200 protein-coding genes and 4 pseudogenes (2 of these 204 cut by a window edge) are annotated in these 228236 nt (G+C 68.4%); 105 read left to right on the forward strand and 99 right to left on the reverse strand.

Features of this window, described 5'->3' with window-relative positions; genetic code table 11:
* The 9 genes in view from AB0P21_RS17625 to AB0P21_RS17665 are tightly spaced (at most 15 nt apart) and all read left to right on the forward strand, a layout consistent with a single transcriptional unit that may run on beyond the window.
* Positions 1-297, forward strand: the end of a protein-coding gene (locus tag AB0P21_RS17625; protein ID WP_363697759.1) for an HAD family phosphatase. The gene continues 351 nt to the left of window position 1, outside the view; the window shows 297 of its 648 coding nt (coding positions 352-648); its start codon lies beyond the left edge, outside the window; it ends in the stop codon at positions 295-297.
* 15 nt (positions 298-312) lie between these two features.
* Positions 313-1461: an alanine racemase gene (gene alr, locus AB0P21_RS17630; RefSeq protein WP_363697761.1), complete on the forward strand. Its 1149-nt coding sequence runs from the start codon at positions 313-315 to the stop codon at positions 1459-1461.
* A 5-nt stretch (positions 1462-1466) separates the two neighbouring features.
* Positions 1467-2591 (forward strand): alpha/beta hydrolase, encoded by a 1125-nt coding sequence (locus AB0P21_RS17635; RefSeq protein WP_363697763.1) that lies wholly within the window; start codon positions 1467-1469, stop codon positions 2589-2591.
* Positions 2588-3592 (forward strand): tRNA (adenosine(37)-N6)-threonylcarbamoyltransferase complex ATPase subunit type 1 TsaE, encoded by a 1005-nt coding sequence (gene tsaE / locus AB0P21_RS17640; protein ID WP_363697765.1) that lies wholly within the window; start codon positions 2588-2590, stop codon positions 3590-3592. Before AB0P21_RS17635 ends, tsaE begins: the two co-directional genes overlap by 4 nt.
* Before the next feature lies 1 nt (position 3593).
* Positions 3594-4262 (forward strand): tRNA (adenosine(37)-N6)-threonylcarbamoyltransferase complex dimerization subunit type 1 TsaB, encoded by a 669-nt coding sequence (gene tsaB / locus AB0P21_RS17645; protein WP_363697767.1) that lies wholly within the window; start codon positions 3594-3596, stop codon positions 4260-4262.
* Positions 4259-4711: a GNAT family N-acetyltransferase gene (locus tag AB0P21_RS17650; RefSeq protein WP_363697769.1), complete on the forward strand. Its 453-nt coding sequence runs from the start codon at positions 4259-4261 to the stop codon at positions 4709-4711. Before tsaB ends, AB0P21_RS17650 begins: the two co-directional genes overlap by 4 nt.
* Entirely contained in the window at positions 4708-5763 is a 1056-nt protein-coding gene (gene tsaD / locus AB0P21_RS17655) for a tRNA (adenosine(37)-N6)-threonylcarbamoyltransferase complex transferase subunit TsaD (protein WP_363697770.1), read from the forward strand. Before AB0P21_RS17650 ends, tsaD begins: the two co-directional genes overlap by 4 nt.
* Positions 5760-6209, forward strand: coding sequence for a GNAT family N-acetyltransferase (locus AB0P21_RS17660; RefSeq protein WP_363697772.1), 450 nt, complete (start codon positions 5760-5762; stop codon positions 6207-6209). Before tsaD ends, AB0P21_RS17660 begins: the two co-directional genes overlap by 4 nt.
* On the forward strand, positions 6206-6940 hold the full coding sequence (locus tag AB0P21_RS17665) for an alpha/beta hydrolase (RefSeq protein ID WP_363697774.1): 735 nt from the start codon (positions 6206-6208) through the stop codon (positions 6938-6940). The genes AB0P21_RS17660 and AB0P21_RS17665 overlap by 4 nt, the downstream gene beginning before the upstream one ends.
* Positions 6941-7074: 134 nt before the next feature.
* Here the strand turns inward: AB0P21_RS17665 and AB0P21_RS17670 are convergent, their stop codons facing one another.
* Both AB0P21_RS17670 and AB0P21_RS17675 read right to left on the reverse strand, forming a co-directional pair.
* Positions 7075-8241 carry a methyltransferase domain-containing protein gene (locus AB0P21_RS17670; protein WP_363697776.1) on the reverse strand — a complete coding sequence of 389 codons (1167 nt, stop codon included), beginning with the start codon at positions 8239-8241 and terminating at the stop codon, positions 7075-7077.
* Between the two features lie 22 nt (positions 8242-8263).
* Positions 8264-8875 carry a peptidoglycan-binding domain-containing protein gene (locus AB0P21_RS17675; protein ID WP_363697778.1) on the reverse strand — a complete coding sequence of 204 codons (612 nt, stop codon included), beginning with the start codon at positions 8873-8875 and terminating at the stop codon, positions 8264-8266.
* A 313-nt stretch (positions 8876-9188) separates the two neighbouring features.
* On the opposite strand from AB0P21_RS17675, the gene groES reads away from it, so the two are divergent.
* From groES to AB0P21_RS17715, 8 genes are all read left to right on the forward strand, one after another.
* Entirely contained in the window at positions 9189-9485 is a 297-nt protein-coding gene (groES, locus tag AB0P21_RS17680; protein ID WP_270136270.1) for a co-chaperone GroES, read from the forward strand.
* 117 nt (positions 9486-9602) lie between these two features.
* Positions 9603-11222 carry a chaperonin GroEL gene (gene groL / locus AB0P21_RS17685; RefSeq protein ID WP_363697779.1) on the forward strand — a complete coding sequence of 540 codons (1620 nt, stop codon included), beginning with the start codon at positions 9603-9605 and terminating at the stop codon, positions 11220-11222.
* Between the two features lie 232 nt (positions 11223-11454).
* Positions 11455-12075 (forward strand): RNA polymerase sigma factor ShbA, encoded by a 621-nt coding sequence (shbA, locus tag AB0P21_RS17690; protein WP_363697781.1) that lies wholly within the window; start codon positions 11455-11457, stop codon positions 12073-12075.
* Positions 12068-13495, forward strand: coding sequence for a hypothetical protein (locus tag AB0P21_RS17695; protein WP_363697783.1), 1428 nt, complete (start codon positions 12068-12070; stop codon positions 13493-13495). Before shbA ends, AB0P21_RS17695 begins: the two co-directional genes overlap by 8 nt.
* A 251-nt stretch (positions 13496-13746) precedes the next feature.
* Positions 13747-15258 carry an IMP dehydrogenase gene (gene guaB / locus AB0P21_RS17700; protein ID WP_363697785.1) on the forward strand — a complete coding sequence of 504 codons (1512 nt, stop codon included), beginning with the start codon at positions 13747-13749 and terminating at the stop codon, positions 15256-15258.
* A 22-nt stretch (positions 15259-15280) separates the two neighbouring features.
* Entirely contained in the window at positions 15281-16387 is a 1107-nt protein-coding gene (locus tag AB0P21_RS17705) for a GuaB3 family IMP dehydrogenase-related protein (RefSeq protein ID WP_363697786.1), read from the forward strand.
* Positions 16384-17121 carry an acyl-CoA thioester hydrolase/BAAT C-terminal domain-containing protein gene (locus AB0P21_RS17710; protein ID WP_363697788.1) on the forward strand — a complete coding sequence of 246 codons (738 nt, stop codon included), beginning with the start codon at positions 16384-16386 and terminating at the stop codon, positions 17119-17121. Before AB0P21_RS17705 ends, AB0P21_RS17710 begins: the two co-directional genes overlap by 4 nt.
* A gap of 52 nt (positions 17122-17173) precedes the next feature.
* Positions 17174-17581, forward strand: a complete 408-nt coding sequence (locus AB0P21_RS17715; RefSeq protein WP_363697790.1) for a hypothetical protein — start codon at positions 17174-17176, stop codon at positions 17579-17581.
* A 15-nt stretch (positions 17582-17596) separates the two neighbouring features.
* Here AB0P21_RS17715 and AB0P21_RS17720 read toward each other — a convergent pair whose 3' ends face one another.
* Positions 17597-19036 carry a tetratricopeptide repeat protein gene (locus tag AB0P21_RS17720; RefSeq protein WP_363697792.1) on the reverse strand — a complete coding sequence of 480 codons (1440 nt, stop codon included), beginning with the start codon at positions 19034-19036 and terminating at the stop codon, positions 17597-17599.
* A 138-nt stretch (positions 19037-19174) separates the two neighbouring features.
* Between AB0P21_RS17720 and AB0P21_RS17725 the strand changes: the two genes are divergently transcribed.
* From AB0P21_RS17725 to bioD, 7 genes are all read left to right on the forward strand, one after another.
* Positions 19175-20767 (forward strand): succinic semialdehyde dehydrogenase, encoded by a 1593-nt coding sequence (locus AB0P21_RS17725; RefSeq protein ID WP_363697794.1) that lies wholly within the window; start codon positions 19175-19177, stop codon positions 20765-20767.
* Entirely contained in the window at positions 20764-22476 is a 1713-nt protein-coding gene (locus AB0P21_RS17730; protein ID WP_363697795.1) for a GMC family oxidoreductase, read from the forward strand. The genes AB0P21_RS17725 and AB0P21_RS17730 overlap by 4 nt, the downstream gene beginning before the upstream one ends.
* A gap of 519 nt (positions 22477-22995) precedes the next feature.
* Entirely contained in the window at positions 22996-23991 is a 996-nt protein-coding gene (gene bioB / locus AB0P21_RS17735) for a biotin synthase BioB (protein WP_363697797.1), read from the forward strand.
* The gene (locus AB0P21_RS17740) at positions 23988-24179 is read left to right on the forward strand and encodes a hypothetical protein (RefSeq protein WP_363697799.1); all 192 of its coding nucleotides are present in this window, start codon (positions 23988-23990) and stop codon (positions 24177-24179) included. Before bioB ends, AB0P21_RS17740 begins: the two co-directional genes overlap by 4 nt.
* Positions 24176-25474: an adenosylmethionine--8-amino-7-oxononanoate transaminase gene (locus AB0P21_RS17745; protein ID WP_363697801.1), complete on the forward strand. Its 1299-nt coding sequence runs from the start codon at positions 24176-24178 to the stop codon at positions 25472-25474. Before AB0P21_RS17740 ends, AB0P21_RS17745 begins: the two co-directional genes overlap by 4 nt.
* Positions 25474-26595 carry an 8-amino-7-oxononanoate synthase gene (locus tag AB0P21_RS17750; RefSeq protein WP_363697803.1) on the forward strand — a complete coding sequence of 374 codons (1122 nt, stop codon included), beginning with the start codon at positions 25474-25476 and terminating at the stop codon, positions 26593-26595. The genes AB0P21_RS17745 and AB0P21_RS17750 overlap by 1 nt, the downstream gene beginning before the upstream one ends.
* Positions 26592-27272 (forward strand): dethiobiotin synthase, encoded by a 681-nt coding sequence (gene bioD, locus AB0P21_RS17755; RefSeq protein ID WP_363697805.1) that lies wholly within the window; start codon positions 26592-26594, stop codon positions 27270-27272. Before AB0P21_RS17750 ends, bioD begins: the two co-directional genes overlap by 4 nt.
* 19 nt (positions 27273-27291) lie before the next feature.
* On the opposite strand, the gene AB0P21_RS17760 is transcribed toward bioD, so the two are convergent.
* The 5 genes from AB0P21_RS17760 to AB0P21_RS17780 form a co-directional block, all read right to left on the reverse strand.
* A complete protein-coding gene (locus AB0P21_RS17760) occupies positions 27292-28839 on the reverse strand; it encodes a hypothetical protein (protein ID WP_363697807.1) in 1548 nt (515 codons plus the stop codon).
* Positions 28840-28852: 13 nt separating this feature from the next.
* Entirely contained in the window at positions 28853-29818 is a 966-nt protein-coding gene (locus AB0P21_RS17765; protein WP_363697808.1) for a hypothetical protein, read from the reverse strand.
* A gap of 202 nt (positions 29819-30020) precedes the next feature.
* Positions 30021-32795 carry an AAA family ATPase gene (locus AB0P21_RS17770; protein WP_363697810.1) on the reverse strand — a complete coding sequence of 925 codons (2775 nt, stop codon included), beginning with the start codon at positions 32793-32795 and terminating at the stop codon, positions 30021-30023.
* A 178-nt stretch (positions 32796-32973) separates the two neighbouring features.
* Entirely contained in the window at positions 32974-33366 is a 393-nt protein-coding gene (locus AB0P21_RS17775; protein ID WP_363697812.1) for a PAAR domain-containing protein, read from the reverse strand.
* A complete protein-coding gene (locus AB0P21_RS17780; RefSeq protein WP_363697813.1) occupies positions 33359-34066 on the reverse strand; it encodes a Pvc16 family protein in 708 nt (235 codons plus the stop codon). The genes AB0P21_RS17775 and AB0P21_RS17780 overlap by 8 nt, the downstream gene beginning before the upstream one ends.
* Before the next feature lie 182 nt (positions 34067-34248).
* Here AB0P21_RS17780 and AB0P21_RS17785 point away from each other — a divergent pair, with 182 nt between their 5' ends.
* From AB0P21_RS17785 to AB0P21_RS17845, 13 genes are all read left to right on the forward strand, one after another.
* Positions 34249-35778: a phage tail sheath subtilisin-like domain-containing protein gene (locus AB0P21_RS17785; RefSeq protein ID WP_363697815.1), complete on the forward strand. Its 1530-nt coding sequence runs from the start codon at positions 34249-34251 to the stop codon at positions 35776-35778.
* Positions 35775-36236, forward strand: coding sequence for a phage tail protein (locus AB0P21_RS17790; protein ID WP_363697817.1), 462 nt, complete (start codon positions 35775-35777; stop codon positions 36234-36236). Before AB0P21_RS17785 ends, AB0P21_RS17790 begins: the two co-directional genes overlap by 4 nt.
* Before the next feature lie 39 nt (positions 36237-36275).
* Complete coding sequence (locus AB0P21_RS17795; RefSeq protein ID WP_363697819.1) at positions 36276-36743, forward strand: phage tail protein; 468 nt, start codon at positions 36276-36278, stop codon at positions 36741-36743.
* Complete coding sequence (locus AB0P21_RS17800) at positions 36740-37138, forward strand: hypothetical protein (protein ID WP_363697821.1); 399 nt, start codon at positions 36740-36742, stop codon at positions 37136-37138. Before AB0P21_RS17795 ends, AB0P21_RS17800 begins: the two co-directional genes overlap by 4 nt.
* A complete protein-coding gene (locus AB0P21_RS17805) occupies positions 37135-37314 on the forward strand; it encodes a DUF6760 family protein (RefSeq protein WP_363698445.1) in 180 nt (59 codons plus the stop codon). Before AB0P21_RS17800 ends, AB0P21_RS17805 begins: the two co-directional genes overlap by 4 nt.
* A gap of 4 nt (positions 37315-37318) precedes the next feature.
* Complete coding sequence (locus tag AB0P21_RS17810; protein WP_363697823.1) at positions 37319-39853, forward strand: DUF4157 domain-containing protein; 2535 nt, start codon at positions 37319-37321, stop codon at positions 39851-39853.
* A 10-nt stretch (positions 39854-39863) separates the two neighbouring features.
* The gene (locus tag AB0P21_RS17815) at positions 39864-40346 is read left to right on the forward strand and encodes a phage tail protein (protein ID WP_363697825.1); all 483 of its coding nucleotides are present in this window, start codon (positions 39864-39866) and stop codon (positions 40344-40346) included.
* Between the two features lie 11 nt (positions 40347-40357).
* On the forward strand, positions 40358-41569 hold the full coding sequence (locus tag AB0P21_RS17820) for a phage tail protein (protein ID WP_363697826.1): 1212 nt from the start codon (positions 40358-40360) through the stop codon (positions 41567-41569).
* Positions 41570-41571: 2 nt separating this feature from the next.
* A complete protein-coding gene (locus AB0P21_RS17825; RefSeq protein ID WP_363698447.1) occupies positions 41572-43497 on the forward strand; it encodes a phage baseplate assembly protein V in 1926 nt (641 codons plus the stop codon).
* Between the two features lie 15 nt (positions 43498-43512).
* Positions 43513-43923: a GPW/gp25 family protein gene (locus AB0P21_RS17830; RefSeq protein ID WP_363697828.1), complete on the forward strand. Its 411-nt coding sequence runs from the start codon at positions 43513-43515 to the stop codon at positions 43921-43923.
* Positions 43923-45860, forward strand: coding sequence for a putative baseplate assembly protein (locus tag AB0P21_RS17835; protein ID WP_363697830.1), 1938 nt, complete (start codon positions 43923-43925; stop codon positions 45858-45860). Before AB0P21_RS17830 ends, AB0P21_RS17835 begins: the two co-directional genes overlap by 1 nt.
* Before the next feature lie 725 nt (positions 45861-46585).
* The gene (locus tag AB0P21_RS17840) at positions 46586-47455 is read left to right on the forward strand and encodes a zinc ribbon domain-containing protein (protein ID WP_363697832.1); all 870 of its coding nucleotides are present in this window, start codon (positions 46586-46588) and stop codon (positions 47453-47455) included.
* A gap of 43 nt (positions 47456-47498) precedes the next feature.
* Positions 47499-48041, forward strand: a complete 543-nt coding sequence (locus AB0P21_RS17845) for a phage tail protein I (protein WP_363697833.1) — start codon at positions 47499-47501, stop codon at positions 48039-48041.
* A 12-nt stretch (positions 48042-48053) separates the two neighbouring features.
* Here the strand turns inward: AB0P21_RS17845 and AB0P21_RS17850 are convergent, their stop codons facing one another.
* Positions 48054-50579: a choice-of-anchor D domain-containing protein gene (locus AB0P21_RS17850; protein WP_363697835.1), complete on the reverse strand. Its 2526-nt coding sequence runs from the start codon at positions 50577-50579 to the stop codon at positions 48054-48056.
* Positions 50580-50752: 173 nt separating this feature from the next.
* Here AB0P21_RS17850 and AB0P21_RS17855 point away from each other — a divergent pair, with 173 nt between their 5' ends.
* Positions 50753-52096: a hypothetical protein gene (locus tag AB0P21_RS17855; RefSeq protein WP_363697836.1), complete on the forward strand. Its 1344-nt coding sequence runs from the start codon at positions 50753-50755 to the stop codon at positions 52094-52096.
* Positions 52097-52105: 9 nt separating this feature from the next.
* On the opposite strand, the gene AB0P21_RS17860 is transcribed toward AB0P21_RS17855, so the two are convergent.
* Positions 52106-52732 (reverse strand): response regulator transcription factor, encoded by a 627-nt coding sequence (locus AB0P21_RS17860; RefSeq protein WP_363697838.1) that lies wholly within the window; start codon positions 52730-52732, stop codon positions 52106-52108.
* Positions 52733-52846: 114 nt separating this feature from the next.
* Here AB0P21_RS17860 and AB0P21_RS17865 point away from each other — a divergent pair, with 114 nt between their 5' ends.
* The 5 genes from AB0P21_RS17865 to cutA all read left to right on the forward strand — a co-directional run bounded on the left by AB0P21_RS17865 (position 52847) and on the right by cutA (position 57200).
* Complete coding sequence (locus AB0P21_RS17865; RefSeq protein ID WP_363697840.1) at positions 52847-53899, forward strand: hypothetical protein; 1053 nt, start codon at positions 52847-52849, stop codon at positions 53897-53899.
* Between the two features lie 22 nt (positions 53900-53921).
* The gene (gene guaA, locus AB0P21_RS17870; RefSeq protein WP_363697842.1) at positions 53922-55472 is read left to right on the forward strand and encodes a glutamine-hydrolyzing GMP synthase; all 1551 of its coding nucleotides are present in this window, start codon (positions 53922-53924) and stop codon (positions 55470-55472) included.
* A gap of 27 nt (positions 55473-55499) precedes the next feature.
* Positions 55500-55751: an amphi-Trp domain-containing protein gene (locus AB0P21_RS17875; RefSeq protein WP_363697844.1), complete on the forward strand. Its 252-nt coding sequence runs from the start codon at positions 55500-55502 to the stop codon at positions 55749-55751.
* A 119-nt stretch (positions 55752-55870) separates the two neighbouring features.
* Positions 55871-56635 (forward strand): hypothetical protein, encoded by a 765-nt coding sequence (locus tag AB0P21_RS17880; protein ID WP_363697845.1) that lies wholly within the window; start codon positions 55871-55873, stop codon positions 56633-56635.
* 241 nt (positions 56636-56876) lie between these two features.
* Complete coding sequence (gene cutA, locus AB0P21_RS17885; RefSeq protein ID WP_363697847.1) at positions 56877-57200, forward strand: divalent-cation tolerance protein CutA; 324 nt, start codon at positions 56877-56879, stop codon at positions 57198-57200.
* 344 nt (positions 57201-57544) lie between these two features.
* Here cutA and AB0P21_RS17890 read toward each other — a convergent pair whose 3' ends face one another.
* Both AB0P21_RS17890 and AB0P21_RS17895 read right to left on the reverse strand, forming a co-directional pair.
* Positions 57545-60235, reverse strand: coding sequence for a tetratricopeptide repeat protein (locus AB0P21_RS17890; RefSeq protein WP_363697849.1), 2691 nt, complete (start codon positions 60233-60235; stop codon positions 57545-57547).
* A complete protein-coding gene (locus AB0P21_RS17895; protein WP_363697851.1) occupies positions 60232-62001 on the reverse strand; it encodes an HSP90 family protein in 1770 nt (589 codons plus the stop codon). Before AB0P21_RS17895 ends, AB0P21_RS17890 begins: the two co-directional genes overlap by 4 nt.
* Before the next feature lie 70 nt (positions 62002-62071).
* Here AB0P21_RS17895 and AB0P21_RS17900 point away from each other — a divergent pair, with 70 nt between their 5' ends.
* On the forward strand, positions 62072-63034 hold the full coding sequence (locus AB0P21_RS17900) for an endonuclease/exonuclease/phosphatase family protein (RefSeq protein WP_363697853.1): 963 nt from the start codon (positions 62072-62074) through the stop codon (positions 63032-63034).
* Positions 63035-63067: 33 nt separating this feature from the next.
* Positions 63068-64720, forward strand: a complete 1653-nt coding sequence (locus AB0P21_RS17905; RefSeq protein ID WP_363697854.1) for a hypothetical protein — start codon at positions 63068-63070, stop codon at positions 64718-64720.
* Here the strand turns inward: AB0P21_RS17905 and AB0P21_RS17910 are convergent.
* Entirely contained in the window at positions 64704-65486 is a 783-nt protein-coding gene (locus AB0P21_RS17910) for a TetR/AcrR family transcriptional regulator (protein WP_363697856.1), read from the reverse strand. The two genes, AB0P21_RS17905 and AB0P21_RS17910, sit on opposite strands and share 17 nt — an antisense overlap.
* A 75-nt stretch (positions 65487-65561) precedes the next feature.
* Between AB0P21_RS17910 and AB0P21_RS17915 the strand changes: the two genes are divergently transcribed.
* Positions 65562-66398 carry an NAD(P)H-binding protein gene (locus AB0P21_RS17915; protein WP_363697858.1) on the forward strand — a complete coding sequence of 279 codons (837 nt, stop codon included), beginning with the start codon at positions 65562-65564 and terminating at the stop codon, positions 66396-66398.
* A gap of 32 nt (positions 66399-66430) precedes the next feature.
* Positions 66431-67660: an Rv2578c family radical SAM protein gene (locus AB0P21_RS17920; RefSeq protein ID WP_363697860.1), complete on the forward strand. Its 1230-nt coding sequence runs from the start codon at positions 66431-66433 to the stop codon at positions 67658-67660.
* A gap of 14 nt (positions 67661-67674) precedes the next feature.
* Here the strand turns inward: AB0P21_RS17920 and AB0P21_RS17925 are convergent, their stop codons facing one another.
* Positions 67675-68148, reverse strand: coding sequence for an HIT family protein (locus tag AB0P21_RS17925; protein WP_363697862.1), 474 nt, complete (start codon positions 68146-68148; stop codon positions 67675-67677).
* Positions 68145-68915, reverse strand: coding sequence for a type I methionyl aminopeptidase (gene map, locus AB0P21_RS17930; protein WP_363697864.1), 771 nt, complete (start codon positions 68913-68915; stop codon positions 68145-68147). Before map ends, AB0P21_RS17925 begins: the two co-directional genes overlap by 4 nt.
* 122 nt (positions 68916-69037) lie before the next feature.
* Here map and AB0P21_RS17935 point away from each other — a divergent pair, with 122 nt between their 5' ends.
* Complete coding sequence (locus AB0P21_RS17935; protein WP_363697865.1) at positions 69038-70195, forward strand: CapA family protein; 1158 nt, start codon at positions 69038-69040, stop codon at positions 70193-70195.
* Positions 70196-70258: 63 nt separating this feature from the next.
* Positions 70259-70807: an rRNA adenine N(6)-methyltransferase family protein gene (locus AB0P21_RS17940; RefSeq protein ID WP_363697866.1), complete on the forward strand. Its 549-nt coding sequence runs from the start codon at positions 70259-70261 to the stop codon at positions 70805-70807.
* Positions 70808-70811: 4 nt separating this feature from the next.
* Here AB0P21_RS17940 and AB0P21_RS17945 read toward each other — a convergent pair whose 3' ends face one another.
* The 3 genes from AB0P21_RS17945 to AB0P21_RS17955 are packed head-to-tail and all read right to left on the reverse strand — an operon-like array spanning position 70812 to position 75486.
* Positions 70812-72548, reverse strand: coding sequence for an ABC transporter ATP-binding protein (locus AB0P21_RS17945; protein ID WP_363697868.1), 1737 nt, complete (start codon positions 72546-72548; stop codon positions 70812-70814).
* A complete protein-coding gene (locus AB0P21_RS17950) occupies positions 72545-74266 on the reverse strand; it encodes an ABC transporter ATP-binding protein (protein WP_363697870.1) in 1722 nt (573 codons plus the stop codon). The genes AB0P21_RS17945 and AB0P21_RS17950 overlap by 4 nt, the downstream gene beginning before the upstream one ends.
* A gap of 56 nt (positions 74267-74322) precedes the next feature.
* A complete protein-coding gene (locus AB0P21_RS17955) occupies positions 74323-75486 on the reverse strand; it encodes a DUF418 domain-containing protein (protein ID WP_363697872.1) in 1164 nt (387 codons plus the stop codon).
* Positions 75487-75638: 152 nt separating this feature from the next.
* Between AB0P21_RS17955 and AB0P21_RS17960 the strand changes: the two genes are divergently transcribed.
* Positions 75639-76604 carry a glycerophosphodiester phosphodiesterase family protein gene (locus tag AB0P21_RS17960; RefSeq protein WP_363697873.1) on the forward strand — a complete coding sequence of 322 codons (966 nt, stop codon included), beginning with the start codon at positions 75639-75641 and terminating at the stop codon, positions 76602-76604.
* On the opposite strand, the gene AB0P21_RS17965 is transcribed toward AB0P21_RS17960, so the two are convergent.
* Complete coding sequence (locus tag AB0P21_RS17965) at positions 76601-77869, reverse strand: M48 family metalloprotease (protein ID WP_363697874.1); 1269 nt, start codon at positions 77867-77869, stop codon at positions 76601-76603. The two genes, AB0P21_RS17960 and AB0P21_RS17965, sit on opposite strands and share 4 nt — an antisense overlap.
* 71 nt (positions 77870-77940) lie before the next feature.
* Entirely contained in the window at positions 77941-78270 is a 330-nt protein-coding gene (locus AB0P21_RS17970) for a PspC domain-containing protein (RefSeq protein ID WP_363697875.1), read from the reverse strand.
* A 146-nt stretch (positions 78271-78416) separates the two neighbouring features.
* On the opposite strand from AB0P21_RS17970, the gene AB0P21_RS17975 reads away from it, so the two are divergent.
* On the forward strand, positions 78417-78761 hold the full coding sequence (locus AB0P21_RS17975) for an MmcQ/YjbR family DNA-binding protein (RefSeq protein ID WP_363697876.1): 345 nt from the start codon (positions 78417-78419) through the stop codon (positions 78759-78761).
* Here AB0P21_RS17975 and AB0P21_RS17980 read toward each other — a convergent pair.
* The gene (locus AB0P21_RS17980; RefSeq protein WP_363697878.1) at positions 78751-79317 is read right to left on the reverse strand and encodes a GNAT family N-acetyltransferase; all 567 of its coding nucleotides are present in this window, start codon (positions 79315-79317) and stop codon (positions 78751-78753) included. The genes AB0P21_RS17975 and AB0P21_RS17980 overlap by 11 nt on opposite strands.
* A gap of 258 nt (positions 79318-79575) precedes the next feature.
* Between AB0P21_RS17980 and groL (AB0P21_RS17985) the strand changes: the two genes are divergently transcribed.
* Both groL (AB0P21_RS17985) and AB0P21_RS17990 read left to right on the forward strand, forming a co-directional pair.
* Positions 79576-81204 (forward strand): chaperonin GroEL, encoded by a 1629-nt coding sequence (gene groL / locus AB0P21_RS17985; protein WP_363697879.1) that lies wholly within the window; start codon positions 79576-79578, stop codon positions 81202-81204.
* 859 nt (positions 81205-82063) lie between these two features.
* On the forward strand, positions 82064-82258 hold the full coding sequence (locus AB0P21_RS17990; protein ID WP_363697881.1) for a hypothetical protein: 195 nt from the start codon (positions 82064-82066) through the stop codon (positions 82256-82258).
* A gap of 226 nt (positions 82259-82484) precedes the next feature.
* Here the strand turns inward: AB0P21_RS17990 and AB0P21_RS17995 are convergent, their stop codons facing one another.
* The 7 genes from AB0P21_RS17995 to AB0P21_RS18025 all read right to left on the reverse strand — a co-directional run bounded on the left by AB0P21_RS17995 (position 82485) and on the right by AB0P21_RS18025 (position 87867).
* On the reverse strand, positions 82485-83465 hold the full coding sequence (locus tag AB0P21_RS17995) for a TRIC cation channel family protein (protein WP_363697882.1): 981 nt from the start codon (positions 83463-83465) through the stop codon (positions 82485-82487).
* A 354-nt stretch (positions 83466-83819) separates the two neighbouring features.
* A complete protein-coding gene (locus AB0P21_RS18000; RefSeq protein WP_363697884.1) occupies positions 83820-84527 on the reverse strand; it encodes an alpha/beta hydrolase in 708 nt (235 codons plus the stop codon).
* A gap of 243 nt (positions 84528-84770) precedes the next feature.
* A complete protein-coding gene (locus tag AB0P21_RS18005) occupies positions 84771-85319 on the reverse strand; it encodes a hypothetical protein (protein ID WP_363697886.1) in 549 nt (182 codons plus the stop codon).
* A gap of 48 nt (positions 85320-85367) precedes the next feature.
* The gene (locus AB0P21_RS18010) at positions 85368-86066 is read right to left on the reverse strand and encodes a class I SAM-dependent methyltransferase (RefSeq protein WP_363697887.1); all 699 of its coding nucleotides are present in this window, start codon (positions 86064-86066) and stop codon (positions 85368-85370) included.
* Positions 86067-86158: 92 nt separating this feature from the next.
* Positions 86159-86611, reverse strand: coding sequence for an NUDIX domain-containing protein (locus tag AB0P21_RS18015; protein ID WP_363697888.1), 453 nt, complete (start codon positions 86609-86611; stop codon positions 86159-86161).
* A 215-nt stretch (positions 86612-86826) separates the two neighbouring features.
* A complete protein-coding gene (locus AB0P21_RS18020) occupies positions 86827-87348 on the reverse strand; it encodes a DinB family protein (RefSeq protein WP_363697890.1) in 522 nt (173 codons plus the stop codon).
* Between the two features lie 12 nt (positions 87349-87360).
* Positions 87361-87867: a ribonuclease domain-containing protein gene (locus AB0P21_RS18025; RefSeq protein WP_363697892.1), complete on the reverse strand. Its 507-nt coding sequence runs from the start codon at positions 87865-87867 to the stop codon at positions 87361-87363.
* Between the two features lie 211 nt (positions 87868-88078).
* Here AB0P21_RS18025 and AB0P21_RS18030 point away from each other — a divergent pair, with 211 nt between their 5' ends.
* Both AB0P21_RS18030 and AB0P21_RS18035 read left to right on the forward strand, forming a co-directional pair.
* Entirely contained in the window at positions 88079-89017 is a 939-nt protein-coding gene (locus tag AB0P21_RS18030) for a GNAT family N-acetyltransferase (RefSeq protein WP_363697893.1), read from the forward strand.
* Positions 89018-89139: 122 nt separating this feature from the next.
* Positions 89140-89586, forward strand: coding sequence for a hypothetical protein (locus AB0P21_RS18035; RefSeq protein ID WP_363697895.1), 447 nt, complete (start codon positions 89140-89142; stop codon positions 89584-89586).
* A 7-nt stretch (positions 89587-89593) separates the two neighbouring features.
* Here AB0P21_RS18035 and AB0P21_RS18040 read toward each other — a convergent pair whose 3' ends face one another.
* The 10 genes from AB0P21_RS18040 to AB0P21_RS18085 are packed head-to-tail and all read right to left on the reverse strand — an operon-like array spanning position 89594 to position 101726.
* Complete coding sequence (locus tag AB0P21_RS18040; RefSeq protein WP_363697897.1) at positions 89594-90310, reverse strand: FHA domain-containing protein; 717 nt, start codon at positions 90308-90310, stop codon at positions 89594-89596.
* Positions 90307-91584 (reverse strand): VWA domain-containing protein, encoded by a 1278-nt coding sequence (locus AB0P21_RS18045; RefSeq protein ID WP_363697899.1) that lies wholly within the window; start codon positions 91582-91584, stop codon positions 90307-90309. Before AB0P21_RS18045 ends, AB0P21_RS18040 begins: the two co-directional genes overlap by 4 nt.
* Positions 91585-91611: 27 nt before the next feature.
* A complete protein-coding gene (locus AB0P21_RS18050; protein ID WP_363697900.1) occupies positions 91612-92679 on the reverse strand; it encodes a PP2C family serine/threonine-protein phosphatase in 1068 nt (355 codons plus the stop codon).
* Positions 92676-95033, reverse strand: coding sequence for a tetratricopeptide repeat protein (locus AB0P21_RS18055; RefSeq protein ID WP_363697902.1), 2358 nt, complete (start codon positions 95031-95033; stop codon positions 92676-92678). Before AB0P21_RS18055 ends, AB0P21_RS18050 begins: the two co-directional genes overlap by 4 nt.
* Positions 95030-96154, reverse strand: a complete 1125-nt coding sequence (locus AB0P21_RS18060) for a hypothetical protein (RefSeq protein ID WP_363697904.1) — start codon at positions 96152-96154, stop codon at positions 95030-95032. The genes AB0P21_RS18055 and AB0P21_RS18060 overlap by 4 nt, the downstream gene beginning before the upstream one ends.
* Positions 96151-97131 (reverse strand): glutamate ABC transporter substrate-binding protein, encoded by a 981-nt coding sequence (locus tag AB0P21_RS18065; RefSeq protein WP_363697906.1) that lies wholly within the window; start codon positions 97129-97131, stop codon positions 96151-96153. The genes AB0P21_RS18060 and AB0P21_RS18065 overlap by 4 nt, the downstream gene beginning before the upstream one ends.
* Positions 97128-98453 (reverse strand): hypothetical protein, encoded by a 1326-nt coding sequence (locus AB0P21_RS18070; protein ID WP_363697908.1) that lies wholly within the window; start codon positions 98451-98453, stop codon positions 97128-97130. Before AB0P21_RS18070 ends, AB0P21_RS18065 begins: the two co-directional genes overlap by 4 nt.
* Entirely contained in the window at positions 98450-99835 is a 1386-nt protein-coding gene (locus tag AB0P21_RS18075) for an AAA family ATPase (protein WP_363697910.1), read from the reverse strand. Before AB0P21_RS18075 ends, AB0P21_RS18070 begins: the two co-directional genes overlap by 4 nt.
* Positions 99832-100410 carry a hypothetical protein gene (locus AB0P21_RS18080; RefSeq protein WP_363697912.1) on the reverse strand — a complete coding sequence of 193 codons (579 nt, stop codon included), beginning with the start codon at positions 100408-100410 and terminating at the stop codon, positions 99832-99834. The genes AB0P21_RS18075 and AB0P21_RS18080 overlap by 4 nt, the downstream gene beginning before the upstream one ends.
* A 32-nt stretch (positions 100411-100442) precedes the next feature.
* Positions 100443-101726 carry a toxic anion resistance protein gene (locus AB0P21_RS18085; RefSeq protein WP_363697913.1) on the reverse strand — a complete coding sequence of 428 codons (1284 nt, stop codon included), beginning with the start codon at positions 101724-101726 and terminating at the stop codon, positions 100443-100445.
* Positions 101727-101911: 185 nt separating this feature from the next.
* On the opposite strand from AB0P21_RS18085, the gene AB0P21_RS18090 reads away from it, so the two are divergent.
* The 3 genes from AB0P21_RS18090 (at position 101912) to AB0P21_RS18100 (ending at position 108497) form a co-directional block, all read left to right on the forward strand.
* Positions 101912-103471, forward strand: coding sequence for a hypothetical protein (locus tag AB0P21_RS18090; RefSeq protein WP_363697915.1), 1560 nt, complete (start codon positions 101912-101914; stop codon positions 103469-103471).
* A gap of 107 nt (positions 103472-103578) precedes the next feature.
* Positions 103579-107631, forward strand: a complete 4053-nt coding sequence (locus tag AB0P21_RS18095) for an AAA domain-containing protein (protein ID WP_363697917.1) — start codon at positions 103579-103581, stop codon at positions 107629-107631.
* Entirely contained in the window at positions 107631-108497 is an 867-nt protein-coding gene (locus AB0P21_RS18100; protein ID WP_363697919.1) for a hypothetical protein, read from the forward strand. The genes AB0P21_RS18095 and AB0P21_RS18100 overlap by 1 nt, the downstream gene beginning before the upstream one ends.
* Positions 108498-108518: 21 nt before the next feature.
* On the opposite strand, the gene AB0P21_RS18105 is transcribed toward AB0P21_RS18100, so the two are convergent.
* Both AB0P21_RS18105 and AB0P21_RS18110 read right to left on the reverse strand, forming a co-directional pair.
* Positions 108519-108977: a dihydrofolate reductase gene (locus tag AB0P21_RS18105; RefSeq protein ID WP_363697920.1), complete on the reverse strand. Its 459-nt coding sequence runs from the start codon at positions 108975-108977 to the stop codon at positions 108519-108521.
* Entirely contained in the window at positions 108974-109765 is a 792-nt protein-coding gene (locus AB0P21_RS18110) for a thymidylate synthase (protein ID WP_363697922.1), read from the reverse strand. Before AB0P21_RS18110 ends, AB0P21_RS18105 begins: the two co-directional genes overlap by 4 nt.
* 49 nt (positions 109766-109814) lie before the next feature.
* Between AB0P21_RS18110 and AB0P21_RS18115 the strand changes: the two genes are divergently transcribed.
* Both AB0P21_RS18115 and AB0P21_RS18120 read left to right on the forward strand, forming a co-directional pair.
* Complete coding sequence (locus tag AB0P21_RS18115) at positions 109815-110471, forward strand: peptidyl-tRNA hydrolase (protein ID WP_363697924.1); 657 nt, start codon at positions 109815-109817, stop codon at positions 110469-110471.
* Positions 110472-110543: 72 nt separating this feature from the next.
* A complete protein-coding gene (locus AB0P21_RS18120; protein WP_363697926.1) occupies positions 110544-110885 on the forward strand; it encodes a hypothetical protein in 342 nt (113 codons plus the stop codon).
* Between the two features lie 43 nt (positions 110886-110928).
* Here the strand turns inward: AB0P21_RS18120 and AB0P21_RS18125 are convergent, their stop codons facing one another.
* The 11 genes from AB0P21_RS18125 to AB0P21_RS18175 form a co-directional block, all read right to left on the reverse strand.
* Positions 110929-111555 carry a hypothetical protein gene (locus AB0P21_RS18125; protein WP_363697927.1) on the reverse strand — a complete coding sequence of 209 codons (627 nt, stop codon included), beginning with the start codon at positions 111553-111555 and terminating at the stop codon, positions 110929-110931.
* Positions 111556-111564: 9 nt separating this feature from the next.
* Positions 111565-112152 (reverse strand): dihydrofolate reductase family protein, encoded by a 588-nt coding sequence (locus tag AB0P21_RS18130; RefSeq protein ID WP_363697928.1) that lies wholly within the window; start codon positions 112150-112152, stop codon positions 111565-111567.
* Complete coding sequence (locus tag AB0P21_RS18135; protein ID WP_363697929.1) at positions 112149-112751, reverse strand: dihydrofolate reductase family protein; 603 nt, start codon at positions 112749-112751, stop codon at positions 112149-112151. Before AB0P21_RS18135 ends, AB0P21_RS18130 begins: the two co-directional genes overlap by 4 nt.
* Positions 112748-113227: an SRPBCC family protein gene (locus AB0P21_RS18140; RefSeq protein WP_363697931.1), complete on the reverse strand. Its 480-nt coding sequence runs from the start codon at positions 113225-113227 to the stop codon at positions 112748-112750. The genes AB0P21_RS18135 and AB0P21_RS18140 overlap by 4 nt, the downstream gene beginning before the upstream one ends.
* Positions 113224-113562: a metalloregulator ArsR/SmtB family transcription factor gene (locus AB0P21_RS18145; protein ID WP_363697932.1), complete on the reverse strand. Its 339-nt coding sequence runs from the start codon at positions 113560-113562 to the stop codon at positions 113224-113226. Before AB0P21_RS18145 ends, AB0P21_RS18140 begins: the two co-directional genes overlap by 4 nt.
* A gap of 76 nt (positions 113563-113638) precedes the next feature.
* The gene (locus tag AB0P21_RS18150; protein ID WP_363697934.1) at positions 113639-115156 is read right to left on the reverse strand and encodes a multicopper oxidase domain-containing protein; all 1518 of its coding nucleotides are present in this window, start codon (positions 115154-115156) and stop codon (positions 113639-113641) included.
* The gene (locus AB0P21_RS18155) at positions 115153-115518 is read right to left on the reverse strand and encodes a hypothetical protein (protein ID WP_363697936.1); all 366 of its coding nucleotides are present in this window, start codon (positions 115516-115518) and stop codon (positions 115153-115155) included. Before AB0P21_RS18155 ends, AB0P21_RS18150 begins: the two co-directional genes overlap by 4 nt.
* A complete protein-coding gene (locus AB0P21_RS18160) occupies positions 115515-115877 on the reverse strand; it encodes a hypothetical protein (protein ID WP_363697938.1) in 363 nt (120 codons plus the stop codon). Before AB0P21_RS18160 ends, AB0P21_RS18155 begins: the two co-directional genes overlap by 4 nt.
* Before the next feature lie 158 nt (positions 115878-116035).
* Positions 116036-116380 carry a hypothetical protein gene (locus AB0P21_RS18165; protein ID WP_363697939.1) on the reverse strand — a complete coding sequence of 115 codons (345 nt, stop codon included), beginning with the start codon at positions 116378-116380 and terminating at the stop codon, positions 116036-116038.
* 74 nt (positions 116381-116454) lie between these two features.
* Positions 116455-116679 (reverse strand): hypothetical protein, encoded by a 225-nt coding sequence (locus AB0P21_RS18170; RefSeq protein ID WP_363697941.1) that lies wholly within the window; start codon positions 116677-116679, stop codon positions 116455-116457.
* Positions 116680-116755: 76 nt separating this feature from the next.
* Positions 116756-117796 carry a LacI family DNA-binding transcriptional regulator gene (locus AB0P21_RS18175; RefSeq protein WP_363697943.1) on the reverse strand — a complete coding sequence of 347 codons (1041 nt, stop codon included), beginning with the start codon at positions 117794-117796 and terminating at the stop codon, positions 116756-116758.
* A 123-nt stretch (positions 117797-117919) separates the two neighbouring features.
* Between AB0P21_RS18175 and AB0P21_RS18180 the strand changes: the two genes are divergently transcribed.
* From AB0P21_RS18180 to AB0P21_RS18190, 3 genes are read left to right on the forward strand one after another with little or no spacing between them, the layout of a single operon-like run.
* A complete protein-coding gene (locus AB0P21_RS18180) occupies positions 117920-118624 on the forward strand; it encodes a copper homeostasis protein CutC (protein ID WP_363697945.1) in 705 nt (234 codons plus the stop codon).
* Complete coding sequence (locus AB0P21_RS18185; protein WP_363697946.1) at positions 118621-118878, forward strand: DUF4031 domain-containing protein; 258 nt, start codon at positions 118621-118623, stop codon at positions 118876-118878. Before AB0P21_RS18180 ends, AB0P21_RS18185 begins: the two co-directional genes overlap by 4 nt.
* 1 nt (position 118879) lies before the next feature.
* Complete coding sequence (locus tag AB0P21_RS18190) at positions 118880-119734, forward strand: serine hydrolase domain-containing protein (protein WP_363697948.1); 855 nt, start codon at positions 118880-118882, stop codon at positions 119732-119734.
* 40 nt (positions 119735-119774) lie between these two features.
* Here the strand turns inward: AB0P21_RS18190 and tuf are convergent, their stop codons facing one another.
* The 3 genes from tuf to AB0P21_RS18205 form a co-directional block, all read right to left on the reverse strand.
* The gene (gene tuf, locus AB0P21_RS18195; RefSeq protein WP_363697949.1) at positions 119775-120962 is read right to left on the reverse strand and encodes an elongation factor Tu; all 1188 of its coding nucleotides are present in this window, start codon (positions 120960-120962) and stop codon (positions 119775-119777) included.
* Positions 120963-121250: 288 nt separating this feature from the next.
* Positions 121251-121913 carry a DNA alkylation repair protein gene (locus AB0P21_RS18200; RefSeq protein ID WP_363697951.1) on the reverse strand — a complete coding sequence of 221 codons (663 nt, stop codon included), beginning with the start codon at positions 121911-121913 and terminating at the stop codon, positions 121251-121253.
* 9 nt (positions 121914-121922) lie between these two features.
* Positions 121923-124307 carry a hypothetical protein gene (locus tag AB0P21_RS18205; protein ID WP_363697953.1) on the reverse strand — a complete coding sequence of 795 codons (2385 nt, stop codon included), beginning with the start codon at positions 124305-124307 and terminating at the stop codon, positions 121923-121925.
* Positions 124308-124410: 103 nt separating this feature from the next.
* Between AB0P21_RS18205 and AB0P21_RS18210 the strand changes: the two genes are divergently transcribed.
* Positions 124411-125295: a Gfo/Idh/MocA family oxidoreductase gene (locus AB0P21_RS18210; protein WP_363697955.1), complete on the forward strand. Its 885-nt coding sequence runs from the start codon at positions 124411-124413 to the stop codon at positions 125293-125295.
* Here AB0P21_RS18210 and AB0P21_RS18215 read toward each other — a convergent pair.
* Together AB0P21_RS18215 and AB0P21_RS18220 are read right to left on the reverse strand one after the other, a co-directional pair.
* Positions 125279-127540, reverse strand: a complete 2262-nt coding sequence (locus tag AB0P21_RS18215) for a PQQ-binding-like beta-propeller repeat protein (RefSeq protein WP_363697956.1) — start codon at positions 127538-127540, stop codon at positions 125279-125281. The genes AB0P21_RS18210 and AB0P21_RS18215 overlap by 17 nt on opposite strands.
* Before the next feature lie 105 nt (positions 127541-127645).
* The gene (locus AB0P21_RS18220) at positions 127646-127960 is read right to left on the reverse strand and encodes a helix-turn-helix domain-containing protein (protein ID WP_363697958.1); all 315 of its coding nucleotides are present in this window, start codon (positions 127958-127960) and stop codon (positions 127646-127648) included.
* A gap of 92 nt (positions 127961-128052) precedes the next feature.
* Here AB0P21_RS18220 and AB0P21_RS18225 point away from each other — a divergent pair, with 92 nt between their 5' ends.
* From AB0P21_RS18225 to AB0P21_RS18235, 3 genes are read left to right on the forward strand one after another with little or no spacing between them, the layout of a single operon-like run.
* Positions 128053-129246 (forward strand): MFS transporter, encoded by a 1194-nt coding sequence (locus tag AB0P21_RS18225; RefSeq protein WP_363697959.1) that lies wholly within the window; start codon positions 128053-128055, stop codon positions 129244-129246.
* Between the two features lie 45 nt (positions 129247-129291).
* Complete coding sequence (locus AB0P21_RS18230) at positions 129292-130317, forward strand: hypothetical protein (RefSeq protein WP_363697961.1); 1026 nt, start codon at positions 129292-129294, stop codon at positions 130315-130317.
* Positions 130314-131828: a hypothetical protein gene (locus AB0P21_RS18235; RefSeq protein ID WP_363697963.1), complete on the forward strand. Its 1515-nt coding sequence runs from the start codon at positions 130314-130316 to the stop codon at positions 131826-131828. The genes AB0P21_RS18230 and AB0P21_RS18235 overlap by 4 nt, the downstream gene beginning before the upstream one ends.
* Positions 131829-131836: 8 nt before the next feature.
* Here the strand turns inward: AB0P21_RS18235 and AB0P21_RS18240 are convergent, their stop codons facing one another.
* The 3 genes from AB0P21_RS18240 to AB0P21_RS18250 are packed head-to-tail and all read right to left on the reverse strand — an operon-like array spanning position 131837 to position 135591.
* Positions 131837-132712: an RNA polymerase sigma-70 factor gene (locus AB0P21_RS18240; RefSeq protein WP_363697965.1), complete on the reverse strand. Its 876-nt coding sequence runs from the start codon at positions 132710-132712 to the stop codon at positions 131837-131839.
* Between the two features lie 16 nt (positions 132713-132728).
* Positions 132729-134738, reverse strand: coding sequence for an AAA family ATPase (locus tag AB0P21_RS18245; RefSeq protein ID WP_363697967.1), 2010 nt, complete (start codon positions 134736-134738; stop codon positions 132729-132731).
* Positions 134739-134787: 49 nt separating this feature from the next.
* On the reverse strand, positions 134788-135591 hold the full coding sequence (locus tag AB0P21_RS18250; RefSeq protein ID WP_363697968.1) for a phosphatase PAP2 family protein: 804 nt from the start codon (positions 135589-135591) through the stop codon (positions 134788-134790).
* A 197-nt stretch (positions 135592-135788) separates the two neighbouring features.
* On the opposite strand from AB0P21_RS18250, the gene AB0P21_RS18255 reads away from it, so the two are divergent.
* Positions 135789-136325: an NTP transferase domain-containing protein gene (locus tag AB0P21_RS18255; RefSeq protein WP_363697970.1), complete on the forward strand. Its 537-nt coding sequence runs from the start codon at positions 135789-135791 to the stop codon at positions 136323-136325.
* Here AB0P21_RS18255 and AB0P21_RS18260 read toward each other — a convergent pair.
* The gene (locus tag AB0P21_RS18260) at positions 136322-137998 is read right to left on the reverse strand and encodes a DNA repair helicase XPB (RefSeq protein ID WP_363697972.1); all 1677 of its coding nucleotides are present in this window, start codon (positions 137996-137998) and stop codon (positions 136322-136324) included. The genes AB0P21_RS18255 and AB0P21_RS18260 overlap by 4 nt on opposite strands.
* A gap of 187 nt (positions 137999-138185) precedes the next feature.
* On the opposite strand from AB0P21_RS18260, the gene AB0P21_RS18265 reads away from it, so the two are divergent.
* Positions 138186-138380 carry a hypothetical protein gene (locus tag AB0P21_RS18265; RefSeq protein ID WP_363697974.1) on the forward strand — a complete coding sequence of 65 codons (195 nt, stop codon included), beginning with the start codon at positions 138186-138188 and terminating at the stop codon, positions 138378-138380.
* A gap of 41 nt (positions 138381-138421) precedes the next feature.
* Here AB0P21_RS18265 and AB0P21_RS18270 read toward each other — a convergent pair whose 3' ends face one another.
* The 4 genes from AB0P21_RS18270 to AB0P21_RS18285 all read right to left on the reverse strand — a co-directional run bounded on the left by AB0P21_RS18270 (position 138422) and on the right by AB0P21_RS18285 (position 143068).
* Positions 138422-139045 (reverse strand): carbonic anhydrase family protein, encoded by a 624-nt coding sequence (locus AB0P21_RS18270; protein ID WP_363697976.1) that lies wholly within the window; start codon positions 139043-139045, stop codon positions 138422-138424.
* An 18-nt stretch (positions 139046-139063) separates the two neighbouring features.
* Positions 139064-139765: a carbonic anhydrase family protein gene (locus tag AB0P21_RS18275; protein WP_363697978.1), complete on the reverse strand. Its 702-nt coding sequence runs from the start codon at positions 139763-139765 to the stop codon at positions 139064-139066.
* A gap of 158 nt (positions 139766-139923) precedes the next feature.
* On the reverse strand, positions 139924-142212 hold the full coding sequence (locus AB0P21_RS18280; protein ID WP_363697979.1) for a helicase C-terminal domain-containing protein: 2289 nt from the start codon (positions 142210-142212) through the stop codon (positions 139924-139926).
* Between the two features lie 58 nt (positions 142213-142270).
* Positions 142271-143068, reverse strand: a complete 798-nt coding sequence (locus tag AB0P21_RS18285) for a GNAT family N-acetyltransferase (RefSeq protein ID WP_363697981.1) — start codon at positions 143066-143068, stop codon at positions 142271-142273.
* 80 nt (positions 143069-143148) lie between these two features.
* Between AB0P21_RS18285 and AB0P21_RS18290 the strand changes: the two genes are divergently transcribed.
* A complete protein-coding gene (locus tag AB0P21_RS18290; protein ID WP_363697983.1) occupies positions 143149-143943 on the forward strand; it encodes an alpha/beta hydrolase in 795 nt (264 codons plus the stop codon).
* Here AB0P21_RS18290 and AB0P21_RS18295 read toward each other — a convergent pair.
* The 5 genes from AB0P21_RS18295 to AB0P21_RS18315 form a co-directional block, all read right to left on the reverse strand.
* Positions 143930-144310 (reverse strand): DUF427 domain-containing protein, encoded by a 381-nt coding sequence (locus tag AB0P21_RS18295; RefSeq protein ID WP_363697984.1) that lies wholly within the window; start codon positions 144308-144310, stop codon positions 143930-143932. The genes AB0P21_RS18290 and AB0P21_RS18295 overlap by 14 nt on opposite strands.
* Positions 144311-144378: 68 nt before the next feature.
* The gene (locus AB0P21_RS18300; protein WP_363697986.1) at positions 144379-145170 is read right to left on the reverse strand and encodes a metallophosphoesterase; all 792 of its coding nucleotides are present in this window, start codon (positions 145168-145170) and stop codon (positions 144379-144381) included.
* A gap of 7 nt (positions 145171-145177) precedes the next feature.
* Positions 145178-146413 (reverse strand): Nramp family divalent metal transporter, encoded by a 1236-nt coding sequence (locus AB0P21_RS18305; protein ID WP_363697988.1) that lies wholly within the window; start codon positions 146411-146413, stop codon positions 145178-145180.
* A 55-nt stretch (positions 146414-146468) separates the two neighbouring features.
* Positions 146469-147257, reverse strand: a complete 789-nt coding sequence (locus AB0P21_RS18310) for a hypothetical protein (RefSeq protein ID WP_363697990.1) — start codon at positions 147255-147257, stop codon at positions 146469-146471.
* A gap of 59 nt (positions 147258-147316) precedes the next feature.
* Positions 147317-147934, reverse strand: coding sequence for an SIMPL domain-containing protein (locus tag AB0P21_RS18315; protein WP_363697992.1), 618 nt, complete (start codon positions 147932-147934; stop codon positions 147317-147319).
* Between the two features lie 87 nt (positions 147935-148021).
* Here AB0P21_RS18315 and AB0P21_RS18320 point away from each other — a divergent pair, with 87 nt between their 5' ends.
* Genes AB0P21_RS18320 through AB0P21_RS18330 form a run of 3 tightly spaced genes read left to right on the forward strand, consistent with a single transcriptional unit; the run spans position 148022 to position 150405 of the window.
* Positions 148022-148306: a hypothetical protein gene (locus AB0P21_RS18320; RefSeq protein ID WP_363697994.1), complete on the forward strand. Its 285-nt coding sequence runs from the start codon at positions 148022-148024 to the stop codon at positions 148304-148306.
* Between the two features lie 60 nt (positions 148307-148366).
* The gene (locus tag AB0P21_RS18325; protein WP_363697995.1) at positions 148367-149743 is read left to right on the forward strand and encodes a HAMP domain-containing sensor histidine kinase; all 1377 of its coding nucleotides are present in this window, start codon (positions 148367-148369) and stop codon (positions 149741-149743) included.
* The gene (locus tag AB0P21_RS18330) at positions 149740-150405 is read left to right on the forward strand and encodes a response regulator transcription factor (RefSeq protein WP_363697996.1); all 666 of its coding nucleotides are present in this window, start codon (positions 149740-149742) and stop codon (positions 150403-150405) included. Before AB0P21_RS18325 ends, AB0P21_RS18330 begins: the two co-directional genes overlap by 4 nt.
* A gap of 12 nt (positions 150406-150417) precedes the next feature.
* Here AB0P21_RS18330 and AB0P21_RS18335 read toward each other — a convergent pair whose 3' ends face one another.
* The gene (locus tag AB0P21_RS18335; RefSeq protein WP_363697998.1) at positions 150418-150795 is read right to left on the reverse strand and encodes a HEPN domain-containing protein; all 378 of its coding nucleotides are present in this window, start codon (positions 150793-150795) and stop codon (positions 150418-150420) included.
* Positions 150795-151424 (reverse strand): nucleotidyltransferase domain-containing protein, encoded by a 630-nt coding sequence (locus tag AB0P21_RS18340; RefSeq protein WP_363698000.1) that lies wholly within the window; start codon positions 151422-151424, stop codon positions 150795-150797. The genes AB0P21_RS18335 and AB0P21_RS18340 overlap by 1 nt, the downstream gene beginning before the upstream one ends.
* Positions 151425-151553: 129 nt before the next feature.
* Here AB0P21_RS18340 and AB0P21_RS18345 point away from each other — a divergent pair, with 129 nt between their 5' ends.
* On the forward strand, positions 151554-153176 hold the full coding sequence (locus AB0P21_RS18345; protein ID WP_363698002.1) for an AMP-binding protein: 1623 nt from the start codon (positions 151554-151556) through the stop codon (positions 153174-153176).
* 22 nt (positions 153177-153198) lie between these two features.
* On the opposite strand, the gene AB0P21_RS18350 is transcribed toward AB0P21_RS18345, so the two are convergent.
* Positions 153199-153453 carry a hypothetical protein gene (locus tag AB0P21_RS18350; protein ID WP_363698004.1) on the reverse strand — a complete coding sequence of 85 codons (255 nt, stop codon included), beginning with the start codon at positions 153451-153453 and terminating at the stop codon, positions 153199-153201.
* Positions 153454-153676: 223 nt separating this feature from the next.
* On the opposite strand from AB0P21_RS18350, the gene AB0P21_RS18355 reads away from it, so the two are divergent.
* From AB0P21_RS18355 to AB0P21_RS18365, 3 genes are read left to right on the forward strand one after another with little or no spacing between them, the layout of a single operon-like run.
* Positions 153677-154510, forward strand: a complete 834-nt coding sequence (locus AB0P21_RS18355; RefSeq protein WP_363698005.1) for an alpha/beta hydrolase — start codon at positions 153677-153679, stop codon at positions 154508-154510.
* Entirely contained in the window at positions 154503-155063 is a 561-nt protein-coding gene (locus tag AB0P21_RS18360; RefSeq protein ID WP_363698007.1) for a TetR-like C-terminal domain-containing protein, read from the forward strand. The genes AB0P21_RS18355 and AB0P21_RS18360 overlap by 8 nt, the downstream gene beginning before the upstream one ends.
* 56 nt (positions 155064-155119) lie before the next feature.
* Positions 155120-156700, forward strand: coding sequence for a phospholipase D-like domain-containing protein (locus AB0P21_RS18365; protein WP_363698008.1), 1581 nt, complete (start codon positions 155120-155122; stop codon positions 156698-156700).
* A gap of 7 nt (positions 156701-156707) precedes the next feature.
* Here the strand turns inward: AB0P21_RS18365 and AB0P21_RS18370 are convergent, their stop codons facing one another.
* The 3 genes from AB0P21_RS18370 to AB0P21_RS18380 all read right to left on the reverse strand — a co-directional run bounded on the left by AB0P21_RS18370 (position 156708) and on the right by AB0P21_RS18380 (position 159228).
* Positions 156708-157661, reverse strand: a complete 954-nt coding sequence (locus AB0P21_RS18370; RefSeq protein WP_363698010.1) for a R2-like ligand-binding oxidase — start codon at positions 157659-157661, stop codon at positions 156708-156710.
* Positions 157661-158245 carry a TetR family transcriptional regulator gene (locus AB0P21_RS18375; RefSeq protein ID WP_363698012.1) on the reverse strand — a complete coding sequence of 195 codons (585 nt, stop codon included), beginning with the start codon at positions 158243-158245 and terminating at the stop codon, positions 157661-157663. Before AB0P21_RS18375 ends, AB0P21_RS18370 begins: the two co-directional genes overlap by 1 nt.
* Before the next feature lie 62 nt (positions 158246-158307).
* Positions 158308-159228 (reverse strand): TauD/TfdA family dioxygenase, encoded by a 921-nt coding sequence (locus tag AB0P21_RS18380; protein ID WP_363698014.1) that lies wholly within the window; start codon positions 159226-159228, stop codon positions 158308-158310.
* An 89-nt stretch (positions 159229-159317) separates the two neighbouring features.
* Between AB0P21_RS18380 and larE the strand changes: the two genes are divergently transcribed.
* The gene (larE, locus tag AB0P21_RS18385) at positions 159318-160787 is read left to right on the forward strand and encodes an ATP-dependent sacrificial sulfur transferase LarE (protein ID WP_363698016.1); all 1470 of its coding nucleotides are present in this window, start codon (positions 159318-159320) and stop codon (positions 160785-160787) included.
* 259 nt (positions 160788-161046) lie between these two features.
* A complete protein-coding gene (locus AB0P21_RS18390) occupies positions 161047-161430 on the forward strand; it encodes a cold-shock protein (RefSeq protein WP_363698017.1) in 384 nt (127 codons plus the stop codon).
* A gap of 52 nt (positions 161431-161482) precedes the next feature.
* Here AB0P21_RS18390 and AB0P21_RS18395 read toward each other — a convergent pair whose 3' ends face one another.
* A complete protein-coding gene (locus AB0P21_RS18395; RefSeq protein ID WP_363698019.1) occupies positions 161483-162220 on the reverse strand; it encodes a TetR/AcrR family transcriptional regulator in 738 nt (245 codons plus the stop codon).
* Positions 162221-162328: 108 nt separating this feature from the next.
* Here AB0P21_RS18395 and AB0P21_RS18400 point away from each other — a divergent pair, with 108 nt between their 5' ends.
* Positions 162329-163861: an MFS transporter gene (locus AB0P21_RS18400; RefSeq protein WP_363698020.1), complete on the forward strand. Its 1533-nt coding sequence runs from the start codon at positions 162329-162331 to the stop codon at positions 163859-163861.
* Here the strand turns inward: AB0P21_RS18400 and AB0P21_RS18405 are convergent.
* Positions 163839-165890, reverse strand: coding sequence for an MFS transporter (locus tag AB0P21_RS18405; protein WP_363698021.1), 2052 nt, complete (start codon positions 165888-165890; stop codon positions 163839-163841). The two genes, AB0P21_RS18400 and AB0P21_RS18405, sit on opposite strands and share 23 nt — an antisense overlap.
* An 85-nt stretch (positions 165891-165975) precedes the next feature.
* Here AB0P21_RS18405 and AB0P21_RS18410 point away from each other — a divergent pair, with 85 nt between their 5' ends.
* A complete protein-coding gene (locus AB0P21_RS18410) occupies positions 165976-167010 on the forward strand; it encodes a DUF3027 domain-containing protein (protein ID WP_363698023.1) in 1035 nt (344 codons plus the stop codon).
* A 10-nt stretch (positions 167011-167020) separates the two neighbouring features.
* Here AB0P21_RS18410 and AB0P21_RS18415 read toward each other — a convergent pair whose 3' ends face one another.
* On the reverse strand, positions 167021-167338 hold the full coding sequence (locus AB0P21_RS18415) for a DUF2530 domain-containing protein (protein WP_363698025.1): 318 nt from the start codon (positions 167336-167338) through the stop codon (positions 167021-167023).
* Between the two features lie 82 nt (positions 167339-167420).
* Here AB0P21_RS18415 and AB0P21_RS18420 point away from each other — a divergent pair, with 82 nt between their 5' ends.
* Positions 167421-168893: an NCS2 family permease gene (locus AB0P21_RS18420; protein ID WP_363698027.1), complete on the forward strand. Its 1473-nt coding sequence runs from the start codon at positions 167421-167423 to the stop codon at positions 168891-168893.
* 64 nt (positions 168894-168957) lie between these two features.
* Positions 168958-171042 carry an alpha/beta fold hydrolase gene (locus tag AB0P21_RS18425; protein WP_363698029.1) on the forward strand — a complete coding sequence of 695 codons (2085 nt, stop codon included), beginning with the start codon at positions 168958-168960 and terminating at the stop codon, positions 171040-171042.
* Here AB0P21_RS18425 and AB0P21_RS18430 read toward each other — a convergent pair.
* Positions 171010-172098, reverse strand: coding sequence for a hypothetical protein (locus AB0P21_RS18430; protein ID WP_363698030.1), 1089 nt, complete (start codon positions 172096-172098; stop codon positions 171010-171012). The two genes, AB0P21_RS18425 and AB0P21_RS18430, sit on opposite strands and share 33 nt — an antisense overlap.
* Positions 172099-172168: 70 nt before the next feature.
* On the opposite strand from AB0P21_RS18430, the gene AB0P21_RS18435 reads away from it, so the two are divergent.
* The 3 genes from AB0P21_RS18435 to AB0P21_RS18445 all read left to right on the forward strand — a co-directional run bounded on the left by AB0P21_RS18435 (position 172169) and on the right by AB0P21_RS18445 (position 175186).
* Positions 172169-172618 (forward strand): MarR family transcriptional regulator, encoded by a 450-nt coding sequence (locus AB0P21_RS18435; protein ID WP_363698031.1) that lies wholly within the window; start codon positions 172169-172171, stop codon positions 172616-172618.
* Positions 172615-173937 carry an MFS transporter gene (locus tag AB0P21_RS18440; protein WP_363698032.1) on the forward strand — a complete coding sequence of 441 codons (1323 nt, stop codon included), beginning with the start codon at positions 172615-172617 and terminating at the stop codon, positions 173935-173937. The genes AB0P21_RS18435 and AB0P21_RS18440 overlap by 4 nt, the downstream gene beginning before the upstream one ends.
* 535 nt (positions 173938-174472) lie before the next feature.
* Positions 174473-175186: a helix-turn-helix transcriptional regulator gene (locus AB0P21_RS18445; protein ID WP_363698033.1), complete on the forward strand. Its 714-nt coding sequence runs from the start codon at positions 174473-174475 to the stop codon at positions 175184-175186.
* Between the two features lie 11 nt (positions 175187-175197).
* Here AB0P21_RS18445 and AB0P21_RS18450 read toward each other — a convergent pair whose 3' ends face one another.
* Positions 175198-176922 carry a tetratricopeptide repeat protein gene (locus AB0P21_RS18450; protein WP_363698034.1) on the reverse strand — a complete coding sequence of 575 codons (1725 nt, stop codon included), beginning with the start codon at positions 176920-176922 and terminating at the stop codon, positions 175198-175200.
* 68 nt (positions 176923-176990) lie between these two features.
* Between AB0P21_RS18450 and AB0P21_RS18455 the strand changes: the two genes are divergently transcribed.
* Positions 176991-178184: a glycosyltransferase family 4 protein gene (locus AB0P21_RS18455; RefSeq protein WP_363698035.1), complete on the forward strand. Its 1194-nt coding sequence runs from the start codon at positions 176991-176993 to the stop codon at positions 178182-178184.
* Positions 178185-178259: 75 nt separating this feature from the next.
* On the opposite strand, the gene AB0P21_RS18460 is transcribed toward AB0P21_RS18455, so the two are convergent.
* Complete coding sequence (locus AB0P21_RS18460) at positions 178260-178607, reverse strand: hypothetical protein (protein ID WP_363698038.1); 348 nt, start codon at positions 178605-178607, stop codon at positions 178260-178262.
* 560 nt (positions 178608-179167) lie between these two features.
* Here AB0P21_RS18460 and AB0P21_RS18465 point away from each other — a divergent pair.
* Positions 179168-180574 (forward strand): mycothione reductase, encoded by a 1407-nt coding sequence (locus AB0P21_RS18465; RefSeq protein WP_363698039.1) that lies wholly within the window; start codon positions 179168-179170, stop codon positions 180572-180574.
* A gap of 9 nt (positions 180575-180583) precedes the next feature.
* Here AB0P21_RS18465 and AB0P21_RS18470 read toward each other — a convergent pair whose 3' ends face one another.
* Positions 180584-182068, reverse strand: a complete 1485-nt coding sequence (locus tag AB0P21_RS18470; protein ID WP_363698040.1) for an LLM class flavin-dependent oxidoreductase — start codon at positions 182066-182068, stop codon at positions 180584-180586.
* 85 nt (positions 182069-182153) lie between these two features.
* On the opposite strand from AB0P21_RS18470, the gene AB0P21_RS18475 reads away from it, so the two are divergent.
* Complete coding sequence (locus AB0P21_RS18475) at positions 182154-182921, forward strand: polysaccharide deacetylase family protein (protein ID WP_363698041.1); 768 nt, start codon at positions 182154-182156, stop codon at positions 182919-182921.
* Here the strand turns inward: AB0P21_RS18475 and AB0P21_RS18480 are convergent.
* Entirely contained in the window at positions 182894-184411 is a 1518-nt protein-coding gene (locus AB0P21_RS18480) for a HAMP domain-containing sensor histidine kinase (RefSeq protein ID WP_363698042.1), read from the reverse strand. The two genes, AB0P21_RS18475 and AB0P21_RS18480, sit on opposite strands and share 28 nt — an antisense overlap.
* Complete coding sequence (locus AB0P21_RS18485; protein ID WP_363698044.1) at positions 184411-185085, reverse strand: response regulator transcription factor; 675 nt, start codon at positions 185083-185085, stop codon at positions 184411-184413. The genes AB0P21_RS18480 and AB0P21_RS18485 overlap by 1 nt, the downstream gene beginning before the upstream one ends.
* 183 nt (positions 185086-185268) lie before the next feature.
* On the opposite strand from AB0P21_RS18485, the gene AB0P21_RS18490 reads away from it, so the two are divergent.
* A complete protein-coding gene (locus AB0P21_RS18490) occupies positions 185269-186705 on the forward strand; it encodes a DUF2079 domain-containing protein (RefSeq protein ID WP_363698046.1) in 1437 nt (478 codons plus the stop codon).
* 38 nt (positions 186706-186743) lie between these two features.
* Positions 186744-186890: a hypothetical protein gene (locus tag AB0P21_RS18495; protein ID WP_363698048.1), complete on the forward strand. Its 147-nt coding sequence runs from the start codon at positions 186744-186746 to the stop codon at positions 186888-186890.
* Between the two features lie 117 nt (positions 186891-187007).
* Here AB0P21_RS18495 and AB0P21_RS18500 read toward each other — a convergent pair whose 3' ends face one another.
* Positions 187008-187553 carry a hypothetical protein gene (locus tag AB0P21_RS18500; RefSeq protein ID WP_363698049.1) on the reverse strand — a complete coding sequence of 182 codons (546 nt, stop codon included), beginning with the start codon at positions 187551-187553 and terminating at the stop codon, positions 187008-187010.
* Between the two features lie 927 nt (positions 187554-188480).
* Between AB0P21_RS18500 and AB0P21_RS18505 the strand changes: the two genes are divergently transcribed.
* On the forward strand, positions 188481-190073 hold the full coding sequence (locus tag AB0P21_RS18505; RefSeq protein ID WP_363698050.1) for a restriction endonuclease: 1593 nt from the start codon (positions 188481-188483) through the stop codon (positions 190071-190073).
* Positions 190074-190262: 189 nt separating this feature from the next.
* Here the strand turns inward: AB0P21_RS18505 and AB0P21_RS18510 are convergent, their stop codons facing one another.
* From AB0P21_RS18510 to AB0P21_RS18525, 4 genes and pseudogenes are all read right to left on the reverse strand, one after another.
* On the reverse strand, positions 190263-191135 hold the full coding sequence (locus AB0P21_RS18510) for a mycofactocin-coupled SDR family oxidoreductase (RefSeq protein WP_363698052.1): 873 nt from the start codon (positions 191133-191135) through the stop codon (positions 190263-190265).
* A gap of 126 nt (positions 191136-191261) precedes the next feature.
* Positions 191262-192098, reverse strand: a complete 837-nt coding sequence (locus AB0P21_RS18515; protein ID WP_363698449.1) for a polyketide synthase dehydratase domain-containing protein — start codon at positions 192096-192098, stop codon at positions 191262-191264.
* Between the two features lie 60 nt (positions 192099-192158).
* Positions 192159-193138: pseudogene (locus tag AB0P21_RS18520) on the reverse strand (acyltransferase domain-containing protein).
* Between the two features lie 130 nt (positions 193139-193268).
* Positions 193269-194738, reverse strand: a pseudogene (locus AB0P21_RS18525) (polyketide synthase); the annotation flags it as partial.
* Positions 194739-195056: 318 nt separating this feature from the next.
* On the opposite strand from AB0P21_RS18525, the gene AB0P21_RS18530 reads away from it, so the two are divergent.
* The 3 genes from AB0P21_RS18530 to AB0P21_RS18540 all read left to right on the forward strand — a co-directional run bounded on the left by AB0P21_RS18530 (position 195057) and on the right by AB0P21_RS18540 (position 201257).
* The gene (locus AB0P21_RS18530) at positions 195057-195455 is read left to right on the forward strand and encodes a trypco2 family protein (protein WP_363698054.1); all 399 of its coding nucleotides are present in this window, start codon (positions 195057-195059) and stop codon (positions 195453-195455) included.
* A gap of 24 nt (positions 195456-195479) precedes the next feature.
* On the forward strand, positions 195480-199937 hold the full coding sequence (locus AB0P21_RS18535) for a trypsin-like peptidase domain-containing protein (RefSeq protein WP_363698056.1): 4458 nt from the start codon (positions 195480-195482) through the stop codon (positions 199935-199937).
* A gap of 555 nt (positions 199938-200492) precedes the next feature.
* Positions 200493-201257, forward strand: a complete 765-nt coding sequence (locus AB0P21_RS18540) for a hypothetical protein (protein WP_363698058.1) — start codon at positions 200493-200495, stop codon at positions 201255-201257.
* Here AB0P21_RS18540 and AB0P21_RS18545 read toward each other — a convergent pair.
* A complete protein-coding gene (locus tag AB0P21_RS18545) occupies positions 201211-201426 on the reverse strand; it encodes a hypothetical protein (RefSeq protein ID WP_363698060.1) in 216 nt (71 codons plus the stop codon). The genes AB0P21_RS18540 and AB0P21_RS18545 overlap by 47 nt on opposite strands.
* 373 nt (positions 201427-201799) lie before the next feature.
* Here AB0P21_RS18545 and AB0P21_RS18550 point away from each other — a divergent pair, with 373 nt between their 5' ends.
* Positions 201800-206320, forward strand: coding sequence for a trypsin-like peptidase domain-containing protein (locus AB0P21_RS18550; protein ID WP_363698061.1), 4521 nt, complete (start codon positions 201800-201802; stop codon positions 206318-206320).
* Between the two features lie 389 nt (positions 206321-206709).
* Here the strand turns inward: AB0P21_RS18550 and AB0P21_RS18555 are convergent, their stop codons facing one another.
* The 4 genes from AB0P21_RS18555 to AB0P21_RS18570 all read right to left on the reverse strand — a co-directional run bounded on the left by AB0P21_RS18555 (position 206710) and on the right by AB0P21_RS18570 (position 212371).
* Positions 206710-207873, reverse strand: coding sequence for a hypothetical protein (locus AB0P21_RS18555; RefSeq protein ID WP_363698062.1), 1164 nt, complete (start codon positions 207871-207873; stop codon positions 206710-206712).
* 133 nt (positions 207874-208006) lie between these two features.
* Positions 208007-209266, reverse strand: coding sequence for an NB-ARC domain-containing protein (locus tag AB0P21_RS18560; protein ID WP_363698063.1), 1260 nt, complete (start codon positions 209264-209266; stop codon positions 208007-208009).
* Positions 209267-209364: 98 nt separating this feature from the next.
* Positions 209365-210639: a hypothetical protein gene (locus AB0P21_RS18565; RefSeq protein WP_363698065.1), complete on the reverse strand. Its 1275-nt coding sequence runs from the start codon at positions 210637-210639 to the stop codon at positions 209365-209367.
* A gap of 28 nt (positions 210640-210667) precedes the next feature.
* Positions 210668-212371, reverse strand: coding sequence for a TIGR04141 family sporadically distributed protein (locus tag AB0P21_RS18570; protein WP_363698067.1), 1704 nt, complete (start codon positions 212369-212371; stop codon positions 210668-210670).
* A 598-nt stretch (positions 212372-212969) separates the two neighbouring features.
* Between AB0P21_RS18570 and AB0P21_RS18575 the strand changes: the two are divergent.
* Together AB0P21_RS18575 and AB0P21_RS18580 are read left to right on the forward strand one after the other, a co-directional pair.
* Positions 212970-213654: pseudogene (locus AB0P21_RS18575) on the forward strand (CoA transferase).
* Entirely contained in the window at positions 213608-213874 is a 267-nt protein-coding gene (locus tag AB0P21_RS18580) for a hypothetical protein (protein WP_363698457.1), read from the forward strand. Before AB0P21_RS18575 ends, AB0P21_RS18580 begins: the two are co-directional and overlap by 47 nt.
* 44 nt (positions 213875-213918) lie before the next feature.
* On the opposite strand, the gene AB0P21_RS18585 is transcribed toward AB0P21_RS18580, so the two are convergent.
* The 3 genes and pseudogenes from AB0P21_RS18585 to AB0P21_RS18595 all read right to left on the reverse strand — a co-directional run.
* Positions 213919-215274 carry an alcohol dehydrogenase catalytic domain-containing protein gene (locus AB0P21_RS18585; protein ID WP_363698069.1) on the reverse strand — a complete coding sequence of 452 codons (1356 nt, stop codon included), beginning with the start codon at positions 215272-215274 and terminating at the stop codon, positions 213919-213921.
* A gap of 3 nt (positions 215275-215277) precedes the next feature.
* Complete coding sequence (locus AB0P21_RS18590) at positions 215278-215370, reverse strand: DUF4334 domain-containing protein (RefSeq protein ID WP_363698071.1); 93 nt, start codon at positions 215368-215370, stop codon at positions 215278-215280.
* A gap of 13 nt (positions 215371-215383) precedes the next feature.
* Positions 215384-215752: pseudogene (locus tag AB0P21_RS18595) on the reverse strand (GXWXG domain-containing protein); the annotation flags it as partial.
* A gap of 107 nt (positions 215753-215859) precedes the next feature.
* On the opposite strand from AB0P21_RS18595, the gene AB0P21_RS18600 reads away from it, so the two are divergent.
* The 3 genes from AB0P21_RS18600 (at position 215860) to AB0P21_RS18610 (ending at position 218604) form a co-directional block, all read left to right on the forward strand.
* Positions 215860-216558: a hypothetical protein gene (locus tag AB0P21_RS18600; protein WP_363698073.1), complete on the forward strand. Its 699-nt coding sequence runs from the start codon at positions 215860-215862 to the stop codon at positions 216556-216558.
* A complete protein-coding gene (locus AB0P21_RS18605) occupies positions 216507-216851 on the forward strand; it encodes a hypothetical protein (protein WP_363698075.1) in 345 nt (114 codons plus the stop codon). The genes AB0P21_RS18600 and AB0P21_RS18605 overlap by 52 nt, the downstream gene beginning before the upstream one ends.
* A gap of 307 nt (positions 216852-217158) precedes the next feature.
* The gene (locus AB0P21_RS18610; protein WP_363698076.1) at positions 217159-218604 is read left to right on the forward strand and encodes a fibronectin type III domain-containing protein; all 1446 of its coding nucleotides are present in this window, start codon (positions 217159-217161) and stop codon (positions 218602-218604) included.
* Between the two features lie 207 nt (positions 218605-218811).
* Here the strand turns inward: AB0P21_RS18610 and AB0P21_RS18615 are convergent, their stop codons facing one another.
* A complete protein-coding gene (locus AB0P21_RS18615) occupies positions 218812-219348 on the reverse strand; it encodes a hypothetical protein (RefSeq protein WP_363698078.1) in 537 nt (178 codons plus the stop codon).
* Between the two features lie 393 nt (positions 219349-219741).
* Positions 219742-219996: a hypothetical protein gene (locus tag AB0P21_RS18620; protein ID WP_363698079.1), complete on the reverse strand. Its 255-nt coding sequence runs from the start codon at positions 219994-219996 to the stop codon at positions 219742-219744.
* A gap of 187 nt (positions 219997-220183) precedes the next feature.
* On the opposite strand from AB0P21_RS18620, the gene AB0P21_RS18625 reads away from it, so the two are divergent.
* The 4 genes in view from AB0P21_RS18625 to AB0P21_RS18640 are tightly spaced (at most 21 nt apart) and all read left to right on the forward strand, a layout consistent with a single transcriptional unit that may run on beyond the window.
* Complete coding sequence (locus AB0P21_RS18625) at positions 220184-220753, forward strand: EF-hand domain-containing protein (protein WP_363698080.1); 570 nt, start codon at positions 220184-220186, stop codon at positions 220751-220753.
* Positions 220754-220774: 21 nt separating this feature from the next.
* A complete protein-coding gene (locus AB0P21_RS18630; protein WP_363698082.1) occupies positions 220775-225571 on the forward strand; it encodes a type I polyketide synthase in 4797 nt (1598 codons plus the stop codon).
* On the forward strand, positions 225568-226965 hold the full coding sequence (locus AB0P21_RS18635) for a hypothetical protein (protein WP_363698083.1): 1398 nt from the start codon (positions 225568-225570) through the stop codon (positions 226963-226965). The genes AB0P21_RS18630 and AB0P21_RS18635 overlap by 4 nt, the downstream gene beginning before the upstream one ends.
* Positions 226962-228236, forward strand: the 5' portion of a protein-coding gene (locus AB0P21_RS18640; protein ID WP_363698084.1) for an acyl-CoA reductase. It continues 171 nt past the right edge of the window; 1275 of the gene's 1446 nt are visible here — the first part of the coding sequence; it begins with the start codon at positions 226962-226964; the stop codon falls past the right edge of the window. Before AB0P21_RS18635 ends, AB0P21_RS18640 begins: the two co-directional genes overlap by 4 nt.

Here is a 228236-nt window from a genome sequence, read left to right on the forward strand (position 1 = left end):
ACCGCGCTGACCACGGTCGGTTTCTGGGACCGCTTCGAGGGCCGGATCTTCAGCTCCGAGGACGTCGAGCACGGCAAACCGGCGCCCGACCTGTTCCTGCACGCGGCGAGCACGATGGGCGTCAAACCGGCCGACTGCGTGGTGGTCGAGGACAGCCCGCTGGGCGTCGCCGCGGCCAACGCGGCAGCCATGCGGGTCTTCGGTTTCGCCGCCATGACCGACCCGGCGAAACTGTCCACCGCGACCGCTGTGTTCCACGACATGACCGCCCTGCCGGAGCTGATCTACGCGGCCTGAGACACTGGTGGGGCTATGTCAGAGCTTGAAGCCCCCTCGAAGGTTCGCGCTGAAGCGGTCGTCGACCTCGGCGCGATTCGCCACAACGTGGCCACGCTGCGTGCGCGCGTGGGCAGCGCGCAGTTGATGACCGTGGTCAAGGCCGACGCCTACGGTCACGGGATCGTGCCGGTGGCCCGGGCTGCCCGGGAGGCCGGGGCGGACTGGATCGGCACCGCGGTGCTGGACGAGGCGTTCACCCTGCGCGACGCGGGTCACACCGGGCCGATCTTCTGCTGGCTGACCACGCCGGGCGAGCCGCTCGAGCGAGCCATTGCCAGCGGCATCGACCTGTCCGCGTCCGCGCCCTGGGAGATCGCCGAACTGGCAGCGGGCGTCGACGACCGGCCGGCCCGGGTGCACCTGAAGATCGACACCGGGATGAGCCGCGGTGGCGCAGTACCGGAGGAGTGGCCGGCGCTGATCCGCGCCGCCCTGGCCGAGGTCAAGGCCGGGCGGATCGAGATCGCCGGGATCTGGTCGCACCTGGCGTCCTCGGACGAGCCGAAGAGTCCGGCCAACGAGGCCCAGGTGGCGACGTTCGTCTCGGCCGTCGACGTGGCGGAGTCGTTCGGGATCGATCCGGGGCTGCGGCACCTGGCGAACTCGGGGGGCACGCTGGCGTTGCCGGAGACGCATTTCGACCTGGTCCGGCCGGGCATCGCGACGTACGGGCTGTCGCCGTTCGGGCATGCGCTGCCGTCGGCCGAGCTCGGGTTGCGGCCGGCGATGACGCTGCGCGCGCGGTTCGCGATGGTGAAGCGGGTGCCGACCGGGGCGGGGGTCTCGTACGGGCTGACCTGGACCGCGCCGAAGCCGTCGACGCTCGGACTGGTCCCGCTCGGGTACGGCGACGGCCTGCCGCGGCACGCGTCCAACGGTGCGCCGGTTCAGGTGGCCGGGCGGCGTCGTACCATCGTCGGCCGGATCTGCATGGACCAGTGCATGGTCAATCTCGACGACGACCAGGCCGAGGCCGGCGACGAGGTCGTGCTTTTCGGCCCGGGTACCGAGGGGGAGCCGACCGCGGACGACTGGGCCGACGCGGCCGGAACCATCAACTACGAGATCGTGACCCGGCTGGGCGCCCGCATCCCCCGCCGGTACGTCGACAGCGGGAGGTGACCGGGATGGCGAAGGTAGGACGCACTGCCGGTCTGATCGGCGCCGCGGTCGGTGTGCTCGCGGCTGGTGCCGCCGCGGGTGTGGCCGTCGAGCGGCAGGTGATCGGACGCCGGTCGGGACAGCGCGCGCAGCTCGAGGCCGAGCCGTTCGGCTCGCTGCGCGGTACGCCGCACGTGTTCACCGCCGACGACGGCGTCGAACTGTACGTCGAGGTCGACTCGCTGAAGCGCTCTCGCCGGCCGGAGCCGGCCGCGCCCAAGCGGGGCCGGCTGCGGCGCAAGGCGCAGGCGCCGCTGGAGGATCTGACCCTGATCTTCCTGCACGGCTACGGGCTGAACATGGACTGCTGGCACTTCGAGCGCCGCGACCTGGCCGGGATCGGCACGATGGTCTTCTACGACCAGCGTTCGCACGGCCGGTCCGGGCGGTCGCCGAAGGAGAACGTCAGCATCGAGCAGCTCGGCCGGGACCTGTACGGGATCCTGGAGAAGTTCGCGCCGACCGGGCCGGTGGTGCTGATCGGGCACTCGATGGGCGGGATGTCGATCATGGCGCTGGCCCAGGCGCACCCCGAGCTGTTCGGCGACCGGGTGATCGGCGTCGGGCTGTGCTCGACCAGCGCGGGCGGGCTGGACAAGGTGCCGATCGCGCTGCCCGGCCGGATCGGGATGCTGGTCCGGACCCTGGCGACGCCGACGGTGTCCGCGCTGGCGCGGATCCCGGACGTGGTCGAGCGCAGCCGCAAGGCGGGCACCGACATCAGCTACCTGCTGACCCGGAAGTACTCGTTCGGCTCCGAGGTGCCGCCGGCGTACACCGAGTTCGTCAACGAGATGATCGCCGCGACGCCGATCTCGGTGATCGCGGAGTTCTTCCCGATCTTCACGCTGCACGACAAGTACGGCGCGCTGGAGCCGCTGCAGAAGGTGGAGTGCGTGGTGATCGGTGGCGACAAGGACCACCTGACGCCGTTCGAGCACTCCGAGGAGATCGTCCGGCACGTGCCGGGCGCGGAACTGGTCGAGGTCGCCAACTGCGGGCACCTCGGCCTGATCGAGCATCATCGTGAGTTCACCGCGGCCCTGCTCGGGATGATCGAGCGGGCCGAACTAGCCCTGGGACAGACATGACCGACCTGCACGTGGTGGACGCGACCGCGGAGCACGTGGACGAGATCGTCGCGGTGATCCACCACGCCTTCGCCGCCCGCCGCACTCTCGACCCGCCCTCGACCGCGCTGTCGGAGAACGCTTCGACGGTCGGCGCCGCTGTGGCGAAGGACGGTGGGCTGCTGGTGCTGATCGGCGGTGAGCCGGCCGGCGCGATGCTGTTCGAGGTGTCCGGCGATGTGCTCGGCCTGCGCCGGGTCTCCGTCGATCCGCGTTTCCAAGGGCGTGGGGTCGCGTCGGCGATGGTCGGTTGCGCGGAGGATGCCGCGCGGGCTCGCGGGTTGCGATTGGTGCGGTTGATCGCGCGGGTCGAGCTGCCGGACACGGTCGAGTTCTGGCGGCGGCGTGGGTACTCGGTGGTTGCACGTGAAGGACAGGACTTGATCTACGCGAAGGCGATGCAGCTGAATCTCACCGTGCCGACGGCCGCGGACATGCGGTCGATCGCCGAAGAGCTTGCCGGGCAGTTGCGGGCGGGCGACGTACTGGTGTTGTCCGGTGATCTCGGCGCAGGCAAGACGACTTTCACCCAGGGCTTGGGTGCCGGTCTCAAGGTCCGCGGTGACATCACCTCGCCGACCTTCGTGATCTCCCGCGTGCACCCGTCGCTGTCCGGCGGCCCCGCGCTGGTGCACGTCGACGCCTACCGCCTCGGCGGCCTGGCCGAGCTCGACGACCTGGACCTCGACGCCAGCCTCGACGACGCGGTCACCGTCGTCGAATGGGGCCAAGGCCTCGCCGAGTCGCTCGCCCCCGACCGCCTCGACATCGTGGTCACCCGCGGCGACGACGACACCGACGAGACCCGCCAGCTCCGCATCACCCCCGCCGGCCCCCGCTGGGCGGACACCGGAGTTCATCTCACGGCGTCGCCGGCCACCCCACCCACCACCTCCGCCTCTGCGGCGGCGCCCACCCCACCCACCACCTCCGCCGCTCCGGCGGCGCCGGAGAGGCGCTGAGATGCTGCTCGCTTTCGACACCTCCAGCGCTGCTGTCACGGTCGCGCTGGCTGATCCCGTCACCGGCGCGACCATCGCGTCCTCTTCCACCGTTGATGCTCTGCGGCACGGCGAGTTGCTGGCACCGGCCATCGCCGAAGCCATGGCGACCGCCGGCTGCTCGCCTCGCGACCTCACTCGCATTGCCGTGGGCGTCGGTCCGGGGCCGTTCACCGGGTTGCGCGTCGGCTTGGTGACCGCGCGGACGATGGCCGACGTGCTCGGCATCGAGGTCGCCGGAGTCTGCAGCCTCGACATCCTGGCGCGGCAGTCGTCCCTCGGCCTCCCGGTCGCCGTCGCGACCGATGCCCGGCGCAAGGAGATCTACTGGTCCCTGTACGACGGCCCCGCGGCTGACGGCAGCCGTCGGCGACTGGAGGGTCCGGCAGTGGATCGCCCAGCCGATGTCGCGCACGTGCTCGCCGGCTTGCCGGTGATCGGCCGCGGCGCGGTCCTGTACGGCGAAGCGCTCGGGCTGGAGACCAGCGACGTGATCGAGTACCCGTCGGCCGAAGTACTCGCTCTCGGGGTGGCGACCGGCACGCTGCAGCTCGTCGCGCCGGATCCGCTCTACCTGCGCCGCCCCGACGTCACGATGTCCGGTGGACCCAAGAGCGTGCTGCCGAAGTGAGACCAGCGATTCGCCCGGCCGCCGCGACCGACCTGGACCCGCTGGCAGCGCTGGACCAGGTGTGTTTCGGCGACTCCGCGTGGAGTGCCGAGTCGTGGGCCGGGGAGTTCGCCCGGCTCGACACCGACCGGGTGGTGCTGGTGGCGGACGAAGGAGCCGTGGCCGGGTACGTCGTACTGCTGGTGCCTGCGGTGACGGAGGATCCGGTGGATCTGTTGCGGATCGCGGTGGCGCCGGCGGAGCGGCGTACGGGGATCGGCGGGCAGTTGATGGCGGCCGCGTTGCAGCGCTGCGCCGGCCGGCAGGTGTTGCTGGAAGTTGCCTCGGGCAATGAGTCGGCCCGGGTGTTGTATCGCGGCTTCGGCTTCGAGGAGATCAGTCGCCGGCGTGGGTACTACGCCGGTGGAGAAGACGCAGTGATCATGCGGTGGCAGGAGAAGGTTTCATGAGTGAGAACGAGCCCCTGATCCTCGGGATCGAGACGTCGTGCGACGAGACCGGGGTCGGTATCGTGCGCGGGCAGACGCTGCTCGCCGACGCGATCGCGTCCAGTGTCGAGGAGCACGCCCGGTTCGGCGGCGTGGTACCGGAGGTGGCCAGTCGCGCGCACCTCGAGGCGATGGTGCCGACGATCCGGCGGGCCTGCGAGACCGCCGGGATCAAACCGCGGGACGTCGACGCGATCGCCGTCACCAGCGGTCCCGGCCTGGCCGGCGCGTTGCTGGTCGGTGTCGCGGCTGCCAAGGGACTCGCGCTCTCGCTCGAGAAACCCTTGTACGGCGTGAATCACCTGGCCGCGCATGTTGCCGTCGACACCTTGGAGCACGGCGACATCCCCAAGGGTGCGATCGCGATGCTCGTCTCGGGTGGGCACTCGTCGCTGCTCGCCGTCGAGGACATCACTGTCGGCGTGGAGCCGATGGGGTCGACCATCGACGACGCCGCGGGCGAGGCCTTCGACAAGGTCGCGCGAGTGCTGGGGCTGCCGTTCCCCGGAGGTCCATATGTCGACAAGGCGGCACGGGACGGCGGGGACGCGTTGTTCGTCCGGTTCCCGCGTGGGCTGACCAGTCGGAAGGATCTTGAGGAGCATCGTTTCGACTTCTCCTTCTCCGGTTTGAAGACGGCGGTCGCGCGCTGGGTCGAGGCCAAGCGGCGTGATGGCGAAGAGGTCCCGATCAACCACGTCGCCGCTGCCTTCCAGGAAGCGGTCTGCGATGTGCTGGTCCGCAAGGCGATCGACGCCTGCCAGGATCGTGGCTACGAGCACCTGTTGATCGGCGGCGGGGTCGCGGCGAACTCGCGGCTGCGGGCGATGGCCGAGGAGCGCTGCTCGGCGGCGGGGATCGCAGTACGGGTTCCGCGGCCGGGGTTGTGCACGGACAACGGCGCGATGGTGGCGGCGCTCGGGTCCGAGTTGGTGCGGGCCGGCAAGGAGCCGTCGCCGCTCGGGTTGCCAGCCGACTCGTCGATGCCGATCACGACGGTGCTGAACTCGTGAAGTGGGATCGGGGTGACGGGTTCGTCGCCGACGACGATGTCGCGCGGGTGGATCTCGAGGTGGTGCACGGCTTCATCAGTACGTCGTACTGGGCGCCGGGGATCTCGCGCGAGCTGATGCAGAAGGCGATCGACGGATCGCTGAACGTCGGTGTGTACGACGCCGCCGGCGCTCAGGTCGGCTATGCCCGGGCCGCGACCGATCGGGCGACCTTCGCCTGGATCGCCGACGTGTTCGTGCTGGAGTCGCATCGCGGCCTCGGGCTCGGCCGCTTCGTGGTGTCGACGCTGCTGGAGCACCCGGAGCTGCAGGGCCTGCGACGGCTGATGCTGGCCACGGCCGATGCGCACGACCTGTACCGGTCGTACGGTTTCGACGACCCGGCGGACCCGAGCAGCCTGTTGGTCGTCCAGCGCGATGCGGCGAGCTTGTACGGTCAAGCGTGACCTTCCCCCGGATCGATCTGCTGAGGTCGCCCGCCGACGCCACCGAACTGGTGCTGCTGGCCCACGGCGGCCAGGAGTCTTCGCTGGTGCCGACGAAGGACTGGGGAGCGCCGATCCTGCGGATGTGGCCGTTCGCCTCGGTGGCGATCTCGGCCGCGCCCACCGCCGTGGTCGGCCTGATGCGCTACCGCTATCAGGGCTGGAACGGCGCCGAAGCCCATGCCGCTGTGGATCTCCGCGCAGTCCTGGACCAGCTTCCGCCCCGCATCACCCGTGTGCTCCTGATCGGCCACTCCATGGGCGGCCGCGCTGTCGTTGCCGTCAGCAACCACCCGCTGGTCGGCGGCACACTCGCGCTGGCCCCCTGGCTCCCCGCGGGTGAACCGCTGGTCAAGCCGCAAGGCTCCGTCGTGCTGGCCCACGGCACTGCCGACCGGATCACCTCACCCGCCCTGACCGCCGCCTACGCCAAACGCCTCCGCGGCCACGGCGCTCCGGTCGCCCTGATCTCCGTCGAGGGCTCGGACCACACCATGCTCAGCCGCAGCGCGGACTGGAACGCCCTGGTCCGCAACTTCGTCACCGGCACCCTCACCACGGCGACGCTCACCACCGACGGCGACCACGTCGACCAACTACCCCGCTCAGGCCGCGGCGAAGGCCCCGCTCACGGTGTCCTTGACATCGCCCAGGCCCGCCTGCGCCACCACGTACTCCGCCGAAGCCTCTGAAATTCAAGGCACCTTGTTAGTGGCGGGCTCCTGACCGGGTAGCGGCAACAGACGCAGCACCTCGTCCGTCGGCGAGCCGGCCAGGAGCCCGCTCGTGGTATCGATCATATGTTCGAATGCACTCCGATAGCAAATCAGGGCGCAATCCGGCGGCAGGAGTACGCGACGGCGTCGCGGCCGATCCGGGTGACGATCAGCGTGGCGCTCGCAGAGCCCTTGGGGGAGAGCTTCTTGCGGAGTACGGCGGGGTCGAAGTCGACGCCGCGCTTCTTGATCTCCAGGGTGCCTATCCCCTCCGCGCGGACCCAGGAGCGCAGCGCCTTCTCCTTGTAGGGCAGCTCCTCGATCACCTCGTACGCCGAAGCCAGCGGTGTACTCACTAGGGTGTCGCCGCTGACATACGCGATCCGTGGATCCAGGAGCCACCCGTCAACCGCTGCAGCCACTGCTGTCACCAGGCCGGCTCGAACGACGGCCCCATCCGGCTCGTAGATGTACTGCCCAACCGGAGCGCTCTCTGCCTCGGGAGCGGTCGTCACTGTCGCACCACCGGGCAGCAGGGTCGCGCGGCGCGTAGTACCGGCGTAGAGCTTGCCTGACCACAGTGCGGCCTCTTTGACCTCGCCTGCGTCGCTCACCCACTCCGCCTCGACCCCCTCCGGCACGGCCTCGTGGGGGATCCCCGGGGCGACCTTCACGCAGGCAGTGCCGCTCAAGAGGTCGGTGATGAAGGACCAGGGTGGCGAGTACGCGTTGTGGTCGAACACCCGCCGCCCGTCTGCCCGCCGTGCCGGATCCGCAAAAACCACGTCGTACTGCGAGACGTCCTGCGCCTCGGCATCGCCCACCACGACCTCCCCCGGCAGCCCCAGCGCGGCAAGGTTCGCCCGAGCCGCTGCGGCCGTCGCCGGGTCGCGCTCGACTCCAGTGACTCTCAACCCGGCCCGAGCAGCGCTGATGAGGTCGCCGCCGATCCCGCAGCCCAGGTCGACCACAGTGGTCCCCGGGAGCGTCTCGGCGATCCGCGCGGCCCGGTGGACCCCGACTGTTGTCCGGGTGGCTTGTTCGAGGCCGTCTGGCGTGAAATACATCCGCGCCGCGTCCTCTGCGCCGAACTTGGCGGCTGCCCGATGCCGCAGCGACGCCTGCGTGATCGCGGCGGTCACCACGGCAGCGTCGTACCGGCGTCTGAGTTGTTCGACCAGCTTCAGTTCGCCGCCGGGGGTGAAGGCGGCACAGGTCTCAGCTAGTACTGCGGACCCGTCTGCCGTGAGCAGTGACGTGATCGATGAGGGGTCCACCGGGCCAAGTCTGCCTGGCGGGCTAGAGCGGGCTGGAGCAGGCCTTGGTCCAGGTGTTCGTCTTGGCGGCGTACAGACGCCAGGCCATCGCGGACCGGGTCTTGGGACCGTAGATGCCGTCGGCGGGCAACCCGTGGCGCTTCTGGACCGCCTTGACCACCGCACGGGTGTTGCTGCCGTAGACGCCGTCCATCGTGAGCTTGTAGTGGTAGCAGTAGTTCAGGTTGCGCTGGAGCGTCCGGATGGCGGTGTCCGGGTCGCCTCGGCGGGAGGTGGTCCGGTACGGGTCGTCGCCGTACATGAGGTTGCAGGTGGTGCTCGTGCTGTTCCACACCGACGGCATGGGGATCCCCAGCCCGGTCCTGCCGACAGGGACCAGCCTGGCGTTCAGGCACTGCGGGATGGCCGCAGCAGCCGCGTTGGTCTGCTGACTGGTGGCAGCTGTGTCCTTCGCCTTCACCTGTACTGCGGGCGCGCCGCCGCCCGGGGCAGTGTCGCCGGGGCGGCTGGACGAGGAGTCGTTGGCGCCGTTGGCGGCCAGGCCGGCCACCACGAACGGGCTGGCCACGACGGCGGCGATCACCACCCACTTGCGCGGGCTCAGCTTCGGCAACGACGGGAGATGCAGCGCCATGGGACTCTCCTCGGGCGGTCGATCCCGGGGCGGCCGGGAACCCTACAGACCCGACGGTCCCACGACCAGGTGGGGTTAGCCCAGCCCCTGGTGGCGGAAAGTGCCCGGCCGATCACGTTCGCGGCGTGTTCGCTGCTGGAGAGAATCTGGCACTCGAGTTGACCGAGTGCTAATCGCGGCCTAGATTCGGTACTGGCACTCTCCACTCGAGGGTGCCAGGTGGCCCGGCCTCTGATCCCCGCGACGGCAGCGGCGCAACGGCCACCAGCAGCACCCTTGAACTCACCAAGAACTCGACCGTGGAGGTCAGCAAGTGTCGGTCACGATCAAGCCGCTCGAGGACCGTATCCTCGTTGCGCCGCTCGAAGCCGAGCAGACCACGAAGTCCGGCCTGGTCATCCCGGACACCGCCAAGGAGAAGCCGCAGGAGGGCGAGATCCTCGCTGTCGGCCCTGGCCGCATCGACGACAACGGCAACCGCGTTCCGCTGGATGTCAACGTCGGCGACAAGGTCATCTACTCCAAGTACGGCGGCACCGAGGTCAAGTACGACGGCCAGGACTACCTGATCCTGGGCGCCCGCGACATCCTCGCAGTCGTCACCAAGTGACGATTGCCCGCGTTTCCTGACTGATACCGCTCCGGTGCCGGATCCCGGCACTGGAGCGGAGTCGATTTGCGGGACCCGCGGGCATCATTGTTGAAACTCAGAGAGGGACTTGTTTTTATGCCGAAGATCCTCGAGTTCGACGAGAACGCGCGGCGCGCGCTGGAGCGCGGCGTCGACAAGCTCGCGAACACGGTGAAGGTGACGCTGGGGCCCAAGGGCCGCTACGTCGTGCTGGACAAGAAGTGGGGCGCCCCGACCATCACCAACGACGGTGTCACCGTCGCCCGTGAGGTCGAGCTGGACGACCCGTTCGAGAACCTCGGCGCGCAGCTGGCCAAGGAGGTTGCCACCAAGACCAACGACGTCGCCGGTGACGGTACGACCACCGCGACCGTGCTGGCGCAGGCACTGGTGCACGAGGGCCTGCGGGCCGTCGCCGCCGGCGTCAACCCGATGGGCCTGAAGAAGGGCATCGAGGCCGCCGTCGAGGCCGTCTCGAAGAAGCTGATCGAGACCGCCCGCCCGGTCGACGACAAGGGCGACATGTCCCACGTCGCCACCATCTCCGCCCGCGACGCCGAGATCGGTGCGCTGATCGCGGAGGCGTTCGACAAGGTCGGCAAGGACGGCGTCATCACCGTCGAGGAGTCGAACACCTTCGGCACCGAGCTGGACTTCACCGAGGGCATGCAGTTCGACAAGGGCTACATCTCGCCCTACTTCATCACCGACGCCGAGGGTGGCGAAGCGGTGCTGGACGACCCGTACATCCTGATCAACCAGGGCAAGATCTCCGCTGTCGCGGACCTGCTGCCGCTGCTGGAGAAGGTCGTGCAGTCCGGCAAGACGCTGCTGATCATCGCCGAGGACGTCGACGGCGAGGCGCTGTCGACCCTGGTCGTGAACAAGATCCGCGGCAACTTCACCTCCGTCGCCGTCAAGGCGCCGGGCTTCGGTGACCGTCGCAAGGCGCAGCTCGAGGACCTGGCCGCGCTCACCGGCGCCCAGGTGATCGCGCCCGAGGTCGGCCTCAAGCTGGACCAGGTCGGTCTCGAGGTGCTCGGCACCGCCCGCCGGATCGTCGTCACCAAGGACAACACCACCGTTGTCGAGGGTGCCGGCAAGTCCGACGAGATCGAGTCCCGGGTCAACCAGATCAAGGCCGAGATCGAGCGCACGGACTCCGACTGGGACCGCGAGAAGCTGCAGGAGCGGTTGGCCAAGCTGGCCGGCGGCGTCTGCGTGATCAAGGTCGGCGCGGCCACCGAGGTCGAGCTGAAGGAGAAGAAGCACCGGATCGAGGACGCGGTCTCCGCGACCCGTGCGGCGATCGAAGAGGGCATCGTCGCCGGTGGCGGCTCCGCTCTCGTCCACGCCGCTGCGGTCCTCGACGACGGCCTGGGCCTGGAGGGCGACGAGCTCGCCGGCGTCCGGATCGTCCGCAAGGCGGTCGTCGAGCCGCTGCGCTGGATCGCCGAGAACGGTGGCTACGAGGGCTACGTCGTGACCGCCAAGGTCGCGGAGCTCGAGGTCGGCAGCGGCTTCAACGCCGCCACCGGTGAGTACGGCGACCTGCTCGCCCAGGGTGTCCTGGACCCGGTCAAGGTGACGCGTTCCGCGCTCGCCAACGCCGGCTCCATCGCCGCTCTGCTGCTCACCACGGAGACGCTGATCGTCGACAAGCCCGAAGAAGAAGAGCCCGCCGCAGCCGGTCACGGCCACGGCCACGGTCACTGATTCTTCGTACTGCGCACCACCCGAACTGCCCGGCCGGTCCTCGGACCTGCCGGGCAGTTCTTTTCCATGCGGCTCCTGCGGCGCGGGCGTCCGCAGTACGACCGACCGTTCGGCGCAATGATCACCCTTTGTAGTGAAAAAAGCTCGGTTCTCACCGATTGCCACTAGGCAAAGGGGGGTCGGGGTCGTATTCTCTTGCAGGTTGGTCAGTCCGTGGACAAGGGGGCGAGGGGTGGCCGAGGTGCAAGTGCCGCACACCCAGGATCGCGTGGAGTTGCGTGATCTCGCCGCGTTGGCGGGCGCAGGTGACCGGACCGCGTTGAACGATCTGCTCACCCGGGTGCGAGCCGTTGCCCACCGCTACGTGCGGTCGAGGCTGTGGACGTACCCCGGCGGCGCCGACATGGTCGATGACGTCGCCCAGGAAGTTTGTGTCGCGGTGTTCGGCGCGTTGGGCCGGTACCGGGACGAGGGAAGGCCGTTCGAGGCCTTCGTCTACGGCATCGCGGCCCGTAAGGTCGCAGATGCGCAGCGTGCGTTCGCGGTGGCGGACCTGTCCACGCCGGATCTTCCGGACGGGGCGGACGAGTCGCCGACGCCGGAGGAGCACGCGGTCAGACATTCAGAGGTCCAGCACATCGTGGGGCTGCTGGACAGATTGCCGGAGAAGTTGCGGGAGATCCTGCGGCTCCGGGTGGTAGCGGGGATGTCAGCCGAGGAGACCGGCCGGGCACTGGGGATGACACCGGGGGCGGTGAGGGTCGCACAGCATCGGGCGTTGAACACGCTCAGGGGGTTTGTGGGGCATGAGGCAAAGTCCGAACGAGGGGCAGGGGAGGAGCGACATGGCTGACCGTTTTGATCTAGAAGCGATCGAAGCCGATGACGCGCTGCTCGATCTGCTCGCAGCCGGAGGGGAGTCCGCCTGGGAGGCGGGCGAGCACGACCCGGCCTTGATGCTGCTGGCCGGTCTGCGGCTCGCGGTCGAGGTCGAGGACGAGCTCCCGGTGGAGACCATCGACGACCCGGAGAGTTTCCTGGCGCGCTGTGCCGCCTTGAACCCGGTGACGGATCCGTTCGCCCGCAAGATGGCGGCCCGGAGCCTGGCGCTGGGGGTTGCCGCGGTGGCCGCGTTGTCGGTCTCCGGGGTGGCCGCGGCGGTCACCGGCAACCCGTTGTCGCCGTACGAGAAGGTGATCGAGAAGGTCGTCGACGGCCTGCGGGACGAGACGAGCTTCCCGAAGGAACAGCTCGACGGCATGCCGGTGGTCGACAAGACCAAGATCGTCAAGGTCGCGAAGGACTACCAGAAGGCCGCCGAGGAGCGTCAGCTCGGCGAGAAGACCAAGGACGAGGCGGAGACCACCGCAGAGCCGGCCGCAGCGGTCGACATGCCGAAGCCGCCGCTGGCCCGGGCGATGCCGCAGACCGAGCAGCAGTTGCTGATCGAGACGCCGATCGAACCGACGACGCCGGTCGTGCCGGAGAAGCCGGCCGACCCGGAGCCCGAGCCGTCGGTCGACCCGACCGCGCCGACCACCAGTGAGCCGACGCAGGAGCCGACGAGCGAGCCGACCCAGGAGCCCAGTACTCCGGTCGACCCGAAGCCGACGGACGAGCCCAGTACTCCGACCACGCCGCCGCCGACCACCAGCGAGCCGACGACGCCGCCGAGCACGCCGCCGACCTCGGTACCGGGTGGCGACAACGGCTCCACCGGCAACCCGGGGGAGAACCCGGGCGAGAGCCCGAGCGCTCCGGTCAGCCAGCCGCCGTCCGTACCGCCGTCGGTGCCCAGCACCGGCGACAACGGTGGCGAGCAGTCCAGCCCGGGCGACGACCAGACCAGCCCGGGTGGTGACCAGACCGGCGACCCGCAGGGCGACGACAAGCCTGGCACCGACCAGCCTGCTCCCGAGACCGGTAACCAGACCGGCGATCAGCCTGGCAACCAGGGTGACGAGAAGCCGGCCGACCCGGTCAAGGAGATCGTCGACGTCGTTGCGCCGATCCTGCCGACCCCGACCGGTGCGCCGATCGCGGAGCCGGAGCGGCTGCAGCAGTACTTCGGCAAGGGACTGAACATCGGCAAGCACTCCAACGGCAAGCCGGTGCTGGGGTGGGCCAAGTCGCAGTACCCCAAGGGCAAGCACGCCAGCAACAAGCCCGCCGAGGGTCGCCACGCGGCCATCGCCCGGGCGCACGGATCGATGGCGCCGGTCACCATCCGGCAGATCCTGGGGCTGCTCAACACCCCGATGACCGACCGCTGAACCAGCACATTCGCGCCGCCCACTGCCTCCGGCAGCCCGGGCGGCGCGACTGCGTCCAGGCGAGTGCGCACCCTGCCGGCGACCGGCCGGGCCAGAACTGAAATCGTCGCCGGGAGTGACCGTCAGGCGGCGGAGTGGTCCTGGTTGGTGACGCTCGGCTGACCGGGTGGGCAGGACCGATTCGGGGCGGCGGCTCCGCGCGGCATACGATGGGGTCCCGTTCTCGCCGTGCAAAGGTGCTTGCCTTCCTCATGGACATCACACCCGCTGGAGTTCCCGACAAGTTCGCCGTCCTCGGCCTGACGTTCGACGACGTGCTGCTGCAACCGAACGAGTCCGACGTGATCCCGTCGGAGGCGATCACCAAGTCGAAGGTCAGCCGCAACATCGAGGTGAACATCCCGCTGGTCTCCAGTGCGATGGACACCGTCACCGAGGCGCGGATGGCGATCGCGATGGCCCGCCAGGGCGGTCTCGGCGTGCTGCACCGCAACAACTCGATCGAGGACCAGGCCCAGCAGGTCGATCTGGTCAAGCGGTCCGAGTCCGGGATGATCGCCCAGCCGATCACCATCGGCCCGGACGCGACCATCGGCGAGGCCGACGCGCTCTGCGGTCAGTACCGGATCTCCGGCGTGCCGGTGGTCGACAACGCCGGCGTCCTGGTCGGCATCGTGACGAACCGCGACATGCGCTTCGAGAACGACCCAAACCGGCCGATCCACGAGGTGATGACCCGCCAGCCGCTGGTCACCGGGCCGCGCGGCATCTCGGCCGACGACGCGATCAAGCTGCTCAGCCAGCACAAGATCGAGAAGCTGCCGCTGGTCGACGAGGCCGGCAAGCTGACCGGTCTGATCACGCTGAAGGACTTCGTCAAGCGCGACCAGTTCCCGCTGTCCACCAAAGACTCCTCCGGCCGGCTCGTCGTCGGTGCCGCGATCGGCTTCTTCGGCGAGGCCTGGAAGCGCGGCATGACGCTGATCGAGGCCGGCGTCGACGTGCTGGTGGTCGACACCGCGCACGGTCACTCGCAGGCCCAGTTGGAGATCATCCGCAAGCTCAAGGCCGACCCGGCCACCCGCGGCGTGGACATCATCGGCGGCAACGTCGGCACCCGCGCGGGCGCCCAGGCCCTGGTCGACGCCGGCGCCGACGGCGTCAAGGTCGGCGTGGGCCCCGGCTCGATCTGTACGACGCGCGTCGTGTCCGGTGTCGGCGTCCCGCAGGTCACCGCGATCTACGAGGCCTCGCTGGCCTGCAAGCCGGCCGGTGTGCCGGTGATCGGCGACGGCGGCCTGCAGTACTCCGGTGACATCGCGAAGGCGCTCGTCGCCGGCGCCGACACCGTGATGCTCGGCTCGCTGCTGGCCGGTTGCGAGGAGTCGCCCGGCGACCTGGTCTTCATCAACGGCAAGCAGTTCAAGGCGTACCGCGGGATGGGCTCGCTCGGCGCGATGCAGTCCGGCGGCCTGCGCAAGTCGTACTCCAAGGACCGCTACTTCCAGTCCGACGTCGGCAGCGACGAGAAGCTGATCGCCGAGGGTGTCGAGGGCCAGGTCCCGTACCGCGGCCCGCTGTCCGCCGTCGCGCACCAGCTGATCGGCGGCCTGCGCCAGTCGATGTGGTACTGCGGATCGCGCACCGTCAAGGAACTGCAGGACAAGGGCGTCTTCGTCCGGATCACCTCGGCCGGTCTGCAGGAGTCCCACCCGCACGACATCCAGATGACGGTCGAAGCGCCGAACTACTCCGGCCGCTGACACCGCCTAGCAAAGGATTCAGATGACCGAGATCGAGATCGGCCGCGCGAAGCGTGGGCGGCAGGCCTACGCGTTCGACGACATCGCGATCGTGCCGTCGCGGCGGACCCGCGACCCCGAGGAGGTCTCGGTCGCCTGGCAGATCGACGCGTACCGGTTCGAGCTGCCGATCCTGGCCGCGCCGATGGACTCGGTGATGTCACCGGCCACCGCGATCGCGATCGGCAAGGCCGGCGGCGTCGGCGTGCTGAACCTCGAGGGTCTCTGGACCAGGTACGACGACCCGACCTCGCTGCTGGAGGAGATCACCACCCTCAGCAAGGAGCGGGCCACCGTCCGGCTGCAGGAGATCTACTCGGCGCCGATCAAGCCCGAGCTGATCTCGCAGCGGGTGCAGGAGATCCGGGACTCCGGGGTCACCGTGGCCGGCGCCCTGTCGCCGCAGCGGACCAAGCAGTTCGCCAAGCACGTCGTGGACGCGGGCGTCGACCTGTTCGTCATCCGCGGCACGACTGTGTCGGCCGAGCACGTCTCGGGTCAGGCCGAGCCGCTCAACCTGAAGCAGTTCATCTACGACCTCGACGTACCGGTCATCGTCGGCGGATGCGCCACGCACCAGGCCGCGCTGCACCTGATGCGGACCGGCGCGGCCGGCGTACTGGTCGGCTTCGGTGGCGGTGCCGCTCACACGACCCGCAAGGTGCTGGGTGTCGCGGTGCCGATGGCCAGCGCGGTTGCTGACGTGGCCGCGGCCCGCCGCGACTACATGGACGAGTCCGGCGGTCGGTATGTGCACGTCATCGCCGACGGCTCGGTCGGTCGCTCCGGTGACCTCGCCAAGGCGATCGCCTGTGGCGCCGACGCGGTGATGGTCGGCTCGCCGCTGGCCCGCGCGAGCGACGCTCCCGGCGGCGGCTTCCACTGGGGTGCCGAGGCCTGGCACGCCGATCTGCCCCGTGGTGAGCGCGTCGAGTTCGGTGTCAGCGGCACGATGGAGCAGATCCTGTTCGGCCCGTCCTTCGTCCCGGACGGCACGATGAACCTCGTCGGCGCGCTCAAGCGCGCGATGGCGACCACCGGCTACACGGAGCTCAAGGAGTTCCAGCGGGTCGAGGTCGTCGTCGGGTGACCACCGGCATCCTGCTGCTGCACGGCTCGAGCGGCGCGCCCGACCTCGGTCGGGCCAGGATGCTGACCGCCGCCGGGTACGACGTCCTCGCGCCGAAGTGGTTCGAGGACAGGATCAGCGAGATCCCGCTGGAGTCGTTCCCGCTGGACGAGTTGGCCGAGCGCAACGACCGGCTGGTGGTGATGGGACTCTCGCGCGGTGCCGAGGCGGCCTTGCTGCTCGGCACCCGCGACGACCGCATCGACGCTGTGATCGCGTGCGCTCCCACCGCGTACATGTGGGGCTGGATCGGCGAGGGCGGCGTACAGACCTCGCCGTGGACCTGGCAGGGCGAGCCGCTCCCGTTCGTCCCGTTCGACCTCGACTGGCGGCCGACCGACAACCCGCCGAGCTACGTCGAGCACTATCGGCAGTCCCTACGCCGGTACGCCGAGCAGGCCGCGGCCGCTGAGATCCCAGCCGAACGGTTCAAGGGCGACCTGCTGTTGCTGGCCGGCGGCGATGACCGGGTCTGGCCGTCGGTGGAGTTCGCCGAGCAGCTCGTCCGGCGGCGTGGAACGCTCCCCACGCAGGTGCTGAGCTCGGCCGAGGCCGGTCACCGCATCGTGTTCCCCGGCGAGGAGCCGAAGTCCGCCGGGCAGCGGATGGCGCGTGGCGGGAGCGAGCAGGCCGACCGGGCCTTCGGCGGGCAGGTCTGGGCAGATGTCGAGCTGGTCCTGGCAGGGACTCGCTGACGGGGTAGCTTGGCGGCGACCTGGCTTGGATGAATCTGGAAGGATTGGTCGCATGGGACTGTTCAGCAGCCGCCGTACCGAAACCGACAATGTCGTTCTCGCCGATGCCAGGACCCGGTTGACCTCGGAGGACGTCGACCAGATCCGCTTCCTGCTCACCACCAAGAAGAAGCTGATGGCGGTCAAGTACGTGATGGACCGCACCGGCATCAGCCTCAAGCACGCGAAGGACCTGGTCGAGGACATCCAGCTCGGCCGCTACGTCCCGCCCGTCACCGACACCCCCGTACTCCGGACGCCGGGAACCAACCTGGCCGAGCGGGCGCGCGCGCTGAAGGCGAACGGCGAACTGCACCAGGCCACCGCGATGGTGGTCAGCGAGACCGGCATGACCGAGCTCGAGGCCGGCCTGTTCGTCGGCGCCCTCCGAGCCGAGAACCACTCACCCCAGGACTCCTGAACCCAGCAGGTCGGGCTACAGCTGGGCGGCCGCCTCATGGGCGTCCTGCGACGCGGTGAAGTCACCCTTCGCCGCCAGTAGATCGCCGTGGTGGCGCAGGCAATCCCCGGCCAGCACCTTCATGTCCAGATCCGTCATCGTGAACGGGATCAGCGCGGTCGCGACCTCGGCGCTCCAGCCGGCCAGGTCGAGGGCCATCTCGGTCTGCCCGCTCGCGTGGTACGCGCCGGAGATGTCGAGCAGCACCTTGGCCCAGATCGGGGCGTAGGTGCTCGTCTCGTACCGCATCCGGTGCGACTCGCGTTCGGACGAGATCGCGAACAGGTAGTGCGCCTCGAGCCCGAGCGTGAGCGCCGTCTCGGCGTCGTGCGCGAGCATCGGGCGGACCAGTTCGGCGAGTTCGGTGGCGCGGACCGCGGCCGACTCCGGGTCGGTGCGGCCGGAAACCGTCGCCAGCGTCATGCCCGGCGCCGGCTCACCGAGCGCCAGCAGCCGGTAGTACTGCTCGTACGGTCCCAGCTTGATCTCGGCCGTCTCCAGCGCGGTGCCGAGTGACGGCGGGATGCCGCGATCGATCTCCTCGGTGACCAGCGCGGCCGTCGCCGGGTCGGTCGCGAACGCCGTCCGCAGGCAGTTCTCGCCCTCCAGCACCCGGCCGACGATGCCGAGGTGCTTGCCCTTGCGGGTCAGCGCGGAGACCAGCGTGCGCAGATCGGTCGCCGACTCCGAGTCGGCCAGGGTGTCGGCGGTGTTCAGGCCGATCTCGTCGGCCTCCAGCGCGAGGTCCAGCCGGCCGTCGGCGGCGTGGATGTCGGCCGAGACGGCGGTCGCGGAGCAGAGGTAGCGCGCGTAGGACAGCGACTGCGAGCTGGCGTTGATCTGGTCGGCCAACTGGAGGAACAACTGGGTGGCCGCGTCGGCGGACGCGACGGCCAGCGCGGGGTCGCCGTACCGGCGGAGGATGAGCGCGTTCATCGCGAGCACCCGGGCGAAGTCGGGCTGGTGCATGATGCCGTCCTCGCCGCCGACCAGCTGGCCGTAGGCGATCACCGCGCCGTCCATCTCCAGTACCGCGGTCGCGCCGTAGCCGCGATGCGCCTGCGTCATCGCGCGCCGGGCCCGTACGTCGGCGAGGACCGAGGTGCAGTCGAGTACGCCGGCGTCGCTCAGTTCCGTGTAGCCGAGTTGCGCCTCGTGCAGGGCGGCAAGCGCTTCCTCGTGCCGGCCCGACGCGTTCAGGGATCCGGCCAGCTCGTACTGCGTCGCCGCCATCAGGTGCTTGGCCTCGTAGTGGTCGGGGCGATCCCCGGCCCGCTCCCTGGCCAGCTCGATGACGCGCTGCTGGTACGGCCCCGCCTCGTCGGCGCGACCCTCCTCGATCAGCACCTGGGCTGTCTGCAGAGCCTCGCCGAGCTCGTCCTCAGGGGGCGTCCAGAGCCCCCCGCTGTCCACCATCTTTACGTTCCACCCCTTCACAGGTTCAATCGCTCACCCTAGCGCCAACCGGCCGTCAGATGTGTGTGTTCGGTACCGGAACATCAGTGCCGTGGCGTACTACTGACACAAGCTGTTACCGGCAGGTAGCCTGGGGAGATGAGCGAGCAGACCTCGATTCCTGCCGACCCCGAGCTCGACCCGACCGCGTCGTACGCGACCGACCAATCGGTCATCCGTCGGCTGGCCGGTCTGTTGCGCGCCTCGGCCGGTACCCGAACCTCCTACGCGCCGGCCACCGGGCAACCGGTCGCCGAGCTGCCGCTGTCCGGTCCGGACGACGTGCTGGCCGCGGTCCGGTCGGCACGCAAGACGCAGCGGAGCTGGAAGGGCACCTCGGTCGCCGACCGGGCCGCCATCCTGTTGCGGTACCACGACCTGATCCTGGACCACCGGCACGAACTCGTCGACCTGGTGATCATCGAGTCCGGCAAGGCCCGCAAGCAGGCCTTCGAGGAGGTCGCGCACGTCGCCCTGACCGCCCGGTACTACGGCCGCAAGGGCCCCGAGCTGCTCGCGCCGCAGCGCAAGCTGGGCATGTTCCCGGTGCTCACCCGGGCCGAGCAGCGGTTCGTGCCGAAGGGTGTCGTCGGTATCATCTCGCCCTGGAACTACCCGCTCAGCATGGCGATGGCCGACGGGCTGCCCGCGATCATGGCCGGCAACACCGTCGTCCACAAACCCGACAGCCAGACCCCGCTGACCGCCCTGCGCGCGATCGAGCTGCTGTACGAGGCCGGCCTGCCGCGGGACGCCTGGCAGCCGGTGAACGGCGACGGCCCGACGGTCGGCGGCGCGATCATCCAGAACACCGACTACGTCTGTTTCACCGGCTCGACCAAGACCGGCAAGCTGGTCGCCCAGCAGGCCGGTGAGCGGCTGATCGGCTGCAGCCTCGAGCTCGGCGGCAAGAACCCGATGCTCGTACTACGCGACGCCGACGTGAACCGCGCTGCCGAAGGGGCCATCCGGGCCTGCTTCTCCAGCGCCGGTCAGCTCTGCGTCTCGATGGAGCGGCTCTACGTCGCCGACCAGATCTACGACGCGTTCGTGACCGCCTTCGTCGACCGGGTGAAGAAGCTCAAGCTGTCGGCCGGCACCGGCTGGGACGTCGACATGGGCTCGCTGATCTCCAAGGCCCAGCTCGACACGGTCAGCCGGCACGTCGACAACGCGCGGGACCACGGTGCCGTCGTACTGGCCGGTGGCAAGGCGCGGCCGGACATCGGCCCGCTCTTCTACGAGCCGACCATCCTGTCCGGGGTGACGCCCGAGATGGAGTGCTTCGACCACGAGACGTTCGGGCCGGTGGTCTCGATCTACCGGTTCTCCGACGAGGCCGAGGCGATCGAGCGCGCCAACGAGGGCGAGTACGGGCTGAACGCGAGCGTCTGGACCAAGGACGGCCGCCGCGGCCGCGCGGTGGCGGCCCAACTGGTGGCCGGCACGGTCAACGTCAACGAGGGCTACGCCGCGACCTTCGGCTCGATCGACACCCCGATGGGCGGGATGCGCTCGTCCGGCCTCGGTCGCCGGCAAGGCGTCGAAGGCATCCGCCGGTACGTCGACCCGCAGGCGATCGCCACTCAGCGAGTGGTCCCGATCGCCGCCTCGCACGGGATCAAGGACGAGGCGTACGCCGAGATCATGACCGGCGCCCTGCGAGTGCTGAAGAAACTGGGCCGCGCATGATTTTCGACCACGACGTCCTGATCATCGGCTCCGGCTTCGGCGGCAGCGTCTCGGCGCTGCGGCTGGTCGAGAAGGGCTACGACGTCGGCGTGCTGGAGGCCGGCCCGCGGTTCGAGGACCAGGGCTTCGCGAAGAACTCCTGGGACACCAAACGGTTTCTGTTCGCCCCGTCGATCGGCCGGTACGGGATCCAGCGGATCAGCGCGCTGCGGGACGTGATCATCCTGTCCGGCGCCGGGGTCGGCGGCGGCAGCCTGGTCTACGCCAACACCCTCTACGAGCCGCTGCCCGCGTTCTACACCGACAAGCAGTGGGCGCACATCACCGACTGGAAGAACGAGCTCGCCCCGTACTACGACCAGGCGAAGCGGATGCTCGGCGTCACCACCTACCCGGGCTTCACCCCGGCCGACAAGGTGATGAAGCAGGTCGCCGAGGACATGGGCGTGGGGGAGACCTTCCACCCGACCCCGGTCGGCGTCTTCTTCGGTGAGCCCGGCGTCGAGGTCGACGACCCGTACTTCGGCGGCGCCGGCCCCCGGCGTACCGGGTGTATCAACTGTGGCGAGTGCATGACCGGCTGCCGGCACAACGCGAAGAACACCCTGACCAAGAACTACCTGTACCTGGCCGAGAAGGCCGGCGCCCAGGTGTACCCGATGACCACGGTGACCTCGGTCGAGGAGCTGCCCGGCGGCGGCTACGCGATCGAGACCCGGCGTACGTCGAACCGGAAGGCGACCCGCAAGTTCACCGCCCAGCAGGTGATCTTCGCTGCCTCCGCCCTCGGCACCGCGAAGCTCCTGCACCGGCTGCGGGACGAGGGCAAGCTGCCAAGGCTGTCCGACCGGCTCGGCGTGCTGACCCGGACCAACTCCGAATCGTTGCTCGGGGCAATCGCCAGGGACCGGGACGTCGACTACACCGCCGGCGTCGCGATCACCTCGTCGTTCCACCCCGACGACATCACCCATATCGAGCCGGTCCGGTACGGCCGCGGCAGCAACGTGATGTCGCTGCTGCAGACCGTGCTGACCGACGGCGGCGGCGACAAGCCGCGCTGGCGGACCTGGGTGCGCGAGATGGTCGTGCAGAGCCCGCAACTGCGCCGGCTGTACGACCTGCGGCACTGGTCCGAGCGGACCGTGATCGCGCTGGTGATGCAGACCGCGGACAACTCGATCACCACCTACGGCAAGCGGGACCGGTTCGGCCGCTGGCGGCTGACCTCGAAACAGGGCCACGGTGCCCCGAACCCGTCCTGGATCCCGGTCGCCAACGAGGTGGTCCGGCGGATGGCCAAGCTGATGGGCGGCACCCCGGGCGGCACCATCGGCGAGCCGTTCAACGTGCCGATGACCGCGCACTTCATCGGCGGCTGCGCGATCGGCGACTCGGCCGCGACCGGCGTGGTCGATCCGTACCACCGCGTCTACGGCTACGACGGGCTGCACATCGTGGACGGCTCGACCATCTCGGCGAACCTCGGGGTGAACCCGTCGCTGACGATCACGGCCCAGGCCGAGCGGGCGCTGGCGTTCTGGCCGAATAGGGGTGACGAGGACGCGCGGCCGGCGGTCGGTGCGGAGTACCGGAAGGTGGCGGCTGTCACACCGAAGAACCCGGTGGTGCCGGCCGAGTCGGTGGGTGCGCTGCGGCTGCCGATTGTCGAGATCACGAACTCCGAACGCGCTGTAACGAAGCCGTGACACAAAGACAACAATGCCCGGTAACTGGTAAAAGTTACCGGGCAGTCAACTTATCCGGGTGCTCCCCGGGGAAATGAAAAAGGCCCAGGATTGCTCCTGGACCTTTTCCAAAAGGGAGAAGACCCCTCGGGAACGTTTCCGCCCAAATCGTTTCCCAAGGGGCCTTCTCAAGCCGGGGTGAGGCGCCCGGCGCTTTGGGATCGGGTCGCCAACCATAGCTGGCGACCCGAGCTCGTGATCCTCACTCTACTACCGATTCGAGCCATTTCGACCTGTTCGCGGTGACCGTAATCACTCTGCGTGCTGTTCGTAATGTGCGACCTTTCAGTCGCTCCTCGTAACCGGAAGCGATGTTCTTGCGTTCATCGCCTCTGCACACATCAACGAGGCCACTCACAAGGGGTTACGAGATTCCCAAAAACTTTTTCTGGGCCGTGACGCCCCTCGCAGCGCCGCCGTCCGGGCTGGCCTACTGTGGCTCCGTCTGTGGGGCCGACCGTTCGATGAACCAGGAGAACAATGACCGACATCCTCGAGGTTGCGCGCGAGCAGGTTCTGGAGCGAGGGATCGGCCTCACTCAGGAGCAGCTGGTCGAGGTACTGCGCTCGCCGGACGAGCAGCTCGACGCGCTGCTGGCGCTGGCCCACGAAGTACGGGTCAAGTGGTGCGGTGAGGAGGTCGAGGTGGAGGGGATCATCTCGCTGAAGACCGGCGGCTGCCCCGAGGACTGTCACTTCTGCTCCCAGTCCGGCCAGTTCACCTCGCCGGTCCGCGCGGTCTGGCTGAACATCCCGGAGCTGGTCGAGGCCGCCAAGGAGACCGCGAAGACCGGGGCGACCGAGTTCTGCATCGTCGCCGCCGTCCGCGGCCCGGACGCCCGGCTGATGTCGCAGGTGAAGGCCGGCATCGAGGCGATCCGCGCCGAGGTCGAGATCAACATCGCCTGCTCGCTCGGGATGCTGACCCAGGAGCAGGTGGACGAGCTCAAGGCGATGGGCGTGCACCGCTACAACCACAACCTGGAGTCGGCCCGCTCGTACTTCGGCGACGTGGTCACCACGCACTCCTTCGAGGAGCGCTGGGAGACCTGCGTGATGGTCCGCGAGTCCGGCATGGAGCTGTGCTGCGGCGGTCTGGTCGGGATGGGCGAGTCGCTGGAGCAGCGCGCCGAGCTGGCCGCGCAGCTGGCCGAGCTGGAGCCGCACGAGGTCCCGCTGAACTTCCTCAACCCGCGCCCCGGCACGCCGTTCGGCGACATGGAGATCATGGCCGGCAAGGACGCGCTGCGGACGATCGCCGCGTTCCGGCTGGCGATGCCCCGGACCGTACTGCGCTACGCCGGTGGCCGTGAGCTGACCCTGGGCGACCTGGGCACCCGCGAGGGGTTGCTCGGCGGCATCAACGCCGTCATCGTCGGCAACTACCTGACCACGCTGGGCCGCTCGGCGACCGCCGACCTGGATCTGCTGGCCGAGCTCAAGATGCCGGTGAAGGAACTCCAGAAGACGCTATGACCACCTTGCTCTACTGCGGCCACTGTGGCCGTGAGTCGGCCGACGGCAGTCACGAGGACTGCCGCCGGTCGCTGGCGATGGAACCACCCCGGTACTGCGAGCAGTGCCGCCGCCGGATGGTCGTCCAGGTGCACCCGATGGGCTGGTCGGCGAAGTGCTCGGCCCACGGCGAGCTGTTGTCGTCATGAGCCTGCTCGACCGGGATGCCGAGCTGCTCTGGCACCCCTACTCGTCGCTGATCGAGCCGGCGCCGATGCGGCTGGTGCGGGGCGCCTCCGGTGTCCGGCTGCAGCTGGACGACGGCGCTGGCGGCACGGTCGAGGCGATCGACGCGATGGCGTCGTGGTGGTGCATGATCCACGGCTACCGCCATCCGGTGCTGGACGCGGCGCTGAAGGCGCAGGTCGACGACTTCAGCCACGTGATGTTCGGCGGGCTCACCCACGAGCCGGCGATCCGGCTGGCCGAACGGCTGGTGGAGATCACTCCGGAGCCGATCCGGCATGTCTTCTTCTGCGACTCCGGGTCGGTCTCGGTCGAGGTCGCGATCAAGCTCGCGCTGCAGTACCAAGTTGCGCGCGGCAACAGTGGGCGGACCCGGATGCTGACCGTTCGCGGTGGGTATCACGGGGACACGTTCGCGCCGATGAGTGTGTGCGATCCGGTGAACGGGATGCACTCGCTGTTCACCGGAGCACTGAAGGAGCAGGTCTTCGGGCCGCAGCCACCGGCCGGGTTCGATCGCGCTGACGACGACCCGGAGTACCTGGCCTGGGCGGCGGAGCTGCGCGCGCTGGCGGCGCAGTACCGGGACGAGGTGGCGGCGATCATCGTCGAGCCGATCCTGCAGGGCGCGGGCGGGATGTCTGCGTACAGCCCGGCCTGCCTGAAGTTGCTGCGTGAGTTGGCCGACGAGCACGGTTTTCTGCTCATCCTCGACGAGATCGCCACTGGTTTCGGCCGGACTGGAACGCTGTTCGCGTCTGAGCATGCGGGGATCGATCCGGACATTTTGTGTGTCGGCAAGGCGCTCACCGGTGGCTACATGTCGTTGGCGGCAACGCTTTGTACGACGGAGGTCGCGCGCACCGTGTCGGGTGGTCCGGGTGGGGCGCTCATGCACGGGCCGACCTTCATGGCCAACCCGCTGGCGTGCGCTGTCTCGCTGGCGAGCGTCGACCTGCTGCTCTCCCAGGACTGGTCGGCGCGGGTGGCGTCGATCTCGGCTGGTCTCTCGACGGGGTTGGCGCCGGCGGCTGAGTTGCCTGGGGTGAAGGACGTGCGGGTGCTCGGCGCTGTTGGTGTGGTGCAGCTTGCTGGGCCGGTGGACATGGTGAAGATGACCGACGCGGTACTGCGGCGTGGTGTGTGGGTGCGGCCGTTCCGCGATCTGGTCTACACGATGCCGCCGTACGTCTGCACTGCTGAGGAGATTGCCACCATCACCTCCGCCATCACCGAAGCAATTGCCGAGGGCAACTGATGTTGGAGGAATGGCTGGCACCGAAGGCGGCGGCGCTCGAGGCTCGCGGGTTGACCCGGCGACTGCGGCCCAGGCCTGCTGATGAGGTGCTGATTGACCTTGCAGGCAACGACTACCTCGGGCTGGCCCGGGATCCCCGAGTCATCGAAGCTGCCGTAACCGCCCTCCGCGACTGGGGCACCGGCGCCACCGCCTCCCGCCTGGTGACCGGCACCACCGCTCTACATGCCGAACTGGAAGCGGCGCTCGCGGAGTATGCCGGGCACGAAGCTGGTCTGGTCTTCTCCTCCGGCTACCTGGCCAACCTCGGTGTGATCACCGCGCTGGGTGGGCCGGGGACGTTGCTGGTCTCCGACGAGCACGTGCACGCGTCGATCGTGGACGCCTGCCGACTGGCTCGGTCACGGGTGGAGATCGTTCCCCACAACGACCTCGAGGCCGTCGGCAAAGCGCTTGCCGAGCGCAAGGAACCGCACGCGCTGGTGCTGGTCGAGTCCGTCTACAGCGTGCTCGGCGACGCTGCTCCGCTGCGAGAGCTGGCCGCGGTCGCATTGGAGAACAACGCGGTGCTCATGGTCGATGAGGCCCACGGCCTCGGCGTCACCGGCGACGGCCGCGGCTCAGTCGCGGCAGCAGGGCTGGCTGGGCTGGATCATGTCGTCGTCACGATGACGTTGTCCAAGGCAATGGCCAGCCAGGGCGGCATGGTCCTCGGCCCCGCCGTACTGCGTGAGCACCTGGTCAACCGCGCCCGGTCCTTCATCTTCGACACGGGTCTGGCCCCCTCCGCCTGCGCTGCGGCGCTGGCCGCGCTGCGGGTGCTGCAGGACGAGCCGACGAGACCAGCCGAGATCCACCGCACCGCCGCGCGCCTTGCCGCAGCTTGTGACGTCGAGCCCACGGCCGGAGCCGTGGTGTCCGTGCCGATGCCGGGCCCACGCGAAGCCGTCCGAGCCGCCGAGCTGTGCCTGTCCAACGGCGTACGAGTGGGCGTCTTCCGTCCACCATCAGTCCCCGACGGCATCAGCCGCCTGCGGCTGACCGCCCGAGCCGGACTGTCTGCCGCGGAATTCGACCGGGCCTGCGACGTGATCGTCGCCGCGATCCAGGAGGTCTCTTGAGCAGGGTCATCTTCGTCACCGGTACCGACACCGGCGTCGGCAAGACGATCGTCACCGCCGCCCTCGCCGTCGTCGCGGCCACCCGCGGCACGGTCGCCGTCGTCAAGCCGGCCCAGACCGGAGTCACCCCCGACGAACCCGGTGACCTGGAAGACATCCGCCGCCTGACCGGCCTCACCGACCTGCACGAGGGCGTCCGCCTCCGCGACCCACTGGCCCCCACCACCGCAGCCCGCCGTGAAGACGTCCCGCTGCCCCCGATCGAAGCCCAGGCGAAGTTCATCGACGACCTGGCCACCACCCGCGACCTCGTCCTGGTAGAAGGCGCCGGCGGCCTCCTGGTAGGCCTCGACGAGGCCGGCCACAACCTGGCCGACCTCGCCGCCGCACTGACCACCCCATTCGCCTTCACCGTCGTCACCCGCCCCGGCCTGGGCACCCTCAATCACACCGGCCTGACCGTCGAAGCTCTGCGTTCCCGTGCCCTGCCGATCGATGGCCTCGTCATCGGCAGCTGGCCGACCGAGCCGGATCTCGCCGACCAGTGCAACCTGGACGACCTGCCGGCTGTCACCGGGATAGCGGTGATCGGAAAGCTTCCCGAGGGCGCCGGCCGCCTGTCACAGCAACTGTTCGAGGCAGCCGCGCCGACCTGGCTCCCGGGCGTACGGAGCTGACGTCCGGGTCCGCGGAACCTCAGTTCTGGGCCGCGACCTTCGGTGCGTCGACGGCTTGCTGAGCTCGAAGACGGTTGTTCTGCAGTGATGAGATGTGCCGGAGAAAGTCCTGGCCGCTGAAAGACTGCGCTGGGTCGAGTTGGACGTGCTGGAGCGCTTCTTTCACCAGGACCCGGATGGTCGATCCGTACAGGCTGTCGGCCAGGGTCTGCGGCAGGTTGAGCGTGCTGCTGACCAGCCGGGTCTTGAACTTGCCGGCGACGCTGTCCATCAGGCCGCTCGACCACTTCTTCCAGTAGTTGTCCGCGGCTTCGACGTACTGGCCCTTTTCCTTCGCCTTCAGCGCCTTGGCCAGCACCAGCCGCTCCTGCTGGAACTCCGTGGCGGTCTCGATGACGGTGGTCTTGAGCAGCCCCCAGATGATGTCACCCGCCTTGGTCGCAGCACCGGCGCCGACGGTGTCCAGCCCCACGCCGATTCCCATCAGACTCGCGCAGGCGAGCGGCTCGATCATGTCCAGGTTGAACTGGATCTGCCGGACGTACTTGTCGGCCAGCATCTCGGCGACCGCGAACTCGTCCTTGTCGAAGTTCTGGACGATCTCGGCCATCGCCGCTTCCTTCTCTTCCTTGGACTTCGCCAGGATCGCCTTCACCTGCCGCTCGTTGCTAGCGGCAACCACGGCGCGTTTGACGAACGCGAGGCCGGCGTCGGCGACCGCCTTGACAGCCGAGATGGAGTTCTGCGCGGCACCACTGACCTGGGCAGCCTGACCGGCGAGGTCGACCACCGACGCGGCGGCGTCGTAGGACTGCTCGACCACAACCAGGTCGAGTTCGAGTTGCTGGTGCGCCTCGTCCGGATTCTTGATGACATAGGCCTTGATGGTCTCGAATGTCAGCGCCCGCTCGCAGTCGTTCTCGACCTTCTCCAGCCACTGGATCATGGTCTCGGCCCGGACGATGGATTCGCCCAGGTAGCGCTTGAAGGCGATGGCGGTGTCGAGGTCTACGGGCTTGTTCTCGTTCTCCGGACCACCGGTGCGGATCGGGGCATCGACCGTGTGCCAGCGCGTGGGTTCGGCCTTGATCACCTTGAGGAGGCTGTCCAGGACCGTGAGGGCCGGGGACATCGCCCGCTGCCCGGTGGTGGTCATCCGCATGATCTCCAGCCCCTGGAGGGTGACCAGAGTGCTACGAAGCTGGTTGTAGCTCTTCGTCTCGATCTCCCACTCCCGCCGGAAGGCATCCAGCTGCAGCCGGAGACCACCGTAGGTGTAGGACTCGGGATGTTTCGCCAGATCGGCCTCGGTGGCCTTCGCGGCCTGCTCGCCCGACTTCTTGATCTTCTTCTTCGAGACCTTCTGGTCGACGGCGACGCCCAGGCTGCTGGCAAGGTCCTCGGAGGCGTGCTGGACCCAGCCGTAGTCCACCTTCGTGAACAGATCGGTCGGCCGGAGCGCCTTGATGTTTCCGATCAGGTACTTCGTGAGTTTGGCGGCTCTGCCGTCGGTCTTCTCCGTGGCCCCGGGGGCGACTTTCGCGGTCTCGGGCTGCGTGGTGGTCATCATCTTCTCCTTCTCAGGCCGCGAGGGCCGCGTAGACGTCTTCGATGACCTGGGCCAGCTCCTGCGGCGTCAGCTCGGCGGCGAGCTCGAGCATCTCCTCGTCCTGGTCGAGCGCGCCGAGAATCGCGTCCAGGAAGTCGTCCGCCTCCGGGAGCGCCAGCAGGGGAATCAGGAGGTCGAGCCACGGTGCCAGCTCGTCGGGCGGCAGGGTGGTCCAGTCCTCCCGGCGGCGGTCGAGGTCAGCGGCCAGCCACTCGCGCCAGTCGCCGCGGATCTCAGCGAACTCGTCGAGACTGGACTGCTGTTCGGCAGTGACCCAGTCGAGCGATCTCGGGTCGAACTCCTCGGCTGCTGCAGGGGACTCCGCGGCGTCGACCGCGGGGGCGACGAGGCTGGGGAGGGCGGATTCGAACCAGGTGGTGAGCTGGGCCGGGTCGGATTGTTCCCAGCCGGCCCACCACTCGTCCATTTGGAGCGGCAGCCAGGTGTGCCAGTCGCCGCGGGTTACGGTGAGGGTGTCCAGTTGGGTCTGCTGCTCCGGCGTGAGCCAACCCAGGGCGCGCGGATCAGTTGCCGGTACGACGGCGGCTGGAGGAGCGGCTTCGGGTTGCGGGATCAGGCTTGCGAGAGCGCTGTCGAACCAGGTGGTCAGCTCGTCCGGGCCGGCCTTCGACCAGTCCGGCCACCACTGGTCGAGTTGCTGCGGGACCCATTCGCGCCAGTCGCCGCGGTTCGCGGCCAGTTGGTCGAGGCCGTTGCGTTGTTCGGTGGTGAGCCAGCCGAGCGCGATGGACCGGACGCGCTCGTCCAGCCAGTCCCGCCGGCGCTCGTCGTCCTCCTGCTGCCAGCCGGACCAGCTGTGGTCCAGATACCTGCCGAGGTACTCCGGCCAGCTGCTCTCCCAAGCAGATGACGCGCTGTCCTCGAGGTACCGTTCCTGTTCGTCGCCGACCCAGCGAAATGCCTCCGCATCGGTCACCGGATGCTCCCTTCGATCGAGGTCCGTACCGCGGCCGGACCAACGCGAAGGCGGAACGCCCGAGTGCGTTGACTGGCGGCACGCCTCACTATCGGCAACGATCGGCCGCACGCGGGGAAGACGCCGGACGGGAGATCGTGCACCGGGGGCTGCCCGATCAGGCCATCGGAGCAGGCCGGGGCCCGGCCGCCGGGAACGCCGCTCAGAACAGGTTGCGGAGCTCGCGCCGGGAGGCGATGCCGAGGCGGGCGAAGATGTTGCTGAGGTGGTACTCGACCGTCTTCGAGGTGACGAAGAGCTCGGCGGCGATCTCGCGATTGGTGAGATCGCGGAGCACCAGTTCGGTGACCTGTCGTTCGCGGTCGGTCAGTTCGGGCAGCCGGTCGGGAGTCGGCTCGGCGGTGAGCGCGGCCAGGGCGGCCAGATCCGGGGCGAGCCGCCGGCGGTAGGGCGCCGCCGACAACGCGCTGAAGCACTGGTCGGCCGCGGTCAGCCATCTGGCGGCACCGGCCCGGTCGCCGGCACTCAGCAGCCGCCGGCCGTGGTCATGGAAGAGCTGCCCGTCCGCCAGCCGGGCGCGGGCGTCGAGCAACGTCGCGAGATAGTCCTCGGCCAGCGTGATCGCGAGCTGTTTGCTGCCCTCGGCCTCAGCCTGCCGGGCGGTCAGCCGGCAAACCGTACTGCCCAGCATCATGCTGTACTGCGCGCGCTCCCGCAGCGCCGCGAGCTCCGTGGCCGCCTCCGCGAGCTGGCCGCTGTGCTGCAACGCGTCGATCAGCAGAGGTCCCCACCAGCTGCTCCACCACTCGTGCTGCCCGGCGACGTCGCCGCCTCCGCCTCGCAGACCGGGCACCGCGCTCAGGGCACGCAGTACGCCGCGGTAGTCGCCACGGGCTTCACACAGCGAGGCGGCGGCGATCGCGGCGTACCGGAGGTCCTGCGGTCCGCCGACGCGGCGGGCGGCGATCTGGGCCGACCGGACCAGGGCGTCCGCGGTCTTCCAGTCGCCGCGCGCGGACGGCACCAGCGAGTGGGCCAGGTAGCTGATCACCTCGTTCATCGCCGGCTGGTCCTCGTCCACCAGCAGGGACGCCCGGCGCATCGTGAGCAGGCTGGTCTCCCAGTCGCCGAGCTGGAACTGCGCCGCGGCCAGGTAGCAGTGCGGTTGTACGCCGGACAGCATCGGCACGCCGGCCTCCTGGCGGCGGACGACCTCGGTGAGGTCGCCCTCTGCCTCCTCGATCAGACCGGTCAGGACCCGGATGGCGCCCCGGCAGGCCAGCGACTCCAGATCGTGGCTGGAGACGTCGGAAGGGTGCTCCGACAGGTGTCTCAGCTCCTCCAACCCGGTCAGCAGACCGTCCCGGCGGCTGCGCGCGACCGCACGCAGACAGATCACGTAGTCCCGTTGCTGCACCGGTACTCCGGGGGTGGCCACCGCGACCTCCGCATACCCCAGGGCCTCCTCGATGTCGCCGCGCCAGACGCTGATACCGGTCAGACCGGCCGCGGCGGTGCCCCGGATCCAGGCGTCCTTGCTGCTCGACGGCGCGACCGTGAACGCCTCCCGGAGGTGATCGGCGGCGGCGCGACGTTCCCCGGTCAGGTAGAGCTCGCACAGTCCGAGGGCCAGGCTGCGCAGCGCCGACGGCGCGCAGCGGCCGGCCCGTGGATACAGGGCTCTGGCCCGGCCGCGGCTGGGACTGAAGATGAGGTGGATGATCGACATCAGCAGCAGCTTCTCGCTGAGCGGACCCCACGGCGCCAGGTCGGCGGCCCAGCTCAGGAAGGTCGCGGCCGTCGCGTGGTTGCCCTCGGCAGCTTCTTCGGCGGCTGCCTGCTCCAGCTCGCCGGCCAGCACCGCGTCGGTCGAGCTGACCGCGGCGACCCGGTGCCGCCAGGCCAGCAGGTGCTCGACGGTGGCGGCTGCCCGTTCGTGCAGTTCGCCGCGCCGGACCGGGTTCAGCGAGGTGTAGATCGCCTCACGCTGCAGGTCGTGGGTGATGGTGACCGGACACGACGGATCCTCGGGGAACCAGGTCGCGAGGCCGGCCTCGATCGCCGGGCCGAGTGCCTCGGTCGCCGCCTCGACGCCGGCCACCTCGGCGGCCTGGGCCAGTGACGGCCGGCCGCCGAGAACGGCCAGCGCCTCGAGCAGAGCCTGGGACGGCTCGGGCAGACTCTCGAAACCGCGCTGGACCGCGGTGGCGACCGACGGCGGCACGGCCTGTCCCCAGTCGATCCCGGGGGAGTACTGGGTGCCGACCTCCTGCAACATCGTGCGCAGCAGCAGCGGATGACCGCCGGTGAACGAGTGGAACCGCCGTACTGTTGCTGTTGGCAACTGACGGCCGGACATGCTGCGGGCCAGCTCGGCGACGTCCATCAGGTCCAGACCACTCAGCTCGAGCTGCAGGTCGCCGGGGACGGCACGGATCAGCCGGGACAGCGCCGGATCGCCGGCCGGGGTCTCGCTGGAGCGGGCCATCAGCACCACCAGGAGTTGCTGGTCCCACATCCGGCGGAGCAGGAACCGCAGCACCTGCAGGGACGAGTCGTCGGCCCACTGGAGGTCGTCGACCACGATGGCGACCGGGGACCGGCTACTGAGGGTGCCGATCAGGTCGAGCAGTCCGCCGCCGATGGCGATCGGGTTCGCGGCCGGCAGGTTCCCGGTGCCGAGGGAGGGGGTACGGGACCGGATCTCGGCCGGCACCCGGGTCAGCAACTGGTCGACGATGCCCAGCTCCAGCAGGCGTTCCGCGGGATCACCGCTGGCGGACAGCACGGTGAAGTCGTCCAGGCCGTCGAGGAACCGCGCGATCAGGAAGGACTTGCCGATCCCCGGCGCACCCTGGACCAGCACGGTCTGGTGCTGGCCGGCCCGCACTTTTCCGGCCAGCTCGGCCAGCCGGGCCAGCTCTTCGGTCCGGCCGACGAAATCTCGGGACGGCCGGGCGGCGACGTTTCGGATCATGGGCGCCTCAACTCCCTGGATCGGCGAAGAGGGGGGTTCGCCGATCCCTGCCAGCTATGGCAGGTCAACTGCCCAACTGATCCTCAGGGAACGAAGTTACGCCCGAGGCGCGATATCCGGCACAAGTTATCGATCCGTGATCAACGATCAGAGCCGACCGCCGCCGTTCACCGCCGGGTCAGCCGACGATCACCTGGCCGACGGCAACGATCGAGGCGGTCGGCGCCGGCGCCGGATCGTTGCAGGTGAGAACCTTGTCGCCGGCAACGGCGACCGGCTTGCCGTTGATCAGTACCAACGGGTTGACGGCGATCACCGTGCCGCGGTTGTCCGGCGGACGCTGGAAGTAGCCACCGGTGGGGACATGTGGCGGCAGGTTGACCGCGACGCTGCCGTGTACGGCGGCCGGCTTGCCCTCGATCAGTACGTCGGTGCTGCAGCCCGTCATGATCCGCCCGGCGAACGGCATCGACGTCGGTGTCGGCACCGGACCGCCCGACGAGGGCACCATCACCACATGGATGTCGGTGCCGATGACCTGATCACCCAGCTTGGCCGCGGGCTTAGCCATCACGGACTCCTTCGGTGATCCGTGCCGCCGGCCGTCGAGGAGGACGGCCGGCGGCTCTCGGGTCCCCACCTCGGGCGAGCTCGGCAGGGAGTGTTCCGCCGCTGCCCAAGGCGGCGGACTTCGTCGTACCGGCGGGGCCGGTGACGCCGAGATCGATGAGCTCCGGCGGCCGGGCCAGGGCACTGTCGTCCAGTGCCGGCAGGGGTGCGGTCGCGACCAGATCGAGACTGCTGCGAGGGCTCAGGCCGAGAGCGGTCCAGATGTCCGCCGAGGCAGCCGGCAGAGCCGGGTTGCCGATGGCAAGCGTCACCGTGCCGCGGGCCCGGCTGAGGGAGCCGGCCAGGTCGGCCGTTCCGAGCACGGGTTTGTTCGCGACCGCTCGGAGGACGCCGCCGAGCAGCGCGAACTCCGCCGCGAGATCACTGGCCCACGCGGTCACCAGGAAGCAGAAGTCGTAGCGTCGTTCCGCTCCGGCGCGGCTGACCACCCGCCCGTCGGCGCCGCGATCCTCGGTCCAGACCCCAGCCGAGCCGGTCTCCCGGTTCTCCAGCACCCGATGCAGGAACAGCCCCAGCGCTCCGGCCGGTGCCTGCTCGCCGGTCCGCCACCCCTCGGTCGGCGGCTCCAGCCGGAACTCGACCCCGGCCGGCAACTGCCCGCGCAGTACGCCGGTGAGGGTCTGGCCCAGGTCGTCGAGCATGCCTCCACTGTCCGGTGGCCGTGGGCAACCAGCCAGGAAGGTGCGTGCAGCGGTCCGGGCGATCCGGTTGGCCCGATGGGGCAGCTGTTCGTGCACCGGGTCTTGTGGTGCGCCGGGGGCGTGCCGACGCACAGTTGCGACACACCGATTCATCGGAACAGCTGCTCAGCCAGGAGGTCCGGATGCCGTCGTACATGTCCCCGGGTGTCTACGTGGAGGAAGTCTCCTCGGGCTCCAAACCGATCGAGGGCGTCGGTACGGCGGTCGCCGCGTTCGTGGGATTCGCCGCGAAGGGCCCGCTGAACGATCCCGTGCTGGTGACGAACTGGACCCAGTTCGTGGAGACCTTCGGTCAGTTCACCGAAGGCGCGCTGCTCGCGCACGCCGTCTACGGCTACTTCACCAACGGCGGCGGTACGGCGTACGTCGTGCGGGTCGCCGGCGGTCCCGGCAAGCCGGCCGAGCTGAACGGCAGCCGGCCGGGCGGTCTGGCCGAGCTGCCGAGCCGTGGCGACGGCAAGCCGCTGGTGATCAGGTCGCTGGAGAGCGCGCAGGCAGGTCCGCCGGTGAGCGTCGAGATCCAGGATCCGTCCGAGCCCGGTGACGACGTCTTCAAGCTGGTGGTCAGGTCCGGCCCCGAGGAGGAGGTCTTCGACAACGTGACCACCCGGCGGGGCGCGGCGAACGTGGTCACCGCGCTGCGGAAGTCGAAGCTGGTCACGGCCGACGAGGTGAAGGGCGCGGCGCTCGCGGTTCCCGAGCCGGGGGTCACCACGCTCGCCACGACGGAGCCGGCCCGGCGTACCGCGGGAGTCGAGGACTATGTCGGTGACGCCGACGAGCGGACCGGGTTCTCCGGGCTCGAGGCCGTCGACGACATCACGATGCTCTGCGTACCCGACCTGATGACCGCGTACCAGGCCGGCACTCTCGACCTGGCCGGCGTGAAGGCCGTCCAGCTGGCGATGATCGCGCACTGTGAACTGATGTCCGACCGGGTCGCCATCCTCGACCCGCCGCCCGGGCTGCGGCCGCAGCAGGTGAAGGACTGGCGGCTCAACACGGCCGGCTACGACTCGAAGTACGCCGCCTTGTACTGGCCCTGGGTCCAGGTGTCGGACCCGAGCAGTGGCAAGCCGTTGTGGATGCCGCCGAGCGGTCACGTGGCCGGCGTCTGGGCGCGCAACGACGACACCCGTGGAGTACACAAGGCGCCCGCCAACGAAGTACTGCGTGGGGTCCTGGAGCTGCAGTCGACACTCACCCGCGGTGAGCACGACCAGCTCAACCCGATCGGCGTGAACTGCCTGCGGTTCTTCCCCGGGCAGGGCATCCGGATCTGGGGAGCGCGGACGTTGTCGAGTGATCCGGAGTGGCGTTATCTCAACGTACGCAGGCTTTTCAACTACCTGGAGAAGTCGATCCTCGGCGGCACCCACTGGGTGGTCTTCGAGCCGAACGACGAGTTTCTCTGGTCCTCGGTGGAGCGGATCATCTCGATGTTCCTGCGCCGGGTCTGGCGGACCGGGGCGCTGTTCGGCCGGACCCCCGAGGAGGCGTACTACGTGAAGTGCGACGCCGAGAACAATCCGCCGGAGAACCGCGACGCTGGCATCCTCACCGTCGACATCGGGATCGCGCCGGTCAAGCCGGCGGAGTTCGTCGTCTTCCGGCTGTCGCAGTTCGCCGACGGCACGGAGCTGCAGGAATGACGCCGACGGTGGCGGCCGTGCTGGACCCGCCGCTGGTCAGCGCGCCCCGGTTCGTGGTGATGTGCGAAGGCTGGACTACCGGGCTCGGGTTCTCCAAGCTGGCCGGGTTCAGCTCGGAGGTCGAGCACCAGGAGTACTCGTACAACAGTCGGCTCGGCAACGTGCACACCAAGCAGTTCGGCCGGGCCAAGGCGCCGTCGATCGTGCTCGAACGTGGCCTGGACCGCAACGGCTTCGCCCAGCTCTACGGCTGGCACTACCTGGCCCGGACCAACAACCCGCTGGCCAAACTGCCCGCCGCGTTCGACATCCTCGGCAAGTCCGGGGACCCGGCGATGAGCTGCCTGCTGGAGAACGCGTGGTGCTCCAAGCTCGAGCTCGACGCGGCCCAGGCCGGCGGTGCCTCGGTGGTGATGATGCGCGCCACCATCATCTGCGACTCGATCATCCAGCTGTGACCGGTCCGGCGGCGACGCCCGGCCAGGAAGGAACCGACGATGGCAGGTAACACCCAAACCCAGGACCAGGTCGTCAGCGCGGCCCGGTTCGTGGTCGACTTTCCCGGCTCGCCGGTGGGGCGGATGGCGTTCTCGGAGCTGGGCGGGATCAACTCCAAGGTGGCCTCGCAGGAGTACATCTACAACGATGCCACCGGCAACACCGTGCACACCAAGCAGTTCGGCAAGACCGAGCCGCCGACCATCTCGCTGAAGCGCGCCGTCGACCAGGCCGGCACCAACGCCATCCTGCTCTGGCACGCCAAGGCCCGCGGCGGCGATCCCACCGCCCGGGTGCCCGGCACGCTGAGCGTGTACGACGCGGGCAAGAACCTGCAGGCGATGTACTACCTGACCAACGCCTGGCTGTCCGAGGTGGTCATCTCGTCGATGAAGGCCGGTGCGTCCGACGTCGCGATGATCGAGTGCAAGATCACCTGCGAGGAGATCAGCGGGACCCGCTCGTGACGGCGCTCGCGCCGCCCGACCAGGGACTGCGCACGGAGTACCCGTTCGTGCTGCCGCGCGGGTTCGTCGACGAGCAGGGGACGCTGCACCGCGAAGGTGTGATGCGGCTGGCGACGGCGCGGGACGAGATCACCACCCAGACCGATCCGCGGGTCCGGCAGAACCCGGCGTACCTGACCGTGCTGCTGCTCGAGCGAACCCTGGTCCGGCTCGGCGCGCTGCCGATCGTGGACACGCTGGTGGTGGAGTGCCTGTTCGCGTCGGATCTCGCGTTCCTGCAGGACCTGTACCGGCGGATCAACCAGAGCGGGCACACCGAGGTGGACGTCTCGTGCCCGGCGTGCGGGCACGGTTACGCGGTCGACATCGCCGGTGATGCCCCGGGGGAAGCCTGACGACGTACTCGGCCGAACGCCTCTGGGAGGAGGTCGTGTACGTCGCCTACTACCTGCACTGGTCGCACGCCGAGATCCTCGATCTGGACCACGCCACCAGATCGACGGTGATCGAGGGCATCGGCCGGATCAACACCCAACTCGACGGCGCGCAACCGAACCAGATGTGGAGGTGAGGAGATGGCTTGGTATCGGCCGTGGAGGCGTGCCGGTGGTGTGGTGCCCGGTGGTGCGTCCGCCGGTGCGCCGTCCGCTGAGGCCGGCGGGGTGTCTGCCGTCGTGTTCGGCGAGTTGCCGGTGGAGTCGTCGCCTGGACCTCGTGCGTGGGCGCGGGCGCCGCGGCTGACTCCGGTGGTCGAGCTGCGGCCGCCGATCCCCAGGTCGTTGCTGGGAAGCCCTGAGGTCGCTGGAACCCGGGAGTTGTTGAGTCCGTTGAGCACGGTGCTCCGGGCGAGCGGGCAGGACGAGCCGCCGATCGGGGTGGTGTCCGGGTTGGTGCGCGTGTGCGCGGCGGACGAGCTCCTGGCCGACGAGCCGTCGGGGCCGGTGGAGAGAGTGCTCAGGTTTCGCCGTTTCCGCTGGAGCAGACGTGGTGGCTCTCAGCGACCGGAATCGCTTGTGGTGGTGGACGAACCGGCTGTTGAAGAGCCGCAGTACGCCCCCGCCGAGGGGGAGGCGGCGACAGCTGACGAGGTGCCGGTGGTGCGGCGGCGTGCGGCGGTGGTGCGGACGGAGATACCCGCGCGGGTGTCGATTGTTGCTGCTGGCCCCGAGTTTGTCGGCCCGCCGGCCGAGCCGGGGACGCCGTTCCGGAGTATCGGCGAGTTCGAGCGGATGCTGGCGGAGTACGAGGCGAACGATGTGGCCGGGTTGGCGTTGCTGACCGGATTCAGTTCCGTCGCGCCGGCGCCGCCTGCGCCGGTCGCTCCGGTGCCGCAAGCCGCGCCGGAGCCGGTACGGCGTACGCGTCCGACGCTGGCCCAGACCCGCAAACGCGCCCTTCGCGCCGATCCGGAGTCGATGCCCGAAGCAACAGATTCTTCGCTGGAGCCGGCGCAGGAGCCCACGGCGGTGAATCCGGACGAGGTCGTAGAGCGTGCTGCCGCAGGGGAGGCCGAGCCGGTGGTGCACCACGCGGAGGTAGCTGAGGTGGTGCATGCGCCGTCGCGGAACACCGCGGTCGAGCAGGCAGATGTCGAGTCCGCCGAGATCGACCCTGGCGCGGTCAGGCAGCTTGGTGGCGAGCACCCCCACGGCGTGCACTCCCGCGTCGAACCCGGCGGTGTCGACTACGCCGGTGCGTGGCGTCCCCATGTTGAGGATGCGAGGGACGAGCAGAGCGGTCTCGGCCGGAGCGGTGTTGGGCACCTCGGTGTCGGGCAGGGCGGTCTCGGACAGAGCAGTGTCGGGCGGGGTGAAGACGCTGTTGCTGAAGTCGAGTCGGGTGGCGCCCAGCCGGCTGGCACCGGCTTGGTTGGGAGCGGGCTGGCGGGTATCGGGCAGCGCGAGGTGGAGCGTAGTGATCTGCGCTGGCGTGGGGACTCCGGCTGGAGCGAGGGCGGGCGTAGAGACGCCGACTGGAGTGGCGGCGAGCGCGGGGGCGCCGGGTGGAGTGGGAGTGAGCAGGGGGACGTCGGCTGGAGCGAAGGCGGGCGTGAGGGAGCTGGGTGGAGTGAGAGTGAGCAAGGGGACGCAGGAGGGAGTGGAGGCGAGCGTGGGGACGCCCGCTGGAGCGAGGGTGGAGGTGTTTACCGGCGTGGAAGTGCTCAGCTGAGCGGGGTGGATTGGCTTGCCGGTAAGGAGTTTGTTGGGGGAGAGCCGCCGGCGGTAGAGCGTTTCGGTGGGGGAGCGGTTCAGCGGGTGGATGAGTGGGTGGAGCGGGTGCCGGCTGGGGTGGGGCAGGCGGTAGGGGCGCGGCTTGGAGTTGCTGTCGGGGACCTCGCGGTACGGCGTGGTCCGGCGGTTGGTGCTCGGGCGGCGGCGATGTCGGCCCGGGCGTTCAGTGTGGGCGGGGGGATCTATCTTCCGGATGAGGCAGGTGACCTCAGCGAGACCGGAGCGCAGGCGTTGGTTGCCCACGAGCTGGTTCATGTCGTCCAGCAGCAGCGGCTGGGGGCGGAGTTGCCTGCTGAGCAGTCGTCCTGGGGGCAGCAGCTGGAAGAGGCCGCAGTACAGACCCAGCAGTGGTTTCGATCGCAGGGCGCGTCAGCGCCGCTGGTGCACAGGCGGCCCGGGGCCACCGCGGCGATCGACCAGGGGGTGCAGCTCGCGCCGATCGCGGCGAGCTCGATCGCCGAGCACGAGCACGAGCACGAGAGTGAGTTCGCGAGCTGGACCGCCGATCCTCCCGATCAGTTCCCAGGCGGCGGTGTGCCGGAGTACGCCGGTCCGGCCAGTGATCCCGCGGCCGGCCGGTCCCACCGCAGTACCGCGAACCAGGAGATCGCGTTCTCCAGTTGGTCTGCCGCTGACCACTTCGGTGCTGCCCCTGCAGAGAGCCCGGCGGACGACGAGCAGATGCTCGCGCGGCTCGAGCGGCTGGAGACCTCCGTGGCGGCACTCGAGGAATCCGGTGACGACTTCGCCGTGCGGTTCGACCAGCCGTGGGTGATCGGCCGGCTGGCCGACCGTCTCTACGCCACCCTCCGGCAGCGGCTGCGCAGCGAGTTGCTCATCGACCGGGAGCGCCGCGGCACTCTCGCCGATCTACGTTAGGAGACCAGCGATGCCCTCGATCCCGTTGTCCGCCGGTAAGCCGCTCGAGCAGCTGACCGGCCAGGTCGGTATGTCGCACCGGTACGTGATCCAGATCGACGACTCCGACTACGAACTCGGCGCCTGGACGAAGGCCGCCGGGCTGGGCGTCAGCTGGCAGAAGCACACCTACCGGGCCGGTAACGCGACCTACGAGTCGATCCTGCCGGGCAACGTCAGCTACACCAACATCACCCTCTCCCGGGCGGCCGGTCGCGACTCCGGCAAGGTGCAGAAGTGGCTGGTGACGGTCAGCCAGGACCGCCGGTCGCTGAGTGGCGCGATCTACCTGGTCGACTTCCTCGGGCTGCCCGTCGTGACCTGGGAGCTGCGGGAGTTCTTCCCGATCGGATGGCGGCTGACCGAGTTCGACTCCGGCGGTTCGCGGCCGGCGATCGAGACGCTCGAACTGACCCACACCGGATTCCTCAAGGCCGAGAGCAAGGCGCCGTGAAAGCGCTGAGCATGCAGACCGTGACCAACCCGGCCGCCGCTGCCGCCGGTCTGCGGGGCGCCAGGTCGGGCACGGGTGACAGGGCCCCTCGGCTCGGCATGACGATGTGGTTCAACGTCGTCGTGCCGGACCTCGATCGCGGTTCCGGTACGACGTCCCTCGGCTACTGGTCGGCCTGTTCGGGCCTGGAGGTCCAGCTGACGCCTGAGGGACCGTTCATCAGCGGCGGCGACTACGGCACGCCGCAGTACCTGCCGGGCCAGGTCACGTACAACAAGGTCGTCCTGCAACGGGCGATGACCGCGCAGGGCACCCGGATGGTCCGCCAGTGGCTCGAGGCCCAGACGAAGCAGTGGGCCGACGGGAAAGGCGCGGCGGAGCGGCAGCACCAGTCCGTGACGGTCGAGATGCGCAGCGGCCTCGGTCTGCAGGACGCAGTGATCCATCGGTGGGTGCTCAAGGCCGCGATCCCGGTCGCCTGGGCCGCGCCGCCGCTGACCACCAAGGGTGGGGACGTCGCGCTCGAGAGTCTCACGCTGGTGCACAGCGGTTTCCTCGACAGCGCCGAGGCGGCCGCGGACTGCAGGCTCACGCTGACCGAGGAGACCCTCGCCACGAACCAGCTGGCCTTCCTCTACAACCCGATGAAGATCAGCCTGAGCAAGTCGCGGGAGACCGAGAGCAAGCACACGCAACTGCACAAGGAACCGCCGGTGGTCGACCCGAACAGCCTCAAGATCAGCCTGGGCGAGCTCAGACTCGAAGGCTGCCGGGAGGTCGCGGCCGGGGTCAAGTACCTGACGAGATGGCTCGACCTGGAGCCGGCCACCGGCAGATCGGCGATCGCCCCGGCTACGGCCGAAGGCAAGCCGCCGGTCTGCGATGCCTGTGAGCAGAGGCTGCCGTCGCCGAAGGATCCGTCGGCCGGTGGATCGCCCAGAGTGCTGGTACTGCGGTGGGGGCAGGCCCGGGAGATCCTGCCGGAGAAGGTGCTGCTCAAGAGCTTCGACGTGGAGTTCACCAGGTTCACGCCGGCCGGTGAGCCGAGCCGGGCGACGGTGAAACTCGTGCTGCAGGAGCATCGGTCCTGGGCGGGCGCGCGGCCTGCCGGCTCCTCCGCACGCGGTCCGGTCTCGATCGGCCGGCAACGCGCCCCGGTCGCGCGTGGCTCAGGCGCGCGTCCGGACGACTCGCTGCGCGGCGGGATCGGAGGTCGGCCGTGACGATGGCACCAGGCTGGTACTCCGAGGCGCAGACCGCCGTCCAGGCTGCCGTGTACGTCGGTGCCGCCCGCCGGTTGCTGGCGGACGAACTGTCGGACCTCATCGTCGGGGTGGTGGTGGACCAGAGTCTGCAGCTGCCCGGGATGTTCGAGATCGTCTTCGACGACCGCGGTCCGGCGCACCGGTTGCCGGCCGAGCTGGCGATCGGCACCGAGGTCGGGATCGCCGCCGCCTCACCGCTGCGGCCCGGTGACCCCCGGCTGCTGATCTCGGGCGAGGTGACCGCCCTCGAGGCGGAGTACGGCGAGACCTCGCTGCTCAGCGTTCGTGGTTACACCCAGGACCACCGGCTGCAGCGGGCTCGGCGGACCAGGACGTTCGTCAACATGTCCGACGCGGACATCGCCAGGAAAGTTGCCCAGGACAACAATTTGGTGATCGGCGAGGTCACCCCCAGCCGGGCCGTGCACGAGCACGTCGGTCAGGTGAACCAGACCGACTGGGAGTTCCTGACCGCCCGGGCGGCGGCGATCGGCTGCCAGGTCGGGGTGGCGGACGGGAAGTTCCACTTCCGGCGGGCGACGGTGGGCGATCCGGTGGCGTTGATGCTGGGGACGAATCTGCTGACCTTCTCGCCGCGGATCACGGCCGGCAACCTCGCGCCCGAGGCGGAGGTGCGGGTGTGGGATCCCCTGGCAGCCAAGGTGGTCAGCGAACGCCATCCGGTGTCGGCGACCGACACCCGGGTCGGTGTCGACATCCGGGCCGCACTGGCTGCACTGAGCAACCGATCCGGTGCACCGGGGGCCGGTGGTCCGGCGTCCGGCGGCTCGCCGACCAGCGCGCCAGGTGGCTCGCGGGCCGGCACACCGGCGTCGGGGGCGGCGGGCGATCTCGGGCCCGCGCCGTCGGAGACGGCGACCGTCGTACCGGATCGGCCGGCTTCCTTCGGTACCGCGACCGCCGCGACCGCCCGCGAGCGGGTGGCCGGTCTGGCCGGCCGGATGGCAGGCACCTTCGCCGAGGCAGTCGGAGAGTGTGTCGGCGATCCCTGGACCGCCGCGGGCCGGGTGGTGACCATCTCGGGAGTCGCGGCGCCGTTCGCCGGGCAGTGGATGCTCACCCGCACCCGGCACGTACTCGAGTCCGGTCGCTACCGGACCAGGTTCGAGATCAGCGGGCAGCAGGACCGGAGTCTGCTCGGACTCGTCGCCGCGGCTCCGGCTGATGCCGGACGGGTCCCGGGAGTCGTCTGCGGGATCGTCAGCAACAACCACGATCCCCTCGCCAAGGGCAGGGTGAAGCTGATCCTGCCGTGGCTGTCGCCGGAGTACGAGACCGGCTGGGCGAGCGTCGTACAGCCGGGTGCCGGCGAGCGCAGCGGTGCGCTCTTCCTGCCGGACCCGGGCGACGAGGTGATGGTGGGCTTCGAGTTCGGTGACCTGCAGCGGCCCTACGTGCTGGGCGGAATCGTGAACAACCGCAGTACCTACAGCCTCGGCGCACCGGCGGTCCGGGCGATCGGGGCCACCGCTGCCGTGCAGTGGCGCGGAATCGTCGCGCCGTCGGGTAACCGGCTGGCGTTCCATGACGAGGTGACCGGCCCGGGCCGGGTCGAGCAGGGGGAGATCCTGCTCGGCAGCGGCGACGGCAACCTGACCCTGCGGATCGACCAGGTCGGCGGCGCGGTGTCGCTGCGCTGCCTGCCGGGCCAGGCGACCCGGCCGGGGGAGAAGGGCCGGATCGCCATCGAGTGCGGGCCGGGCGGAGCGATCGACATCTCGGCGGGCGCTGGTGGCTCGATCACGATCGACGGCGGCGCGACGCTGAATCTCAAGGCCCAGCGGCTGAACCTCGAAGGCGCGCAGATCACCGTCAACGGGACCGGACCGGTAGAGGTCAAGGGCAAACCGATCAAGCTCAACTGAGGACGGGGAGATGCGATGACCACCACCGACATCGTCGCCGGGCTGCGGTTCCCGGCCGGCTGTTCGCCGCTGGGCCGGTTCGCCGTGGCGCGCGGTACGGACAAGCTGGAGCAGGGGATGCGGCTGATCCTGCAGACCTATCCGGGCGAACGGGTGATGCGCCCCGACTTCGGCAGCCGGCTGCGCGACTTCCTGTTCGAGGCGATCACTCCGGCGACCACGGCGCGCCTGGCCGACGAGGTCGCGCGGGCGATCGGCGCCTGGGAGCCACGGGTCGAGGTGGAGCGCGTCGACACGTCGGCGGACGCCGGCGCGGACGGCCTGCTGCACATCGTCGTCGGCTACCGGGTGCGCGCGACCGGCGAGGCTGCCGAACTGGTCGTCGACTTCCGCACCGACCGGCATCCGTCCGCAGGCGGGAACTGATGGCGCTGCCTGCTCCGGACCTCGACGACCGCCGGTACGCCGACCTGGTGGCCGACGCCGTCAAGCTGGTCCGCCGCTCCTGCCCGGAGTGGACCGACGAGAACCCGTCCGATCCGGGGATGACGCTGATCGAGGCCTATGCGTTTCTCACCGACCACCTGTTCGGCCGGCTGAACCAGGTCCCGGACCGGCTGCACCTGAAGTTCCTCGAACTGATCGGGCTGCGGCTGGTTCCGCCCACGCCGGCGAAGGCGCTGGTCACCTTCTGGCTGGCGTCACCGGCCAGGTCGGCGGTCACCATCGCCCGCGGTACGGAGACCGGCACCGTCCGGACCGAGGCCGCGGCGTCAGTGGTCTTCTCGTCGACCGCGGACCTGGTTGTTCCGCCCTGCTCGGTGGTTGGGGTTCTGGCGCGATCGGCAGACGATCCCGACCCTCGTGAGCCGGGAGCTGAGCTGCTGCAGGCCTTCTCGACGCCACCGCAGCCAGGTGACGAGTTGCTGGTCGGGCTCGATGGCGCGGTGCCTTCGGTGGCGGTGCAGCTGGACTTCGCCGGGCAGACCGAAGGGCTTGGCATCGATCCGCGGAACCCGCCACTGGCCTGGCAGGCGTGGACCGGGTCGTCGTGGACCGGGTGCGAGGTCGAGCGGGACGAGACCGGCGGGCTCAACCGGTCCGGTTCACTCGTGCTGCATCTGCCGCCTGAACACCAGACCAGTGTCATCAACGGGCAGCTGGCCGGCTGGATCCGCGCTCGGGTGATGCCCGCGGAAGAAGGGCAGCCCATCTACACGGCTTCGCCCGTCGTACGGCGGATCGAGGCGGGCAGCGTCGGGGGGACGGTCGAGTCGGTGCACGCGGAGCTGGTGAGCGACGAGGTACTGGGGAAGTCGGACGGCGTACCGGGGCAGGTGTTCACCGTCCGGTCGGCGCCGGTCCTTGCCGGGCTCGGCTCGCCGGTGATCGAGGTGAGCTCCGACGACGGCTGGCAGGACTGGACCGAGGTCGAGGACTTCGCCGCGAGTGGGCCGGCGGACCGGCATTTCCGGCTCGACGCGGTGATCGGTGAGATCGCGTTCGGGCCGGTCGTCCGGTTGGCCGACGGTGGGCTGCGGCAGCACGGCGCAGTACCGCCGGAGGGCGCGATCCTGCGGATCCGGGACTATGCGACCGGTGGGGGAGCGATCGGCAACGTGCCTCGGGCCGCGATCGCCGCGCTGAAGTCGTCGATCCCGTTCGTCGCGGAGGTGGAGAACCGGCAGGCGGCCCAGGGCGGGACCGACGGCGAGACGCTGGCGCAGGCGCGTGACCGGGCGCCGATCCTGCTGCGGACCCGGACTCGCGCGGTCACGGCGGAGGACTACGAGGCGTTGTCGCGGGAGGCGGTGCCCGAAGCGGCGAGGGTTCGCTGCATCACGGCTGACGACCGGAGTACGGCGGGGACGGTGAGGGTGCTTGTGGTGCCGGCCGCGGCGCAGCGCGACGGCGTGATCACCTTCGCCGACCTGGTGCCGTCGCCGGAGCTGATGGAACGCCTGGCGAACCGGCTGGAGCAGGTGCGGCTGGTGGGCACACAGGTGTCGGTCGAGCCGCCGAAGTACCGGGGGGTGACTGTGGTGGCCCGGCTGGTCGCCCGGCCGCGGGTTGATCGCGACCGGGTCCAGTCCGAGGCGACAGCAGCCTTGTACCGCTTCTTGAATCCCTTGCCTGGTGGTGGTTCCGACGGCCGCGGCTGGGACTTCGGCCGACCGGTGCGCACCGGTGACGTCTACGCGGTGCTGCAGGCGGTCGGTGGCGTCCAGGCGGTCGAGGACATCCGGCTGTTCACGGCGAACCCCGTCACCGGCGAACGCGGGACCGAGCAGCAGCGCGTCGATCTGGAACGCAACAGCCTGGTGTTCTCGTTCGAACACCAGATCAGGGTGGAGGAACACTGATGCTGGTCTGTGGAGACTGTGGACACCACAACGGTTCGAAAGACACCTTCTGCGGCTCCTGCGGCCACTTCCTGGAGTGGAACGCCCAACTGGTCCGCACCGAGGAGCCGGCGCCACCACCCGAGCCGGAACAACCCGTCGTACGGCGAACGCTGCTGACCCGAATCCAGCGTGCCACCGCCGAACTGATCGCTGGTCCGACCATCGAACAGCCCGCCCCTGCTCCCGCCGGCGGACCTCCCGCCATTCCCCCACCCCCAGGCGCCGCGCCTCCACCCCCACCACCTCCTCCCGGCGCCGCGCCCCCACCGCCTCCACCGCCCCCGCCGCCTCTCGGCGCTGCGCCCCCGCCACCTCCGCCGCCTCTCGGCGCTGCGCCCCCGCCACCTCCGCCGCCTCTCGGCGCTGCGCCCTCACCGCCTCCGCCGCCTCCCGGCGCTGCGCCTCCAACACCTCTCGGCGCCGCGCCCCCACCACCACCACCACCACCTCCGCCGCCCCTGCGCGCCGCCCCGCCGCCACCCCCACCTGCTGGTTCTGCAGCGCCAAGGCGTGTTGCCGGCTCTTCGCCACCTCCGAGCGCTTCGCCACCCCCACCACCGCGTGGTACCACCGTCACCCCGCCACCCCCGCGCGGTACTCCCGCCTCCCCGCCGGCAGTCGGCGCTGTCGCCTCCCCGCCGTCTCCGAGTGGGCCGCCGCCCGCGGCCGAGCGGTCTGCTCGGTTGGTTGCGCCGATTGTCGAGGAGGTGCCGTCGCCCGAGGTGGTTCCTCAGCTGGCCAAGGTGCGCCCGGCGCCGGCGCGGCGTACTGCGCCGAGCAGTAAGCCGCGGCCGGGGGAGCTGATCTGTGGTGAGTGCGGCGAGGGGAACGCCCCCACGCGGAAGTTCTGCCGGCGGTGTGGGCACTCGCTGGCCGAGGCCGAGGTGGTCCGGGTTCGTTGGTGGCGGCGGCTTCGGCGCAAACCCAGGACGTTGGCGGCCGGGGCACGTCCGCGCCGGCCTGGTGATGCGAAGGGCCGGCGGGTTCTCCAGACCGCCATGATGCGGGTCCGTACCGCGGTCGGCGTGCTGATCCTCGTCTTCGGCCTGCTGGCCGGGTTCTATCCGCCGTTGCGGACGGTGGTCACCCAGCAGATCGGCAATCTCAAGCAGAAGGTGGCCGGCGTGGCCGACACCGCGCTGACGCCGATCCGCCCGGCCTCCGTGCAGGGTGCCGGGACGACGGCCGATCACCCCGCGAAGGCGGCGTTCGACACCTTCACCAATACCTCCTGGACGGCCGTCTGGAATGCGAAGAAGGTGCCTACGGCAACTGTTCAGCTCGATCGCCCGGTGGCGTTGCGCAAGGTGATCGTCAGCAACGGCGACCGGAAGACCTTCGCCGCGCAGCTGCGACCGGCCAGCTTGATGTTCAAGTACTCGAACGAGAAGTTCGACCTCGTGCAGCTGGCCGACACCCCCGAGCCGCAGGAGATCGCGTTGCGGAACGCGGTCGGTGTCAGCAACATCACCGTCACCATCGTCAACGTCTTCCCGGCGCAGGACGCCAAGACGGTCGCCCTGTCCGAGATCGAGCTCTTCGGCATCGGCTGAGTCGCCGGCCAGACCCACCACACACGTCAAACCAGGAGGACGGATGAGAGGAACACCCGGCGGCCTCGGTACGCCGTACCCGCTGGGATCTCTGCTGCCTGGGGTGTTCCAGGAGGACGAGTTCCTGATCCGGTTCACCGCCGCCATCGACGAGCTGATCGCGCCGGCCATCGCCACCTTGGACTGTCTCGCCGCGTACGTCGATCCTGCGCTCGCGCCGCCGGACTACCTCGGGTGGCTGGCCGGTTGGGTCGGCACCGAGCTGGACGAGACCTGGAGTGTCGAGCAGCAGCGCGCCGCGATCGCGCAAGCGGTCGAGTTGCATCGTGGCCGCGGCACCATCGGCGGGCTGAGCCGGCAACTGGAGTTGGCCACCGGCGGCGAGGTGGAGGTCACCGACACCGGCGGTGTCCGCTGGTCACTCGAGCCGGTGGACGACCACACCGGCCACCCGCCCGCGCGGCTGACGGTCGTCATCCGCGGTACGGACGTGAGTGCTGCCGCCGTTGACGACCTCGTGAACGCCGCCAAACCCGCGCACGTCCCGCACGAAGTTCGAGTCGAACCGCTGAACACCCCAGCCTGAGAGCGCGGGTGCTCAGCGGCGGGAGGTGAAGCCTGGCGGCTGGTAGCTGCCAGGGACCACCAGCAGCGGGCTCTGGGCCCGGACCGACGTCCCGCCAACGCCCGCCGTCACCGGCCACGTGCCGGCGCTCGTCTGCGGGAAAACCAGCATCTGCTGGGAGAAGGTCCCGTCCGGCTGAGCCAACGCGATCGACGAACTCCGAGCGCCAGGCGTCACGAAGGTGAGGGTGATCGCCTGCCCGGGCGGGAAGTTGCGCCCGCTGACAGTCACCACCCGGTTCGGCCGGACCACCGCCGGGTCGGTCGTCAGGGTCGGCGCGGTCGCGGTACTGCGCAGCGCGACCAGATGCCGATAGGTGAGGTCCGCCGTCACGATGTCGAGTACGCCGTTGCGCTGACCGGCGTTCTGCGGGGTGGTGGTCACCTGGATCGTGCAGCTGCCACCCGGGCTCAGAACCGTGCCCGCACAGGTGTTTCCGGCGACCGCGAAGTCGCCGGCCGTGAAGCGAGGACCTTCCAGTACGACGACCTCGGTCACGGTGATCGACGTGGTGGCAGCGTTCCGGACGGTCAGGGTCTGAGCTGGACGCGCGACCAGCGCAGTCCCGGCACCGGCGAAGATCACCGGCTCCGGCGACACCACCAGCCCGCCGCTCTCGCCCGGCGGTTCAGGAGGTGGAGGTTCGGTCGGCGGTGAGGTCGGCGGATCCACCGGTGCATCGGTGCCAACAGCAACCAATTGTGCAGTGGTGGCGGTCCCGTCCGGCAGCTCGATCCGAAGGCCGGCCTGCTGTTCCCCGCCCGCGCCCGGAGTGAAGGTCACCGACACCGCACAGGTTCCGGTCTCATGCAGCATTGCCCCGACACAGTTCTCGGCCCCCGTCAAAGCGAAGTACCGCGCATCAGGTCCGGTCACCGTGATGGCTCCCACCCGAACCGGCCCGAAGCCGATGTGCCGTAGTACGACGGTCCTCGTCACGGTGGTGCCGACAACAACGGATCCGAAGTCGACAGGATCGCTGAGCAGACCAGGACGGAACGCCCGCGCGAACACCGCGCCGGCACAGCAAGGCTCCGGTAGCAGATCATCACCTGCCGACGAGAAGGTGAGGACAGCGCCATCGGCGGACAGTTGCGGAGCCTGACTCGGTCCCTCGGCCGGACAGGCGGATGCGTCTTGGCTGCCGCAATCGGCCACCGCGGCAGGTGAACCGAGCTCACCGGCCAGCCGCGGCAGCCCCGCGACGGCACGCTCGGCATCCACCGTCAGGTCCCGCAGCACGATCGCGGTACGGCCGGATTCACCGTAGTCACCGTGCATATTGGCCGCAGAGCTCTCGAACGCCACGTAGCGCCCATCGGACGACAGCGCGGGAGCGCGACCCTCCTGCGGTAGCCCGTTCACATCTGCTGAGGCGACCGAGGCCGTCACCGACGCGCCGCCACCCGGTCCCAGCGCGCCGTCGCCATCAGGATCACGATCGACGACGACGGTACTGACCGCTCCGACGATGCCGGGATCCTGCTCGAAGGCAACCACTCTGCCGTCGGCCGAGATCACCGGATGATGGCCGAGCCCGGTCAGATCGCCGTCCGGCCCGTAGTCCACGCGGTCGATCCTCGCCGTCGCGAGCTCGAAGGCCTGGACAGTCGAGAGCCGGCCGATCGGAGGGGTCGGGACCAGAGCGGTGAACACCACGGTGCCGCCGTCGGCGGACACGTGAGGAGCCTCCTCGGTGCCCAGCGCGGTCGGCAGGTTCTGCAGTGGCCTGGTGAAGAGGTCGGGATCAGGAGGGTAGGGCCGGCCTGCTGGGTCCTTGCCGATCCGGGCGACCACGACATCGGAGAGCTCCGCGTCATCTGCCGTCTCCTGCCAGCTGATCACGTCCGCGTCGGCGGACAGACTGGGCTTGGCGCCGTCGGGCGGAGTACCGGAGAGTGGCACCGGGCTGAAGTGCTCGTAGGCGTAGTCCATCGACTCGTCCGGCCGGCGTTCGTCGAAGATGCCGTCGCCGTCGGGATCGCGGTCACACAGCAGGACGCGCCGCCCGCTGGGCCAGTAGCCGTCCTGCAGGTTGCGCGCGACGCTGTCGAACGCGACGTACCGGCCGTCGGCCGAGATCGACGGCTGACCGCTGTCGCCGTTGCCGAGCTCCTCGTTGGCCGCCGTACGCCGGATCGGCGCGGCCCGGCCGCGGAAGGAAGCGAGCGCGGTCTGCGGGACGCCCCGGCTGATCAGCACGGTGTGCCCTGGCGACCGACGATCCCGGACGTAGACGTTGACCGGGTCACCGGGGACCGGCCGCACGCCGGGATCGAGCTGCGTCTTGGACTCGAACGCGACGTACCGGCCGTTACCGGAGATCGCCGGCGCGCTCGCGGCCGCCGGGTCACCGCCGCCGTCCGGCACCGACAGCACCTGGACCTCGGCGGCGGACGCCACCAGCGCGACCGGTACCACGGCGCCGAGGTTGATGGTTGCGGTGAGCAACACTCCGGTCAGGATCAGGGTGCGCGCTCTGGGAATCCGTCGGTGCACGGTGGTCCTCCTGCTCGGATCGCTTCGAGCGTAGGGACGGGCAGGTGGCGACGGGTGCCCGATGGTCGCGGCCGGCAGGCAGCCCGGACTGCCCGATCGGGCAGCAAAGACATCGCGTCCGGTTAGCCCCGGACGACTGCCGGGCGGGTCGTCGCCGGGCCAGGCTGATCGGCATGGCAGCCACAGCGTCCTTGTCGGAAGACCACCTCGCGATCGAGCCGGGCGAGACCGGCCGCTGCGAGCTCGCCGTCACGAACACGGGGAGCCTGGTCGACCAGTTCTCGATCACGCTGGTCGGCGTCCCCGGCGACTGGGTGACGATCGAACCCGCCACGGTGAACCTGATGCCGGCCACCAGCGCGACGGTGACGCTCGTCTTCGCGCCGCCCAGGTCGTCCGAACTGGCGGCCGGTGAGCACTCCTTCGGGGTCCGGGTGGCCTCGCGCGAGGCGCCGGCGGACTCGGTCGTCGAAGAGGGCACGGTCGAGGTGAGGCCGTACCGCGAACTCGCGGCCGAGCTCGTCCCCGGGAAGCGCCGGGCGCGGCGCCGGGCCCGCTTCCGGCTGGCGGTGGACAACCTCGGCAACAGTGAGACGACCGTCGAGATCACCCTGCGGGATGCCGAGGACGACCTGCGGCTCGAGGCCGACCAGCCGGTGATCGTCACCGCGCCGGGCACCGCCACGATCGTGAAGATCCGGGCTGTTCCGCACCGGCGTTTCCTTCGCGGTCAGCCGAGGACGCTGCCGTTCGAGGTGGTCAGCACCGCCGCCGGCGACGAGCCGATCAGGTCCAGCGGGGTGGTTCTGCAGGAGCAGTTGATCCCGAAGTGGCTGCTGCCCGCGGTGGCCGCGTTCGCCGTACTGGTGGTGGCCCTGGTCGCTGCCTGGTTCGCCTTGCTGAAGCCGGCCGTCGAATCGGTGGCCACCGAGAAGACCGAGCAGCAGGTCGCTCGCGCGGAGACCGCGGCGTCGAAGGCGACGGTGGCCGCGGCGAAGGCCGGTAACGCGGCGACGGTCGCGCAGTTGGCGGCGGGGATCACTCCGACGCCGGAGCCAGGCGAGACCCAGGGCAGCAAACCATCCGTGCCGGCACCCGGTACTCCGTCGCCGAAGCCGAGCGCCAAGCCGAGTTCCAGGCCCACCCCGAAGCCGAGCGCGGTCACCCCGACCGGCCCGGTACCGCTGAGCTTCCGGGTCGCCACCACGGCCAAGATCGTCACGGATGGCTCGTTCGCCACCTTCAGCTACTCGGCGCCGGACAAGAAGAGCGTGAACATCTCCGACCTGGTCCTGCAGAACCCGCGCGGTGACACCGGCATCCTGCGGATCTCCATCGGCAAGGACGTGCTGCTGGAGACCGGGCTGGCCAACTTCCGCGACCTCGACTACCACTACCTCGAACCGCTGCACGCGGAACCGGGACAGGAGGTGACGGTCTCGGTCAACTGCACCGTCCCCGGCGGTGGCGCGGAGCGCTGCACACCGTCGGTCTCCTTCTCGGGTCAGCTGGTCTGAGGACAGAGCTCAGATCATGCCCTCGCGCAACGCGTAGGCGACGGCATGCGAGCGGTTGCGTAGCTGGTAGCGGGTGGTGACGCCGTGCAGGACGTTCTTGACCGTCCGCGGCGAGTAGCTCAGCTGCCCGGCGATCTCGTCGGTGTCGAAGCCGTCGGCGACCAGGCGCAGGATCGCGACCTCGCGGGCGGACAGGCCGGCCAGGCGCAGCCCGCGCGGCGTCAGTACCGCGTTCTGCATGTGGGAGACCTGTTTGAGCAGTCGGTTGAGCAGGTCGGGCGGTAGCTCCGCCTCGCCGACGGCCGCGCGCTTCACCAGATCGGTGAGCTTGTCCGAGGTCACTTCGGACCGGCGGACCAGACCGCAGACCCCGGCCTCGATCACCGAGATCAGATCGCCGTCGTTGAGTGATCCGACCACCAGGATGATCTTGTCCAGACCGTGCCGCCGAAGCCCGCCCAGGATCTCCAGGGTCGCGCCGTCGGGTGTCTCCGCCGCGACCACCGCGACGACGGCCTCGCTCAGGTGTTCGTCGGGCACCACCCGCAGATCGGGCTGGAACCGCAACTGGCTCTCCACCCCCGCTCGTGAGATCGGATCCGCCGAATAGGCGTAGACCGGAACCCGAAGTCCCATCGTTCCTCCCCGTGTCGTGGCGTGAGGCAACGATGCGCGTCCGGTCCGGCCGAACGCCCTAGGGCCGGTCCCTAGGGACGCCCCAGTTCCCTGCCCTGACCTAAACTCGGGCGGGTGACCCACTGCCCGGCCCGGTACGACGAAACGCTCGGGATGTGGGTCGTCGACGAGCCGGCTGAGGTGCGTTCGGTGCTCCTCGATCCGGCGACGTTCCGGCCGGACAACGCCGTCGTCGCGCACACCGCGCTGAGTGTGAAGGCGTTGCGGGTGCTGCAAGGCGCCGGGTTCGCGTTGCCGCCGACGCTGGCGAACAACGCGGGAGAGTCGCATCGGCCGATCCGGGCGGCGGTGGCTCGGTTCTTCAGCCCGGCAAGGGTTGCTGCGGTCGAGCCGTTGACGCGTCGGCTGGTGGCGGAGCGGGTCGAGTTGGCACGTGCCGCGTTGGAGGTTGGCGCGGTCGATCTGGTGGAGCTGGTTGCCGCTGAGCCGCCCGCATTGGTGTTGCTGGAGCTGCTCGGGTTGCGGGACGTCGACGTACCGGCGTTGAAGGCGTGGAGTCGCGAGTCGCTGGAACTGTTCTGGGGTTGGCCTTCCGAGGACCGGCAGTTGGAGTTGGCGCACAGCGCGGCGGAGTTCTACGGCTGGTTGCGGGAGCGGGTGGTCGCCGCTCGGCGGTTGCCGGGTGAGGATCTGTTCGGCGTACTGGTGCGGCTGGGGTTGAGCGACGAAGAGGTGTGCGCGGTCGCGTACTTCCTGCTGATCGCCGGCCAGGAGACGACGACGCAGCTGATCTCCACGGCGATGTACCGATCGCTGACGGAGTCAGTGGAGCTGGATCAGGTACTTCGTGAGTCGTCGTCGGTGCCCACCTGGCGACGGGTCACCGCCGAAGCCACGATGGTCGGCGACGTGGAGTTGCCCGCCGGTGCGCCGATCCTGCTCGGGCTGTCCGGGCATGGTGGGCCGGCGGATCTCGCCTTCGGGCTGGGGATTCATCGCTGCCTCGGTGCCGGCCTGGCCCGGCTCGAGGCGCGAGTTGCCCTGGAGGTCACCGGGCCGCTACTGGCTGCTGTGGAGGCGGTCGAGGCAGTACCGCCGATGATCGAACTGCTCTCGTTCCGGGCGCCGGCCCGGGTGCTGGTGAGAACGCGATTACAGCCCTGCTGACCTGCACCGATACCCTTTGCGGGTGACTGAGCATGAGCTGGTTCTGGTCGTCGACTTCGGGGCGCAGTACGCGCAGTTGATCGCGCGCCGGGTGCGCGAGGCGAACGTGTACTCCGAGATCGTGCCGTCCTCGATGCCGGTCGAGGAGATGCTGGCCAGGAACCCGAAGGCGATCGTCCTGTCCGGCGGACCCCAGTCGGTGTACGCCGAGGGCGCGCCGCGGGTCGACTCGGCGCTGTTCGAGGCCGGGGTGCCCGCGTTCGGGATCTGCTACGGCTTCCAGGCGATGGCGCAGACGCTGGGCGGCGACGTACGGCGTACCGGGCTGCGGGAGTTCGGCCGGACGCCGGTCACTGTGAGCGAGCCGGGCACGCTGCTGGCCGGGATCCCTGCGGACCTCAACGTCTGGATGTCCCACGGTGACGCCGTGCACGCGCCGCCGGTCGGCTTCGAAGTACTGGCTGCTTCGTCGGGCGCCCCGGTCGCGGCCTTCGAAAACCTGGAAGCCAGGCTCGCCGGCGTGCAGTGGCACCCCGAGGTGCTGCACTCGCAGGCCGGCCAGGCCGTGCTGGAGCACTTCCTGCACAACATCGCCGGTCTCAAGGGCGACTGGACGACCACCAACGTGGTCGAGGAGCAGGTCGAGCTGATCCGTCAGCAGGTCGGCGACAAGCAGGTGCTGTGCGCGCTGTCCGGTGGCGTCGACTCCGCCGTCGCGGCCGCCCTGGTGAGCAAGGCTATCGGCGACCAGCTGACCTGTGTGTACGTCGACCACGGGCTGCAGCGCTCCGGCGAATCCGACCAGATCGAGAAGGACTTCGTCGCCGTCACCGGTACGCGCCTCGTCGTGGTCGACGCGGAGGACCAGTTCCTCGGCGCGCTGGCCGGGGTCACCGATCCGGAGCAGAAGCGCAAGATCGTCGGCCGCGAGTTCATCCGCACCTTCGAGGCGACCGCCCGCCAGCTCGACGCGGACCGGCACATCGAGTTCCTGGTCCAGGGCACCCTCTACCCGGACGTGGTCGAGTCCGGCGGCGGCACCGGTACGGCGAACATCAAGTCCCACCACAACGTCGGCGGCCTGCCGGACGACCTGCAGTTCTCGCTGATCGAGCCGCTGCGGACGCTGTTCAAGGACGAGGTCCGCGAGCTCGGCATCGCCCTCGGCCTGCCCGAGTCGCTGGTCTACCGGCACCCGTTCCCCGGCCCCGGCCTGTCCATCCGGATCATCGGCGAGGTCACCAAGGACCGCCTCGAGATCCTCCGCGCGGCCGACCTGATCGCCCGCACCGAGCTGACCGCGGCCGGCCTGGACCGCGAGATCTGGCAGTTCCCGGTGGTGCTGCTCGCCGACGTCCGCTCGGTCGGCGTCCAGGGCGACGGCCGCACCTACGGCCACCCGGTCGTCCTGCGCCCGGTCACCAGCGAGGACGCGATGACCGCCGACTGGGCGCGGCTGCCGTACGACGTACTGGAGAAGATCTCCACCCGGATCACCAACGAGGTCGACGAGATCAACCGGGTTACCGTCGACATCACCAGCAAGCCCCCGGGCACCATCGAGTGGGAGTGACACCCCCCACCTGTGAGGATGGGCCGCATGGCTGAAAGAGATGTTGAACGGGAGTATTCGGTAGCCGACTTCGCCGCGAAGCTGCGGCGGCTGGCTGATGCCCTGGAGTCCGGCAAGCCGTTCCGGATCCAGGTGGCCGGTGAGCGGTTCACCGTGCCGAAGAACGCGCAGGTGAGCGTCGAGCACGAGCGCGGCGACGACGAGGAAGAGATCGAGTTCCAGCTGAAGTGGAGCCTGGCCGACGCCGACGAGGACCCGGACGACGACACCGAGGTCTGACCATGTCGAAAGCCCAGGAGGTTCGCTTCCTGGGCTTTTTGCCTGCTTCCTGAGAGTTCCTTCACAATTCGGCGGGAGCGCTTGTGGGGTAGGCGTTCGTACCCCCAGAGTTATCCCCCGTGGGGAAGTCTCTGGGTGGGGTGAGGGTCAGTCGTCGGCAGTTGCTCGGAGCCGGCACCGTGCTGGCCGCGACCGGCGCGACGATGGTCGGTACGTCGGCATCGGTATCGGCCGACACGTACGGCTCGGGCGAGCTCGGCCCGTGGCGCGAACTACGCCACGCGGTCTCGAACGACGAACAGATCCGCCGCGTCCGCGAGACCGACGGCGTCTTCATGTTCGGCGACAGCATCGGCGTCCAGGACGGCAACGACCTGGCCCTCCGCCTGACCAAACTGACCGGCAAAGCGCTCGCCATCCACTGCTGGTCAGGCCAACCGGCGGAAGGCGCTGTGGATGCCCTGCAAACCTGGGCAACGCAGTACGGCCTCCCCAGCCGGATCCTGATGGCCACCGGCACCAACGACATCTTCAAGCCCCCCGCCTTCGGCCCCCAGGTCGACCGCGCCCTCCAGATCGCCGGCCCGACCCGCACCGTCTACTGGGTCAACACCAAGGTCTCCCGCACCAGAGAATCAGACCTGACCCAACGCGCCGACCTCCGCAACAGCGCCTGGATCAACCGCCAACTCGACGACGCGGCGCGGCGGTATCCGAACCTGAATGTTGTTCGCTGGTCGGAGTTTCTGGGCGAGGTGAAATACCCGCATCGGTATCTGCGCGATGGGTTGCATACGTCGGTGCCGCTGGGGCAGCACTGGCGCAATGAGCTGATCCTCAGGGCTCTGCGGAAGCCGGTACTCCGCTCCGGCCCGACTGCATAGCCTGCCCCTTCACCCGGCTCGTGACGCTGCGCGTCACCTCGCAACCAACCAGGGCGAGCTGTTGCCGGCGCCCTGAGCAGCCTCGTGATGCTTCGCGTCACCTCGGCGATAGGTGTCATAGAGCAGATACGGCCGTCACCTTCAAACGCACACCACGTGATGTGAGAGTGAATTACGCGAGACGAAGAATCCCCCGGTGGGCCGCGACACCTACTCCGGCAGGGGTTCTAGACTCCAAGGCATGGCTCAGTACCTGCAAGTTTCGACAGCTACTCCGTCCCGCGCTGAGGCAGTTCGTCTGGCAGGTTCGTCAGTAAAGGCCGGACTCGCGGCAGGCGCGCAGGTCGTCGGACCCGTCACCTCGGTGTTCTGGCACGAAGGTCAGTACGGCGAAGGCGAGGAATGGCAGGTCTTGTTGAAAACCACCGAGGCCCGGTACGCCGAACTGGAGTCTCACGTCCTGCAGCACCACCCATGGAAAAACCCGGAGGTAGCAGCGGTGCCGCTAGTTGCAGGATCCGAGGGGTACTTTGAGTGGCTGAACCACACAACAGCCAAGCACTAACTTCGTGCCCTCTCCAGTACTGCCGAGACCTCAGGTCCGCCGTACTGCGTAAGCCGTTGAAGTACACCACGCAGTCGTCCACCCGGCCTGGCTGATCCGACACCAGCTGCCAGGTCCAAGGCGCATCCGGTCACAGCCGCCGCATGCTCAAGGCTGTTGGCATCCAGGTGGGCATGGGCAAGCATCGGAAATGTTGAGCCGGGGCTGGCTCGCAAAGCCTCTTTGGAAGGGATGACAGCCCGCACCAACCACCGCGCTTTCACGGCAGCGGGACGAGCGACGAAGGAGCGAGGTAGCTGGGGGGTGGGGAGCATGCGACGAAGGAGCAGGCGTGGGCGTCGGAGTCAGCTGTCTCGGAGCTGAGCTTCCAACGTGCTGGCTTCTTCAGGGCGGCCCAACGCACGTAGGCGGTCGGCGAGGAGATAACCGGCTCGGTGCCACGCGGGGTCGCCGGCAGGAAGAGCGTTGAAGATCTCGCGGACCAAGGTGTCGTCGGTGGTGCCGTGCTCAGCAACCAGCAGACGCGCGTTGATCAACTGACCTTCGAAGCCACCGCGTTCGTAGTACTCCGCAGCCTGCCGCGCCTGGGTGACCGCCGACCCAACGTCGCCCACCTGGAGTTCCAGCAGGGCAAGATCCCAGTGGACGCCAGCTTGCTGAAAGACAACAGTGTCGTCTGCAGAGGGCAGCGCGTCGAGGACAGGCCGGCATCGGTCGAGCAACTGCCTGACCAGGTCGAAATCACCGGAGTACCGGGCCGACTGCCCAGCAAGCCGGAGCGCCTGGACGAACTCGATCGGACGCTCGGCAGCCTCGAAGTACTCCGCAGCAGCCAGCAGCGCGTCAACCGCCTCCTGGTCGCGATCCAAACGCTCGAGCAGCATGCCCTCGTCCTGGCGCAGCAGGCCGAGCCAATGGGGGTGCGCGTCTTCCGGCGCATCCGTCAACTGCAGACGGACGAAAGACAAAGCCGTGTCCAGCTCACCAAGTGCGCGATAGGCATCAATCAGTACGCCGCGCGCCTCGGCCAATGCACCCGCAAAATCAGGGTCGCCCTCGAAAGACGGCGACGCCTCCTCAGCGGTCTCGGCTGCCTCCAAAGCACGCCCGCCGAGCAGGTAGGCGCGCGCCAGATCGACCTGACAGAAGGCGATATGCAGCTCAGCCCCGGGCTGGCCGACGGCGATCGCGATCGCTTCTTCGAGGTCGTCGATTGCCTCGGCCGGCCGTTCCAGCATCGTCCGGATCCGCCCGCGTTGCCGATACGCCAGCGACCTCGGCAGGTCCTCGCTGATCGAAAGCCCGGCGGTGGCGGCGTCCTCGGCCTCGTCGAGCCGGTCCAGTTGGGTCAGCAGGTTGCTGTGCAGGATCGCCGAGTTCGCCAACTGGTCGCCGTCGGTCTCGGGCAGCTGCCGAGCAGCCGCCAACTCCACGACAGCCTCCTCGAATCGCCCGGCCTGCGCGTACATCGTCGCCAGCGAGTCCTGCCACCCGGCCCGGCGCCGCGGCTCGTCGTTGGCGATCAGCCAGCGCATCGGCGCCTCACCCGTAGCCAGCGCTTCCTCGATCTGGCCCAAGTAGCCGAGCAGCCGCGAGATTCGCGCCCGATCCCGCAACAACCGGGCCTCCTCACCGAGCGAGGAGTAGATCGTCAGCGCCTCACGCCAACAGTCGAGCGCCGCCTCAGGATCCTCGTACGACGCCAAGCCCTTCAAATCAAGCAGTCGCGCCTGATCCAGCGGCGTCCGGTCGGCCTCGGCGACCTCTCGCTCAAAGGCCTCCCACGCGGCGACAGACTCGTCGCGCCGATAGTTCTGCCAAGCCTCCTCAGCTCGATCGAGCCACTCCCGCCCAACCGGCGGCGACGCCGGCGCAGGCGAGACCGACGACGCATCATCACCCGGCAAATCATCAACACCCGGTGCCACAGCCCGAGCCTGCTGCCGAGCATGCGCCCGCCGAGCCGTCTCCGACAACGGCAGATACTCAACCCAAGGCTCAGCCGTCAACACCGCCCGCACCAACTCACCCTGATGCGAAGTCCCATTGCGCTCATCAAACCGCGCCGCAAGCCCCAACGCCCGCGCAGCCAACTCCTCAGCGAGCTGCCCAGCCGGCACATCCTCACCGCGAGGCCGCCGAACCATCAGGTCCACCCGACTCAAGGCCAACGACGCCGCAGCCGCAAAGTTCATCTCCGCCAACGCGCTAGGCGGATCATCCAACTCGCCCAAGTGCCGCTCAACCAGCTCGACAGCCCTTGTTTCATTACCAGTCCGCGCACAGAACACCACATGCGACGCATAAGCATTCAACTCACCCGGCAGATTCCGCAGCGCCCGATAGGCCCGCCGATGCGCATCCACCGCCTCCGAATACATGCCCTCGGCAACATAAGCCGGCAGCAGCTCGGTCAGCATCTGTTGCGGCTGCTCGGCACACGTCAACGTCCCATCCAGTACGCCGACCGCCAACGCCACCGCATCAGCGGGCCGCCCGGTCCCGATCAGGTGCTGCACCTTCGACGTCGGATCGCACCCCACGCAATCGGACAACGAATCCCGCGGCGCCGTCGACCAAAGCCGGTACTGCTCAGCCGCCGTCTCGGCATCACCGATGTGGTCGGCAACCATCCACCGATACTGGTGCACCGCGTGCATGCTGTGCCCGCCGGTCCGCCACCGCCGCTCCATGTCATCCAGTACGCCGTACGTCTGCGCCAACGGCACCTCAGGAAACTGGCTCAACGTGCTCGGCGCGTACTTGAATGTCCACAAGAACGTGTGCGTGTGATCGCTGTATCGCTCCGGCTCGGCATCCCAATCAGCCACGCACCGCGCGAACGGCACCAGCGACTTCCGCGCCTCCCCGCCCATCACGTACGCCGTCACCAGGCCGAGTCGCGCGTAGAACCCCAACTCCTGATTGCCCGCAGCATCGGCTCGGCGTACGACGTCCTCCAGCAGCGCCGACCGTGCCTTCCCGTACGGCGCACTCTCGGCCCGCTGCAGCCGCTCCAGCAGATCGTCACTCATCGCAGGTCCTCCGCACGCGGGACGGCCTGGTCGAGCAGGCCAAGGAACGATCGGTTCACCAGAGCGGAGTCCGCCGGGCCGATCGGGTGGTAGCCGAGCATCAACGCGTGCCCGTACAGGCCTTCCACGGCCAGCCGGGTCAGCTCGGGATCGGTCAGCGAGACCATTCGCCGTACCAGCGGGCTCCGATGGTTGAGCACGAGTTGCGGTCGGCTGTCGTCATGGGTGTCGAGTGCGCCGAGCACCTCGGACCACAACGCGTCGGCCTTGCTCTTCGTACTGCGAAGCTCAGCGGCGAACTGCGCCGACCGGTCGACCAGGTAGATCGCGGGCAACCCGGCCGGGTCGAACGCGCGGACCACCACCTCGCAACCGACGGCGTCGAGCGTCTCCTGAGCGAGCCGAACGAACGGCCGCAGCGCAAGCTCAGTCGCCGGATCCAGACTGTCGAAGCTGGTCGACAACTCGGTCGGGTCGAACCGGCTCGCGGTCAAGTCAGGCACGACCTCCGGCAGCCGCTCGATCAGCTCGCTGTCATAGGTATAGCCGCCGTTGACCACAGTGATCTGCTGGGCAGCAGCGACCGCAGCCAGCTGGCGAAACTCCTCGGTGGTCGACACATACCGGATCTCGCCATGCCGTTCGTGCAGGTCAGCCGCGGTCATCCGGCCGTTGTTGGTCTCGAAGCGCAGCCAGCGATAGACCAGCCGGAGCATCTCGTCGTCGTGCAGCGCGAGCGCCTTCACCCCGAGCTGGTGGATGCCGAGGAAGCGGTCGAGCTTCTGCGGGTCGGTACTGCCGAGCCGGACCAGCCAGCCGCGTAGCTGAGCCCCGAGGGCTTCGCGGGTGGCTTCGAGGTTGCCGTCGTCGAAGAGCGCTTCGCGGCTCGCGGTCGGGCGGAGTTCGGAGGTGTCGATCACGGCGCGGACGAAGAACGCCCAGTCCGGCAACAGGCCCTCGACGCCTTCCGCCAGCAGCATGCGCTTCAGGTAGACGCGGTGGGTCGCGCGCTCGGCCGGGTTGGCGGGGATGGGGAGGACGAAGGCGACACCGGTCAGCCCGGCGGCCGGGATGTTGAGCGGGATCACGTCGAACGGCGTGAAGCCGAGCTTGTCCTGCGCGTAGCCGACCAGCTCGGCGCGTTGCGTCGTACCGGTGGCTTCCCAGGGGGAGCGGCCGTCGGTCACCTGCTCGCCGTTGACCCGGATCTCCAGCGGGAGCAGCGCGCCGAAGAGGCGGATCAGCTCGACGACGGTGGCCGGCTTGAACCACTGCTCGGCGCCGCGACGGGCGGACAGCGTGACCGTGGTGCCGATCTCCGCGCGCTCGCCGGTCTGCTCGATCGTGTAGCGGCCGTCCGCGGTACCGATCCAGAGGGTGGTGGGGCCGTCGGCCGGGCGGGTGACCACCTCGATCTCCTCGGCCACCATGAACGCCGAGAGCAACCCGATCCCGAACTGCCCGAGGAACTCGGTCCGCGCGAAGCCGATCTCGTCGCGCTTGGAGCTCCGCCCGATCGTTGCCAGCAGCTCCGTCACCTGCTCAGGCCGCAGCCCGATCCCGGAGTCGCTGATGCTGATCCGCCGCTCGTCCACCTGTACGTCGATCCGCCCGGGCGCGTCGGCGTCCAGCGCGCGGCGCGCGGTAATCGCGTCCACGGCGTTCTGCAGCAGCTCCCGCAGGTAGACCCGCGGGCTGCTGTACAGGTGGTTGCTCAGCAGATCGACGATTCCGTGCAGGTCGACCTGAAATTTCTCGCTACCCATTCCCAGCCTCTCTCCAGCCAAGCCCGCACACGCTACCTTGAGAACAGAGTCTTGAGCCTGGGGAGGGCTGATGGTGCTCACGGTGGGGACGTTCAACCTGAACAACCTGTTCGACCGCTGGAACTTCGCCGGTGCGGTGGAGGCGCTGGCGGCCGGTACGAGTTCGGTGCCGGCGACGTACACGTTCGATACCGAGGACCGGCGGCGGCTGCAGCTGGACGGGCGGGGCAAGCTGCTGGTCTCCAAACCGGCGGCGGACACCGGCCGGATCGCGGAGCGGCTGCTGGCGGCGGATGTCGACGTCTGGGTGGTGCAGGAGGTCGAGAACGTCGACGTCCTGCGGGAGTTCAACCGCGAGCACCTGAACGGCGCGTACCAGCACGTGATGGTGATCGACGGCAACGACTCGACCCGGTTCATCGACATCGGGATCCTGTCCCGGCGGCCGATCGGCGGCGTGACCAGCTACCAGCGGGTGTTCCATCCCGACGTGCCGACGCGGCCGATCTTCTCCCGCGACCTGGTCGAGGCGGAGATCCTGGATGCGAAGGGCCGCCGGATCCTGACCGTCTTCGGCACCCACCTGAAGTCGAAGTTCGTCGACTTCACCGTCGAGGACCCGATCGCGGCCGCCGCCGAGGCGCAGTTGCTGCGGCAACGGCAGGCCGAGACGATCACCCGGATCATCGCCAACCGGACGTCCAGCCGCCAGCGCTACCTGCTCTGCGGCGACATGAACGACACCCCGGACTCGTCCGCGCTGGTCGCGTACGCGCAATCCGGCCTGGTCAACGCGCTCACGGCCCCGACCGAGGTCGGCGCGGTCAAGACGAAGGTCGAGCTGCCCGCGAGCCCCGCCTGGACGTCGACCTTCAAGGCCTCCGGGCAGCCGCGCACCTTCGACCTGATCGACCAGATCTGGCTGTCACCGGCGCTGGTCCCGAGACTCACCGGCGCCTTCATCGGCCGCCGCAAGAAGCTCGCCCGGGACGGCACCGACCACGATCCGGCCTGGATCACCCTGGACCTCTGACCGCTTTTGCCGGCTACGCCTACAGTTCGGGGCGTGGACGATCTTGCTGAACTCATCGCGCAGGCGGACAGACTGGTCTTCGGGGCGAACCCGGCCCAGGCCCTGGAGCCGTTCGGGCGCGCGGTGGCGGCGTACGACGCACAGCCGGATCCGGACGAACTGGACGGACTGCTGACCACCTTCGGGTACGTCGCACTGCAGTTCGACGAGTACGCTGGGCTGCCGCTGACCCTGACGCTGGAGATCCTCGACGACCTGGAACGGCGGCACCTCGAGGCGGGCAACAGTCTGCGGATCGTGCACTTCTGCCGCTGGCTGGTGGCCCGGCATCTCGGTGACGCGGAGGCGGCAGAAGCGCAGTACCAGGCCTGCTTGGCCGCGCCGCGGGACGACTTCGCCTGGTGTGAGGGCTGCGAGCAGATCTACCAGATCCGGCACCTGATCGAGACGGGTCGGCCGGAACAGGCTGTCGCAGTGGCCGAGCAGGCGTTCGCGACCCCGGTTGAAGGTTGTCATCAGCAACCACAGGCGTTGCTGGCCGCGGCGCTGCCGGCGTACGTCGCGGTCGGTGACCTGGACGCGGCGGCGGACGCCCACCGGACGGCGTACCGGCTGGTGCGGGAGGATCCCGACGAGTTGTTCGCGCACGCCCAGCACATCCGGTTCTGCGTGCTGACGGGGAACCAGGATCGCGCCGAGGAGCTGATCGAGCGGCATCGCGGTGGTCTTGAGGCGGATGTCTCCGAGTACGACGCGCTGGCGTTCTGCCTGGCGGCCGGACGCACGCTCGGCGAGGGCGAGTTCACCGAGCAGGCTTGGCGGCTGGTGGCGTCGTTCGATCGCCGCAACGGCAACAAGTACCAGGGTGAACTGGTTCGGGAAGCGCTGACCGAGAAGCAGTGGGTCGATCAGTTGGAGCTGTTCGGCGATGGTGGATGCGCTGAGCAACTGGCTGCCGTGCGCGCTCGGCCCGACGACACGTTCGCGGCCTGGGACCTGGTGCAGGCGCAGATCGAGATGGCGCACCGGATGCACCTCGACGAGCGCAACGTCGAGGCCGCCGAGATCGGCGAACAGGCGCTCACCTCGCTGGGCGACGAGCGGATCGCCGAGCTGGCCCAGCCGGAAAGCCTGCGCGTACTGCGGAACGTGCTGTTCGCGGCCTACCTGGATCTCAACGAGCCGGCGGCCGCGCTGCCGCAGGCCGAGAAGGTGCTGGCCGACATCCCGCCGGACGCCGGGCCGGACTGGCTCGGGATGATCCTGCGCAAGAAAGGCGAGCTGCTCGAGCAGCTGAACCGGGATGCCGAGGCGCGAGACGCGTTGGTCGCCGCTGCTGCGCAGTACGGGCTGGCGGAGTTGCTGCATGACCAGGTGGCTGCACTGCGGCTCGCGGCTCAGTCGGCGCGGTACATCGGCGAGCTGGATCAGGCGGAGAGTCTGCTGGCGGAGGCGCGGTCGGTGGTCGACGAGTTGCCGGCAGAGGATCTGCGGAGCTCGACCAGCGATGCGGTGGTGCATTGGGAGCTCGCGTTGGTGCGGGACATGCAGGGGCGGTTGCCTGAGGCGATTGAGCTGGCGCTGATCACTGCTGGTCTGTACGAGTCGGTTGGGCAGTTGGAGAGTGCTTCGAACGCTCGCGATTACGTGGAGAACCGGCAGGCGCGGCTCAACTCCGAGTCTTGAGCAGTTCGATGCCGTCGAGCAGGCGGTCGAGGCCGAAGCGGTAGGACTCGTCGGCGGCTTCGCGGGTGCCGTCGCCGTAGCCGTTGGCGTTCCAGATCGCGGTCATCGTCGGGTGCCGCTCGACATCGAAGTACGTCTCCCAGAGGTCCCAACGCTCGTGCCACCACGCGTCATGGGTCTGGCCGGTCGACCGCTCCAGCTGCTCGCTCTCGGCGTCCAGGCCGGCGGCCGAGTCGACGTACGTCGTGATCGCGAGCGCGGCGGTGTTGGTCTGGTGTGGCGAGAGGCCCAGTACTGCGCACGCTGACAGCAGGTACTCGCGGGCGGCCAGCATGCCTGGGCCGATCGGCGGGCGGATCGTGGAGATGCTCGCCAGCCAGGGGTGCCGCTGGAACATGGCGCGCGTCTGGTCGGAGTACAAGGTGATCTGGTCGCGCCAACTGCTCGGCCGCGGTACGCCGGGGGCGGGCAGGTCGCGCTCGGCGAGGACCTGGTCGACCATCAGGTCGAGCAGCTCCTCCTTGGAGGGCACATAGGTGTAGAGCGTCATGGTGCCGACGCCCAGCGCCTTGGCGACGCCGCTCATCGAGGCGGCGGCGAGGCCCTTGTCGTCGGCCAGGCCGATGCCCGCGTCGACGACCTTGTTGAGGTCAAGGGTGGGGCGTCGGCCGAGGGCGGGCTTGGCGTCGGTGACCGGCTGGTGGTTGCGCCAGAGCAGGGCCAGGGTCCGGTCGGCCGGTCCGCCGCCGCTGTGCCGCTCTGCCATCGACCCTCCTCGGTTTCCGCTGTCGGGGAACTTTCTCACAGGCGCTCGCTTGCTATTCTCGTATACCCTACGGGAATGACGATTCTGGTGACGGGTGCGACGGGCAGTGTGGGGCGGTTGCTGGTGGACGAGCTGGTGGCTGCTGGGGTTTCAGGGGTGCGGGCGTTGACGAATCACCCCGCGCGGGCGGCTTTGCCGGCTGGGGTGGAGGTCGCCGAGGGGTATCTGGGGCGGCCGTCGAGTCTGCCGGCGGCATTGAAGGGGGTGGACACGGTGTATCTCGCGCCGCTGCCTGCTCTGGTCGACGACTTCGTGGCCTGCGCGCTGGAGGCCGGCGTACGGCGGGTGGTTTGTCTGTCGGGGGAGCCTGCGGACTACGAGGCGCAGGGGGATCCGTCGGGGTGGCACTACTCCAAGATGGAGAAGGCGATCGAGGAGGCGGGGTTCGAGTGGACTCACCTGCGGCCGGGGCAGTTCATGAACAACACGCTGGACTGGGCGCCGTCGATCAAGGCCGAGGGGGTGGTGCGGGCGCCGTACCCGGAGGCGGTGCAGACGCCGATCGACCTGGCGGACATCGCGGCGGTGGCGCGCGTCGTACTGCTGGATGAGAGCTATACCGGGAAGAAGCTGGTGATGAGCGGGCCGGAGGCGATCACGCAGCCGGAGGAGGTGGCGTGGATCGCGGCGGCGATCGGGCGGCCGGTGCGGTTCGAGGAGCTGACCCGCGAGGAGGCGCTGGCGGCGTGGACTCCGGTGATGGGGTCGGACGTGGCGAACTGGATGCTGGACGGGTTTCGGATGATGTCGGAGTACCGGGCGTCGCCGTCGCCGACGGTTCTCGAGGTGACCGGGCGGGCGCCGTTGGCGTATCGGGACTGGGCTGTGCGGAACGCGGCCGCCTTCTTTTGATCTTTGGCCGAACATGTGTTCGACTATTCTCTATGAGATGGGCCGGGCAGGGGATCGAGGCGGAGGCGCCGGGGGCTTTGCCTGGGTTGGGGTCGATCGCCGGGCTGGTGCGCAGCGTGACGACGCCGGAGTTCCGCGGTGTCACGTTCCACGAGGTGCTGGCGCGCTCGGCGCTGAACTCGGTGCCCGGCTCGGGGATGCCGTTCAACTGGACGATCAACCCGTACCGCGGCTGCACGCACGGCTGCCGGTACTGCTTTGCCCGGCCGAGTCACCGGTACCTGGAGCTGGACACCGGGCTGGACTTCGATCAGCAGATCGTGGTCAAGACCAATGTCGCCGACGTACTGCGCCGCGAGCTGGCGCGGCCTTCGTGGCGCTTCGAACAAGTTGCCCTCGGCACCAATACCGATCCGTACCAACGGGCGGAGGGGCGCTATCGGCTGATGCCGGGGATCATCGAGGCGCTGGCCGCCTCGGGGACGCCGTTGTCGATCCTGACCAAGGGGACGCTGCTGCGGCGCGACCTCGATGTGCTGGTGGCTGCCTCTGCCGAGGTGCCGGTTGGACTAGGGATCTCGTTGGCCTTGGCTGATGAGGATCTCCGCCGCACGGTGGAGCCTGGCGTGCCGTCGGTGCGCGGGCGGCTGGACCTGATCCGTGCCGTTCGCGAGGCGGGTTTGCCGTGCGGGGTGATGGTCGCGCCGGTGCTGCCCTGGATGACGGATTCGGCCGAGCAGCTGGACCACCTCTTCGGTGAGCTGGCGGCGGCCGGCGCGACCGGGGTCACGACGCTGGTCCTGCATCTGAGGCCGGGGGTGAAGGACTGGTTCATGAAGTGGCTGGCGGAAGAACGGCCTGACCTGGTCAGTCGCTACGACCAGCTCTACTCCCACGGCTCCAACGCGCTGCCCAGCTATCGCAACGCCTTCGAGGACAAGGTCCGCCCGTTGCTCAGCAAGCATGGCTTCGGCCGCAGCTCCCGGCACCGCTCGTCGTCGGGAGCGATTGAAGCCGCCGGGCCGGGGTCTTCCTCCGGCTGGGGTGAACCCACCGACCGCTTCCGTGCGCGGGGCGAGCCCGCTGACCGCTTCGGTGACCAACCGGTCGACTACACCAACCGGCGCGCACCGGCGGACAGCAATCGCCGCGGCGCGCCGGCGGACACTAACCGCCGCCGCGCCCCGGCGGGCACCAACCGCCGCGCGCCGGCGCCGGTCCCGGCGATCACTCCACCGCCGGACCAACAAACGCTTTTCTGAGCAGGGGGTGCAGGTCAGGCCAGCCGTTCGCGGAGGGTTCGTACCTCGGCCAAGAAACGTTGCTCCGGGATCTGAGGCTTGGGGCCGTCACTGGCGAGGAACGGGAACGGCTGGCCTGGCCGTGGGTCTTCGACGTACCGCGGCAACAGATGGGTGTGCAGGTGCGGACTGGTGTTGCCGAGGGTCTCGTAGTTGAGCTTCAGCGGCTGGTAGACCGCGATGATCGCTCGGGCGACCCGCAGGGTCTCCAGCCAGTAGCCGGCTGCTTCCTCGTCGGTCAGTTCGGTCGGCTCGACGACGTGCCGGCCTTTCCAGATCGCCAGCGAGTAGCCGGTCTGCATCTTGGCGCTCTGCAGGTAGCCGTCGACGTACCGTCCCTCGAAGATGCGCGCGCCGTACGGGTTGCGGTCCTGTCCCATGCCCTGGCAGAAGTCGCATTCCTCGCCGGACACCAAGGCAGCCCAGTTCTCCGGCCAGTGGTGGGTCATCCGCGGGCGGTGAGGATCTGGGGGCCTTCGGGCGTGATGGCGACGGTGTGCTCGGCGTGGGCGCCTCGGGTCTTGTCGGCGGAGCGGAGGGTCCAGCCGTCGTCGTCGATCACGTAGACAGAGCCGGGGCCGTGCCAGAACCAGGGCTCGATGGCGATCACGTGGCCGGCCCGGAGCTTCAGGCCGCGGCCGGGGTGGCCGCCGTTGGGGACGTGGGGCTCTTCGTGCATCCGGCGGCCGATGCCGTGGCCGCCGAAGTCGAGGTTGGTGCCCAGGCCGGCCCGGCGGCCGATCTCGCCGATAGCTGCTCCGACGTCACCCAGCCGTGCGCCCGGTACGGCGGCCGCGATCCCGGCGGCCAGCGCCTGCTCCGTCGTCTCGATCAGCTCCAGGTCCTCGGCGCGTGGGGTGCCGATCGTGAAGCTGGTGGCCGAGTCGGCGCACCAGCCGTCGACCGAGGCGCCGCAGTCGACGTTCAGCAGGTCACCGTCGGCCAGCCGAAGGTTGCTGGGCAGACCGTGCAGCACCGCGTCGTTCACCGACGTGCAGATCACTCCGCTGAACGGCTTCGTCGCGAACCCGGGCTGGTACCCCTCGAACAACGACACCGCGCCGGCGGATTTCAGCACGTCCCGGGCCACCTCGTCCAGCTCCCGCAGCGAGACGCCGACGGCGGCCTCCTTCTTCACCGCGGTCAGCGCGGCCGCGACCACTCGTCCAGCGGCGCGCATCTGCTCGATCTCGGCCGCGGTCTTCAGATCCACCATCTGCTGAGTCCTCAAACTTCCTGGGTAGGTATGCCGGTTTTATCATTCCTCAACCTTTTCGCTGGTCGCAGCGTCTCTCTGGTAGGTCCGCAGTCGCGGATCGGGGACTCTGGGGGACACGGATGCGCAAGCTCGGGCGAGGTGCGGTGGCGGCGGCCACGCTGGTGATCGGCCTGCTGGCGTTGACCGGCTGCATCGCGGACACCCAAGCGGCTGAGAACCAGCCGAACGCTGCCTCCAGCGGCCGGCCCGCAACCAAACCAGGGGCATCAGGCAACAAAACCCCGGACCAGCTCACCCTGGTCGCGACCGGCGACGTGCTCCTGCACGAACGCCTCTGGAACACCGCGAAGCGCGACGGCGGCAACGGCGACTGGGACTTCGCCCCGCTCTTGCAGGGCGTCAAGCCGCTGATCCAGCAAGCCGATCTGGCGCTCTGTCACCTCGAAACCCCGCTCGGTACGCCGCCCACCGGCTACCCGCTCTTCCAAGGCCCGCCGCAGATCGTGCCTGCCCTGGTCACGACCGGGTACGACGCGTGCTCCACCGCCAGCAACCACAGCTTCGACAAAGGCGCCGCCGGCATCGACCGCACCCTGAAGCTGCTCGACCAGGCCGGGATCGAACACACCGGAACGGCGCGCACCCAGGAAGAAGCCGAAACGCCCAGGATCGTCACCGTGCAAGGCGTCAAGGTCGGCCTGCTCAGCTACACCTACGGCTTCAACGGCATGCCCTACCCGAACGGCGAGACCTGGCGGGCCGGCAAACTCGACGTCGCCAAGATCAAGGCCAAGGCGCAGAAGGCCCGCGACAACGGCGCCGAGATCGTCGTGGTCAGCGCGCACTGGGGCGACGAGTACTCCAAGACCCCCAACAGCCAGCAGCGCACGGTGGCCCGCGAACTCCTTGCTGACAGCAACATCGACCTGATCATCGGCCACCACGCGCACGTCGTGCAGCCGATCGAGCAGCTCAACGGCAAGTTCGTGGTCTACGGCCTGGGCAACCTGGTCGCCGCCCACCGCAAGCCGGAGAGCACCAAGTCGGAAGGCCTGCTGACCAAGTTCACCTTCCGCAAGGACGGCGACCGCTGGAAGGCCGAGGCGCAATACGCGCCGCTGCTGATGACCGACACGCTGCCCGTCCGGGTCCTCGACGTCCAGCGCGAACTGGCCAAGCCAGGACTCTCGGCCACCAAGAAGGCTCGCCTCGAGCTGGCGCAGCGGCGTACCAGTGCGACCGTGACCGCCCTCGGCGCGGACCTGAAAACCCTTTGAGGGCAACGGCCTCCGCGTTCTAGGGTCGCGGCATGTCTATCAACTTCTTCGTGATGGTCCGTCGTGCCCGCCTCCGGGCAGGCGAGGGGTGCCTGGGGATGGCATCCGCTCGATAGTCGTTGGGCCCAACGCATCGTCGACGCGGCCGGGGTCTCACCCGGTGAGCTGGTCCTCGATGTCGGAGCCGGCCTCGGCGCGCTGACCGCGCCGCTGGTCCGGGCCGGTGCCCAGGTGGTGGCCGTGGAGCTTCATCCCGGCCGTGCCGACCGGTTGCGTCGGCGGTTCGCGGACGACCCGGTGACGGTGGTCCGGGCCGATGCCGGTGATCTCCGGTTGCCGGCGCGGCCGTTCCGGGTGGTCTCCAGTCCGCCGTACGGGATCTCTGCCTTGTTGCTGAAGAGATTGCTCGCGCCCGGTTCGCGCCTGGTGTCGGCCGATCTCGTGCTGCAGCGGCAAGTGGTGAACCGCTGGGCCGGACACCAGGCGCCGGCAGCCTCCCGATGGAGCCGGTACTACGACCTGTCGATCGGGCTTCGCCTTCCCCGCAAGGCTTTCTCGCCCCCACCCCATGTCGATTCCGCAGTCCTGCTGATCCGGAAAAGGAGGAACTAGAGCCTCAGCCGTGCCAGGAGTTCCACAACGCGGCGTAGGAGCCACGGCGGGCCACCAGCTCGTCGTGGCTCCCGAGCTCGGAGATGCGACCGTCCTCGACCACGGCGACCCGATCGGCATCGTGCGCCGTGTAAAGCCGGTGGGCGATGGCAATGACTGTCCGGCCTTCCAGCACCGCGGCCAGCGACCTCTCCATGTGCCGCGCCGCCCGCGGGTCGATCAACGAGGTCGCCTCGTCGAGCACCAGCGTGTGCGGATCGGCCAGCACCAATCGGGCCAGCGCCAACTGCTGAGCCTGAGCCGGAGTCAAGGCGACCTGCCCCGACCCGACCCGGGTGTCGAGACCGTCCTCCAGCGCCTCCGCCCACTCCCGAGCATCGACCGCGGCCAACGCGTCGAGCAGCTCGACGTCGGTCGCGTCCTGCCGAGCCATCGCGAGGTTGTCGCGCAGCGTGCCGACGAAGACGTGGTGCTCCTGGGTGACCAGCGCGACCTGCTTGCGCAGCTCGTCCAGCGGCAACTCGGTCATCCCGACTCCGCCGACCGTCACCGATCCGGTGCGCGGCGGATGAATCCCCGCGACCAGCCGCCCGAGCGTCGACTTGCCGGCGCCCGACGGTCCGACCATCGCGATCCGCTCACCTGGTTGGACGGTCAGCTCGACACCGTGCAGCACGTCGCGACCTTCGACGTACGAGAACCGCACGTCCCGCGCCTCGACCAGCTCACCCTCGGGAACACGTCCCGACGGCGTCCGGTCATCCGGTACGTCGGTGATACCGAGCAGCCGGGCCAGCGAAGCACCGCCGACCTGCAGCTCGTCCATCCAGGAGATCAGCCGGTCGACCGGGTCGATCAGCTGGTTCACGTACAGCACGCCGGCCGTGACCGCGCCGAGCGAGACGTGCCCGTTGATGTGCAGCCAGCCGCCGAACAGCAGCGTGCCGACGATCGGCAGCAGATACCCGACCTCGACGACCGGGAAGAACACCGTGCGCAGCCCCAACGTGTAGCGCTCGGCGTTGTACGACCCACGGATGTCGTCGTCGGTACGCCGTACGCGCTCCTCGTAGCGTTGCAGCGCCTCGACCGTACGAGCGCCCTCGACCGTCTCGGCGAGCGAGCTGGTCATCTGCGCGTACGCCGCGTTCTCGCGCAGATAGCCGTCCTTGGCGCGGCGCAGGTACCACCGGGTGATCAGCGCGATCACCGGCACCATCGCGACCAGAGGCACGACCACCCAAGCGCCGACCAGCAGCATCGCGCCGATCGTGAACAGCACGGTGACGAAGGCGACGATCGTCTCCGGTACGGCGAACCGCACCGTCCTCGACAAGGCGTCCACATCGCGTGAGGTCCGGGACAGCAGGTCGCCGGTGCCGGCTCGCTCGACCGTGCCGATCGGCAGCGCCAGCGCGTTGTCGACGAACTCCTCGCGCAGCTCAGCCAGCACCTGCTCGCCGAGCGCGAAGGATCGGAAGCGCGCCCAGCGGGTGAGCAGCGTCTGCGCCACGATGAAGACGGCGATCACCAGGATCACCTGGTTGACCTTGACCGCGGTCGTCCCGTTCTGGACGTCCTCGACCAGCGTGCCGATCAGTCGCGGCGCGGCCAGCCCGGAGACTGCCGCGAGCGCGTGCAGCCCCAGCGTGGTGATCAGCGCGCGGGGATGCCGCCGCGCCAACCGCCGGGCATGCCGACGGACCTCGGCGGTGCTCGCCACCGGCAGAATCTGCGTCATGCGCGCACCTCCTCGTCCTCGGTCTGTCTGGTCACGGTCCAGCGGTACTGCGAGTCGCTCTCCAGCAGCTCACGATGCTTGCCAACAGCAACCACACGGCCGGTGGCGACGAAGATCACCTCGTCCACCCGGTCGAGCAGCAGCGGGCTCGAGGTGAGCACCACCGTGCTGCGGCCGGCCCGGTGCTCGCGCAGCCGGTCCGCGATCCGCGCCTCGGTGTGCGCGTCGACCGCGGAGGTCGGCTCGACCAGCACCAGCACCGACGGGTCGGCGAGCAACGCGCGGACCAGCACCAGCCGTTGTCGCTGCCCACCGGAGAAGGAGCGACCCTTCTCCTCGACGGCGGAGTCGAGCCCGTCCGTCAACGCGACCAGCACGTCCTCGGCGGACGCAGTACGGATCGCGGTCAGCAGTTCGTCGTCGGTACGCCGGTGGTCCGGGTCGAGCTCCTGGCGCAGAGTGCCGGTGAAGAGTTGCGAGCCGGTGTCGCTGACCAGGATCCGGCCCCGTATGTCGGCCCGGGTCGCGCTGGCCAGCGTGACTCCGCCGTACCGGACCTCGCTGGTGTCGTCGTACCGGCCGAGGCGGTCGGCCAGCACGGCGGCACGGTCGGGCTCGGCGGACACGATGGCGGTCAGCAGGCCGTTGCGCGCGCGGATGCCGGAGACAGGGTCGACCAGATCGCCCGCGGTCGGGAGTCGCACCGGTTGAGCGGGGTCGACGACATCGGGAGTGAGGGACAGCACTCGGTTGATCCGGCGGGCCGCGACCAGGCCGCGCATCAGCTTGTCGGCGGCCTCGGTCGCAGTACGCAGGGGCATCACCAGGAAGGTCGCGTAGCCGTAGAAGGCGACCAGGCTGCCCGCGCTGAGGTCGCCGCGGAGCGCGAAGTGCGCGCCGAGGCCGACGACGACCACGATGAAGACGCCCGGCAGCAGCACCTGCGCCGCGTCGAGCACCGACTGGATTCGCGCCACCTTCACCCCGGCGGCACGGACCTGTTGGGACTCGCGCCGGTATCTGCGGGAGAAGGAGTCCTCGCCGCCGATGCCGCGCAGTACTCGCAGGCCCGCGACGATGTCGGAGCCGAGCGAGTTCAGCTCGCTGACCGCTTCCCGTTGAGCCAGTTGGCGGGTGTGGAGTGGCCGGAGCATCGGGCCGAGGCAGAACAGCATCACCGGCACGCCGACCAGTACCACCAGGCCGAGCAGCGGAGAGGAGGAGAGCAGGATCGCCGCGACGATGAAGAACGCGACGATGGCACCGGCGAACCGGGCGGAGATGTCCAGCAGGTTGCCGATGTAGGCGAGGTCGCCCGATCCGACGCTGACGACCTCGCCGGTGGCCAGGTGCTTGGGCAGGGTGGCACCGAGCTCCGCCGACTTGCGGGTGACCACCTGGACCGTGCGGTAGGCGCCGCTCAGCCAGTTCACCACCGCGAACCGGTGGCGCATGATGCCGGCCAGTGCCTGCAGCACGCCGACCCCGAACAGCACGCTCGTCCACAGCAGCAGCCGCTCGACGTCACCGCCGGCGATCCCTTCGTCGATCGCCTTGCCCAGCACGGCCGGGATGAAGGCCTGGGACCCCATCCACAGGATTCCGAACGCCGCACCGCCCGCGAGCGTGGCCTTCTGCCCGCGCGCTACCCACCAGAGGTAGCGAGCAGGCGAACGGTGATCTGGGATGCCGGGATCGGCCAGTGGAAGCTTTCTCATAACCCTTCGAGGCTATGCGGGCCCACCGACAAAAGCATGTGGTTTAACGGGCACCCTCAGCCGCGGTACGTCAGTCTGCGGAGCAGGACCTCGAAGGGACCGCGGATGTCGTGGCGACGCATGAGATCAGCCAGCAATACGGTGAGGATCCAGGTGCCGAGGGCCAGGAAGGCGGCCTGCCATTGATGCATGGTGTGGCCGAGATCAAGCAGGTACGGGAAGAAGCAGACCGCCCAGACGACTGACTGCAATAGATAGCAGGTCAGCGACCGTTGCCCGGTTGCCTGCAGCGCCGTGACGATTCGGCCGGGATGCTTGATGCGCAGGGCCCACAGCGCGATCAGTGCCGCGTACGCCGGTCCGCCCGCGAACCCTGCGATCGAATGCAGGAACGCCACCGGTACTACGTCCGCACCCGTGCCGTGCAGGATGCCCGATGTGTAGAGAGCCAGCGGGACGCCGCCCAGGAACGAGATCGGGATCCCGATCGTCGCCATCCGGCGCAGCAGCCGCTGGTGCTGCTCCGCGTCTTCGAACAGGCGCAGCCGGGCGGCCCAGATCCCGAAGAGGAAGGCGCCGGCCGCAGTGACGGCGAGCAGCGGCGCGGTGATCACGATGGAGACCGCGCGGTCGAGCATGGCCTCCAGTGGGTTGTGCTCGACCGACCAGGGGTAGACGGTCGCCACTGTGCTCGCGTCGGTCGGGGTGGAGAAGAAGGCGTAGAAGGTGGAGCCGAGGATGATCCAGACGCCTGCAGAGATCAGTAGCCGCTTGTTGCCGTAGCGGACCGCCGGGACGAGTACTACGGCCAGCAGGCCGTAGGCGGCGAGAATGTCGCCGTAGTACAGGAGTACTGCGTGCAGCACTCCCAGCACGATCATCCACCGGCCGCGGCGGCGCAGGAGCTTGCGGATGCCGCGCCACTCGACACCGTTGGTCTCCTGGCGCCGCATGATCTGCACCATGCCGTAGCCGAACAGTGCCGCGAACATGGTGTACGACCGGCCGTCGACGAGCGTCGTCTCCAGGAAGGCGGCTATGCGGTCCGGTAGCGCCGAGGCGATCGGCGTACCGCGGATGTCGCTGACGCCTGGTGGGTGCAGGAAGCCGTGGGTGTTGGCGAGCGCGATGAAGAGCAGTAGCAGGCCGCGGGCCAGGTCTGGGCCCAGGGCTCGAGCGGAGATGGCTGTCGGCCCGGTCGAGGTACGGGTCTGGGTCATGTTTCGACGGTAGAAGCGGCGCCGGCCCCCGGCAGCCGACTTCGGTATCGGGCGGTTGGCCGAAGGGAGCGGAGTGCAGTTGGCGGGCGAGCTTCACCTTGCGTTGGGCAACGAGTTCCCCGGCCGCCACCTCGGCCGCCTGTCCTGGAGACATGTTGGTGATCGCGCATCGGGGAGCGAGTGGCTACCGTCCGGAACACACGCCGCAGGCCTACCGGCTCGCTGCGGCCCTGGGAGCCGACTACCTGGAGCCTGACCTCGTCGCCACGCTCGACGGGGTCCTGGTGGTCCGGCACGAGAACGAGCTGTCCGGTACTACGGACGTCGCCCGGCACGCGGTCTTCGCGGACCGGCGGATCACCAAGATCGTCGACGGGGCGGTCGTCACCGGCTGGTTCGCCGAGGACTTCACCTACGAGGAACTGCAGGTCCTGCGGGCCCGGGAGCGGATGCCTGCCCTGCGCGCCGGCAATACGGCGTACGACGGCAGGGAGGGGATCCAGACCTTCGACCAGGTGGTCGCGCTGGCCCGGCAGGAGTCGGCCCGGCTCGGCCGGCCGATCGGGGTGATCCCGGAGATCAAGCACCCGGCGTACTTCCGGCGGCTCGGGCTGCCGCTGGAGGAGCTGCTCGCCGAGCGGCTGATCGCGCTGGGCCTGCACAAGGGCGAGGTGATGATCCAGTCGTTCGAGCCGACCAGCCTGCGCCGGCTGGCGGTGATGACGGACGTCCCGCTGGTGCAGCTCGTCGACTCGGAGAGCGCGCCGAACGACTTCCTCCGGCATGGTGACGCGCGGACCTTCGCGGACCTGATCGCGCCGTCCGGGCTGCGCGAGATCTCGACGTACGCGCAGGTGCTGGCGCCGCACAAGGACCTGGTCATCCCGCGTACTGCGGATGGCAGTCTCGGCGAGCCGACCCGGCTGGTCGAGCAGGCGCATCGGGCCGGTCTGTCGGTGCAGCTGTGGACCTTCCGGGCGGAGCGGCGCTTCCTGCCCACCGGCCTCGACCTGGCCGGCGAACTGGCCCGCTTCGCCGCCACCGGCGTCGACGGTGTCTTCGCCGACCACCCGGACATCGCCGTGGCCGCAGCGGCCAGGACCAGCCTCAAGGTCTAGCGAAGCTCCGAGCGCAGCTCCTTGAGTACTGCCTCGGCTGTTGCCGACAGCTCACGGTCGATGGCTCGGCTCTCGTCGGTGCCGAGCACTACCTGGGCACTGGTGGCCGGTCGGGCCCGGATCAGCTTCACGCGGAGGTTCGTCGGTGGGTGGCTGGCGTCGATCCGGGTGTCGCGGAGGCGGCTGACCCGGAGTCGGCGTTCGATCTCACGCGCGGGGACGGCGCTGACAGCCCGGGTGACGGCCTGCAGTGGCTCCACATCCGCGCCGAAGCGCACTGCTCGCTCCAGCGCTCGGTAGGAGGTCTCGGCGAGCACCAGCTGCTCCAGGGCCCGAGCCGCCGCTTCCGAGCCGGCGATCTCGGCCGACCGCCGGTCAGCCAGGTACTCCGCCCGCTGCCCGCTGCGCAGGTCGATCCTGGTCAGGACCCAGCGAACACCCCTGACTGCGCCACCCACGGTCGCGTTGACCACCCTGGTGAGGAGGCTTGGCCCTGTATCGGAGTCGGTCGCGTAGACGAGCTCCTGCCGGTACTGGTCGAGCGGTTGCTCGCTGAAGGTCTCGGACAGCTCATCGAGGATCGCAGTGGCCCAGCCGACCACCCAGCCGTGCCGGGCGTCGCCGTTCTTGCCGTGCCCGAGCTCATGAGCCAGTACTGCGACCCGCTCCTGCGGCCGGAGTCCCGCCCACAACGGCAGGCCGATGCCAACCACTGGCACAAAACGCCAGCCGATTCGGGCGAAGAAGACGTTGGGCTCGGCATCGACGGCAACAGCGGCTACCGGCTTGGTGCCGATGGCGGTGGCGATCTTGTCGAGCAGCGCGAAGAGCTGTGGAGCCTGCTCCCGGTAGACCAGGTGGGTGTCGGGGTCCGGGGTGTTCACGCGTGGGCGGAGCAGTACGGCGAGTGCCAGCGGGATGATCGACAGCAGGGCGCTGAGCCAGAGTGGCCGGTAGAACACCAGGAGGGCGATTCCGCCGAGCAGGCCGGCCAGGGGGAGCAGCAGGATCACAGCGGACAGCAGGTAGGCGGCGATCCGGGCGGCGTCCCAGCCTGGACGCTGGATCGCGCCGCGTTGCAGCTCGGCGTACAGGGTGTCGGTCAGGCGGTGCTCGAGTCGCCGGCGCCAGGCGGACTGCTGCTCGGTGGGGCCGGTCGGGTCCACGTTCCAGTCGCACCTGTCGCACCAGGTGACGTACTGGGCGTCCTGGGGGACCTGCTGGCCGCACTGCGGACAGCGGGTCGGGCTTTGGTCGGTCGGCACGGCAGCAAGTATGAGCGCACTGGGTGGCCTATCTGGGTAGTGCGGTCACCTTGCTGCCGTGCGTCCGCCCGTCACGCCGCCGGCGGCTTGTCGTCGTAGATGCGAGCGGCGATGTCGGACTCGGGGGTGGGCTGCTGGGTCTGCTGGTGGTTCTGCTGGACCGACTGCCAGACGGCCTTGCCGTCGGCCTCGGGCATCACGATCCAGGCGATCACGTAGCCGATCAGCGCGGTACCGCCGGTGATCAGGGTGAGGCCCACGATGCCCAGCCGGACCAGCGTCGCGTCGATGTTGAAGTACTCCGCCAGGCCGCCGGACACACCGGAGAGCATCCGCTGGTCACGCGAGCGGCGAAGGGACTTACCGGACAGGTTCGAGAACGGTGCGTTGGAGTTCGTCATGTCCACTACTCTGCCGCCGCGGACCCCCTTCCCACATCAGGATCGGTACCGACCGGACCCTGGTCCGACCCCTGACCGGGGTCAGCCGCCACCCCTGACGACTTTCGTCTATCGGGATTGTCGGTGCGGCGTTCTACCGTCGAGAGATGGATGCGGAGGCGGTGACGAGGCTGCTGCTCACCCTGCCCGGGGTCGAGGAGCACGTGGGGTGGGCCGGGCAGCCGGCGTTCAAGGTGCGGAAGAAGGGGTTCGTCTACCTGTCGGCCGACGAGACCTCGGTGATGCTGAAGGCGCTGCGCGAGGAGCAGGAGGCGCTGGTGGCGGAGGACCCGGAGATCTACTCGCCGTCCTGGGCCTCCGGGCGGTTCGCCTGGCTGGAGGTCAGGCTGGCGATCGCCGACGACGAGGAACTGGAGGAGCTGCTGGTCGAGGCCTGGAGGTTGACCGCCCCCAAGATGCTGATCGCCCAGCACGAGGCGGCTAGCGGCTGAGCGTCTTGCGGACCAGCACCCACTGCGGCGACGTACGGCTGAGTTCCTTGAAGCCGGCGTCCAGGTAGACCGACAGGGGACCGCGGTAGAGGTCAGCTGAGGGGACCTTGCCTGCTTGGGCCGTGTCCACCGCACAGGCCTCCAGTACTGCGGCGCCTTGATCCCGGGCGAAGTCGACGGCTCCCTGGAGCAGCTCTCCGGCCATCCCCTGGCGGCGGTGCCCGACCGGTACGACGAAGCAGGTGACGACCCAGGCGTCCGGGTCGCCGCCGCGCCAGTTGGGGGAGGCGAGCACCCGGGGGTAAGCGCTGCGAGGGGCCACGGCGCACCAGCCGACCGGCGTACCGGCGTCGGTGGCGAGTACGCCGGGTGGCGGCCCGGCGGCGACCTGCTCCTCGAGCGCGAGGCGGTTGGCGGCGGGTGATGCGTCCGACCATTGCTTGCCGCGGAGGCGGAAGTACTGGCAGGAGCAGCGGGACGGATCGCCTCGGTCGCCCATCACGGTGGCGACGTCCGGCCAGCGGTCCGGGGTGGCTGGGCTGACTTGCAGGGCCATCGGAGGACAGTACTGCGGACGGCGACGTGAGCGCTCGCAGTACCGGGCTGGCTTGCACTCGCTTGGGTCGAGTGCTAATACTTGGTTAGCACTCGATGGGCGAGAGTGATAACTGCTCGCGCCCTGGAGCGTGACCATAGACGGCCTCGATGAGGTGCTGGACGTAGGGCGGGACGTGACCGCCGTACCGATGGCACCGTCCGTCGCGGGCATCCGGCCGGCTGAACAAAAAACTCGACGCGGGAGGACTCGCGGAGAATGCCCAAGCTGATTGCTTTCAATGAAGAGGCGCGCCGCGGCCTCGAGCGGGGTATGAACACCCTCGCCGACGCCGTAAAGGTGACGCTTGGCCCGAAGGGCCGCAACGTCGTGCTGGAGAAGAAGTGGGGCGCACCCACGATCACCAACGACGGTGTTTCGATCGCCAAGGAGATCGAGCTGGAGGACCCGTACGAGAAGATCGGGGCCGAGCTCGTCAAGGAAGTTGCCAAGAAGACGGACGACGTCGCGGGCGACGGCACCACCACGGCGACCGTGCTGGCCCAGGCGCTCGTGCGCGAGGGACTGCGCAACGTGGCCGCCGGCGCCAACCCGATGGGCCTGAAGAAGGGCATCGAGAAGGCCGTCGACGCCATCAGCGAGCAGCTGCTGGCCCAGGCCAAGGACGTCGAGACCCGGGAGCAGATCGCTTCCACCGCCTCGATCTCCGCCGCTGACACCCAGGTCGGCCAGATCATCGCCGAGGCGATGGACAAGGTCGGCAAGGAAGGTGTCATCACCGTCGAGGAGAGCAACACCTTCGGTCTCGAGCTCGAGCTCACCGAGGGCATGCGCTTCGACAAGGGCTACATCTCGCCGTACTTCGTGACCGACACCGAGCGGATGGAAGCGGTCCTCGAAGACCCCTACATCCTCGTGGTGAACAGCAAGATCTCGAGCATCAAGGACCTGGTCCCGGTGCTGGAGAAGGTCATGCAGACCGGCAAGCCGCTGGCCATCATCGCCGAGGACCTCGAGGGCGAAGCCCTCGCGACCCTGGTCGTGAACAAGATCAAGGGCACCTTCAAGACCGTCGCCGTCAAGGCGCCGGGCTTCGGTGACCGCCGCAAGGCCATGCTCGTCGACATCGCCGTCCTGACCGGCGGTGAGGTCATCTCCGAGGAGGTCGGCCTCAAGCTCGACACCGTGGACCTGGAGCTGCTCGGCCAGGCCCGCAAGATCGTCGTCACCAAGGACGAGACGACCATCGTCGAGGGTTCCGGCGACGCCGACCAGATCTCCGGCCGGGTGAACCAGATCCGCGCCGAGATCGAGAAGTCGGACTCCGACTACGACCGCGAGAAGCTGCAGGAGCGGCTGGCCAAGCTGGCCGGCGGCGTCGCGGTGATCAAGGTCGGCGCGGCCACCGAGGTCGAGCTGAAGGAGCGCAAGCACCGCATCGAGGACGCCGTTCGCAACGCGAAGGCCGCCGTCGAAGAGGGCATCGTCGCCGGTGGCGGCGTGGCGCTGCTGCAGGCTTCGGTCGTCGCGTTCGAGAAGCTGGAGCTCGAGGGTGACGAGGCCACCGGTGCCGCGATCGTGCGTTCCGCGGTCGAGGCCCCGTTGAAGCAGATCGCCTTCAACGCCGGCCTCGAAGGCGGAGTTGTGGTCGAGAAGGTCCGCAACCTCGAGCCGGGCTGGGGCCTCAACGCCGCAACCGGTGAGTACGTCGACCTGATCAAGACCGGCATCATCGACCCGGCCAAGGTCACCCGCTCGGCGCTGCAGAACGCCGCGTCCATCGCGGCGCTGTTCCTCACCACCGAGGCAGTCATCGCCGACAAGCCCGAGAAGGCCGGTGCCGCCGCAGGCGGCGGCGCGCCCGACATGGGCGGCATGGACTTCTGATCTCGTAGAAGTTCGGTTTTGTAAGACATGGAGCTGGCCCCGGGCGATTGCCCGGGGCCAGCTTTGTTTTGTTGAGGATCCGCCTCATGGCGCTGGGCGCCACCTCGGCTCTGCTAGATGCTGACGCGATTCGTCCGCCAGTTCGAGGCAGGCCCGTGCGTGGTTGAGTCTCGTCGTTCACCGACCTCAGGGCGATCTCGTGACCCTGGTGGGGCAACGGGGAGCATGACGATCTCGGGGATCAGCCGCGGTGGCTGCAGCCGATCGCGGTCCAGTCCTCGTGGCGCTTGGCGCCACCTCGGTCCGCGCTGGGTGCTGACGCGATCGGCCCGCCATGTATCTGCCACCCCGAGCGGTCCTTCAATTGGCTACCACTCCGAGCGGTGGTGCGGGTCTGCTTCCCGGCGGCGCTCCGATCCCGGGGTCGGCCTCGTGGCGCTGGGCGCCACCTCGGCTCTGCTGGATGCTGACGCGATTGTTCCGCCAGTTCGAGGCAGCCCTTGCCGTGGTTGAGTCTCGCCGTTCAGTTGCAGCCGATTGCGGTACCAGTCCTCGTGGCGCTTGGCGCCACCTCGGTCCCGCGCTGGATGCTGACGCGATCGGTCGGCCGGTTGGCTGCCACCCCGAGTGGTGGTGCGGGTCTGCTCCCCGGCGGCGCTCCGATCGCGGCTCGGCCTGTGGCGCCGGGCGCCACCTCGGCTCTGCTGGATGCTGACGCGGTTGTTCCGCCAGTTCGAGGCAGCCCGTGCCGTGGTTGAGCCTCGCCGTTTACCTGCAGCCGATCGCGGTACCAGTTTTCGTGGTGCTTGGCGCCACCTCGGCTTTGTGCTGGATGCTGACGCGGTTGGTACTCCGATGTGTGGCACCTCGGAGCAACCTGTACGGCGTCATCGCGATGGCCGCCGCCGGCGCGTGTTTCGGCGATCACCTCTCGTACTCCCTCGCCCGTACCGCGAGCGGCCGGATGCTCGACCGCCTCGAATCAGGAACCAAGCGGCACATGATGGTGACGCGCGCCTGCAACGCTTCGGAAGAACGCGGCGGCCTGCGGTAGTAGGACTTGCGCCCGCCTGCTTCTGCCTGCGCTCGCCTCCGCCTGGCTGCCTTCCGCCTGCGCCCGGCTGCTCCCGCCTGCACTCGGCTGCGCCCGGCCACCCGGAGCAACAACTACTCGTACGGTCTCGACCAGCGCGCGATGCAACTCGGCGGCGTACATGCACAGGCGTTTCGCGAGCGTCAGCGGCCCGGACCGCGCGCTTGGCGGTTGCTGGAGGCAACTTTCAGGACTGGTGTCGCGGGCGTCGAGGGCGCACCGCGAACTGTTCCGGGAAGGTCCAGTCGAAGCGGACGGCGGCCAGGCGGATGAGGGTGGTCACCAGTACACAGGCGAGTCCGGCGATCGGGATCGGGACGCCGAGTCCGGCCAGCAGGATGAGTACTGCGGTGCCGGCGCCAGCGGCGACGGCGTACAGGGTGCTGACGTGCAGGAAGGAGAACGGGAGGCTCAGCATGACGTCGCGGAGCATGCCGCCACCGATGGCTCCGATGACGCCAACCACCAGGGCGCCCGCCACGCCTACGCCGAGGGACAGTGCTTTCGAGGCTCCGATGGCGGCGAAGAGGCCCATCACGACGGCGTCGAGGACGGTGATCAGCCAGTCTGCCCGGGCCAGCGCGGGTTGCAGGACCATGCCGAGGATTGCTGACGTGCCGGCCGTGAGCAGGTACCAGTTGCTCCACACCACGACCGGCGGCTGGTTGAGGACGAGATCGCGGAGCAGGCCGCCGCCGAGGGAGACGGCGAGGCCGATCGCGATGACGCCGAGTACGTCGATGCGGCCGGAGGTTGGGTCACTGGCACCGGCATTGGCGCTAGCGGTGGCGGTGGCACTCGGGCTGGCGTCGGCACCGGCACTGGTGCTCGGGCTGGCACTGGCACCGGCACCTGTACCCGGGCTGGCACTAGCACCGGGACCTGTGCCCGGGCTGGCACTGGCACTGGTACTAGCGGTGGAACCGGCACCTGTACTTGGGCTGGCACCGGCACCGGTACTAGCGCTGGCAGCAGCATCGACATCAGCACTGGCACCAGCATCAGTACTGGCGTTAGTGCCGCCACCGGTCTCGGCAGCTGCGGCGTTGTCGCCGCCGGCACTGTGATCCGACCGGCTGCGGGCGGCGAACAGCGCTCCTTGCAGACCGCCGAGGCCGGCGGCCAGGAGCTCGATCCAGAGGGTCACCTGGAACGGGGTGATCGACATGTGATCCTCCGAAGTAAAGGAGCGGTGCCGGAGGCCTGGAGCCGGCGTGGCGGGGTGCCGCGCCGAAGTGCTGGTGCGGTGCTGGAGACCTGGAACTGGAGAGGCGGGGCGGCGCGCCGAAGGCCGATGCGGAGCTGTAGAGGCGGGGCACCACGCCGAAGTGCTGGTGCGGTGCTGCAGAGGCGGGGCAACGCACCGAAGTGCTGGTGTGGAGCTGGGAGTGGCGGGGTGCTGCGCCGAAGTACTGGAGCGGTGCCGGCGTACTGGAGCCGACAGGCGGGCGGCGCGCCGAAGTGCTGGAGCCGGCGCGTAGTGAGGAGCGAGCCGGCTCCTGGTCGTCAGTGGATCAGCGGTTCACCGTACGGCGTGCGCGGCGTCCTTGGCGGCGGTGGCGATGGTGTCGGCGACGACGGCGGGCTGGGTCAGGAAGACGGCGTGGCTGGTGGAGACGTTGGTGATCGTCGCGCCGCTGCGCTTCGCCATGTGTTGCAGCATGGCCTGGTCGAATGCCTTGTCGTCGGTGGCGATGACGGCCCAGGTGGGTTTGTCCTGCCAGGCGGCGTTCTTCAGCGCGGTGGCGAAGGCCGCCATGTTGACCGGGACCTGCGAGTCGCGCAGGAAGGCGGCGTCCGCATCGCTTGCGTCGTGGGCGAAACCGCTCTTGAACTTGGCGTGGTTGAGGAAGCCGTAGCCGTCTTCGGTGACGTCGATGACGAACTCCGGTGTGGCGGCGAAACCCTCGTACTGCTGGGCGGTGGTCTCACCGGCGTCGGGGGCCAGTGCGGAGACGTAGACCAGGCCGCTCACGTTCGGGTGGACGCCGGCCTCGGTGATGACCGAGCCGCCCCAGGAGTGGCCGACGAGGATCGTGGGGCCGTCCTGCTGGTCGAGGACCCGGGTGGTTGCGGCGACGTCGTCTTCCAGCGAGGTGAGCGGGTTCTGCACGATCGCCACCTGGTAGCCGCGCGCGGTCAGGTTGTCGTACACGCCGCGCCATCCCGAGCCGTCGGCGAACGCGCCGTGCACCAGTACGACGTTCTTGATCTCCTGGTCGGTGCTCATGGTTCGTCCTCTCCCTCCCGCGCCGGGGAGAGCCCAGGGCGGATGTCTGCGAAGAGTCAGCGAAGTACTGACTTCGATATGCAATATATCGCACGCGATATTTCGTCACAAGGGAGGCGGTGTATTGGAGACTTCGGTGCGGTGTGCGGTGTGCGGTGTGCGGTGTGCGGTGTGCGGTGTGCGGTGTGCGGTGTGCGGTGTGCGGTGTGCGGTGTGCGGTGTGCGGTGTGCGGTGCGGCCGATTCAGGTTGTAGCGGTAGCGGCAGTGAAGCGCTGGTGGAGCTGCCAGATCGCGAGCAGCCCGAGCGCAGTAAAGAGTCCGAAGCCGGTGACCACGGCCCAGTGCGGCGGGTCGGAGAGCCATCGGTACAGGCCTGAGCCGATCGCCGCGCCGAGGGTGAGAACTGCGACGCCTTCGAAGGCGAGCCGGGTTGGGTGGAAGGGATTCCAGCGAGTCACTCGGTCGCGACCGTCGGCTTCACTGTCGGCAGATGCCGTGGACTTCCAGGTGTCCCATTGCAATCGATCCGACAGCCGCGGCGACAGCGATTCGCGGAAGTACCGCTGGATCAGCTTGATGTGGTGGTCGTGCAGGATGTACCGGCTGCCCAGCATGTACGAACTCAGCGGGACGATCAGCAGCAGAACGAAGTTCGAGGCGTTCGAGACCGCCAGGCTGGTGATCGCACCGGCGGAGGTGATCTGCAGCGCGAACACGTTCCACTGGATGCCGGCCCGGCGCTCGATCTCGGTTCGGAGAGCGGAGTACTCCGCCAGCTCGATCTCCTCCATCGAACGATGATGCCTCAGGGCGCGCGATCCATCACGCGTCCGTTTGAGTCAGTGCGCCTCGAGGACGAAGAAGATGAAGCTGATGAATCTTGCCGGGTGCTCGACGCCTTGTGGGCGCAGCTCGGTTGGGGTGTCCGGGGAGATTGTTGGCTCGCTGATGGCTGAGACGCGGAAGCCTGCTGCCGTGAAGGCGTCGGTCATTGCCTGGAGGGGGCGGTGCCAGATCGTGTAGGTGACTGTGTGGCCGCCGTGTTCGGCGTCGAAGGAGAACTCGGTGATGTCGAAGTAGTTGCCGTCAGGGCTCAGCGCTGTGTACACGAACGGGTGGTTCAGGGACAGGATGAGGCGTCCGCCGGGCTTCAGTACGCGGCGGAGTTCGGCGAGGGGTTCGGTCCAGTCCTCGAGGTAGTGCAGGACGAGGGAAGCGGTGACGTCGTCGAAGGTGGCGTCGGGGTACGGGAGTGGCTTGGCCAGGTCGGCGACGGTCAGGTCGGCGTCGTTGCCGAGTCGTTGGCGGGCCAGGTCGATCATGGCGGCGCTCAGGTCGAAGCCGGAGATGGTCGCGCCTCTGTCGCAGAGCGCTGCTGCCAGCGGGCCGGAGCCGCAGCCGGCTTCGAGGATGTGACGGCCGGCTACGTCGCCGGCGAGGTCCAGCATCGCGGGACGCTCGTAGTGGCCGTTGAGCAGGTTGGTCTCGTTGTCCGCGGAGTACGCCGCTGCGAAATCGTCGAAATCGGTCTTCGGCACTGAGCGTTCCTTGCTGTCGGGTTGGCATGCGAGTTGATGCAATTTGTGGGACGCCTGGTTGAGGGCGCTGGTTCGGGGGTTTCGCTGGTCGGTTACAGGTTGGGTAGGCAGCGGTCGATGAGGCGTTTGTTGTAGGCGTCCATGGCGGGTGGGAGTGCGGTTGGTGCGAAGTACTCGAGCTTGTCGCACTCGATGCCGTCGGGGCGGGCGTTGCCTTCGGTGTGGGTGACGAGGAAGGTTGCGCCGACGACGTAGGCCTGGTCGCCGTTGGGGTATTGCAGGAACCACTCCGGACCGGAGTACAGGTCTATGAGGGTGAGGTCGTGGGCGGTGAGGCCGGTTTCTTCGTGCAGTTCGCGTTGGGCTGTTTCTTCGAGGGTTTCGCCGAGTTCCATGGCGCCTCCGGGGATGCCCCAGCGGCCGGTTTCGGCGTTGCGCTGCGGGAGGATGGCGCCGGTGGGGTTCTGCACGATGGTGCATGCGGCCACTAGTAGGAGGGGGCGGCTGCCGACTAGTTTTCGTAGGTCGCGCACGTAGTCGGGCATTTCATCAACAGTAGTTGGGTGGTTTGCCTGCAAGGTCCGTAGTCCGTAGCCCACCTGGCTGGTGGGCGAAGGTCGGACGGTAGGGCACGGACTGGGTGGTCGGCATCGACGGCTCGGGCGCGTCAGCATCTGGGCGGAGCCGAGGTGGCGCTAAGCGCCACGAGGCGGCAGATGGTGTGGGTGGAGAGCTGGGCGGCAGGCCCGGGTAGCAGGTGCTACCCGGGGTGGCGTGCGGCTCTCAGCAGCCGGAGTTGGCCTATCTCCGCGGCGTTTTTCATCAGTTCTACGTTGACCCAGGCGTACTGGTCGATGGTTGAGCGGCCTGACTCCGGGGGCCAGGGGAAGACGGCTGGGCGGGCCAATTCGTCTTCTGATGTGTCTTCGAGGATGTGGGACCACTGGTCTCGGAGGGCTCGCATCCAGCGGAGGGTTTTGGCCAGGTCGCCGGGCCAGAGGACCGCAGTTCGGTCTGGGGGGAGGGCGCCGCGGGCGTGGGCTGCGGCGGTGGACCACCACCAGCCGATGTGCCAGGTGAGCCAGCCGATGGTGGGGACGGGGATCGGGTCGAGGGCTACGTCGGACCAGTCGGCTCGCCAGTTGCCGGCGGTGTCGGGGCGGACTGTCCAGGAGAGTTCGGCTGGTTCCCAGAGGAGGTCTTCGGGGGTCAGCCGTTCGAGGTGGTACTCGAACAGGGCCCAGGTCAGCTCGAACTGGTTGCGCACCACCGAATCCGTCACTGACGGATCATCTCAGCCTTCCTGGTCGACCTCGCAGAAGGACTCGTAGTGGTCGTCGGTGTAGTAGACGTGGACGGGGGTGGTGGTGGCTCCGCCGCCGATCAGGCGGCGGGCGCCGCGGTCGGGGGAGCCGGGGGTTTTGACGGTGTACTCGTGGTAGTAGCCGCTTGATTCGCTCGGCAGGATGCCTTCGCGGTTCTGGAAGACGGTGCCGTCCTGGTCGTAGGGGAACGGGCCGCCGGAGTGGATCAGGGCGAGGGTGTCGGAGGCTTCGGTGGGCAGTGAGCTGAGGGTGCAGGAAGGGATTGCCTGTACTGCGTACGCGAGGTGAGCGGGGGTGGTGGTGGCGAGGCGAGCTTGGGTGGCAGCCGCGGGGTGAGCGGAGGCGGCGGTGGACGGCGCGGCAGGCGAAGCGGAGTACAGGGCCGCGCTGGCGGTGGTGGTGAGGCCGAAGAGGAGGGCCGCGGCGACGGCGAGCGCGGTGGTGACGGACCGGAGGATGTTCGCTGGGGGTCGCATCCTCGGAGGCTTCCCGACGCAACCGCGGCTGGCACATCACAGCTGCGGTTAATCGGTAGCTATGACCTCGCGACCGAGCTATCGTCTGCGGCAGCGAGCACGACCACGAGTGGAAGGAGCGACCGATGAAGACACCGACCTGTATTCCGGCGCTCCCGGACCGCTCGCACATCTCGCACTGAGCGGCCGCGCGCCTCCTGTTGGAGGATTCGTGAAGATCCGCACCACTGTCGAGAACGATCTCGGCACCATCCACACCCTGATCACCGAGCAGTCGCTCAACACCGTTACGCGGCCGCGCTGGGACGAGTACCTGGTCTCCGGCGCGTATCGCCACGACTGGACCTGGGTCGTCGAGGACGACGACGACCGGGTCATCGCCCTGGCCATCTGGTGGGGCATGGAGCAGTTCGACCACCCGTTCAGCATCGACGGCCTGTACGCCGTACCGGGGATTGATCGCGTTGCCGTCTGGACCGAGCTGATCCGGCACACCCTCGGCACCTTCCCCGCGGAGGCGGAGGAGCCGGAGTACCACATCTTTCTGCCCAACGGCTGGCGCGATCAGCCTGACGTCGTCGCCGAGTTGGAGCCTCGCCTCGAGGCTGCCGCGGCGGCTGGTCTGTCGGAGTTCACCGAGCGGCTGCGCTACGAGTGGACGCCGGCCGACGGGATGCCTGAGCGGTCGACGCGGTTGCGGTTTGAGCCGGGCGATGACGAGGCGTTCCTGGATGCCTTCCGGCGGGTGATCGAGGGCAGCCTCGACGCCGGTACTGCGCGCGCTGTGGCGAAGGTCGGCGTGGAGGGTTCGGCCAAGGAGGACTTGGCGGTTTATCAGTCGATGCCGGGGGAGCGGTCGTGGTGGCGGTTGGCGTACAGCGTCGCGTCCGGCGAGTTGGTCGGCTTCGCGTTGCCGTCGGCCAACAACGGTGGGCCGGTGGTGGGGTACCTCGGGGTGCTGACCGAGCATCGCGGGCAGGGGTACAGCGATGATCTGCTGGCCGAGATCACGCATGTGCTGGTGGAGACGGGGGCTGAGCGCATCCGGGCTGACACCGACCTGACGAACCGGCCGATGGCGGCGTGCTTCGAGCGGCTGGGGTATCGCAACCATGCGGTGCGGATGGTTGCCAGCTATCCGGCCAGCTGAGTAGCTGACCTACCTGCGCGCCTGCAGCAGTCAGGCGCGCAGGTAGTTGGTAGATCCCGGGCGAGATGGAGACACGAGCCACCCTGCCCCCTATGTTGCTGACATGTCAGATAGTTCGACCGATGCGTGACATCGCTCTGATTGTGCATGTGGTCGCGGGGGCAGTCGGTGTGGTCTTCGGACCCCTGGCGATCCTCTTCACGCTGCGGGTACGCCGACTGCACTGGGCCGGGGAGATCTTCCACTGGGCAGTGGCGTTGGTCTGCCTGAGCGCCCTGGTGATGGTGCCCTACGACTGGGCCCGGCTCTGGTTCTTCTGGCCGATCTCGCTCGCGTCGTACCTGTTCGTCTATCTCGGGCAGCGAGCGGCGGAGGCGCCCGGCGGCCTCTGGTACCGGGGTGTGCTCCGCGGCTACGGCGGTGGCTGGATCGCCTTGTGGACAGCGATCCTGGTCGTCAGCGCCGCCGACCAGCCGTGGACCTGGGCGGTCCCGGTCGTGGTCGGCTCGGCGCTGATCGAGGTGTTCTGTTTCCGCCCGGCCAAGACCTGGACGCAGACACCGAAGTAGAGAAGGGCTAGGCCTGGCCGGCCTGTTCCTCCGGGGTGGACTTGCGGACGACGAGGCGGGTCCAGGCGCCGACGTACACGCGGTCGTCGGCGTTGAGCTCGCGGCGTTGGCCGGCGGGGATCGGGTCTTCCGGCAGCGGACCGGAGTTCGGGCCGACGAAGGTGCCGTTGGAGGACTGCAGGTCCTCCACCCACCAGCGCTGGCCGTCGGTGGTCAGCTGGGCCTGACGGCGGCTGACGCCGGTGTCGTCGCCGCAGTCGACCTCGGGGGTGATGCCGCGGCTCTTGGACGGGCGGCCGATCAGCACGCTCTTGGCGGTGACAGGGATGACTGTCGGCAGGCCCGGTGACGGGCACGGGTCGTCGCTCTGCTGTACCTCGTACCAGTCGGGGTCGACCCAGCGCTCCACCACCCAGTCAGCGACCTCCTGCGGGGCAGGCGGGACGGGGGGCGGCGTACCGAGGTCAAGGGACGACGCTGCCCGGGGCATGGTGCCCGTGGTGTAGTCGTAGCCGCAGTTCTCGCAGAACAGCGCGTCCGGCGCGGCCGGGTCCGAGCAGTTCGGGCAGGCCTGAGTAGTCGGCGCAGCAGGAGCCGCGGCGGCTGCGGGGGCCGGGATCGACGAGGACGCGACAGCGGCGGCCGCGCCGATCGGCAGGCCGCAGACGTCGCAGTAGTCGGTGGAGACGGACGGGTGTCCGCTCGGACACGTCACTGAGGTCATTTCTTCACCCGGGTGGTCTTGGTGGAGGCGGTGTCGAGGGCCATCTCGTCGGCCTTCTCGACAGTGCGCTTGAGCCGCACGGTGCCGTTGTCCTGGTCGTCGATGTCGACCACCTTACGGAGCCGGGTGGTGGCTTCCTCGTTGCCGGTCTGCGCGGCGAGTTGGACCGCGCGGCCGAGCTTCGTGGTCGCGGTGGCGGTGTCGCCGGCGGCCTTCGCGGCCAGACCGTCCTGGATCGCCTCGGCCAGCTCGGTCTGCCCGGTGTAGTGGGCGACCTCCGGGCTGATCCGGGTGGTCAGCGCCTCGTCCTCGGACCACAGCGCCCGGACCAGGCCCTGCGCGACCACGTCGGCGCCGATCGCCAGCTGCACCCGCGCGGCGAGCTGCTCCTGGCCGATGCCCTTGGCCGCGAGCCGGATCGCCACGTGGTAGTCGCGGGACTCGTCGCCCCACGAACCGGTCGGGTAGGCGCTGGTCAGCGCGTTCACCTCGGTACGCCGGGCCGTCAGGTCGTCCACCGTCGGGGCGACCTGCCGGACGAACAGCACCTGCGCGCCCTGCGGGGCCCAGACCCGCATCTCGGCCTGGGCGACGCCCTTGCTCATCGCGTTCTGGATGATCTTCGCGAACTCCGCGGCGAGCTGGTCCTGCGCCGGGATGATGTCGACGGTGCCGAGCAGCGCGGTCGCGATCCGGCGTACCTCGTCGACCTGCCAGGCGACGCCGACACCGCGGCAGTCGCACTGGAACTGGCCGGTGACCGCCTGGATCGTCTGGGTCAGCACCTCGGGCGACTCGTGCTGGTTCTCGCCGTCGGTGAGCAGCAGCGCGTGCTTCTGGGTCAGCGTCGGCACGGTCGCGAAGACCCGCGAGGCGAGCCGCAGCCAGGTGCCCATCGCGGTCCCGCCGTCGGCGTAGAAGCGCGACACCGCGTCCTTGGCCGCCTGCCGGGTGAACTGGTCCATCCGCACCATCACCGGCTCCGGCGACGGCGGGAAGGCCAGCTGGGCCCGGTCGTTGCCGGAGATCACCGCGAACCAGACCCCGTCCAGGATCTGGTCGAGCGCGGTCTGCGCGGCGAACGCGGCGGCCCGGACGCCCTCGGCGCCCATCGAGCCGGAGGTGTCGACGATGATGATCTCGCCCGCGTCACCGCTGCCGGACTGGCCGGCCGAGCCCGCGCCGGTGCAGGACACCGTGACGATCGCGTGGACGTCGGTGCCGCCGTCGGGCAGGAACTCGTTCTGGTACACGGAGGCGGAGAACTCGGCCATCTCAGACGTCCTTTCGGTGAATAAAATCTAGATACGAGCGAGTGCGACGGTGATGTTGTCCATGCCGCCTTGGGCGTTGGCCCAGTCGACCAGCGCGGACGCGGTGGCCAGCGGCTCGCCGCCGTTGGCCGAAGCGGTCTGACGCACCAGCTCCGCGAGCGGTGTCGCCTCGGAGCAGTAGTTCCACAGACCGTCGGAGCACACCAGCAGCCAACCAGGCCCGGAGACCTTCAGCGACGTGGTACGAGGTGTGTGGTCGGGCGCGTCCTTGCCCAGCCAGCGGGTGATCGCATGCGCCTGCGGACCGGTCTCGGCCTCATGCCGCGGTACGCCGGTCGCAATCAACTCGGCCGCCCAGGAGTCGTCCACAGTCAGCCCCACCGCCTCGGCACCGTCCGGGAACCAGTACGCGCGGCTGTCGCCGACCACCCCGGCCACCAGCAGATCACCCTCGAGCACAGTCGCCACGAACGTGCAGGAAGCCGGATTGGGGCTGTCCGGCGAAGTGTTCTCCAGTACTGCGTCGCTAGCGGCATCCGCAGCAGCCTTGAGCCGCACAATCACCGCGCTGTTCCGGGAGGACTCAGTACCCATCCCCTGCGCGTTCCCGGCCACCAGTACGTCGCGTGCGGCGCGCGCAGCGGCCAGGCTGGCCACGTCGGAGTCCAGTGAGGAGCTGACCCCGTCGCAGACCACCAGCAGGGCGCGACTGCCCGGCTCCTGGTCGGCAGCGATCGCCACGGCGTCCTCGTTGCGGCTGTGCCGGATCCCTCGGTCGCACACCGCGGCCACCCACGGAGCAGGCTGCTCGCTGAAGTGGTCGCGCGGCTTGGTCGCCTTGGTGCCGCAGGTCTCGCAGTACCCGTCGGCGCTGATCGCCCCGCCGCAGGAGCGGCAGGGGCCGGGCGCTGCCTCGGCACCCCGGGCAGCGGCGGCCGCCGGGTTCAGCTCGACAGTCGGCTCGGTGTCGGTGTCGATCGCGGGTGTGCCCGGTGCGGTGGGGGTGAGCTCGGCCCCGCACGCCTCGCAGAAGCGGTCGGCGTCGGAGATCGGTCCGCCACAGCTGGGGCAGGCCGTCTGGGTCGTACTCGTCATCGCAGCGTCCATCCTCGAACATCGTTGGCCAGGTCGACCAGGGCGATCCGTTCCTGCGGGCTGCGCGCGTGCCCGGCCAGTTCACGGTAGGCCGCTTCGAGCCCGTCCCGCAGGTCCGGCTCGACCGCCTCCCGGCCGGCGATCCTCAGCCCGGGCTGTGGGCCCTTGCCGAGCACCTCGTCCAGCGCGGTCTTGAAAATGTTCGCGGTCAGGTTCGCCCGGTCCAGCGGGTCGATCGTCACGCTCTCGATATTGCTCATCGCCTCGGCCAGCGCGGACAGTCCACGCCCTGATCCTGCCAGCAGACCGGCTCGCATCCGGCGAGCCCGGACGAACGACCCGCTGGTCGGCGGCACCAGGTCGAGCGCGCCGACGGCGCCGTCGAGGTCGCCACGGGCCGAGCGGATCGCCGCCAGCCCGAAGGCGGAGGGGGCGATGTAGTTGGCGTCGGTGCGGGCACAGGTCAGGTAGAGACCCTCAGCTACGTCGTACTCGCCGCTGATCTCGCAGGAGACCGCCAGTGCGAGCTTCGGCGCCAGCTCGCCCGGCACCTGGCCGTAGACGGCGTTGAACGCCGACTGGGCCGCAGCGGCGTCGTGGCGAGCCAGGGCGACCAGTCCGGACATCCAGACCGCCCGCCACTCCCACGGGTCCTCCGCGAGCAGGTCGGTGACCGCGGTGTCGACCATGTCGTACCGCGACGGCCCGATCTCCAGTGCGGTCTGGGCGATCTCCAGCAGGATCTGCGGGGAGGACTCGGGCGCGTCGACCAGTAGCTCGAGCCGCTGCTCCGGGTCGGGCACACTGACCGTCTTCAGCCAGCCGGCCATCTTGTCGCTGTCGTCCTTGGCCAGCGACGGCAGCCGGCGCCACGGCTCGGCAGCGTCGCCGAGGCCGGCCGCGAGGTCGCCCGGGCTGCCGAACAGGATCGACGAGGTCGAGTGCTGGGCAGCCTTGACGCCCTGCTTGTCGGCAACCACCTCACGCAGTACGCCGAGGAGCTGGACCCGGAACTCGTCGGCCGACACGAAGCGGTCAGCGGGGTCGGGCGCGCAGGCCTTCACCAGCAGCCGGTAGACCGAGTCGTACTGCTGGAACAGCGGCACCTCGCCCACCGGCGGAAGGGAGCCGACGTACCGGGACTGGTAGCCGCGGAACTCGAAGGCGAGCACACACAGGGTCCGGCCGAGCGTGTAGATGTCCGAGGCGATCGACGGGCCGACCTCGGCCACCTCCGGCGCCTGGAAGCCGACCGTGCCGTAGATGGCCGAGTCCATGTCGTCGATCCGGCGGACACCGCCGAGGTCGATCAGCTTGACCGCGTCGCCGACCTGGATGATGTTGTCCGGCTTGAAGTCGCAGTAGACCAGGCCGAGGTCGTGCAGGTAGGAGAACGCGGGCATGATCTCGAGCAGGTAGGCGATCGCCTGGTCGATCGGCAGCGCGTCGTACTGGTTGTGGTTGGCCTGCATCCGCTGCTTGAGCAGCGTCTTCAGTGAGGTGCCGCCGACGTACTCCATCACGATGTAGCCGGCGCCGTCGTGGGTGACGAAGTTGTAGATCTCGACGATCAGCGGGTGCTCGACCCGGGCCAGGAACTGCTGCTCGGCGATCGCGGCCGCGACGGCGTCCGGGTCCTCCGAGTTGAGCAGGCCCTTCAGCACCACCCAGCGGTTGGACACGTTCTGGTCCTGGGCCATGTAGATCCAGCCGAAACCACCGTGCGCCAGGCAGCCGCGGACCAGGTACTGGCCGCCGACCAGGTCACCGTCTTTCAGCTTCGGCGAGAACGAGAACGGGCTGCGGCACTTGGGGCAGAAGCCATCGGTACGACCCGCCTGGTCGCCGCGCGAGCGCCCGACCGGGTTGCCGCAGCTGGGGCAGTTGCGACGGTCCTCGGGGACCATCGGGTTGGCCAGGATCGCCTTGCTGGCGTCGATCGCGGGGATCGGCGGCACGTGCGTCAGGCCGGCACCGAGTCGCGCCCCGCGCAGGCGGGTGGACGAAGTACCGAGACGGCGGGTCAGCTTGGACCCGGCTGCAGTGGCCCGGGCCGAGCCGAGTGGCGTCGAGGCCAGCCGGTTGGAGGCGCGGGAGACCGTTGACGCAGTACTGATCGGGTCTGGCGCATAGGTGGCAGCACTGCCACCGCCGCCGCCAGGGGTGCCGCAGACATCGCAGTAGCCGTCTACGACGGTTCCCGAGCAGCCAGGCTCGCCGCACTTGCCTAGTGCCGTGGTCGAGCTGGCAATAGCACTAGCAGCGGCTGCAGCTGCCGGCGATCCGCAGACGTCGCAGTACCCGTCCAGGATCGTGCCGGTACAGCCCGGCTGTGTGCACGCGTTGGTCGTCATGTCGTCACTCCCAGATACGTCTGGTACGCCGCCACGAGCGCGCCGAGCCGAACCAGGTCCACTGGTTCCGCGTCGAGCACCTCCCGGCCGCGTCGATAGAGCTCTGCCAGGTCATCGGTGGTTCCACTGGTCCGGGGGACGCTGCCGGCCTTCACCTGATACGCGTCCAGTCGCCCGGCCAACTCGTCTTTACGTTCCAGCGCGGAGCCGTACGCCGTCTGCGCCTGCCCCAGCGCACGCCGTACGGCGTCCAGGCGGGTCAGGTACTTCTCCAGCTCAGCTGCCGTGTTCGGCACCGGCCCCAACGCAGTCACATCCGGTACTGCGAGCCGCGGCGCAGGCGAGACCGCGGCGACGCAGCGATCGGCCAGGGCCCGGACAGCCTGTCCCTGCGCCTCTAGCTCGGTCCGTACTGCGCGAGCCCGGGCCACGTCGGCAGCCCGCTCGCGCCGAGTGGCGGCACCGACGATCAGGTCGCGTTCGTTGTGCGCGGCATCGATCTCCAGCGGGCCGATCAGCCCGCCGATGTCGGCGCCCCGCTTGGCTCGGTCAGTCAGGTCGGTGACCCGGCGATCGAGATCGTGATGCTCCGCGATCGCCGCGTTGCGGGTCGCGGCCGGCTCGATCGCGACCAGGTCCTTGATCCGCTCCACCTGCGCACGGAGTTGCCGCAGCCGGGCGGCCAGGTCGGCGTCACCGGGCTCGAGCGCGAGCCGGGCCCGCAGGGTCGAGGCCAGCGCGTCCGACAAAGTGCATGCCTCAGGCAACGAAACGGCGAGCGACCCGGCCGCGTCGCCGGTGTCCAGCCCGCCCCAGATCAAGGTCGAGATCCGCTCGGTCTCGGTCGCCCCGACCCGGCCGGAGTCCCAGGTCACCAGGATCAGCTCGTACCGGTCGGAGACGGCCTTCCAGACGGCCATCGCCAGCACGACGTCGCCGCTCAGCGCGTCGGCGTCGGCCGATTGGAGGGCGGCCTGGTCGAGCTCGTCGAGCTCCGCCCGGCGGCGGTCCCGCCAGCTGCCGAGGTCGGTCAGGAACGCCAGCAGATCCTTTGCGGGGATGCTGCTGCCGATCCGTCCCGGGGGCGGCGGCGCGGTGGCCGTCGGGGTGCCTACGGTCATCCGGCGACTCTGCCGTAGACGGCCTTCGGTGGCGTGGCCGGGCCGAGGGCGGGCTGAAGCCACTTCTTGTACGAGGCCTGCCAGGCCGGTCCCGTCTTCATCTGCTCCAGCACGCCGTTGACGAACTTCACGAAGTCGACCTGCTCCTTGTTGATCCCGAGGCCGTACGGCTCCTCGCTGATCTTCTCGGCGGTCGTCACTCGCGCGTACGGGTCCTGGGCGGCGTCTCCGGCGAGCACGGTGTCGTCACCGGAGATGCCGACCACCTTGCCCTGCTGGAAGAGCGCCAGGCAGCCGGTGTCGGTGTCCGCGGTGACCGCGATGATCTCCGAGTTCGCCTTGACCATGTTGTCGAAGCTGGTCGAGCCGGCCGGCGTGCAGATCTTCTGCCCGTCCAGTTGTGCCAGGCTCTCGACCTTCATGTCCCGCTGGACCAGCAGCTTCTGCCCGGAGCGGTAGTACTCGGCGGAGAAGGCGATCTCGTTCCAGCGGGCGCAGTTGATCGTCATGTTGCGCGCGACGATGTCGACCGTGCCGTCCTTCAGCGCTGGGATCCGCTGCGGGCTGGAGATCACCCGGAGTTCGACCTGGTGCGGCTTACCTGGGGCGGGGGTCCCGAAGATGGCGTCGGCGACGGCGTTGATCATGTCGATGTCGAAGCCCTCGATGACGCCGGTGATCGGGTTCCGCGAGCCGAGGTTGAGGCTGTCCGCCGAGACACCGGCAATCAGCCGCTTGCGTTGCAGGATCCTGGCCATCGTCGTACCGGCAGGCATCGCGCCGGGTGCCGGAAGTGCGCCGTCGGGCGCGTAGGACTGCAGGGCGTTGTCGCAGGTCTCCGCGACCGGGGCAGCCGGCTTGGCGACGGACGGGGTCGGCTTCACCGGGACCGGCGTGGCGTCGTACGTGCTGGAGCCACAAGCCGTGGCGGCGAACAGGAGAGCGAGCGAGCCTGCGATCAGGCGGGTCTTGTTCATCGGTACTCCTCCAGTCGCTGGGAGAAGCCCCAGGCGGCGAGCAGGGCGGTGACGATGCCGATCGGCAGGCCGAGCCAGCCGAGGACGCCGAGCGAGTGGCCGGCGGAGTCCAGTTCGGACTGGGTCGATTCGCTCAGGGAGACGAGGCGCTCGGCGGAGGCCTGGTCGAAGGCGGTGAAGGCGGCGTTCGAGGTCGACTTGCCGGTGCCGATCGCCAGGTCGACGGCGCTGTCCCACTGGCCGCCGTTGTCGAGGCCGCGGATCTTGGTGTGCGCGTCCTTGTAGGCCCTCCACTGCTGCTGGACCGCGGGGCTGGTGGTGCCGCCGCGGGCCAGCTCCTCGTCGACCGTGGCCGCGGACTTCTTCCACGCTTCCTCGAACGCGGTGCCCGAGCCGCGGGCGATCAGCGTCAGGCTCTCGTTCGACTTCGCGTCGTACGCCGCGATCCGGGCCTGCGACAGCGCGAGGGTGTCGGCGTACGAGACCTTGCGGGTGTCCTTGGCCGAGTTCGACGCACCCGCGAGGGCGCCGCCGCCGATCGCCAGGGTCAGCAGTACGACGACCGCGGCGGCCGCGATCGGGACGTTGAGATAGCGGTGGGTGCGCTTGGCCAGCCACCACAGCGACACGATCAGCGCGGCGAGTGCGAGCAGGCTGCCGAGCACCAGCCAGATGCCGCCTCGGCCGATGCCGTCGAACTCGGTGTCGACGCGGGCCTGGTTGGCCTTGACCAGTTCGTTCAGGACCGGCAGCGAGTCCTCCTGCAGGGTCGCGCTGGCGTCCTTCAGGTACTGCGAGCCGAGGGGCAGGCCCTGCCGGTTGTTCGCCCGGGCCTGCTCGATCAGGCCTTGGTAGGTGAGCAGCGTGACGTTCAGCTCGCCGAGTGCCTTCTGGTCGGCGGGCTGCGCGGTGGCGGCCTCGGCGATCAGCTTGGCGGCGGTGTTCATCGAGTCGGTGAAGTGCTGGCGCTGGGCCGGCGGCTCCAGACCGCCGACCAGGAAGGCGTTGGTGGCGTCGGCGTTCGCGCTGACCAGGTTGGTGTGGATCGCCTGGATCCGGACCAGCTGGGCGGTGTTCGCCTCGGCCCGGCTGAGGGCGCCGTCGGACTGGTTGAAGCCCTGGGCGGCGGCGAGGCCGAAGACCACGCTGATGATGGCGGCGACGATCAGCAGCGCGCGCATGCGGCCCGGCGTACCGTCGAACCAGGCGGCGACCCGGCTCTGCGGCTGCGCGGCCGGCTGTGTTGCGGGCAGACCCGATCCGGCGACCTGTGGGACCGCCGGCGCTCTGGTCGCGGGGGGCGCACTGGCTGTCTGTGTCACGCCGTCTCTCCTTGCTCGGGCCCAGGCTCAGGCGCCAACTCTGCTGCCACCGGTTCGTCCGGTACCACGGTCTTGGCCTCTTCGTCGGTGAGGTCCTCGGCGACGATCTGACGCAGCTGCTCGGTGGTCGGTGCCGTCACGTCGCGCAGCCGCCAGGCGTGCCGGCCGATCGCGGCCTCCAGCATGTTCCGCGCGAACCGGCCGTTGCCGAACGAGCGGTCCCGCCGGGTGGAGGCGAGCACCACCTTGAACTGGTCCAGCGCCTCCGGCGTCAGCTCGTAGTCGGCGCCCTCGGCCAGGCCGGTCAGGATGTCGGTCAGCTCGTCGTCGGTGTAGTCCTCGAACCCGATCGTGGTCCGGAACCGGCTGGCCAGGCCAGGGTTCGCGGCGATGAAGTCCTCCATCGGCTCCGGGTAGCCGGCCACGATGACGACCAGGTCGTCGCGCCGGTCCTCCATCTCCTTGACCAGCGTGTCCACGGCCTCGCGCCCGTACTGGTCGGCACCCAGCTCACCGGCGGTCAGGCTGTACGCCTCGTCGATGAACAGCACGCCGCCGACTGCGGATGCGACCACCTCGGCGGTCTTCGTCGCGGTCTGGCCGAGATAGCCGGCGACCAACTCCGAGCGGTCGACCTCGATCAGCTGGCCCTTGGAGAGCAGGCCGAGTGCTTTGTAGATCCCGCTGACGAGTCGCGCCACGGTGGTCTTGCCGGTGCCGGGGTTGCCGGTGAAGACGAGGTGCCGGGTGATGGTCGGGCTCTTCAGCCCTGCCTCGACCCGCAGCTTCTCGACCCGCAGTACGGCGACCTGGCGGTGCACCTCGCGCTTGACCTTCGCCAGGCCGGTCAGGTCGTCCAGCTCGGCCAGCAACTCTTCGACAGTCCGCTCTGGCACAGCAGGCTTTTCTTCTTCTACTGCAGGCTTTGCTTCTACGGCGGCTGTAGGTGCTGTCGGTGTGGCTGCGACCTGCTGCAGCCTTGCGCCCGCTGCCTGCAACTGTGCAGCAGCAGCCACCGAGGCGTTGCCGATGACTCGCATGGTCGGCTCGCCGAGGCTGCAAGCCGCAGAGGCGACCTCAGCCAGCGCTTCGGCGTACGGGATCTTCTCCGCCGAGCCCTGCGCCACAAGATCAGTCAGTACTGCGGTCGGTGCCCCACGCCACCGCCGACCCCGTACTGCGGAGTCGAAGAAGTCCTGAGTCCCTGCACCAGGTGTCACCGCGGCCCAGTCGGCCGGAGCGCCTGGCGCTGACTCGGCCAGAGCTGCGGCCAGTGACAGCGCCTCAGCACGCGCGACGTTCTCCGCGACGCCGGCCCGCGCGGCGACCGTCAGCAGACCCGTCAGTGCGTCCTGCAGCGAAGTACCCCCGGCGCTGCTCATGACCCTCCCCGTCCTGATGGTGGTTGTAGCGGACCGCCCCCGGTGTCGGGCGGCGGCATCGACTGGGTCGGACCCAGCGCGAGACTGCCACCGGTCGACCCGGTGCCGAACTTCTCCTGCAGGAACCTGCCGTGTGCGATCAGTGCTTCGGCGTCGTGCCGGTTCACCGCGTCGGCCACCTTGTCCATCGTCGACCCCAGCAGGTCCAACTGGTCGATCAGGATCATCAGCGACGTCTTGCCGCGGTCCACCGGCCGGCTGTCGGCCCACTGCCGCGGCAGGCGCAGGTAGCCGCCGATCGCCTCCGGCAGATAGTCAGTAGCCGTCGCCATCACGGAGTACGCCTGGGCACTGCCGCCCAGGTTCCCGAGCCGCGGGATGGTCTCCCGGACGACCCGGACCACCCGGTTGACCCGGGACGCCACCACAGCCGGTACTGCGCCGTCAGCGACCAACTGCTCGACCCTGACCAGGGCCTGCAGCAGGTCGTCGGTGGTCGGCGCGCGGGGGATCGGTGCAGGCTCTGGCTCCGCCTTGCGACCCGTCAGTCGCGCGAAGAAGTCACCCAGCGCCATGCAATGCCCGCTCCCCGTTCGAAGAATTCAGCTCAGCGGCCGAGGTCGAGCGTGCCGCTGACGACCCGCTGGTCCTGCTTGGCGACCCGGTCCAGGTAGCTGCGGGACTTGGTCACCTCGCCCTCGAGGGTGCCGATGGTGGCGGCCATGTTGTCCAGCGCCTCCACCTTGAAGGTGTCGATCGCGTCCATCGTGGCGTAGATGTTCGCGAACGCCGCCTGCAGCTGCGGCAGCCCGATGGTGGCCGAGGCGGCCTGCTGCTGGATCGCGACCGAGTTGTCCCGCAGCATCTGCGAGGTGCGCTCGATCATCCCGCTGGTGGTGGTGTTCAGCGCGGTGATCTGGTCCAGCACCAGCTTCTGGTTGCCCAGCGCCTGGGCCACGATGACCGCCGTACGGAGCGCGGAGACCGTGGTGGTCGAGGCCCGGTCGACACCCTTGATCAGCTCGATGTTGTTCTTGATCACGATGTCGATGGCCAGGTAGTTCTGAATCGACACGGCCAGCTGGACCAGCAGGTCCTGGTGCTTCTGCCGGACGTAGAACAAGACGTCCTCGCGCAGCGCCCGGGCCTTGTCCGGGTCGGTCGCCTCCAGCTCGGCGATGGTCGCCGACAGCCGGGCGTCCAGCCGCTCGGCGACGTACACGTACTGGTTCAGCCGGCCCATCGCGTCCCAGAGCTGCTGCTTCTCCAGGTTCAGCGCGGCGTTGTCCTTGCCGAGCTCGTCCTGGCCGTTGCGCAGCGAGTGCAGGATGCCCTCGAGGTGGCTCTGGGCGCTCTGGTACTTGCGGAAGTAGTCCTCGATCTTGTCCCCGAACGGGATCATCCCGAGCAGCTTCTTCGGCCCGGTGGCTTCCTTCGGGTCCAGGTTCTCGACCGTACGGCGAAGCTCCAGCAGCGTCTTGCCGACCGTCGAGCCCTCCGACAGCCCGCCCGCGGTGAGCGCCTTGACCGGCGACTGCAGCAGCCGGTTCGAGCTCTCGGCGGCGTGCCGGATGTCGACGTCGCCCATGCTGCGGACGTCACCGGCCTTCTGGCTGAACTCCGGCGAGCGCGGTGCGGCGGTCATCAGCGAGGTCAGGAAGGAGTCGACCTTCGAGTCCAGCGCGGGCAGCGCGGCCGGGTCGACAGCAGGCGCCAGGCTCGGCGCGGCGGTCGCGGCCACTGGCTGCGTCGGCGCGGGTGCGGTCAGGATCAGCCCCGGTGCGGTCGCGGTCGGCGGCTGCAGCGGCGAGATCGCAGGCGCGGCTGCCGCTGCCTGCGGTGCTGCCGCGGTGCCCCCTGCGGCGCCCTGTGTGTTGTCAGCTTCGGTCATCGTCGTTCCCCTCCGGTGGCCTGCCGCGGGCCTCCGCGCCCGCGTCCCCTGTCACACACTCCGTGACGCGCACACAATCTACGCGGTTCCCGGTCTTCTGCGGGGAACCTTCCCCGATCCGTGACCAGGCCATTGCCAGGAGCGACCGAGCACCCCAGAATCGGTGACGACCGAGGGGGGCCTCGATGCAACGGTTACAGCGTGGAGTGAGCGGCCGACGGCTGTTCACACTCGTACTGGCAGGCATGTTTCTCGCGGTGATGCTGACCGCGACCGGGGAGCGGGCTGTACAGGCCGCAGCCGGACCCGGTTACAACTGGGAGGACGGCTCGCTCCAGGGCTGGAGCGTCGACTGGGGTGGGGAGGACCCGGCGAACTCACCGGTGGTCGCCCGTACTGGTGGCCGCTCGCTGGCTCTGCCGGTGGAAGGACGCGAGTACCCCGGCTTCAGGTCGCCGACGCGACCTGCTGGGCTGGCAGTCGGCTCGGTGGTGACGTTCCACCTCTACACACCGCGGAACGCCCGGCCGCTGCAGGTGATGCCGTACGTGAGCGACAACGCGTACGTCGAGCACTTCGGCCCCTGGTCGCGGCTGACCCCGGGATCGTGGACCACCCTCACCTGGCGGGTCCCGTCGGTGCCGAGCCTGCACCACCTCGGCCTGGAGTTCGACAGCCGGGGCTGGGCCGGCAGGGTCTACCTGGACGACGTGAGCTGGGCCAAGTCGGATCCGCGCGGACCTCTCTTCGAGGCGCCGAACCTGATCTACGGTTCGCACATCGGCGCGTGGGACCAGGACGGCGGTACTGCGATCAACAACCCGACCGCGGCGGCCAACGTCAAGGCCGCCAAGATCCGGGTGATCAAGTGGCAGATGTGGAAGCCGCCCTGCGAGCTGCGGGCGACCGACTGCCAGACCGAGGCACAGTTCAACGCGGCGATCGATGGGATCCGCCGCCTCGGCGCCGAACCGCTGGTCGGCCTGCCACCGATCTGGGACCAGCAGTGCACGGGTGCGCCCGACGCCTGGTCGCGCGCCTGGCAGGACTGGATCATCCGCACCGCCGGCACCCGGGTGAAGCTCTACGAGCTGGGCAACGAGCCGGACCACTACTGCGGCATGACCGGCCAGCGGTACTACGACGAGCTCTGGGTGCACGCGCCGACGCTGAAGGCCTACGCCCGCTCACTCGGCCACCAGATCTTCATCGGCGGACCGGGCTGGTCCAGCAGCGACGCGGCCAGCCTGACTGAGTTGAAGGTGTGGCTCGGCGCGGCCAAAGCGGCGTACCTGGCGAACGGGTCCAACCGCGACTGGCTGCCGGACTTCATCTCCACCCACACCTACCTGATCACGCCGACCGAGAACGACACCCAGGCCCACGCCCAGGCCCGGATCGACTCCTGGGGCGCCTTCTACGACGACCTGCAGGCTTACGTGGACACCACCTTCACCGGCCTGACCGACCAGGGCTACCCGATCGCCGACCAACTGAAGCCTGCCGACACCGAGTGGAACGCCTCGATCGATCTCGCCTGGCCCGGCAACGACGACCAGGTGTGGAGCGACTTCTACGTCCACGCCATGTTCGCCATGCTGCGCAGCCATGGCGTCTGGCTGTCCAACCAGTCGACCATCGCGTCCCACGCAGGCCAGTCCTTCGACCTGCTACGCCCCGACGGCACCGCCAAACCGCAGTACAACTCCTACCAAGCGGAGAGTACGAGCGACCCGCGCAACTGACCGACGGGCCAGAGGTGGTGTTCCGCCGCCTCTGGCCGTCGTCCGTCAGTACACAGCGAAGGCTCCGGCCGTCTCGGGCTGATCGTTGTGTGCAAGGGGGAGCAGTTTTGTCTGATTCAGTGACCGACGACCGCTATGCGCTCGTCAGCCGGAAAGCAGCGGACTGGGCGGCGGGCCTGGTGGATCTGGGGCACCGGAACACTCTGCTGCACTTCAAGGACACCAAGACCGCGAGTCTGGATCTGTCCGGCGGCACCCTGGCGTCGCTGGACCGGCTGCTGTCCGGCTCGGCGGAGACCTTGCGTGCCTTGCAGCCGGACCCGCAACTACTCAAGGAAGCGTGTGTCCGGGCCAAGAACATCCGGCGGCGGATCGTGGCGCTGGAGGAGGAGCAGGGGATCGAGGCCGGGCGGATCGCGCACGGCCTGGTCCGGCTGGCCGCGCGTCCTGGTGCGAGCGGACGATCCACCCCGGCGCTGCGGGCCCCGCTCCTGCTGCGGGCCGTGGAGATCAACGCGAAGACGGTCAGTGAGAGCGACTACACCCTCCAGCCCGGGGACGAGGTGGAGATCAATCCGGTGCTGCTCTACTCGCTCGTCCACGAGCACGGCGCGGAGTTGAAGCTGGAGGAGTTCACCGAACGGCTCAACGCAGTGGCGGCCGAGGCGGACGGACCGCAGTCCCGGCTGCAGATGGTCTACGAGACGCTGCGGACGGAGGTTGCGCCATGGGGCATCGAGTTGGAACTCGAGGCCAGGACCGTGATCGGTCTGTTCAGCTACGAGAAGTTGCCCATGGTCGAGGATCTTCTCAAGGCAACGCAACTGCTGGCCGGCAACGATGTCGTCTCCGCGCTGGCCGGCGACACCGGCGCCTTGACCGCACTTCAACAGGACGGCCGGGGCTTCACGTTCGTCGGCGTGGACGACATCTCCCCGCGGGACGAAGTCCTGGTGCAGGACGCGGATTCGTCCCAGGAAAGGGCGATCTCCGCCGCCCTGGCCGGGCACAACGTGCTGATCGAAGGCCCGCCGGGGACGGGGAAGAGCCAGACCATCGCCAATATCATCGCGGGTGCCGCGGCCCAGGGGCAGAAGGTCCTGTTCGTGGCCGAGAAGCGCGCCGCGATCGAGGCCGTCACCCAGCGCCTCGCCGAGGTCGACCTCGGTGGCCTGGTCTTCGATCTGCATCAGCAGAAGCTGAACAAACGGCAGCTCGCGCAGCAGTTGGCCGAGAGTCTCGACCGGGCCGCCGCCGAGCGTCCGGTCAGGGTCGACGAACTGAACGCCGGGTACGCCGACCGGCGCCGGCGTGCGGTTGCCTACACCAAGGAATTGCATGTCGTCCGGTCTCCCTGGGAGATATCGGCCTTCCAGACAATGGAGGAGTCGTTCCGGCTCTCGCCCGCGGCGCAGACCCGGCTCCGCTTCCGGGGGCCGATCCTGCAGACCCTCAGCGCGGGGGTGCTGTCCGAGGTGAGGCAGGACCTCCAGGAGTACGTGGAGTCCGGCGGGCCGAGGATCCGGCGCGGAGACTCACCGTGGTCGAACGCGACCGAGGTACGGACCGAGGCGGACATCGATCGGGTTCTGCTCGAGCTGGACGCCCTGACCGCGAAGACCTTGCACCGCAGTACTCAGGACATGGAGCTGGTTCTCCGGCAGACCGGCCTGGCCAAGCCGGCCGGGATCGACGGCTGGAGCGAAGTCCTGGAGCTGCTCGGCGGGATCGAGCAGGCGGTGGCGGAGTTCGGTCAGGAGGTCTTCCGCAAGGATCTCGACCTGCTGTACCTGGCGACCGCCGATCGCTCGGTGCGGAAGGCGGAGGGGCGGAAGCTGTCCTTCGGCGACCGACGGCGAGCGGTCAAGGCCGCCCGAGCGATGTCGAGACGCGGTATCAAGAGACGGCAGGATCTCAACCGGGCGATCTCCGAGGTCTGTCGCCAACGGGAGCGGTGGCAACGCCTGGGCGGACAGCAGAGCGACCCCGCCGGAGTAGAGGGCCTGGCGGACATCGTCAGTCACTACACGGACCTGCGCAACCAGCTCGCCGCAGTCGCGCTGTGCACCCGCATCGAGGACTTGGATCGACGCCCGGCCGAGGATGTTCAGTCGCAACTGGAGGAGCTCGAGGCCGACCGGGACACGTTGTTCCGGATGCCGAGACTGACTGAACTGACGCAGCGGTTCGAGGCGGTCGGCCTGGGGGCTCTGCTCGACGAGATCGTGGAGCGCGACGCGGACGCGGAGCAGGCGGCGAACATCCTGCGGCATGCCTGGTTGCAGTCGTTGATCGACCAGTTCAAGGTGTCGTCACCGGTACTACGTGACTTCGCGGCCGGCTTCCACACTCGCACCGTCACCGAGTTCTGCGCCGCCGACGTGCGGTTGCGCGAGGTAGCCCCCGGCCGGGTCCGGCGTGAGGTCGCGCGAATGCTCAGCGAGGCCTGCGACGAGTACCCCGACCAAGGCACCCTGGTGCGGAACCAGGCGAAGCGCAAGACCGGTCACATGCCGATCCGCAAGCTGGTCGAGAACGCCTCTGACGTCTTGCTCGCGCTGCGGCCGTGCTGGGCGATGTCGCCATTGCTCGTGAGCAAGACACTGCCGGCCGAGTGTCTGTTCGACATCGTCATCTTCGACGAGGCGAGTCAGATCCTGCCCCAGGACGCGATCACCTCGATCGTTCGCGGACGAAGGATCGTCGTGGCCGGGGACGATCGCCAGCTGCCGCCGTCGACGTACTTCCAGCGGATGCTCGGCGGGGCGGAGGAGGACGACGAGGACGAGGACAGCGCCGGGAGCCTGAAGGACTACGAGTCGATCCTGGCCCGGCTCAGCAGTCTGCTGACCCAGCGGCACATGCTGCGGTGGCACTATCGCAGCCGCGACGAACGGTTGATCGCCTTCTCCAACAACGAGATCTACGACCGGCAACTGGTGACCTTCCCCGGCGTTCTCGAAGGCAGCCCGATCACCCTCGACGTGGTGGACGGCAGGGCGGTACCGGGTCAGGACGGCTCCGCGGTCGCCGAGGTCGAGAAAGTGGTCGAGCGGGTGCTGGAGCATGCCGCCGAACGCCCGGACGAGAGCCTCGGCGTGATCGCGATGAGCCAGAAGCACGCGGATCGGATCGACCTCGCCCTGCGGGCCGCACTGCGGGAGAGGCCTGAACTGGAGCGGTTCTTCGGTGACGAGATGGGTGCTTCGAAGCGGTTCTTCGTCAAGAACCTCGAGCGGGTGCAAGGCGACGAACGCGACGCGATCATCCTGAGCGTCGGTTACGCGAAGCGGCCGGACGGCCGGGTCGCGAGGACGTTCGGTCCGTTGAACCGGGAGGGCGGCGAGCGACGGCTGAACGTCGCCGTCACCCGGGCGAAGCGCAGGATGACGGTCGTCTCCTCCTTCTCGCATGCCGATCTCGAGCCACGTCCGGACCGCAGCGGCGCCGAGCTGCTGCGGAGGTTTCTGGAGTTCGCCGAGCTCGGTGGAGACCTGACCAGGGTCGGCCGGATCACCAACGGGGAGCTGAACGGTTTCGAGGACAGCGTCTACACGGCCCTGCGCGAGGAGGGCATCCCGGTCTACCCCCAGTGGGGCTTCTCGGACGGATACCGGATCGACTTCGCGCTCGGCCACCCTGAGCAGAAGGGCAAGATGGTGCTGGCGGTCGAGACCGACGGCGAGCAGTACCACCTGGCGCACAGCGCGCGGGACCGCGACCGGCTCCGGCAGTCTCACCTGGAGAACCTGGGCTGGAGGTTCCACCGGTTGTGGTCCACGGCCTGGTTCTCCGATCCCGGCGGCGAGCTCGAGCGCATTGTGGAGAGCTGGCGGCAGGCCATGAAGGACGAAGTGCCGGCCCTTGCTCCGATCGTGCGCCAGGTCGCCCCTGTCCCGCCGGTGGAGGCTCCGTCCACGCAGCACCGTTCGCTGCCGCGCCCCGACGTCCCCTTCGGGCAGAAGATCACCGAGTACACCGACTACGAACTCGTGAGTGTCTTCACCTGGTTGCTGTCGGACGAGCTCTACCTGACCCGGGAGGCCCGGATCGAGCAGGGGATGAAGGAACTGGGGTTCTCCCGCCGGGGCAAGAACATCATCGACCGCCTGACCGCGGCCTTCGACACCGCACGGACGCAGTACAAGGGAGCGCACTGATGAAGCGGACACTCGACTCGATGACCATCGACCGGTTGGCGAAGCTTGTCGTCGACCTGGGTGGTCCGTGCGAGCGCAAGGGATACGAGCTGGAGAAGCTGCTGCAGCGATCCGCGTGGCCGGACTCCCCGGAGTACGACGGAACGCCCCGGATCCCGTGGCTGGTGGAGCAGATCGAGGCGCGCAACGGGACGAAGGACATCGAGCAACTGCTCTGCCGGGTCTGCGACCCGCTGGAGTACGACGGCGGGATGGAGATGGCCAGGTACTTCGCCGAACTGGTGAACGCGATCCTCGCTCCCGAGCAGTTGATGATCTCCTACGTGGGGCAGCGGCCGGTACTGGCCGGTGTCTCGGGTGACGGCAGGCATCCGGTCTACAGCGAGCCGGACGATCTGCAGAGACGCCTGGACGCCCTGATCGCGGACAAGGCGACCGTAGCCGTCCTGATGAACCGGCTGGCCGAGACCCGGATCTGCGAGGCGAACGGGGCCTATACCTTCGCCATCATCGGGATCGGCAGTCTGGTGGAGGGCATCCTGATGGCGATCCTGACCGAACAGGACCAGGAGTTCCGCGAGGGGCGGTCCAAAGACCAGGCGGGTAGGACGGTGAAGCCCGATCGGGCCGCGCTGGTCCATCTGATCGATCGCGCGGCCGAGCGCGGGCTGATCCAGTTCGACGCCACCAGGTTCATGCACACCGTCCGCGATTTCCGGAACTTCGTGCATCCGCGCAAGGAGCTGGTCGATCAGCCGGCCTTCGATCGCGACAGCGTGATGCTGTGCTGGGGGCCGGTGGGTGCTCTGCTCAACGACCTGGAGAAGAGCCTCGACGCGTTGACACCGCCGGTGACGACCGGCTGACGTCGGGATCGCCTTCGCTGGCTAGCGTTCGTAGGTGGTGAAGGCGAAGCCGTCGTGCTCGGTGCGGGCGGTTTCGCGCCACTCGGTGCGGTCGAAGGCCGGGAAGGTGACGTCGCCGTCGGGGGACTGGGCGACTTCGGTGAGTTCGAGGCGGTCGGCGTACGGGAGGGCCTGGCGGTAGATCTCGCCGCCGCCGGCGACGTAGAGATCGTTGCCCTCAGCAAGTTTGAGGGCCTCGTCGAGGTCGTGCGCCACCTCGACGCCGGCGGCCGACCAGTCGCGTTGCCGGGTGACGACGACCGTGCGCCGGCCGGGCAGCGGGCGGCCGATCGAGTCGTAGGTCTTGCGGCCCATCACCAGGGTGTGGCCGAGGGTGAGGGCCTTGAAGTGCTGCAGGTCCTCGCGGATCCGCCAGGGCAGGTCGTTGTCCCGCCCGATCACGCCGTTGGCGCCGACCGCGGCGATCAGGATCACGGTCATACGGCGATCGGCGCCTTGATCCCGGGGTGCGGGTCGTAACCGTCCAGTACGACGTCCGCGATCTCGTAGGAGTCGATCGAGTCGCGCTCGGCCAGTTGCAGCGTCGGCAGCGGGCGGGGCTCGCGGGTGAGCTGCAGCTTGGCCTGGTCGAGGTGGTTCAGGTAGAGGTGCGCGTCGCCGAGGGTGTGCACGAAGTCGCCGACCTCGAGACCGGTCTGCTGGGCGACCATGTGAGTCAGCAACGCGTACGACGCGATGTTGAACGGCACGCCCAGGAAGATGTCGGCCGAGCGCTGGTACAGCTGGCAGGACAGCTTGCCGTCGGCCACGTAGAACTGGAACATCGTGTGGCAGGGCGGCAGCGCCATCCCGTCCACGTCGGCGACGTTCCAGGCGTTGACGATGTGCCGGCGGGAGTCCGGGTTGTTCTTGATCGACTCGATCACGGCGGAGATCTGGTCGATCTGCCGGCCGTCCGGGGTCGGCCAGGAGCGCCACTGGTAGCCGTAGACCGGGCCCAGCTCGCCGTCGGCGTCGGCCCACTCGTCCCAGATCGAGATGTTGTTCTCGTGCAGCCACTTCACGTTGGTGGAGCCGCTCAGGAACCAGATCAGCTCGCCGACCACGGAGCGCAGGTGCAGCTTCTTGGTGGTGACGGCGGGGAAACCCTCGGTCAGGTCGTAGCGGGCCTGGTGGCCGAAGACGCTGAGCGTTCCGGTGCCGGTGCGGTCGCCCTTCTCGACGCCGTGGGTGAGGACGTGGTCGAGAAGCTCCAGATACTGCCGCATGCGGCCCACGGTACAGGCCTGGAAGTCGGCGGCCTGACAGACTCGGCAGGTGAGTTCTGACGAGTATGTGCTGACGCTGGTGCTGCAGGTGGAGAAGGGCGAGCGGCCGGAGCAGACCGATGCGCTGGAGACCGCGGCCCGGGCTGTGCTGGCGATTCTGGCGGACGAGCGGTCGGTCGGCGACGGGGAGTGGGCCGACGCGATGCGTGGCTGGCAGGACGCGCGGATCCGCAAGGTGGTACGCCGGGCGCGGGGTGCCGAGTGGCGGCGGGCTGCCGCGTTGCCGGGGATCACGGTGACGGGCGCGGCGGCCGTGGTACGGGTGTTTCCGCCGGAGTTGCTGGATGAGGTGCCGAAGGATCTGGCGAGGTTGCAGGTGACCGGGACCGATCTGGAGGACCCGGAGGAGCTGCCTGAGTTGGTGGCCGGCGTCCCGGTGTTGTGGGTGAATCCGGGGTTGGAGATGTCGACCGGGAAGACGATGGCGCAGGTCGGGCACGGGGCGCATCTGGCGTGGTTCGAGCTGTCCGACGGTGAGCGGAAGGCTTGGCAGGAGGACGACTTCCGGCTGGCTGTGCGCACTGCTTCGGCGGCGCGGTGGAAGACGCTGATGGAGGCTGGGCTGCCCGTCGTACAGGATGCGGGCTTCACGGAGATCGACCCTGGCAGCTACACGGTGATCGCCGATCATCCCGCGCTGCGGTAGCACGGGCAGGGGTCGGTTCGGTGCTTGTCTAACTGTTCGTGCCGGGCCGGTCACGGTGACTACGTTTCCGGTATGAGCAGACGAATCAGCGGGATCGCAGGAGCCATGGCTGCCGCAGCACTGCTGCTGTCGGGTTCGACCAGCCAGGTGGCGTCGGCCTCGACCTCCACCGTCAACGCGTGCGCGCCGGGACGGGTGTGCGGCTACAACCAGGGCAACATGGTCCTCAACCTCGGAACACCGATCAATCCTGGTGCGTGCCAGCGGCTCGGCCAGGCTGTCGACTACGTCGACAACGAGTCGAACGCCGCACAGCGGTTCTGGTCCGGCACCAACTGCACCGGGCGCAACGTGGTGATCTCGTCCGGTGGGCAGGGCCCGGTCAATCTCTTCTGGAGCGTCGGCGGGCTCTGACGGGCTGCCGGGCGTACCGCGCCCCCCGGCGGTGCGCCCGGCGTTACTTCAGCTGGTATCCGGCGAGCACGATCTCGTCCAGCTCGGGATCGCCGTCGAGCAGGTAGCCCTCGTAGTTGAAGCCGAACAGCGCGCGTAACGCGTCCTCGGCGAGCTCCAGCGGGTGGAACGGCAGCGGGTACTGCGGCTCGCCGTCCTCGGCCTCCAACTGGTGTTCCCCTGCCCAGTAGGAGCGTTCGAACGGCAGCGGGTCGCCGACGTTCTCGAAGATCCCGCCGTCCGGTGCCAGGCTGAGTGCCCTGAGCAACTGCTTGTCCGGCGTCCAGATCGCGTAGGCGAACCAGTCCACCACGCTGTGCATCGCGTGCAGATAGACAGTCCGGCCGTTGGCTTCGGCCAGGTACATCGCCGGCAGCGTCGACGGCCGGTCGAGGGCCACCTCGCCGCTGCAGATGACGGTGAGGCCCGGGAACACTCCGGCATACACGAGATCGTCCGGCGGGTTCGAGCTCTCGAGCAGGGTGCCGTCCGCGGTCTCGGCCAGGCGCGCCTCCGGGTGGAGGTGCTCGACCAGTGCGCGGGTGGCGGCTCGATCAGGTTGAGGATGCGAGCGGAGTACTTCGGCAACGTTGCCCTCGGCGTACAGCAGCATCCAGTCCTTGGCTCCCATTGGTCCTTTCTAGCTGATGCGGTAGTGCAGGTGGGTGACGCGGTCGCCTTGGACGACGGTCGGGTCGTCGAAGAGTTGCTGGCGGCCGGCGTAGTTGCCGAAGAAGCGGACGCCGGTGCCGAAGACGACGGGGACCAGAGCGAGGGACAGTTCGTCGACGAGTCCGGCTTCGAGTGCCTGGCCGGCGAGGTCGCCGGCGGTGACGGAGACGATCCGGTCCTCGCCGCTGTGTGCTTTGGCCTGCGCGATCGCCTCCTCGACCCCGTTGACGAAGGTGAACGGCGCGTCCGGGAACGGCCAGTCGGTCGGTGGCTCGTGGGTGACGACGAAGACGTGGTCGCCGACCGCGGGGACGCCGCCCCAGCCGTTGGTCAGGTCGAACAGACGGCGGCCGATCACCACCGCGCCGACCTTCGGCCAGAGCCCGCCGAGGAAGTCGGCGGTCGCCTGGCTGACGTGGAACGGGCGGCCCTGATCGGTGCCGTAGAACTCCACCGGGCCGTTCTCGTACCAGTCGAAGAGCGGGCCGACAGCATCGGCGGAGTCCGCGATGAACCCGTCCAGCGAGACGGCGGCGGAGACGACGACTTTGCTCATTTCACAACCTTGTAGGTGAGGTGTTGCGCGGCGGGAGTCGAGACGGTGCCGGTGAGTTCGAGGTTGATGCGGGCCGCGGACTCCGCCGGGAACAGCCGGGTGCCGGCGCCCAGTACTACGGGTGCCACGTGCAGCCGGACGACGTCGGCCAGCCCGGCGGCCAGGAAGGCGTAGCAGGTCTCGCCGCCTCCCATCACCACGATGTCCTTGCCGTCAGCAACTTCTTGCGCCTGCCGGAGGGCGCTGGCCGGCCCGTCGGTGACGAACCGGAACCGGTCGCCGAGCCGTGTTGTGGCGGGCGGTTCGTGGGTGAGCACGAAGATCGGCGGCACGTGCTTGTCCGCACCCTGGGCGCCGTAGCCCATCTCCTCGCTCCAGCCGTTCGGCCCGTCGATGATGTCGAAGAGTGTCCGGCCCTGGATCACCGCGCCGGTCTCGAGGAACGACGAGTCGAGTACCGCGCGGTCCGCCGCGTCGCCGTCGATCGCCCAGACGTGCAGCACCTCACCGCCCTGGCCGAGGCCGTGCTCCAGATCCACGTCGGGTCCGGTGACGTAGCCGTCCAGCGACATCGAGATGTCGACGACGACCGCGCTCATGACTCCCCCTTGGCGAGCAGCTCGGCGAGCCGGTCCATCGAGTCGTTGATGCCGTGCTCCATGCCGCTCTGGACCGCGGCGTCGCGGGCCTCCACCGACGGGAAGACCGACTCGGTGTGCAGCCGGACGCCGGTGTCGGTCCGGTGGTAGCGGGCGCGCTCCAGGCAGACCTCGCCGGGGGCGCCCTCCCACTCGAAGGTCTGGATCACCAGGGTGTCGGGCTCGACGGTGTGGAAGACACCGCGGAACGCGTACTCGCCGTGCTCGTCCTTGTGGACGTAGCGGTACCGGCCGCCCGGGCGGACGTCGTACTCGTCGATGGTCATCTCCAGCCCGCGCGGGCCGAGCCACTGGGCGACCAGTGCGGGGTCGGTCTGGACCCGGAACAACTGCGCGGGGGTGGCGTCGAAGTCCCGGGTCACCGAGACGAACGGCGTACCGGCGGGGGCGCTGATGGTGGTGGGGTTGGTGCTCATCGGTCCTGCTCCTTCACGGTTTCGAGTAGCGCGTCGATGCGCCGGAAGCTGGCCTCCGCGGCCAGCCGGTATCCGTCGATCCAGCTGGTCAGGCTCTCCAGCGCGGACGGGTCGAGCTGACAGGGCCGGCGCTGGCCGTCCCGGCTGCGGGTGATCAGGCCGGCGGCTTCGAGCACCTGAATGTGCCGCGACACCGCCTGCTTGGTGATCCCGAACGGCTCGGCCAGCTCGTTCACCGTCGCCTCGCCGCGCGACAACCGCGCGATCAGGGCCCGGCGTACCGGGTCACCGAGGGCAGTGAAGGCCCGGTCCAGCGCGTCTTCGTCAACCGACATCTTTATCAACCATTCCGTTGATCAACTGATGTGTTGACTATAAACAGACGGCTGGGCGCCGGTCAAGCGGTCCGGCTCAGACGGTTGCGAAGGCGGCCATCATGGCCATGTCCTCGTGTTCGAGGTTGTGGCAGTGGATCAGGTACTTGCCTCGGTGGGCGGTGAATCTGACCAGGACCTCGACCACCTCGGCGGGGCGGATGTCGACGGTGTCCTTCCAGCCGGCGTCGTACGGGCCGGGTTTGCCGCCGCCGCGACGCAGTACCTGGAAGGGGGCGAGGTGGACGTGCACCGGGTGGTGGACATCGGTGACGAACGACCACACCTCGTACTGGTCGAGCTTGACGGTTGCCTGCATGTTCTCGGGGTCGAAGGGTCTGCCGTTGATCGTCCAGCCCTGGTGGGTGCCGGCGTTGCCTCGGCGGAAGCGCCACTGGCGGTGGACCAGGCCTGACGGTTCCGGGACTGCGGCGTACGCCGAAAGCCTGGCGGGGATGAAGCTGTCGTCGGGTGCCTTGCGCGCGACCTTGAAGCGCATCACCTGCCCGGTGCGACCGCTGTCGAGCTTGTTGAGCAGTGTCACCTCAGTACCCGGCTCGTACTGCGTGAAGTCGATCACCACGTCGAATCGCTCGGCCGGTGCGACCACCAACGTCTTGTGCTCAAGGGGTGCGCCGAGCAGCCCGCCGTCGCTGCCGATCTGCGTCAGCCGGGCAGGTCCTTTGTCGAGCGCCAACTCGTAGCGCCGTGCGTTCGACGCGTTGAGGATGCGGAACCGGTAGCGCGCCGCGTCCACCTCGAGCACCGGCCACGGCGCGCCGTTGACCAGGATGACGTCGCCGATCACCCCTTCCATGTACTTCGCCGTGACGCCCGGCCCGTCGTCGGCGGCCGGGTAGCGGAACGATCCGTCGGCCGCGAAGGCGCGATCCGCGAGGATCAACGGGACCTCGCGATCGCCCGCAGGTAAGGAAAGCGCGTCCTCCTCGGCGTCGCGGATGAGGTGCAGCCCGAACAGCCCGCGATAGACCTGCGGAGCGGTGTAGTCCATCCGGTGATCGTGATACCAGAGCGCTGCCGCCCGTTGCTGATTTGGATAGGTGTAGGTCCTGCTGCCCGACTTCACGTCGCCGCCGGTCATGCCGCTGTGCCCGGCATGCTCGTGGTGCTCGCCGTTGGGCATCAGTAGGTCGAGCGGCCAGCCGTCGCTCGCGGCCGGCGTGTGGCCGCCGTGAAGATGCACAACCGTCGGTACGTCGAGCTGGTTGACCTGCTCGACCACAGTGGCTCGCCCGCTCCGTACGTCGAACGTCGGGCCTGGCAACAGTCCGTCGTACCCGAGGATCTCGGTTTTCAAGCCAGGCAGGATCTCCAGTGACGCCTTTTGCTGGACGACGCGGTAGTAGTCGACACCAGCGGCGGTCCGGAGTGGCTTCTTCACCGGCGGGATCGGCAGCGGCACCTTGAAGGCTTCCGGGAGTGGCGCCTCGCTGGTCAGCAGCTCGGCGGTCTGGCCGGGGGAGGCGTCGAGGCCGCAACTGGTCAGGGTGAGCGCGCCGGCCGCGCCCAGGAATCCACGGCGGGACAGCTTCACTGCTTGACCTCCTGGCGGAAGGACCAGACCGTCATCCAGACGACGGTGATCACGATGGTGGTGCCGAGTGGGATGTGTACGGCGAAGTTCTGCGCGTAGCCGAAGGTGACCTGGGTCAGCTCGGCGACGATCAGCACGAGGGTGACGAGCGCGGGCCAGAGCCGGCCGCGACCCGGCCAGCGGTAGAGCAGGGCGGCGACGAGTTGGAGTGTCGCGATCAGGAACAGCGACGATCCGATCGGGCCGTGCCAGGCCATCGCGTCGACCTCGCCGGAGAGGAAGTAGCCGGCCAGGATCGGCTGTGCGACGACCAGGGCCGCGTGCAGCAGGAGGGTGATCCGCAGGAGCCAGAGGGTGATCACTGGTTGGCCTCCTGGTGGAAGGTCCAGACGGCGAAGGCGCAGGCGATCGCGACGATCGCGATGCCGAGCGGGATGTGAAGTGCTAGCTGGCGGCTGTAGCCCATGGCGATCTGGACGGCCTCCGCGGTCAGGAGCAGCAGGCTGGCCAGTACTGCGCTGGCGCGGCCGCCGGAGCGCCAGTAGATGGTTGCTAGTAGCAACTGTCCGAGGGCGAGGAAGGCGAGTGCGAGGCCGATCGGCTCGTGCAGGCGGATGGCGGCGCTGGAGCCGTTGAGGTAGAGGCCGGCGAGGACGGGTTGCAGGCAGACCGCGACGGCGTGCAGCACCGCGAGCAGGCGGAGCATCACCAGGGACTTCATGGTGATGAAAGTAGTAGGCTGTCTACATGTAGCGCGACCAGGTAAAGCCCTGAATCGCCCCGGGGGGCGATTCAGGGCAGGTGGGGGTGAGGGTGGTGGATGAGCGCAGCGTCGGGTCGCTGGGGTCAGGTGGGCGAGCGCGGCGTCTGGCCCCTGGGTCAGGTTAGGCGGCCGAGGGCGGCGACTGAGATGCCGGCGCGTTCGCAGACCCAGTGGGGGTCGGGGCCCAGTTCGGGCTCGATTCGGAGTTCGTGGTCGTGCAGGTCGTCGCAGGCGGTGCAGCGGGGCCAGCGGACACCTGAGTCGGACAGCCGGTCCTGGACGTCCTGGGCGACCAGGCCGGCGATGTGCTCGGCGCCGTCGGGCCACTGGTCCAGCCACCACTGCCGGCCGGCCACGGCGTCCTCCAGCAGGGACACCATCACGGCGTCGTCGAATCCCCGCGCGGCCAGGTCGTGGAGCACCTGTGCGCGGGCCGTCAGCAGTACGCCTGGTTCGTTCATCGCCCATCAGAGTGCCAGACGGAACCGACAAAACCCCAAGCCGGAACGACTTGGGGTTTCGCCGGTTGCTGCGGTCAGCCTGCGAGCGGCTCGCAGCGCGGTGCCGGGTCGAGCCGGTCGGCGAGCTTGAGCTCACGCTCGGCGGCGGTCCGCAGTACGGCGCTGAGGCGGGCGCGGAGGGCGAACGAGCGGCGCGGGGCCGGCTCGTAGTACTCCTCCTGAGGAGCGTTCGGCAGGGCGGACTGGGCGAGGGACCTCGCGTTCTCCACTGCGGTGTTGCCGGCGATGAAATAAGTCATGGTCGTGCTCCCTTCCGAAGGGCGTGGTGATCAGAACCCATGGCCGGACGGCCATCGGTAGCCAGGTGGGTTGGATTCAGTTGCGGGGTGCCGGACCGCTGCTGGAGCGAACGACCAGCTCGGTCGGCAGGGTGATGTGCCGCTGGGTCTCGCCCGGGTCGAGCAGCAGCCGGCCGACGGCGCGGCCCTTGTCCTTGATCGGCTGCCGGACCGTGGTCAGCCCGGCCACCTCGGCGGCGGGGATGTCGTCGAAGCCGGTGACGGTCAGGTCCCGGCCGGGGACCAGGCCGCGGGCCTTCATCGCCTCGATCGCGCCGAGCGCCTGGACGTCGCTGAGTCCGGCGATCGCGGTCGGCCGGTCCTGCGAGTCGAGCACCCAGCTCGCCGCCGCCAGCCCGGAGTCGAAGGCGTTGTGGCCGCCGGAGACGACCCGGAACTGGGCGTCCGGCATCGTCTTGCGCAGCCCCTGGATCCGCAGGCTGCAGTCGTCGCAGTCGATCCGGTCGAGGTCCAGCTCGATCGGCCGGCCGCCGATCGCCTCGTGGTTGTCGACCAGCACGACCACGTCGCGGTGACCAAGGCGGCTCAGGTGCTCGCCCATCGCCGCGGCCGCGTCCAGCTCGTTGATGGCGACCCAGCCGTCGGCCAGGTCGTGCCCGCGCTGCGTCGACACGGTCGGGATGCCGCGGTTCTTCAGTACTTCGAGCGCCGGGTGACCGCGGTCCACGCAGAAGATCGCGGCGGTGTCGATCGCGGCCTGGCGGACCGCGTTGGTCCCGGACCGGACGTCGGTCGAACTGACCGGCATCAGCAGCAGACTGGTGGCGAACTCCTCGGCGATCTCGGCCAGGCCGGCCAGGAAGCCGACCGCGTACGGATCGGAGAAGGCATAGGAGAGCTGACTGGTGAACAGCACGCCGACCGAACCCGCCTTGCCGCTGCGCAACGCGCGAGCGGAGGCGTCAGGACCGGCGTACCCGAGCTCCTGGGCGGTGGCCAGGATCCGCTCCCGTACTGCGGCGGACAGCTGGTCAGGCTTGTTGTAGGCGTTGGAGACGGTCGACGGCGAGACTCCCGCGGCCTGCGCCACGGTCTTGAGGGTGACTCTCGGTGCCATCGTCCTGACCTCCTTCTGGATCGATCTTCTAAATCGTTCTAGAAAAACGATACAGAAGACTGCTGTAGAGTGCAACCGCTATTTCCGCGGCTGCGGCCGGGGCGATGCAGGATGATGGCTGGCATGGGTTCGTTGCTGGAGATCATCGCTTTGCATCCGGCGGACGCCGAGGCGGCTCAGGAGGGCGGCGCGGACCGGCTGGAGCTGTGCGCCTCGATGGAGGCCGACGGCCTGTGCCCGTCGGTCTCGACCGTGAGCGCCGTCCGCCGGGTGACCGACCTGCCGTTGCGGGTGATGCTGCGGCTGTCGGACTCGTTCGGCACCGACGGCGCCGAGCTGAACCGGCTGACCGCGCTGGCGCAGTCCTACCTGGCGGCCGGCGCGGACGGGTTCGTGTTCGGGTTCCTGACGCCGGACAACGAGGTGGACACCGAGTCGGTGGCCGCGCTGGCGAGCACCTTCGCCGACACCCCTTGGACCTTCCACCGAGCGGTCGACCACACGCTGGAGCAGCAGAAGGCCTGGCGGGCGCTGCGTACCCTGCACGGGCTGGACTGCGTGCTGACGGCCGGCTCGTCGCTCGGTGTCGGGCACGGGCTCGACGAGCTGCTCAAGCTGGCGTCGTCCGACGAGCAGGTGGCGAAGGTGATGATGGCGGGCGGCTCGCTGCAGCCGGAGCACGTGCCCTGGTTGTACGGCGCCGGGGTGCGACGGTTCCACGTCGGGTCGTCGGTGCGGCAGGACGGGTCGTGGACCAAGGCCTATGTGAACTCGCGGTTCGTCCGGTCGTGGCGGAACCTGCTCGACGCTCAGGACGAGAAGGCATGATCTACATCGATCCGCCCGCCTGGGCGGCGCACAACCGGTTGTGGTCGCATCTGGTCAGCGACGAGTCGTACGAGGAGCTGCACGAGTTCGCTCGTGCGGCGGGGATTCCGGCGCGGGGGTTCGATCGGGATCACTACGACGTGCCGTCCGACCGGTACGACGACCTGGTGGCGGCGGGAGCCGTGCCGGTGTCGAGCCGGGTGGTGGTGCAGCGGTTGCTTGCGTCGGGGTTGAGGCATCGCAAGGGGAGTTGAGATGGAGCTGGGTGGGTTTGCCGGGCTGGGCGCCGTGGTCGGGGTGTCGGATCGCGGGCGGCGGGAGGTGGCGGCGACCGGGGTCGAGGTCGGTACGCCGTTGCGGATCGCTTCGTTGACGAAGACGGTGACCGCTGCGGCGACCGTGCGGGCCTTGTCAGGCAAAGGGTTCGGGGTGGACACGGCGGTGGCTGAGGTGCTGCCGGAGTTGGAGACCCAGCTGACAATTGGTCAGGTCTTGTCGCAGTCATCGGGTCTTCGGCAGACCGTCAGTGCTTTGGATGCCGCTGGCTTGGGTGAAGGCGATGACGTGTTCGGTCGGGCCGCTCAGCTGGTGGTTGCCGGTGGGCAGGAGTATCCGCCGGGGGAGCGATGGGCCTACTACAACGGCAACTACTTCATCGCGGGCGCGCTGCTGGCGAGGCTGACCGGGGGCACCTTCGAGGACGGGCTCGGTGAACTGATCGCCGCTGCGGGGATGAACGACACGGGGTTCGAGCCGGCGGAAGGGTATCCGAGGGCTCGCCGGCCGAGTGGCGGGTTGTGGTCGACCGTGCCGGATCTGCTGGGCTTCTGCGAGTTTCTCCTGCAGGACAAGGCTTTACTCGCTGAGATCTCCAGGCCGAGAGTGGCGAACTACGGTCTGGGCTGGGCGGTCGGGCCGATGCTGTACTTGAACGGCCGGCTGGACGGCTACCGCGCGGCGATGCTGTTGTCGCCGGAGCACGAGTGGGCCGCGGTGATGCTGGTGAGCGACACCGACGCGCTGCCCGCCATCGCGCAGTACCTGGACCAGCTGCAGCGGCCGCTGACCGGCGTACCGATGGCTGGTCTGATCAACGACTTCGCGGCGTAACGAAAGGTGCCCCAGGCAACTAGCCTGGGGCACCCTCACTTCAATCGACGAGTTCGGTCACGGTGCCGGCGGCGACCGTGTGGCCGCCCTCCCGTACCGCGAAGCCGAGGCCGACCGTCATCGCGATCGGCTTCTCCAGCTCCACGCCCAGCTCGATCGAGTCACCGGGCATCACCAGGGCGATGTCGCCCAGGTCGATACCACCCGACACGTCCGTGGTCCGGAAGTAGAACTGCGGCCGGTAGTCCGCGGCGAACGGCGTGTGCCGGCCACCCTCGGCGGTCGACAGCGCGTGCAGCTGCGCCCGGAACTTCCGGTGCGGCTGCACACTGCCCGGCAGCGCCACCACCTGGCCGCGACGGACCTCGTCGCGCTTGATGCCACGCAGCAGCACGGCCGCGTTGTCACCCGCCTCCGCGGCCGCCAACGACTTGCCGAACGTCTCCAGCCCGATCGCCGTACTGGTGATCGTCGGGCCGAGGCCCACCACCTCCACCGCGTCGCCGAGCTTGAGCGAACCCTGCTCGACCGCGCCGGTGACGACGGTGCCGCGACCGCTGATGGTGAGCACGTTCTCGATCGGCATCAGGAACGGCTCGCCCAGCTCACGCTCGGGGACCGGTACGTAGTCGTCGACGGCGTCGAGCAGGTCGCCGATCGCCGTCATCCACTCGGGGTCGCCCTCGAGCGCACGCAGGCCGGAGACCCGGACCACCGGCACCTCATCGCCCGGGAAGCCGTACTCCGCCAGGAGTTCGCGGACCTCCAGCTCGACCAGGTCGAGCAGCTCGGGGTCGTCGACGGCGTCGGCCTTGTTCAGCGCGACGACCAGGTACGGCACGCCGACGCGTTGCGCGAGCAGCACGTGCTCACGGGTCTGCGGCATGGCGCCGTCCTGCGCCGACACGACCAGGATCGCGGCGTCCACCTGGGCGGCGCCGGTGATCATGTTCTTCACGTAGTCGGCGTGCCCGGGCATGTCGACGTGCGCGTAGTGCCGGTTGGCGGTCTCGTACTCGACGTGCGAGATGTTGATGGTGATCCCGCGCTGGACCTCCTCGGGCGCCCGGTCGATCCCGTCGAACGCGACGAACGAGTTGAGCTCCGGGTAGCGCTCGGCGAGCACCTTGGTGATCGCGGCGGTCAGCGTCGTCTTGCCATGGTCGACGTGCCCCATGGTGCCGATGTTGAGGTGCGGCTTGGTCCGCACGAACTGGCTCTTGGCCATGATGTCTGTTGTCCCTTGCTGGTCAGAAGAATCGCCTGAACCAGGACCCGAGAGCCCACCCGAACCGCTACCGCGGTCGGAGGGGGCCGTTACGCGCCACCCTCCTCCGCGGGTCCTGCGTCAGCAGGAGGAGGGTCGGCTTCGCGCGCCGGTGAACAGAGCTGAATCGTCTGACGTCCACGCGGCAGCGCCTGACAGGCTGAGGCCTGACAGGTACGCAACAGAATCCGCGCGGTACATGGTCATCACGTTATTGGTCAACGATGGTGACGGCAACGGATATTCCCGCTAGCTCAGCTTCTCCCTGGCGTAGCGCAGCGTCGGTCGTTGCATGGCCGGCTCGTGCATTTGCAAGAAGCTTCGGAGCGCTTGTTCGTCCAGCACACCGGCGTACTTGAGGGCGATGCCGACCGGTTTGGAGACCACCGGATCCTGGTCGGCGAGCAGCAGTTCGGCGAGTGCGAACAGGTCGGTGAGGTCCGTGGGGGCGCCGAAGCGGGCGAAGTACAGGGGTGCGGTGATCGCCGTCCGGCGACGGAGTGGGTCGGTCGTCCTGGCCAGCTCGAAGAGCGGCGCTCGGTCGCGCCGCAGGAGATACCGCCCGACCACGTGCGGCGCCGCCCGGTCGACCATGTCCCAGCTGTCGATGGCGTCGTGCCGCCGCAGATACAGCTCGTACGCCGTCCGCCGCTCGTCGTCCGTGGTTTTCTTGCCGCGGGCTTTGAAGTCGAGCACGCAGAACCCCGCGAGCCGTCCCTCGTACGACGGCTCGTCCAGCAGCCGCTCGACCTCGGCGAACGGCATGCTGGCGAACGCTTTCGCGGTGTCGAAGGTGTTGCGCATCGGCACGCCGAGCACGGCGCCAGTGCCGGGGTAGTGCTTGTGCACGACCTCACCCGGCCGGGCGTGGGTCTGCAAGGCAGCCAGTAGCTCCGCGGCGGTCAGGTCCATCTTCGGACCTTAGTTGAGGGCGAAGAGCCTGGTGCCGTCGCTGAAGATCGGGCGGCCGCTGGCGACTGTGACGGCGGGCTTGTTGCAGGTGACCTTCTTGGTCTCGGCTACCGAAGCTGCGGTTGCGCCAGGGACCAACGGGCGGGGCTGGACGCCGGTGGTGCCGACCATCACGGGGGAGCAACTCATGCCGTCCTCCTGGGGCATCAAGGTGACCACCCGGCCGTCGGGGAGGAGGCCGAAGCCGTCGCGGGGGAACGTGGGTTGCTGGAGCTTCGGGGGGACCTCGAGCAGGTGGTGCCACTGCGGTGTGCCGTCCGACGGGCTGAGCGCAGACACGTCGTACGTCTGGTCGTCGCCGCCCTCGGTGCTCGTCCGGCAGGTCACCAGGACGATCGTGGTGTGTGTCGCGGCCAGTTGCGCGTCGCAGGACGATCGGCCGAGCCGTGGCCTCGGCGTACCGGGCACTGGGCTGGCCCACAGCATGCGGCCTTCGTTGGCGTCCACTGACCACTGGTAGAGCGTGCCGCCGGCAGCGCCCGTCCACACGAGCCCGGAGACCTCACGAGTGTCCGGTACTGCGACAAGCTCGCCGATCCAGGTGGACGGGTCCAGCTCGGCACTCAGCTCGAACTTGATGCCCAGGTTGACCTCCCAGCGCTGCTTCCCGCTGGTCAGGTCAAGTCCTCGTACGACGGCGCCGTTGCCGCCACAGGCGTCCACTACGACAGCCTGGTCGCTCAGCAGCACGCCCTGCGTGACGGTGCACTTCAGGCGCGCCCGCCAGTGCGTCGGGTTGCTCACGCCATGCGCAACGACGTCTTTGCCCTCTGCGACCAGCAACTGGTTCGCGTCGACAGCGAGCGCCATACCGTCGGTGTGGACCTCGGTGAGCACCTTGCCGGTCTCTGCATCCAGTACTGCGTACGTCGGCAGGTCGATCCCGCTGGGAGCCCGGCCGTTGTCGTCAGGCAGATGAGCGGCGATCGTCCGGCCGTCACTGGAGATCAGCAGCCCGTCGGAGCCGCTCGATGCGGCGTTGTCCACGTCAGCCCGGGTGTACCGCCACCGGATCTGGCCGGTAGTCGCATCGGACATCACGACCCCGTCCGACCGCAGCTCGGCCACGCCGCCCACGGTCCCGGCGATAGCGCCCGTCGCGGGCACCTCCCGGCTCCAGGCGACGCCGCCGTCGAGCTGCACCGGCAGTACGCCGGGCGGCACGGTGGTCGTGGTGCTGACCGTGTTGGCCGTCTCGAGCCGCGCCTGGACGAACGGCTCACCAGCCGACACCACGATCCAGGCGAGTAGGGAGGCACACACCACGGTCACGCCAAGACTCAGTGCCCAAGGCGGTGCCATCGCGTACGGCGGGGCGAGCCGCAGCCGTCGCGCCAGTCCCAGGAGTCCGCCGGCGAGCAGTAGAGCCACGGAGGCGAGCATCAGGTACGGCCAGCGCTCGCTCATGGCGGCGCCGGGTTGGGTCGATGGCCACTGCCACCAGCAGATCCCGATCGCAATCACCCCGACCACCGCGAACACGAGCGCGGGGATCGTCACGAGCCGAGGTTGCGCCCGCCGGAACCAAGCGCACGTCAGCCCGGCGGCGACCGCAGTACCGGCTATCGGCGCCCAGACCGGGAAGCCGTTGATGTCTTCGGGAGCAGCGGGCCAGCGTGCGGCCGCACCGAGGCCGCGGCCGAGCAGTACGGAGGCTGCGATCACCACACCGAGCGCTGCGCCCAGGTAGATCATCGGGATCAGCCCGGCGATCGGGCGGGCCGCCTTGGGGCCCCACTGCTTCAGCTCACGCCGGAGGTTGTCCCGGGCGTCCTGCTCCCAGTGCTCGCGGCCGTGGTCGGTCGCGTACAGGCTGGTCTCGGAGAGGCTCTGCAGGAACGTCATCCGGCCGCGGGCGAAGTCGCGGTCCTCGACATGGGCGTACTCCGCGCGGATGCCGACGGAGTACTCGTCGTAGCGGGCCGCGGACATGCTCAGCACCCGCAGGTCGGCGTCGCACAGGACCGCGCCGTTCGCGTCGTCCGGCGCGCAGTCGTGTTTGGCGGTCAGCCGGATCAGCCGGCCGATCTCGGCCACCCGGTCCGCCTCGACGCCGTACGCCGACAGTTCGAGCTCGGCGAGCTGGGCGGAGACCTCTTCGTTCTCCCCCGGGTCGGCCTGCGGGTCGTAGATCGCGTCGTGGAACCAGGCGGCCAGCCGGACCGCGTCCACGTCCTCGGCGGTACCGGCCAGCTCGTCGATGGTGGCGAGCATCTCGGTCAGGTGCCGCTGGTCGTGATAGTGCCGGTGTTGCTCTGCGTAACGGGCCAGCAGGTCTTCGCCCAACGGCTGCGCGTGCGGCAGCAGGCGATTCCACTGGTCGCGCAGGTCCATGCCGGTGAGTCTTGCACTCGGTGACGGCCCGGGCCGACCGATCCCGGGGTCCCGGTTAGGGTCGTGGCCAAAGCGATATCGGCTCGTCACAAGGAGGACACCAATGCGCTTCGGGTTGGTCGGGACGGGGCCGTGGGCGAAATTGACCCATGGACCGGGTCTTCAGGCGGCCGGACCAGTCGATCTGGTGGGCGTTTGGGGGCGTGATCCCGGCAAGACGAGTGCATTGGCTACAGATTTAAAGACAGCGGCCTATGGCGACTACGCAGCGTTACTCGCGGACGTCGACGCGGTCGCTTTCGCCGTACCACCGGCAGTTCAAGCTTCGATGGCGCTCGAGGCCGCGGCCGTCGGCAAGCACCTGCTGCTCGACAAGCCCGTCGCCGACTCACTCGCCGACGCCCGGGCGCTGGCAGACGAGGCCACCGCCGAGGGGATCGCCTCGGTGGTCTTCTTCACCGGCCGGTTCGAGCCGCAGACCCGCGCTTTCTTCGACCAGGTCCAGGCGACCGGCGGCTGGAAGGGCGGCTGGTCCCGGATGCTCGCCTCGCTCGACGCCCCGGGCAACCCGTTCAGCGAGTCACCCTGGCGGCGGGAGCAGCGCGGCGCCCTCTGGGACGTCGGCCCGCACGCGCTGTCCAACCTGACCGGGCTGCTGGGCCCGATCGCCGACCTTCGCGCGATCGGCGGCGAAGGCGACCTCGTCCACCTGGTCCTGATCCACGACTCGGGCGCGACCAGCACGGCCAGCCTGTCGCTGTCAGCACCGCCCGAGGGCGCCAACTTCGAGACCGGCATCTGGGGAGAGACCGGTACTGCGATCCTGCCGCGAAGCGACACCCCGGCCGTCGATGCCTTCACCCTGGCCGCCACCGAGCTGGTAGCCGCAGCAGAGTCCGGCGACTCCCACCCGGTGGATGTCACCTTCGGTAGGCGAGTGGTGGAGCTACTGGCCTCCGCGGAGGAGCAACTCAGCGCAGGGCGATGATCCCGGCCTGCCCTGAGGTCAGGACCAGATTGCCGATCGCCACCGGGTCGCGGCTGCAGGAGATGCCGGTTGGCAGCTTCACCCGGCGAAGTCCGGTCTTGTCGATGACATTGGCCCAGCAGGCGTTGCCGCTGGTGGCCAGGGTGACCACCCGGCCGTCGGTGGTGACGGCGACTCTCGTGCGGGGGTCTACCGGGGCCGTGTTCTGCCAGGCGGTCTGACCTGTTGTCGTGTCGATCGCCGTCACTACTGTCTTGATGTTCTGCTGGGTCTCCGGCCCAGGGCAGTCCACAACGATCAACAGTTGCCCGGCGCCCTTCAGCAGGGTCCGGCATGCCCAGCCCGGCGGTACCTTCCAGCGCCACTTGGTCTCACCCGTGCGCGGCTCGATCGCCACCAGCGCGGCCGGTACGTCGGAGTCGCCGCCCGGCTCGGCCACGACCACCAGCCCACCGACCACGACCGGCCGCCGGTACATGTCGGCCGGTGCCTTGGTCCAGAGCGTCTTCCCGCTCTTGAGGTCGAGCCCGGTCACCTCGTCGGGCTTGCTGCCGCAGCTGTGCCCGAGGAAGGTGACCACCGTGTCCGAGGTCGCCACCGCGCCGATGTTGGTGCAGCGCCCCGGTGCGAAGGTCCACCGGTTGCCGCCGTCGGGGTCGACGCCGTACAGCTTGTCGGAGCCGCGGGAGACACGCTCGCCCGTCAGCAGCGGGTCGGCCTGCTGGACGCTGTGATCCCGCGTGCCACCCGGCCAGGCGGCTTCCCGCTTGCCGGTGTTCGCGTTGAGCAGCAGATAGCCGATGTCGGCGAACTCGGCCAGCACGTAGTCGCCGTTGCCGGTCGCGACGATGTCCGGCTTCTCGTCCGAGTCGGATCTGCTGTAGCGCCACCGCAGCTCGCCGGTGGCCGCATCGAGCATCTCCACCACACCGCTCTGCCGCGGAACAGCGATCCCGTACTTCGTCCCGACGGCCTCCTCCGCGCCGGCGTTGGTCCGCCCCCGGCTGACCCAGGTAACGCCACCGTCAAGCACCGAAGCAGGCTGCTCGCCAGCGGACTTGCGAGGCCCTTCCAACCGCTCGTTGGCATTCAGCACATAGCTCCTCGCCAGCGGCTGCACGACCAGCAGGAGCAGGAGCGCGATCACCCCCGGTACTGCGAGCCAGGACAGCTGCTGGCCGAGATTCCGGGACGGCAGGAACCTCGCGTTCCTGATGCGCAGCAGGGAGGCAACCAGCGCCGCACTGCCGGCCAGCAAGAGCAGTAGGAGCGCAGAGATCATCAGCGGAACGCGGAGGCCGAGACCGACGGCAGGGTTGGTCACTGGGACTTGCGCCCAGGCAACCAGCAGCCCGGTCACTGCGATGGCCACTACTGCTCCAGCGATCAGTCGCGAGCGTTGGCTGGAGCTACGAGCTGATCTGAAGAGCACTGGCGTACAGAAGAGCGAGAAGACGGCCAGGGCGATCGGTGGCCAACCAGCCTCGGGCTCTACCGTCGGGACCTGCCAGGGAGCGCCTGCTGCGGCTATAGAGGCCACCGTTGCTGCTACTGCCGAGAAGGTCGCTGTGGCAGCCAGTGCTGCTTGCTGCCACCCACGCCAAGGCGCAGGCAGCTCACTGTCGAGCCCGGCAAGCTCCGACTCCAGGTTGGCGCGGGCCGCGCCGCCCATGCGCTGCCGAGCCAGCTGGGTTCGGTAGAGATGCCCGTCCAGCAACTGCCGTACTTCGTCGTACCGGCGGCCGATCGCGACAGTGCGGTCACCGGCATCACGGCGTACTTCGGAAGCGTGGGCGGTGTAGCGAGCAGGTGCGGTCGCCAGGATGCCGTTGACGGCGTCGAGCAGCACGTCGCCGTTGGCGTCGCGCCGGGGCGGCGCGTAGGAGTCGGTCGGCGGGGTCGCGAGCTCGCCGGTCAGCCGGACGAGTCTGGCCACCTCGGCGATCCGGATCGGGTCCACGCCGTAGCCGGGAAGGGTCTGTTCGGCCAGCCGGGCGGACGATTCCGCGTCCTCGGCGGCGCCCCCGCCGGGCTGGTGCACGGCCCGGTGGAACCAGGCCGCGAGCCGCACCGAGGTCGGGTCGGTGCTGAGCTGGATCAGCGAGTCGAGCGCGTCCAGGACGGCCTCGAGGTACTGGTCGCGATAGGCGCGCCGGGTCCGCTCGACGTACCGCGCGACCAGGTCGTCCGCCAGCGGCGCCGAGCCAGGAACCGGCTCGCTCCACCGCATCCGCAGAACCACCACCGCCACAGTCTGCCAGTACGACCACAACGGTGGCCGCTCGATCGGCGCACCTCTGGCTTGCGGTTGGGGATCAGCCCTGTGCGGCCACCACTTTGCGGTCGGGGATCAGCGGGGTGCGGCCAGCACGCCGTTGAGCAGCCCGGGGTAGAGCGACTCGAGGTCCTCGCGGCGGAGCTTGCTGATCCTCTTGGTGCCCTCGGTCTGGGTCGAGGTGACGCCGGCCTCGCGCAGGGTGCGGAGGTGGTGGGCCCGGGTCGACGCGGTCACCGGCAGTTCGAGCTCGCCGCAGGCGATGCCTTCGGGCGCGGCCGCGAGCGCCCGGACGATCTGCAGCCGGACCGGCTCGCCGAGGGCCTGCAGGACAGCCTCGACGCGGATCTCCTCGCGGTCGGGCTGCGGCAGGGATTTCGAGGTGGCCATACGTCCATAGTACGACGGGCATCGAAGTTCGATGGAGATCGTAGTACGATGACGATCGAACAATCACCCCCTGTCCCTCGGAAGGTTGTTTCATGTCCGCACGGATCTACCTGCTGGCCGCCGGAGCCTTCGCAGTCGGCACCAGCGCGTACGTCGTGTCCGGAGTGCTGCCGGCGGTCAGCTCCGAGCTGGGCGTCTCGCTGACGGCGGCCGGTCAGCTCGCCACCGCCTTCGCCCTCTCGTACGCCGTCGGCGCGCCGCTGTTGTCCACGTTGACGGGCCGCTGGGAGCGCCGCACGCTGCTGATCGCGGCGCTGCTGCTGGCCGCCGTCGGCAACGGGATCGCGGCGATCGCGACCAGCTACCCGATCCTGATCGTCGGCCGGATCGTGGCGGCGCTCGGCGCGGCGGCGTACACACCGGCGGCGACGCTGTTCGCGACCAAGTTCCTGCCGCCGGAGGAGCGGGGACGGGCGGTCGCGGTGGTGTTCGGTGGCTTGACCTTCGCGCTCGTGCTCGGCGTACCGGCGGGGTCTCTGCTCGGTGAGCCGCTCGGGTATCGCGGGGTGTTCGCGCTGATCGCAGTCGTCTGCCTGGTGGTCACGATCGCCGTCCGGGCGGCACTACCGACTGTCGAGGCGCCTGCGGCCGTGAGCCTGCGGGAGCGCTTCGCCGGGCTGACTGATCGCCGGGTGCAGACAGTGCTCGCGATGACGGTCCTGGCCGTGCTGGCGACCATGAGCGTCTACATCTACGTAGTACCGCTGCTGGCGGAGACTGCCGACCTCAAGGGCGGCACTGTCGGAGTACTGCTGCTCGTGTACGGCGTTGGCGCAGTGCTGGGCAACCTGTTGGGAGGCCGAGCCACTGACCGCTTCGGCAGCCTGCGGACGCTGACGGTCACACTGACCGGCTTCACCCTGGTCATCGCGACTCTGACCCTGACCGCCACCACTGTGGAGGGTGCGGCCATCGCCCTGTTCGTGTGGAGCGTGTTCACCTGGGCGTTCAACCCGCCCATCCAGAACCTGCTGCTGGAGCTGGGTGAAGGCGGCGGCCTGCTGCTGGCCATGAACGCGTCCGCGATCTACTTGGGCGCTGGGCTGTCCGCTATCGCCGGTGGTGTGGTGATCAAGCTCGTCGGCGTCCAGCTGCTCCCGCCGATCGCCGCGGCCCTTGGCCTGGTGGTCATCGGTCTCCTGGTGACACTGCGCCGCAACCCAGCGCTGCAACAGGTCGAGCACCTTGAGCCCGCCGACGAGCAATTGACCGCCGTCGCCGATTGACCCCTTACGCCGGGCCGGCACCCGGCGTAAGGCAAGGTAACGCGCATGCGTTGGCCGGCTGCACTCCTCCTTGTCGCGATCTCTTGGGCTCTACCCGGCGTCGCGATGGCGGCAGAGGTGAGCCCGCTGGACGTCGTCGAGGGGTGGAAGACCTCACCCGTGTACGTCGATCCGACGCAGCAGGCGTTGCTCCCGGCCGTCGACGCCGAGCGGCTGGCCAAGCGGGTGGCTGGGCATGAGCCGGCCATCCGGATCGCGGTAGTGCCGACCGCTGCACTAGGGCTGGGGACGAAGGAAGAGGCGGCCGAGCGGTTCGTCGACACGGTGGTGGATGTCCAGCAGGCCGACGGGGTCTACCTGGTGGTCTTCGGCGGCTCGATCACCTGGGGGAGTGCGGTCGGCGTCGATACGCCGATCGACGAGATCCTGACCGACGAGCTGACCAAGCACAGCCGCTCGGACCCAGTGGGGTTGCTGGACGGCGTACTGGATCAGCTGAAGGTCCCCGGCTCGCCGGGAGGTTCACCGGGCTGGTTGTGGCCACTGGTGATCGTGCTGGTCGTCCTGCTGGGGTTGGGACTCGGTCTGCGGTGGTGGAAGCGCCGCCCCGGCAAGGACGAAGGCCCGGCGCTCTACCGGCCGTCGTACGACGTACTGCCGGACGAGGCGGACACCCTGGACGAGCGGCGGAAGCTGGCGCGTGAGGACGTGACGCGGTTCGGCGAGGAACTGGATGCCGCCGACGTGCGTCTGGACGGCGTGGACACGGCATCGGATGTACAGGCGGCGATCGACGCGTATTCCGAGGCCGGTCGGGTGGTCGACGGCGAACCGGACGACCTGCGGCTGCGGGGAGTGCGGGACACCGTGGCCTACGGGCGTTGGCGGCTAGCCAAGGCCCAGGCGCTGATTGCCGGTACTCCGGCACCTGCGCGACGAGCAGCCTGCTTCTTCGACCCGGCGCACGGCATGTCGGTGACGGACTGGATGTACACGCCGGTCGGCGGGCGGGCCCGGGAGATCCCGGTGTGCGGCTCCTGCCAGCAGCGGCTCTCGGGAGGAACGCGATGAACCGCTGTGCTCGTCTGCTGGTCGCTGCAGCGGTGATTGCTGTTGCGACTCTTCCCGGTCTCGCCGCTCAAGCAGCGACACCAAGCCCGACGCCGACACCGTCCAAGACCAGGCCTACCTACCGCTACACCCCGCCGGACCTCGCCGGTGAGCGCAAGCTGGCTCAGGCGAAGGCGGCGCAGTACATGAACGGCGTGGCCGCCAAGCTCGGCGAGCCCGGCATCTGGGTGGACCCGGAGGTCAAGTCGCTCGACAAGACCGAGATCGCCGAGCTGGACCGGGCGGCCAAGGCGGCCAGGGTGCCGATCCGGATCGCGGTGTTCCCGGCCAGCGAGATCAGCATCAGCCCGTCGGGCACGATGTCGACGTACAAGACCAATCTCGCCTGGAAGGGGGAGGAGATCGCCGACCAGCTGTACGACCGGGTCGGCGTGGAAGGCGTGTACGTCGTACTGACGCATGCGCGGTCCGAGACCGCCGGGCGTGGCCTGCACGCGGTGCAGCGGGCCGACAAGGGACCGACGTACCACGTCGAGAGTGCCGTGGATCAGGCCGTCGACTGCTGCTCGCCGTACTACGACGAGATGCTGGCGAAGTTCATCGAACGGGCCCAGCAGGTCGACCAGCCGTTCTACGTCGACGCCGCCCCGTACGCCGGTGGCGTGGCCGGCCTGGTCGCGCTGTGGTGGGGCGTCACCGCGTTCGGCGCGCGCCGGGTCCGCAGGGCCGACGAGCAGCGGAACCTGGAGGTCGTCCGGCCGGTGCTCAACCTGGAGATCATCGCCCTGTCGGAACGGATCGCTGCCCGGCAGGTGACGGCCGAACCCCAGCAGTCGAAGCTGCTCAGGGATGTGCTCGACACGATCGAGAAGGCACGCCAGCGGCTCGACGCGGCCGAGGGGGACAGCGATACCGAAGCAGTGGCGACGCTGCTCGGCTCCGCCCGCTACGGGCTCGCCTGCCTGGACGCAGTACGGGCTGGTCGGCCGATGCCGGAGCCGACACCGCCCTGCTTCTTCGACCCACGGCATGGGCCGAGCACTGCCGAGACCGACTGGGCACCGGAAGGCGGATCCACCCGCAAGGTCGAGATCTGTACTACCTGCGCAGCGCGAGTGGCAGCCAGGCAGGAACCCGCCGTGATGATGGTGACGGTGCGGAACACGCCCCGGCCGTACTGGACGCTGGGCGAGGAGCTCGGCTCGTACATCGACGGCTACTGGTCGCAGGGCGACGGCAGGCGCTGGCGCTACCCGGATGACGAGGTCCGCCGGGCAGGGGATCGGATGCGGGCTCGCTGGCGGGCACGGCGGCCGGGTGCGCGGATGACGAGCTTCACCGACGACGTCGGGGACGCCTTCGACGGCTGGGTGTCCACGAGCGGCAGCAGCAACAACTCGGGGAGCTCCGGGTCGTCGCGCCGTCGCTCCTACTCGTCGCGAACCAGGTCAAGTGGTGGCGGCTCGTCCCGGCGCTCATCACGCCGTTCCGGTGGCTCCCGCGGCTTCTAGCTGCTGGGTCAGTCGGGCGGCGTGAGCCCGGCCAGCTTCTCCGGGTTGAGCATCCACTGCACCTGGTCGATGCCGTCGGCCGAGGCGCTGATGCTGATCACCATGAACACCTGACCGTCGCGCGAGGCCACGGCGGACCAGCTGCCGTTGTACTCCGCGTAGCTGACCTTCGCCCCAGCCCAGAAGTTGCCCGAGTAGCCGACGGTGACCTTCGCGATGACCTCGCCGCCGAACAGCTCGACCCGGGTGGCGCGCACGATGCCGCCGCCGTCGGAGTAGCTGACCGCGTCGGCGGCCAGCAGCTCGACCAGTGTGTCGAAGTTGCCTTCCTGCGCCGCCTCCATGAAGGCCGCCAGCAACTTCCGCTGCTCGGCGGTGCTGACCGTCTCGCGCCGCTCGTCGGCCAGCCGCTTGCGCGACCGGCTGACCAGCTGCCGCACGTTCGACTCGGAGAGCTGGACGATCTCGGCGATCTGGTCGTACGGGTAGTCGAACGCCTCGCGCAGGATGTACGCCGCGCGCTGGGTCGGCGACAGCTTCTCCAGGATCACCAGCATGGCGAGCTCCAGCGCCTCGCCCCGCTCGGCGCCCAGGGTCGGGTCGGCGCTGGTGTCGACCGGCTCCGGCAGCCACGGCCCGACGTACGTCTCCCGCCGGGCCCGCGCGGACTGGCTCTCGTTGATCGCCAGCCGGGTGGTCATAGTGGCCAGGAAGGCGGCCGGCTCCCGGACCGTACTGCGGTCGTAGGCCTGCCACTTGACCCACACGTCCTGGACCAGGTCCTCGGCCTCCTGGACGCTGCTCAGCATCCGGTAGGCGATCCCGAACAGGCGCGGGCGCACCCGCGCGAAGTCGACTGCCGCCTCGTCCAGATCGGTGCTCACCTCGACAGCGTACTTTTCAACCTGCCAGAACGGGAGGTAGGTCCTCGCTGTGCAGTACTGCGAGCGAGGTGACCGCACGGGTCAGGCAGACGTAGAGCCGCCGCAGCCCGGTCCGCTCGTCGGCCTCACCGGAGACGATCCCGGCCGGTTCGACCAGCACCACGTGGTCGAACTCGAGACCCTTCGCCAGCCCGGCCGGTACGACGTCCACGTGCGACTCGACATCGTCCTCGTCACCCAGTACGGCGAAGCTCAACCCCTTGCGCTGCAAGGCTTTCCGGGCCGCCGGGACCAGCGCGTCCGGCACGATCAGCCCGATCGATCCCGGCCGGTCCAGCACCTGGGCGACCGTGTCGACGGCCGCGGCCAGACTGTCGGGCACCCGGGTGATGGCGAGCTCACCGCGCGCACGCCGTACTGCGGTGGGCGGGGTCAGGTGGGGCGCGATCTGCGGCAGCAGGCGGGCGGCGTACTCGATCACCTGGCCTGGCACGCGGAACCCGGCGGTCAGCTCCTCTGTGTGAGCACCGCTCTTCCCTAGGTGACCAAGTGCCTCGTCCCACGACGGTGTCGCCCACGGTGTGGTGCCCTGCGCGATGTCGCCGAGCACTGTCATCGAGCCGGTCGAACACCTGCGCCCTACTGCTCGGAGCTGCATCGCGGACAGGTCCTGCGCCTCGTCCAGTACCACGTGGCCGAGGCTCGGCGTCCGGTCGATCAGGTCGCCGATCTCGTCGATCAGGGTGGCATCGGCGACGGACCACTTGGCGGCGCCTGCCGACCGGGCCGGCTTCTCCCAGATCAGCAGCGCCTGCTCTTCCTCGGTCAGTACGCCGGCCGCGTGCTCAGCGAGCAGCTCCGGATCGGTGAACAGCTGGAACAGCAGCTTGGCCGGGTCGATCGCGGGCCACAGCGCCTCGGCGTACTGCTTCACCGGGCGGCTCCTGGCCACCGAGTCCTGCACGCGGTCGTCGGGGGAGTCCCCGGCGGCTTCCATCCGCAGGAGGACCGCATGGGCGAGCCGCTGCGGCAGCATCGACCGGCCGGCGCCGTACCGGATGCCGCGGGTGCGCAGCTCGTTGACGAGCTCCTCGGCCTGGTACGCCGCTACTCGCCATCGGTGGGATCCCCTAGGGACCACCAGGGGCTCCTTGGGCAACTGGACCTGGGACCAGACCGCCCGGCGCAGTACTTCGGCCAAGCGCGCATCGCCCTTGAGCACGTCCAGGGCGGCCGGACCGGGCCCGGCGACCTTCACCCGGGCCACCATCTCCTCGACGGTGGTCTGCTTCGCCTCGATCTCACCCAGCGCGGGGAGCACGTCGCCGATGTAGCGCAGGAAGCTCGCGTTCGGGCCGACCACCAGGACACCGGCCCGGCTGAGCTGGTCGCGGTACGCGTAGAGCAGGTACGCCGCGCGGTGCAGGCCGACAGCGGTCTTCCCGGTGCCGGGGGCACCCTGGACGCAGATCGTGTCCTCGACACCGGCCCGGACGATGACGTCCTGTTCGGGCTGGATGGTGGCGACGATGTCGCGCATCGGGCCGGAACGGGGCCGCTCGATCTCGGCGTCCAGGATGTTGCTGTGCTCGGCGGCGGCCGCCGGGCTGGTCAGGTCCTCGTCCTCGAACGCGGTCATCTCGCCGTGCGTGAAACCGAACCGGCGACGGGAGCCGACACCCATCGGCTCGGTCTTGCTGGCCCGGTAGAACGGCACCGAGATGTCGGCCCGCCAGTCCACCACCAGCGGCTCGCCGGCCTCGTCGTTGACGTGCCGGCGGCCGATGTGGAAGGTCTCCTCGGTCGGCTCGAGGTAGTCCAGCCGGCCGAAGAACAGCGGCACGTCGGGGTCGTCCTCGAGCTCCTTCATCCGGCGCCAGATGGCCGCCTTCAGGAACTCGGTGTTGACCGGGTCGGCGCTGGCGATCTCCAGCGATCCGGTCTTCTCACGCATCACCGCGAGCGCGGCGCGCGATGTGCTCAGGTAGTTTTTCTCGGCCAGCAGGATGGGGTCGTTCGGGGGCATGCAGGGACCTCCGCACAGCGGTCGAGGGGGTCGGGGAAGCCCGGCCACGTTACTTGAGTGCGAGCTCCGGAGCGACTGATTTACCTCGCGTCGTCGCCGGCTTGTCGCTGCGCAGGCCTGGCCGGAGCAGCAGCGGCAGGGTGACGCCGAGCAGGATCAGGACGACGATGCCGTCGAGCCAGTAGTGGTTCGCGGTCATCACCACCACGGCGAACGTGATGATCGGGTGCAGCAGCCACAGCCAGCGCCACTTGGTCCGGGTGATCAGGATCATCGCCAGGGCGATCAGGGCAGCCCAGCCGACGTGCAGGCTCGGCATCGCGGCGAACTGGTTGGCCACGCCGCCCGAGGCGTCCGGTCCGTAGACCGACTGGCCGAACCGCAGCCCGGTGTCGACGAAGCCCGGCATCATCCGGGGCGGCGCGAGCGGGAAGACGATGTGCCCGATCAGCGCGAGACCGGTCAGCGCCACGATCGTCCAGCGCACCCGGGGATAGGCCTTGGGGCGCCAGATGCTCAACCAGAGCAGGACCGCGCCGGTCAGCGGGGCGTGGACGGAGGCGTAGTACAGGTTGGCTCCCTCGACCAGATGCGGCACCTGGAGGGCCGCGTGCTGGAGCGCCGCCTCGTCGGGCAGGTGCAGCCAGCGTTGCCACGACAGCACCTCGCGCGCATGGTCGAAGGCCGACCCGGTGTGCTTGGCGGCGAACTGCCGGCCCGCTGTGTAGACCAGGAACATGGTCGCCAGCAGGACTGCTTCCCGCACCACCCGCCACACCACCGGCGCGGCTCCCGAGGGGACCCGCCCCTGGTCGGCAGCCGGTTCCACCCGCTCAAGTGCCTGTATCCCCATACCCCTCGACGGTACCGGTCAGAGCCTCCGGAATGGCCCAGGCTGAGCCCTGATGTTGCCCTGGGCAACCCCTGAGACACTCGTTGTGACCGCCCCGTCACCCCTCTCCGGTCGTTGCCAACAGCCCTCTTTGTGGCAACCCGCGCGGCGGCTGGTCCATTCCCCACACCAGTACGCCGCCGGTAGGGTCCGACAGGATGACTCTTCTCGGTGTTCTGCTCGCGGCCGGCCCCGGCACCCGCCTCGGCGGTCCGGCCGCTCTGCAGCGTCACCCGGACGGGATGTCGTGGGCCGAGCGCTCCGTCGAGGTGATGCGAGCGGCAGGCTGCGACCGGATCGCCGTGGTCGTCGGGGCCTCGGCTCCCGAGGTCGCCGCACTCCTCGCCGACTCGTCGGTCGTCACGGTCCCGTCGGACTGGCAACTCGGCCTCTCGGCCTCGGTCCGAGCCGGACTCACCTGGGCCCTGGCCCAACCCGACGCCGAGGTCGCCCTGCTCCACATGGTCAACAAGCCCGACATCACCACCCCGGTACTACGCCGAGTCCTCACCGCAGCCGGCGCCGGCCCGGACGCCCTCGCCCGAGCCGCTCTCGCCGACCACGCCACCCACCCCGTCGTCCTGGGCCGCACCCACTGGCAACCGGCCCACGACGCAGCCCACGGCGACCGCTCCGCAGGCCCCTACCTCAAACGAGTCCCTTGCCCACTCGTCCCCTGCGACGACCTGCTTTAGGCGAGGGGTTCGCCGCCGTCCTTTTCCTTGGTGCCCTCGAACAAGTTCTCGGCGTCGACGATCGTGTAGGCGTAGCCCTGCTCGGCCAGGAAGCGTTGCCGGTGGGCGGCGAACTCGGCGTCCACGGTGTCGCGGGCGACGATCGAGTAGAAGCGGGCCGTACGGCCGTCACCCTTCGGGCGCAGTACGCGGCCGAGGCGTTGGGCCTCTTCCTGGCGGGAGCCGAAGGTGCCGGAGACCTGGACGGCGACCGAGGCCTCCGGCAGGTCGATGGAGAAGTTGGCGACCTTGCTGACCACCAGGCGGTCGATCTCGCCGGTGCGGAACGCCTGGAAGAGGCGCTGGCGTTCCTTCACCGTCGTCTCGCCCTTGATCACCGGACACTCGAGCCGCTCGCCGAGCTCGTCCAACTGGTCGATGTACTGGCCGATCACCAGCATCGGCTCGCCCTTGTGGTGATCCGCGATCCGGCGCACCAGCCGCGACTTGGCCGGGGTCGACGCGGCCAGCCGGTACCGGTCCTCCGGCTCGGCGGTCGCGTAGACGAACCGCTCGGTCTGCTCCAGGTCGACCCGTACCTCGACGCAGTCGGCCGGCGCGATCCAGCCCTGCGCCTCGATGTCCTTCCAGGGCGCGTCGTAGCGCTTCGGCCCGATCAGTGAGAAGACGTCACCTTCGCGGCCGTCCTCGCGGACCAGCGTCGCGGTCAGGCCGATCCGGCGCCGGGTCTGCAGGTCCGCCGTCATCCGGAAGATCGGGGCCGGCAGCAGGTGCACCTCGTCGTACACGATCAGGCCCCAGTCGCGGGCGTCGAGCAGCTCCAGGTGGGTGTAGACGCCCTTCCTGCGGGTCGTCATCACCTGGTACGTCGCGATGGTGACCGGCCGGACCTCCTTGCGGGCACCGGAGTACTCGCCGATCTCGTCCTCGGTCAGCGTGGTGCGCTTGAGCAGCTCGTCCTTCCACTGCCGGGCGGAGACCGTGTTCGTCACCAGGATCAGCGTGGTCGCGGACGCCTGCGCCATCGCGGCCGCGCCGACGATCGTCTTGCCGGCGCCACAGGGCAGTACGACGACGCCGGAGCCGCCGTGCCAGAACGCGTCGGTCGCCTGCTGCTGGTACGGCCGCAGATCCCAGCCGTCCTTGACCAGGTCGATCTTGTGCGCCTCACCGTCGACGTACCCGGCGAGATCCTCGGCCGGCCAGCCGATCTTCAGCAGGGTCTGCTTCAGGTGGCCGCGCTCGGACGGGTGCACCGCCACCGTGTCGGCGTCGATCCGGTCGCCGATCATCGGCTTGATCTTGGCGGAGCGCAGCACCTCCTCCAGCACCGGCCGGTCGGTGGTGACGAGCACCAGGCCGTGCTCCGGGTTCTTCTCCAGCCGCAGCCGCCCGTAGCGGTCCAGGGTCTCGGCGATGTCGACCAGGAGCGAGTGTGGGACCGGGTACCGGCTGTAGCGCAGCAGTACGTCGATCACCTGCTCGGCGTCGTGCCCGGCCGCGCGAGCGTTCCACAGCCCCAGCGGAGTCAACCGATAGGTGTGCACGTGCTCCGGGGCTCGCTCCAACTCCGCGAACGGAGCGATCGCCTTGCGGCAGTCACTCGCCTCCGGATGTGCGGTCTCCAGCAACAACGTCTTGTCGGACTGAACAATCAACGGCCCGTCAGTCACTACAGCTTCTCCCGTCACCAGCTACCAGGCAGAACACCCCACCCGACCCTCCATTGTGCCCCGTGCCTGCAAACGGCCACGGTCCGATCCCGATCCTCACCCCAACGTTTGAACCCACCCGAACCTGGCAAGTAGTCATCCGGGTGCAGAACTGCCGCCCATCTGACACCACCGAAAGCAGAGCCCTGTGGCCGCCAGTAACACCGCAACACTCACTACCCCGGCGCCCGTCGACGTGCCGGCTGTCCCCACTGTCGGGGCCTTCTACCGCACCACCGCTCAACTCCGAGCCCTCTGGCTGAAGCACCGCGGCATCGCCGAGGTCGCTCTCGCGGCGGCCCTTCTCCTGCTCGCGGCAGTCACCTTCATCGCAGCCCGCTAGCCCCAACCACCAGCAACCGCCGGCACCGGCGGTGGCTGGTGTCAGCTGGGCTGGGGGCGGTAGGTGACCGTGCGGTTGCCCAGGGGTTGGAGCATGCGGCTGTCGCCGTCCGGGAAACGGAGCTGCAGCCGGTAGAGCGACGCCGCCTGGATCGCGTGGTGCTGTTTGAGCACCAGCCACGACACCGGCTCGCTGTACGGCGGTGTCGTCAGCGAACCCTCGTACCGGAAGGTCGACAGGTCGTCCGGCAGTGCGGAGGCCAGGGCAGCACCTGGGATCAGCACCTCGGGGTCACCCTGCGCCGGCACCGTGGCGAGCACCTGGTCCTGCAACGCCCCGCCCTTGCCACCAGGGGTGAGGAACAGCCCGATGACCAACGCCTCGCCGCGTGGTCCGGTATGCACGAAGTGCTGCTCCAGTGGGAACTGGCGGCCGTCCAGCCGGTGCTCGGAGAAGGTGTGGAAGTGGAAGTTCACCAGGTCGTACCGCGTCCCGCCGAGCGTGATCCAGGCGGCGCCTGGCGGGATGGCGGCCAGTACGGTCCGGTCCTTGCTCTCGTACCGCAGAGCCAGATCCAGCGCGGGCGGGTAGTGCACCTGCAGGGCGGGAAGCCCTGGGCTGGTCACCGCGTGGATGCTGTGGATGTTGATCGGGCTCTGCGGCACGGGGGAAAGGTAGCTGACTCAGTGCTGCGCGTGGTACTTGACCGTGCGGCCGTTCAGCGGCTGCAGCGTACGGCTGTCGCCGTCCGGGAAGCGGGTCTGGAAGTGCGCCAGCGACGCCGGCAGGATCTCGCGGATGTGGTTGAGCACGAACCACGAGACCGGCTCGGTGAACGGCGTGGTGGTCAGCGAGCCCTGGTAGCGGTACGTCGAGAGGTCGTGCGGCAGCGCAGTCGCCAGGTTGGCGCGCACGAGGTGCACGTCCTCGTCGCACTCCGCCGGGACCGTCGCGAGCACCTTGTCCTGCAGGGTTCCGCCGTGGCCGCCGGTGGTGATGAACAGCGCGATGACCAGCTTCTCGCCGCTGGGACCGCTGTGCACGAAGTGCTGCTCGAGCGGGAACTGGTGCCCGTTCAGCCGGTGCTCGGAGCGAGTGTGGAAGTGGAAGTTGACCAGGTCGTACCGCACCCCGGCCACGGTCACCCAGGCCGCGCCGGCCGGGATCTGGGCGAGCACGGTCTCCTCGGCGGTACGAGTCTCACAGCCGCCGCTCTGGCCGCCGTCCTTGCTCTCGTAGTGCACCGACAGGTCGAGCGAGTGCGGGTAGTGCACGTGCAGCGCGGGCAGCGCCGGGCTGTGGACGGCGTGCTGCGTGCGGATGTCGATCGGGCTCTGGTGCGGGAGCTGCGCCGAAGCACTCGACAGCAGACTCGGGGATGCCACAACGGCGGCCGTAGCAGGGACACCCAGCAAAACGGCACGACGGGATACAGGCAGGGACACGACGGAAGCTCCGTATTCGGGCGGGAACAGGATTTGGGTGCCTCATACACCCGCTTCAGACGGTACGCCCGTGATGTCAGGAACTCGTCAGCAGTCGGCTACTTCTCCACCGGCCGGGCCGTCGCGATCCGGTGCAGCGCGTAGGTCCGCGGCTGGTCCGCATCCTCGTCGTACGCCGTCAGCCAGCCGTCGGCCACCCGGACCGGCTCGACGATGCGTTCCGCCGGGGTGCCGTTGTGGTCGACGTACGAGATCCACGTCCGGGTGTGCGCCTCGGCCGCCTCGCTGAGCACGCTGATCGTCTCGGCCGGCGCGATGGTGTCCCCGGAGGTGTGCTCGGCCGGCCGCTCGGCCGCGACCCGGTCGCCGGAGCGGACCTTCTCGATCACCGCCTTGACCTGGTCCTCGGTCAGATCGACCGTGTTGTCGGCGAAGTCCCGGCTGGTACGCCGACGCGGCGGCTCGCCACGACGGTTACCTGCCGCGGTCACATGGACAACCCCGTCGAAGCTCTCGCCGAGCGGAGCCAGCCCCGCGTTGCGCAGCCGGGCCAGCACCATGTCAGGCGGCGACGGCGAGACGACCACCGTCGGAGCGAGCCGGCGGAACCGGATGCCGGGCAGGTTGGCGCTCAGCAGGCCGGCGAGCACGTTCTCGTCGTCACAGCGCAGGTACGTCGAGGCCGCGCCGATCCGCAGTACGCCGTGCCGCCGGGCGATGTCGTCGATCAGGTAGGTCAGCGGCTGCGGGACGGGAGTCCGCGAGTGCTCCGCCAGCCACTTGTGCAGCTGGTCGCTGGTGCGCCCGAGGTCGAAGGCACGGCGTACGGAGCTCTCGCTGAAGCGGTAGACCCCGCCACCACCGTGTGACTCCATGTCGGCCATGGAAGCCAACTCGTCCTGTACTTCGCGCACCAGCGGCCCAGGCGCGACGGCAGTCAGGTCTGCCTGCAGCAGTACCTCGGAGACCGGCTCAGGCACCAGCGGCTGGATAGCAGCTGCCAGCTCGTCAACCGACGGCTCTTCCTTCAACAGTGGAGCAGCATGCGCGGCCAGCGTGCCGAGCCCGGTCAACCCGAGCAGGGCGGCCTCGGTGATGGTCCACTCGACCAGGTCGTCCCGGAACTGCCCACCGCGACGCGGCCGGTGCCAGGCAACCCAGGTCACGACTGACTCGATCGCAGGCGACGTGCCCTCAGCTGCGCTGGACAGCGCCTGCAACGTGAGCAGGCGAATCTCGGGAGCCAGCAGGCGCTCCAGGTCGGGCGCCAACGCGTTGACGAGCCGCTCGCGAGCAGCAGCGGTCGCGCCGCCGCTGTCGCGCTTGCCGATCAACCCGATCGCCCGCAGCCCGGTGAACCAGGCATTGACCAGCACGGCCCAGCGGTGCGCGGTGTCGAGCTCCAGCCAGTCGTCGTACGCGCCAGTGGGCAACCACATCTCGCTGTTGGCGACCTCGACGGCCGCAACGAGCCCAGCGGAGTATGCGATCTCCAGTACTGCGCCCGCGGTCTGCTCCTCGGCACCGATCTTGGTGGCGAGGGTGCGGAGCTCACGGACGCCGATGCCGCCGGTACGCAGTACAGGCGGTGGCTCTGTTGCCAGCTGCTCCAGTGTGCGGTCCACCTGGCGCACCAGGTCGAGCGCGGCACCAGCGGCGGCGCGGTCGGCTATCGAGTTCGACACCGGCTTGCCATCGAGCGGTGGCGGTGTCGGCCGGGTGGTGGCCAGCACTCGGCCACCCCGCAGGTGCAGCCCGATCTGCCGGGGCAGCACGACAGTGGTCGCGTCCTTCGGTACTACGAGGCCGCGGGCGAGCAGTTGCTCGATGGGGGAGCGGGCCGAGGCGATCGTCACCGGGCGCTCCGCCTTCTCGACCGTGCCGGTCGGCGGTCCCCAGGTGAGCTTGTCCAGCACCTCGCGGGCTTCCGGTCCGGCGTCCTCGATCAGCTGGTCCAGGTCACCGAAGTGCCGGGTGGTGAGCGGTCCGAGCCCGGCAGGGGTCGGGCCGAGCAGTTCGTGCACGGCCCGGATCGGGCGCAGGTCGTCCTCGTTGCCCCAGACCAGGGCGAGCGCCAGCAGCTCGGTCACCCGCGGCTGGACGGTCTCGATCGACTGGTCGACGCCCTTGGCCAGCTTGGCCAGGTCCACCGGCTCGGTCAGCGCGGACAGTGCCTCCAGCAGGTCGACACTGAACTCGTCGAGCCGGTTGATCGCGCGGGCCGCGGAGGCGTTGGTGGTGGCACGGGCCGCAAGCTGGCCGGTGTCGGCTGGGATCGGTGTCGCCAGGTCGGGCCGGTGCCGGAGCAACAGGCCGAGGGCAAGGTCGTCCCAGCCGCGCAAGGCCTCGGCGAGGGTGCGTGGGCGGGTCCGCTCGGTATTGCTCATCCCTCCAACGGTACGGCCCCAAGTCCAGCCCGAGCGATTCGCGGCCCAACTCTTGTCGCTATTCGGCGGGTTCGGCCCCGCCCGCGTGGCCGATCCGCCGGAATCCGACCCGCTCGTAGACAGCGGCCACGGCATCGTCCGCGGCGGACAGCAGAATCAGCTCGACCCCGTGGCCGAAGGCGTGCTCGACCAGGCGACTGGTCACCGCAGCGCCGAGGCCCTGGCGACGCATCGCAGGCAGGGTGGCGACGCCGACGACCTCGCTGGTGCTGCCGACCGGCTGGTGAACACCGCTGGCGACCATGCCCTGCTCACCGAAGACACCGGCCGTGACCGACACACCTGCCTCGGCCCGCTCGACCAGGGCCGCGACAGTCTCGTCCGACACCTCGGCTACCGCGGCATCACGCGCCTCGACACCGCCGTCGCCGACCGCAGTACCGGGTGTGCCGAAGCCGACGCCGGCGACTGCGCGGGCCTCCCGCAGTATGTCGGGGGAGGCGGGCAGGATCCGGCAGTCAAGGGTTGTCTCGACCGGGGTGAAGTCAGCCCGCTCGAGCACCAGCAGCGGGTACTTGTGCACCCCCAGCCCTGCCTCGGCCGCTGCTGGGCCGAGAGAAGGACACGTCTCGACCACCCACTCCAGGGCCAGCGGCAGCTCAAGCTCTTCGCAGCGAGCCCGCAGGGTCGCCAGGTCGGCGGCAGTGATCGTCGCGCCGGACCCCGGGATCGGGCGGGCGTAGTACGGCCAGATGGTGGTGGTCCGGAAGAGCGTGAAAGGGCCCACCTGCTGGCCGGTCGCCCCGGACAACGGGGCCGCGTGCAGGTAGTCGTCGACGCGTGAGAGATATGACATCACCGCGCAGTGAAGCAGTCCGCCGAATTCACCACAACCGATTATGTCGAGTGACCTGCAGCGGCTCCGACGTCCCCGGCATGGAGACCACACACTCAGCAGACGGTACGACGATCGCCTACGACCGGGCCGGCGCCGGTACGCCGCTCATCCTGGTCGGCGGAGCACTCTGCGACCGCACCTCCACCGCACTCCTGGCCGAGGCCCTCGCGCCGTCGTACACCACCATCTCGTACGACCGGCGCGGTCGCGGCAACAGCGGCGACACCCAGCCGTACTCCGTCGCCCGTGAGGTGGAAGACCTCGCTGCGATCATCAAGGCTGTCGGTGGCCAAGCTGCCGTCTACGGGCACTCGTCAGGCGCAGCGCTGGTCGCAGTCGCCGCCCCGAGCCTGCCGATCAGCAAGGTGATCTTGCACGAGCCGCCGTACGGTCAGGACGACGAGGAATCGCAGCGGCAGGCCGACGAGAGCGCTGCCGCAGTACTGCGTCTGCTGGCCGAGTCCCGCCGGACCGAGGCCGTTCAGACGTTCCTCACGATGGCGGGGATGCCCGAGAGCGACGCGGCCGAGTACGCCAAGTCGCCAGGCATGGCAGAGGTCGCGCCCACCATCGCCTACGACTTCGCGGTCATGGACGAAGGTGCGCGCGGGGGCACAGTGCCGCTCGGCCTACTGGCCCGGATCGTGCAGCCGACCTTGGTGCTGGCCGGCTCGGGGAGTCCGCCGTTCATGACCGAGGCGGCTCGCGCTGCCTCGAAGGCGCTGCCGAACGGCCGGCTCACCGAGCTCGACGGGCAGCACCACGTAGTACCGGCCGACGTGCTGGCGCCGGTGCTGGCCGAGTTCCTCGCCGGTGACGTCAGTCGGCGATGATCTCGATCGAGTCGACCCGGTCGGGGTAGAAGGCGACGTGGTCGCGGATGTCGGCGACCGCGTCGTACGGGGCCTCGTAGGTCCAGACCGAGTTCGCCGTCTGGTCGCCGCCGGCCGGGATGCTGAAGTAGTTGGCGTTGCCCTTGTAGGGGCAGTACGTCTCGTGACCGGTGCGCTCGAGCTGGGTCAGGTCGACGTCCTTGCGTGGGATGTACTGCGCGGCCGGGTAGTTGGCCTCCTGCAGCGACAGCGCGTCCCGGCTGTCGGCGATCACCTTGCCGGCGACCTTGACGACGACGCGGTCGGGGTTCTTCACGACCGTGATCGGGTGGTCGGGACCCGGGATCAGGACCGGCTTGTCAGACATGGCTCAGCTCCAAAGGGCGTACGGCATCTACCTGTAGCGACAACCACACGTCGCCGGAAAGCATTCCGTCAGACCGGCAGCAGTTTGACGACCAGGCACGGTCCGCCGTCGAACGCGCCGCCGTCGATGCCGAGCACCAGCCCGTCGGCGTACAGCAACGGCCCGGTCAGGTACGCCGGGGAGATGCCGAGCTGGTCGGCCACGATGCTGTGCCCGTGCACGATCCGGCGGCCGCCGAGCCGGTCGAGCAGTTCGGCCGCGACCACCGGGCCCTCGGCGCCGCGGAACGCGTAGCGCGACGTCATCCGGCGCCAGATCTCCCACCAGACAGTGATGTCGTCGGTGTGCAGCTCGGCCCGGATGGTCTCGTTGATCTCGTCGATCGAGTCACCCCAGGACAGGTACTCCTCGGTGTCGGAGTGCATCAACAGGTGATCCGCGTCGACGCCGAGCAGCGGCTGGTCCAGCAGCCAGTCCACATCGTCGTCGGTGAGCAGCTCCTGGTCGCGGTCCTGGCCGCCGTTCAGCGCCCAGCTGCGCTCGAAGCTGCGCGAGGTGATGCCCTCGTGCGGGACGAACGTGTCGCCGAACTTGCGCATCCCGAGCGCCAGGATTTCGTGGTTGCCGAGCAGCACCCGGACCTCACCCGGCCCGGCCTCGGTCTGCGCCACCAGCCGGCGGACCAGCGCCAGCACGCCGACGCCGTCCGGTCCACGGTCGAAGAAGTCGCCCAGCACCCACAACCTGGCATCTTCGCCGGACCAGTTGCCTTCGGCGTCAGTCAGTCCCGCCTCGTGCAGCGCGGCAGCGAGCTTCTCCGGGTGGCCGTGGATGTCGCTGACCGCGTACGTCGCGGTCACGCGTGGCTCACCCGCGCAGCGTCAGCACGATCAGTACGACGTTGAGGGCCGTGACGGCGGTGGCGACCAGGCATGCGGTGAGAGTAGTCGGCAACCGGTTGACCAGGTCGCCCATGACGCGCCGGGAGGCGGTGAGTCGCACCAACGGCCACAGCGCGCAGGGGATGCCGAAGCTCAGCACGACCTGCGAAACGACCAGCGCACGGCTCGGGTCGATCCCGATCGCCAGGATGATCAGAGCCGGCGCCAAGGTGATCAGCCGCCGGGTGGCGAGCGGGACGTGCCGCTTCCAGAAGCCTTCGAGGATCACCGAGCCGGCGTAGGTGCCGACCGAGGACGACGCGAAACCGCTGGCCAGCAGCGCGAGCGCGAACAGCAGCGCGGCCGTGTGCCCGAGCCGGTCGCCGATCGCGACATGCGCCGCGTCCAGTGAGTCCGCGCCGGAGCCCTTCAGCGCGGCGGCCGCGAGCACCACCATCGCCAGGTTGACCGCGCCGGCCAGGGCCATCGCGACCGCCACGTCCATCCGGGTGGCACGCAGTACGCGCTGCTTGCCTTTCTCGGAGCGGATCGACTTGCCGTGCCGATCCGTGACCAACGCGCCGTGCAGCCAGATCGCGTGTGGCATCACGGTCGCGCCGAGCATGCCGGCCGCCAGCACGAGGGACTGCGTGCCGTCGAGCCGCGGCACCAGCCCGCCGACGATGCCGGACGCGGACGGCTGCGATTGGATCGTCGACACCACGAACCCGACCAGTACGACGGCCAGCAACCCGACGATCGCCGCCTCGAACGGCCGCTGCCCGCGCTTGGACTGGTAGATCAGCAAGGCGAACGAGACCGCACCGGTGATCACGCCGCCGAGCAACAGCGGGATGCCGAACAGCAGGTTGAGCGCGATCGCGCCACCGACAACCTCGGCCAGGTCGGTGGCGACCGCGACCAGCTCGGCCTGCGCCCACAACCCGGTCGAGGTGGATCGCTTGAAGTGCTCCCGGCACAGCTGCGGCAGGGTCATCCCGGTCGCGATACTCGCCTTCGCCGCGAGGTACTGGACCAGCACGGCCATCAGGTTGGCGCCGACCACCACCCAGCAGAGCAGATACCCGTACGTCGCGCCGGCCGCGACGTTGGTCGCGAAGTTGCCCGGGTCCACGTACGCGACCGCCGCCACGAAGGCGGGGCCGAGTAACAGCAGACCCGAGCGATTCAGCTGTCGCTTCAGCGGCGCGGGTGCGTACATGGCAGCAGTCTGACCGAGACCTGATCAGGCGTCTGTCTCGGTTTGAGACAGTTCCTCAGGTGCCGCTCTTGGCGGCGCCGAGCACCTTGGTCGCCTTGCCGGTCGCGGCCGTCATCGCGCCTTCCAGGTCACCGGCTTCGTCGAACGTCATCGTGAGCACGACGTCACCGACGCCGGTGAAGACGAAGTTCACCTCCAGGCCCTCCAGCGCGCCACCCTCGGCGGTGAACCGTCCGGCGACCGGGTTGGTGCCGACCTTCGGGGCGGAGATCTCGCTGACCGCCATCGACGAGCTGCCGACGCCGGGGATGGTGAGCTTGGCCAGCTTGCAGGACTTGATCGCGGTCCGGGTCCGGGTGAGCAGCGCGGTCGCCGCCGCCGGCGTGCCCATCGCCTCCAGCGTCTCGTCGAAGAACGGGCCGTTCTGCCCGCCGGTGAAGCCGCGGTCCACGGTGACCTTCGCGCCGGGCGAGGTCTTGGAGTTGAAGAGCAGCACCAGGTCCTTGCAGCGGACGTCCGCCGAGGACAGCTTGGTGTCGTCCTCCTCGGCGTTCTTGTCGATCGAGAGCCCGGCCGGCAGGTCGGTCAGCTCGAGCAGGGCCTTGGTCAGCTCGGCCGCGGTGCGCGCCTTGGCCGCCGGCGGCACGGGCGCCGACGGTACGGCGGAAGGCGTCGGGGCGGACGGCGTCGGCGTGGCGCTCGGCGGGGCCGGGGTCGAGGAGCTGCTGGCGCTGCTGCTCGGCGTGGTACCGGCTTTGTCCTTGCCGGAGTCGCCGCAGGACGTGGCCACCAGCGCGAGCGCGGTGGCGATCGTGAGAGTTACGAGGGAACGCTTGGTCGCCATGGCGCACCTTATCGCGGAACCGGTCCATACCTGTCGGTTCCGCGGCGGCGCCGAAGGGGTCAGGCCCAGGACCAGCGGACATCCAGCGAGACCTCGATCGTCTGCTCGCCCGGGGCGATCCTGACCTCCGCACGCTGGCTGTCGAACTTGCCCGCGGCCGCCGCCATCGGGATCGGCCCGTGGCCGTAGCTCTCGGCAACGGCCGCGATGGAGCCCAGCGACTGGCCGGCCAGCTCGGCCAGCTGAGCGGCCTTCTCGCGGGCCTGCTGGAAGGCGAGCTCGCGCGCCTGCACCATCAGCGGCAGCTTGTCCGCGATGTCGAACTGCAGGTGGTCCAGTCCAAGACTGTTGCCTGCGGCATCCACCGCGGCGTTCAGCAACCGGCCGAAGCCGGTCAGGTCCCGGGTCGTCACGGTCAGCGAGTGGGACGCGCGATAGCCCGCCACCGACATGCCGTCGGCGTACTGCGGGTAGACGTTCACCGAGCTGGTCTCGATGTCGCCGGCCGCCACGCCCTGCCCGCTCAGCGCGGCGTGCACCAGATCGGTCTTCTCGGCGACCTGCTGGACAGCGGCGGCCACGTCGGCCGCGTCGTGCCCGACGCTCAGTGTCAGCCGCAGCAGATCGGCTGCGGCGGTAGCTTGGCCAGTACCCGTCACTGTGATCCCAGAGTCCATCCGGCCAGTCTGCCAGGCCGTGGCGAGATGAGAGATCTGTAATGTTCGGCTCATGCGGTTCTTCGGGAGGGATCGCAGACTGTGAGTATGCGATCTCCACGGCTGGTCTACGGGGTTGTCGCCGCGATTCTCGTGGTGGCCGGCTTCGTGCTGCCGCGGTACCTGGCCGATCGGTCCGCTCCTGAGCTCGGCGACACCATCGTCATCCCGGCCTCGTCGAGCGCCACGCCCACTCCGACGCCTGGGCCGACCGTCAGGCCGACCGATGACCCGGACGACGACGAGGGGGCCGAGCCGGTCTCGCCCCGCCCGGTCAGAACCGCCGGCGACGACGACCGTGACGATCCCGACGACCTGGACGACGATGACTGACCGGTCGCTCGGCCAGTCGCTCGGCCGATTGTCCTGCCGGTGGTCCGGTTGAGGTGGCCGGTGATCAGTGCCCGGCTGCGGATCATCTCCTGGATGCTCGGTGTCCTCGCCCTGGCGCTGGTCGCCGTCGTCTTCGCGACCTGGCAGGTGCTGGCCACCCGTGCCGACTCCGCCGCCGACAAGGAGCTCGGCCACGAGGCCACCAAGTTCCGCACCTATGCGGCGTCCCCGGCGGCCGCGGCTTATCGCACCCCCGAAACCTTGCTGGAGCACTACTTGCAGCTCAATCTGCCCAATGACTCCGAGACGTTCTTCAGCATCGTCGACGGCCGGCCGTACCGCCGCGGGCACGGGTCGCCGCCGGCCAGGCTTGACCTTGACCCCGCCTTCGTCAAGCGGGTGGCGGGCGCCGGCGGACCGGAGTACGGGTGGGTCGAGAGTGACGCCGGCCGAGTCCGGTACGGCGTACTGCCGGTGCAGGTCGGCGCCCAGCCTGTGCGCGCGCAGTTGGTGGTGCTCGAGTTCCGGGACGTGCTGGCCAAGCCGTCGCGTGACGCGGCCCGGGCGCTTGCGGTGATCGGGGCCATCACGTTGGCGTTGGCCGCGGGGGCTTGCTGGCTGGTGACCGGCCGGGTGCTGGCGCCGATCCGGCAGTTGCGCAGTACTGCTGAGAAGATCGGTGAATCGGACCTGCGCCGCCGGATCGAGGTAGTCGGCAACGATGATTTCGCGCAGCTGGCGGCGACCTTCAACACGATGCTGGACCGGCTGGAGGTCGCGTTCGTGGCGCAGCGCGAGTTCGCCGACAACGCCGGGCACGAGCTGCGGACGCCGATCACGGTGATCCGCGGTCATCTGGAGCTGATGGGCGCCGACCCGGTCGAGCAGGCCGAGACCAGGGCCCTGGTGCTGGACGAGCTGGCCCGGATGAACCGGATGGTCGACGACCTGCTGGTGCTGGCCAAGAGCGACCGGCCCGACTTCCTCGCGCCGGCCGAGGTCAACCTGACCGAGCTGGTGGTCGAGGTGGTCGCCAAGGCGCGGCCGCTGGCCGAGCGGACCTGGCGGGTGGACGAGACCGCCGACGTGGTGATCGTTGCCGACGGCCAGCGATTGACCCAGGCGCTGATGCAGCTGGTGTCGAACGCGGTCCGGCACACTGCCGACGGCGACCGGATCGGCGTCGGCGCCCGGGTGGCGGCCGGCCAGGTGGTGTTGTGGGTCGCCGACACGGGCAGCGGGATCAAGGCCGGGGACGCCGAGCGGATCTTCGAGCGGTTCGTCCGCGGCGACGACCAGACCCGGACCGAGGGCGCCGGGCTGGGGTTGTCGATCGTCCGCTCGATCGCCCGGGCGCACGGCGGCGACGTACGGGTGGCGCCGCAGGCCGGACCCGGCGCGCGGTTCGAACTGACTCTCCCGGAGGTGCGTGGGTGAACCGGATCCTGATCGCCGAGGACGAGGAGCGGATCGCGTCGTTCGTCGAACGCGGCCTGCGCGGCAACGGCTTCGTGACCACCGTGGTCGGCGACGGCGAGACGGCGTACACGGAGGGCGTCAGCGGCAGCTACGACCTGCTGGTGCTCGACATCGGCCTGCCCCGGGTGGACGGCTTCACCGTACTGCGAAGGTTGCGCGAGGCAAGAGTCACGATGCCGGTGGTGATCCTGACCGCCCGCGACTCGGTCGGCGACACGGTGGCCGGCCTGGAGAGCGGCGCCGACGACTACCTGGCCAAACCCTTCGCCTTCGAGGAACTGCTGGCCCGGATCAGGCTCCGCCTGCGCAGCGACAGCTCCGGTACGGCGGACGCCAACGTCCTGCAGGTCGGCGACCTCGGCCTCGACCTCCGCACCCGCCGCGCCACCGTCGACGGCCGCGCGATCGACCTGACCGCCCGCGAGTTCCTGCTCGCCGAGGTCTTCTGCCGCCACCCCGACCAGGTCCTCACCCGCGAACAACTCCTCTCCCAGGTCTGGGGCTTCGACTTCGACCCCGGCTCCAACGTCGTCGACGTCTACATCCGCTACCTGCGCCGCAAACTCGGCCAGGACCGCATCCAGACCATCCGAGGCATGGGCTACCGCCTGAAACCCTGAGCCATTCGCTCGTCAGCCCGAGACCTGGCGCTGCGCGACCTGCAGCAGTCTGGTTGCCCAGTCGACACTCTTGCTCGCATCGGCAGCTGAGATCGACTCGGCCTGGTACTGCGACTTCGACTTGAGCCTGAGTAGCCGCGAGAACGTGCTGCTGGCTTCGCGCCCAGCCGGACCTGCCGACTTCAACTCTGTGACTGCCTCCGTGTGGTTGTCGGTCTTGCGCGTCCTTCCGGTCAGCGTCAGGCAGATCGCGTCCTTCGAGTTGATACCTGAGGTGACCGCGTTCGAGGCGGCCGCGTTGAAGAGTTGCAGGTCGTTCGTCAGTTCGGCGGCCTCGAGGAACTCCCGAGCTTTGGCGAGGTGGGCTCGAGCGTCTTCCAGTGCTGTCATCAAGCGGTCTTTCGGGTCAGGGTCTGGCGGGGTGAGGCGCCGGCGATGGGGAGGGCATCGCGGCGGAGTTCAGTGACGAGTCGCTCGCGGCGGCGGACGAGACGCTGCAGTTCGCCGCTGCTGTACTCGACGATCTCGCACCGGTTGCCGGTCCAGCGGCTGGCGTGCTCGGCAAGCGTTTCAAGCTGGACGAGCCATCGGGGGTCCGAGTCGGAGACCTCGTCCGGTCGTACCACTAAAAGGTCGATGTCGCTGTCAGGCCCGCCCTCCCCGCGAGAACTCGAGCCGAACAGCCAGACGGCCACAGCGGGCACCTCCCAGGTCCCGGCTTCGGCTTGAAGGCGGCTGATGAAACGGTCTCGAAGGCTTGCGAGCTCTCCGATCGAAGCGGCGGCGACATGCTCGCGGTTCAGCGTGTAGAGCTTTGCCCGCCCGGCAGGCTCGGCCAGAACCAGTCCGCTACGCACCAGACCATCCAGAACCTTCTGTACTCCGCTGTAGCTCGCGGGCGGGTGCAGCAACTCCGCGACGCCACGACCGGTCAGGGCTCGGTCGGTCCTGACCAGCACGCTGAGCACACGACCGTGCAGTCCGGGAAAAGTCGAGGACAGCGGATCCGAGAACTCCATTCGATCACCTCTCCTATGACCACTATACCGGTCATATGGATACTATTTTGGCCATATGACCACCTGGGTGGGCGATGGCCCTACCTGTGTCGTCTTGTCGGGGGCGGGATGGCGGGTGACGATGGCGGGATGAGCCTGCCTTCCTACGCGTCCGGGGTTTCCGAGGTTTCGTTGCTGGGGGACACGATCGGGGCGAACCTCCGGCGGACGGTCGCCGAGCACGGTGGCCAGGAGGCGTTGGTCGAGGTGGCGACCGGGCGGCGCTGGACGTACGCCGAGTTCGGGGCGGCGGTCGACGAGTTCGCGCGTGGCTTGCTGGCACGCGGGATCGCGAAGGGCGATCGGGTCGGGATCTGGGCGCCGAACTGTGCCGAGTGGACGATCACGCAGTACGCGACGGCCTCGATCGGCGCGATCCTGGTGAACATCAATCCGGCGTACCGGACGCACGAGCTCGCCTACGCGCTCAACCAGTCCGGGGTGAAGCTGCTGATCTCGGCGACCGAGTTCAAGACCAGTGACTACCGCAGGATGGTCGACGAGGTCCGGCCGGACTGCGCGGCCCTGGAGGCGGTCGTCTACATCGGTACGCCGGACTGGGACGCCGTCGTCGAGGCTGCTGCGCAGGTGACCCAAGAGCAATTGGACGAGCGCGCGGCGCAGCTCAGCTTCGACGACCCGATCAACATCCAGTACACGTCAGGCACCACCGGCTTCCCCAAGGGCGCCACCCTGAGCCACCACAACATCCTCAACAACGGCTTCTTCGTCACCGAGACGATCGGCTTCGGCCCGGACGACCGGCTCTGCATCCCGGTGCCGTTCTACCACTGCTTCGGGATGGTGATGGCCAACCTCGGCTGTACGACGCACGGCGCGTGCATGGTGATCCCCGGCCCGGCTTTCGACCCCGCCGCGACGCTCAAGGCGGTCCAGGACGAGCGCTGCACCGGCCTGTACGGCGTACCGACGATGTTCATCGCCGAGCTCGGCCTGCCGGACTTCGCCTCCTACGACCTGACCTCGCTGCGTACCGGCGTGATGGCCGGCTCGCCCTGCCCGGTCGAGGTGATGAAGCGCTGCGTCGCCGACATGCACATGGCCGAGGTGGCGATCTGCTACGGGATGACCGAGACCTCGCCGGTCTCCACCCAGACCCGCCGCGACGACGACCTCGACCGCCGTACGTCGACTGTCGGTCGCGTGATGCCGCACGTCGAGGTGAAGCTGGTCGACCCCGCCACCGGACTCGTCGTACCGCGCGGCGAACCGGGCGAGCTCTGCACCCGCGGCTACTCCGTGATGCTCGGCTACTGGGACGACCCCGAGAAGACCGCCGAGGCGATCGACGCGGCCCGCTGGATGCACACCGGCGACCTCGCGGTGATGCGCGACGACGACTACGTGAACATCGTCGGCCGGATCAAGGACATGGTCATCCGCGGCGGCGAGAACGTCTACCCGCGCGAGATCGAGGAGTTCCTCTACACCCACCCCGCGATCGCCGACGTCCAGGTGATCGGCGTCCCCGACGACCGGTACGGCGAGGAACTGTGCGCCTGGATCAAACTCAAGGACGGCGCCGCCCCGCTCGACGCTGCCGCCGTCAGGGAGTTCGCCACCGGCAAGCTCGCGCACTACAAGATCCCGCGCCACGTGCTGCTGGTCGACGACTTCCCGATGACCGTCACCGGCAAGATCCGCAAGGTCGAGATGCGCGAGAAGTCCCTCGGCCTGCTCGGACTCGAGTAGCCCGAACAGGCCGCGGCAGGACTCAGGCCCCCGGAGGCCGCCCCACCCAGGTCTCGACGTGATAGCTCCTCGGCTGACCACAGGAGGCCCGCGAGATCTGATTGGACGGCACCCAGCGCCCGGCCGCGTTGTAGCCGACGCAGACAACCACCACGCGATGCCAGTACGCCTCGTTGCCGGCCGGGCAGTAGCTCTGGTAGTCGCCGTAGATGCCCGGCGTGGGTCGCGCCGCACAGGTGGATCCGCTCACCGTCGCGGACGCGGTGGTGACGCTCATGGGCACGATCGCAAGACCGGCCAAAGCGAGCAGGCCGACAGGAAGCACTCTCGAGATACGCATGGGAAGCCCTTCTGGTGGGTTGGTCGTCACCAGAAGCTAGGAACTGTCGATGACGCCGCGCTGACTCGTCCGCGGCGATCTCGTCATCGGGGAGTGGTTTGACAAGGCTGGCTAACGACGTTAGCTTTTAGCTAACAACATTAGCCATCTGGAGGTTTTCATGACCGAGTTCCTGGCCGTCGACGGCGGCACGCTCGCCTATGAGGTGACCGGCAGCGGTCCGCTGGTCGTGCTGGCCCACGGCCTGGGCGACAGTCGCGCGGCGTACCGGTTCGTCGTACCGGAGCTGGTGGCCGCGGGGTACCGCGTGGCCGCTCTCGACCTCCGGGGCTGCGGAGAGTCGAGCACCGGGTGGGCCGGCTACAGCCGGACTGACATCGCGGGCGATCTGATCGCGCTCGTGCGCCACCTCGGCGGACCCGCCGTACTGGTCGGGCACTCGATCGCAGGCGGTGCGGTCACCATCGCCGCCGCCCAGGCACCCGAGCTCGTCACCGGCATCGTCGAGCTCGGCCCGTTCACCCGCGCTCAGGCGATCAAGCTGGGCGATCTGCGGGTCAAGAGCTATCGCACCGGCACGACCCGGATGATGATGACCAGCATCCTGGGCAGCGTCAGCTGGTGGCACTCGTACCTCGACCTGGCCGTCCCCGGCCGCAAGCCCGCTGACTGGTCCGAGCAGTTGCAGCGCAACGCCACCGAGCTCGCCGATTCCGGCCGGATGAAGGCCCTGCAGCGGATGACCCGGGTCTCACCGGCCGACGCGGGTAAGCAGCTCGCCAACGTGACCTGCCCGGCGCTGATCGTCGAGGGATCGCTCGACCCCGATTGGGCCGACCCGCTCGCCGAGGGTGCGGCCATCGTCGCCGCGATGCCGGCCGGGATCGCCACCCTCGAGGTGATCGAGGGCGCGGGCCACTACCCGCACACCCAGTTCCCGGACGAGACCGTCGCGCTGCTGCTGCCGTTCCTGAAGGCGCACGCCGGTGCCTAGGGCCGGTCTCGACCCGGCAGTAGTGGTCGCTGCCGCCGCCGAGCTCGCCGACGAGGCCGGTCTCGGCAACGTGACGATGGGTTCGCTCGCCGAGCGGCTCGGTGTCCGAGCGCCGTCGCTGTACAAGCACGTCGACGGCCAAGCCGACCTCACCCGGCGGATCGCGACCCTAGCGCTCACCGAGCTGGGCGATGCCTTGCGCGACGCCCTCCAGGGCCGCGCCGGCCCCGACGCTTTGTCGGCCGCAGCACAGACGTTCCGGACCTATGCCATCGAGCATCCCGGCCGGTACGCCGCCACGGTCCGCGTCACCTCCGTGCAACCAGGCGACCCGCTCGCCGACGCCGGGACCCGGGTGTTCGAATCGCTCGCAGCAGTACTGCGCGGCTACCGGATCGAGCAGGCCGACACCATCCACGCACTGCGGATGCTCCGCAGTCTCCTGCACGGCTTCGCAACCCTCGAAGCGTCCGAGGTGTTCCAGCTCGGCACCGACATCGACGAAAGCTTCACCTGGCTCGTCGGCTTCGTCGACCGCGGCCTGTCGACCTGACTCCGCACCACTCCGGGATTCGGCCCGGACCTGTTCGTCAGATGTGACGATTGGGCATGGCTTACCTGGACGCGGTCGAACAAGAACTCCTTCGAGTGTCACCGGGGATGAAGGGGAGACTGTGGGAGCGGACCTCCGGAAACAGTCTCGACGCGACAGGTAACGACGCGGCAGCGTGGATCTTGCAGGTCCCCGGACTCTGGGGCTGGTCTCCGCAGACGGGTGTTCCGAAGGGCGAGAGCAAGCCCGGGATCAAGACCCTTCTCCTCAAGATGCAGCACAGCATCGCCGGCGCGCGCAGGACCGTGGACATCTCGGGCTTCGGGGTGCCCGACCTGGTCGGTTCACCGGCAGGCCCGTTTCCGGACGGGAACTTCCTGGACGCCATGTGCGCCGGACTCAGACTTGCGGCCATCCGTGCGGCCAAGGAGGGCACCCGGCTGACCGTACGATTCCTGGCCGGGGTGGTGGCCATCGACATCTGGGCCGATCCGTGGGCTTTCCACGAGCTGGTGAAGGAGAGGCTCGGCAAGGAGGCCGAAGTCGTCGATCTCCGGGTTGCCTCGATGACGACCCGCAGCATGTCGTCGTACAACCACACCAAGCTCGTCGTCGTGGACGGTGAGTTCGTCCTGCACGGTGGTGTGAACTGGATGACGAACTACTACATCGAAGACGGCCCGATGTTCAGCCGCGGGTACGGCGGTATCGCGCCGGTGACGGACCTGGACATCGCGCTGCGCGGCCCGGTGGCCGCCTCCGCGGGCAGGTTCCTCGACGAGCTGTGGAAATGGGTGCACGCCAACGGAAGCCGGACCATCACCGCCCGTTATTCCCCGGCCTGGCTGGCGCTCGCCGAACCCGATTCCCCCTCGCTCTGGTCCTTGTACCAGGGACTCAAGCCGGCCCCGACGGGGAACCTCGACGTGATCTCCGTCGGCAGCCTGGGCTACGGCATCCAGGTCCGTGACGAGGCCTCCACCTACGTGCTGCCACCCGCCCAGGAGCTGGGCCAGGCCGCGACCGGCTCGAACAACGAGACCAACACCGACCGCGACTTCGCGACCGTCAACCCCGACGCGAACGCCCTGCGGGCGTTGCTCTCCCAGGCGAAGACGAAGATCGTGCTGTCCCAGCAGGACATCAACGGATTCGCCGGCCTCCCGCTCAGCCATGCCCTGTTCGACGTCCGGCTGCTCGACGTGCTCGCCGCGAAACTGGTCGACGGGGTCAAGGTCCGGATCGTCATCAGCAACCCCGGGCGCCCGGACTACTCCAACATCGACAGCCTGGCGGTGGCCTACAAGTCGCTCCACGACCGGGTCCGGCTCCGGCTCGGGACCGCTTACGACGCGGACGCCCACCGGGTGCTGAGGCGCAATCTGCAACTGGCGCCGTTCCGCGCGTCGAACGAACAGACTTGGCCGGGCGGGTACAAGTACCGCCTGCACACGAAACTGGTCGTCGTGGACGACACGGCGTTCTACGTCGGCTCCCGCAACGTGTACCCCGACACGACCCAGGACCACGGATTCTTCCTCGAGAACAAGGCCGCGGCCGCCCAGCTCAACGCCGAGTTCCTCGACAAGCAGTGGCTCTACTCGAAGAACGCCGCGATCTGCGACTACGACTGGTGAGAGCGCCTCAACGAACCGCGGCCAGCGCCGCGTGGTCTTCCTCTCCGAAGGTGTCTTCGAGCTTCTCGGGGGAGTAGTCGAGATCGATGCCCGCCACGTCGGCGCCGACCGCCGACTCGATCGCGCCGAGACGCCGGGTCGCGCGATCACCGGCGTACGTCATCAGCGCGGTCGGGTCGATCTCCGGCGGGATCTCCGGCATGTTGTCGAGCGCCCACTGGATCTGGGTGAGGGCGTGCGGGAGCAGGTCTTCCATGGTGTCGGTGACGACCTGCCAGTTGGACTCGTCGGCGGCGATGTGGCGACGGCAGGTGAACGTGCCCCAGGCCATGTGGCGGCGTTCGTCGTCGCCGATGCGGCGGACGAGTTCCTGCATGCCGGGCAGGACGCCGCGCGCAGTACAGAGCAGGTTCCAGGCGTGGTAGCCGGTGAGGGCCAGAGTGCCTTCTACTACGTGGTTGTAGGTGACCGAGGCCTTCACCTGGTTGGCCGGCGACGGATCGGCGGCCAGTGACTTCAAGGCAACCGGCAGCGCTTCGTAGAAGATCGCGCGGTAGCCGGGGTTGTGCTCGATGTACTTGTGCAGGTCGTCCTTGACCCCGACCGCGTCCAGCCACATCCGGAAGACCGCGGTGTGCTTGGCCTCCTCGAAGCAGAACTGGGTCAGGTACATCTCGTCGCCGAGCCGCCCTTCGGCGGCCATCGCGGCCAGGAACGGCTGGATGTCCTCGGTGACCGCCTCCTCGCCGGCGATGAACTGCGCGCACAGCATCAGCGCGGCCTCGCGTTCGTTGTCGGTGAACTCCTGCCAGTCGAGCGCGTCCTGGCTGAAGTCGATGTCCCGCGGATTCCAGAACTTGCGATTGCCCTTGTCGAACAGCCGCAGCGGCAGCGAGTCCCAGTTCAGCCCGCCCTCCCGCAGCGAGCTGAAACCCTGCCGGTGAAGGGGATTGACCGTCATCACAGCCTCCTGGTGGTGAGAAAGGGACCGAGCACCCGGGCGACCTGATCAGCGACCACGGCCGGAGCCGCACCGGGGTTGACGATGTGGCTCAGCACCAGCCGCAACGCGACATCCACACAGGTCGTCGCATCACCAGCCGGTACTTCGGGCCAGTGCTCCCGCACATGCGCGTCCAGCCGCTGATGACACAACTCCAAAACCTGCTGCCCACGCGTGGTCAGCAACTGACTCGCCTGATCGGACCCCGGCTGACCAAGCGCTGCCTTCACCAACGGGTTGTCCGAAGCAAGACTCAGCGCCCGCTCAACCGCGGCCCGCAGCCCGTCGATCGGATCACCGGCCGCGGCCAGCGCGTCGTTCACGTCGACCAGAAACGCCTCGGTCTCCCGCACCACGACGGCCTGCAACACCCCCCACTTGTCCCCGAACTCGTTGTAGACGGTCTGCCGAGACACCCCAGTACGCCGCCCGACCTCAGCCATCCGCAACCCGTCGTACCCACCGGCGACGATCGCGTCATAAGCCGAGTCGAGCAGTTCGTCCCGCAACCGTCGCTTGGTCCGGTCACCGAAGGAGTCCATGCGATCTAGGGTTTACATCTCACCCCAAAATGTCAAGAGCCAAGACATCCCAGCAGTTAACGTCAAGCTGAGAAGTGGCTGGCGTCGCCCGTTCTCGGCGTACTGCGGACGCCGTCGACGCTCACCGGGACGTCGCCGGCCAGCGTGATCCGGTGCAGCCGGCGCGGTTGGTCGTCGTAGTCGGCGACGCCGTAGTGCTGGGTCGCGCGGTTGTCCCAGATCGCCAGGTCGCCCGGCTGCCACTGCCAGCGGACGGTGTTGTCGAGGTTCGTCACCCGGTTCTGCAGCAGCTGGAACAACGCAGTCGTCTCGGCCGAGTTGAAGCCGACGAAGCGGCGTACGAAATGCCCGAGCACCAACGACCGCTCACCGGTCTCCGGGTGCACGCGGACAACCGGGTGCTCGGTCTCGAACAGCTTCGAGACGAACTGCTTGCGATGCTCCTCGACCTTCACATCGACACCGCCGACCCGTACTTCGTCCGCCGCGCCCACGTAGTCGTAGACGTTGCTGTGCACCGCCCACAGCTTGTCGACCAGCGCCTGCAGCGGCACGGGCAGCTTCGCGTACGCCCTGACGGTGTTGGCCCAAGTGGTCGCTCCGCCGTACGACGGCAGCGTGACCGCGCGCAGCAGGCTGATCGCTGGGATCCGGTCGACGAACGTGACGTCGGTGTGCCAGCTGTTCGCCTTGCCGTAGTCGGAGTCGATTGGCAGCACGTGCTCGTTGCCGTCGAGACCCGTCGACGTCGGGTGCGCGAGGGTCGGGGTGCCGAGCAGCTTGGCGAAGGCGAACTGGCCGGCGTCGTCCAGGTGCTGCTGGTCGCGGAAGAAGATCACTTTGTGGTCGAGCAGCGCCTGCCGGATCGCGGCGACGGTCTGCGGAGCCAGGTCGCCGCCGAGCGCGACGTTGCCGATCACGGCGCCGATCGCGCCGCCGGCCTTGGTGACGGTGATCGTGGGTGCTTCGAGGTGTGTGGTCATAGATCTATATTCCAACTGATTTACTGGACTTACCCGGCGTTTCGGGATGCGAGACCCGGGGCCGGAGCGGGCAAAGTAAGGTTGGGGACGTGTCAACCGCCGAAATCCAGCCCAGCTCCCTGACCACCGATGTGCCGGAGCTGGTTGTCGGGTTCGACCTGGACATGACGCTGATCGACTCCCGGCCGGGGATCAAGGCGGTCTGGGACCTGATCGCCGCCGAGACCGGCGTGGCGATCGACTCGGAGCTCGCGGTGAGCCGGCTCGGCCCGCCGCTCGCCTGGGAGGTGGCCAACTGGTTCCCGGCCGACCGGGTCGACGAGATAGTCGCCCGCTACCGCCACCACTACCCGGAGTACGCGATCACCGGCAGTCTGCCGCTGCCGGGTGTCGAGGACTCGCTGGCCGCAGTACGGGCGCTGCGGGGGCGCACTGTGGTGGTGTCGGCGAAGTACAAGCCGAGTGTCGAGCTGCACCTGCAGCACCTCGGTCTGGACGTCGACGAGCCTGTCGGTGACCTGCACGGCGCCGACAAGGGCATTGCGCTGCGGGAGCACGCGGCGACGATCTATGTCGGCGACCACACGGCAGACATTGACGGTGCGCGCGCTGCTGGAGCAGTGGCGGTGTCGGTGGCGACCGGGCCGTTCGCTGCGGACGAGCTGCGTGCCTACGGAGCAGACGTCGTACTGAACGACATGACCGAGTTCCCGGCCTGGCTGGACGCCTATGTGCTCGAGCAGCGGCTCGAAGCGCTCATGGAGCGGCTGAGCGGCTACGAGAGCCTGGTAGTCGCCTTCAGCGGCGGTGCCGACTCTGCCTTCCTGCTGGCTGCTGCGGCGCGTGCCATCGGCCCGGCGAACGTAGTAGCCGCCACTGCCGTCAGCCCGAGCCTGCCGGTGGCTGAGCTGGAGCCGGCTGCTCGCTTCGCCGACAGCATCGGCGTACGCCATGTCACGCCGCACACGCACGAGATGGACCGCGAGGGGTACCAGGCCAATGCCGGTGACCGCTGCTACTTCTGCAAGGCCGAGCTGGTCGAGACGCTGCAGCCGATCGCGGACGAGTTCGGCATCACGGCGATCGCGACCGGGACGAACGCGGACGACGCGATCGCCGGCTTCCGGCCGGGCATCAAGGCGGCCTTCGAGCGCGGCGCGATCACTCCGCTACGCGACGCGCGGCTGACCAAGGCGCAGATCCGGGAGGCGTCGCGCAGCTGGGGTCTGGAGACCTCCGACAAGCCGGCCGCCGCCTGTCTGTCCAGCCGGATCGCCTACGGGATCCGGATCACGCCGAATTTGCTCGCCCGGGTCGACCGCGCCGAGCAGGCGGTCCGCCAGCACCTCGCGCCGTACGGCGTGCAGAACGTCCGGGTCCGCGATCTGGGGGAGTCGGCGAGCATCGAGATCGACGCCGCGCTGCTCGGCACGGTCGACAACGCGGCGCTGGTCGAGCTGGTCCGCGCCGAAGGCTTCGCTGCTGCCGCGGTGGACGCCCGGGGCTTCCGCTCCGGCTCGATGAACGAGCGCCTGGCAAACCCCGACCACTACCGCTGAGCTTCGACCACCACCCCTAACCCCTCCCGCTACCCCGAGTGGAGCGGAATACGAGACCGATCCCCGACCACTACCCCTACCCCCTCCGCCACCCCGGACACCGCGGAATACGAGACCGATGGGTGCGGAATCGTTGCCTCATCAGATAGTTTCCAGGGGCGTAGGACTCCCGGGTCACGTACGCTGGGTAATCGGTCCGGGCAGCCTGTCCCGGCCCGAACTCCGTCCTGTTCCGTCGAATAACACCGAAGAGGTTCCCGTGCCTGTTGGCAAGGTCAAGTGGTATGACTCCGAGAAGGGGTTCGGCTTCCTCAGCAAAGAGGAGGGCGGGGACGTCTATGTTCGTGCGGAGGCGCTACCGGCCGGGGTGGCCAATCTGAAGCCGGGGCAGAAGGTCGAGTTCGGCGTCGTCGAGGGCCGCAAGGGCGAGCAGGCGCTGCAGGTCCGGCTGATCGACCCGCCGCCGTCGGTGGCCAAGGCGATGCGGCCGAAGCCGGAGGACATGGCGCTGGTGATCGAGGACCTGATCAAGCTCCTCGACAACCTCGGCGAGGGCTACCGCCGCGGCCGCCACCCCGACAACAAGGCCGCCCGCGGCGCCGCCACCGTACTGCGAGGCGTCGCCGACAAGCTCGACTACTGACCCCACCCGGCCACGACCCGATCGGTCGGTGGCCCCGTACGACGCCCGCCGGCTACCTCGTGGTCCGGCGGGCGATCAGCGCCTCGATGCCGTCCAGCGTGGTGTCGAGGCCGAAGAAGAAGTCGTCGGCGTCGTAGTCGACGTCGAAGTCCGCGGCCGGCCTGCTCTGCAGGTTGGTCGCGATCGTGGGGTAGCGGTCCGGGTCTGCGAGCATCGCCAGCCGCTGCACGTAGAGCCGGTTGGCCTCGGAGTACTCCGGTGCGTCCGGAGTCATGCCGACGCTCAGCGCACCGGCGCCGCGGACGTAGATGTTCACCAGGATCATCGCCGACAGGCTGTCGGCCGCGCTCAGCCCGGTGTCCTCGAACGCGCGCAGCCCGTGCTCCATCCACTCCAGCTGCATCGGTGACAGCGGCGGCTCTGTGATCGGCACCTGGAGCACCCACGGGTGCCGCCGGATCGCGTCCCGGAAGGCGACGGCCCAGGCGGTGATCCGTTCCCGCCAGGTCGTCCCCGGCTCGACCGGGACCGGCTGCCCGAACGCCTGCTCCAGCATCACGACGTACAGCTCGTCCTTGGAGTCGACGTACCGGTAGAGCGACATGGTGGTGAAGCCGAGCGCGGCGGCCACCTTGCTCATCGAGACCGCGCCGAGGCCGTCGGTGTCGGCGAGCTTGATCGCGGCCGCGCCGATGTCGCTGAGCTGGAACGTCGGCTTCGGGCCCGGCCGGGCCGGGCCCTCCAGGCCCCAGAGCTGCTGCAGCACCCTCGGCAGGTCTTCCGCGGTCATCTGTCATCCCTCCACGAAGCTGATCTGTTTACATCATAGACAGTTGGCGGTTATGGTCTGCGTACGGCACACACAGTGTGTGTCGTACACAGATCATCTGGAGGGGATATGAGCACCTCGGAGCTCACCATCGGCAAGGCCGGCCGGAAGGAGTGGATCGCTCTCGGCGTGCTCGCGCTGCCGCTGCTGCTGGTCTCGATGGACGTCTCGGTGCTGTACTTCGCGGTCCCGTACATCAGTGCCGATCTCGGCGTGACCGCCACCCAGCAGCTCTGGATCTTCGACATCTACGGGTTCGTGCTGGCCGGTCTGCTGATCACGATGGGCTCGCTGGGGGACCGGATCGGCCGGCGCCGGCTGCTGATCTTCGGGGCGATCGCGTTCGGGCTCGCGTCGCTGGCCGCGGCGTACGCGCAGACGCCGGAGCAGTTGATCGCGGCCCGCGCGGTGCTCGGCATCGGGGGCGCGACGCTGATGCCGTCGACGCTGGCGCTGATCCGCAACCTGTTCCACGACCCGGTGCAGCGCGGCAAGGCGATCGCGTTCTGGAGCGCGGTGATGCTGGGCGGTATCTCGCTCGGCCCGGTACTCAGCGGGGTGCTGCTCGAGCACTTCTGGTGGGGTTCGGTGTTCCTGATCAACACCCCGGCGATGGTGTTGCTGCTGATCCTCGCGCCGCTGCTGCTGCCGGAGTTCAGGACCGCGGTGAATGGCCGCTTCGATCTGTTCAGCTCGGTGTTGTCGCTGGCCGCGGTGCTGCCGGTGATCTGGGGGATCAAGGAGCTGGCCGCGCACGGTGTCGAGGCGATGCCGGTGGTCAGCATCGTGGCGGGACTGCTCGTGGGTTACGCCTTCCTTCGCCGGCAGCGGACCGCTGAGCACCCGATGATCGAGCTGGCGATGTTCCGCAACCGGGCGTTCAGCGGGGCGTTGGCGGCCAACACGATCGGCACGCTGGCGCTGGTGGGCAACGCGATCTTCATGACGCAGTACCTGCAGTTGGTGCTGGGGATGGGGCCGCTCAAGGCTGCGCTGTGGTCGCTGGTTCCGTCGGTAGTGGTCGGCGGGGCTGCACCGCTTGGGGCTGCGTTGGCTCGCAAGTTCGACCGTGCGTACGTCCTTGGGCTGGGCTTCGTAGTCGCTGCTGGCGGCTTCGCAGTACTCACTCAGATGCATGTGGACAGCAGCCTCGCAGTACTGCTGATCGGCGCGGGCCTGCTTGCTGCCGGGCTGGTGATGGTGATGTCGCTGGTCACCGAGGCTGTTGTCGGGGCGGTGGCTCCCGAGCGGGCCGGGTCGGCTTCGGCGCTGATGGAGACCTGCAGCGAGTTCGGCGGGGCGCTTGGCATCGCAGTACTGGGGAGCATTGGTACTGCGGCCTACCGCAGCGACCTGCAGCTCCCGTCGGACCTGCCCGCTGCTGCAACCACGGCAGCCCGCGAAGGCCTGGCCGGCGCTACTGCGGCCGCCGCGCAGCTCCCGGCTCAGCTAGCGGATGCACTGCTCGCTGCTACCCGGCACTCGTTCAGTCACAGCATGAATGTCGCAGCGCTGGTCGGCGCTGTGCTGCTGACCGTCACTGCGGTGGCCGTCACCCTCGTGCTTCGCGGTACGACGGCTACGGACGAGAGCGGCGCCTGAACGGGTTCCTGCGCTGGGCCGGTGGTGGTTCGGGTGGGTGGTTCTCGACGGTCTTCTCGCCCGCCCAAGGGGCCTCGTCGACGGCTGTTTCGTCGTCGTCGGGTTGGCCGCTCCACCAGCGGCCGGTGGTCGGGGGAGCAGCGGGATTGCCGGTGCGGGGCGCGTGGTCAGTGGGCTGCGCGGTGGTTGAGTCGAGGCGGAGTTCGACGGTCGGCTCGTTGACCCGCGGGTTCGGGCTGGAACTGGAGCTGGCCCGCGCGGCACGCCGCTCGGCGATCGACTCAGGCTCAGGCTCGCTGCTGAGGATCGTGCGCGTGGTGCCGGGCTCGCGGGCCGGCCGGGTGGTGCCGGCCTCATCGGTCGGCCGAGGCTCATGGACAGCGCGCGTCTCGTGGTGCTCAGCCGGAACAACCGTCGTACTACGTGGCCCTGAGTCGCCGGAGCCATCAGCACGAGGCCGCGGCTGCGAGGGCGGCTGCGGCGCCGGCTTCTGGCGCAGTACGAAGAAGACAGCAACCGCCAGCACCGCGGCGAGGAAGCCGAAGCCGAGACGCGGGATCAGCGGCAGCAGGATGCCGCACCCGCCGCCGATCACCCAGGACAACTGCAGCACCGTCTCCGAGCGGGCGAACACCGACGTCCGCACGGTCTCCGGTACGTCGCGCTGGATCATCGCGTCCAGCGACAGCTTGCCCAGCGAACTGCACAAGCCTGCGACCAGGCCGAGCACGATCAGCAGCGGGAAGCCGTAGAACACCGCCACCGCGACCGCGACGATCGCGTCCGCGAGCAGGACGACCAGCACCACCTTCTCCGGTTTACGGGCCTTGAGCAACGATCCGGTCAGGGTGCCGAGGCTGTTCCCGATCCCGGCCGCCGCGATCACCGCCCCCGCGGCCAGTGCGCCGTCGATGCCGCTGATCGGTTTGTCCCGCAGCAGGAACGCCAAGTACATGGTCAGGAAGCCCGACACGAACCGCAGGCCGAGGTTGCACCGGATGCCACGGGACACCGCGGCAGTGATCGCGCGGCGCCGGGCCTCGCGCCCCGCAGTACCGGTCATCTCTTCGCCGGCGGGGGAGTCGACGCGTGATGGCAACCGGATCGCCAGAATCAGGCCGACTGTGTAGACCACCGCGGCCCAGCGCAGCGACCACTGCGGACCGATCGCGGCGAACGCGCCCGCGATCCCCGCGCCGACGGTCGCGCCGGCCACACCTGCCAGTGAAATCCGCGAGTTGGCCGTGACGAGGTCGATCTCCTTGGGCAGCAACCGCGGTACTGCGGAGGCCCGCGTCACGCCGTACGCCTTGGACGCGACCAAACACCCGAGCGCGGCCGGATACAACCAGGCCGAGCTGTTGTGGATCGAGGCCGCCAGACTCCACACGAGGAACCCGCGCAGCCCGAGCGTCGCGCCGATCGCCCACCGACGACCGTGCCGGAAGCGATCGAGCACCGGACCGATCAGCGGCGCCATCAACGCGAACGGCGCCATCGTCAGCAGCAGGAACAACGCGACCCGATCCCGCGCCTGCGAACTCGGTACTGCGAAGAACACCGTCCCCGCGAGCGACACCGCGAAGGCGGTGTCACCTGCCGCGTTCACGAACCCGAGCTCGATCAACCGCGAAAGCCCCGACTCACGAGCCCCTTGCGCGCCGGTCAGCCCCTGGATCCGCCGCCCGGTCGCCTTGCCGGCTCGCCCGGTCACGCCGGCCGTCTTCTTCGAGACACTCGCGAACCCGGCCGCCCCCACCTTCGAGGCGTGCCCGACCTTCTTCCCGGCTGCTCCAACCTTCTTGCCGGCCTTGCCGAGTCGCTCCCCGGTACCGCGCTGCCCACCGCCTGCGCGCTCCCCGGTACCGCGTTGCCCACTGCCGCCGCGCTGCTCGCCGACCCGCTGCTCGCCGCCGTGTTGCCCGCCGCCGCGCTGACCGCCGGCCGGGCCTTGCGGCCGCTCCGGGCCCGGCTCGCGACTGCCGCCGGCGCCGTCGCGCGGGTGGTTCTCGGGGTCGGGACCGTTCATGTCACCATCCTGCCTTGTGCGGGGGACAGACCGGAGGCTCCACGCGGTTCGAATCGTGGTGACGGGCATGCGAGAATGACCGATTGTGACTCCCGTCAAGACTCCGGAACCGGTCCGCGCCAAGTCCGACGCCATCAGTGTCGGGGCGATCGAACCCGCCCGCGAGGCGGCCATCGTCGAAGCCGGCGCCGCCCAGGTCGGTGAATACCTCGGTCATTCCGTCGAGGGTGAACGGCTCGTCACGCACTACTTCGCCTCGACCCACCCCGGGTACCGCGGCTGGCGCTGGGCGGTCACGCTGACCCGCGCCTCGCGGGCCAAGACCGTCACGATCAACGAGGTCGTGATGCTGCCCGGCGACGAGGCCATCGTCGGCCCCGCGTGGGTGCCGTGGTCGGAGCGTGTCCAGCCGGGCGACCTGCGTCCCGGCGACCTGTTCCCGACGCTGCCGGAGGACCCGCGGCTCGAGCCCGGTTACACCGACACCACCGGCGCGCCCGACGAGGTGCTGGCCGTCATCGACGAGCTCGGCCTCGGTCGCGAGCGGGTGCTGTCACCGGTCGGCCGCGAAGAGGCCGCCGACCGCTGGTACGCCGGTGACTTCGGTCCGGCGTCGGCGATCGCGCAAGCCGTTCCGTACAAGTGCTTCGCCTGCGGCTACTGGATCCGGCTGAACGACAGCCTCGGTCAGGCGTTCGGCGCCTGCACCAACGAGATGGCGCCCGGCGACGGCCGGATCGTGTCCTACGACTACGGCTGCGGCGCGCACTCCGACGCCGTGATCGAGGCGCCCGACCACCCGTCGACCGAGCACGCCTTCGACACCACCGGGTACGACGAAATGGCGATCCCGCGCGGCGAGGCCAAGACGGAGCAGGCCAAGACAGAGCAGGTCGAGACCGGGCAGGTCGAGGCCGGGCACGTCGGCGCCGACTCGGAGCGCGTGGAGGATGTCGTCCAGGCCGAGGTGCAAGAGGCCGACGCAGTACAGGCAGAGGTCGAGGCAGCCGCCGAGCCGCCGTCGGACGACGAGGTCCAGGCCACCACCGCGGAAGAGATCTTCGACATCCCGCTGCCCACCGCGGCCGAGATCGAAGCGGAAGCCTCCGCCAACTACTAGGTCCTGGCTTTCAGTCCTCGGTCGCTGGCCGGTCGCCCGCCTGAATGGCGGCCCAGCGGCGACGGCAGTAGAGCAGCCCGATCCAGCCGAGTCCGAAGCCGGCCACGGTGACCCACAACCACCACTCGTCGCCGTCCTTCTTCAGCTCACCGCGGAAGATCAGCACGACGACGAACGCGACGGCCCAGGCGGCGATCCCGACCAGCACCGTCGGGATGCCGGACAGGTCGAGCGGCTTCACCTCGGCGTGCACGATCTCACCCCGCGCCAGCTGACTGGTCGGGTCGTTGCGCTTCTTCGACGCCGGTGCCTGCTCCTGATCTCCCACGATCCCCACCTTAGAGCAACCAGCTGCCCCGGCCTTCCCGATTCACTCGCCAGAGGGCGACGCCACCTGACACCATGCCGTCATGAGTTCGCGACAGGGCGCCCTCGCCCGCCCCGGTTCCGGCCCTCTCGACTCCTTCTTCAAGATCAGCGAACGCGGATCGACGCTCGGCCGGGAGGTCCGCGGCGGTCTGGTCACGTTCTTCACGATGGCCTACATCGTGGTGCTGAACCCGCTGATCATCGGCACCGTCAAGGACGGCTCCGGCCAGTACGTCGGCGGTGGCGCCGACCCCACCCTGGCGATCGCCAAGGTCGCGGTGGCGACCGCACTGGTGGCCGGGCTGCTCACCATCCTGATGGGCCTGGTCGCGAACTTCCCGCTCGCGTTGGCCACCGGCCTGGGCCTGAACGCCTTCATCGCGTTCAGCGTGGCGTCCAAGATGACCTGGGCCGACGCGATGGGCCTGGTGGTGATCGAGGGCGTCATCATCCTGGTCCTGGTGCTGACCGGCTTCCGCAAGGCGGTCTTCGAGGCGGTGCCCCGGCAGCTCAAGATCGCGATCAGCGTCGGCATCGGCCTGTTCATCGCGTTCATCGGCGTCATCGACGCGGGCTTCGTACGGCGCCCCGCCGCGCCCTCCGGCCCGCCGGTCGAACTCGGTGTCGGCGGCAACCTTCGCGGCTGGCCGGTGCTGGTCTTCGTGGTCGGCCTGGTGCTGATCATCACGCTGTACGCGCGCAAGGTGAAGGGCGCCATCCTGATCGGCATCCTGGCCGCGACGGTGCTCGCGATCGTGGTCGAGGCGATCTTCGACGTCGGCGGCCGAACCGCCGAGAACCCGGGCGGCTGGGGCCTGAGCGTGCCGAAGCTGCCGGACCAGTGGTTCAGCACCCCGAACCTGGACACGATCGGCGAGTTCAACCTGTTCGGCTCGTTCGAGCAGGTCGGCGTGATCTCCGCGCTGCTGCTGATCTTCACCCTGATGCTGGCCGACTTCTTCGACACGATGGGCACCATGACGGCGATCGGCGCCGAGGCCGGTCTGCTGGACAAGGACGGCAACCCGCCCAACGCGCAGCGCATCCTGATCGTCGACAGCGTCGCGGCCGCCGCAGGTGGCGCCGCCTCGGTGTCCAGCAACACGTCGTACATCGAATCGGCCTCGGGGGTCGGCGAAGGCGCCCGGACCGGACTGGCCAGCGTGGTGACCGGGGTCTGCTTCCTGATCTCGATGGTGGTCGCGCCGCTGGTCACGCTGGTGCCGTACGAGGCGGCCACGCCGGCCCTGGTGCTGGTCGGCTTCCTGATGATGATGCAGGTGAAGGGGATCGACTTCGACGACCTCGAGGTGGGCATCCCGGCCTTCCTGACCATCGTCCTGATGCCGTTCACGTACTCGATCTCGGCCGGTATCGGCGCCGGGTTCGTCTCCTACGTGCTGCTCAAGGTGGTCCGCGGCAAGGCCCGCCAGATCCACCCGCTGATGTGGGTCGTCTCGGCGCTGTTCGTGGTGTACTTCGCGATCGGCCCGCTCGGCGACTGGCTGACCTGACCCTGCCGTGGGCTAGAATGTGGGTGTCTGGGTTGCTCCTTCGGGGCCGCCCAGACTCTCGGTTATGGACACCAACGGATTTCCCACCCAGTCGGCCCGGACCCGCCGTTTCACCCTCGGGGTGCCGCGCGCCTTCACGCTCTCGCCCGACGGTCAGCGCGTGCTGTTCCTCCGCACCCGCGGCCCTGAGGACCCGTCCACCTGCCTGTGGCTCCTCGACGGCACCGAAGAACAGCTCCTGGTAGCCCCCGAATCCCTCGGTCCCGACGGCCTGATCCCCGCCGCGGAAGCGGTCCGCCGCGAACGAGCCCGCGAAGGCGCGGCCGGCATCGTCGCCTTCTCGACCGACACCGCCCTGCGCACCGTCGCCTTCGCGCTCAACGGCGACCTCTGGACAGTCGCCGTCGACCCTGCGGCACAACCGCGCAAGTGGGCCACCGCAGGACCGGTGGTCGACCCTCGCCTCGACCCGAGCGGCGCGCGGATCGCCTACGTCACCGATGGATCGCTCCGCGTCATCAATCTTGCTGATGGCAACGATCAACTGGTTGCCTCTGACGACGACCCGGAGGTCAGCTGGGGCCTGGCCGAGCACGTCGCCGCCGAGTCGATGGGCCGGACCCGCGGCCACTGGTGGTCCCCGGACGGCACCCACCTGCTCGCCACCCGCGTCGACCAGACCCCTGTCCAGCGCTGGTGGATCTCCGACCCCGCCAACCCGGCCAAACCTCCACTCGAGATCCCCTACCCGGTGGCAGGCACAGCCAACGCGCTCGTCTCCCTGCATGCCTTCGACCTTGCCGGCTCCGCTACCCAGCTCCAGTGGGACAGTACGGCGTACGAGTACCTCGCGGACGTCACCTGGGACTCCCACGGCCCCCTCCTCACCGTGCAGTCCCGCGACCAGCAGACCGTCCATGTACTCACAGCCGACCCCACCACCGGCCAGACGGAGCTGCTGCACGAGCAGCGCGACCCTGCCTGGGTAGAGCTCGTCCCCGGTACTCCGGCGCGCACTGCTGCCGGCAAGCTCGTCTACTTCGAGGACGCCGGCGAGACCCGTCACCTGACGATCGACGGCCAGCGGGTGACTCCCGACGGCCTGCAACTCCGGTACGTCATCGACGTCTCCGGCGAGTCGGTCCTCTTCCTGGCCAACGACGAACCGACCGAGTGTCACCTTTGGCTCTACGACCAAGACCTCCAGCAGTTGAGTGACGGCCCTGGCTCACACGACGGTCTCCGCGCCGGCAGCACCCTCCTGCTCACCTCCAACACCGAGGCCGGCCGAACCTTCGCAGTGCGCCGCGACGGTCGCCCCGACCACCTGATCACCTCCCACCGCGCCACCCCGGCCGTCGCCCCGCGAATCACCTGGCTCCGCGCAGGCGACCTGGAGATCCGCACAGCCCTGCTACTCCCGTCCTGGTACCAGCCAGGCGCCGCCAAGCTCCCCGTCCTGATGGCCCCGTACGGCGGCTCCGCGATGTCCCTGGTGATGCGGGTCAGCGCCCCCTGGTTCTACAAGGCCCAGTGGTTCGCCGAAGCCGGGTTCGCCGTCGTCATCGCCGACGGCCGCGGTACGCCCGGCCGCGGGCCGGCCTGGGACAAGGCGATCCACCACGACACCATGTCGGCGCCGCTGGAGGACCAGGTCACCGCGCTGCACGCGGCAGCGGAGTACTGCCCGGATCTCGACCTGAGCAGGGTCGGTATCACCGGCTGGAGCTACGGCGGCATGCTCGCGACTACCGCAGTACTGCGGCGGCCGGATGTCTTCCATGCGGCGGTCTCCGGAGCAGCGCCCAGCGAGCAACGCCTATACGACACTCACTGGCGCGAGCGGTTCCTGGGACACCCGGACGAGTACCCCGAGGACTACGACCGCTGCTCAACCATCAACGAAGCAGCCAAGCTCGAACGCCCACTGCTGCTGGTGCACGGCCTCGCCGACGACAACGTGACCGCCGCCCACACCCTGCGCCTCTCGGCCGCCCTGCTCGCCGCGGGCCGTCCGCATCAGGTGCTGCCGCTGTCGAACGCGACCCACGCGGTGCGGGACGAGGCCGCGATCGTCGGTCTGCTGCACCACGAACTCAACTTCCTGAAGACCGCGCTACTGGTCGGTGGGGAGCACCCGGGCGCGTAGTTCGAGGTACTCGGTGCGGGCGGTGAACAACTCACGGAGCTCGGTGGTGACGTTGTCGAGGAAGTCGGTACGGTACGTCGCGTCCGTCATCAGCGAGATCGAGTAGTACAGGCCGGTGAAGTTGGCGATGCCGACGGCAACCTTCACCAGCGCGGCGCTGATCAGCAACTGGTGATCCATCAAGCCGATCTGGTGCGACCAGGCGCCCGGCTCGACTCCCCAGGAGTCGTAGATGCCCTGGCTGATGGCGAGCATCCCGAAGCCGATGAAGAACAGGCCGACGCCGGCGCTCACCACCAGCACCTGCATCCACTGCCGGATCACCAGGCTGACGCTCAGGTTGAGACGCTGGATCCGGGTCAGCGGCGGCCCGGATCCGGCGTCGCGCTCGATCGCGTCCATCTCCTTCGGCAGCCGCAGCATCAGGAACAGGCTGCTGAGCAGGGTGAAGGCGATCGCCGAGATGACGATAAAAGCGACCGGCATGCCGGCGAAGACCTGCCACATCTCGGTGTTCACGAACAGTACGAGGGAGAACACCAGCAGTAGCGGCAGGGCGCGGATCAGGCTGGTGACCGAGTTCGCGAGCTCGGTGCCGAGCCGGTGCAGGCCCCACAGCGTCGTACCGATCAGGCCGTAGCCGACCACCAGGTAGACCACGCCGACCAGCAGCAGATTGCCGAAGGCAACGCCGAGGAACTGGTGCCACTGACCGTCGGTGACGATCGGCAGCAGCGCGGGCAACAGCACGAAGACCGCCAGTTCCGGCGTACCGAAGCGGTTCGGGAAGGACCAGAACCGGCGGCCGCGGAGGCGGTTCAGCAGCCCGAAACCGGTGATCAGGATCGCCAGCCCGGCCAGCGCGGTGATCAGGTTGCGCTGCCAGCTCCAGTCCAGCGAGGTGGCGCCGAGCAGCTCGAAGATGAAGACCAGCACCAGCAGCGGCGTCGCCCGGCTGAAGATGTCGTGCGTCGGCGAGAAGTCCTCGATGAACAGCGGCAGCCCCGCGCGCCGGAACCGCTGCTCGTACCGGGCCAACTCCGGTGGTGTCCCCATGCGCGGAACCTTAGCGTAGGCGCCTGGTAACCCGCTTTATTTAGCAAAGGTAATGAGTTAAGCTAACGATATGCCCGAAGTCGTAGCCCAGCAGGTGAAGAGTGACGTCGGGCTGGCCAGCGCCCTGAGGTCGTCCACGTTGCGGTTGTCGCGGCAGATCCGCCGCCAGCGCGTCGAGGGACACGACCTGACCGCGAACCAGCTCGGGGTACTCGGTGCGCTCGGCAAACACGACGCGATGACGATCGGCGAGCTGGCCGCGCACGAGCAGGTCAAGCCGCCGTCGATGACGCGGATCGTGTCGAACATGGAGGAGGCCGGCCTGGTCGCCCGCCGGCCGCACGAGACCGACAAGCGGCAGATCGTGGTCGAGCTGACCCAGGCCGCGCTCGATCTGCTGCACGCCAACCGCCGGCGCCGCGACGAGTGGCTGCAGACGAAACTGAAGAAACTGACCCCTGAGGAGCGCGACATCCTGCGCAAGGCAGCACCTGTCCTGGAACGGCTGGCGGCCACGTGAGCCCGACCTTCCGCGCGTTCAAGGTCCGCAACTTCCGGCTCTACGCCACCGGCGCGATCATCTCCAACATCGGCACCTGGATGCAGCGCGTCGCCCAGGACTGGCTGGTCCTCGAGCTGACCCACTCCGGTACGGCGCTCGGCATCGTCACCGGCCTGCAGTTCCTCCCGGCGCTGCTGATCTCCCCGTACGCCGGCCTGATCGCCGACCGCTTCCCCAAGCGCCGGGTGCTCACCATCACCCAGATCGCGATGGGCACCGTCGCCCTGTTCCTGGGCCTGCTGACCGTCACCGGACTGGTCGAGGCCTGGCACGTCTTCGCGCTGGCTTTCGTCTTCGGCATCGGCACCGCGTTCGACGCGCCGACCCGGCAGGCGTTCGTGGTCGAGATGGTCGGCAAGGACGAACTGTCCAACGCCGTCGGCCTCAACTCGGCCTCCTTCAACGCAGCCCGCCTGATCGGCCCCGGCCTGGCCGGCCTGCTGATCCACTGGATCGGCACCGGCCCGGTGATCATCATCAACGGCCTCAGCTACGCCGCGGTGATCCTGTCCCTGCACCTGATGCGCTCCGCCGAACTGCACACCCCCAAGGTGGCGGCCCGCGACAAGGGCATGATCCGCGACGGCATGCGCTACCTGTGGCGCCGCCCCGACCTGATGATGGTCCTGGTCACGGTCTTCTTCGCCGGCTGCTTCGGCCTGAACTTCCAGATGACCTCGGCCCTGATGGCAGTCAGCGAGTTCCACAAGGGCGCAGGCGAGTACGGCATCCTCGGCTCGATCCTGGCCATCGGCTCCCTGGCCGGCGCCCTACTGGCCGCCCGCCGAGTCCGCACCCGCGGCCGCCTCGTGATGGGCGCTGCCCTGGCCTTCGGCGGCATGGTCGTAGTGAGCGGCCTGATGCCGACGTACCTGACCTTCGCTCTCGTCCTCCCGCTCGTCGGCTTCACCGCCCTCACCATGCTCACCTCAGCCAACGCCACCATGCAGCTCGGCATCGAGCCCACCATGCGCGGCCGGGTAATGGCTCTCTACATGACGGTCCTGATGGGCGGTACGCCGATCGGCTCCCCGCTGATCGGCTGGGTCGGCCAGGAGTTCGGCGCCCGCTGGTCACTGATCGTCGGCGGGAGTTTGACGATCCTCGGCACCACGGCGTCAGTGCTGTACTTCTCCCACCGCCGAGGCCTCGCCATCCGCCCGCACTTGCTTCCCCGTCCCCGGCTGGACATCCTCTCGCCCACCACCGACCTGCTGGGCGAGAAATCCACCATGACCGGCGCCCCGACAGAGCCGGCCAAGCCTCGCGTGGCTTAACCCCGCCGAGGGTTTCGCCCCACCCGTGCTCGCGTTGCGGGCTGGAGCGGCGTGCCCACCCCGACCTCTTGGCGGGTCGGGGTGGTTGGAATCCAAGTCGTGTTGCCTTCGCGCGGGGTGTCGCCCCACCCGTACTCGCGTTGCGGGTCGGAGCGGCGTGCCCACCCCGACCCGTTAGCGGGGCAGCGTGGCTGCCGACCAACCCCATGTCGCCGGTCCGGGCTCGTGGCGCTGGGCGCCACCTCGCTGGCGCCTGATGGGTCGCCCGCCGCCCGCGCGATTGTGCACCCCCGGGGCACCGCCGCTTCGTCTGACCTCGGCGATGGCGATCAAGCGCCCACCGGGCTCGCGCTCGAGTCTGCCAACTCGCGGCTCCCTGCCGCTTTTCACAGTGTCAGCCGCATCAGGTCGAGATCATGATGTGTGTGGGCTACGCGGTGCCTCGGCGATGGCTTCGCCGCCAGTCTGGCGATGTGGTTGGTGAGATTGGAGCTACGCGCTTTACGGCATGGGCTTACCGGGTAGGGGAACTGACGTGACCGAGATTGAGCAGCGTGCCGATCAGGCCGACGAATCGCTCGGTGCCAGCATGCGCCGATGGCGTGAGTCGGCGAATCTGTCACTGGCGGAGATGGCGCGTCGCGTCAACTACAGCCGGGGATATCTCAGCAAGGTTGAGACCGGGCGCGCCCCTGGCAGCGTCAGTTTGGCGGACCAGTACGACCTGGCCCTCGGCGCCGATGGTGCATTGGGTCGGCTGGCCCGGGTGATATGCCCGCCGCCGGCTGATGCGGCGCCATCGACCGGTCCGACGACGCAGCCCGAGGAAGGCGTGTCATTCGTGCTTGCGGTCGACCGCGCCCACAACGCTTTGCGCGGTGTGGCACGTTCATCGCTGCGAGAGCACGCGCGGCAGGACGCCGCCAACCGCGTGGTCCATGACTCTGCCGTCTACAGCGCTAGAGAGCGGCTGTTGATCTCCGCCGATCTGGCCGTCGTGGAGGCGGGGGAAGATGTCTTCCTCCGGTTGATCGACCTGCGGAACGCCGTGAACGCCGGTGCGGACCTCGATTCGCAGACTTACCACGCTGCGTATCACCGCTTCGCAGAGGCGGTGTGGCGGCTGCGGTTGGCTCTGCGTACGAGCGCAGGCCAGCCGCCCTTCGGACCGGCCTGGGTACGCAGGGCGGACTGGTCAGATCGGGAGCGGTGCGGTTGCGGTGAGCTGATCACCAGGCAGCCTAGGTGACCCAGTAGCGCTCAACTGCTACGGCCATGGCGGGGTGGGCGGTCCAGTGCTCCGACTAGCGCGTTGTCGATGCGGTGCGCCTCACGCAGAGTCGGTCCTGCGCGGCGGTCGCCCAACTCGTCATAGATCTCGGCCAGGTCCACAAGGGCACAGAGCTGGGTGATCGACTGATTCTGGCCGGTCTCGACGCAGTGATCCCGCAAAGACTCGAGATGACCACGTGCGCCGACAAGGTCACCGGCAGCGCGGCACGCCCTGGCCAGATTCAAGGTGACCTGAGTCCAGCCGTACTCGCCGCGCCGCACCAGCATGTTTGCCTCCGCCAACACCTCTGCACCCAGTGTGGCCGACCCGCCGTCGGAGAGCAGATGTGCCGCATGGTCATTGAGGGCTTCGACCAACAGCCCACGAATGTGGTCGGTCGGCCGTGCCACATGCAGCGCCCGAAGAATCTCGACTGCCTGCTCATGGGCTCGGCCGGCCTCGGCTGTCTGTCCAGCGGCGGCGAGAACGCCAGCGTGCACGGTGAGGCCTTCGGCGTACTTCTCGTGGTTCGTTCCACACTTCTCGGCGACGTGCGTGATCGATGCTGTGGAAGCGTGGACAGCGTCGGTCATCCGACCGGCCGCCCGATGCGCCAGCGCGAGGTTCCCCAAGCTGTCACCGGTCAGCTCAGGGTCATCAGCGGCGCTGGCGATAGTCACGGCCCGTTGCGCAATCGCGGTCGCCGCCTCCGGATCCTCTATGCCTTCGCGCAGGTACACCGACGCTCGGTCGAGCAGGTAGGCGACGTCGCCGAGCTGCACCTCGTCTCGCTCCGCCGCCTCGCACACGATCAGCACATGTGGGTATGCCTGCTCCCACTCGGTCCACGAGTCGCTGTGGTGAGTATCGGGACGCAGGGCGTGGGTGAGGAAGCGCACTACCGCCGCGGTCCAGTGGACCGACTGCTTCGCAGTAACCTGGCCGACCACGTGACCGGCAATACCGGCCGGCACCGCCGCGCCGTCACGGTTCAGCTCCAGAAGGCCTCGACTCTGCAATGCCTTGCAGGCCTCGCGCAGCTTGGCCGAGGAAGCGCACGCGAGCTCCGCCAGTCCCGGCAGGCAATCACCCGCGTCACGAAGCAGCGAGAACGAGAACGGGTGCTCCGGAGCCAGCCGGGCAAGCACCTGCAGGAGATCCCGGGCCTCCGGCGCGACGGTGACCAGGCGATCCCACTCGTACTTGAACGTGGTCTCGTCCATTCGGGTGCCGTCGGGCAGGCCGGTGGACAGCGCCGTACGCAGCTCGGCAGCGAGTCTCAGCACGCCGGGGAGCGAGTCCTTGTCGCCGCGCGCGCCACCGGCCCACATCAGGCTCTGGACGCGGGTGCGTCGGGCGACCGGCGTTTCCGCGACGGTATCGCTCACGATCAGACCGGGATGCCTGTCGTGCAATTCCACTGGGAACAGGCCCTCATCGATGTAGCGGGCCCAGCATCGAACCGCACGGTCTGCCGCCGACTCGCTGGCGCTGCGTTCGAGGTCAAGCAGGCGGCTGCGGACCCGGGCGGCGATCCACGCGCCTCGGTCCTGACCGTCCGGGCCCAAGCCCGCGAACGCGGAGTGATCCGCCACTTTGGTCAGCGCTGCGCGCTCTACCGACTTGGTGCAGCCCCGGTTCACCTTGCGCACGACGTCTCGGACGGTGACCAGCCCGCTTGCCATAGTCCGCCAGGCGGCTTCGTCGGTCATCGGCGCCCTCCAACGAGTTTCATTCGATCGGCATTGAATTCATTCTCTCTCGTTGGTCGGCTGCCGCCATGACACGGACCCCGCTGACCATCTGTTTCATCTGTGACGAATGGTTCCCGGCCAGAGGGGGTATCTCCGCGTTCAACCGCAGCTTGGCCGTTGGGTTCGCCGAGCGCGGCGACACCGTGCTGTGCCTGGTGGAGCAGGCCATGGAGGTCGAGCGTGCGGACGCCGCCCGGCACGGCGTGCGGCTGTTCACAGCCGACCACACTCCTGCGGGTCCGAACCTCCACCTCCCGGTGATCGAGGTTCTCGTGCAGCAAGCCGACGTCATCGTCGGGCACGACCGCGTGACCGGGCACATCGCCTGGCTCTACGCCCGCAAGTTCGGCACCGCTGCGCTTGTCCACCTCGTGCACACCGCGCCTGCCGAGATCGAACCTTACAAGGGCTCCGCCGACGCGGCGGCCCGCGTGGAGGCTCGTGAGGCGTATACCGCGGATCTGGCGGGCCAGGCCGATGTCGTCGCCGGAGTGGGTCCCCGGCTCACCCGATATGCCACCCACCTCTTGGATGACGGGTACGGCGGCCGGAACGTGCTTCGCCTCGATCCGGGCCTCGACCCGGACCCGCTGGACCGGGTCCGCCAGATCCCGGTGCGCCCCAACGTGATGGTCCTCGGCCGTACCGGGGACCTGGAACTCAAGGGGCTTGATATCGCGGCCGGCGCGGTTGCCGCCCTTCAGGCCCGGCCTGATCGGCCCGCCCCGGTGCTGTTCGTTCGCGGTGCTCCCGCTGAGCAGTGCGAGCAGGTACGCGCCGCGCTCACCGGACTCTCCGGCCTCGCTCGCGGCCGAGTGGACGTACGGCCGTTCTGCCAGGACGGGATGGCGGTGCGTCGTGACCTACGGCGTGCCGCGCTGTGCCTGATGCCGTCCCGGGCCGAGGGCTTCGGTCTCGCGGCGTGGGAAGCGCTGGCTGTAGGCACCCCGATCCTTGTCAGCGCACACAGCGGTCTGGCCGAACTGCTGAGGGAGTACCTGGGCTCCGCTGCGGACAACATGATCGTCGACATCACCGACGACCCCGGACGGGATGCGCGGAAGTGGTCGCAGGCGGTCCAGCGAGTTCTGGACGATCTACCCACCGCGTTCGCCGAGACCCACCGCATCCAACAACTTCTGCTTGGCCGCTTCTCTTGGTCCGAGACGGTCGCCAGGCTGGGAACGGCGATCCGGACTGAGTGCGGCCTGGCGACATGACACGGCTTCCGGCATGCGACGGCGCGGGCGGATCGGCGTTCCCGCCATCCACCCGCGCCTTTGTACTGCGCGGAGTCAGCAGCGAGGCGTGGAAACCTGGCTCTCCACGAGCGAGGAATGCACGTACCCGCCGGCCGGGCTGCTGATCCGGAACCACCGTGCCGACCCGTAGTCCGACTGCGGTGGGCTGACCCACTGGCTGTCGATCCAGCAGACCATCGTGACCGCCCTCCCGTTGCCGAGGTAGGCGACCGAGGCGCACCCCGTGTTGGCGCACGTCCGGACGTTCGCGCCACCCGAGTTCGAACCGATGTACGGACCGGCGGCCAAGGCCGGCGAGCCGGCCAGCGCAATTGCACCGGTCGACGCCAGGACAGTGGCCGCAAGCCGACCAGCGGCTCGACGAATGTGGACAGACGACATGAGCATCTCCTTACTGTGAGCGGACAGGCCCCTCGGTCGATGGCTGCTCGGGCCACACCGTGGGTGTCCTCCTCAGGATCACGTCCTCACCATCGGGCAAACAGCCCGTTCGTGTTGCCACCTCGACAGGCAACAAGGAAACGCCCAGCGCCTCGCTACTCGCTGCCGCCGTCGCCGTGACCGTGACCGACGACTATGACAGTGGGCACGTGACTCCGACCTGCAGCGAGGCACGGGTGTGGCGAGACCCTTGCAGGCCAAGCGACGCGGAGTAGATCCGCAATCAGCTTGCCCCGCAAGTAGCCCGGGTGGGCACGCCGCTTCAGCCGCATCGTGAGTTCGGGTGGGGCAAACACTCTCGGCAGGCCATGCAACGCGGCGCCGATCCGCACCCACCCCGCCCCACGACCAGCCCCGGGGTGGGCACGCCGCTCCAACCCGCAACGCGAGCACGGGTGGGCCGAAACCCCCGACCGACCTCCGACACCCCCGCGATCCCGTTCGCACCCGGTAACCGCAGCCCCCTGGGTTCCTGTTGAGCGCCACGCGCACAATGGGGTGTGACTCATTACGACTTGGTGGTCGTCGGCACCGGCTCCGGCAATACGATCGTGACCCAGCAGTTCGCGGACCGGAAAGTGGCGATCGTCGAACGCGGCACCTTCGGTGGGACCTGTCTGAACGTGGGGTGCATCCCGACCAAGATGTTCGTGCACACCGCCGATCTGGCCGCGGTGCCGTCGCACAGTTCGCGGTTGGGTGTGGACGAGCAGCTGACCGGGGTTCGCTGGCCGGATATTCGGGATCGAGTATTCGGGCGCATCGACCCGATCTCGGCCGGTGGCGAGGAGTACCGGGAGAAGCACGCGAACAACGTCAACGTCACCCTGTACCACGGCACCGGGCGGTTCACCGCTGAGCGCGAGCTGACCGTCACGGCGAACGAGGGCGGCCGGACCGAGGTGTTGACCGCCGACAAGTTCGTGCTCGCCGCGGGCAGCCGGCCGGTCATTCCCGAGATCTTCGGGCTGACGGAGACCGGGTTCCACACCTCGGACACGATCATGCGGCTCGACGAGCTGCCGCGCCGGCTGGGCATCATCGGCAGCGGGTTCGTGGCGGCCGAGTTCGCGCACGTGTTCTCGTCGCTCGGGGTCGAGGTCACGCTGATCGCGCGGTCCGACCTGCTGCTCCGCGGCGAGGACGCCGAGGTCGCCAAGCGCTACACGGAGATCGCGCGGGAGCGGTACGACGTACGGACCCGCCGCGAGACGATGGGCGTCAACCGGACCAAGGACGGCATCGCGATCCGGACGCTGAGCCCGGACGGCGCCGAGGACCTGTACGTCGACGAGCTGCTGGTCGCCGTCGGGCGGCAACCGAACTCCGACCTGCTGAACCTCGACGTGACCAAGATCGAGGTGGACAAGGACGGCCGGGTGGTGGTCGACGAGTTCCAGGAAACAGGGGCCGAGGGCATCTACGCGCTCGGCGACGTCAGTTCGGAGTACCAGCTCAAGCACGTCGCCAACCACGAGGCGCGCGTCGTGCAGCACAACCTGCTGCACCCGGACGACCGGATCGAGTCCGACCACCGCTTCGTCCCGCACGCCGTCTTCGGCTCACCGCAGGTCGCCTCGGTCGGGCTGACCGAGGAAGAAGCCACCGCCAAGGGCGTCTCGTACGTCGTCGGCAGCCAGGCGTACGCCGACATCGCCTACGGCTGGGCGATGGAGGACACCACCGGCTTCGCCAAGATCCTCGCCGACCCCGACACCGGCCTGATCCTCGGCTGTCACGTGATCGGCCCGGAGGCATCGATCGTGATTCAGCCGGTCATCCAGGCGATGAGCTTCGGCCTGGACGCCGACACGATGGCGCGTGGCCAGTACTGGATCCACCCGGCGATGCCCGAACTGATCGAGAACGCCCTGCTCAACCTGAAGCTCACCAAGAACAAGAAGTAGCAGACCGGCTCAGCGGAACGCGGCGATCACCTCGCCGGCGGTCTCGAGCGGGGTGAGGTCGTCGTCGAGGTTGGGCAGACTGATCATCACCTCGGTCGCGCCCGCCTCGGCGAGTTCGCGGAAGCGGCCGATCTGGTCGGAGACACTTCCGGCGTTGACAGTCGCCGCATACTTCGCTGGGTTCTGATTGCGCGGCCGATGCAACTCGACGAGGTCATCGACCTCGCGGGGTTGCCGCCCGATCAGCGTGGTCGACAGATGCGTGAGCTGCGGAGGAGTCTCCCGACCAGCCGGCGTGTGCGCCGCCAGATAAGAGGCATGCCGCCGGACCGCCGCCGCGTCGCCGAACACATTCGCGGCATCGGCGTACCGCGCCGCCAGCCGCAGCGTGCGTGGACCGCTACCGCCGAGCAGCAGCGGCAGCGGGTCCTGCAACGGGCGCGGATAGCAAGCAGTCTCCGGTACGTCGAGAACCTTGCCGCGCCAAGGTTTGTTGCCCGGTCCCCACATCACCGGCAGCAACTGCAGCGCATCCTCAAGCAACGCGTACCGATCACCAACAGACGGAAACTCCCACCCGTACGCCTTGTGCTCCTGCTCGAACCACGCCAACCCCACCCCGCACACCGCGCGACCACCACTCAGTACGTCGAGCGTCGCCGCGATCTTCCCAAGATGCGCCACGTTGCGATAGGTGATCCCGCTGACCAGCGTCCCGAGCCGCACTCGCTCAGTGCAAGCGGCGAGGTAGGCCAGCGTCGTCCAGCTCTCCAGGAAGTCCTCCCAGGCACGCCCCACCTGCGGGATCTGCCGGAAGTGATCCATCACATAGATCCCGTCGAACCCAGCCGCCTCCGCCGCGCGCCCGACCCGGCGTACCCACTCACCGGTCGTTGCCCGGCCACCCTTGTGCGTATAGCTCCCCAGCTGCAGCCCGAACCTCAACCCGGTCGGCTGCTCAGCCTGCCGCCGCACTGCCTCCCCGGCCCCGACAAACGCCTCCGGTACGACGCGAAGCGCGCCCGGTGCGAGGATCTCGTCGTATCCCTCACCCGGCAACTCCTTCTTCACCGCGGCCCACGCCTTGAGCTGACCACTCAGCACGTCAGCCGGTATCCGCTTCACCCGCTCCCGATTCCGCCGCCGGCACTCCTCAGCCGGCGTATCGAACCCCACTGCCACACACGGCACCCCAGCCTCCCGAGCCGCCGCCAGCCACCCAAGCCGCCGGTCCCGATCCAGCCCCAGCGTGTCGATCACCGTCGTCAACCGCCGCCCGATCCGCTGCCGCACCACGTCTTCCAGCAACCTGAACGCATCAGCACTGGCCGCCAGGTCGTCCTCACCGGCCCCCACCAGCGCCCGTAACCGGTCACTCGACACGACGAGATCACCCGAGAACGTCTCCGCCGCCCACGTCGACTTCCCGGCCGCCCCCGGCCCGACCAGCACCACCACACACGGCGACGGCAGATTCCGTCCTTCGACCTCCATAACTCAGTTTCACACTTTCCCAACCAGATCGGGATTGCCGGCGTCTCATCAGTTGCAAGCGTCGATCTGATTCACGGGGAGTGTCATGGCCAGCAAACTCGGTGCCTTCATCAACACCGGCATCGGTATCTCGGCAGCTTTCGTCGTCGCCGGGGTAGTGGCCTTCGGGATGGCACAAGCGGATCAAGCCTCCGCCACCGAGCCGACCAGCTCGGTGGTCTCAACGCCTGCCAAAGCGTCAGCCAAGGCACCGACCAAGGCTCCGTCCACAGCGCCAACAGCTACCAACAACCCCACCGCCGAAGCAGTAGCTGAAGGCAACAAAACCCTCTTCCTCACCTTCGACGACGGACCCGACCCGGTCTGGAGCCCGCAGGTGCTCGCGGTACTGGCGAAGTACAACGCCCACGCAACCTTCTTTCAGCTCGGCAGCATGCAGTCCGCGCACCCCGCCCTCCGCGACCAGATCCTTGCCGCAGGCAACACAATCGGCAACCACTCGATCTCGCACGCCCAGCTGACCAAGGTCTCGGCCACCAAACGCCACCACGAGATCTTCGACGGTCCGCAGTCGAAATGCTTCCGCCCCCCGTACGGCGCCGCCAACGCGAGCGTCCGGGCCGACATCAAGGCGGCCGGCATGACCCCGGTCCTCTGGGACATCGACACCCTCGACTGGCAGCGCCCGGGCAAGCAGGCGATCGTCAACACGATCCTCACCCAGGCCCGCAGCGGCAGTGTCGCCCTCATGCACGACGCCGGCGGCAACCGCAGCCAGACCGTCGCCGCCCTCGACCAGGCCCTGCAGACCCTGACCGCCCAGGGCTACACCTTCCCGGCGATGGACTGCTGAGCGAACTCCGCAACCAGACAAGCCCCGCCGATGGGGGAGTCGGTGATCGTCAAGGTCGCGCCGTGCCGGACAGCGATCTCGCGAGCAATCGCCAGGCCGAGACCAGCGCCACCAGCGCCACCAGCGCCACCAGCTCCATCAGCACCACCAGCGTCCCGCGTGCGCGAATCATCCAGCCGAGTAAAGCGCTCGAACACAACCCCCCGAGCCTCGACCGGAATCCCCGGTCCGTCATCCGCCACCCGCAGTACCACGCAGACACCGGCCGAGACACCAATGGCGACGGCGGTCCGCGCATGCCGGATCGCGTTGTCCAGCAGGTTCCGCACCAGCCGATCGAGCTGCACCGCGTTCCCACGGACGAGCGCCGCGGGTACCACGTCCACCTCGAGCTCGACCCGCTCAGGCCAACGACGTGCCACCTGCAGCCGGACAAGCTCCGCCAGGTCGACCAGCTGACCAGGCGGATCCCGATCAGCATCGAGGCCGGCCACCAGCAGTAGATCGTTCGCCAGCTCCTGCAGGCGGCGGGTGTCGCCGGCCGCGTTCGCGACCACCTTCTGGAGATCGACGCTGTCGGGGTGCTGCTCAGCCACCTCCAGTACCGCGCGCAGGCCGGCGATCGGATTACGCAGTTCGTGCGCCGCGTCGGCCACGAACCGGCGCTGCTGATCCGCCGAGCTCTCCAGCCGGTCCAGCGTCTCGTTCAGGGCCAGCGCCAACCGTTCGATCGCGTCGTTCGACGGCGGAACAGGAAGTCGCCGATGGAGGTCCTGAGCGCTGATCCGGGCCGCCTCGGTCCGCATCCGGTCAACCGGCCGCAGCGACAGCCTGGTGGCGAGATACGCGCCCAGCATGATCAACAGCACGGCCAACGGCATCGTCGGCAGCAACACCCTGTCCACCCCGGCCACCGCTTGCCGAGCGTCGAACGGCAGGATGGCCATGGAGAACGAGACGGTCGAATCGTCACCGGGCCCAGGCCGGTAGAAACTGGCCGGCTGGATCATCCGCCAGACCTCGATCTCCTGCCCTGCAAGGGTTTTCGCGTCATCACAATAGGCGTACGGCGCTTTACCAAGCTCCGGAGCGCAAACCCCCTGCTCCGCATACGGGCCGAGCCGCAGCTTCACCCGATACGGCCCCCAAGTGGTCGCCCGAGGCGGAATCGGGCTGAGTGGACCGGCGCCCGCGAAAGGCGCCAGCCGCTCCGAGACGGCGAGCACCTTGCCGTCGCTGCCGACGGTCTCGTAGGTGGCATCGATCGGGTCGTGCTCACCCGCCGTACCAGGGAAGTCCTGCCGACGCTCGCCGTCGGTCAGCATCGCGTACAGATCCGCCGCCGCCCGCTCGCTGGATGCCTCGTACCGCTCGGCATAGACGGTGTGCCGCAACCAGATGGTGAAACCGGCCGCCAGTACGGCGCCGACGAGTCCCGCCACCAGCGCGGTACGGGCTGCCGTCGACACCGTGAACCAGCGTCGCCGCATCATTCGTCCTGACCCGACAGGCGGTACCCCACACCCCGGACCGTCTGCAGCGAGTGTCGCCCGAACGGCTGGTCGATCTTCCGCCGCAGAGCGCTGATGTGCACCTCGACCGTGTTCTCCTGGCCCACGAAGTCCCAGCCCCAGACCTGTTCGAGGATCTCGCGCCGGGTCACCACGGTCTCGCGGTGCTCGCCGAGGAACTCCAGAACGGCGAACTCCCGATCGGTCAGCACGATCCGCTGCCCGGCCCGGGAGCACCGCCGGGCGGCGCCGTCGACGACCAGATCGCCCACCACCACCTGGGTCGGCGCCTGGCCGGTACGCCGCAGCAGCGCGCGCAGCCGGGCCACCAGGACGACGTACGAGAACGGCTTGGTCAGGTAGTCGTCGGCACCCGTGTCGAGCCCCTCCACCTCGTCGTACTCACCGCTCTTGGCGGTCAGCATCAGGATCGGAACGTCGTTACCGGTGCGCCTGATCTCGGCGCAGACCCGGTAGCCGCTCAGCCCGGGCAGTTGGAGATCGAGCAGGATCGCGGCGTAGACGTTCGTCTCGGCCGCCTGGACCGCCTCGAGGCCGTCGTGCCGGACGTCGACCTCGAAGCCATGGGCCTCGAGCCCCCATTTCAGCGCCTCGGCGAGCCGGCGCTCGTCCTCGACGACCAAGAGCCGCATGGCCCCAGCATGCCATGACCGGCCGAGCCGAATCCTGAAGCCGGCTTCAGAATTCAGCGGCGTTCCTTCAGCACCCGCGAGGTACGGTCCGCCGATGACTTCCTTGCTGCTGGGTGGACTGGGCGCCGTCGTCATTCCCCTTGTGCTGTGGGAGATCCGTGCCGTCCTGCGTCGGGCGCGCCGGTGAGTCTGTCGGTCGAGAGCCGGCCGGTCAGTGCGCCGCCGGTCCGGCGAACCCAGCCGGCCATCGCCATCGGCCGTCCGACCCGTACGACGACCTGGACCGCCGTCGCCGTAGCAGCCGTCTTCGCCGCGATCTACCTGATCTACTCGCTCGGGCGCCATCGCGCCTTCGCTACCACGGGGTTCGACCTCGGCATCTTCGAGCAGGCGGTCGGCAGCTACGCCCACGGCCACTGGCCGACCTCCACGATCCGCGCACCAGGCCTCAACCTGCTCGGCGACCATTTCCACCCGATCCTGGCCGTTCTCGCGCCCTTCTACCGGCTCTTCCCGTCGGCCGAGACACTGCTCGTCGCGCAGGCACTGCTGCTGGCCGCGTCGGTGCTGCCGATCACCCGGATCGCCTGCTCGATGATGGGCCGCTGGCTGGGCGTGACGATCGGTGTCGCCTACGGCCTGTCCTGGGGACTGCAGAACACGCTGCGCTTCGACTTCCACGAGGTCGCGTTCGCCGTACCGCTGCTGGCCTTCGCGCTCGAGAAACTCCTCCGCGGCCGGTACTCCGCCGCCGTGGCGATCGCCACGCCGATCGTGCTGGTCAAGGAGGATCTCGGCCTGACCCTCGCCGCGCTCGGAGTACTGCTCGCGCTGTATCGCCCGACCCGCCGGCTCGGGGTCTGCACCGCGCTGGCCGGCGCCGCCACGACCGCGCTCACCGTCCTGGTGGTGATCCCCGCATTCAGTGCCGACGGCAACTATCAGTACCTGCACGCCGGTGGCGTCAACCCGTACGGCGTAGTGCACGGCGACCGGCTGGACCCTTCGAAGCTCGTCCTGCTGGTACTCCTCCTGCTCCCGACCGCCTTCATCGCCTTGCGATCACCGCTCCTGCTCCTCGCGCTGCCCACGCTGGCCTGGCGGCTGCTCGGCACGTACGAGTTCTACTGGACCCCGATGTTCCACTACGACGCCGTTCTGATGCCGATCCTGTTCTGCGCACTCGTCCACGGCCTCGTTCTCCTCCGCCCACGCCTGATGCGCGTCACCCGCGGCACAGCCGCATCACCGTGGGCGCGCGCGTTCCTCGGCGCGGTACTGGTGATGCTCGGCCCCTTCGCCGGTACGCCGACTCCGCTGCGCGACCCGGCGTTCAACAAGCCGCCGGAGTACGCCGCAGCGGCCAAGCGGCTGATGGCTCACATCCCTGACGGCGCGACGGTCGCCACCGAGAACGTGCTGGCTCCGCAACTCACCAGCCGGACGACGGTCTATCTGCTCCCGCACGCCACGGAAACCGACTGGATCCTGGCCTTTGCCAACCAGCCCGCCACCCTCTGCCCCCTGCTCGCCACCGCCGACCAGGTGCACACCGACGGCTGGCTGGTCCTGATCCACCGCGGCCCAGCGCCTACGCCACTAACACTTCCCGGCTGCTGAACCGGCTATCCGATGGACAGGTTCCCTAAGATCGGGGGATGCGACTGTTTGTGGCGGTGGTACCGCCGGTGGAGGTTGTCGAGCATCTGAGCGAGTTCGTGGAGCCCCGCCGGGCCCACCAGGACGAGGACCTCCGGTGGTCGGCGGACGAGAACTGGCACATCTCCACCACCAAAGCCTGCTGACCTGCTCTTCAGGCGTTGTACGCAGCGTCATCAGGGGAGATATGACGGTCCTGCTCCGTGGCTGCTCCGTCTGCCCGAACTCGTCTCGGGTTGCCTCGGACTCGTCCTGACGAAGTGTCAGGGAGCGATCCGCTTCCAGGTCATCGACCACCAGCTTGGTTCGTATTCGTGCACAAACACTTTGCGGAAACCCGGATCGGCACTCTGCACCGTTTGAACGCACACGTGGCTGCCGCTCTGTGGCCGGCACAGCCGTGCGCCGCGCCACCCTGTCCCTACCGCAATGAGTCTGGTCTGCGGCGCCTTCCTGTCGTCTTGCGCCCGCACTGCGTTGGATGCGACGGTGAGGTATCCATCTGTGGCGGCGTTTTTCACCTGTACGATATCGCTCCCGTCTTCTTGACCGACCACGCTGATTTCCCACTTCTGGTGCAGGTTGCCGGCCTGGCACGGTTTGATGTAGACATTTCCTCCAAAATCCGAGTCGAGACACCAGCCCGCCGGCGACCAACTCTCCAGTCTGCCGGTCAGGGTGGCAGCCTGCGCGACCGAGGCACTCAGGCCGGTTGTAGCCGCCAACGTCACCAACGTGACCGCGATCGGCAGGGAAGCGCGCTTCAGACGGCATCGCCGGTCGGCACCTCGAGGAACTCGAACGACCATGACATCTCCTTCCGTGCGACTGAAAACGGAGAAGCCGGTGAAGGTTCTTGCGGGCTCTACTGCATCGAAGAATCGATGGCAGGCATTGTGTCGAGTGCCGGCCTCGGCAACCAGAAGTCTGCCGAGCTCAGGGAGTTATCCGCTTCCAGGTCATCGACCACCAGCCTTGCTCGTATTCGTGCAGGAACACGCTCCGGATATCCGGAGCCGCACTCTGGGTCGTTTGAATGCACTCGAGGGTGCCGTTCTGGGTTCGGCACAACCGCGCGCCGCTCCACCCTGGCCCGACCGCACGGAGCCTGGTCTCTGGGGCACTGTTGGTTTGCGTCCGTACTCCGGCGCTCCCGATGCTGAGGAGCCGCCCGGTCGCTCCGTTCGTCAACTGGACGAGATCGCTGCCTTCCTCCGAACCGACCACGCGAATGGTCCAGCGCTGGTACCCGTTGCCGCTCTGGCACGGTTTGATGTAGACGTCCCCGGCGGGGTTCGAGTCGAGACACCAGCCTGCGGGCGACCAACTCTCCAGTCTGCCCACCAGGTCGGCGGCCTGCGCAACCGAAACACTCATGCCGGTCGTAGCCACCAGCGTCACCAATGTGACCACGACCCGCAGAGAAGCACGCCCGAAACGACGTTGTGGACCGAGTCCTCGAGGACTTCGAACGGCCATGACATTTTCCTTCCACGCAACCGGACCGGGTAGGCCGGTGAAATGCGTCGCGGCCTCCCCAGCATTGAAGAATCGGTCGCACGCATTGTCGAGGCCTCGGCCTCGGCGACCAGAAGACTACGGGGTTCAGGTTTCGACCTACGGAGCCTCCGTAGTCTCTACGACTTCTTCAGAACCTGAGACATCTCGTAACATTGTGTAGTTGCTAGCGGTCCAATTGTTCGCACCTGCGCGGGTTCAGGTACTTGGGAGGGTCAATGGCGCGTAGACGGGTTTCGCAGAGCGATCGGCAGCGGCAGGCGGCTGCACAGGCACGGAATGCCGAGAAGGAACGAAAGGCCAGGGAGCGGGAGGTTCGGGAAGCTGAGAAGGAGCGCAAACGTCAGCACCTGATCAGCCGGAGCCAGAAGGTCGAGACGGACAATGCACGGCTGGAAGCCGCCGTGAGGCAACTGCGGGGGATTCTCGCGGGAGGTATTGCCCGCTCGGCCAAGTTCGACATCCTCGCCACCAGGCGAACGTTCAGTGCTCCGTCATTGGACCTGGGCGAGTACGGCACGGCATCCTCCGCACCGGTGTGGCATGAGTTCGCGCCCCGTGCGCCCGGAGCCGTGTCGAAGTTCTTCGGCGGTCAAGCCAGGTACGAGGACAAACGTGCGTGGGCAGAGCGCTCCTTCCAGAGCGCGACGGCTGAGCACACGGACCGGGAAATGCGCCGGCTCCGGGAGGTGGCGCGGTTGCGGCGCGCTCACGCTGAACAGGTCGCGAGCGGCGCCGAAGAGACCAGACGCCACAACCGGGCGGTCGAGGCCCTTGCAACTCGGCTTCGGGACCGGGACAAAGCCGCGGTCGAGAAGTATCTTCGCCGAGTCCTGCAGGTCACCCCGTTGCCGTCCGCGTTCCCGCGCAAGGTCGAACTGACGTTCAGCCCGCGGACCGAGCAGGTGGTCGTCCAGGTCGAGCTTCCCCCGAGGAGCATCGTGCCGACTGTGGCCTCTTACCGCTATCTGCCCACCAAGGACGAGATCAGGCCCGTGCAGCGTGCCCCGAAGGAGACCGCGAGTCTGTACCGGGACATCATCAGCCAGGTCGCTCTGCTGTTCGTCCGGGATCTGTTCGACAGCGATCCGAAGTTGGCGACCGTGGCCTTCAACGGCCACGTGCACGCGCTGAACCCGGGGACGGGACAGAAGGAGTACCCGTGCATTGTCAGCCTGAACGTGGAGCGGGCGGACTTCCCGCCGAACGCCAACCTGCGGAAGGTCGACCCCGCACAGTGTGTGAGACACCTCAACGCGATTGTTTCAGCGCACCCGTACGAGCTGGAGCCGATCGAGCCGATCCTCGACTTCGATCTCAGCAAGTACTCGTTCATCGAGGGATTCGACGCCGTGTCGACGCTCGATTCGCGGCCAGATCTGATGGAGATGTCGCCCACCAACTTCGAGCACTTGGTGCGTCAGATCTTCGTTGCCCAGGGCTGTGAGGGCTGGAACACCGAGCAGAGCAACGACGACGGCGTGGACGCCGTCATCGCGCGGCGAACGCCGTTGATGGGCGGCCTGAGTATCGTCCAGGCCAAGCGATGGAGCAAGGTGGTGGGCATCAGCCACGTCCGTGAGTTGGCAGGCGCGATGGAGGAGAAGCGGGCCGGTTGGGGAATCCTCGTCACCACCTCCTGGTTCACCGCGAAATGCTGGGACAAGGCCCGCGAGCACGGGCGGATGGAGCTCATCGATGGTGACCGCCTGGTCTATCTGATCAAGGAGCACCTGGCTAAGGACGTTCTGATCGGGATCGCCGACCGTCCGAAGCCGAAGGGCAACCGTGCTGCGCCTGGGCCGCTCTGAGCAAGCTTGGCGACGCGCCAGGTTGCGCCACAGCGGCCGGTTCCGACGATGACCAACCGCCGGCTGGACGATTTTGTCCTGGTGGGGGTCACGACACCCCACCAGGGCAAACTCTCCCTCACGATGATGTCCGCGCAGTCTTCTGTGGCCGAGTCGGCCGCAGAAGACTGTGAAGCATCCTGATGCGACTTACGGAGACTCTGTGACTTCTACGGATCTGATCGGGACAGGGTTGAATCCCGGCAGGAGCAGGTTGCCGCCGTCCACCGGGATCTCGGCCCCGGTGATGCGCGCCGAGTCGTCGGATGCGAGGAAGACGACGATCCCGCTCACCTCGTCGGGCCTGATCAGGCCGCCGTCGGCATGCAGGTAGTGCGCCCCCTGTTCGTGCTCGGCTCGAGTGGCGCCAGGATGTCCACCGGTCACCTCGTAGCAGCCCTGCCAGTCCGTCATCCCGGTGTCCACCAAGCCGGGCATGATCGCGTTGACGCGAACTCCGTGGGGCGCGAGTTCTTGCGCCGCGGCCTTCATCAAACCGTTCGCGCCGTGTTTGGCGGCGCTGTAGTGCGCCGCTCCTGGCTGTCCCCGTACCGCGCTCGCCGACGAAGCGATGATGACAGAGCCTGAATGCTGAGCGATCATTCCTGGCGCCACCGCCTTGAGAGTGCGCCAGACACCGGTCAGGTTGACGTCGAGCATGTCGTGCCAGCTGTCGTCCGTCAGCTCCCACAGCGGGCCGCGAGTCCAGATGCCGTGATTGATGACCACAATGTCGATCCTGCCGAATTCCTCGATGCCGGCGGCAACCGCTGCGTTCAACTGGCTCTGGTCCCGCACATCGGTTGTGCTGCCCAGGGCCCGCCGGCCAGTCTTCTCCACTTCGGCGAGCGTCTGATCGAGGTCGCCGGCCCCCGCCATCGGGTACGGCACCGAGGGAATCTGCGTGCAGATGTCGATCGCGACGACGTCGGCACCCTCGCGAGCCAGGGCCACCGCGTGAGCGCGTCCCTGCCCGCGTGCGGCACCCGTCACCAAGGCGACCTTTCCTGCCAGTCTGTCCACTGATCCTCCTTCAAAGATGGTGAATCATCCCGAAATGTCAACAATCTGTCACAACGAGAGCCTTGCATAGATAGGCAGAGTGGAGGGTGAGTGACCACGAGGAATGTTGCGGTGAATCTTGGGGATCTAACGCCCCACCGGATGCTGGTTGCCCAGCGCCCGACCAGCGAATGGAGTTCGACGTGCGCCTCGGCGACTTCTCGCCGTCAGCGGTGAACAGCACAAGATCCCCGGCCGGCCGCTCGGCCGTCGAGCGGCTGCTCCTGGTGCCGTGAGCCCACAGTTGACCCGCACCGGGAGCTCGCTGAACCGGATCTCCGCCATCTCCACCGGCACCAGAATGCTGGTGCCGTCGGCCTGCGGACGCAGCACCGCCAGCAAGGCCTGAAATGCAGCGTCCAGAACAGCGGGGTGCAACTGGTACCGGTTGACGTCGAGGCCCTCGACCTCGATCTCGGCGACCACCTCCTCAGTACCTAACCAGAGTCGTCGCAAATCTTGGAAGGCCGGCCCGTAGCGAAGGCCTGCCCGCTCGAAGCGTGCGTAGATCGATGCTCGTTCGACCTCGTTCAAGCCTGCGGTGAGAACCTCCAGAGACAATGAGCGCGGTCCGGGAGGAGTCGGATCCGCGAGCCCGGATCGTCGGCCGTTGGCATGAAGAACCCAGGCCGGATCATCGCCGGTACGCCGGCCGTACATGGTGATCTCACGCGTCGTCGGGTCGAAGCTCAACCGCAGGGTGTTGATCGTCGCAGGGTCGAGCACGAGCAGCCGATGGAAGGCCAGGTTCTCGATCCGGCAAGGCGTTTCGTCGTCGAACATCGCGAGCGCGGCCTCGACGTAGCCCGCACCGGGGAACACCACGTTCTCGCCGACGCGATGGTCGCCGAGGTACGGAAAGGCGGCCGGCGAGAGTTCGGTCTCCCAAATCGGCAGCGGCCCGTCGATGCTACGGCCGAGCAGACGCGGACTACTCTCGGCGCCGAACCGAACGCTTCTTGCTTCTGCGGACTCGTGCCAGTGTTACTCGCGCTGCCAGGCGTAGGTCGGCAAGTCGACGTGCCGCGGTTGGCCGGGGTGAACAAGGTTCCAGTCAACTGGTCCACCGGCGCAGTACACCGCGCCCAAGGCGTTTCGCAGGGTCAGTCCGTCCGCTCGGTGCCGTCGCTGCGAAGCGATCACCGCAGCGTCGCAGTCGGCCGCGGAGAGTGCCTCCTCGATGGCTGACGCGAGGACTGGATGCGGTCCGACCTCCAGAACCACCGCGGGGTTCTGATCGATGATCTTGGTGATCGCCGCGCTGAACCGAACCGGCTGCCGAACGTTTCGCCACCAGTAGGCGGCGTCCAGATCCTTTCCGTCCACCTCGTCGCCGGCAACAGTGGAGAAGAACGGGACTCGGCCCGTCGCGGCTCGATCGTCGCGAGCGCCGCGCGCAGTTCGTCCTGAATGGCGTCCATGTGATGGCTGTGATAGGCCACCTCGACCTGGAGCAACCGATAGAAGACGTCGGCACGGTCCATGTGATTCGCAAGTTTACCCAGCGCCGCCTCGTCACCGGACAACGTCGTCGTGGTGGGGCTGTTGACGGCGGCGACACTCACACCCTGCTCGAGGAGCGGCTCGAGTTCCGTGACAGGCAGCCCGATGGCCATCATCGCACCGAGGCCGGCCTGGGTGGCCTGCAGAGAAGCGCGGTGGAAGCTGATCGTGAGGGCATCCTCCAGCGAGTAGACGCCGGCCGCGTAGGCGGCGGCGACCTCGCCCACGATGTGGCCGACGACGGTGAAGGGAAGACATCCCCAGGACCGCCAGATCGCGGTGAGACCGGCTTGGAGGACGAAGTTGCCCACCTGCGCGTACACCGTCTGAGTGAGTCGCGAGTTCTTTTCCTCCCGGCCGAACTCCTCGGTCATCGAGATACCGAAGCGACTCAGGGTCCGGTCGTAGTCCTCGACGACGCTGGCGAACAACGGCTCGGTGTGGATCAGGTCCCGGCCCATGCCCCACCTTAGGACCCATCCCGGTGTACACGAAAGCGATGCCTGAATGTCGCCGTACAGGCTGGTCGGCCAGATGCAGTTCGCGGAGCTCCCTTGCGGCGTGAGAGGCTTCAGCGGTCAGGACGAAGGTCCGGAACGGGTGATGATCGCGACCCCGGCTCGCCGCGCGGCAGACCGCGCCCAGGGATGGTGGCAGAGGGCGTTCGAGCAGACCGGCGTACTCGTTGACCAGTTGCCGCAGCGCCGCCGTACTGCGCGCCGAGATCGGCAGCACCATCGCCGTCGGGGCGGATTCCTCCTCGGCGCCGGCGGCACTGGGACCCTGTTCGAGGATGGCGTGAGCATTGATGCCGCCGAAACCGAACGAGTTCACACCGGCCCGTCGAGGGCCCGGCGTTGACGGGAAGGGCATTGTCTCGGTCGGCACCTGAAGCGGAAGGACGTCGAACGGAATGTTCGGATTGGGGTTCTCGCAGTGCAGGTTCGGCGGAACCACGCCGTGCTGGACACACAATGCCGCCTTGATGACTCCGGCGATGCCGGCAGCGGCCTCCAGGTGGCCGATGTTGGTCTTGATCGAGCCGATCAGGTGGCGATGCGGAGAGGCCGCCAGAGCACGTCCGATCGCCCCGGCCTCGACCGGATCAGCGTCAGGAGTTCCGGTACCATCCGCTTCGAAGTACCCGACCGTCAGCGGATCGACATCGCCTCGACGGCAGGCCTCCCGGATCACAGACAACTGTGCATCTCCGCTGGGCACCGTGATCCCGGATGTGCGACCGTCCTGGTTGACGGCGGTACCACGGACGACAGCATGGATCCGGTCGCCATCTCGCTCGGCGAGGCTCAGTGGTTTCAGCACGACGAGTCCGGCGCCTTCGCCACGGGCATAGCCGTTCGCGCGGCTGTCGAACGCCTTGCAACGTGCATCGGGTGACAGGAAGTGCCCCTTGGACATCACCACTGTGGTGACCGGGTTCAGCATCAGGTTGACGCCGCCGGCCACCGCCATCTCGCATTCACCGGAAGCGATCGCGGTACAGGCGTAATGCAACGCGACGAGACTTGAAGAACAGGCGGTCTCGATGGTCAGGCAGGGCCCTTGCCAGTCGAAGACGAAGGCCAGGCGTGCGGACAGCAGCGTCGTACTGGCGGCGGTCGCCGTCTGGTTGCCGATCAGGCCGCGGTTCGCCTCGGCGACCTGCAGGTGCATCGAGTCGTTGATGAAGCCCCCGACAAACGTGCCGATGCCGCGTCCGGCCAGCGTGCTGGGCGGGATGCCGGCATCCTCCAGCGCCTCCCAGGCGACCTCGAGCAGCAACCGCTGTTGCGGATCCAGCGGAGTGGCCTCGCGCGGCGTCATCCCGAAGAAGGCGGCATCGAAGCGATCGATGGACTGATCGAGAAATCCACCCTGCCGCACCGGGGTTTCCCCCGGACTCGACGGGTCGGCAGCATAGAACAGGTCCGTCCGCCAGCGATCTGCCGGAACATCGCCGAGCGCGTCGACGCCGGCCAGGAGTTGTTCCCACAGAGCTCCGGGTGAGTTACCACCACCCGGAAAGCGGCAGCCGATACCGATAATGGCGATGGGATCCATGTGAATCGCCCCCTTTAGATCTCCCCAGCATTGAACGGACCTACGGCGTGCAGTGTCGAGGGGTGGGCCGGGAGTGCCGAAAAGCTACGGAGGGCTGCAGAATCCTTCGGAGCCTCCACGATTGTCTTCGGGAACGCGGCAAAGGAGGCGAGATCACACTGACGTCCACTGCCTCGAGCGGGTCCAATCCGAAGCAGCGGCGACGGCCAGCGCGAACAGCCGCATGACGACGAACGAAGGGTTTCGGCGAAAAGCATCGAAGAGCAAGCGGGAGAATCTCGGCCGGCTGTAGGGTGCTGTGCAATCGAAGGGGGTCACGTGGCAGACGGATCGACAACCCGGCTGGAGTTGGTGGAGTTTCTGGCCGACCTGCGAGCCGACCTGGAGGCGGCCCGGGTCGCGGCGGTGAACGAGGGCGGCGAGTTACGGCTGGGCGTGGAGGAGGTGTCGGTCACGCTGGAGGTCGTCCATGAGCGCACCACGACCGCGGAACTGGGCGGCAAGATCAGCGGGAAGTTCTGGGTGTTCGGGTCGGCCGAGGCCTCGGGCACGGCTGGGCACGAGGCGAAGCGGTCTGGCACCCAGACGTTGACGCTGACCCTGCGGCCCCGGCTGGAGTCGACCGACGAGCAAGGGGCAACCACGCGTCGGGGTCTCGATGTGTACGGCGAGGTCGGGCCTGACGAGCAGCAGCCGCCCCCGCCGATCCACAACTGAGCCGTTCGGCCGGGGCGGTGACACATGAGCGGACTGCCGAGATTCTCGCATCCGGCCGTTCAGTGCGTCGTGGAGCTGCGCGTAACGGATGCTGACGGCGCCGGCCGAATAGGGTCGGGATATCTGGTCGATCGAGGCTGGGTCCTCACGGCGGCGCATGTCGTCCGGGAAATGACATCGGTCCGGGCTTGGGTGAATTCCCAGGTCCAGCTTCTGCCGCAGGACGAAACCCGCGTCGACCTCTCGGGCGTCCAGTACGACGCGGACTGGGCGCTGATTCCGGTACCGGAACATGAGCCGCCGGTCGGCTTCCGCGCGGCAGAGTTCGCCACGGTTGACCGTACGTCGGTCGTGCCGATCTCGGTCATCGCACTGGGAATGCCGTGGTTCAAGCTGCGCGAACCGCGCCACGAGGCGCAGGTGAACCGCGGTTCGGTACGGGAGATCGCCGTCGTCGGCGGCGAGATCCTGCCGATGGGCAACACCAGGACCGGCACCTTCGCGATGACTGTCGTCGGCGCACCGCAGACTCTAGCAACCCACAAGGACCGCAAGCGTTCGGTCTGGGAGGGCATGTCGGGCGCAGCTGTCTGGGCAGGGGACAGAATCGTCGGTGTAGTCGATCGACACCATGCCACGGAAGGTGCCGGCAGTCTCACCCTCCAGCCGAGGCCCGCGGGCAATCAGCTCGGGGCAGTGCTATCAGGCCTCAGTCAGTCTGTTCCCATCGCCTCGCCTACGAAGATGATCGCGGCCAACTATCAGCGCGTCGCCCGGCGTCTGTCGCCGGCCATCCTGTCGGGGCGAATCGAAGAAGTTGCCGAGTTCAACGAATTTGCCTCCGGCCCGGACCGATGGCGGTGGTACACGGCGAACGCCTTCGCGGGCAAGACAGCGCTACTCGCCTGGTGGACGGCGAACAACCAGCTCCACGACGTCGTGGCCGTCAGTTGCTTCTTGCGCCGGTCGGCCGGTCTGAACACGGCCAGGGACGTGATCGGGACGCTGCTCACCCAACTGGGCGCCATTGCGGGCTTGCCCGAGGGGGAGTTGCGACAGCCGCAGCTTCAATCTGCGGACGCCTCAGCCTTGAGCCGCCTGGACGAGTTGCTGGAAGCCGCCGCCCGCCGGTGCCACCGGCTGGTGGTCCTGATCGACGGTCTCGACGAGTACGAGCCGGTGGGGCAGATCCCTGTCGCTGAATGGCTTCCCGGCTCACAGACCCTGCCGCTCCCTCCCAACGCAGCACTGCTCGTCACCAGCCGGGCAGGTGCACCGACCGGAATTCCTGATGACCATCCGCTGCGTGAGCACCGGACGAGCCTGTCCAGTTCGTTGACAGCGGGACGACTTCAGCGGCGCGCCGAGGACGAGATCAACCACGCTCTGCAGGATCCCAGCCGGCTCGATGCCCGCATCGTGGGCTTCTTGGCGGCGGCAGATGGGCCACTTACCCATGATGACCTGACTTCTTTGATCAGGGCGAGGAATCCGGGCGTCTATGCCTCTGATGTCCAGCTGGTGTGGAAGAGGCGGCTCGCGCGAACACTTACTCCCACCGCCAGAGGCGACGGCTACGAATTCTCCCACGACGCGCTGCGCGAGCACGCCCGTACTACGTTCGCCGGCGATCTGCCGGTCTACCGCCAAGATCTGCACGACTGGGCGCATGATCACGCGACCCGCGGCTGGCCGGCCGACACCCCGCCGTACCTTCTCACTGGCTACGCCGGCATGCTCGCGGCCGAGCGAGACCCCGCCCGGCTCGTCGCGGTCGCAATCGACCCTGCACGGCAGACTCGTCTCAGGACGGCAACGGGTGGTGACGCCATCGCGCTGGCGGACCTGCGGGCCGCCGCCCAACTGCTGACCAGCGATCCGCGGTATCCCGACAAGCCGGCCGCTCTACCCGGCATTTGCGTCAATGAAGAGGTCGATCTCGTCGCGCTGGCAAAGGTCGTCTGGTATCAGGAGCGACTCCGCGATCGGAACACCGCGACGCCGGTCAGGCTTCCCGCAGTGTGGGCTGAACTCGGACACCACACGCGGGCAGAGAATCTCGCGGGCGCGATCACCTCCGGCCCGGATCGGGTCGAGGCGCTGGCCATGGTCGCTGTCGCCCAGACCCGAGCTGGATTGGTCAGGGAGGCACGCGCGAACCTTCTGCTGGCCGGCCAGGCCACCGCCCCGCTGATCGGCCGTTCCCAGAATCTGCGGGCCTGGGTCGCGCTGGTCACCGCGCAGGTCGAGGCCGGCCAGATCGATGATGCCAGGAGAATCGCGACGCTCCTCGCTGATGACGACCGCTCCGAGATACTGGCTGCGCTGGCCGAGGCTTTGGCCCGGATGGGCGAGATCCGGCAAGCCGTCGAGGTCGGTCGAGAAGTGCACCGCCTCGCGTACGGATCCGACAGGATCTTCTGGTCCCAGATGCACGACCTGGCACGGATCGCGACAGCCTTGGCCCAGACAGGTCGACCTGCCGAGGGGGAGTGGTTCGCGGATCGCATCGGTTTCGCGGAGATCAGGGCCAAGGCACTGGCGACGGTGGCCACGGCGTTCGCCGAAGCTGGTCGCTTCGCTGATGCTGAGCGGATCGCGGCAACCATCGACGACCCGGCCTGTCGGGTGCTGACTCAGGTCCGAGCTGCCACGCTGCTCGCGCGAACCGGTCTGACCTCTCGTGCCAGGACGATCACTGATGAGGCGGAGCGGGTGGCCGGCTTGCTCGGCAGCCGTGACCGGGAGAGGGCGCTGACCGCCCTGATCGAGACGCGGGCCGCAGTCGACCAGCGCGCCGCGGTCGCGGCGCTGTGCGACCAGGTCGAGGATGGCATCGCGCGGCTCTCCAACCCTCATGCGAAGGCCGAGATGCTCTACCCTTTGGCGGACGAGCTCGCCAAGGTGGGAGAGATCAGCGAGGCAGCGCGTGTCGCGGCGGCCATCACCGTCCCTCTTTGGCGAGCCAGGGCGTTTCTGTCTGTCTGCCGGGCACTGAGCGAGCAGGGTCAGGTCGAGCGGGCCAAGGTGATGGCCGGCGACGTCGCACGACTCGGATCCGAGGTGGCACACGAGGCTGCGCTGTGGGACAGAGATGCCCTGATCGAAATCGTCACGACGCTGACCAAGGCCGGTCATCATGCCGAATCCGAACAGGTTCTCGCCGATGTCACTCCGCCCGAGTTCTCTGCCGAGGTTCGGACCGAACGGGCGATGGCGCTGATCGAAGCCGGGGAGCACCAGCAGGCGACAGCGTTGGCCGAGAGGATCGCGCAGTCCGCCGCCGCAGCCACCAACACCTACTGGCGTACTCGCAACATGATCCGGCTGGCCGATTCACTGGCAATGGCCGGAGAGGTCACCCAGGCCCGGTGCCTGGCTGAACACATCGAACGAGCCGTCGGTACGATCAGCGACCCGGACGAGCTTTCAGTGCTCAACTGCGCGTTCGCCATCCTCTTCGCTCGCATCGGACGCTACCGGGATGCAGAACGCGTCGCTGACGGCATCAGTGAACCCACCGAGCGCCTGGAAGCCTTGATCGAGTTGGCAGTGTCTCTGGGCAGAGGCGGAGAAGCCAAGCGATTCGGCCGTGTCAAGCGGCGGATCGAGCAACTCGGAAGTTCGGTCGAGGACAGCCGACTCAGTGCCACGGCTGTCCTGGGATTCGCCACGCTGGCGGCTGAGAAGGGTCAGTACGCTCAGGCCGAGCAAACGGTGACCGAGATCGACGATCCAGTCTGGCGGAGCACGGTAGTTGCCGGCCTTGCGCCTGTTCTGCTCGCAGCCGGCGAATCGGTCAGGGCGGCGACGATGATGAAAGCCGTGGCACCGGCGATCTCGGTGGACGGTGGTACGTATCTGAGAGACCAGGCGCGGGTGGCGGTCGTCAAGATGCTGGCCAAGGCCGGTCAGTACGCCGACGCGGAACAGGTCGCCGGCACTGTCGAGTCCGATGAGTTGCGGGCCGGGAGTTGGGTGTCGATCGCCGCCTCGCTGATCGAGGTGGGTGACCGGGAACTGGCCATGGAACTGCTGGAGAAGACCGATCGAGCCCGTCTGGAACCAGATCTCTACGCCGAGAGCCTGGCCGACCTCGCAGCTGCACTCGTCCGCTCTGATCGGCGAGCTGATGCCGAAGCGATCCCTTCGATGCTGAGGACACCCGCCGGCCACTGCCAGGTGCTGGCCGCGATGGTTGTCGCTTACTCCGAGTTGGGGGAGCCCGCTGAGGCAGACCGGCTGGCTGAGCAAGTTGAGCGTTCATTGGCCGACATCGACGATGTCGATGATCGGACGGATCAGATGGTGGCTCTCGTGCCGATGCTTGCCAGGACCAGTGCGCAGCCCACGGCACGACGCCTGGTCGCAGCCATCTGGACAGTGAAGGACTGGGACGTTCCACTCGAGACGCTCGTCTGTCTTGACCCTGCGCCTCTGCTGGCCCTTGCCCGTCTTGAACTCGCAGACTACCAGCCGTGAGTCTCAGACTTGGCGTAGTCGCCCAGCAACGCGTTGAGGACGGCCAGGTCGGGCGTGGGTCGACGACATGGATCTCAACCTTGTAATCACCGAACACTTCACCAGCACGACCGTAGATTCCATCGCGAGGTTTTCGAAACTATTCTTCACTGAATGTTTCAGTGTCCGGGTAGCGTGCGCAGTTTTGAACATCGTCCAACGGTCGATCGGCGCGATCCTTTGTCTGCAAGGCGGTCGGCGTCAGGGAGGCCGGGTGCTGCATCAGGAACAATGTTTCGTTCTGATAAAGTCCTCGTCAGTCCAGCGTTGAGCCGGTGCTGCGATCGCTTCCACGCCGATTCCTGCCAGGTTGTGATCGCTCCCCTCGAATGTCTGGCAGGAATGGGGCCTGGCCGGCGTCCCCAGTGACGGTGGGAGTCTGGCATGCCCAAATCCGCCTCGCGCGGGGTGACCTCGTCTGCAGGCGAGCGGCCCTGGTACCGGCGCTTCAGTTGGGGCCCGGTCGCACTGCTGGCGACGATCGGCCTGTGCGCTGTTCTGTCCTGGACCATGCAGGTGGACATCTCCGACAACGTCCCCGACGGCGAAGGGTGGTGGATCTTTCAGGGATCGCGACACAAGATCATGCGCCGGATCGGGATCGGTGCGACCCTGCTGATGGCCGCGATCCCGTACGTCGCCTCGACGATCAACGGGATTCGCCTGCGGAGGGCGAAGCGGGACGAGGAGGAGCGGCTGACCGAATCCCGGGACACTGTGCTGACACTCGTTCTTCCGCTGAACGGCCACATCGCACGACTCGCCGAACTTCAGGCCGATGATGCCGATGGTCACGCCAACATCTTGGGTCAGGCCACCGCGACCGCTCTCGGTGAGGTGTGCAACTTCTTCGGTGGTGCCGCGGCGCACGTGCGCGTCTGCTTCTGGAAGCTCGATGACCCGGGGGAACCTCGAGTTCTCGTCCCGACGGAGCACCATGGCGCCGGCCGACTTGCGGCCTGCAAGATCAGCGAGAACGACGGCTGCATCGGAGAGCGTTTCTTCGACGCCTTGGATCATCGCCGTCCGATCGAGTGGAACAGTGGCAACTTGTCCGAACATCCGGCCGGCTGGTCCCCAGGCGAGCATCATCGGGCGTTCGTAGCGGTGGCTGTTGGCTCTCAGGAGACTCTCTACGGCATGATCACGCTGAACGCGGCCATTCCTTCGGCCTTTGCCCGAACGCAGGATCTGCGGATCATTCAGTTGGTGGCCGAGCAGTACGCGACCTTTCTCAGCGTTCACCGGCGAGTCGGTCGTTTAGCCCGCCCAAACCGATGAGACGCAGAAGCCTGGCCTTCACCTCGAGCGCGCGACGCTTGTCGCGCGCCCTCAGCTCGGCCACCGCCGCGGCTTTGCTCTCGGCGTGCACCTGGGCGAAGTATCCGTCCGGATCGTTCGCCGCCGCTATCGCCCGATCGGCACCGGTCATCTCCCACGACGGTTCCATGTCGTCCCCCTCAGCGGCTGGTTGTGGCATGAGCCTGACATTTATCGCAGCCGACCAGCGGCAACGGGCTACGCGGAGTAATCACTGATATCGCACCTTTACACAGATCTAACACTTAGCTCAACGGGTCGAACAGCGTCGAGGTCACTCTCCAGACAAGTCTGTTCCCCACTGATTCGGATGAACAGGGCAGATCGCGGGGCTTTCAGGGGCAGATACGAGTCTGACGGCCGGAACCGGGAAACAACACCCCGTCTTGGGACATCTGTGGATATCCGAGCCTCAGCCTGTGGTGTCTCCGGTACCGGCCTACGGGTGACAGACTGGTTGCGCCCGGTGGTGGCGTGTGCAGGACGACGGGGGAGCGCAGCTCGTGAAAGACGGATCAGTTGGGGTTCCCCGGCTCACACATCCGTCCGGCAGGTGCGTCGCCGAACTACGCGTCTCGGGTTCCGATGGAATCACCAGAGTGGGCTCGGGATATCTGGTCGATCGCGGCTGGGTACTGACCTCGGCGCACGTTGTACGGGGCATGACCTCGGTGCGGGTCTGGGTCGATCCACAGCTGAGACTCAGGACGAGCGACGAGTGTTCCGTCGACGTGGCCGGGATCCGGCTCGCTGGAGACGGGGCGGACTGGGCACTCGTTCCGGTGCCTGATCACGAGCCACCGGAAGGTTTCGTGCCGGTGTTGTTCGCGGAGGTTGACCGGACCTCGGACGAGCCGATCCCGGTGATCGCTTTGGGGATGCCGAGGTTCAAGCTGCGAGAACCGCTCCGAAGAGCCGACGAGTCATCGCAGCCACCACGGGACATGCTGCGTGAAATCGGCGCTTTCGGCGCAGAGATCAGGCCGATGGGCAACCAGCGAACCGGCACGTTGACGATGGCCATCGTCGGCGCGCCGGCTCCACAGACCACGGAGCGGTCGATCTGGGAGGGGATGTCGGGCGCTGCTGTCTGGGCCGGCGACCTGGTCATCGGGGTTGTCGCTCAGCACCACCTGGCCGAAGGAACGGGCAGTCTCACGGTCCATCCGCTTTCACGGTCGGGTGGGCAAGCCGACTCACCCCGGACCTGGCGGACCCAGGTGCCCAACCTCGACCGTCCCGCGCTGATTTCTTCAAGAGCTCGGATGGTGCAGACGACCTACCAGCGGGTGGCCCGCAGACTGGCGCCCGCGGTCCTTTCAGGTCGGTCCAAGGACCTGACCGCGCTGGACGAGTTTGCTGCCGGGACCGAACGCTGGCGGTGGTACTCCGCTGATGCCTTCGCTGGAAAGACGGCGTTGCTGTCCTGGTGGTCGGCCCATCATCAGGACCAGGAGACGGTGGTCGTTGCCGCTTTCCTTCGTCGATCGGCCGGCCTGAACAGTGCGAAAGACGTGATCGGCACACTCACGGTTCAGCTCGGAGCGGTAGCAGGGCTGCCGGCATCCGAGCTGCGCACGCTACAACTGCAGTCAGCCGATGCATCGGCGCTGAGTCGGCTGGAGGAACTGCTGGAGAGCGCGGCACTACGCTGCCGACGTCTGGTGGTCGTGATCGACGGCCTCGACGAATATGAGCCCATCGGCCAGATTCCTGTCGCTGAGTGGCTTCCCGGCTCACTGACGCTGCCGCTGCCCCTGAATGCGGCCCTGCTGGTCAGCAGTCGGCTAGGGGCACCCACAGGAATCCCTGACGATCACCCGCTTCGCTTCCGTCGGACCCAGCTCACGTCCTCGCCGGTCGCGGCAGAGTTCCGGCGGCAGGCTGAGAACGAGATCAATCACGCCCTGCAGGACCCCGGACGTCTCGACGCCCGGATAGTCGGTCTGCTGGCTGCTGCCGAAGGGCCACTCAGCCATGATGATCTGACAGCTCTGATCAAGAGCCGAAATCCTGGCGTCTACGCATCAGATATCCGCCTGGTCTGGAACAGGTACCTCGCGCGGACTCTGACAAGCAGCAGCGGCGGGCACGGCTACGAGTTCTCACATGATGCATTGCGCGAGTACGCCCGATCGTCGTTCGCCGGGGACCTGCCCGCGTACCGCGAGGACCTGCACCTCTGGGCCGATGGCTATGCCGACCAGAACTGGCCGGAGGAAACCCCGCCGTACCTGCTGACCGGCTATCTCGGCATGCTGCGCGCCGAGCGGGACGCGGACCGGCTGGTCCCTATCGTGACGGACCGGCAATGGCAGATCCGGGTTCGGGCGATGACTGGAGGCGATGCGATAGCTCTCGCAGATCTGAATGCCGCGATCCGGTTGCTGATCAGCGATCCGCGGCCATCTGCGGACTGCGCCGGGACAGAACTTTGCACAGCTGCTGAGCCGGACCTGGTGGCGTTGGCCAGATGTGTCTGGAACCGCGACCAGTTGGAGCAGCGCAACGAGGTCATGCCTGCGATGCTGCCCGCGATCTGGGCCTATCTCGGCCATTACGCCAAGGCCGAGAGTCTCGCCGGAGCCGTGATCGGCACCGTGGCCCGAGTCGAGGCGTTCGTCCTGGTCGCCGTCGCCCAGTGCCGAGCCGGCCTGTTCGAGGACGCCCGGAAGAATTTCGCTCGCGCTGAGCAAGAGGCCGAGACCGTCCAGGCCGACGTCTGGTTTCTGAAGTCCTGCTCGGTCCTGGTGGCAGCTCTGGTGGGTGTGGGTGAGTACGACGAGGCCCGCCGGATCGCCGCCTCCGTTCGGGCTCAGCCGGCGCTTGGCCCGCTGTTGACCCTCGCTGAGTCCCTGGCCGAGGTCGGCGAGGGCCGGCAAGCGGTTGCAGCGGCCCGGGAGGCTGAACAACTTGCGCTGGTGCCGGAGTATCAACTCAGATTTCCGGCCCGCGGACTTGCCTGGCTGGTTGCTGCGCTGGCATCGGCTGACCAGTTCGTCGAGGCCGAACGGATAGCGGGCGACATCATCGACCTCGAGGTGCGCGCCGAAGCACAGTTGATGTTGTCGGCTGAGCTGGCGAAGCGCGGGCACGCCGCCGAAGCCGATCGGATCGCCACCATGATCGAGGACCCACCTCGGCAAGTTCTGGCGCTGGCCGTCATGGCGACCGTTTCGGCACGTGCCGGAGAGACAGGACAGGCCGCCACCACAGCAGATGACGCACTGCGGCTGGTCGCGGCCGTAGGAGAGCCGGACAGCAGGGCCGAGGTACTGACAGCGCTGATCCCCGCCATGGCGGCTCTTGGGCGGGTAGCGACGGTCTCGAGGTTCACCGCCGAGGTGGAGGTGGTTGTTCAGACACTCCCTCAGCGGGACAAGTACAGACCTCTCGGCAGTCTGGTCGAAGCTCTGGCCGGGATCGGGCAGTTTGCTGAAGCCCGGCGCGTCTGTGGCACTATCGCGGACCTCGCCCAGCGAGCGAAGGCGATGCTGCCGGTGTTGTCGGCCTTGACGGCGGCGGGCCAGGTCGATGGCGCGACAGCAGTGGTCGGCGAAGTGGTGGATCTGACCACTGCCTTCCTGCAGGGATCGGACCTCTGGCACGACGAGGCACTGGCCGAGATCGCGGTCGCTCTGACGGAGATTGGGCATCATGACGCGGCCGAAGAGATCGTCGCGAAAATGACCGGCCCGTCATCGTACGCCGAAGCCCAGACCTCGCGGGCCGCTGTGCTGCTCGAGGCCGGCGACCATCTCCGGGCAGCGGCCGTCGCCGATCTGGTCGAACAGTTCGGCATCGAGACCACCGACCCCTACCGGCGGGCGCATGCGTTGACCGACCTGGCCGGCGCTCTGGAGTCAGCTGGGGCCGTGGAGCAGGCTCGACCACTCGCTGAACAGGCTCGACGTGTGGTCGAAAGGCTGGCTGATCGATGGGCGTTCGGCGAAGCAAAGGTGGCTCTGGCAGGGGTCCTGATTCGCACCGGAAACTACTCCGCGGCCGAAAGCTTCGCCGACGGCTCCGTGCCTCATCAGCGGGTCGATTTGTTGACGGACATCGCTGTCGCGCACATCAGGTCCGGAGCGAATGAAGCAGCCGCCGCGATCATGGCCAAGATCGAGCAGACTACCGATCCTGACCTTCTCGCCGGGGCATTGACCGCATTGGCAGCGACCTTGGCCGATTCCGGCCGGTACGAAGACGCGGAACAACTGGCCACCAAGGTCGAAGGACCCGATCATCAGGCGGAGGTGTTACTGACGGTGGCAACGCGCCTGATCACAGCAGATGACACCGACGGGGTCGCGCGGCTGATCCAGTCGGCCGGGCAGTTGGTCGACATGATCCCCGATGGTCATCGGCGAGGGCGAGTCTCCACGAGCCTCGCCATGGTGCTCGCTGAAGCGGGCCGATACGCCGAGGCAGAACAGGCTGCTACCACCATCGACAGCGAGTTTCAGCGTGCCGATGCGTTGACAGCGGTCGCCGCGCTCTTGATCGATACCGGACAAGACGAACTGGCAGCGGACGTCGTTCGGAAAGCTGAGCAACTGCGGAATGGCTTCAACCACAATGCGTGGGCATTGACCCGCCTTGCCATCGCCTATGTTCGATCTGGACGCACCGGCGAGGCAGAGCGGCTCACCGCTCTGGTCACGGACCCGTCGTCGCGGGCTCGCATGCTGGTGATGATCTCCGCGGCCCTGAACGAGGACGGGCAGGTGGAGCCGGCCCAGTTGCTGGCTGAACAAGCCGAGCGCCTCGTTGCCAAAATCAACGATCACAGGCAGCGAACTGGTTTGACAGAGGTCCTGGCCTCCACGCTGGCAGACTGCGGGATGTCTGCCGTCGCAAGGCGGCTGGTCGCAGCTCTCTGGGTGGAACAGCCCTGGTCGACCGCCCTCGCGACGGTCGCCAAGCTCGAGCCGGCAGCTTTGATCGCGCTGGCTCAGGCACAACTGGCGCAAGCAGAACCGGCGTACTACGGCAGTCAGCTCCTGCCGCGCTCCAGGAGTTGAGCCGGGACGGACGGCCTGCTCATTAGCGCAGTGCCAGGTCCGCGTTCTTGGTGACCAGCGGCACGAGTCCGGAGAGGTCCATCATCACCTCATCTCCGGCGGCACATCTGCTGAATCTCGTCGGGCCGGGAGCCGGGATTGAAGAAATCCATCTGCGTGGTCGGCGCACGGACGTCGCCGGACTGGGCCGGGCCGTCGGTGGGGTGGACAGCGACCCCCACCGGGCGCACCCGTTGCAAATGTCCGTGATCGCCGATACCTGGCCGTAGACGAACTTTGGCGCCAGCCGGGTGTGGCCACGAAGTCGAAACCGCCGACCTGGCCGGCCCACCCGACGGGCCCGCCAGTCCCTCGGAAGCCCCCACGACAGGCGTTACTGTTCGGCTGATTCAGATGCCGATCTCACCCTGCCGGTGGTCGGCGCCGCAGGGGCAGTGAATCTCGCTGGTGTCACGGCGACCCCGTCGTGGGAACACGAAGTCACGGGCGAATCTGAGGTCCGTCAGCGTCTTGGAACCAGCATGACGCCAGTCCGCCGCGAGTTCGTCACGCAGGAAGACCACGCCCGCCTGCCCGATTCGGCGGATCACCGAGCCGGGGCGCCGGCGGGTCCACTCGATCATGGCCAGTTGCGCTATGCACTGGAGTTCGCCGCGCGGGTAGTTGTGCTCGCGACAGCGTCTCTTCGCTTTGGTGAGTACCTCGGTGGCTTCGTCGAAGCGCTGCTGACGGGACAGATAGGCCGCGTAAGTGGCGTCGAGTTGTGCCTCACCCGCGCTCGCCTCCTGTCCCTGCTGGAAATCTCGTCGTGCCTCGGAGAGGTGGTAGACGATCTCGTCGGGAAGGTCGTGGCTCATCAGAACCTCCGCCATCCGGACATGATGGAACCCGCGGCCGGTCAGACGTCCCTCGGAGTGCTCCTGCGCCCTGAGGTAGAAGTCCAGTGCCTCCTGATGACGGCCGTCGAACTTCGCGACCCGGCCGAGGTAGTGCAGTGCTTCCGCCCGCGGCTGTTGTCTGCCGATGACAGTGCGGGGAGGGTCGTCATCACCGTCCAACGCCAGGTGGCAGAGGCGTTCCGTCTCGCCGACGTCATCATAGAAACTCACCATCGCGGAGGTGACCAGCAACTGCTGACGGTACGCCGCTCGCGTCATCGGTGGCAGCCCGCCGCAGGCCGCCAGGAGCTTAGCGGCCTTGCGGTAGTTGCTGGTGTCGATCTCGACGCGCGCCAGAACGAGCAGAGCTCTGAGAAGCTCGTCGTCGTCCAGGGCCGCATCGCGAGCTCGCTCGACGGCTTTCCGGCGCAGGTCGCCGCCGTTGGCGAACGCGGCGTGGTACCGCGCCAGGCTCAGCAGCAGGTCCGTGACCGGCCGGCCGTTCTCCTGCAGCCGATTGATGATCTTCTCTGCCGAGGAGATCACCCGGCTGGTCAGGCGGAAGTCCGGGCCGCCTCCGGACAGGGTGACCTGCTCCAGTGTCAGGTCCAGGAGTGCCGTGGTCGGAATGGCGTCAAGGTCGAGCACGAAGTCCGCGGCACGATCCAGCAGCATGGCCAAGTGCTCGACGTCGGTGACGAAAGGGGCGGCCGTCGTGCTCCGGGCGAGCTGTTGCCGTGCGTTGGCTATCGTGCGTTCCGCCCTGGTCCGGGCGAAGCTGCTCTGCCAGCGTTCCAGTTCGTCGATGTCAGCTCTCCAGGAACGTGAACAGGAGGCTGTGGATGGAGTACCTCGTGTTCATGTTCGACGGAGTGATCAGGAACAGGTCGATCGCTCCGGCGATCAGTTCCGCGAGGAGATCAGGATCGGCGATGCCGCTCTCGGCCATGATGTCGTCGAAACTCAGGGTTGCGCCGCGGACGAAGAAGGTGAACGACGCCATCAGCCGCTGGGCCGACAGCGGGTCGAAGCGATCGGCGAGCTCGTTGAGAGCCTGTGCGTACAGGTACTTGTCGACGCTGTCGCCGAGTTCGGCCTGTTTCGTCTTCAGGTCGTCGATGACTGCCTCGAGCGGCCGATGACTGTCGAGGTACGTCTTCATGATCAGCTTGATCAGGAAGGGGTTTCCCTCGGTGATGCCATGGACCGGCCGGAGCACGTCGTCGGCGGCGGCCTGGACGTCGCGGTCAGCGCCCGCGATCAGGCGGGCCAGTTGCAGCGTGCTCTCTTCGCTCAGCGGAGGAATCGCGATGTTGGTGATGCCGAAATCACCGGGGGCACCGCCGAGGAGACGTTTGGCCACTGCCTTCCGGCTGACCGCCACCAGCCGATGAGGCTTGGCGAAGCCGAGTTCGCGTACCTTGCTGATGACCTGCTCGGCATCCTGCACACTCTCGAGGTTGTCGACCACCAGCAGGACCCGCTCCTCACGCAGCGATCGTTCGAGTCGCTCCTTGAGCCACAGATCCAGCAGGTCACGTGGTCCGAGCTTGACGTCGAACTGCTCGGCGATCTTGCGGACGACGTCGTGCCAGTCGATCAGTAGCGGCGAGCCGGCAGGCAGGCTGTCGGGACGATCTGACGCGTCCTTCGCCGAGGCCCAGATGATGCGGTTGAATCGTTGGGCCTCGGCCACCTGGTTGACGGCCTCGTAGGTGACTGCGGTCTTACCGATCCCGCCTTCGCCCGTCACCGTCAGGGCCCACGCTGCCGAGTCGCTGAGCAGGGCCCGGCTCATCTCCGCGATGACGGTTTCCGCGGCCAGAAGCTCGTCGTGGTTGATGTGCTGCAGGGCGTAGCGCTGCCATCGTTGATCAGCTGGTCCAGCCGGGACAGGCTGAACGGCCGGCGCACGGTCCGGCCGGGAACCGAGTTCGAACGGGCCGATCTTCAGTGAACGCCCGTCGAGGACGACGAACTTGACCACAGCGGCAGCGGCGATGAAGGCCGCAACGATGAGCAACCACAACGGCAGACCGAGCAGCAGTCCGGCCACGAGGTTCGCCACGGTGCCTCCCAGGCTGTTGTCCGAAGCAACCCACAGTGTGGCATCGATCTGCCGGAACCGGCCACCGCAGTGAGCCGCGTCGAGTGTCGTTGATTCGGCTAGGCCACCTGACCACTTCCTGCCAGCTCTTGGGGATTCGACAGTCCGATCCGGGTCAGGCGGTTGTCGACGGCTTTGCGGGCGCGGTCGTGCGAGGTCGGGAGCAGGTGCTGGTAGTGCTCCAGGGTGAAGGCGGCGCTACGGTGCCCGAGGTACTCGGCCAGCTCCTTGATGTTGACGCCATCCGTGAGGGTGACGCTCGCGTAGTAGTGCCGCAGCGCGTGGATGCCGTCCTTGCGGCTTCCGACGTACGCCATCCGTCCTCTGGAGTTCCGAGTTGCCGCAGGAATGATGCCGGCCGCCGCGATGGCCGGCCGCCAGACTCCACCGTTGTACGTGCGTGCCTTGAGACAGCCGCCGTCGGGTCCGCGGAACAGAAGTTGCACGGCGATCGGATCACCATCCACGCGCTCCCACGGAAGGGCGAACGGCGCGTGGGGGAAGGCTTTCAGATGGTGCAGTAGGTGCAGGGCAACGAGTGGCGACAAGGGGACGGCGCGTTCTCGGTCGTTCTTCGGAAAGGCGAACACGTAGTGCTTGCCGAGCTGCTTCAGTTGACGGCGGACGTGGATCATGCCTGCCCCGAAGTCGATGTCCTCGGCCCCTAGCCCGAGGAGTTCCCCTTGCCTCAGTCCGCAGGCCGCGGCGATGAGGGGGATAGGTCTGAACCGTTCCGGGTGCGCGACCACGATCCGCTGAACCGTTTCGTCCGGCCACACGACGATCTGCGGCCGCCGGACCGCGGGCAGCTTGATCACTGTGGAGCGGGCCGGATTGCTCTTCAGGATGCCGTCCGCGACAGCAATCTCAAGGCAGCCGAACAAGACGGCGAACGCACCGCGCGCCGTCGAGACACCGTAGGCGTTGTTCAGTCCGGTGACCCACACCGCGATCTGCGATGGCCGGACACTTCTCACCTGGCTCGACCCGAAGGTCGGCTGGACGTGCAGCCGCCACCAGTACTCGTACCTGATGACGGTGGCAGGATCGACCTGCCGACCGGCCAGCCACTGGGCGCCGATCGTGTTCAGCCGAACACTGCCGGCCGCTGGGTCGAAGTACTCGCCACGATCCCGATCGGTTTCCATCGCCGTGGCGAACTGCAGCGCCTTCGTCTTGGTCTCGAACGCTCGGGAGCGCTCCCGGTCACTCGGATCGCGCCAGACGCCCAACCACCGCTTCCCCCGTCCCCAGCGTTTGTCGTCGCGCTCCCGCCGGGTCGTCCCATCAGCCTGCTGGACCGGCTTGGTCCACTGGTCCTTCGCGAACGCCATGTCATCGGCCCTCCGTCGAGATGATTCCCTACAGACTCTCAACGTGCGCCGCGGCTGCCCCGGACTCCTCCAGGTCGATGGCCCGTACCTCGACCTGGATCGGGGTGCGCGCGGACTGCAGCACACCGACCGCTTGCACCAGCGCCACCTGAGCGAAGGGGAACAGTGTTTCCGGCGTGACCACATCACCCTTCTTGAGCAGGATTCCGAAGACGACCTTCGTCGGGAGGAAGCTCGGCGGCAGTTCGCGGCCCTTGCCGTGCTTCTGGACGAGTTCCCTGAATCGGAGCCGGGCTTCGGTGGATCCTTCCAGTGCCTGCACGGCGACGCAGGCCTGGGTGAAGAGGTGGCTGAGCGGCGCGGAGCCGGTGGCCTGTTTGACGTGAATGAGTTCGTTGTCCGGACCGAGCAGATCACAGGCCTCGAACCCCCACTTGGTGTGCCACTCGTCCTTGACGCCCTTGCGGTCGAGGCAGAGCAACCCGAGGTCCTTGTCGAGTTCCGCGTTCTCGTTGTACTGACGTTCTGAATCGCCCGACTGCCACGGCGGTAGTTCGAGGGCGGACCTCACGTCGAGTACTTGCCGGACTCGTTCGCGCAGCCGGTCACGGTACTCCGCGTCGATCTCGTACCAGTGTCCGTCGACCATGGCGAAATGACGATCGTCCATGGACAGAACGGCTTCCAGCCACTCCACGGCCCGGTTGCCGCCCAGCATGAGCGTGCATGCCTCGTCCGCGTAGGCCTGCACCCTGCCCTCCCGGAAGCCTTGTAGCCGGGTCCCGGGGCGCAGGATGTGGGCCCGGTCGAGCAGACCCTCCAGAGTGATCTCGCTGGCTTTCCGCGTCCCTGCGCCGAGTCGCACCAGGTAACCGTGGATCTCTTCGGTGTGTTCTGCCAGATCCATCGGTACGACGCTGCTGAGGCAGTGCCTCACCGCATCCACCGGGCTGCCCAGGAGGCCCTCGAGGTCCAGGTCGAGCAGGCCCGCCAATGTGTCGTCCTGGACCGATCTGATCCGGTCGATGTACTCCAGTTCCGGCCTGCGATTCCGGTCCAGTACCTCAGCGATCGTGCGGATGTCCGCGACGAGTTCTTTCGGGTCGGTCGCGAGCCGGATCTGCAACCCCACCCCACCGTCGATGGAGACTGGATGCAGCGGACGGGACCGGCTGAGCTGGATGCTCTGGGATTTCCCGCTGGCCCGGCCGACCAGGTCCGCATAGCCGTCGCCCACCTCGAACGCCCAGATCGGGGATCCGTTCGGCATCAACGTGGTCTCGGTCCGGCCGCGGGCTCCGGGCCGACGGCGCAGGAGTTTGTGGACCTGCGTCGGGTCCAGCGCGCGGGTGGCGAACTCCAGACCGAAGCGGCGATCTTTCTGATCGCCGGGAAGCAACCGGTGGCCCTGCCCGTAGCCGATAGCGTAGGCACGGCCGTCGACGATGAGCATCAGCAGCCCTGCCGAGCGGGAGTCGGAGAAGTGCACCTCACGACCGAGTGTGCGCTGTGCTGCCAGACACCATTCCGCTGACTCGCCGTCCCTGGTACGGAAGCTTCCCTGCACCCACAGCCCGGCTTCGTCCGCAACGGTCACCGGACCGAAGTCGAGGTCTTCGAGTTCGTCCAGTTGCTCGTGATCGAGGAGGTCGAGCAGCGACCCGGCGTCCGGCGGCGTACGCCAGAGCCTGTGCAGCGTGACAGCTCGCGTGCCTGGAACCTTGGTCACCATCTCCAATTCACCTCCCGCCGTCACTCTTCGTGAGCAACCAGAAGATCACGCCAGGATTGCGTCCGCGAGAAATATCGGCGAGTCCGGTGAATCATTGCGACGAAAAGTCGCCTGATCGACGGCGTACTGCGGTGGGACCACAGGGGTTTCTTGCCCTCACAGTTTCCAGATCTCCGGGCAATCTTCGCTGTGAACTGACCGACAAACTTCCTACCGTTGAACAGTTTTCCGTCGATGCCCCTTTGAAGCGAAGCGCCCATGCGGTCGGACCTCGCGCTGCTGTAGACATCGCCGGCTAGGCCTTCCTCGACGCCAAGGGTTTTCACGATCTTCGACGGGACCAACGACCTGCTGAGTCAGCAGCTGGCGCAGTACTGCCAGAAGCGCCAGGACGGGCAGCCGCGCAGCTCGTTTCTTGCTCAGTGGGATCTCACGGCGAGCGACGTCGAGGAACTGCGGACGGATCTGACGTTCCTGGACGGGCGGCTCGAACAGGAGCACCTGCGCGCCGACGTACGCAGAACGGCCACCGAGTTCGCGCTCCTGGCCGACGGCGCGGTCGACGAGCCCGTCGATCGGAGTTCGGGGGTGGCCTGACATGACCGGCCCGTTGACCGGCCTCCGGATCGAGCGGCTGGCCGGCGCGCTGGATCTGGGCAACGGCAGGCCTGATCAGCTGTTGCGAGGACGAAGGTCGGTGTACGCGGATCTCAAGACTGCCGATGGCCATGACCCGGTACTACGCCTGATCGCACGGGCTGATGTTCTGCTGAAGGGTTACCGCCCCGGAGTGGCCGAACGTCTCGGCGTCGGCCCCGACAGCTGTCTGGCGTTGAATCCCCGGCTCGTCTACGGGCGAATCACTGGCTGTGGGCAAGACGGTCCGCTGGCACAACAGGCAGCCACCGCTGCTGCCTCTCAATCTGGTCGGTGACTTCGGTGGTGGCTCGATGCTGCTGCTGGCCGGAGTGCTCTCTGCCTTGTGGGAACGCGAGAGATCTGGGCAGGGGCAGGTGGTCGATGCAAGGCCAGCAGGTGTGGGCAGGTTCACACGGCACGAATCTCCTGGATGGCGGGCTCCTTTCTACGACACCTATTCCTGCGCGGACGGTCGCCATGTCGCTGTCGGCGCACTCGAGGCCGCGTTCTACCGCGCCTTGCTGGCCGGACTCGACCTTGATCCGGTTGCCCTGCTGGACCAACTGGATCGAGCGGGGTGGGCCCCTCCTCCGGGACTTGTTCACCGCTGCTTTCCTGGCCGAAGATCGCGACCACTGGGTTGAACTGTTCGCCGGTACGGAGGCGTGCGTCACCGCGGTGCTGGCCCCTGAAGAGGTTGTCGTTCACCCTCCTATCGTTGCTAGAGGCACCTTGCTGGAGCTGGACGGCGTCTGGCAGGCGGCCCCGGCCCCGAGGTTTTCCCGCACGCCGCCGGCCACGCCGAGCGCTCCCGCCGCACCCGGCTCCAGTACGGCGTCCGTACGACAGGACTGGCTCGAGTGACTCGGCCGCCTGCGGTGTCTCCACAGTCTTGACAACCTGATGAATCAGACTGTGCTGCCGATGGATGTGAGTGCGGCGGTCACGGCCGGCCGGCCGGATCTGGTTGGACGGCAAGAAGCACGCTGACCGTGCGGCTCTCGGCCGACAGCGGGAAGACCTTGCAGGCGGTGACTGTCACGCGCCGACCCGATGGCAGCTACCGGGCCGGTCTCGCGGTCTCCGCGAACACCGAGCTCATATCGCTGAAATCGGCGCTGACCGACACTGACGGCAACACGGCCGTTCAGACGGTGATCAACGCATTCCGGATCGGCTGACCTGATCGACCACCTGACCACGACGACCGGCAGCACCCGGATGATGGTGATACCTGTCGTCACGGCGTGGAGACCACGGTGCTTCCACAGTTTTCGGGCTGAGCCATGGACCGGCGAGCGGGCGGCCATGAACATCGCTGGAAGAGCTGGCGCATCCGGCGTCAGGCGCCAGGAGGTCGTCCGATGCCAACAGCCCTCGAGAATGCCGACCAGTCCGCGCCCGGCCGAGATGTCCAGCGGCCGAATGGTCACATCGCCCTGCTGGATCCCGACCAGTCCGACCACCCCGGGCGGTCGGACGGCGGTGATCGTCGCGGCGATCACCGCCGGAGACCCGGTGGTGTCCAACGCGTTGTCGACCGGCGGCAGTTCGCCGTCGGCCGACACGAGTTGTGTCGCCCCCAGCTCACGAGCGAGCTCCAGCCGATGCGGATGCCGATCACAGACCACAATGCTTCGGACACCGATCATCCGGGCCGCCATCACGGCTGACAGACCGACCGCTCCCGCTCCGGTGATCAGCAACGCCGTATCCAGCGCCGGCCTCAGGACGGACAACACCGCTCCCGCGCCGGTCTGTACCCCGCAACCGAGCGGCCCCATCAACTCCAGCGGTAGGTCTCGGTCCACGACGACGGCGCTCCGGGCAGGCGCCAGCACGTGACTTGCGAAGGACGACTGCTGGAACCATCGGTTGCCTACGGCCCGGCCGTTGGTATCGGTCACCTGAGGCGAATCGTCAGCGTCCCAGCCGCTCAGGTTCCGGGCACCGAACTCGACGCAGTACGCCGGATGGTCCCGCTCGCAGTTGCGGCAGCTGCCGCACCAGTCGAAGCTGAGTACGACGTGATCGCCGACGGCCGGACTGCTCACGTTCGGTCCGACGGCCTCCACCACCCCAGCGCCTTCGTGACCGCCGATCACCGGCAACCGGGCGAATCCCGGTGCTCGCAACACCGTGTCGGTGTGACAGAAGCCGGTACCGGCGATCCGGACCAGTACCTGCCCCACGCCTGGTCCCGTGATGCCGACGGACTCGACCGACCAGGCCGCGCCCCTGTCGCGCAGAATCGCCGCGTGCACGGCTCAGTCCCGCTGGAGGCTGAAGTAGAAGTGACCAGCCGGCTCGAGCTCGCCCTTGCCGTTCATGATGCCGAGCAGCAGTCCATCGTCGACCACTTTTGAAGTGGTCGAGGATCGGCAGCGCGTCGTACACCATGGTCGCCGTCACCTCACCACGGAACTCGATCATCCACAAGCTGGCGCCACCACCGCCGGCGGCCGCCTTGTTGACCGTCCGGACTCCGTCCTCGGCCGTGCACACGACCGGATCGACATCCACCGCCGAACGGATCGTCTTCCCGTACCAACGCAGTCCGGCCAACTGGTCGGAGCCGCTGTGGCCGGTCCGGAAATCGCGGCCCCGCCACTCGCCGGCCAGATCCCCAATAGTTGCTGGAGGCAACTGGGCCCAGACCGCGTCGAGCTCGGCCGGCGAAACGGCGCCGAACGTCTCGCGCAACTCGGTGAACCGGTGCCGTGCACGGTCTTCGGTGGACATGGAATCAGCCTACAGAGAGTAACCCGGCTACTTCCAGAGCGCCTGAACTGGCATTGCGGCAGAATCTGGTGAGAATCACCAGGTCATTGATGGCACGATTCCCCGCAATGGCGGTCCTGGTAGTGGCACTGGCATGGTACGAAACGAACCTGATCGCCGGTGGAACCCCAGCCGCTCTGATCCCGATCGTGGCCGTCGTACTCACCGGATGGTGGCGGGAGGCGGGGCTGGTGACTGTCCGGCCAACCACCAGGTGGCTCCTGGCCGTGCCACCTGCTCTGGGTTTCTTGTTCGGAAGCCAACCCGATCCTTCGTTTCGCGTCGTGGGCGGAGTCCTGCTCGTCGAGGGATTCGCGCAGTTCGCTCTTCGGTGGCACGGACCATGGCGGTCGACCGCGATCATCGTGGTGCTGCACGCACCGGTGGTGCTGGCCGGCTCGCCCCGGGGAGCGCCCACCGAACTGGCGCTGCTGCTCGTTCTCATCGCCGTCCGCTGGCAGGTCTGGGGGCTGTGGCCGGTCCTGGTCATCGCCCTCGTCTTTCCGTCCCATGACCCGCTCTGGTTCGTCGCGACAATCGTCTGCTACGGCATTCTGCTGTTGTGGTGGGTGCCGGCTGTCGCGATGAGCACCCGGCCGACCGTCAGGGTGCTGATCCTGGACGATCGGGACCGAATCCTGCTCCTCGGGTGGCATGACCCCGTGGACGGATCGCGTGCCTGGGATCTCCCGGCGGCGGAATCGCCGGAGCCGAGATGCCGCTCGCGGCGGCCCGACGTGAGATTCAGGAGGAGACGGGCCTGTTGAACCTGGAAGTCCTCGAGGGTTTTTCACCGAGTACCGCGACTCCTGGTGGGGCGGAACCCGGTACCACGGGTGGGAGAAGTTTTACCTGGCACGATTGCGGGGTCGCCCGAAGGTGTCACCGGCCGCTCAGGAACCGCACGAAAGCTCTACCTTCGGGAGTTTCGCTGGGTTACCGTATCGGCAGCGTTCGGTCTCCCCGGGCATGTGCAACTGGCGCGGCTTCCTCAGATCCTCGCAGCGCTTCGCGCGGGTCGTCGCTAGACCAAGCCGACCATCGTCTGTCACGCCGGTGAACGAGACGAATAGTGGTCGTGCGCGGCCGAAGTCTCCCGACCTTCGCCGGCCTACAGCAGAAGACCGAACGGGCGATCCCGCTCTTCCTTCTGGAACCGGTGCTTTGATGATTCTGAACACTGTGGACTCTCCACAGTAAAAATCTTGAACATTCAGGTTCTGTCGTCGAAGACAGGACCTACGCTGAGCTGCGCCCGATCAGGGCGCACTAGTGAGGCGATGCCGGCCAGTCCGGCGGAATGGAAAGAAATGCGATCGAGAAGGTTGCCGGCCGCCCTGATGGCGGCCGGTCTTGTGGTGGGACTCATGCCGTCACTGCCCGCACCCGCTGTCGGCACCTCCCTGTCGGCTGTGCCGCAATCGGTCTGGCAGACCGATGCCAGTGTTCTCGGCCTGGCTGTGACCAAGGGCAAGGCTTTCGTCGGCGGCAAGTTCACCAAGGTCCGCCCGCCTGGCGCCGCCCCCGGGACCAACCAGACCGTCCGGACCTATCTGGCGGCGTTCAACCAGACGACCGGGGCACTCGACACCGGCTTCGTCCACACCCTGAACAATCCGGTGTGGTCGATCGTCGCCTCGCCCGATGGCTCCAAGATCTACGTCGGCGGCGACTTCACCCGGGTCGACGGCCAGGTCCGCAACCGGATCGCCGCTTTCGACGCGACCAGCGGCGCCCTGCTGGCGAACATCAAACCCAACGTGTCCTATCAGGTGAAGGCACTGGCGGTCGGCGGCAACAGCCTGTACTTCGGCGGCTCCTTCGGCCTGGTCAACAATGTCGCCCGCAATCGCGCGGCGGCGATCAGCACCGTTGACGGCAGCCTGCTGCCGTGGAACCCGAACGCCGACGCGGACGTCTACGCGATCGACGCGGCCGACGACAACTCCAAGGTCTACCTGGGTGGCACCTTCACGACGATCGGCGGGACCAGCAGCTGGGCCGTTGCCAGTGTCAACAACTCGACCGGTGGCGTGCTACCTCTTGCCGCCTCTTCGGCGGTGCCCAGGCCGGACAGCCAGTGCAAGTCGCGCGTGAAGGACATCGAGACCAGCGGCGACGTAGTGTACTTCGCCAACTCCGGTGACGGCGCAGGCTGCTTCGACGGCACCTGGGCGGCGGATGTGGCCTCCGGCAACCTCCGGTGGCGGAGCAGTTGTTTCGGCGCCACCGAGACCATCTCCATGGTCAACGGGTGGCTCTTCAAGGGTTCGCACGCGCACAGCTGCCCGGGTGCCTTCCCTGATGGTTATGGAGCGCATTTCCTGCTGATGCAGAACCCGGCCGACGGAACTCTCGGTCCCTGGTTCCCGAACACCAACGCAGGCCCACCGACCGAGGTCGGACCACTCGTCTCGGCGACCGGTGGCTCGGATCTCTGGGTGGGTGGCGACTTCACGGAGGTCCAAGGCGCCGATCAGCAGGGGCTCGCGCGATTCGGCCGCAGCGGACCGGGCGCCGCGCCGCTCGGTCCGCTGCTGCCGACCCTGTCCAGCACCACGACCGGCCAAGTGCAGGCGACAGTGCAGACCTCGCTGGACAACGACGACATCACCCTGACCTACCGGCTGCTGCGCGGTGTCTCCAACACGGTCGTCGCGACCACCACGGCGAACTCCACTTTCTGGAACCGCCCGACCATCGCTCTGACCGACACCACGGCTCCGTCCGGATCTTCGCAGCAGTACAGGATCGAGGTCTGGGACGGCAACAACGCGGTACGTGGAGGATTCGCCGGCGTAACTGTGCGCTAGCGCAATGGACTGTGGTGGCACGACACAGTTCGCGCCACCACAGCAGGCCGTCCTGGCTCGGCGAGCGATCACCATCTACCGCATCTTCGCCGACCTGACCCCGGTCTTTACCTCCTGACTAGGCGCGACGCTGTCGGCCAAGCCTCGAGAGCCACCTGGTTCACACGTCGCGCCGGCCAATTGTCCTGGTGGAAGATCCGGGCGCAATTACTGCAGGCGGCGCCAGGTCTGGTTGAAGCCGAAGTTGCAGTTGGGGTTGCCGGCCCAGGCGTACGGACCGTTCGGGCTGACAGAGTCCAGGCAGATCGCTTGGTGCGAGGCATCGGTGTAGCGATGCCAGAACGTCACGTTCTGCCAGTCGCCGCCGCCACTGACGGTGAGCCGGGTCTCGCTGATCGAGTCGTTGTTGTTCAGGCCGAGGTAGGTGTTCCATGCGGTCCTCTGAAGGACCAGGAACTTGCCGCTCTGGGCATGCTTCAACGTGATGACGGCCAAGCCGTTCTCAGTGGCGCCGGTACTGGTCGCCACCCATTTCTGGTAGACGTTGGATCCGACCTGACACGGGTTCTCGTAGACGGCCGACCCGTTGGAATCCAGGCACTTTCCGGTCGCCCAGTTCTTGAAGTACCCGGACGTGGTCCAGGCCTGGACGGGCTGCGCGAAAAGCCCGAGGGAAGCGATCATCGTGAGGGTGGCGACCAAGGCCTGCGGAACGAAGCGGTACCTGCGGTGGTGGTTCTTCATGACGGGGACTCCTCCGATGGGGGCGAGGCACCGATTTCAAGGTCAGGTGGGCCTCATCGGTCAGTCGGTGCCAGCGTGCACCCTTAGGACAGACCTGTCTCCCAGGGGTTGTCAACTGGTCAAGACCATCTGGCTGGAAAGGTCAGTTTCAGCCTTGGAAAACACGGGGGGTTCATCAAGAGCTCCACAGTTTTTCAGGGTTTGATCCGTAGGTTCGCGTTGACGGATCCATGGCTTCCGAGGAAACTCCACACTTCAGAGTTGTCCAATGTCTGGCCAATCTTGCCCGTACCTCTTCGCCTGAGTTGCCCATGCGAGCCGACTTCGCCTCGCGGTCGACCGGCGGTTTCTCCGAATGAGCTGTTCTGAGCAGATGGTCGGTGGCGGTGATCTTCATCGGCAGTGGCCTGCGACGACCACGCTGGGCACCGGAGGCTGGGCGACCAGGCCGAGACCTCGAAGGACGTCGGTGATGTCGTCGAGGTGCGGTGGGAAGATCAGCAGACCTCCGTGGTCCCCGACCAAAACATTCGGCACCTCGGCGCGTACTGCCGGCGAGTCGACCAGCAGCGTGAGCAGGTCCTCGTCGGTAGCTGTTCGGAGCAAGGTCCACAGGTGGGTGATTCGCTGTCGATCGACCGCTTCCACAAGGCAACCCCAGGAATGACGATCGTCAACCTCAGGCTTTCGGGCGTCCACGGCCGGTCGGAAAGAGTGTGGGGTCCAGATCGAGGACCTACGGTGTTCCACCAGTATTCCTGGTGTCCGCTACTCAGAGTGATGAGATGAGAGCTGTTCGTGCTTGGCGAGTATCAGTCAACGAAAGGTGACAGCCATGACCGTGTCCGACACCATCTCCCTGCTGGACCGCAAGATCGACGTCTGCTTCAGTCACGGTGACCAGAACGGCGACGGCGTGCTGGAGGGTGCCGACGCGTTGGCGCTCGCGGCCCGGATCGTCGCCTACCTGGGTGAGCCGTTCGGCTCGGACAAGGCGCACGCGTTGTTCAAGGCGTTCGAGACCTTCTGGGAGCACGCCTCGGTGCAGTTCGACCAGGACAAGGACGGCAAGATCACTCCGCTGGAGTGGCGCGACGGGCTGCGGAAGGCCTTCGCGGAGAGCGAGTCCGGCTTCGAGCGCGGGTTCAAGCCACTGGCCGAGGCGCTCTGGGCGATCTGTGACAAGAACAACGACGGCACCGTCGGCCCGCAGGAGTTCGCCGGCTTCCACAAGGCGTTCGGGACGACGCCGGAGAACAGCCGGATCGCCTTCGATCGTCTGGACAGCGACGGCGACGGATCGCTGTCGGTGGACGAACTGCTGCAGGCCTGGAAGGACTTCTACACCAGCAGCGATCCGGACGCGGCCGGCAACTGGCTGTTCGGCGACATCTGGGAGAGCTGAGCGCGGATCCAGGGCTTCACGATGGTGACGGAGAGAATGCCGATCGCGGTCGTCGGTATGTCGTGTCGATGCGCGCCGGACCTGTCCTCACCGGACCAGCTCTGGGACTTCCTGCTGGCCGGGTCGGACGCGGTCGGTCCGATTCCGGCCGGCCGGTGGTCGGAGTACCGGGACCAGGGTGACCAGACCCGGCGAGTACTACGTGGTGTCCCGGCCGACGGTTGCTACCTGAGCGACATCGCCGGCTTCGAGGCGGGCTTCTTCGGGCTGTCCGCCCAAGAGGCGCGCCTGATGGATCCTCAGCACCGGCTGTGTCTGGAGCTGGGTTGGGAGGCTCTCGAACACGCGGGGATCCCGCCGTCGACGCTGACCGGTACCGACACCGGTGTCTACGTCGGTATCGGCTCCGACGACTACGGACGGCGCCTGCTGGAGGATCTGCCCCGGATCGAGCCGTGGACCGGCATCGGGGCAAGCCTGTGTGGTGCGGCCAACCGGATCTCCCATGCGCTCGACCTCCGCGGTCCGAGCGTCGCGATCGACACCGCGTGCTCGTCGTCGCTGGTCGCGATCCACCAAGCGATGCAGGCTCTGTGGCTGGACGAGATCCCGTTGGCGATCGCCGGTGGTGTGATGCTGATGGCAGGTCCGGCGCTGTCCGTCGTCCTGGCGGAGGCGGGTGCCACTGCCCCGGACGGACGCAGTAAGCCCTTCGACGCATCGGCGAACGGCTACGGACGCGGTGAAGGTGGCGGGTTCGTCGTACTCAAACGGCTCGACGCGGTGGGCGACGACGACCGGGTTCTCGCTGTACTCCGTGGCGGTGCCGTTCGCCAGGATGGACGGACCGACGGGATCATGACCCCCCACGGCCCGGCACAGGCGCACCTGCTGCGGGTGGCTTATCGCAACGCAGGCGTCGATCCAGCCACTGTCGGATACGTCGAAGCACACGGCACCGGCACGATCGCGGGTGATCCCGAAGAGGCAGCGGCGTTGACCGAGGTCTTCGACTCCTGTGCGATCGGATCGCTGAAGGGAAACATCGGTCACCTGGAGGCGGCGTCCGGAGTACTGGGTCTGATCAAGGTGATTCAGGGCCTGCGCCACGGGATCATCCCGCCGACCCTCCTGAGGACCGGGCCGACCGCAGCGGTGGATTGGCAGAAGACCGGATTGAGGTTGGCGACAGAGGCCCAGCGCTGGCCGGGAGAGCCGCGACGGGGCGGCGTGGCCAGCTATGGCTACGGCGGCACGATCGCGCATCTGGTGGTGGAACAGGCGCCTGCAGCCATAGCGCAGCCCAGGACCGGTCGGTCCCGCGGACCGCGGATCTTGCCGTTGTCCTCGGCAACTGAATCAGGGGTGAGGGCAAGCGCGGATGCTCTCACCGACGTAGTGGCAGAGCTCGACCTGGACGACGTCGCGCACACTCTCAGCGTTCGTCGCCAGCATCTGCCGGTCCGGTACGCCATAGTTGCTAAGAGCAACCAAGAGATGGTGTCAGGTCTCCGCGCCGTGGAATCGCGCCGGTCACACGGCAACCCGGTGTGGGTCTTCTCGGGCCACGGTCAGCAGTGGATCGGGATGGGTCGCCAGTTGCTGACCGACGAGCCGGCCTTCAGTGCTGCGGTCGACGGGTTGGAGCAGGTCTTCGAAGCCGAGCTCGGCCGAACTGCGCGCGATCTGCTCGCAGCTGGGGATTTCGAGTACGTCACCGAGGCGCAGGCGGCCATCTACGTCGTCCAGATCGGACTCGCTGCGGTCTGGCGGTCCTGGGGAATCGAGCCGGCAGCCGTGATCGGTCACTCGGTCGGCGAGATCGCCGCTGCGGTGACCGCCGGAGTGCTGTCGGCCGAGGACGGGGCTCGGCTTGTCTGCCGCAGGTCACTGCTGCTGGCCGAGGTGGCGGGCAAAGGGGCGATGGTCATGGTGCCGCTGCCGTTCGCGACAGCCGGGGAGATGACGGCGGGCGATCCAGAGATCTGCGCCGCGATCTCGTCGAGTCCACACACCACGGTGCTGTCCGGAACGCCTGAAGCGGTCGAACGGATCCGGCACCGCTTGGTTGAGCGAGGTGTGGACAGTCGGATGGTCGACACCGACGTCGCGTTCCACAGCTCACAGATGGACCAACTGGTCGAGCGCCTGGCCGACGGCGTAGCCGATCTGACCATCAGTCAGCCGAATGTCCCGCTCTACACGACGGCTCTCAGCGACTCTCGCGACGATGCCGTCCGCGACGGCGGCTACTGGGCGGCCAACCTCCGCAATCCTGTCCACCTCGCGGCGGCAGTTCTGGCAGCCGTTGAGGACGGCCATGATTGTTTCCTCGAACTGTCCGCACACCCGGTGGTAGCTCAATCGATCGAAGAGTCCGCACCGGGCACCGTCGTGGTTACCAGCTTGCGGCGAGCCGAACCTGAGCGACGAGCGTTGCTGACCGCGTTGGCCGACCTGTACCGAGGCGGCGTCGACCCCGACTGGCCAGCAGTCCAACGCGGTGGCGGGCTGGTCGATCTACCGACAACCCAATGGCAGCGCATCCCGCTCTGGGCGGTGTCCACACCGCCGTCCGAACGACTCCGACCACACGATCCAACGTCCCGTACCCTGCTCGGCGGCTCAGCCCTGAGTATTGGCGCTGACAGACCTCTGACCTGCTGGCAGTCCCGGCTGAGTCACGCGACTCGGCCCTACCCCGGCGACCACCCGGTTGCGGGAAGCGAGATCGTGCCGGCAGCTGTGTTGCTGCACACCTTTCTGACCGCGACCGGCGGTGACGCTCTCGCGGACGTGGAGCTGAGGGTGCCGCTCACCACTGCTCCGGAGCGAGATGTCCAGATCACCCTGCAGGGCGACGATCTGCGCCTCTCGTCGGCAACCGGGAACGAGTGGCTGACGCACACCACGGGACGAAAGCTGACCAGGTCGCTGGCCCAGGATCGCCTGCCGCCGACAGAGCCCGGTACCCCGATCCCCGCGAGCTTCGTGCTCGACCGGTTGTCCGAGGTCGGCGTCGTGTCGATGGGATTCCCTTGGTCTGTCGAGAACCTGCAGCGCGTAGGTACTGGTCTGCGGGCGCAGATCCGAACTGGGGAGGCAGGCTGGGCGCCGCTGCTGGACGCGGTGCTGTCGACAGCATCCGTCGTCCTGCCGGGCCCCGCCGTACTGCGGATGCCGGCTGCGATCGGCGAGATGGTGCTCGGCAGTTCGAGGACCGAGGCATTGCTCCAGGTCGAGGTGGTCGGACCGGACACCGTCCAGGTCAGCATCGCGGCGATGGACGGTGTGGTGATCGGGTATCTCGACGGTCTGCGGTTCGCTGAGCCGGATTCGGAGCCGGCGGGGTCGTTGGTGCATCGCATCGAGTGGCAGCCTGTGACCATCGAGGAGTCTTCGCAGCCAGAAGCCGGGCTACTCGAACTTCGCGCTCGGAGGGGAGAGTCGGTCAGCGCGGCCGCGGCCCGGATGTCGGTCGAGCTGCTCGACGCGCTGCGTTCGGATGGGTCCGGCGGAGTCTGGTGTGTCACCAGGGGAGTTCGGGCGGCCTCCACACATCACTCACTGGCGCAAGCAGCGCTGTGGGGACTGGGTCGAATCGCGACTTCGGAGTTCCCGCACCGGTTCCGTGGGGTGGTCGACCTGCCGGAGTACCCGTCCGAACTGGACAAGACGGTTCTCCGCGGCCTGGCCCGGAGCGAACAGCCAGGTGAGGACGTCTTCGCCATCGAGAACGGCCGGATTCTGGCGGCACGACTGGCGGCCTGCGAAGCCGATGATCAGCAAGGACCACGCTGCCGGCCGGACAAGACCTACCTGATCACCGGTGGCAGCGGTGCCTTGGCAGGACCCATCGCTCATTGGCTCGCAGACCGAGGCGCACGGCAACTGGTGCTGCTGAGCAGAACTGGCCTGGCAGACAGTCAACTGGTCGACGAACTTCGTGTGAAGGGAGTGACGGTCAGGCTTGTCCGAGCGGATGTGGCCGATCTCGATGCTGTCCGGATCGGCCTGGATCTCAGGAAGCTGGCCCTTCCGCCGATAGCCGGTGTGGTCCACGCGGCTGGTGTCACTGATAACGGGTACCTCGAGTTCCTCGGCCAGAAAGAGATCAGGCGAGTACTACGGCCGAAGGTGGACGGCGCCCTCGTGCTGCACCAACTGTTCCCGGTCGGCAGCGTTGACTTCTTCGTGCTGTTCTCCTCCGCTGGACAGTTGCTGCACCTTCCAGGCCAGGGGGCGTACGCCGCGGCGAACTCGGTGCTCGACGCATTGGCGAGACAGCGACGTACGGCCGGGGACCACGGCGCGCTCGCGCTGGCTTGGACCAGCTGGCGTGGCCTCGGCATGTCCACTTCGTCGACGTCCATCGATGCGGAACTGGCGGCGCAAGGGACCGGCGACCTGACGCCTGACCAGGCTCTTCGTGCCTGGGGCCGGATCGGCCTTGGCGCTGCTGCCAATCTCGCCCTCCTCAGGGTCCTACCGGATGTCGCCGTCCCACCGATACTGACGAACCTCGTCACCGCTCGGCGAACTGCCCAACCAGCAGCCTGGACGGAGCTGCCGGACGACCAACGCCTGCGTTTTCTGACCTCAGCCGTGGCTGACCTGGCTGCTCAGATGCTCAAGACCGCCACACTCGACCATGATGCCGCACTGTCCAAACTCGGGCTGGATTCGTTGCTGTCAGCATCTTTTCGCAGGGAACTCGGGACCCGTCTGGGAAGACGACTGGAGCCGACTCTGCTGTGGCATCACCCGACCGTCAACGCCATCGCCACCTACCTGTTCACCGAGGGGATCTCGTCATGACCCTGGTTCCGAGTGTCACCGACCTCGACTGCTTTGCCTCCGATCCCATCCGGTACTTCGGCTACTCGCGGGTGGCGATGCACAGTCTTCCGCAAGCCGAACTCGAGCAACTGCAGCTCGCTGCTGTCCAGCTGAGGTTCGAATCGCTGCTACCACACTTGCCGGTCCTGCAGACGATGGCAGCCGATCAGGGAATCACAGAAGTCGCATCGCTCGACGATGCCGCCCCGCTGTTGTTCCCGCACACGGTGTACAAGTCATACCCGGTCTCGCTCCTGCTCGGCAACCGCTTCGACCAGTTGACCCGCTGGCTCGACCGGCTGACGACTCTCGACCTGTCGACCCTCGACGTTTCCGGCTGCGACTCGATCGACAGCTGGCTGGAGTTGCTGGACGCAACTACTGAGCTCAGGCTGGCGCACTCGTCAGGGACGACGGGTGCGATGTCGTTCGTGCCGCACTCGAGAACGCAGTACGACCGGCTCTACGAGATCGTCCGGCTCGACGTGATCCCTGATCGGACCCCGGAGGGGATCGACGTCGTCTGGCCGAGCTTTCGTACCGGCCGGAGTGGGATCGCCCGGCATGCGACCGCGATGGCCGAGCAACTCGCCGGTACTCCTGATCGCTTCCACACACTGCACCAGGGGTTGCTGAGCGCCGACGTGATGTTCCTGGCAGGTCGCCTCCGGGCCGCGGCGGCGAAGGGTGAGGCGGCCCGGGTGGAGATCCCGGCGGCTCTGGCTCGGCGCAAGGCGGAGTTCGACGACGCGCTCCGCTCCGGCGGCGCGGGGATGGCCGAGTTCGTCGAGCGCCTCGCCGACACCATCGGGGGCCGGCGGATTGCGTCGCTGAGCACGTGGGACGTGTTCCACGGGATGGCTGAAGCCGGATCGGCGCAGAATCTGACCGGGCTGTTCGCGCCGGATTCGGTGGTCTTTCCTGGTGGCGGATCCAAGGCCGGCGTTCTTCCTGACAACTGGGCAGACAAGATGGCCCGATTCGCGGGAGTGCCCGCGCTGCAGTTCGTCTACGCGATGGTCGAAGTGATCGCACTCAATCTGCAGTGCTCGTCGGGTGGCTACCACCTCGAGCCCTGGCTGGTCTTCTATCTGCTCGACGAACACACCGGGAGGCCGCTACCGCGGGCCGGAACCCAGAGCGGCCGAGCGGCCTTCCTGGATCTGACCGCTGACATCCACTGGGGTGGGTTCGTCACCGGGGATCGCGTGACGGCGACCTGGTCTCCTTGTCCGTGCGGGCGGACGACACCGAGGATCCACCCGGAGATCAGCAGATTCGGCGGTGCGTCCGGCGACGACAAGATCACCTGCGCGGCGAGCACCGAGGCACTCGATGACGCGCTCGACTTTCTGAGCGGGGCGCTGTCGTGACCAAGGTTCGTGCTTTCGTTCGAGGCGAGCTGGTCGACGGCCCTACCGTCAGCTTCGGATCAGGCGCGACGAGCTTCCAGGCGGTCGATCCCGCCCTCCTAGCCGGCCGGATCACCTTGACGGATCCTGTGCTCCTGAACGACGTCCATCAGCTGACCACGGATGAGATCGTCGACCTGTTGGCCGAGGTCGGTTCCCGGCTGGTGCTGGACCGCAACGAGTTGCTCGCGGAGTCACTGGAGCTGCTCCGGCCGTTCTCCAACCTGACCGACGGGGTGCTGCGGGCGACGTACGAGCAGATTCCTTCGCTGTTCGAGGCCGAGACGGTGCGGGCGGTAGCCGAGCGGACGATCGGTACGGCGTACCTGGACGGCTGGGTTGATCACGGTCGTGGCCGGGTCCGCGCCTTCGGGGCCAGGGCCGTCCACGTCATCGCTGGCAACAATCCGATCATCGCCGCGATCACCGTGGTGCGGAACGCGATCTGCCGTGGTGACGGGATCATCAAGTTGCCGGCCAACGACCCGTTCACCGCGGTGGCCATCGCCCGGACGATGGCGGGGGTCGCACCGGAGCACCCACTGGTACGGCACCTGAGCGTGGCGTACTGGAAAGGGGGTGACGAGGACTTCGAGCGGCGACTGTATCTCCCGTCGCAGCTGGAGAAGATTGTCGCGTGGGGTGGGTTCGCGTCGGTTCGTCACGTGACCGGCTATCTCCAGCCGGGGCTGGAGCTGATCGCACTGGATCCCAAGCTGTCGGCGACGGTGATCGGCCCGGAGGCCCTGGCCGATGAGGAGACCATGCGAAGGACGGCGTTTCTCGCTGCTGCCGATGTGGGGTTGCTCAACCAGGAAGGCTGCTTCAACGCGCGGGTGATCTATCTGGCGGCAGGGCTGGATTCGGCGGGGATCGAGCGTGCCAATCGCTGGGGAGAACTGGTTCATGCCGAGCTGTCGCGGCTGCCGGAGCGGGTCAGCGCACCGGCGTACAGGTTCGATCCCGCGTTGCGCGCCGACATCCAGGCACTTCGGACCAGCCCCGATTGGTATCGGGTGATCGGCGGCTCGACCGACGAGGGCGCGGTGATCGTGTCCCAGTCAAGTGAGCCGGTCGACTTCCAGATGACGTTGTCGGGTCGTGTCGTCAACGTCGTACCGGTGGCTGATCCGCTGGAGGCTGTGCGAGCCATGAACACCTACACCCAGACGGTCGGGGTGTATCCCGAATCGCTCAAGCTGAAGATCCGCGACACCGCTCCGTTGTACGGC

Origin of the sequence: Kribbella sp. NPDC056861 (genome assembly GCF_040687575.1) — a bacterium.
Lineage (GTDB): Bacteria > Actinomycetota > Actinomycetes > Propionibacteriales > Kribbellaceae > Kribbella.

Excerpts from the sequence above, each read along its gene's own strand:
- alr (WP_363697761.1), top strand. The coding sequence starts at position 313 with ATGTCAGAGCTTGAAGCCCCCTCGAAGGTTCGCGCTGAAGCGGTCGTC.
- AB0P21_RS17635 (WP_363697763.1), top strand. The coding sequence starts at position 1,467 with ATGGCGAAGGTAGGACGCACTGCCGGTCTGATCGGCGCCGCGGTCGGT.
- tsaE (WP_363697765.1), top strand. The coding sequence starts at position 2,588 with ATGACCGACCTGCACGTGGTGGACGCGACCGCGGAGCACGTGGACGAG.
- tsaB (WP_363697767.1), top strand. The coding sequence starts at position 3,594 with ATGCTGCTCGCTTTCGACACCTCCAGCGCTGCTGTCACGGTCGCGCTG.
- tsaD (WP_363697770.1), top strand. The coding sequence starts at position 4,708 with ATGAGTGAGAACGAGCCCCTGATCCTCGGGATCGAGACGTCGTGCGAC.
- AB0P21_RS17675 (WP_363697778.1), bottom strand. The coding sequence starts at position 8,875 with ATGGCGCTGCATCTCCCGTCGTTGCCGAAGCTGAGCCCGCGCAAGTGG.
- groL (WP_363697779.1), top strand. The coding sequence starts at position 9,603 with ATGCCGAAGATCCTCGAGTTCGACGAGAACGCGCGGCGCGCGCTGGAG.
- AB0P21_RS17695 (WP_363697783.1), top strand. The coding sequence starts at position 12,068 with ATGGCTGACCGTTTTGATCTAGAAGCGATCGAAGCCGATGACGCGCTG.
- guaB (WP_363697785.1), top strand. The coding sequence starts at position 13,747 with ATGGACATCACACCCGCTGGAGTTCCCGACAAGTTCGCCGTCCTCGGC.
- AB0P21_RS17705 (WP_363697786.1), top strand. The coding sequence starts at position 15,281 with ATGACCGAGATCGAGATCGGCCGCGCGAAGCGTGGGCGGCAGGCCTAC.
- AB0P21_RS17715 (WP_363697790.1), top strand. The coding sequence starts at position 17,174 with ATGGGACTGTTCAGCAGCCGCCGTACCGAAACCGACAATGTCGTTCTC.
- AB0P21_RS17720 (WP_363697792.1), bottom strand. The coding sequence starts at position 19,036 with ATGGTGGACAGCGGGGGGCTCTGGACGCCCCCTGAGGACGAGCTCGGC.
- AB0P21_RS17725 (WP_363697794.1), top strand. The coding sequence starts at position 19,175 with ATGAGCGAGCAGACCTCGATTCCTGCCGACCCCGAGCTCGACCCGACC.
- AB0P21_RS17730 (WP_363697795.1), top strand. The coding sequence starts at position 20,764 with ATGATTTTCGACCACGACGTCCTGATCATCGGCTCCGGCTTCGGCGGC.
- bioB (WP_363697797.1), top strand. The coding sequence starts at position 22,996 with ATGACCGACATCCTCGAGGTTGCGCGCGAGCAGGTTCTGGAGCGAGGG.
- AB0P21_RS17740 (WP_363697799.1), top strand. The coding sequence starts at position 23,988 with ATGACCACCTTGCTCTACTGCGGCCACTGTGGCCGTGAGTCGGCCGAC.
- AB0P21_RS17745 (WP_363697801.1), top strand. The coding sequence starts at position 24,176 with ATGAGCCTGCTCGACCGGGATGCCGAGCTGCTCTGGCACCCCTACTCG.
- AB0P21_RS17750 (WP_363697803.1), top strand. The coding sequence starts at position 25,474 with ATGTTGGAGGAATGGCTGGCACCGAAGGCGGCGGCGCTCGAGGCTCGC.
- AB0P21_RS17760 (WP_363697807.1), bottom strand. The coding sequence starts at position 28,839 with ATGACCACCACGCAGCCCGAGACCGCGAAAGTCGCCCCCGGGGCCACG.
- AB0P21_RS17770 (WP_363697810.1), bottom strand. The coding sequence starts at position 32,795 with ATGATCCGAAACGTCGCCGCCCGGCCGTCCCGAGATTTCGTCGGCCGG.
- AB0P21_RS17775 (WP_363697812.1), bottom strand. The coding sequence starts at position 33,366 with ATGGCTAAGCCCGCGGCCAAGCTGGGTGATCAGGTCATCGGCACCGAC.
- AB0P21_RS17780 (WP_363697813.1), bottom strand. The coding sequence starts at position 34,066 with ATGCTCGACGACCTGGGCCAGACCCTCACCGGCGTACTGCGCGGGCAG.
- AB0P21_RS17785 (WP_363697815.1), top strand. The coding sequence starts at position 34,249 with ATGCCGTCGTACATGTCCCCGGGTGTCTACGTGGAGGAAGTCTCCTCG.
- AB0P21_RS17790 (WP_363697817.1), top strand. The coding sequence starts at position 35,775 with ATGACGCCGACGGTGGCGGCCGTGCTGGACCCGCCGCTGGTCAGCGCG.
- AB0P21_RS17795 (WP_363697819.1), top strand. The coding sequence starts at position 36,276 with ATGGCAGGTAACACCCAAACCCAGGACCAGGTCGTCAGCGCGGCCCGG.
- AB0P21_RS17810 (WP_363697823.1), top strand. The coding sequence starts at position 37,319 with ATGGCTTGGTATCGGCCGTGGAGGCGTGCCGGTGGTGTGGTGCCCGGT.
- AB0P21_RS17815 (WP_363697825.1), top strand. The coding sequence starts at position 39,864 with ATGCCCTCGATCCCGTTGTCCGCCGGTAAGCCGCTCGAGCAGCTGACC.
- AB0P21_RS17820 (WP_363697826.1), top strand. The coding sequence starts at position 40,358 with ATGCAGACCGTGACCAACCCGGCCGCCGCTGCCGCCGGTCTGCGGGGC.
- AB0P21_RS17825 (WP_363698447.1), top strand. The coding sequence starts at position 41,572 with ATGGCACCAGGCTGGTACTCCGAGGCGCAGACCGCCGTCCAGGCTGCC.
- AB0P21_RS17830 (WP_363697828.1), top strand. The coding sequence starts at position 43,513 with ATGACCACCACCGACATCGTCGCCGGGCTGCGGTTCCCGGCCGGCTGT.
- AB0P21_RS17835 (WP_363697830.1), top strand. The coding sequence starts at position 43,923 with ATGGCGCTGCCTGCTCCGGACCTCGACGACCGCCGGTACGCCGACCTG.
- AB0P21_RS17845 (WP_363697833.1), top strand. The coding sequence starts at position 47,499 with ATGAGAGGAACACCCGGCGGCCTCGGTACGCCGTACCCGCTGGGATCT.
- AB0P21_RS17855 (WP_363697836.1), top strand. The coding sequence starts at position 50,753 with ATGGCAGCCACAGCGTCCTTGTCGGAAGACCACCTCGCGATCGAGCCG.
- AB0P21_RS17860 (WP_363697838.1), bottom strand. The coding sequence starts at position 52,732 with ATGGGACTTCGGGTTCCGGTCTACGCCTATTCGGCGGATCCGATCTCA.
- AB0P21_RS17875 (WP_363697844.1), top strand. The coding sequence starts at position 55,500 with ATGGCTGAAAGAGATGTTGAACGGGAGTATTCGGTAGCCGACTTCGCC.
- cutA (WP_363697847.1), top strand. The coding sequence starts at position 56,877 with ATGGCTCAGTACCTGCAAGTTTCGACAGCTACTCCGTCCCGCGCTGAG.
- AB0P21_RS17890 (WP_363697849.1), bottom strand. The coding sequence starts at position 60,235 with ATGAGTGACGATCTGCTGGAGCGGCTGCAGCGGGCCGAGAGTGCGCCG.
- AB0P21_RS17895 (WP_363697851.1), bottom strand. The coding sequence starts at position 62,001 with ATGGGTAGCGAGAAATTTCAGGTCGACCTGCACGGAATCGTCGATCTG.
- AB0P21_RS17900 (WP_363697853.1), top strand. The coding sequence starts at position 62,072 with ATGGTGCTCACGGTGGGGACGTTCAACCTGAACAACCTGTTCGACCGC.
- AB0P21_RS17910 (WP_363697856.1), bottom strand. The coding sequence starts at position 65,486 with ATGGCAGAGCGGCACAGCGGCGGCGGACCGGCCGACCGGACCCTGGCC.
- AB0P21_RS17915 (WP_363697858.1), top strand. The coding sequence starts at position 65,562 with ATGACGATTCTGGTGACGGGTGCGACGGGCAGTGTGGGGCGGTTGCTG.
- AB0P21_RS17920 (WP_363697860.1), top strand. The coding sequence starts at position 66,431 with ATGAGATGGGCCGGGCAGGGGATCGAGGCGGAGGCGCCGGGGGCTTTG.
- AB0P21_RS17925 (WP_363697862.1), bottom strand. The coding sequence starts at position 68,148 with ATGACCCACCACTGGCCGGAGAACTGGGCTGCCTTGGTGTCCGGCGAG.
- map (WP_363697864.1), bottom strand. The coding sequence starts at position 68,915 with ATGGTGGATCTGAAGACCGCGGCCGAGATCGAGCAGATGCGCGCCGCT.
- AB0P21_RS17935 (WP_363697865.1), top strand. The coding sequence starts at position 69,038 with ATGCGCAAGCTCGGGCGAGGTGCGGTGGCGGCGGCCACGCTGGTGATC.
- AB0P21_RS17945 (WP_363697868.1), bottom strand. The coding sequence starts at position 72,548 with ATGACGCAGATTCTGCCGGTGGCGAGCACCGCCGAGGTCCGTCGGCAT.
- AB0P21_RS17950 (WP_363697870.1), bottom strand. The coding sequence starts at position 74,266 with ATGAGAAAGCTTCCACTGGCCGATCCCGGCATCCCAGATCACCGTTCG.
- AB0P21_RS17955 (WP_363697872.1), bottom strand. The coding sequence starts at position 75,486 with ATGACCCAGACCCGTACCTCGACCGGGCCGACAGCCATCTCCGCTCGA.
- AB0P21_RS17960 (WP_363697873.1), top strand. The coding sequence starts at position 75,639 with ATGTTGGTGATCGCGCATCGGGGAGCGAGTGGCTACCGTCCGGAACAC.
- AB0P21_RS17970 (WP_363697875.1), bottom strand. The coding sequence starts at position 78,270 with ATGACGAACTCCAACGCACCGTTCTCGAACCTGTCCGGTAAGTCCCTT.
- AB0P21_RS17975 (WP_363697876.1), top strand. The coding sequence starts at position 78,417 with ATGGATGCGGAGGCGGTGACGAGGCTGCTGCTCACCCTGCCCGGGGTC.
- AB0P21_RS17980 (WP_363697878.1), bottom strand. The coding sequence starts at position 79,317 with ATGGCCCTGCAAGTCAGCCCAGCCACCCCGGACCGCTGGCCGGACGTC.
- groL (WP_363697879.1), top strand. The coding sequence starts at position 79,576 with ATGCCCAAGCTGATTGCTTTCAATGAAGAGGCGCGCCGCGGCCTCGAG.
- AB0P21_RS17995 (WP_363697882.1), bottom strand. The coding sequence starts at position 83,465 with ATGTCGATCACCCCGTTCCAGGTGACCCTCTGGATCGAGCTCCTGGCC.
- AB0P21_RS18000 (WP_363697884.1), bottom strand. The coding sequence starts at position 84,527 with ATGAGCACCGACCAGGAGATCAAGAACGTCGTACTGGTGCACGGCGCG.
- AB0P21_RS18005 (WP_363697886.1), bottom strand. The coding sequence starts at position 85,319 with ATGGAGGAGATCGAGCTGGCGGAGTACTCCGCTCTCCGAACCGAGATC.
- AB0P21_RS18015 (WP_363697888.1), bottom strand. The coding sequence starts at position 86,611 with ATGCCCGACTACGTGCGCGACCTACGAAAACTAGTCGGCAGCCGCCCC.
- AB0P21_RS18025 (WP_363697892.1), bottom strand. The coding sequence starts at position 87,867 with ATGCGACCCCCAGCGAACATCCTCCGGTCCGTCACCACCGCGCTCGCC.
- AB0P21_RS18035 (WP_363697895.1), top strand. The coding sequence starts at position 89,140 with ATGCGTGACATCGCTCTGATTGTGCATGTGGTCGCGGGGGCAGTCGGT.
- AB0P21_RS18040 (WP_363697897.1), bottom strand. The coding sequence starts at position 90,310 with ATGACCTCAGTGACGTGTCCGAGCGGACACCCGTCCGTCTCCACCGAC.
- AB0P21_RS18045 (WP_363697899.1), bottom strand. The coding sequence starts at position 91,584 with ATGGCCGAGTTCTCCGCCTCCGTGTACCAGAACGAGTTCCTGCCCGAC.
- AB0P21_RS18050 (WP_363697900.1), bottom strand. The coding sequence starts at position 92,679 with ATGACGAGTACGACCCAGACGGCCTGCCCCAGCTGTGGCGGACCGATC.
- AB0P21_RS18055 (WP_363697902.1), bottom strand. The coding sequence starts at position 95,033 with ATGACGACCAACGCGTGCACACAGCCGGGCTGTACCGGCACGATCCTG.
- AB0P21_RS18060 (WP_363697904.1), bottom strand. The coding sequence starts at position 96,154 with ATGACCGTAGGCACCCCGACGGCCACCGCGCCGCCGCCCCCGGGACGG.
- AB0P21_RS18065 (WP_363697906.1), bottom strand. The coding sequence starts at position 97,131 with ATGAACAAGACCCGCCTGATCGCAGGCTCGCTCGCTCTCCTGTTCGCC.
- AB0P21_RS18075 (WP_363697910.1), bottom strand. The coding sequence starts at position 99,835 with ATGAGCAGCGCCGGGGGTACTTCGCTGCAGGACGCACTGACGGGTCTG.
- AB0P21_RS18080 (WP_363697912.1), bottom strand. The coding sequence starts at position 100,410 with ATGGCGCTGGGTGACTTCTTCGCGCGACTGACGGGTCGCAAGGCGGAG.
- AB0P21_RS18085 (WP_363697913.1), bottom strand. The coding sequence starts at position 101,726 with ATGACCGAAGCTGACAACACACAGGGCGCCGCAGGGGGCACCGCGGCA.
- AB0P21_RS18090 (WP_363697915.1), top strand. The coding sequence starts at position 101,912 with ATGCAACGGTTACAGCGTGGAGTGAGCGGCCGACGGCTGTTCACACTC.
- AB0P21_RS18100 (WP_363697919.1), top strand. The coding sequence starts at position 107,631 with ATGAAGCGGACACTCGACTCGATGACCATCGACCGGTTGGCGAAGCTT.
- AB0P21_RS18105 (WP_363697920.1), bottom strand. The coding sequence starts at position 108,977 with ATGACCGTGATCCTGATCGCCGCGGTCGGCGCCAACGGCGTGATCGGG.
- AB0P21_RS18110 (WP_363697922.1), bottom strand. The coding sequence starts at position 109,765 with ATGCGGCAGTATCTGGAGCTTCTCGACCACGTCCTCACCCACGGCGTC.
- AB0P21_RS18120 (WP_363697926.1), top strand. The coding sequence starts at position 110,544 with ATGAGCAGACGAATCAGCGGGATCGCAGGAGCCATGGCTGCCGCAGCA.
- AB0P21_RS18125 (WP_363697927.1), bottom strand. The coding sequence starts at position 111,555 with ATGGGAGCCAAGGACTGGATGCTGCTGTACGCCGAGGGCAACGTTGCC.
- AB0P21_RS18130 (WP_363697928.1), bottom strand. The coding sequence starts at position 112,152 with ATGAGCAAAGTCGTCGTCTCCGCCGCCGTCTCGCTGGACGGGTTCATC.
- AB0P21_RS18135 (WP_363697929.1), bottom strand. The coding sequence starts at position 112,751 with ATGAGCGCGGTCGTCGTCGACATCTCGATGTCGCTGGACGGCTACGTC.
- AB0P21_RS18140 (WP_363697931.1), bottom strand. The coding sequence starts at position 113,227 with ATGAGCACCAACCCCACCACCATCAGCGCCCCCGCCGGTACGCCGTTC.
- AB0P21_RS18145 (WP_363697932.1), bottom strand. The coding sequence starts at position 113,562 with ATGTCGGTTGACGAAGACGCGCTGGACCGGGCCTTCACTGCCCTCGGT.
- AB0P21_RS18160 (WP_363697938.1), bottom strand. The coding sequence starts at position 115,877 with ATGAAGTCCCTGGTGATGCTCCGCCTGCTCGCGGTGCTGCACGCCGTC.
- AB0P21_RS18165 (WP_363697939.1), bottom strand. The coding sequence starts at position 116,380 with ATGAACGAACCAGGCGTACTGCTGACGGCCCGCGCACAGGTGCTCCAC.
- AB0P21_RS18170 (WP_363697941.1), bottom strand. The coding sequence starts at position 116,679 with ATGACTTATTTCATCGCCGGCAACACCGCAGTGGAGAACGCGAGGTCC.
- AB0P21_RS18175 (WP_363697943.1), bottom strand. The coding sequence starts at position 117,796 with ATGGCACCGAGAGTCACCCTCAAGACCGTGGCGCAGGCCGCGGGAGTC.
- AB0P21_RS18180 (WP_363697945.1), top strand. The coding sequence starts at position 117,920 with ATGGGTTCGTTGCTGGAGATCATCGCTTTGCATCCGGCGGACGCCGAG.
- AB0P21_RS18185 (WP_363697946.1), top strand. The coding sequence starts at position 118,621 with ATGATCTACATCGATCCGCCCGCCTGGGCGGCGCACAACCGGTTGTGG.
- AB0P21_RS18190 (WP_363697948.1), top strand. The coding sequence starts at position 118,880 with ATGGAGCTGGGTGGGTTTGCCGGGCTGGGCGCCGTGGTCGGGGTGTCG.
- tuf (WP_363697949.1), bottom strand. The coding sequence starts at position 120,962 with ATGGCCAAGAGCCAGTTCGTGCGGACCAAGCCGCACCTCAACATCGGC.
- AB0P21_RS18200 (WP_363697951.1), bottom strand. The coding sequence starts at position 121,913 with ATGGACCTGACCGCCGCGGAGCTACTGGCTGCCTTGCAGACCCACGCC.
- AB0P21_RS18205 (WP_363697953.1), bottom strand. The coding sequence starts at position 124,307 with ATGGACCTGCGCGACCAGTGGAATCGCCTGCTGCCGCACGCGCAGCCG.
- AB0P21_RS18210 (WP_363697955.1), top strand. The coding sequence starts at position 124,411 with ATGCGCTTCGGGTTGGTCGGGACGGGGCCGTGGGCGAAATTGACCCAT.
- AB0P21_RS18220 (WP_363697958.1), bottom strand. The coding sequence starts at position 127,960 with ATGGCCACCTCGAAATCCCTGCCGCAGCCCGACCGCGAGGAGATCCGC.
- AB0P21_RS18225 (WP_363697959.1), top strand. The coding sequence starts at position 128,053 with ATGTCCGCACGGATCTACCTGCTGGCCGCCGGAGCCTTCGCAGTCGGC.
- AB0P21_RS18230 (WP_363697961.1), top strand. The coding sequence starts at position 129,292 with ATGCGTTGGCCGGCTGCACTCCTCCTTGTCGCGATCTCTTGGGCTCTA.
- AB0P21_RS18235 (WP_363697963.1), top strand. The coding sequence starts at position 130,314 with ATGAACCGCTGTGCTCGTCTGCTGGTCGCTGCAGCGGTGATTGCTGTT.
- AB0P21_RS18245 (WP_363697967.1), bottom strand. The coding sequence starts at position 134,738 with ATGCCCCCGAACGACCCCATCCTGCTGGCCGAGAAAAACTACCTGAGC.
- AB0P21_RS18250 (WP_363697968.1), bottom strand. The coding sequence starts at position 135,591 with ATGGGGATACAGGCACTTGAGCGGGTGGAACCGGCTGCCGACCAGGGG.
- AB0P21_RS18255 (WP_363697970.1), top strand. The coding sequence starts at position 135,789 with ATGACTCTTCTCGGTGTTCTGCTCGCGGCCGGCCCCGGCACCCGCCTC.
- AB0P21_RS18280 (WP_363697979.1), bottom strand. The coding sequence starts at position 142,212 with ATGAGCAATACCGAGCGGACCCGCCCACGCACCCTCGCCGAGGCCTTG.
- AB0P21_RS18285 (WP_363697981.1), bottom strand. The coding sequence starts at position 143,068 with ATGTCATATCTCTCACGCGTCGACGACTACCTGCACGCGGCCCCGTTG.
- AB0P21_RS18290 (WP_363697983.1), top strand. The coding sequence starts at position 143,149 with ATGGAGACCACACACTCAGCAGACGGTACGACGATCGCCTACGACCGG.
- AB0P21_RS18295 (WP_363697984.1), bottom strand. The coding sequence starts at position 144,310 with ATGTCTGACAAGCCGGTCCTGATCCCGGGTCCCGACCACCCGATCACG.
- AB0P21_RS18305 (WP_363697988.1), bottom strand. The coding sequence starts at position 146,413 with ATGTACGCACCCGCGCCGCTGAAGCGACAGCTGAATCGCTCGGGTCTG.
- AB0P21_RS18310 (WP_363697990.1), bottom strand. The coding sequence starts at position 147,257 with ATGGCGACCAAGCGTTCCCTCGTAACTCTCACGATCGCCACCGCGCTC.
- AB0P21_RS18315 (WP_363697992.1), bottom strand. The coding sequence starts at position 147,934 with ATGGACTCTGGGATCACAGTGACGGGTACTGGCCAAGCTACCGCCGCA.
- AB0P21_RS18320 (WP_363697994.1), top strand. The coding sequence starts at position 148,022 with ATGCGATCTCCACGGCTGGTCTACGGGGTTGTCGCCGCGATTCTCGTG.
- AB0P21_RS18335 (WP_363697998.1), bottom strand. The coding sequence starts at position 150,795 with ATGACAGCACTGGAAGACGCTCGAGCCCACCTCGCCAAAGCTCGGGAG.
- AB0P21_RS18340 (WP_363698000.1), bottom strand. The coding sequence starts at position 151,424 with ATGGAGTTCTCGGATCCGCTGTCCTCGACTTTTCCCGGACTGCACGGT.
- AB0P21_RS18345 (WP_363698002.1), top strand. The coding sequence starts at position 151,554 with ATGAGCCTGCCTTCCTACGCGTCCGGGGTTTCCGAGGTTTCGTTGCTG.
- AB0P21_RS18350 (WP_363698004.1), bottom strand. The coding sequence starts at position 153,453 with ATGAGCGTCACCACCGCGTCCGCGACGGTGAGCGGATCCACCTGTGCG.
- AB0P21_RS18355 (WP_363698005.1), top strand. The coding sequence starts at position 153,677 with ATGACCGAGTTCCTGGCCGTCGACGGCGGCACGCTCGCCTATGAGGTG.
- AB0P21_RS18365 (WP_363698008.1), top strand. The coding sequence starts at position 155,120 with ATGGCTTACCTGGACGCGGTCGAACAAGAACTCCTTCGAGTGTCACCG.
- AB0P21_RS18370 (WP_363698010.1), bottom strand. The coding sequence starts at position 157,661 with ATGACGGTCAATCCCCTTCACCGGCAGGGTTTCAGCTCGCTGCGGGAG.
- AB0P21_RS18375 (WP_363698012.1), bottom strand. The coding sequence starts at position 158,245 with ATGGACTCCTTCGGTGACCGGACCAAGCGACGGTTGCGGGACGAACTG.
- AB0P21_RS18380 (WP_363698014.1), bottom strand. The coding sequence starts at position 159,228 with ATGACCACACACCTCGAAGCACCCACGATCACCGTCACCAAGGCCGGC.
- AB0P21_RS18395 (WP_363698019.1), bottom strand. The coding sequence starts at position 162,220 with ATGACCGCGGAAGACCTGCCGAGGGTGCTGCAGCAGCTCTGGGGCCTG.
- AB0P21_RS18400 (WP_363698020.1), top strand. The coding sequence starts at position 162,329 with ATGAGCACCTCGGAGCTCACCATCGGCAAGGCCGGCCGGAAGGAGTGG.
- AB0P21_RS18405 (WP_363698021.1), bottom strand. The coding sequence starts at position 165,890 with ATGAACGGTCCCGACCCCGAGAACCACCCGCGCGACGGCGCCGGCGGC.
- AB0P21_RS18420 (WP_363698027.1), top strand. The coding sequence starts at position 167,421 with ATGAGTTCGCGACAGGGCGCCCTCGCCCGCCCCGGTTCCGGCCCTCTC.
- AB0P21_RS18425 (WP_363698029.1), top strand. The coding sequence starts at position 168,958 with ATGGACACCAACGGATTTCCCACCCAGTCGGCCCGGACCCGCCGTTTC.
- AB0P21_RS18430 (WP_363698030.1), bottom strand. The coding sequence starts at position 172,098 with ATGGGGACACCACCGGAGTTGGCCCGGTACGAGCAGCGGTTCCGGCGC.
- AB0P21_RS18435 (WP_363698031.1), top strand. The coding sequence starts at position 172,169 with ATGCCCGAAGTCGTAGCCCAGCAGGTGAAGAGTGACGTCGGGCTGGCC.
- AB0P21_RS18450 (WP_363698034.1), bottom strand. The coding sequence starts at position 176,922 with ATGACCGACGAAGCCGCCTGGCGGACTATGGCAAGCGGGCTGGTCACC.
- AB0P21_RS18455 (WP_363698035.1), top strand. The coding sequence starts at position 176,991 with ATGACACGGACCCCGCTGACCATCTGTTTCATCTGTGACGAATGGTTC.
- AB0P21_RS18460 (WP_363698038.1), bottom strand. The coding sequence starts at position 178,607 with ATGTCGTCTGTCCACATTCGTCGAGCCGCTGGTCGGCTTGCGGCCACT.
- AB0P21_RS18470 (WP_363698040.1), bottom strand. The coding sequence starts at position 182,068 with ATGGAGGTCGAAGGACGGAATCTGCCGTCGCCGTGTGTGGTGGTGCTG.
- AB0P21_RS18475 (WP_363698041.1), top strand. The coding sequence starts at position 182,154 with ATGGCCAGCAAACTCGGTGCCTTCATCAACACCGGCATCGGTATCTCG.
- AB0P21_RS18480 (WP_363698042.1), bottom strand. The coding sequence starts at position 184,411 with ATGCGGCGACGCTGGTTCACGGTGTCGACGGCAGCCCGTACCGCGCTG.
- AB0P21_RS18485 (WP_363698044.1), bottom strand. The coding sequence starts at position 185,085 with ATGCGGCTCTTGGTCGTCGAGGACGAGCGCCGGCTCGCCGAGGCGCTG.
- AB0P21_RS18495 (WP_363698048.1), top strand. The coding sequence starts at position 186,744 with ATGCGACTGTTTGTGGCGGTGGTACCGCCGGTGGAGGTTGTCGAGCAT.
- AB0P21_RS18500 (WP_363698049.1), bottom strand. The coding sequence starts at position 187,553 with ATGGTCGTTCGAGTTCCTCGAGGTGCCGACCGGCGATGCCGTCTGAAG.
- AB0P21_RS18505 (WP_363698050.1), top strand. The coding sequence starts at position 188,481 with ATGGCGCGTAGACGGGTTTCGCAGAGCGATCGGCAGCGGCAGGCGGCT.
- AB0P21_RS18535 (WP_363698056.1), top strand. The coding sequence starts at position 195,480 with ATGAGCGGACTGCCGAGATTCTCGCATCCGGCCGTTCAGTGCGTCGTG.
- AB0P21_RS18545 (WP_363698060.1), bottom strand. The coding sequence starts at position 201,426 with ATGGAACCGTCGTGGGAGATGACCGGTGCCGATCGGGCGATAGCGGCG.
- AB0P21_RS18555 (WP_363698062.1), bottom strand. The coding sequence starts at position 207,873 with ATGCTGCTGGATCGTGCCGCGGACTTCGTGCTCGACCTTGACGCCATT.
- AB0P21_RS18565 (WP_363698065.1), bottom strand. The coding sequence starts at position 210,639 with ATGGCGTTCGCGAAGGACCAGTGGACCAAGCCGGTCCAGCAGGCTGAT.
- AB0P21_RS18570 (WP_363698067.1), bottom strand. The coding sequence starts at position 212,371 with ATGGTGACCAAGGTTCCAGGCACGCGAGCTGTCACGCTGCACAGGCTC.
- AB0P21_RS18600 (WP_363698073.1), top strand. The coding sequence starts at position 215,860 with ATGGCGGTCCTGGTAGTGGCACTGGCATGGTACGAAACGAACCTGATC.
- AB0P21_RS18605 (WP_363698075.1), top strand. The coding sequence starts at position 216,507 with ATGCCGCTCGCGGCGGCCCGACGTGAGATTCAGGAGGAGACGGGCCTG.
- AB0P21_RS18610 (WP_363698076.1), top strand. The coding sequence starts at position 217,159 with ATGCCGTCACTGCCCGCACCCGCTGTCGGCACCTCCCTGTCGGCTGTG.
- AB0P21_RS18615 (WP_363698078.1), bottom strand. The coding sequence starts at position 219,348 with ATGAAGAACCACCACCGCAGGTACCGCTTCGTTCCGCAGGCCTTGGTC.
- AB0P21_RS18625 (WP_363698080.1), top strand. The coding sequence starts at position 220,184 with ATGACCGTGTCCGACACCATCTCCCTGCTGGACCGCAAGATCGACGTC.
- AB0P21_RS18630 (WP_363698082.1), top strand. The coding sequence starts at position 220,775 with ATGGTGACGGAGAGAATGCCGATCGCGGTCGTCGGTATGTCGTGTCGA.
- AB0P21_RS18635 (WP_363698083.1), top strand. The coding sequence starts at position 225,568 with ATGACCCTGGTTCCGAGTGTCACCGACCTCGACTGCTTTGCCTCCGAT.